Here is a 215,374-nt window from a genome sequence, read left to right on the forward strand (position 1 = left end):
TGGATAAATTCCTCCAAACGTTCGATTACCGGATTTCAATGGGTTGGGAGGTATTTGCCTTAGCAGGTATTGGGGCATTGGTGTTGGCGCTGGCCACGGTGAGTTCTCAGGCCATCAAAGCGGCCGTGGCCAACCCGGTCGAGTCGTTGCGCGACGAATAAGTTATGTAAATAGCGCATCTAATTCAGCTCAGGGTGAATAATCGGAAAGTGCTATTTTGCCTCATAAACGAACAGCTGTTGTTCATATACGAACAGATGATATATTGCTATTTGATTAATAAAATACTGATTTTCAATACATTGAAATATTGGCACAATTTCTATCACTGAAAGAGTGGTTAAATAAATAATGTGTTAATAGTTGGACCGCAGGAAAAGAGGGGTCTGGATTGCCACGGGCCAAGCACTGTTAAAGAAATATCATTTTTATAAGAAACAGTCGCCTCTTTTCCTGCGCCTATTTAACTTGCAATAAGCCGTAAATGGACAACAACAAACGTTAACCGCCGATAGAACAGATAATCATGTTAAAAAACTACCTCAAAACCGCCTGGCGGAACCTGATCAGGCAGCGTGTTTTTTCCGCTATCAATATTGTGGGACTGGCTATCGGTCTGGCAACATGCCTCCTCATCAGCCTATTTGTAATAGACGAATTGAGTTACGACCGCTTCAACGAAAAAGCGGACCGCATTGTGCGCGTCGTGTTTAAGGGGACGGTCCGTGGAGGTGCAATCAATGAGGCCCATGTCATGCCACCCGTGGCCCAGGCACTGAAGGCGGAATATCCCGAAGTTGAGGAAGCAACCCGGATCCGCCGCGCAGGCAAGCCATTTTTTGAAGTAGGCGATAAGCTGTTTTACGAGGAAGAAACCGCCTTTGCTGACGCCAATATTTTCGATGTGTTTACCCTGCCCATGCTTCACGGCAACCCGAAAACGGCATTAAACGAACCGTATAGCGTGGTCATTACCGAGGACGTGGCCAAAAAATACTTCGGAAAGGAAGATGCGGTCGGACAGGAGATCCGCATCAGGGACGACAATATGCCGCTTAAAGTGACCGGCGTAATCAAAAATATACCCCGGAATTCACATTTCCATTTCGACCTGTTTGCATCCATGGCTTCTTTTCCGAATGCCAACTCCACTTCGTGGATGGAATCTGAATTTTTCACTTACCTCGTACTGCGCCCCGGCTATGATTACAAAACGCTCGAAACCAAACTGCCAGCCGTGTTTGAAAAATACATCAGTCCGCAGTTCCCCGAAGCGTTCGGCATGAGTTATACCGACTACCGCAAAGCCGGCAATGAAATCGGTCTCCGGCTGCAGCCGCTTACCGATATCCACCTGCATTCGGATTTCGCGTACGATCTCAGTGCGCCGGGCGATATCCGGTACGTCTATATCTTTGGCGCCGTTGCCCTGTTTATGCTACTAATCGCCAGTATCAATTTCATGAACCTCGCTACTGCCGGGGCATCCAAACGAGCCAGGGAGGTGGGTGTGCGCAAGGTGCTGGGTTCGGGGCGTCGGGTACTCGCCTATCAGTTCCTCACCGAATCCATCCTGATTGTTTTTATCAGTCTCCTACTGGCCATAGGTATTGTGGTTGCTGCACTGCCCCTTTTCAACCACCTTTTGGAAGAAACATTTACGCTGGATTTTCTGGGCAATGGCTGGGTACTTTCCGCATTGCTGCTGCTCGGCCTGGCTGTCGGCATCCTGTCGGGCAGTTACCCTGCTTTTTTCCTATCGGCCTTTAAACCGGTAGCCGTATTGAAAGGAAAACTGACACCCGATAATAAAGCCATTGGTCTGCGCAGCGGGCTGGTAGTATTTCAGTTCTTTATTTCCATCGTGCTCATCTTCTGTACGATGGTCGTATACCGGCAGCTGCAATACATCCAGCATAAAAAGCTGGGGTATGACAAGGAGCAGGTATTGATCTTGCAGACGTGGCCGTTGGGCAATAACGAACCGGCGTTTAAGCAGCAGCTGTTGCAGGATGCACGGGTGATCAACATAACCAGCTCATCCTATGTGCCCGCCGGAGCTTCGGGCAACAATAATTTTTTTGTTCATCCTTTCGGGAATCCTTCGGCTGGGGTGAAAACCTTACGGTACGACGTGGACGACCACTATCTCCAGACACTTGGGATCGAACTGAAGGCCGGCCGTAATTTTTCACCGGAATACGGCACCGATTCGGCAGCCGTTATTATCAACGAAGCGGCAGCTGCAGCATTTGGCTGGAAAGACAATGCGCTGGGGCAGGCGCTGGCCAGTCAGGAAAATAAAGCGCTGAGGGTCATCGGCGTAGTCAGGGATTTTCATTTTAAGTCGCTGCATGAGCCGATTACACCGCTGGTTATGATGATGAATGCAGGTTCTGGCAACCTCATCGTTAAGATTAAGGCCGGTGACACCGAAGGCTTTCTTCACACGCTTGAAGAGCGATACAGTGCCTTCAACCCCGATATACCGCTTAGCTATTCTTTTCTGGATGACCGCATCACCAACACCTACCGGACGGAAATGAAAACAGGGAATATCCTGGGTGTATTCGCCGGGCTGACCATCTTTGTGGCCTGCCTGGGATTATTCGGACTGGCTACATTTATGACCAGTCAGCGCACAAAAGAAATCGGAATACGGAAAGTGCTCGGCGCATCGGTAAGCCAGGTGGTGCGTATGCTCTCCTCCACATTTGTCAAGCTGGTGCTGATTGCTTTCCTTGTGGCAACACCCACTGCGTGGTGGATCATGAACACGTGGCTGGAAACGTTCGCCTATCGCATCGAAACACAGCTTTGGATAGCGGTATCGGCAGGCGTATTGACACTGGCCATTGCCCTGCTGACCGTTGGTTGGCAAGCGGTCAAAGCGGCCACGGCCAACCCGGTCGAATCGTTACGGGATGAGTAGCTACAGCAAGTCGCCATAGGCATTGTGCCGGTTATCATAAAAAAAGCCACCCCGAAAATCCGGGATGGCATACGATATTAATAAAATTAACGATAATTAGTTTACAGGGGCAGCGGCAATATCAACGCCTACCTCAAAATCCTTCGCTACGATCCAATCAGCGGGATCTGCCTCGGCAGTACCGAATTTAAGTCCCCATGCCGTACGGTCTACCGTGAATTTGGCAGAAACGGATGCAATATTATTTTCGACTGCAATCCGGGCCGGGAAAGAAATATTGATGGTGCTATCCAGCAGTGTCAGGTTCCCGCTAACGGTTTTGTTTGCTCCTTCCACCGCACTGCTTGCTGTTGCGTCGGCTAAATCGGTAATGGAGGTAACCTCAAAAATAGCCGTAGGATGTGCTTCCGCATGAAAGAAATCAGCGCTTTTCAAATGGGCTTGCAGGTCTTCTACCTTCTTATCGGCTTCTGTTACTGAAGCAGGATCTACCCAAAGGGAATTTACGTCAATTGTAAATGTTCCGGCAGTAACCTGATCGCCGTCAACCGTCAGTTCGCCGGATTGGATGTTGAGTGTGCCCCACCGCGGTGCAAATCCGCCTTTATGGTACGCCTTCCAGTTTACGTTGCTGCTGTCCAGGTTGAGCGCATACGTAGCACCCTGGCCTTCTGCAACGGCTTGCTTGGAATCGGTAGTCGCTTTGTCTGCACCGGGGTTGTTGCAGGAAAGGGCAAAACATGCAGCTCCTACAAAAAGTAATGTGTTTAAATGCTTCATTGTGTTTTCTGATGATTAAAATTTCCGCAAAAATCGGCAATTCCATTTAATTGTTTAAACATCTTTTTGTAATTTTATTAGTTCATTTCCACTCACCGGTTCTGTTTCATCCGCCCGGAAATGTCATCCAGCATAATCGAAATGGGAAAATACAACCTTCCGAACTGGCCGTCCGAAGGTCAACGGCAGACCCTTCGGGCGGCCATTGGAAGTCTTTCGAGTAATGTTCGGGAGTTCTTCGAGGTAGCTTCGAGGCGTGTTCGACTGTTGTTCGACCCTGCTTCGGGACTCGTTCGACACGGCTTCGACTCCGCTTCGACCGCGCTTCGGGGCTCCTCGCAGTGCAATCCGTTGCGTTCCGAATAGCTTCGGAAGATTCCCGAAGAAGTCCCGAATGAATCCCGAAGCAAGGTCGAAGCCGGCTGCACCGGTACGCGAACAGCGTTGAACCGTTATCCTTCTCGATGCCGCGGTTAATTCTGCCTTTTAAGGTATTTCGTCAATATCACAATCAGCTGCCCTTCCACGCGTCCCTCCACCTGCTCTGGATTGTCTTCCACTAAGCGAATGTTTTTGACCACGGTGCCCAGCTTAGCGCTGATGGCGCTGCCCTTCACATCCAGGGTTTTGGTAATCACCACGGAATCGCCATTTTGCAGCACATTGCCATAATTGTCTTTATGCACAACCGCGTCTGGCCGGTCGGCAGGATCTTCTCCATCCTTTGCCCACGCCAGTGTTTCATCATCCAGGTAAAGCATATCCAGGTTATCGGCCGCCCAGCTTTCGCCGCGCAACCGGTTCAGCATGCGCCACGCCAGCACCTGTATGGCCGGAACTTCGCTCCACATGGTTTCCGACAAAAAATGCCAGTAATGGTCTACCATCGGCGTATCGTTGTCGATTTGCATTCGGCACGACTGGCAAATGGCTACTTCATTATCGGAATAACGGTCGGGAAGTACATGATAGGTCGCAATGTCCGCGGCCGAACCGCATAATTCGCACTTCCCACCACTTCTCTCGTTTAATTTCGCATTCATGCTACAGGTTCATTTATTTGAGGCGCAAACTTAGCTAAATCCGCTTTAAGCGGCAAGACCGGTCGCGTGGGGGGCGTGGGCACTGTTCCCCAACGGACAACGAGTGTTCGAAAATGAACGCTTATTTTTTCACTATAAAAATAAAATACACTCATTATAAGTTATTTATATTTTTGGTGCAGTTCATGTAATCCACTTCCGGTCGATGCAACGATGCGAATCCGGTGCCGTCTTTTAACGTGGTTGGCAAAAAACGGACCGACTTGACGGAAAGGACATCACCGAACGGGGCCGACGGTAAGGCTAACATTAAGGGTTTAAAACATGATCAAAACCTATTTCAAAATTGCCTGGAGGAATCTGGCAAAAAACAAAAAATCGGCTATCATCAATGTCGCCGGACTGGCGCTTGGTATGGCGGTATTCATCCTTATTGCTTTGTGGGTGTGGGACGAATTATCTTTTGATAAATACCACAAAAACTACGATGACATTGGTCAGGTAGTGCAAACGCAGACCTGGAACGGAAAAGAGGAATCCGGCGTGGCAGTCCCCTTCCCACTGGGCGAAGAGTTGCGTACCAATTATGGCGACCAGTTCAAATACGTGGTCATGGCATCCTGGGAGGGTGAACGCGTCTTGTCCTACGGCGACAAAAACCTGTCACAAAACGGCATCTACATTGATACCGATGGCCCCGCAATGCTAACGCTTGACATCCTCAAAGGAAGCATCGATGGCCTGACCGACCCCAACAGCATCATGCTTTCCGCTTCAACGGCAAAAGCATTCTTTGGCGATCAGGACCCCATCAATCAACTGATGAAGATCAACCAGCAGCTACCGGTTAAGGTAACGGCAGTATACGCGGATCTTCCTTCCAACACCACCTTTGCCAACATAAAATTCATGGCTCCCTGGGCCTTGTACATTACTTCAGAGTCGTGGATCAGTTACGCAAAAACGGAATGGGGCAATAATTCTTTTCAGGCGTTTGCGCAGATTAACGACCACACCGATTTCGCAACCGTTAGCCGTAACATCGCAGATGCCAAGCTGAACCGCGTATCGGACGATGCTAAGAAATTCAATGCGCAGCTCACATTACACCCGATGCGCGACTGGCATCTTCGCAACAAATGGGAGAATGGGCAAGTGGTAGGCGGTCTGATCGAATATGTCAACTTATTCAGCATCATCGGTGTTTTTGTGCTGTTGCTGGCGTGTATCAACTTCATGAATCTCAGTACTGCACGTTCCGAAAAACGGGCGAAGGAAGTGGGCATCCGCAAAACCGTGGGCTCACCCCGGCAACAGCTGATCGCCCAATTTCTGAGTGAATCGGTATTAGTTGCCTGTATTGCTTTTCTTTTTGCTGTATTACTGGCTGCTGTGCTACTGCCTTGGTTCAACCAGGTGGCCGGGAAAAAACTGGAAATTCTCTGGACCAATGGCTGGTTCTGGGGTATCGGCTTCCTTTTCTCATTGCTTACCGGCCTGCTTGCAGGTAGCTACCCGGCCTTTTACCTATCGTCGTTCAACCCGCTCACTGTACTTAAGGGCACCTTCCGGATCGGCCGGCTGGCGGGGTTGCCCCGCAAAATACTGGTAGTCGTCCAGTTTTCAGTTTCCGTGGCATTGATCATCGGTACAATCGTGGTGTTCCGGCAAATCCGGTACACGAAGGATCGCCCGGTCGGGTATGACCGCGACCGCCTGATGATGGTAGAAATGAAAACATCGGATTTTTACGGGAAATTTGACGTGCTGCGTACCCAGCTCAAAGAAAAAGGCGCTGTCGAAGAGCTGTCCGAGTCGTCCAGTCCGCTGACTGCCGTATGGTCGAACCAGGGCGGGATTACCTGGCCCGGCAAAGATCCGGCACTGCAAACGGATTTTGCATCCATCTGGGTGACGCATGAATTCGGGGAAACGGTCGACTGGCAGATCAGGGAGGGACGTGATTTCTCCCGTGAATTCGGCACCGACAGCACCGCGGTTATCCTTAACGAAGCCGCCGTGAAATTCATGGGGGTACAGCACCCTGTGGGCACTACGCTGACGTGGAATAATAAAGACTACCACATTGTCGGCGTAGTCAGCGACCTGATTATGGACTCGCCCTTTCGCCCGGTAAAGCAGACCATCTACTTCATGAACTATGAAATGGTGAATTGGATAAATTTAAAACTCAACACACAGAAAAGCACCCAGGAATGCATTGCACTGATTGAGGAGGTTTTCAGCGATGTCATTCCCAATGCCCCCTTTGAATATCAATTTGCGGATGACGAATACGCAGCCAAATTTGCACAGGAGGAACGTGTGGGCAAACTGGCTACGTTCTTTGCCGGACTGGCCATCGTCATCAGCTGCCTGGGGATTTTCGGGCTTGCATCTTTTGTCGCCGAACAGCGCACCAAGGAAATCGGGATACGGAAGGTCGTAGGAGCCAGTATATTCCAGTTGTGGCGGCTGCTTTCCACAAATTTTGTTATACTCGTACTGATCTCGTGTTTTGTGGCAAGCCCGATAGCCTATTATTTTCTGGATAACTGGCTGCAGAATTACGAATATCGATCGACCATCCCCTGGTGGGCATTTGCCGCGGCAATAGGCGGCGCACTGCTCATTACGATGATTATTGTAAGTCTACAGACGGTCAGGGCAGCGAGAATAAATCCGGTCGAATCTTTACGCGACGAATAAGCGTGTAATAGCGGGATCCCTAAGAATTTCGGGATAGGTTCACCGTAGGGTGAGCAGCAGACAGCCAGTACATTACAAATAAACAACATGATCGAATTAAAAAACATCTTCAAATGGTACAAGGTTGGGGGAAACCGGACCTTCGTACTCAAAGACATTAACCTACGCATCGCCGCAGGCGAATTTGTATCCATTATGGGTCCTTCGGGTTCCGGCAAATCCACACTGCTTCACATCCTGGGGCTGCTTGATGAGCCGGATGAAGGTGAATACATCTTTCTGGACGAAAATGTGCTCGGACTAAAGGAAAAGCAGCGATCAGCGCTATATAAACAGCACATCGGCTTCGTGTTTCAGGCTTATCACCTCATTGACGAGCTTACCGTATACGAGAATATTGAAACGCCATTGATCTATAAAAACTTCAAAAGCGGTGAACGAAAAGCCATCGTGGCTGAAATGCTCGACCGTTTTGGTATCGTAGGCAAAAAGGACCTGTTCCCCACGCAGCTTTCCGGCGGCCAGCAGCAGCTGGTGGGCATTGCCCGGGCACTGGCCATTAAACCCAGATTGCTGCTGGCGGATGAGCCTACCGGCAACCTCAACTCCAAGCAGGGTGAAAGCATCATGGAGTTGTTTAAGCAGCTTAATGAAGAAGACGGGGTAACCATCATTCAGGTGACGCACTCCGAAAAGAATGCCGAATACGGCAACCGGATCATTGAATTACTGGATGGGCAGCTGGTTAGTTAGTTTCGTCGGCTGATCCATCGGCGGCAGCACCCCGGCCACGGGCATCCAGAAACAGTCCCGCAGGTGTGCGGTTCTGGGAGAATCCATCGACCACCGCATTGGGTGCCACGTTGCCGCTGTCGTCCAGATTGAATCGCAGCACAGCCCCATTCCCGCCGGCATCGGCAACATAGATCGATTGCTTGCCTTCCCGCGGATCGATAGCCACATCAACGGGAGAAATCAACCCGGTTCGGGTTCCCCTAAGCACCCGGGTGGGTGTCACTGTTGCAGAAGGTTCTGATAGCAGTGCCTTGGCGTTTTCAATCACATAAATTCCACCGTCCGTACCGGATGCGCCATAGTCTGCCAGCACCAGCAGGTCAAGTTCCTCGGAAAATGCAATACCCCGTATACTGGTTGAACCTTCCACCGTCAGCGTGGAAAGCGGTGAAAAGTTTTCTTCAAGGGAGTCTGTCTTCGAAAGGTTACCGTACATGGATACCCCCCCGTTCAGGCCGGTGCGGGCCACCAGCAGGCTATCCTTCCACATGGCCAGCCCCCAAGGGCGCATATCTCCCAGTCGGAATACTTTGCTGGGCCTAGCGTAACCATTCCGGTTCAACGGCTGGAAAAAGGCATAAATCGAGGTCGGATTCACGTTGTTAACAACGTACAGGTATTGCGAGGTGTTATGATACCAAAGGCCACGCATGGCCGTCAGCTCCCGGAAGCCGATATTACCCGATCCCTGCGGGATGCCTAAGTCGCTTACCGTCATGATACGGATGATGGTATCCTGCGCCGATGCCTGGAAAACACGTCCGGCAAAGGGATTAAAATGCACGCCCCTGCCACCCTTTACACTGGCATCGTAATCGATCGACACCTCCATTTCTGTTGTATCTGCCGGGTCTATGATACTCAGGTTCTTAAACGGTTCCAGCGTTTCGTCGGGTTGGTAATTCTCAAAGGATACATACAAGCGGGATATTGGCCGCTGCGGCAGCACCGGCTCGTCATCGTTGCGCATACATCCGCCAAAAATCGCCAGCACGGGGAGCATCACCAGCAGAAAACCAATCGATTTCTTCATGCAAAGGTATTTTTGCAAACTTAGCCAAACCTCCTTTGATATGCAAGTGCCCCAAAACCGCAAATGGGATGATTGAGCGCCGTCGCTTGGGATATAATTTCCCTGTGTTGCCCGGGACGTCGCAGGGGGACGCGAAAAATCCCCGGATGAATTCGCAAATTCCAACGATTATACCTTGCAATATTTTCAGTAATATTGCAGGGTGAAACAAGGAAGGTTCAAGATGACTGATACCGCATTTACCCGAGAAAAACTGGAGCTGCCAAACGGCGAAAAAAAACTATTGCTCCACTCCTGCTGCGCCCCCTGTTCGGGCGAGGTAATGGAGGCACTGATTGCTTCGGAGATTGATTTTACCATTTATTTTTACAACCCGAACATCCACCCCCGCAAGGAATATGACCTGCGTAAGGAAGAAAATATCCGGTTCGCCGAAAAATACAACATCCCGTTTGTGGACGCGGACTACGATGCGGATAACTGGTACGCCCGCGCCAAGGGGATGGAACATGAACCCGAGCGCGGGATCCGTTGCACGATGTGTTTTGACATGCGCTTTGAGCGCACAGCACTGTATGCCCACGAAAACGGCTTTCCGGTGATCACCAGTTCACTTGGGATTTCCCGCTGGAAAAATTTCGACCAGATCAACGACTGCGGATTACGGGCTGCAGCGCATTATCCGGGCATCAGCTACTGGACCTACAATTGGCGCAAAAAGGGAGGTTCCTCGCGGATGCTTGAAATCAGCAAGCGCGAGAAATTTTACATGCAGGAATATTGCGGATGCGCCTATTCGCTGCGCGACACGAACCATTGGCGGCTCGAAAACGGTCGTGAGCGGATTGAACTTGGCAAGCAGTATTACGGAGAAGAATAGACGGGTGTACCCCGCTTTACTTCACTGCTGCCAATGCTGCGTCATAGTTCGGTTCCTGTGCGATTTCGGGCACCTGTTCGGTATACACCACATTGCCCGACGGGTCAATAACCACCACCGCGCGGCTTAACAGGCCTTTCATGGGGCCGTCGGCAATCTCGACACCGTATTGGCGGCCAAAGTCCGAGCGGAAATCAGATAGCATCACTACGCGGTCAATCCCTTCCGCTCCGCAGAATTGGGACTGCGCAAAAGGCAGGTCCTTGGAGATACAGAGTACCACCGTATTGGGCAGATTAGCCGCATCTTCATTAAATTTCCGGACCGAAGCAGCGCATACACCGGTGTTAATACTGGGGAAAATGTTTAAAACCACGTATTTACCGCTAAAATCACTCAGTTTTTTATCGGACAGATCAACAGCAGTCAGCGTCAGGTCCACCGCTGCTGTTCCAACGGCGGGTAATTTTCCAACCGTGTGAATCGGTTGTCCTTTTAATGTAATGGTTGTCATGTTCATCCTAGTTGATAAGGCGGCAATAGCGGCAGTATCCTGCGCATAACTACAGGAAATGTACAGCATGGCAGCACACAGTAGAAAAATGGGTTTCATCGAAAACGTGTTACGAGCAAACAAGTTTAGCATTTTAGATCGGTATTCCAATGCGTCGCTCATTTTTGCCCTTTTTCAGGGACAACACGTGTGCTTCAAAAAAAGTTTTATATCTCCTATTTTATATTTACCTTTGCAGGCTCAATTGTGGGATAGTGAAGTACCTGAAAAAATATCGGATCCCCTTTTCGGGGCTGGGGTTGGGCTCACACGATTTTGAGTTTGACATTGACCGTGCGTTCTTTGATTGTTATGAATACTCGATCGTAAAAGACGGTAATCTACGGGTACAGGTTAACTTACTCAAACAGGAGAACATGATGGTGCTGCAGTTTCACATCACCGGGACGGTTTCCCTGCAATGTGATGTGTGCCTGGCCGATTTCCCGGCGAAGACCGATATTCAGGAACGGGTTATCGTTAAATTTACGGACGAAGACCTGTCGGAAAACACGGATGAGATCATCGTGCTTTCCAAGCATGAGCATGAACTGGATATTGCGGGGCTGCTGTATGAATTCATCAACGTATCCGTACCGCACTACAGCAAGTGCAGCGAGCAGGGCGACAACATCACATGTGACCCGGAGGTACTCGCCAAATTAAATGGCCTGGCAGCAAGTCAAAACCAGGAAGAAGAAACTAGTAAACAAACAGACCCCCGTTGGGAGGCATTGAAGCATATAAAATACAATTAAATAACAATACGAGATGGCACATCCAAAACGTAAGACATCCAAATCACGGAGAGACAAAAGAAGAACACATTATAAAGCGGAACGCCCCAGCTTGACCACTTGCAAGGAGACCGGTGCAGTGCACCTGCCCCATCGCGCATATTTGGTAGATGGTAACCTGTATTACAACGGCAAACTGATTATCGAAAACACCACCAGCGCCTAAGTTGATCTTTCAAAAAATTGAACATCCCATAACGTGTAACTAATTTTTTATGCGTTACTTTGGGGTGTTTTTGCGTATTATTGGATTGAAAAACAATAACGGATGAAGATCGGTTTAGATATATTGGGTGGTGACTTTGCGCCGGAAGCAACAATACAGGGAGCCATCCTGGCATCAAAACAATTAGCCGACGGTCAACAGCTCGTGCTTATCGGCGACGAGCAGATTGCTAAACAACACATCGAACAAGCAGGGGGAAATCCTGCTTTTTTTGAATACGTCCATGCGCCCGACCAGATCGGGATGAATGAACACCCGACCAAAGCCATCGCCCAAAAACCCAATTCAAGTATCAGCGTGGGATTCCAGCTGCTTAAAACGGGTGCGATCGACTCCTTTGCTTCCGCCGGAAATACCGGCGCCATGCTGGTAGGTGCGGTGTTCAGCGTCAAAACCATTCCGGGCGTTATCCGGCCGGCCATTGCCACAAATGTCCCTAAGATCAAACAGGGATTCGGCATCCTGCTGGATGTTGGAGCCAATGCCGACTGCAAGCCTGAAATGCTTCCGCAGTTCGGACTGCTGGGCAGCCTGTTTGCCGAGCACGTGTATGGTATCCAGTCGCCTGCCGTGGGATTGCTCAACATCGGCGAAGAAGAGGAGAAAGGGAATATGCTTACATTGGGGGCGTACCCTTTAATGAAAGACAACAAACGCATCAATTTTATTGGTAATGTAGAAAGCCGCGAACTGTTCAGCGAAAAAGCCGACGTGGTGGTCTGCGACGGGTTCGCGGGCAACGTGGTGCTTAAGCTGGCGGAATCGTTTTATATGCTGACCCGGAAAAAAGGTTTCAGTGATTCTTTTTTCGATCGGTTCAACTATGAACAATACGGCGGAAGCCCGGTACTGGGAGTGAATGCTCCTGTTATCATCGGACACGGGATTTCAAGTCCGGAAGCTATCAAAAACATGGTTTTGCTCTCCAAAAACATGATTGAGTCCGATATTATTGAAAAAATCAAATCCGCTTTCAACTAAAACTATGTCAAAAATTCACGCTGCCATTACGGCTGTAAACGGGTATGTGCCTGATTATATTCTCACCAACCAGGAACTGGAAACCATGGTCGATACCAACGACGAATGGATTACAACCCGTACCGGCATCAAAGAACGCCGGATACTGAAAGGTGAGGGCAAGGCTACATCCGACATGGCGGTACCCGCAGTAAAGGGGTTACTGGAAAAAAGGGGTATCGGCGCCGAAGAAATTGACCTGATCGTTTTCTGTACCTGTACGCCGGATATGCCCTTTCCTTCGACGGCTAATATACTGGCTGATAAAATAGGCGCCGTTAATGCCTGGGGATTTGATCTGCAGGCCGCATGCTCGGGGTTTATTTACGGATTAACCACCGGTGCCCAGTTCATCGAATCGGGCATGCACAAAAAAGTACTCGTGGTGGGTGGCGACAAAATGTCGTCCATCATCAATTATAAAGACCGTACAACCTGCATCATCTTTGGCGACGGGTGCGGCGCTGTGCTGCTGGAACCGAACACCGAAGGACTCGGCGTGATGGACTCCATCCTGAAGAGCGATGGGTCGGGCTGCCCTTACCTTAACATCAAGGCGGGCGGATCACTCCATCCTGCGTCGCATGAAACGGTCGACGCTGGTATGCACTACGCTTATCAGGAAGGCCGCACGGTATTTAAGTTCGCTGTAACCAACATGGCCGATGTGGCCGCGGAAATCATGGAACGCAACCGCCTTACAGCCGATGATGTTACGTGGCTGGTGCCGCACCAGGCAAATAAGCGCATCATCGATGCAACCGCGGAACGCATGGGACTGGATGAAGACAAAGTGATGGTCAATATCCAGCGCTATGGCAACACCACGGCGGGCACAATACCACTCTGCCTGTGGGAATGGGAAGACCAGCTTAAAAAGGGAGATACCCTCATCCTGGCCGCATTCGGCGGAGGGTTCACCTGGGGAGCGGTTTACCTGAAATGGGCCTATGGAGCCTGATCGAGGTAAACGGGGAGGGCCCAACACCTCCCGAAAAGCCTATTGCAATGGAAAATAAATCCGGTATTTATTGTTGAATAACGGATTAGATTAATATTTTTGAGTTATTATCAAACCTGCTGAATAATGAGTATGGACATCAAACAGATTCAAGATCTGATCAAATTTGTCGCCAAGTCAGGCGTCAATGAAGTAGCTATCGAAGAGAAGGATTTCAAGATTACAATAAAAACAAACAAAGAGCCGACTTATGTTACGGCTACAATCCCCACTGCTGCCGCCCTGCCACAGCAGGTTGCAGCCCCTGTTTCGGAGCCGGCAGCCGTAGCACAGGCTGACAGCACCCCGGTAAAGGAAGACCTGTCCAATTACGTGACTATCAAATCACCGATGATCGGTACGTTTTACCGTGCAGCCGGACCGGATAAACCGTCATTTGCCAATGTTGGCGATGACATCAGCGTAGGTAAAGTCGTTTGCATTATCGAAGCCATGAAGCTCTTCAATGAAATTGAATCGGAAGTTTCCGGAAGAATTGTGAAGGTGCTGGTTGACGACGCCCAGCCGGTGGAATACGATCAGCCGCTGTTTTTGGTTGAACCGAAATAAGGTTACACTTGCTAAAACCATTTTCATAGGACAGGCGCCAAATGGGTCTGTACTGATTTATCGCTAAATACATGTTCAAAAAGATACTAATAGCCAACAGGGGTGAAATTGCATTGCGCATTATCCGCACTTGCCGCGAAATGGGTATCAAAAGCGTAGCCGTATACTCCACGGCCGACCGTGATAGCCTGCATGTGCGCTTCGCCGACGAGGCCGTCTGCATCGGCCCGCCGCCAAGCAAGGACTCTTACCTCAACATACCCAATATTATTTCGGCGGCTGAGCTGACCAATGCCGACGCCATCCACCCGGGCTACGGATTCCTTTCGGAAAATGCCCGTTTCTCATCCATCTGCAACCAATACGGGATCAAATTTATCGGCGCAACGGCTGAGCAGATCGAACAGATGGGCGACAAGTCGTCCGCCAAGGAGACCATGAAGAAAGCCGGTGTACCAACCATTCCGGGTTCAGATGGCCTGGTAAAGGATATTGCTGCGGGCATCGCCATTGCCAACGAGATCGGCTACCCGGTGATATTAAAAGCCACGGCAGGCGGCGGTGGACGCGGCATGCGCATCGTGTGGAAAGATGAAGAATTTGAACCGGCCTGGGATTCTGCACGGCAGGAAGCAGGCGCCGCATTCGGCAACGACGGAATTTACCTTGAGAAATTCGTCGAAGACCCCCGGCATATCGAAATACAGGTGGTGGGCGACCAGTACGGAACGGTATGCCACCTGTCGGAACGCGACTGCTCCATCCAGCGGCGGCATCAGAAACTGATTGAAGAGGCACCTTCGCCATTCATCACGCCTGAACTGCGTAAAGCAATGGGCGAAGCCGCCATTAAGGGGGCTAAGGCCGTAAATTACGAAGGCGCGGGCACCATCGAATTTCTGGTAGACAAGCACCGCAATTTCTACTTCATGGAAATGAATACCCGTATCCAGGTGGAACATCCGGTTACGGAGGAGGTAATTAATTTTGACCTGATTAAGGAACAGATTAAGGTGGCAGCGGGCATCCCCATCTCGGGCACCAACTACGAGCCCACCATGCATGCCATCGAATGCCGCATCAACGCCGAGGATCCGTTTAATAATTTCCGGCCATCGCCTGGAAAAATAACCAATTTCCATTCGCCCGGCGGCCATGGTGTACGCCTAGATACCCACGCATATTCCGGATACGTGATTCCGCCTAATTACGATTCCATGATTGCCAAACTGATCTGTGTGGCACAAACCCGCGAAGAGGCAATAAGCACGATGGAACGGGCACTGAGCGAATTTATCATCGAAGGAGTGGAAACCACGATTCCGTTGCACCTCCGGTTGATGCGCGACCCGAATTTCAGAGCCGGCAATTTCACCACCAAATTTATGGAAACCTTTGATTTAAGTGAATAATACCGGATGCATCCGGAAAAAGGCGGGCTAATACGTTATCATGAGTAAATTGTCTGGAAAAAACCTGATCGATACCATTAAGCAGAAGGGAAAGAACCTGGAAGCTGAAATGTCTTTTTTTGACCACCTGGAAGTATTGCGCTGGCACTTGGTTCGCTCGGCCATCGCCGTGATGGTCTTCATGATCCTCGCCTTTGCATTCTATGATTTTATTTTCGACGATATCATCATGGGACCGAAAAGCGGTGATTTCTGGACGTACCGGATGATGTGTAAAATTGCCGAGGTGTTTAATACGCCCGGATTTTGCGTTACGGAAGTACCCGGCACCATTATCAATACCCAGATGGCCGGGCAGTTTATCATGCAGATCAACTCGTCGCTGATCATCGCACTGGTGCTCGGTTTTCCCTACCTGCTGTATGAAGTATGGCTGTTTGTGAAACCGGCCCTTACTGACGTTGAACGCAAGTCTGCCAGTGGTTTTGTGTTTTATGCAACCCTGCTGTTTGTCATCGGGGTATTGTTCGGATATTTCGTCGTTGTACCACTGGCGGTTAATTTCCTCGCCAATTTCTCCATCAGCGATGATATTTCCAACACCATTACGATTGACAATTACCTGTCGTTTGTAGCTACGCTGACACTGGGTTGCGGCATTGTGTTCGAGTTGCCGATTATCGTCTTTATCCTGTCGAAAATTGGCATACTTACTCCGCAGTTCATGCGGGCATCCCGGCGGTACGCCGTGGTGCTTATCCTGCTGATTGCGGCAATGATTACCCCTACCCCGGATATCATCACCATGCTGACCGTAAGTTTCCCGATGTTTTTACTCTATGAGTTAAGTATTGTCGTGGCGACCCGCGTGCATAAACGTAAAATGAAAGAAGACCTCGATTTTTATCGTGGTGAAGACAATTAATCCTTTAACAATGACAAAAGTGAAAACGGTGGCGATCGGTGGCGACCATGCGGGTTTTGATTACAAGACACAACTGGTACAGCACCTGGAAAAAGCGGGATATACGGTCAGTGATTTTGGTACAGCCAGTGCGGATTCGGTAGATTATCCCGACTTTGCCCATCCCGTAGCAACTGCAGTGGAAACCGGGACGTCCGAACTGGGAGTGCTGATCTGCGGCAGCGCAAATGGTGTGGCCATTACGGCCAATAAACACCAGGGCATCCGGGCGGCAATCTGCTGGCAGGAAGAGCTGGCTACGCTGGCACGCCAGCACAATGACGCGAATATCGTATGTATTCCGGCCCGGTTTATCGACATCGAATTGGCAAAATCCATCGTTGATCTGTTTCTGAGCACCGATTTTGAAGGTGGCCGGCATAGCAACCGCGTCCGCAAAATATCGTGCTGATCATAAACGCGATACGCAACAAAATACTGTCAATACATGAAAAGCTTACTGCCTTTACTTTTCCTCATTCCTGCGTGTTACGGATGTGTTATGGCGCAGGATCCGGCACAGCAATACGCTGCCGAAATTACCCCGGAAACAGCGAAAACACACCTTACCACGCTCGCTTCGGCCGCATTTGAAGGCCGTGGTACAGGCGAGGAAGGTGGCGATAAAGCAGCCGCCTACCTGGCGGAAGAGTTCCGGAAACTTGGGCTCACCGGACCGGTAGCCGGCTCGTACTACCAGCCTGTTGAGTTAACCAGGAATGTGGCTAAGGGCGAATTGCGGATCAATGGAACCGAATTTACCAACGGACGGGATTTTTACCTGATTGCTCCCGGACCTGAAACGACTGTCAACGCCCGGGAGATTGTCTTTATCGGCTACGGCATCAGTGATGCGAAGTATGACGACCTTAACGGCGTGGATATCGCAGGTAAGGTGGTGCTGGTCATCAATGACGGCGAACCTCTGGATGCGCGCGGCCGTTCCCTCGTCACGGGTACCGACGCGCCTTCTGAATGGGCCACCTCACGCACCAAAAGACTCCAGAACGTCCTATCGAAGAAACCCAAACTGGTATTGGCTGTATCAAACGGGCTTGCAGAGGCATTGACGCGTATGGGAGGGCAAACCACCCGGCCGCGCATTACGCTGGCAGAAGACCGCACGCAGCAAAACGCCGCCGCAACTGCAGTGGCCAACATCAGTACGGAAATGGCTGATGCCTTATTGCAGCAGGCCAATACCACCCTGAATACGTTAACCAAAAAAATTACACGCCGGAAAAAAAGCCAGTCTGCCACCTTCGCGGTAACGGATTTCAGTGCTACTTTCGGGTCGTCCTCCGAACCTTTCACTTCCAATAATGTATTGGGTTATCTCGAAGGGACGGACCTGAAGAATGAGCTGCTGGTGATCTCTGCGCATTACGACCACGAGGGCAACCAGGACGGCGAGATCTTTTTCGGTGCCGACGACAATGCATCAGGCACCACCGGCGTATTGGAAGTAGCCCGCGCTTTTGCCAAGGCCAAAGCGGAAGGACACGGACCGCGCCGGAGCATTCTCTTTATTGGATTTACTGCTGAAGAAAAAGGGTTGCTGGGATCCAATTACTACGGACAGCATCCGGTTTTCCCATTGGAAAACACAGTCGTTAACCTCAATATGGACATGATCGGCCGAATAGACGACAAGCACCTCCAGGGGAATCATAATTATATCCATGTTATCGGAGCCGATAAGCTGAGCTCCGAGCTCCATGCCATCAATGAAAAGGCCAATGCTGCTTACACGCAAATGGAGCTGGATTACATGTACAACGACCCCCGGGATCCCATGCGGATTTACTACCGGTCGGATCAGTATAATTTTGCCAAGTACGGCATTCCGGTAATTTTCTATTTCAGCGGACTGCACCCCGATTATCATACACCTGCGGATACGCCGGATAAGATCAACTTTGAAATGCTGACCAAACGCGCAAAATTGGCTTTCTACACGGCCTGGGAAGTAGCCAACCGTGACAACCGGCTGGTGGTGGATTCCAACAAGCAGTAATTATGGGGCAACCCATTGCATGAGGATCGCGGATAGGTAGCCGCCATACGTTCCAATGGCATACCCCAGTACGGCCATAACTACGCCGATCGGCACCAGCGCTGGATGAAATGCCCCTGCGGCAACCGATGCGGAAGCAACGCCTCCAATATTACTCATGCTGCCTACCGCAAAGAAGAAGAATGGCGCACGGATGAGCTTCGCCACGACGACCATAATAATTACATGGAACAGCAGCCAGGTAACGCCGACAAAGAATAATGCGGGGTTGTCCAATACGGCAAAAATATTGATCTGCATGCCAATCGTGGCAATCAACACGTAAAGAAAGACAGTTGCCAACCGCGAGGCACCGACCTGTTCCAATCGACGGGCTTTGGTAAACGACAATCCGATACCCATTAATGTCGCCAGGAAAATAAGCCAGAAGAAACTAGATGTTAGGCTAAACCGATCGAGCTGCGGTGCATTCTCCGCAATGTAAGTTGCGATCGGCCCCGATAGCAGATGTGAAATCCCCGTTACGCCGAAGGCCACACCCAACATAATAATGTAATCCTTGGTTTCAGGGGTTTTATCATTCGCCCCACGAAACGCCTCCATACGTGTGGTCAATTCCTCTACCTCATTGCCTTCTACTTTAAAATAGCGATCAAGTCGTTTATGCTTGTCGGCGCCGTAAAGTATTAGCGCCATCCATCCGTACGCCACAAACACATCCACGGCCACTACTGCGGCAAAGATTTCGGGGGGTGGTTCAAAAATACGGAACAGGGCGGCTTGGTTGGCCCCGCCGCCGATCCACGAACCCGCCAATGTAGCCAGGCCTCTCCATACCTCTCCACCCACTACCTGCGGGGCAAACAGCGAAAAAATCCAGACAGCGAGCGGGCCGCCCAGGATAATACCGATCATGCCGGCGAAAAAAAGCAGGCCCATTTTTTTACGGAGCTTCCAGATTTCCCCGAAATTCATATTCAGCGTAAATAATACGAGACATGCCGGCAGCAGGTAATTCGAGCTCATGTCATACAACTGCGAATCGCTTCCGGATATCACGCCGAATGAGTTAAACAGACCGGGCACGAAATAACAGAGCAGCAACGGGGGCAGAATCGAATAAAACTTTTTTAACCCCGGGTGGTTACTGTTAGCAGTATAGAAGATAATGGCTAATATGACCATTAACAATCCAAATATGCCGCCATCCTGTTGAATCCAGGCGGTGTTCGTTACGGTTTCATCCATGGTTTATCAGCTAAATGCATTTGGGTTTATATACCAAAGGTAATAAAAAGGGATAAGTATAAAATTATTTACTTTTGCGTAATAACGGAAACGCACCAATCTCAACGACCATGAATACAATTCATCTCCCCCGGATAGCCTCAAAAAATATATTTTTCATTGGTGCGGCAATGACCTGCCTTTATGGCTGCGCGGCTGCGCAATCCGACGAAACAGCTTACTTCCGCGACGTGACGGCTACTCATGTGCCTGCCGATCCGGACGCCCACGCGCTGGATGCAGCGCTGGCTGATGTGGATAACGATGGCGACCTGGATGTGATCCTGGCACTGGAGGCCGCACCCAACCGCCTGTATATAAACAATGGAAATGGAACGCTGACTTGGAAAAAGGGAGCTTTCACCGAGGTATCCCACGATATGGAGCATATCCGGGTTGCGGACTTGGATAATGACGGTATCCTCGATTGCATCTTCGTTGCCGAGGATGACCAGAACCACGAATATTACCTGGGCAATGGCGATGGTACCTTCCGCGATGTAAGCGACAGGTTACCTGCCAAAAGCGAAGGAAATGGACTCGACGTGGGCGACGTGAATGGTGATGGCCTGCCGGATATCGTCGTTGGAAATTCGGGGGCGGCTGCCCGGAATTTCCTCTGGATCAACGACCCTGACCGACCGGGTTACTTCATCGACCGAACGAACACACACCTGCCCGCGGTCGACGACCAGACGCAGAGCATTAAACTTGCGGACCTGGACGGTGACGGCGATCTGGATATGGTAATCGGCAATGAAGTACCTCCCAACCGGCTGCTGCTCAACGATGGCCAGGGTCGCTTCACCGAACACGCCGATCAGTTGGACTTACCCACATCCCTGCATACGCGTGAAGTACTCGTTTTTGATGTCGACAATGATGGGGACCTGGATATCGTATTTGCCAACCTGACCAGCAATGGTGGGGAGCGTGATAAGGATCCGCGGACACGGTTGTTGCTTAATGATGGTAATGCCCGCTTTACCGATGTAACCGAATCGCAACTGCCCGAGAATACCTTTTCCACTTACGCAGCTGCACCTTTTGATATTGACCGGGACGGACATCCAGACCTGTTGCTGAGTGCGATGAAAATTCCGCCGTTCGAAGCCATGCAGGTACACGCCTACCGTAACGACGGCAAGGGAAATTTCACCGATGTAACCGGCGAGGTAATTCCCAAAACCACCGTAGGAAGAAGCTGGGGGATTGCCGTCGGCGATCTGAACGGTGATGGGCTGCCGGATGTCTTTATTGGCGGCTGGGGTTCCCAAGCCAGGTTGCTGTTGGCCAGGTAATCACGCTGCACGGCCGGGAAAAACAGCCGGAATTGCACGAATTGCACGGACATTGGCCGGACGGAAGCACTTTCGACCTGGATGTTAGTTGATTGTGTATTTTTCCTGATATTCCGTACTTTTGTAGCCGATTAAACATTAAACGCCGTTTGCAGCGGTATCAATGAACTCATGAAAAAATACCAGACCCTGCTGTATTATTGCTACAGCCCGATTGCCCATGCGGAACAGTTTGCCGCGGATCACCTCTTATTCTGTCAATCCCTCAACCTGGTCGGCCGGATTATTGTTGCCGACGAAGGCCTGAATGGTACGGTTTCCGGTACCCCCGAAGCGTGCCGTACGTATATGGATGCGATACATGCCGACGAGCGGTTCGCACATACAGACTTCAAGATTGACGAGGTTGACCAGCCGTCATTCATTAAAATGCACTGTCGTTACAAACCGGAGATTGTGCATTCCGGACTACGCGACCCGAAAGTCATTGACCCCAATACGGAAACAGGCAAACACCTGGAGCCTGCTGAATTTATGGAGATGAAAGACCGTGATGACGTGATTGTGCTGGATGTACGCTCCAACTACGAACACCAGGTCGGTCGGTTTAAGAATGCCGTAACACTCGATATCGAAAACTTCCGTGAATTCCCCCAGAAGATCAATGAGCTTGCACAGTATCGGGATAAAAAAATCCTCACCTACTGTACCGGCGGAATTAAATGTGAAAAGGCCTCCGCACTGCTGCTGAAGGAAGGATTTAAGGACGTATATCAGCTGCATGGCGGCATTATCAAATATGGCAAGGAGGCCGGCGGAAAAGACTTTGACGGTAAATGCTATGTTTTTGATAACCGGGTAACCGTCGACGTGAACCACGTTAACCCAAAGGTTATTTCACAATGCCTGAACTGCGGGGCGCCGACCGACCGGATGATTAACTGCGCCAATCCGGAATGCAACGAGCACTTCACCCAATGCGAAGCCTGTGGGTGGAGCATGGAGGGGTGCTGTTCGGATACCTGTACAACGCATCCCAGGAAGCGCCCCTATGATGGTACGGGATATTATGTTAAACTGCCGCAGCCAGTCAATACGGAGAAACTCAGCAAGCGCAAACACAAACAACAGGCAATGCCGTCTTCATCGCTTTAACCCACCACTACATACGATGCGCGCCCTCTTGGTCATTCTGATGCTATGTGCATCAAACGTGTTTATGACATTGGCCTGGTATGGCCATCTGCGTTTTAAGGACATGGAATGGGGTAAAAGCCTCGGGCTCTTCGCGATTATTCTCATCAGCTGGGCAATCGCACTGGTGGAATATACTTTTCAGGTTCCGGCCAATCGGCTGGGCTTCCGCGGAAACGGCGGGCCGTTTAGTCTTATGCAGCTCAAAATCGTGCAGGAGGCGCTTTCCATCGGGATTTTTCTGGTATTTGCCCTACTGTTATTCAAGACGGAACGGATCGCTTGGAATCATGCCGTCGCCTTTGCGCTTATTATACTGGCTGTGTTTTTTGCTTTTCTGAAGAAGTGATTTTATCGTCACCGGTAAAACGCCATTTCAGGTAATTGATGTTTTTGTCGCTGGCAAGGTATTTCCGTTCATAATAGGTTTTGATCGCGAGCACCTCATCAACAAAGCCGGAATGGTAAAGGTCCGTCGTTTGCACTAATGGCTCCAACCCAAGCTCGGTTAACTTTTCCAGTGTGTATGCATGCAGCCCATCGTTGTCGGTTTTTAGGTGCATGTCTGCGCCGGGGCGGAGCACCTGCTGGTACCGTGCCAAAAAAGGCGGAGCCGTCAGTCGCTTTTTTTCCCGGCTTTGCTGCGGCTGTGGATCAGGGAACGTAATCCAGATTTCATCCACCTCCCCGCGATCGAAATAGTCGAGCAGCGTTTCAATCTGAATACGGAGAAACGCGACATTTGGAATGTGTTCTTCCAGCGCCGTCTTCGCGCCGCGCCAGATGCGGTTGCCTTTGTAATCAACGCCGATGAAATTTTTCTCGGGGAACAGCTTTGCCATATTCACGGTGTACTCGCCCTTACCGCAGGCCAATTCAAGCACCAGGGGATTTGCATTGCCAAAGTAACCGGATGCCCACTGGCCCTTTAATTCCCTGCCTTCGTCCAGCTGAAAGACATTGCCAAACGAATTAATTTCTGCAAACTTGCGTAATTTGTCCTTTCCCATAAATATGGCGCAAAAATAGGCTTATATTCCGGCTAAAAAAAGTTTTCCCGCCGACGTTGCCGTGCGCACTTTTTCGGGTCGCGTATACCGAACAAATTGGCTATTTTTGTATCAAAAGGGTACTTGTGGAAAAAGAGGCTAAAATATACATCGCGGGCCATCGGGGTATGGTTGGTTCGGCTATCCATCGAAAATTAAGTGGAATGGGATTCCGCAATTTCGTTCTGCGTACCTCTGCAGAACTGGATCTGCGCGACCAGCAGGCCGTTGCCGGATTCTTCGCCATGGAAAAGCCGGATTACGTGTTCCTGGCGGCGGCCAAAGTGGGTGGTATATGGGCAAATAACACCTACCGGGCAGATTTCCTCTATGAAAACCTGGCCATCCAGAACAATGTCATCCATGAATCATATGTCCAGGGTGTCAGAAAATTACTATTTCTGGGTTCCAGCTGTATCTATCCGAAGTTCGCCCCCCAGCCGATCCGGGAAGAGTACCTGTTAACCGGATTGCTAGAGCCCACCAATGAGCCATATGCCATTGCCAAAATTGCCGGCATTAAGCTCTGCCAGGCCTACCACGATCAGTATGGCTGTAATTTTATATCGGTGATGCCTACAAACCTGTACGGTTATCAGGATAATTACCATCCCGAAAACGCGCACGTGCTACCCGCATTGATTCGGCGCTTCCACGAAGCAAAGCGCAGCAATCAGCCCAGCGTGACCATCTGGGGTACCGGCACGCCAAAACGCGAATTTCTTTTTTCGGACGACCTGGCAGATGCTTGTGTATTTTTGATGGAACGTTACGATAGCCCGGAGTTGATCAATATCGGGACGGGTGCCGACATCAGTATCCGCGAACTGGCACATATGATACAGGATATTGTGGGATATTCTGGCGACCTACTGTTTGACACGTCGAAGCCGGACGGGACGCCCCGCAAATTAATGGATGTGAGCAGACTGCATGAATTGGGATGGCATCATACAGTTGGCCTGAAAGCAGGCATTAAGCTGGCGTACAGCGACTTCCTGAAACGATTTGGCGATCAATAGGTTTCGCTGTCGGGTGGAATTCCGTAATCAGTATGCCTGGCCCTGCCTTTTTTTCGTTTCGCCGGTTGGATAAAATGCGTTACCTTATCAATTAGCCCGGCCAGCGTATCTTTGTTTAACACACTTGCCGCCTGCTGGGAAAGCAGTGTCACCAATGCCCGTTTAATGAATCCCGCCCTGCGTAGGAAAAAGCGGTTAAGGATTACCGGAAAACCGATCCGGAGCACCCTGGTGATCCAGTCTTCATCGCCTTTGCGTTTCGCAAAGACGCCCTTGGCCAGATCGACCCCCGGTACCCAGGAGATGGCCGACTTAATAAACCGGACAGGCGCCTCAATCTTCTCGTTGAATAGTATGTATTGATCGTTCAGATAACTCTCCTGTTCCCGGGCGAGTACTTTAAGCCGGTCTATTTCCAGCCGCAGATCCGCCAGGTTCTTAATTTTGCTTTCCTTGCTCATCGTCTTCGGTTATTTCATCATTCCATTTCTGCAGAAAACGCTTAATGGAGAGGTTCATAAATAGGCGTTCCAAGCGGCTTTCAACGAGTGAGACCAATATGATGAGCAATACGAAAATACCACCGGTGGCCAAAAATCCTAATGAAGAGCTGCCCAGCAGCTCACTCAGATAGAAACCAAGCGCCAAACTCAGAAAGAAAATGACGAAGATGGCAAAAACTGCTTTAATACCGTCGACGAGTAAGCTGGCGATAAGCCGCGAAGAACGCTCCACCAACCGGAGTTTGGCCAGCTTAAATCGCGTGTCAATGTATTCCTTGCTCTTTTGAAATACGCCCTTAATCGAAAACTTTTTATCCTCCATTTGCTTGGGTCAAGGTAGTACTGATTCAGATGATACGGGATGCTACGCGCTACTTAATCTGCATAGCATGCCCATGGAACAGCCCCGAAGAAACTATCGCTGCCTGTGCCACTCGTGGCATAGGGCCGAGCCCCTTTCTATATTCAGGCGTGCTCTTCCAGCGCCTCCTCAACGGTGTGCGCATTTTTGCTCAACTTGGTTTTCACCATCGCCAGCATCTTTTCTTTGAAATCATTCAGGTGATCCATTTGTTCCGCACTGCGTTCCTTCAATGCATCACCGAGGTCTTTTAATGAATCATTCAGTTTGTCACGCGTCTCAGATCCCTTGTCAGGTGCAAACAAAATTCCTAGTGCTGCTCCTGCAGCTAATCCGGCCAGCAATGCTGCTACTACTTTCGTGTTATCACTCATAACTTATTGTGTTTTGAATTGAATACAAGTCGTTTTTTATGTTTGATTCAGCATATCTCTTATACCTAACCACCGCATCGGTTAACACCGGGCTAGCTGACGGACGGCGTATGGCTTTTAAGACAGCTCCTTGCTAAATATACAAACAAATAAGCAAATCGTTTGCCAAAAAACGAAAAACATCGGCCCGTATCCGCATTTGTCTATGTGCCTGACGCATTAATCATTCGTGGCATAAATATTGCGTGCTGACAATATTACAGAAGAGAAATAATTTAAAAGTCCAAAGATGCGGGCATTGTTATTTACCTTATCTTTGTGGCGGAAAACCGTACGATTACACCATTTTATATGATAGACATTTACTTGGTCATTTTTTCTTTTTTGTTTTCGTGCGTGATCACGTTGTACGCGGTTCCTTCGATGATCAAACTGGCGTATCAGAAGCGCCTGTTTGATGATCCGGCACTCGAGGAACGGAAGATACACAAGTATCGTACGCCGAATCTGGGAGGAATTGCCGTATTGACGTCTTTCGCTTTTACCGCTTGCCTATGCATCTCCGGCAACCTCTTGCCTTATGCCAATTACATCTTTGCATCGGGTCTGCTCATTTTTTTGGTGGGCTTGAAAGACGACCTAGCTGCATTGAATCCTTATAAAAAATTCCTTGCCCAATCCATTACTGCGCTGATTGTTGTCTATTTCGCCGATATTCGGCTGACAAGCTTTTACGGGGTATTTGGCATTCAGGATATCCATCCCGTGGTCAGTTACCTGTTTTCGAGCTTGCTCATCGTATTTATCATCAATGCATTTAACCTCATTGATGGCATCAATGGATTGCTGGGCAGCGTAAGCGTGATTGTGAGCCTGACGTTCGGCTATGTTTTTTTCCGGATGGAGGAGCACGGCCTGGCGCTGCTTGCAATAAGCATGGCAGGTTCTATTTTAGGGTTTTTACGTTACAACGCTGGCCGGGCCCGTATTTTTATGGGGGATGCCGGTGCCTATACCATTGGGTTTATCATTTCCGTATTGGCTATCCAGTTTATTGAGCTGAACAAAGCGCAGGATGTCGGGCTGGCCGATTCATTTGTGCAGTCGGTGCCGGCGGTGGCTATCGCCATCCTCATTATTCCGATATTTGACACCCTGCGGGTAGTCGTAATCCGCCTATCTCAGGGTAAGTCGCCATTTATAGCCGACCGCAATCACCTGCATCACCGGCTGCTGGACACGGGTATGAATCATACGCAGGCCACGTTGGTGCTTTCGGGTTTCAATCTGCTGATTATCGGCTTCGCGTTATCTTTCCAGCATATTGGCACCGTTGAGTTACTGTTGTTTATTGGACTCATGGCGCTGCTCATGAATACAATGCTCTGGCTATATGATGTGCGGCAGGCCATTATGCAGTCCCAGGCGCAAGCAGCTGACGAAGCAGATAGTGAGAAAATCTATCAGTTACGTGATCATGCGCGTGAAATGGCGGAAGGAGCCCTGCAGCAATACGAAGAGAAACAGCACCAAAATTAAGCCAAGCGGCGCACAGCCCTGTTTCGTTTCCCCCGTTTTTTTCTTTTAGCCTTTTTTCCTTAGCTTTAGGGAAAATATCAGCTAAACCTATGCTTATTAAAACTTATGGGAGTGCCGTACAGGGCATTGAGGCCACTACGGTTTCCGTGGAAGTCCATATTTCCGCGGGAATTAAGTATTACATCGTCGGGCTGCCCGACAATGCCGTTAAGGAAAGTCTCCGCAGGGTTGAAAGTGCATTAACTGCATCCGGATTCCGGATGCCAAGGCAGAAGATTGTCATTAATCTCGCCCCTGCCGATATCCGCAAGGAAGGATCTGCGTACGACCTAGCCATTGCCATTGGCATACTGGCCGCTTCCGGCCAGCTTGTTTCCGATAAATTGGCGTCATTCCTCATATTGGGTGAGCTGTCGCTCGACGGCACCATACAGCCAATAAAGGGAGCGTTGCCCATTGCTATACAGGCCCGAGAGGACGGGTTCAAGGGCATGCTGTTACCCGAGGCTAATGCCCGTGAAGCCGCCGTGGTTAGCGACCTGGAGGTGTACGGCATGAAAAACATAAAAGCAGTAGCCGACTTCATCGCCGGTGCCAGCCGACCCGACCCGCTAGCCGTGGATAACGACTCCCTTTTTCTGAAAAAAACGGATCATTACGACAGTGACTTTGCCGATGTCAGGGGGCAGGAACACATCAAACGGGCGTTGGAAATTGCTGCTGCCGGCGGGCATAATGCCGTGCTGATCGGTCCGCCCGGATCAGGAAAAACAATGCTTGCCAAACGGCTGCCAACTATACTACCCCCGTTAAGTTTTGAAGAAGCACTGGAGACCACGAAAATACATTCGGTATCGGGTAAACTGACCGACACTACAGCGCTGATGACCGGTAGGCCATTCCGTTCGCCGCATCACACCATTAGTGACGTTGCGCTGGTAGGTGGCGGGGCCAATCCGCAGCCGGGGGAAATTTCGTTATCGCACAACGGCGTGCTTTTTCTGGACGAATTGCCCGAATTCAGGCGGGCCGTACTGGAAGTGCTGCGCCAGCCGCTGGAGTCGCGGCAGATCGCGATATCCCGCGCCCGCTTCGCAGTGGTGTATCCGGCGAGTTTTATGTTGATCGCGGCCATGAATCCCTGCCCATGCGGATTTCATAACCACCCGGAAAAAACATGCGTATGCCATCCCGGAATGGTACATAAATACCTGGGCCGGATATCCGGCCCTTTAATGGACCGTATCGATCTCCATATTGAAGTAACCCCGGTTGATTTCAATGCAATGACAACGCCACAAAAAACAGAAAAAAGTGCAACGATACGCGAGCGGGTTGTGTGTGCACGGAAAATACAGACACGGCGGTTCAGTGCTTATCCCCATATCCATTGCAATGCCCAGATGGGGTCGCGGCTGGTACGTGACATCTGCTCGATTGACAATGCCGGACAGGCGTTGCTGAAAACAGCTATGGAACGGCTGGGACTCTCGGCGAGAGCATACGACCGCATACTGAAAGTATCACGTACCATTGCCGACATGGCGGGAAGTGGAGGAATAACGACCGAACACCTGGCTGAAGCCATCCAGCTGCGCAGCCTTGACCGGGAGAACTGGGCAAATTAACAGTACTACCAGAAAATGGTATAAATAGCAACCAGCAATCCGGCGATGATTAACGAACCGGCGAGAAAAGCCGGGTGTACCTTAAACATATTGCGGTCTACCTGGAGTCCATTCGGCACGATACCCCGTCTGTTTTCCCACACACTGATCAGGTACATACCAATCACGCAGAATACAAAGACAAACCCCATCCGGTCAATAAACGGGATTTCATAAACACCCGAGCCGTTGGGTACCGCAAAACCATAAGGATATAAGAAGTCCAGGTTTACCCAGTCGGGGATAAACTTCAGGACCACCGATAGGGCAAAGCCACCTATTGTAGCAAAAAGGGCTGCATTGGAGGTTGTCTTCCGCCAAAAGAATCCAAGAATAAACATGGCAAAGATACCGGGCGATACGAAACCCGTATATTCCTGGATATACTGAAATCCACCCTTTTCAATCCCCAAGTGCGGGGCAATAATCACAGCCAACACCATGGTAAATACAATGGTAATCTTTCCAATATTGACGAGCTTTCGTTCGTCGGCTTCTTTATCAAACAATTTCTTATAAATGTCCAGTGAGAAAATCGTGGCTATGCTATTGGATTTTCCGGCCAATGAAGCAACAACCGCAGCAGTAAGCGCCGCAAAAGCCAGTCCCTTAAGGCCCACAGGGAGTAGGTTGAGCAATACAGGATAAGCCTTATCTGCGCGGACAATGCCGTTTACCAGCATATCCGCCTGGAAGAACCCTTCGCTATACAGCACCCATGCCGCGATACCGGGCAATACCACAATAACCGGCATCAGCATCTTCAGAAACGCGGCAAAGAGAATGCCGTTCCGCGCCGTCTTCAGGTCGGCACCCAAAGCACGTTGGGTGATGTATTGATTGCATCCCCAGTAGTTAAGGTTGACAATCCACATACCTCCTATTAATACGGACAGCCCGGGCAAACTAATGTAATGTTCCTGGTCTTTGGTGAAAATCATGTCAAAATGTGACGGGGCTTTTTCATACAGCAGGCCCAGCCCCTTCCATATACCCGTTGTTTGATAATGGTCGGCCACCATATCCAAGGCCAGGTAAGTAGTAGCCAGCCCACCCAGGATTAGTACCAGCACCTGTAAGACATCTGTATAACCGATCACTTTCATCCCCCCCAGGGTAATGAATATAGCAAAAATGGCAATCCCGTACATGCATACGTTGAAGTTGATCGCCGAAATGGAAGAAACGGCCAGCGCACCCAGGTAAAGGATTGAAGTCAGGTTAACAACGATATACAAAAGCAGCCAAAACACGGCCATAATGGTACTCACCGTTCCGTTATACCGCTGCGCGAGAAACTGCGGCATAGTATAGATCTTGTTTTTGAGGTAAACAGGGATAAAAAACACGGCTACAATAAGCAGCGTCGCCGCCGCCAGCCACTCATAGGCCGCGATGGCCAGCCCCAACTTGAACCCGTCGCCACTCATGCCGATAAACTGTTCGGCAGAGATGTTGGACGCAATCAGCGAAGCGCCGATGGCCCACCAGGTAAGCGACCCCTCAGCCAGAAAGTAATCTTTCGTATTCAGCGCTTTGGCCTTCTTACGGTAGTAAATCCATAAGCCATATCCTGAAACAACAATAAAATAGGTCAAAAAAACCAGGTAATCTGAAAACGCTAACGTATGCATTGGCAGGCCTTTAAATTGGTTATAACGGACTACTAATGTAACTATTAATTACAAGATTCCAATAGGACGTAATATGATTTTACAGCGAATCCGGGATCAGATACAACTGGTCGGTGTAGGAAACGAGCGTTAAGCAAACACGACGCGGTTACGCAAATTGTTCGATAAAATGCTGGATAACCCAGGGATAAAAAAGTATGGTAAGTACGATGCCAAAAACAGCCCCGTAAAAGTGGGCATCGTGATTAATGCCGTCCCGTGCATTCTTTGAAGCCCAGACACAATAACCCAGGAACAGGATCCCGAACAACCAGGCAGGCATAGGAATAATCAGGAATACACCCAGCATCATTTTCGGATCAAATAGAATGAAGCTGAACAGCACTGCACATATTGCGCCGGAGGCACCCAGGCTGTAATAGGAAGGGTTATTCCGTTCTTTATACACCGTACCCACGTCGCTCAGCACCAGTCCAAGTACATAGATAATCGCAAACTGCAAATGTCCCCAGCTGCTCAGGTTTGCCAGTAAAGCCTCCAACGAAAAGCCGAAAAAATAAAAGGTCAGCATATTGAACAGCAGGTGTCCCCAATCGCGGTGAATCAGTCCGCTGGTCAGCAATGTATGTAACTGTTTCCCCTTGCTTACCGTGAAGGGATGCAGCATAAACCGTTCATAAAACTGATGATTTGAAAATGTATAAATGCTGGTGGCGATGGTAAAGGCAAAAATAATGCTGGCCACCGGAGTTCCGATCAGGTATTGTTCCATTAAAACTGCTTAAGCTGTCGAAAATAACAAAAAAATCCGGCTATTAAAAAAGTTCCAGCTGCCGCCCGGTACGCGGAGTAAACAAATCCAAGCGGAGCGGCGGCAAACCCGCATCGGGCATATAGCGGCTCAGGCCGAGCCGGAACAGCTGGTTAATGCTATCGGCCTCTTTGCCTTCACCACGCATCCGGACACCCCATCGACTGTCGTTGAGCTTTCCGCCGTGGCAGGCCGCGATGCCGTGGAGCACTTTTTCCGCGCGTTCAGGATAAGCCTTATGCACCCAGTCCACGAACAGTTCGCCAATCGCACCGTTCAGCCGGACAATGGTATACGAGGCAGCCCGGGCGCCGTGAGCAGCCGCGGCCTCAATAACCGCCGGCATTTCGTTGCTATTCAGCCCGGGGACGATGGGTGCACACATGAGCATGACCGGTATGCCTGCATCACTCAGTTTCCGCATTACAGTAAGCCTTCCCCTGGCGGTGACCGTCCGCGGTTCCATTTTCATGCGCAGTTCCTCATTCAGGGAGTTGAGGGTGACGGCTACGTGAACAAGCTGTAGCCGGGCTAGTTCGGCCAGCAGATCAATGTCACGCAATACAAGGTTATTTTTGCTGATGATGGAAACCGGGTGCCTGTAATCCAGCATCACCTGCAGAATGGAACGGGTAATTTTCAGCTTGCGTTCAACCGGCTGATAGCAGTCTGTATTCCCCGAAAGCATGATCACCGACGGCTTATACCCTTTGGCGTTGAACTGCTTTTCCAATAGGGTCGCCGCGTTCCGCTTGACGATGATCTTCCGCTCGAAATCCAGCCCGGCGCTATACCCCCAATATTCATGCGCGTTGCGGGCGTAGCAATAAATACACCCGTGTTCACATCCCTGGTATGGATTAACGGAATACGCCATACGCAGATCCGGACTGTCACTGACGCTGATGATTTTCTTTGGATGTTCTTCAATAAGCTGGGTATCTGAATGCTCCAGGAATTCCTCGTCCAGTCCCTCCACGTGCTCGGCCACGTAGCGATTAGCTGCGAATTTGTTATGGGTGTTAACCTGTGCACCCCTGCCTTTAAAATATGTAGTATTCTGTATGGTATCCATCACACAAATATACTAATATTTTTAGCAACACAATGCGATGTATCCGCGGTTGATTATCCTTCCAGTAGAAACAGGTAAAGGCTTTTTGGGCCGTGTGCGCCCATAACGAGCGTCTTTTCGATATCTGCAGTCCGGCTGGGACCGGTAATCAGGTTGATCATGGAAGGAAGCCGATCGCCATACCGTTGCGTTACAAGTGCCAGCCCATCTTTGATGTCCCACACCAGCTGCGAAGTAAACGCGATTACAATATGGATGTGGGGATAGATGCCTAATCGCCGTCCGGCAGCATTTCCATTACTTACCAATATGCTGCCCGAACGGGCAACGAGTGCTTCACAGGCGGTGATGCCAGCCTCCGCATCGGTGAAATCCTGATCGGTAACGTAAACAGGAAAATCATAACGGGCAAGCAGTTCCTGGATATGCGGTTCCCAGGCGTACATTTTGCGCAGCTTTTCCTTTTCGGCCAGCAGCACCAGATTCTCAATCAGCTGCAGTTCGTCTTCACAGTACACAAACTGCCCGGCAATCGCCGTAAACTGATGCGCAAACCGGATATCGATAGACTCTTCATCTTCCGGATACAGGGATGTTTCCTCAAAGCTGGGGTACGGATGCTCCCGCTTCTGAAGCAATGCCTGCCGGACTTTCTTCAGCATCAGCTCCTTCGATGTGGTATGCTTGGTATTTTTCTGCAAAGCGGGTGTTATTTAAACAACCGTACCGGCAGGACTACTCCACCTTACGGTTGACTTCTTCGTCTTCGGGATTGGGGCTGGACGGCCCATTTTCGAATGTATCCGAGTGATCCTCCACGCCCTCGTGGATCATACCCTCGGCAGCCTTACTCTGGTCACCTTCGTCGTGGTTTCCGTTCACGAACTCATCATACGTGGTACGGTGGTCAAATGGACGTTTACCTAAAATTTCCTCCAGATCGGACTGGAAAAGAATTTCTTTCTCCAGCAGTTTCTCCGCGAGGGCGATGAGGCCGGCCTGATTTTCGAGTAACAGTTTTTTGGTCTTTTCGTAAATGTCCGATATAAGTTGCCGCACTTCATCGTCGATCAACTGCGCTGTCTTCTCCGAATACGGCTTATGGAACTGCGTTTCCTGATTGTCGTTGAACGATACGTTCCCTACCCGATGATTCATGCCATATACGGCAACCATAGCGTAGGCAAGCTTCGTAATCCGTTCCAGGTCATTCTGCGCTCCGGTGGATATTTTGCCAAATGTGATGTCCTCGGCAACCCGTCCACCCATGGTCATACACATCCCATCCACCAGCTGTTCGGTCGTATAAAGGAACTGCTCTTTAGGCAGGTATTGCGCATAACCCAGCGCAGCAACCCCACGGGGAACAATGGATACCTTCACCAGTGGATCCGCATGTTCAAGGAACCATCCAGCAATCGCATGCCCCGCTTCGTGATAGGCAACGATGCGTTTCTCTTCAGGCGAAATAATCTTATTTTTCTTCTCCAGTCCGCCGATCACGCGGTCAATGGCATCCTGGAAGTCCTGCATATCAATTGCCGTCTTATTCCGCCGTGCCGCAATCAGTGCCGCCTCGTTACAGACGTTGGCAATTTCAGCGCCGGCAAAACCCGGTGTCTGGGCTGACAGTTTTTTGGCGTCGACCTCAGCGGCCAATTTCAACGGCTTAAGGTGTACCTTAAAGATCTGCTCCCGGCCAACGAGATCCGGCTTATCGATGGATATCTGCCGATCAAAACGCCCCGGGCGCAACAGGGCGGAGTCCAGTACATCCGGCCGGTTAGTGGCCGCCATAATGATGATTCCGGAATCCGTACCAAAGCCGTCCATTTCCACCAGCAACTGGTTCAGCGTATTTTCCCGCTCATCATTTCCGCCCATGACACTGTTTTTTCCACGTGCCCGGCCAATGGCATCGATCTCATCAATAAAAATGATACACGGTGCTTTATCCTTTGCCTGCCGGAAAAGGTCACGCACCCGGGATGCGCCAACGCCGACAAACATCTCCACGAAGTCCGATCCCGACAGTGAGAAAAATGGCACCTGTGCTTCGCCGGCTACGGCCTTCGCCAGTAATGTTTTTCCGGTACCCGGTGAGCCGACGAGCAGCACACCTTTGGGTATCTTACCCCCCAGGTTCGTATATTTTTTCGGGTTTTTGAGGAAGTCTACCACTTCCATTACCTCCTGCTTGGCTTCTTCCAGTCCGGCAACATCATTGAACGTAATGGCCACTTGCGATTCCTTGTCAAACAGGGTGGCTTTCGATTTTCCTATATTGAAAATCTGGCCGCCGGGGCCACCTCCACCACCGCCCATACGCCGCATAATAAAAACCCAGAACACAATAATCAGCAATAGCGGAAGCATGATGGAAAAAATCCATCCCGTCCACGCATTGGTCCGGTCTTCCAGTTTCAGGGATACCCGGTCACTGGGGTCCAGGCTCTCCTGTGCGGCATTGAGTTTCCGCTCCAATGCATCATAGGAACCATCGGTAAAATAATAATTCGGTCCCGAACTCGGCGCGAGGAGCAGGGAATTAGGGTTAGGCCGTACATCTTCGTACTTGGCATCGGTCAGCCGGTCTTTCTTGATATACACCTCAACAAATACCAGGTCGTTCTGCTTATAAGCCACCAGCCGGTCTACATCGCCCGACTGCAGCATATTCTTCTCAAATTCCTGATAAGTAATTTGCTTGGCCTGTTCGTCACTAAATATATATTGAAGGGCAAAAAAGCCCAAAATCATTGCAATCCACAGCCACATGATATTAAATTTCGGTGGCTTTGGCGTAACCTTTTTCGTGGGTACTCGCTTCATTCTATCAGCTCCGTTCGACATTTCTTTCCTTATCGTTTTCGTTTACTTAGCTTATGCACTTTGATAATACTCCGTTTCAGCATCGCCCCATAGGTCTTCGATGCCGAAGTGTTTGCGTTTGTCAGTTTTGAATATATGGACCACCACGTCTACAAAATCCAGCAGAATCCACTCTCCATGTTCCAACCCTTCTTTTCGCCAGGGTTCTTGTTTTAATACTTTATATACTTCTTCTTCCACACTCCTCGCCAAAGCATGCACCTGAACCGCAGAATCAGCGTGGCAAATAACGAAATAATCAGCAAGAGAACTATGGATATTCCTCAAATCAAGCCGCGCAATTTCATTTCCCTTCTTTTCCTGCATTCCGTGTATAACAACCTCGGATAAATGGGTAGACAGGCCTGATTTTTTATTTTTTACCATTAAAAATTGTTATAGTTTTGAGCAAAATTACCCACTATATTAACCGTATTGCAAAGTAACACAATTTTGGGATTATTTGTTGGACAAAATGTTATTACCTTACCCTCCGTGGATTCGACAAACGAATACCTCAAGGCTGAACTGTCAAAATCCACGCCAGTTGTCGAAGGGACTGTAATAATGGCAGTCGAGCAGGTTGCGGGTCGCGGACAGAAAGGAGCTGTCTGGCATAGCGAGGCGGGAAAAAACCTGACCTTTAGCGTACTGTTCAATCCGGTGTTCCTGCACCCCGGCAACCAATTCCGTTTAACGGTAGCCATTAGCCTGGCGCTCGCCCGCTGGCTGGAATCTGTATTGCAGCACCCCGTTAGTATAAAATGGCCGAACGACAGTTATGTTGACGGACGAAAAATTGCCGGTATTTTAGTCGAAAATATGCTCAAAGGCCAGACGTGGAAGTCGGCTATCGTCGGAATCGGCATTAACGTCAACCAAACGGATTTTCCCGTCGGGGCCGCCCGCCGACCCTGTTCCATCAAACAATTTTTACATAGGGATAGCAATATCCCTGAATTATTGTCCGATCTTTGCAACTACCTGGAACAGGAGTACCTGGCACTAAAAAGCGGGGGGCATGAGGCCCAGCTGGCGCAATACAAGCAACGGCTGTACCGGTTGGGGGAGACCCATCCCTTTCTGATTGACGGCGTACAGGTAACGGGTATATTGTGCGGCGTGACCGAGACAGGCAAGCTCATGATCGATTTTAACGGCCATGTAGCGGCCTTTGACATTAAAGAGGTGGAATTCGTATTTTAATCTTTAATTCGTAATTTTGCGACTCCAGTATCGGTTGCCCGGCAATATCAGCCTTGATGCACAGCGCTGCATCCCAAACGTTATGTTCCATTAGTTTGCAAACGATTAATATTGTCCCATATCATGAAAAAAATCCTTTTTGCTTCCGTTATTCTATTATTTGCAGTAAGCGGCGCCACGGCCCAACTACTGAAACCCGTTAAGTGGCAGTTCGGTGCAAAAAAAATAAGCGATACTGAAGCAGTTGTCTTTATGAAGGCCACGATGAATAAGGGCTGGTATATTTATTCACAACACCTGGGAGAAGGCGGCCCTATACCGACATCCTTTGCGTTCACGCCATCCAATGCTTATTCACTGATCGGCAAGCCGGCCGAACCAAAACCCAAAACCAAGCACGAACAAGTGTTTGATATGGATGTGGCTTATTTTGAAAATGAAGTTGTTTTCCAGCAAAAAGTAAAATTAACCAAAGGTGCTACCTCCGTAAAAGGAACGGTGGAGTTTATGGCCTGCAATGCCACGCAGTGTCTGCCGCCGGATGAAGTTGAATTTACGATCGCAGTAAAATAACAGGTTCCCGGCATGAAACGCTTATTCAACCTCCTTATACTGTTTAGCATTACCATGTCCGTACTGGCCGCACCGTCAGCATTCGGACAAGCCGACACATTACTCAGTTTCGATGACGTCGAGTTTACCGACGGACAGGATACTGCTCCCGCGACGGACACGGCGGTTGCACCGGCAACCGGCATATCGTCTCCTGCAACCCTATCGCCGGCAGCACCGGCAGACGGAGCTCCCGATACCCTCTGGGGCATTTTCATTGCGGGGATTATTGGTGGTTTTGCGGCTTTCCTGATGCCCTGTATTTATCCAATGGTACCGCTCACCGTGTCTTTTTTCACCAAACGGAGCGGTTCGAGGTCCAAGGGCGTTATCAATGCCCTGTTATACGGAGTCTTTATCATTGTCATTTATGTTGCGCTCGGCATGCTGGTGACGCTGCTTTTCGGCGCATCCGCGCTCAACGAGGCGGCCAGCAGTGCCTGGTTCAACCTGATATTTTTTGTCATTATTATCATTTTCGCAGTTTCTTTTCTGGGCGCATTTGAGATCACCCTACCTTCACGCTTTGTCAACAAAATGGACGAGAAGTCCAATCGGGGCGGCTTACTGGGTTTATTCTTTATGGCATTCACGCTTGCCCTTGTATCCTTTTCCTGCACCGGACCCATCATTGGCTATTTATTGGTTGAAGCCGTATCCAAGGGAGCATTGATGGGCCCCGCGATTGGCATGCTTGGCTTCTCGATCGCATTGGCCATCCCCTTTATGCTATTTGCCTTTTTCCCCTCGTGGCTCAAGGAAATGCCTAAATCGGGCGGGTGGCTCAATACCGTGAAGGTTTCACTGGGTTTCCTCGAATTGGCATTGGCATTCAAATTCCTGTCCAACGTTGATCTCGCCTATCACTGGGGAATACTGGACCGCGAAGTATTTCTGGCCATATGGATCGTGATCTTCGGATTATTTGGACTGTACCTGCTGGGCAAATTGCGCTTTTCGCATGACAGCGATATGCCGTTCTTATCCGTCCCACGTCTTTTTATTGCCATCGCCGTGCTTTCATTTACCGTTTACATGATCCCGGGAATGTGGGGAGCGCCGCTTAAGGCATTAAGTGCCTGGCTGCCGCCATCACCTACGCAGGATTTCAATCTTCATCAGGCGATGTATACCACCGGCGGAACCCAGGCGGGTAGTGGCGTTGCCAAAAAATACGGCAACCTGTTCCACGCACCCCACGGCATCGATGCCTTTTACGACTACGACCAGGCACTGGCCCATTCACAGCAGGTGAATAAGCCCCTGTTGCTCGATTTTACCGGCTGGAGCTGTGTGAATTGCCGGAAGATGGAAGAGTCGGTGTGGCCCGATCCCCGGGTACTGAAACGCCTGAAGGAAGATTTCATATTGGTATCATTATACGTCGATGACCGCACGGAACTGACTCCCGAAGAGCAGTATACCTCCGAGTTCAGCGGAAAAAAAATCCGGCGTGTCGGCCAGAAGTGGTCGGACTTCCAGGCCGCACGTTTCGGCGCCAACGCGCAGCCTTACTATGTGATCGTGGATGGGGAAGGGAATCAATTGGTTCCTGCACAGGCCTATAATGAAGATATCGAAAATTACATTAATTTTCTGGACAGTGGTCTGGCAGCCTTTCATGGCACCGCCGGCGCAAATTAAACGCAATAAGAACGATTGGCATGAGCAACATCAAGAACATCGCAGTATTTACCTCCGGCGGGGATGCCCCCGGCATGAATGCCGCCATAAGGGCCGTAGTGCGGGCTGGACTGTATTACAACCTGAATGTGTTCGGCATCGGCCGCGGGTACGATGGCATGGTGCATAACGACATCTTTCCGATGGACGCCAAATCAGTGGCCAACATCATCCAACGGGGGGGAACCATCTTAAAAACGGCCAGGAGCGAAGAATTCAGAACGATCGCGGGCCGGAAACAGGCGTATGATAACCTCCGCGCCCGTGGCATTGACGCCCTTGTCGCTATCGGGGGCGATGGCACGTTTACCGGTGCCGCCAAGTTCATTGAAGAGTTCGACATTCCGGTCATCGGTTTGCCTGGTACCATTGACAACGATCTTGCAGGCACTGATTTTACCATCGGATACGATACGGCAATCAATACCGTTATCGAAGCAGTCGATAAGATCCGGGACACCGCCGAATCACATGATCGGGTATTTGTCGTGGAAGTGATGGGCCGCGATTCCGGCTTAATTGCGCTGCGTTCGGGCATCAGCGTTGGTGCGGAGTGCGTGCTTATTCCCGAAATCAAGGTGGACTACGAAGCCATGATGGCCAGGCTCGACCGGACCCGAAAAAACAAGGCCTCACGTATCATTATCGTGGCTGAAGGTGATGACGCCGGCGGGGGGTTTGCCGTCGCCGAGCGGGTTAAGGCCCGCTTCCCCCACTACGATCTCCGGGTGTCTATACTGGGCCATATCCAGCGCGGAGGCAGCCCTACCTGTATGGACCGTGTGCTGGCCAGCCGCCTCGGCGTGGCTGCCGTAGAGGGTTTGTTAAACGGACGTAAAGGAGAAATGGCCGGGCTAATTCACGGGCAGGTTGAATTTACCCCGTTCAGCAAGGCCATTAAGCACATCAGCAACATCAACGAAAACCTGATCCGGATTGTGGATATCCTGTCGATTTAATGCGGCAGTCAGCGGTTAGTTTAGCAGCTCTTCCAGTTTTGCATGCAACGCTTCGCCACGTAAGTCTTTGGCAATAATCTTCCCCTCGGGGTCCAGCAGGAAATTCGCGGGAATGCCTTTGATGGCATACTGCTGCACGACGCTGGTTTGCCACCATTTCAATTCCGATACATGGGCCCAGTCCTGCAGGCCGTCGGTATGGATGGCCTTTAACCAGGCTTCCTTTGCGCCCGGGCGATCCAGCGATACGCCGAATACGGTAAAATTCCGGTCCTTGAACCGCTGGTAGGCAGCCACCACATTCGGGTTTTCGTGCCTGCAGGGCAGGCACCAGCTGGCCCAGAAATCGATCAATACGTATTTACCCCTGAAGGAGGAGAGTGCAATTTCATTCCCGGCCGTATCAGGCTGGGCAAATTCCGGCGCTACCGCTCCCACACCGACGCGTTCTATATTAGCCACCAATTCCTTGATAACCTGTCCTTTTTCCGTGCGTTTAAGTCTGGCCGAAAGCCGTTTAAAACTAGGCACCACCAGTTCATGATTGCCGGGTTTCTCTACATAAACATACAACAGGTCAAGGCTTAAAGGGCTTTTGGGATGTTTCTTTATGAATTGAAAATCAATCGCCTCCTGCTCTTCCATAATCGCCATCATCCGGGCAGAAAGCGCAGCCTGGAAAGCGGGATCCTGCTGTTGTTCCTTGGAAGCTGCATTATATTGTCTTCTGACTTCGGTAACCTTCGCCATCGGTTCGGCCAATTGCATCTGGTAGGTTGTGAAATCCCGGTTTACCCGCCCTCCCTTCACCGTTGCGTGGGTGAGCGAGTCAGCTGACGTGATCCGGATGATGCCCCGTTCCAGGTAAATTTCCTTACGGTCGGGCATCGATTCCTCCGTTTCGGGAAGGCTTACCACCAACGCGCGCGACGGCGCATCCACGCTCCCTCGGAATTCAAACAAACCCTCGGGCGATACCGTCGTCGAATCCAGCGCCATACCGGTTGCCGTTTGGTAGCTTAAATATACTTTTTCCGGCCGTGTTCCGATTTTTCCCGTTACCGTAAAATCTTCCTGCGCCATCACACCCAGCGGAACACACGCCAGCGCAATCCATACTCCTTTTTTCATCTGTACATTTGTCTCTTATCGCTAATGAAGCTTGCACGAGCTGTTTTACTCCCGTCATTTTGAGCGACAGCTCCCCGCAGGTTTCATCACGATCCTGTTAATTTCATTCTGCTTTTGAGCGCTAATATGTGTCACTCCTGCCATTACCACCTTCCGCTGGCTCCGCCACCGCCAAAACCTCCTCCACCAAAGCCGCCGAAACCACCGCCGCCTCCGCCGAAGCCACCACCCCCACCAAAGCCACCGCCTCCGCCACCACGGCCCAGGCCGCTCAGCAATGTCCACCACAGCAGGTCCGACGTACCACGGCGATCCATTACGCCGCCTCCGCCGCCACCGCGTCCACGGCCTACCAACGCCATAATAACTACAACCACGATCACCAAAAAAAGCAAGCCGCCGAAGCCACTGCCTTTAGCTGATTTTTTCGGAGACGCCTTGTATTCACCCTTGGTATAGGATATCAGGGCGTCCGTACCTCGGTCGATGCCGGTAAAGTAGTCGCCCTGCCGGAAAGCCGGCTTAATTTCGTTTTCAATAATACGATAGGCAATCGCATCGGGCACAGCGCCTTCTACGCCATATCCCGTCTGGATGGTCATCGCCCGGTCTCCCAGCGCCACCAGCAACAAAATCCCATTATCGTGTTCCTTACCGCCAATGCCCCATTGCTGCGCCAGCCGCACACCATAGTCGGCGATATCATATTGGCCGGTCGACTGCATCACCACGACCGCAATCTGGGTCGACGTACTGTCGTCGAAGGCAACCAGTTTCCGTTCCAGCTGCGCGATCTGTGCCGCATTCAGCGTATTGGTGTAGTCGTTAACAAGCCGGTTGGGCTGCGGCGGAAAATCCTGCCCGTACACGGCACCGCACAGGCCTGTAACCAGTATCAGAAAAAAAATAAACTGTCGGTACATGTTTCGCTGTCTGCCCATCATCTCCTGCCTATTTGCCATCATAATCATCACCTTTACCGAAAACGACGTCATTGGGCAGTTCGTTAATGTCGTCTTCCATACGCGGGAAAAATTGCTGCAGTTGTTTGCCGGCATGCGTAATACCATCGATCAGTCCACGTACCAGGTCGTCCTTCCGGAATGCCTGTAACATCAGGTCCCGTGTTTCTTCCCAGAAATCCGCAGGCACTTTCCTGTCGATTCCATGGTCGCCGATAATCGCAAACTGATGGTCTTCCACCGACATGTAAATCAACACCCCGTTGCGGAGGGCCGTTCGGTCCATGCCCAACCGGCGAAAATACCATACCGCGCGATCCAGCACCTCACCCTTGCAGCGCGGCTCTATCGCCAGGCGGATTTCCCCTGACGTATGGTTCTCCGCCACACTGATGGCATGCACAATCTTTTCCTGCTGTTCTGCTGTAAACAACTCCATTTCAGGTCAACAATTAAAATTGTACCTCGGGGGCCTGTTCCGCTCCCGCTTCCGCGGCAAAATATCCTTTCTGCTTGAAACCAAATAAGCCTGCGGTAATGTTATTCGGAAACCGCCTCACGGAGGAGTTGTATTCCTGCGTAGCTTCGTTGAAAGCCCTACGCTCCGTGCTGATCCGGTTTTCCGTACCTTCCAGCTGTGCCTGTAATTCCATGAAGTTCTGGTTGGCCTTCAGCTCGGGATAGCGCTCAACCGTAACCAGCAGGCGCCCCAGAGATTGCGACAGCGCATCCTGCGACTGCTGAAACTGCTGGATCGCTTCCGGTGTCAGGTTTTCCGGATCAACCGTAACCGATGAAGCCTTTGCCCGGGCTTCAATTACCTGGGTAAGGGTTTCCTGTTCAAAATTAGCAGCTCCCTTAACCGTGTTTACCAGGTTCGGGATCAGGTCTGCCCGCCGTTGGTAGGCATTTTCCACCTGGGCCCATTTGCCCTTTACATTTTCTTCCAGGTTAACGAGTGAGTTGTACCCGCAGGAGCTGAACGACAATGCGGTAAGCACCCCCGCCATCAGGATAAATAATCTTTTCATATTGATTTGATTTAGCATATGTTAATCACACGAATGTACTACTTTGACGGCAAAATCCATACCTTTGTTACGCTTTGGGATAAAAACCTGACACACCAGCATGCAAAAAGAAATCGAACTCGGCATTTCGCCGGATAAAATCGCGGACGAAAGTTACCTTATCCAGCAGGTCGCCGCAGCCCTTCAACTTCCCGTTTCCGACATTACTGCTATAAAAATACGCAAACGGTCAATCGATGCCCGTGCGAAGCACGTGCTCTACCGGATCCGGGTAGTCGTATTCATTGGCGAACAGCCTGTCCCTGACAGGTTCCTTTTTTCATATGCCAATGTTGCAGCTGCCCCGCCGGTAATTATTATCGGTGCAGGTCCGGCCGGCCTTTTTGCCGCGCTGCGCTGCATCGCGCGCGGGTTGCGGCCCATCGTGTTGGAACGCGGCAAATCGGTACAGGAACGCCGCCGGGACCTGGCACTGCTGAACAAAGAGGGCATCGTAAATCCCAATTCCAACTACTGTTTCGGGGAAGGCGGAGCCGGCACCTATTCCGATGGAAAGCTTTATACCCGGTCGAACAAACGGGGCGATGTGCAGCAGGTGCTGCAGTTCCTGGTTGCCCACGGCGCCCCGCCCGACATTCTGGTGGATGCCCGTCCGCACATTGGAACCAATAAACTGCCCCACATCATCCAGGCCATACGCCAAACTATTTTGGCGTATGGCGGCGAAATCCGGTTCGACAGCGAGGTCTGCGATATATTGGAACAGGCAGGGCAGGTAGCCGGCGTGGAGCTGGTATCCGGCGACCGCTTCGCGGCGCGCCACGTCATCGTAGCCACTGGACATTCCGCCCGGGATATATTCGCGTTGTTCCGCCGGAAAAACTGGCTGGTGGAGGCCAAACCGTTTGCGTTAGGTGTGCGGATCGAACATCCGCAGGAAATAATTGACCGGGCGCAGTACCATTGTGACGTACGTGGCCCGCACCTTCCTCCGGCTTATTACAGTATTGTGGAACAGGTGGGTTCACGCGGGGTATTCTCCTTCTGCATGTGCCCCGGGGGCATCATTGCGCCATGTGCTACAGGTGCCGGTGAGGTGGTCGTCAACGGCTGGTCGCCCTCCCGGCGCAATAACCCGCATGCCAACTCCGGCACGGTGGTGCAGGTTGATTTCGGCGATGTTCCCGATGCCGCGACAAATCCGTTCGCGCTCCTCGAGTTTCAACAAGCCGTTGAACATCGCGCTTTCGAGGCAGGTGGAGGTAATCTCGTGGCACCTGCCCAGCGGATGGTTGATTTTGTAGCCGGGAAGTTGTCGGCCACATTACCGGAAAACTCCTACAAACCCGGTACGAAAAGCGCACCGCTGGCCGAAGTGCTGCCCGCTTTCGTACACGACGCGCTTCGGCAGGCACTTCCGCTGTTCGGCAAAAAAATAAAAGGTTATTACACCAACGAGGCTTTATTAGTGGGTGTAGAGTCGCGCACATCCTCTCCGGTCCGTATTCCCCGGGATAAAGAAACCCTGCAGCATCCGCAGGTAAAGGGACTGTATCCCTGTGGTGAAGGGGCCGGATATGCCGGCGGGATTGTCTCCGCCGCCATTGACGGCATGAATTGTGCCGACCGGATTGCGGGGTAGTTGCCCGATACCGTGTGGTTAAAGTCCCTCTTCGACGAGGTGCTCTACATACTTCCGCACCGTATCGTTGGCAAAGCGGCTGGTCACGTCAAAAGCAAAGGCATGCACCAACAATACCCGGGCCTGTGCTTCGCTGATTCCCCTCGCCCGCAGGTAAAAAAGTGCTTCGGGGTCAAATTGGCCGATTGTGCAGCCGTGACTGCATTTTACATCGTCAGCAAAGATCTCCAGCTGCGGTTTGGTATAAACCGCCGACTGCTCACCAATCAGCATATTGTTGTTTTGCTGGAAGGCGTTTGTTTTCTGTGCATCCTCGCGGACAAATATCTTGCCGTTGAATACCGCCGTGGATGTATCCTGCGTAATATTCTTATACCATTCGTAGCTTTCGCAATGGGGTTTGAGGTGGTCTACGATGGTATGGTTATCCACAAACTGGTTGCCCGCCGTCAATGCAATGCCATAAAGGTGGCTTTCTACTTCACTGGCATCCAACCGGACATTGATATTATTCCGGACGAAGGATGCCCCGGGAAAACTGCAGTTATAATTATTATACAGGCTGTGTTTCTCCTGGTATACTTCTATGTGGTTGAGGTAATTGCCGGATTCACCCGCTACCTGCAGGGCATAGTGTTGCAATTTGCCTCCCTCATGTACCACAATTTCACTTACGTGGTTGTTCAGGTACTGTGTCGCACCGCCTTCCGTAACCAGCGACTCAATGATTTCCATTTCTGCATGCCGGCCAACCACGTACAGGTTGCGTACCTGGGCGAACAACGGTGTCTCCGCTGCAGCCACATGGATGATATGCACCGGTTTATCCAGCACCGCATCAGGCGCCAGTGAAATAAAAACCCCGGATTTAAACAGCGCCGTATTCAGCGCAACAAAAGGGTTATCCGTTTTATCGGCGTATTCCGCAAAATGCTTGGTAAAAGCCAATTCATCGATCGCCTTTTCCATGGGCAGCACCGTTAACCCCGCTACCGGTACCGAATCAGACAGCGCTTCGCTAAAAACACCGTCTACCAATACAATCCGATAGGCATCCAGCCCCGGAATGGCCGCCAATGCCAGGTCTGCATGCAAGGGCTGATCTGCGCCGGCCAATGTATACGGCTGATTCAGGAGCGGTTGCGTATTGGTATATTTCCAGTCTTCCCATTTCACTGTAGGGAAACCGGTTTGTTTAAACCGCTCAAAAGCAAGCTTACGCAGTTCACCGAGCGGATGCGGTGCCTGCACCGCGCGGTCCTCCTCATATGCGCGGGTGAGTTGGTTATATAGGGATTCCGTTACTTGTGTAATCATTATTTCTTTCGCTAGTGGCGTTCGATAATACCGTCTTATTTTATTAAACAGCGTTTTCCGCCCCAACAGTTTCTTTAATCCAGTCGTATCCTTTTTCTTCCAGCTCCAATGCCAGTTCCTTGGTACCTGAACGTACAATACGTCCTTTATACAGCACGTGTACGAAATCCGGAACAATGTATTCCAGCAGCCGCTGGTAGTGGGTAATCACGATGAAGGCATTATCCTTTGAGCGCAGGTGATTTACCCCGCTGGCCACAATGCGCAGGGCATCGATATCCAGTCCTGAATCGGTTTCATCAAGAATGGCCAGCTTCGGTTCCAGCATCGCCAACTGGAAAATTTCATTGCGTTTCTTTTCACCGCCCGAGAACCCTTCGTTCAACGACCGGTTAGCCAGCTTGGCATCAAACTCGACCAGCTGCTGTTTTTCCTTTACCAGCTTCAGGAAATCCCGGGCTTCCAGCGGCGGTAAGCCTTTGTAAGCGCGGATTTCACTCAGCGCGGTCTTCAAAAAGTTGATATTGGATACACCGGGAATCTCCACCGGATATTGGAAGGCCAGGAATACGCCTTCGCGCGCCCGGTCTTCGGGCGAGAGTTCCAGCAAATCCTTCCCGTCCAGCAACACCTCGCCAGCAGTCACTTCGTAGGACTCCCGTCCGGCAAGCACATTCCCGAGCGTACTCTTGCCCGAACCGTTGGGTCCCATGATGGCATGTACCTCGCCCGCCTTTACCTCCAGATTTAAGCCCTTCAGGATTTCCTGACTTTCGACTGCTGCGTGTAAATTATTGATTGTTAACATTCTATTTTGCGTACTATAAATTATTTGCGTTTAATTTCATTCAAATGGAGCCGCCCGGACACCTACCCGACACTGCCTTCCAGGGAAATTGCCAGCAGTTTCTGTGCTTCAACAGCAAATTCCATCGGGAGCTGATTAAGCACTTCCTTGGCATACCCGTTGACAATCAGGCCCACCGCTTTCTCCGGGTCGATCCCCCGCTGGGTAAGGTAGAACAGTTGGTCTTCCCCGATCTTGGACGTAGTTGCTTCGTGTTCGAGCGTAGCCGTTCTATTCCGGTTTTCGATATAGGGAAATGTATGTGCACCGCAGCGGTCACCGATCAACAGCGAATCACATTGCGTAAAATTACGGGAGCCGTCCGCACCGGGACCAATCTTCACCAGTCCGCGGTAGCTGTTGTGGCTGGTACCCGCCGATATGCCCTTTGACACAATCTTGCTGCGCGTATGCTTACCCAGGTGAATCATTTTCGTACCTGTATCCGCAAGCTGCTTGTTACGCGTCAGGGCGACGGAATAAAACTCGCCGACCGAATGATCGCCTTTCAGGATTACACCCGGATATTTCCAGGTAATCGCCGATCCGGTTTCTACCTGGGTCCAGGAGATTTTGCTGTTATCGCCTTTGCATATGCCGCGCTTGGTCACGAAATTATAAATTCCGCCTTTGCCGTCCTTATCGCCCGGATACCAGTTCTGCACGGTTGAATATTTAATTTCGGCATCCTTCAGCGCGATCAGTTCCACAACCGCGGCATGCAGTTGGTTCTCATCCCGCATCGGGGCCGTACATCCTTCAAGGTAACTGACATAGGCTCCCTCGTCGGCAATGATCAACGTCCGCTCAAACTGGCCGGTATTTTCCGCATTAATTCGGAAATAGGTGGAAAGCTCCATCGGACAGCGCACCCCCTTGGGGATATACACAAACGAGCCGTCGGAAAATACGGCCGAGTTCAATGCCGCATATACGTTGTCCGTCTGCGGCACCACGCTGCCAAGGTATTGTTTCACCAGCTCAGGATGCTCCTGTACCGCTTCGCCAAAAGAACAGAAAATAACACCCTGTTCCTTCAGTTTTTCACGGAATGTGGTTTTTACCGACACGCTGTCAAACACCGCATCCACGGCAACCACGCCGGCCAGTACTTTCTGTTCATCAAGCGGAATCCCCAGCTTTTCAAAGGTAGAAAGCAATTCAGGGTCCACTTCATCCAGGCTGTTCAGCTTGGGTTTCGCTTTGGGAGCCGCGTAGTAGGAAATATCCTGGAAGTCTACTTCCGGAAGCGTAAAATTCTGCCAGGCAGGCATATCCATCTTCATGAAATGGCGCAACGCCTTAAGCCGCCATTCCAGCAGCCATTCCGGTTCATTTTTCTTTGCTGAGATTAAGCGCACCGTATCCTCATTCAGCCCCTTGGGGGCAATATCCATTTCGATATCGGTGGTAAACCCGTATTTATACTCTTCGAGCGCGAGCTCTTTTAACATTTCATCGTCTTTTGTACTCATAATGCTCCTTCACAAAATGTAAACATCATAACGGCTGGCGGCATCTCCGCTTTAGCCCTGCAAAGTTACGGTTTTGGCCGCAATAAACCTTATGCATACGCCGTTCTTTTCGTGTAAAATAGCGAAAATCAAGCAGATTTGCGGTTTCCATCCCATCGATCCGGTATTTTTACAAATCGGTGATAATGGAAAATTCGCCCATCATCCGGTGCCGTGGGGCCAGGCACCGTGACCGCGCATCAATTCTTCAAAAATTAATTGTATTATTGCCAAATATAATTTGGTATATTGCCCTGTTTAGCATATTAAAAACACAGTTATGCCTTTCCAACCCGATAAAACCGATTTCAAAATCCTGAAATTGCTGCAGGAAAATGGGCGAATCACCAATCTACAGTTAGCGTCGAGCATCGGCCTCTCGCCTGCTCCCACGCTGGAACGGGTACGTAAATTGGAAAACTCAGGATACATCAAAAGCTACCATGCTTTTGTCGACGAAGAGAAACTCGGACTGGGCATCAAATCGTTTATCCAGGTTTCCCTCGACTTCCACACGCATAATGCCATTCCGGAGTTTGTCGCCGCCGTGCAGCACATCAAAGAGGTGACCGAGTGCCACCACGTAACAGGCCAGTGCGATTTTATCCTGAAGGTATATGTAAAAGACATCAAAGCCTACGAGGCCGTCATCATGGAAAAAATAAGCAAGATTCCCTACGTGAAAACATTCCAGACGATGATGATCATGTCGACCAGCAAGAAAGAACCCATCGTGCCCATGGAGTACTGATCAGACCTGCCAGTCGATCGGCTTTCGTCCGTGCTGTTCCAAAAACTGGTTGGCCCTGGAAAAATGCCTGCATCCGAAGAAACCATTGTGGGCTGATAACGGCGAGGGGTGCGCGGCGGTCAGGATATGGTGCTTCCGGTAATCGATTAAGGCCGCCTTGTCCTTGGCATACCTCCCCCACAGCAGAAAAACCAATCCTTCGCGTTGCGCCGACAATTCGGCAATAGCCTTATCGGTAAACGTTTCCCATCCTTTCCGCTGATGTGATCCGGCGGTATGCGCACGCACCGTCAGCGTTGCATTAAGCAGCAGTACCCCCTGATCGGCCCAGGCCGTCAGGTCACCATGGTCCGGAATCCGGAAATCCGGGATATCCGTCTGCAATTCCTTATACATATTCCGCAGTGACGGCGGGATTTCAATGCCACGGGGCACCGAAAAGGATAGCCCCATGGCCTGCCCGACGTTGTGGTATGGGTCCTGTCCCAGGATCACCACCTTTACCCGATCAAATGGGGTGTGTTCAAATGCGTTAAAAATGAGCCGGTTCGGCGGAAAGACGGCGTGCTGCTGCAATTCGGATTTTAAAAACCCCTTAAGTGCCTGCATATAGGGTTTTTCAAATTCCGGCCCCAGTACGGCCTTCCAACTGCTTTCTAATTGAATGTTCATATGCGTTGGCAATATATTCTTTATTTGGCAATACCCGGTTGAAAACAGTCGGTACAAATAAATAAATTTTACAAAATGTAAAGAAAACAGGTTGTAGAAGCGCCCAAATAAACGGATATTTGCCTAATTTTTATTTTGTTGGGTTACGCAAAGAAATAGATTACATGTCAAATATTGTTCGAATTATCCTCTCTTCACTCCTGCTGCTGGGCACCGTGGCCTTATTCATTTATGGCGAGTGGGGCTGGGGAATATTGGGTATCTTCCTTACCCTTATCGCATTCGTCACCGTTTTTTTCAACGAGAACATGCTTATTGCGCAATTTTACCTGCGCAAAGAAAATATGCCAAAAGCCGCTAAGTGGCTGGGGAACATTACGCAGTATGAAAAACAACTCATCCGCGCGCAGCATGGTTATTACCACCTGCTACTTGGCCTGCTCGAATCCCAGAAAGCACCGCTCCAGTCGGAAAAATATTTCAAACGGGCACTGACGCTGGGCCTGCACATGGGGCACAACGTTGCGCTGGCGAAATTAAGCCTGGCCGGTATTGCTATGGCCAAGCGCAATAAAAGGGAAGCTACCAAATACCTGCAGGAGGCAAAAAAAGCAGACAAGAACAAACTGCTGGCCGACCAGATCAAACTGATGAAAGACCAGATGGGGCTGATGGATAAGCAGCAGATCCGGTACCGGTAGGTCAATTGGCCAGGTAAACATCCAAAAACCGGCCCACTTCCGACCGGTCTTCAAATACCACTTTCGTTACCGCTATCCGTTTGGCATCCGGCGCAATGCGTTCCGCCGTAACAGTTAACGGAACTGCCGTACGGGGCTGCAGTACGTAATGCAGGTAATTCTGCCGGTCCGTGAACCGCATGCGTACCTGTCCCAAAGCCATGGTGGAAAAGTAATATGCATTCTGCTGATCGTCGACCAGCTGGGTACCATAAACGTTGATCTTCAGTTCGCGCGGATTGGCTTTAAGGTTAGTCAGCGTGATCTCTACAGTCGCGGTGTGCGTAGCTGAGTCGATCCGGAAGTCCACCACGTCGAACTGCACACTGTCCACCACCACGGTAGCAGAATCCGTCGGGCCCGTTACAGCGTTCCCCGACTGTGCCGCCGCCAGAACGGGCGCCATGCAAAGGATCAGCAGGTATAGTCGGGAGCTCAATTTCATGCGGTGGTGTTACCGGAGCCGGTCGGCCGACTTGATTAGTTTTTCGTCCTTGCGCACCCCGCCCATGGCCATCAACAGAAAGATCATCGCAATGGGTAGCAGGAAAAAGCCGACGCCGATGTTCCGGGCCGAAAGGAACTGCCGGGCTTCGGTCAACGCCGTACTTGCCGACGAATACAGCCAAAAGCCGAACAGGAGAATCAGTACCAGCTCGAGCACAATCAGCTGCACCTGCAGCTTGCGCTGTTTATACTGAAAAACGATGTACAAAGGAAAGATGCCCAGTATCACCGTAGCTATGGTCTGCAGCAGAAACCATTCCTCACGGATGGCCTGTCCTTCAAATCCACGGTATTTTCCCGTCACCTTCAGCGCCTGGCCCATGCCGGCAAGATCTGCATATTGCAGGTAGGGAAAAAGGAATAACGCAAAAATGGTGGCAGAAGCCAGAAACAACCAAATAGTTTGTATGCGCTGTATCATAAGGACGTAACCTGATTATCGATTAGATAAGGCAAACTTAGAAAAATTGTTTTAAATCCTACCTTTGTTCCTGTGAAAACCTTGCAAACACGGTATTTTATTGAAATTGCTTTTGACGGAGGCGCTTACCACGGCTGGCAGGCGCAGCCCAATGCCCGCACCGTGCAGGAATTGCTGGACGCCGCGCTTGGCGTGGTGGTGCGCCAGCCGATCGCAACCACAGGATGCGGCCGTACCGATGCCGGCGTACATGCCCGGCAGCTGTATGCGCACTTCGATCTCGCGGCGGGTAACGACATACCTGACCCGCAGCGGATGCTGCACAGCCTGAATTCGCTGCTGCCCCCGGACATTGCGGCCAAAAGGCTGATTGCCGTACCGTCGGATGCCCATGCCCGGTTCGATGCGGTAAAACGGTCTTATGAATATCACCTTCACTTCGACAAGAACCCCTTTCTGCAAAGGCGGTCCTGGCAGGTACACGGCATTCCTGACGTAGACGCCATGAACGAGGCGGCCGGCTACCTGCTGGATTATCACGATTTCGCCTGTTTCAGCAAATCCAACACCCAGGTGGCCACCTTTACCTGCAAACTCACCCGGGCCGAATGGCAATGGACACCGGACGGCAGGCTCATTTTTTATATTTCCGCCGACCGGTTCCTCCGCAACATGGTACGCGCCATTGTGGGCACCCTCCTGGAAATCGGCCGAAAGGAAAAGCCCCCTGAACACATGCATACCGTGGTTGCCAGCCGGAACCGCAGCGCGGCGGGCACCTCCGTACCGGCTCACGGCCTGTACCTCACCGAAGTCGTATATCCCTACATTCCCGGGTAAGATACGTGAAAAAAATCCGTACTTTTGCATCCTGTCCTATTGCTGACAGCCAAGAACAAGTAAATTGAGCGAGTCCCAGGTTACCGGTAAAACATACGATGCGCACCTGCTCCGGCGGGTCATGCGTTATGTAAAACCCTATCGGGGTATTTTTATCGGTTCCATCGTGCTCACCCTGGTTATGGCGGCCGTGGCACCGGCGCTGCCCATGCTGATTGAATATACGCTGGACCGGTTTATCCTCCAGAACGACACCGACGGGCTGCGCATGATGCTGATACTGATGCTCGGACTGCTGCTGCTCCAGACGGTCATCCGCTATTTTCACACGCTGATGACCAATACATTAGGGCAATCGGTCATCCGCGACCTGCGGATTGATGTGTTTAATCATATTACCGGGCTCCGGCTTAAATATTTTGACCGCACACCGATCGGGCGGTTGATTACCCGTACGATCTCCGACCTGGAAACCATTGCCAATATCTTTTCAGAAGGACTGCTCCAGATCATCGGCGACGTGCTGCAACTGGTCGTTATCCTCGGCGTTATGTTTTACAGCGACTGGAAACTCACACTTATCGTATTGATTCCCATGCCGTTGATGATTGGCGCCACATACGTTTTCAAAGAGGCCATGAAATCGGCTTTCCAGGACGTGCGTCAGTGGATTTCCAACTTAAATACCTTTCTCCAGGAACACATTTCCGGCATCAGCATCATTCAGTATTTTGCCCGTGAGGAACAGGAAATGCGGAAATTCAAGGCAACCAATGCCGAACACCGTAACGCACATATCCGGGCCAACTGGTATTTCTCGATTTTCTTCCCGGTCATCGAAATCATCATGGCCATTGCCCTGGGGCTCTTGGTCTGGTACGGTTCAAGGGAAGTGCTGGCCGACCGGCTTTCACCGGGCGTCATCGTCGCATTCATCATGTACATAAACATGATTTTCCGCCCCATCCGGGAACTCGTCGATAAATTCAATACGCTGCAGATGGGCATGGTCAGTGCCGAGCGCATCTTTGCCGTACTCGACACCGACGAAAAATCAGCCAATGACGGGCGGCAACAGCCCGCCCACGTCCGTGGCGAAATCACGTTCAACAAGGTATGGTTCGCCTACGACGAGGAAAAGTGGGTGCTTAAAGACTTGAATTTCCATATCCGACCGGGAGAGACATTGGCACTTGTTGGTGCCACCGGGGCCGGAAAATCATCTACCATCAATATCCTGAGCCGGTTTTACGAGGTGAACCGGGGCGCCATTCTGCTCGACAACATGGATATCCGCGAATATGAACTTAATTTCCTGCGCCGTACCATCGCCACTGTTTTGCAGGACGTTTTTCTGTTTGCCGATTCCATTGCGAACAACATCAGCCTCAACAATCCGGATATTACCCGCGAACAGATCATTCAGGCATCCCGGCAGGTGGGAGCACATGATTTCATCCAGCGGCTGCCCGGTGGATACGACTACCAGGTCCAGGAACGCGGGGCTACGCTGTCTTCGGGGCAGGCCCAGCTCATCTCCTTTATCCGGGCGCTGGTGCACGATCCGAAAATCCTGGTGCTCGACGAGGCCACATCGGCGGTCGATACCGAGACCGAAATCCTGATCCAGCAGGCCATTGACACACTAATGAAAGGGCGTACTTCCATTGTGATTGCCCACCGCCTTTCGACCATCCAGAAAGCCGACAAAATTATCGTGCTGGACAAAGGGGAAATGAAAGAAATGGGATCACACCAGGAATTACTCCGCATCGACGGCTATTACAAACGCCTGTACGATCTGCAATTTAATTCGGCAGGAATCTAATAGACTTCATTCAGCCAGCGGAAAAGCGACACGGATTCGCCGGTCGCCGCTACCTGGGGGTTGATCCCTATAAGCTGTGCCACCCGCTCGAAAATCCCAGCTATTTCCATGTCATCCCGGTTAGTGAATAACGCGACTGTCAATCCACGGTGCGGGTTCAGGTATACGATGTTGTGGAAGCCGGTACTCTCCCCTGAATGGAACAGGCAGGCAGTCCCATCTTTTTCGCGGCCAATGAACCAACCCATGCTATAGTACACGTTCCCATTTACTGGCGATTTTTCGGCTTCCAGCGAATCCCGATAGGCGGATGAGGGGAACCCGCCGACCAGCAATGCTTCGGCCCAGCGCAGGTATTCCTGTGCCGACAGATACACGCCCCCATCGCCCTGGGCAGCACTGGTAAGGCTCTGGTCGGCAAATACAAAACGGTCTCCATCCGGGTGATAACCATATGCCCGGTTGGCGATTTCCACCTGTGGTTCATACACCAGTGCTTCATCCATCCCCAGTGGCAAAAAGATACGCTGCTTTACAAAATCGGCGTAGCGCTGGCCGCTTACTTTCGCAACGATGAGTGACAGCAGGCAATAACCGGTGTTACTATACCGGAACCGGGTACCGGGTGCGAAGTAGGTATGCTCCTGCCTTCTGATCAGCCGCAGCACATCCGCATCCAGTACCTGTACGGTCTGTGAATCGGGAATTAAGGCCTCATAATCCCAGATACCCGACGTGTGGTTCAGCAGCTGCCGGATGGTGATCGCACCCACGGTATCGGCAAGACCCTCAAAAAACTGCGCCAGCGGATCGTCCAGGGTTAGTTTCCCTGCTTCCGCCAACAGGTAAACGGCCATCGCGGTAAACTGCTTGCTCACCGAGGCCATGCGGAAATGCGTATCGGCTTTTATGGCGGCACCTGTTTTCGGGTCCGCCGAGCCAAACCCCCGGCTGAAAACCGGTTCATCTCCTTGTTTGACCACCAGTACACCTCCGGGTACCCGGTCCGATGGATAATGCTGCCGCATCACGGCATCCAGCTGTTCAGGAAGGGACTGTGCCGCGGCAGACGGCAGCAAAAGGCCCAATGTCACGGCAAGGAATAATAAATGGCGTATCATCATGTATCACGCGGTTTATCCAAAGTTAGTAATATCCGGAAGAAACCAAGTCAATGAACGGCAGGGCGATGAGGTATGGGAAAGGGTGAAGACTTCCGGCACATTTCTTCGGAGTGAGTCCATAGTGAGTCCAGGGTGAGTCCGGAATGAGTCCAGTGTGAGTCCAGTTTTTTACGTAAATAGCTGGACTCACCCCGGACTGCTGGCGGGTTCAGCGCGAAGCAGCTACGGCAACGTGGTAAAACTGTCTGTACCGCCGTGGGAATAGCACGTAAACCCAGCCGCTTTATGCCGGCGGATCAACGTAACAATATCGCTGCCGTGCGGTCTAACCGATCAAACCCCTGATGCGATGAAACAGGTAACCCTCTTCTTCTGGTGGTGCAGCGGCATGCACCGGGAAACGCTGGAACAGTATCCCGCCGAACGGCATAAATACGTCGGTATCGGAGCCACGATATTTTTCACCGGACTTTTTGCTGCATTGTCGGGTGGGTATGCGCTGTATTTCGTGTTCAGCGGCAGCGGACCCGCGGGCTTATATGCACTATTTTTCGGACTATTATGGGGTCTGGCCATCTTTAACATGGACCGTTACATCGTTTCCAGTATTAATAAAAATGCCCCGGGAGGCAAGCAGCTGCTGCAGGCTACTCCCCGGATACTGCTCGCCATCCTGATTGGCATCGTCATCTCACGACCGCTCGAACTCAAAATATTCGATAAGGAGATCCGCCAACAGCTGGCCACCAATTACCTGAACCAGCAACGCGCCACGCTGGATACGTTGAATCTCGCATTTGACCGTAAATACGCCCTGGAACTGGAGCGGCTGGCCGCCCTGCGCAGCGAACGGGATACGCTGGAGGCTGCCATCAAGTCGGCGCACGTCAAGCTGTACCAGGAGACGTTCGGCGATAAAACGCCGGAGACTTCGGGAATTACCGGTTATGGACCATATGCCAAAAGACGGCAGGCCGACCTGGATAAACAGGAACAGTACCTGGACACGTTACGCACGCGCATCCAACACCAGGAAACATTTATCCGGGAACAAAAACAAGCGGAAGGCCTATCGGATGAGCGGCTGCTTACGGGCGCGCGACTGGACAGCGTGGTCCAGCATGCCGGCTTTGCCGATCGGAATGCGGCGTTAGGCGACCTGAAATACCGTGCCGACGGCAGCGTGAATACCGCCAATTATGCGGCGATCACCTTTATCATGTTGCTTTTTATCTTCTTTGAATGCCTGCCGGTACTGGTCAAGCTGATGAGCATGCGGGATGCATACGATGTAGCGCTGCGTGACCGGCAGACCGTGGACATTCACCGGTCGGCAAAAAACCGGGATGCGGAAATAGCCATTATTGACGGGGTGCACGATCTCCGGATAAAAACAGAGACCGAAAAGCAGACACGGGTACTGTTGGATACGGATTGAATTTTACCTGTCATCCGAGCGGCTGGTACCGCTCGACCCGGAGGTTAGCACGCATGCCGGCACGGTAAGTACCGATGTCCCGGTGTATTGCCTGAAGCGTCACGCCGTTGCAGCCGACGGTCAATTCCTCATAAAATCCTTTGAAGCGCACTTCCAGCAGCTCAAACGTCCCCGCCGGGTCAGGAGTCAGGACAATCCACTCGGGATGGATGGCTACCGAGGTTCCGCTACGGATGTCCAGTACCAGGGCCTCGATCGGGTTCAGCACGTTGCTCCGCGCCAGCAAACGGGCGGTGTAAGCATCCGGGGGCTGCTGGTAAAGCGTCAATGGGTTACCCGCCGCCACCAGTCGCCCGCCACGCAGGATGATCAGCTCATCGGCCATGGAAAGTACTTCGGCCGGATCGTGTGACACCAGGATCACCGTAAGGCCGGTATCTGCCACAATGGAACGGATATCGCGTTGCAGGGAGTCCCGGAAGGAGGCATCTACCTGGTTGAACGGTTCGTCCATCAGCAATACTTCCGGCTCATTAACCAGTGCCCGGGCGATGGCCACCCGCTGCTTTTCTCCGCCACTGAGGTCGGCAACGCGCTGTTTATCCAGGTGCGCGATGCGCAGCTGCCTTAAAATACGTTCGGTTTTTGCCTGTTTTGCGTCCAGATCCGTATTCGGCAGCTGTGAGGCGATATTGTCCCACACATTGGCATAGGTATTCAGGTCGTCAAAGCCCTGCGAGACCATCCGCATGGCCTCATGCCCGGGAATCAGCTTTTCCTGCGGGCCGGGCACTTTCCTTCCCCGGTAGCGGATTTCGCCTTCCTGAAGTTCCAAGAGGCCATAAATCAGTCGCAGCAAGGTACTCTTCCCGCTCCCGCTTTCACCAACAATTGCCGTAATTTTCCCCTCCCCGATTTGAAAAGACAGTCCGCTTACCGCAATAACCGGTTGTTTACCCGAAAACGAGCGGCCGACGTTTTCACCATGAATGAAGGCCAGGCCTTCGCGCAGCACATCGGCGGGTACGGAACAGGAAGGGGAATTTGTAGCGGGTACAGCCATAAAAAAGCCGCCCCGGCAGGTACCGGGACGGCACAAAATTACGAAAAATGTACCGGATTGCCAGCAACGGTGATGGCCGGTCCCTGTCGGCGGAGGCGTTGTCAGAACCCAAACATCAACCCGAATGCGAAATTGCGCAGTCCTTCCTGCTGCGGACTGTTTTCAAAACTATCGTTAATGTAATATTTGGCATAAATACCAAAAGGGCCTACACCAACCCGGGCAAATGCACCGTAGCGGAACTGCGCTAAATTGTAATCATCCTTAAATTTCTGCTTTCCCAGTTCATCGCTTTTGAAGCGCTGGGTGCCCTTCAGCAGGAAACCACCCTCTGGTCCGACCGCAAATTTCAGTCGGCCCAACCCGTCATAATGACGGCTGCGCCACTCAAACGTGAGCGGCAGCCGGAGGTAGGTGGCTGTCAGCCGGTTCTTTGTATAATTGATTTCGTTACGGTCGACGATATCCCAGGCCAGCGGGGTGGTGTTTTCCCGCAGATCGATGTTCTCGCGGAACCGGATATAGGTCCAGTCAAACCCGCCGGATAAAAAGATACGGAAGTGGTCGTTGAAACGGTAGCCCACCTGCAGTAGGTCGAACCCGAAATTAACCGTCTTCCCGGGCCGGTAACGGAAGTCGCGGTTATTATCGGACAACGTAAAGCTTCCGTTATCTACTAACCTGACCAGCCCGAGATCAATCCGCGACAGGGTAATGCCATAAATGGGGCGCGCGCTCCGGGTATCACGTTCTGTTTCCTCCGGTTCATCCGTCTGGAGCCGGTATGTCTTTTCCTCACTTCCGACACGGATGATGCCTTCGTCTTCACCGGGAACCAAAATCCGTACCTTGCGTTTCTCTCCGGTATCCACGTCTTCCACAATGACCGTGTCGGCCGAAATCGCACGCTGGCGCTGGCGCTCTGCACGCTGACGTTCCTGGGCAGCGGATGCCAGGGCGAGGGTGCATAAAACTAATGTAAGGCTGGTGTATTTCATATCTGACTGATTTAGTAACGTATTATTTCCTGCTTCGGTTTCGTGCCAGGTTAAATTCGATTTTTATGGAGCCTTCGCTATCGCTGGAAAACAGCACCGCTTTTTCTTCCCTTCGGTCTACCGTTCCCACTACGAAATTCAGCAGCTGGCTCACGCCGAACGGATTGGAGCGCGGTGCGGATGCCAGCATTTCCGCTGCCGTGTCGTCCAGCACCACGGGCGGCTGCACGTCGGGCACTCCGGAAGTATCCGATCCGGAACTGCCGGCTTCCGGGGTGGCGCGGGGTGATGATGGGGCCGCGACGGGCGATGGCCGCGCGGTTGACATTTGCTTTACGACTGGTTCGGAAGTAACCGCTTCGGGTATCGGCACCGCTACCGCCGGTATCGGCTCCGACCGTGTTTTTCGTGGTGTTGCCCGCGCTATCGGGGTACGCCCGGGCATTCCCGATGCAGCCGGCCGGGTCGGTCGGCTGGCTGAAACGGGACCGGCAGGCTGTGTATCTGTTTCAGCCACCGGCGCCGCTGCTTGGCCCTGCAGGTAAATAACCGGTACCGGACGGCTGGCCCAGTAGGAAAGCACCCCCACCAGCAGCGCTGCAGCTGCAGCCCAGCGCCAGGCAACAGGCACGGTACGGCGCCGGACGGACATCGCAGCCCGGTCCGGCGTTTGGCGGGCCAGGCCTGCCTCAATCTTATCCCACAGGCCGGCAGAGACGTCCGGGGTAAAATTTTTCATCTTATCCCGGATATGGCGATCAAATGGATTATCATCTGGATTCATATGCTTTTATTTGCTTGATTCGTTCTTTAAGCCAGTTTCTGGCCCGTGATAACTGCGATTTGGATGCCCCCTCGCTGATGTCCAGCAGCTCGGCAATCTCCTTATGCGAATATCCCTCGATGGCATACAGGTTAAATACGGCCCGGTAACCGTCCGGCAACAGCCGGATCATAGCCAGCAGGTCTTCGCATGCGAGTGCATCGATCACTGTTGCCTCCTGCGACGCGTCCGTTACTTCCACCAGTTCCACTACCTGCACGGAACGGCCGTTTTTCCGGTACGTTTCAATGGCGGTGTTAATCATTACCCGGCGGATCCAGCCTTCAAATGAACCCTCACCGCGAAAGCTTTCGATCTGGGTAAACACCTTAATAAACCCGGCCTGCAGCACATCTTCGGCCTCGGCAGTGGTTCTCACGTAACGCATACACACACCCAGCATGCCGGAGGCCAGCGTGCGATACAGCATTTCCTGGGCGCGGGGGTTGTTTGCTTTACAACCTTCATACAAATGATCTAATGCAACGGTTTGCTCCAATGCTGATGCGTTTATTGCTAAGATGCAATTAATTGGGAAAAGGTTGCATGGAAAGGATATTTTTTAGGCCGGGCCGGCGGCAACGGGTCGGTATGCGGTGAGCCGGGCAGCTTAACCCAGGGAAACCGTGCAGGTACGTTTTCCGTCCGCCTCCGCATCAATCCGAACGGAAACGGCATCGGGCGGCAACAGGCCGGCTATTTTTTCGGGCCACTCGACAAAACAATAGTTGCCGGAATAAAAATACTCCTCATAGCCCAGGTCGAATGCCTCCTGTTCGGATTTGATGCGGTAAAAATCAAAGTGATAAACCGGGCCGCGGGGGGTTGTATATTCATTGACAATGGAGAAGGTAGGACTTGCCGTGGCGTCGGTTACCCCCAGTTGCCCGCAAATGGCCTTAATCAAGGTCGTTTTACCTGCGCCCATCGGACCATAGAATAGCAATACACGCCGCGTACCGGCAGCGTCCAGCAGCTTTGCCGCCGCATCGGAAAGGGCGGCCAAATGCGCGATTTCGATAACCATGCGGCAAAAATACGGTTTTTGCTATTTGGTGGTGTACGTAATGTAGGGAATTATGACCTCTTCGAGCGATATGCCGCCATGCTGGAACGTCTCATTGAAATAATTGACAAAATGGTTGTAATTATTCGGGTAGACAAAATAGGTATCCTCTTTTGCAAAAATGAAGCTGGAGCTTACGTGCAGCTTGGGCAACATGGCGTCATGCGGATTCTTGATGTGGAAAACATCCTTAGCGATATAATTCAGGTTTTTCCCCTGTTTATAACGCAGATTGGTGTTGGTGTTCCGGTCGCCGATTACCTTGCTGGCATGCTTGACCCGGATGGTGCCATGATCGGTGGTAATAATGACCCGCACCTGTTTCTGTGACAGCCATTTCAGGGCATCCAGCAACGGGGAATGCTCAAACCACGACAAGGTCAGTGAACGATAGGCCGCTTCATCATTGGCTAATTCGCGGATCATGGCCATGTCCGTGCGGGCATGCGAAAGCATATCCACGAAATTATACACCAGCACATTCAGGTCATTTCCCATCAGGTTGCTTAGGTTTTCGGCGAGGTCGCGCCCCTGGTCAAGCGTAAGTATCTTATGGTACGCGTGCTTGCACTCCCTGCGGTACAGCCGTTTAATCTGATCGGCCAGAAACTTATCTTCATGCAGGTTTTTGCCTCCCTCATCCTCATCATTCTGCCAGAGATCCGGAAACCGCTTTTCCATCTCCAGCGGCATCAATCCGCTGAATATCGCGTTACGGGCATACTGGGTGGCCGTTGGCAGGATGCTGTAATAGCTATCTTCTTCTTCCAGGCGGAAATAATTGGTGATGACTTCGTTAATCACCCGCCATTGATCGTACCGCAGGTTGTCTATCAGAAAAAAGAACGTGGGCCTATCCTCCTGAAGACCCGGAAAGACTTTTTTACGGAACAGCTGATCCGACATGACCGGACCACTTTCGGGGGAGGCAATCCACCGGAGGTAGTTCTTTTCCATAAACTTGGAAAACTGCATATTAGCCTCTGCTTTTTGCAGCGTAAGCACCTCATGCATCCCGGCGTCTTCCAGCTTTTCCAGGGACAGCTCCCAGTAAACCAGCTTTTTATACACGTCTTCCCATTGCCGGAAATCCAGGTTGTCATTAAGGATCATGCCCAGGTTACGGAAATCCTGCTGGTAAGCCATGGAGGTTTTTTCACTCACCAGCCGCTTGTTTTCTGTCAGTTTCTTAATGGTAAGCAGGATCTGCTTGGGGTTTACCGGCTTAATCAGGTAATCATCGATCTTAAACCCGATCGCCTCCTCCATCAGGTGTTCTTCCTCGTTTTTTGTAACCAGTACCATGGGTACGGCGGGATTGATGTTCTTCAGCTCAAACAGCGTTTCCAGGCCGGTGAGGCCAGGCATGTTTTCGTCCAGGAAAACCAGGTCGTAAAACCCCTTTTTGAATGCGTCTACGGCATCGTTTCCGTTCGTTACGGTTTTCACGCTGTAGCCTTTTTCATTGAGCAGCATGATGTGCGGCTTCAACAAATCAATCTCGTCATCTGCCCAGAGTATATTCGTTTCCTGCATCGTTTTCAGTATCCTTCGCTAATTTTTACCGTTCGTTCGGTAAGCAGCAACTGCTTACCCTGTCTATTTTCCACGAACATAACGAAAAGTTGACTGATCCGGCGATTTTTAACATTAATTAACAGGCAGGTCTTGTATCTTTGCAGGCAGGTGAAGCCATCAGGGCTATCCTGCAATTGGAACGCGCATTGAATAAGAAAAAAATAATAAACGACCCGGTATATGGATTCATTTCCATTCCGTCTGCTTTTATTTTTGACCTGATCCAACACCCGTATTTTCAGCGGCTGCGTTACATCAAGCAGGTCAGCATGACCCACTTGGTTTATCCGGGCGCTTTGCATACCCGGTTCCAGCATGCGCTGGGCGCCATGCACCTGATGGGCCTGGCGATTGAAACGCTGCGGAACAAAGATATCGTGATTACCCCGGAAGAGGAGGAGGCCGTACTGGCGGCCATTTTACTGCACGACATCGGCCATGGCCCTTTTTCCCATTCGCTGGAACATACGTTGGTAGAAGGCGTTTCCCATGAAATGCTGTCGATGCTCATGATGAATGAACTGAACCAGACCTTTGAGGGACGGCTTGATCTGGCGATTACGATTTTCAACAACAGTTATCCCAAAAAATTTCTTCACCAGTTGGTGTCCGGACAGCTCGATATCGATCGGATGGATTACCTGAACCGCGACAGCTTCTTTACAGGTGTTTATGAAGGCGTGATCAGTTTTGACCGGATCATCAAAATGCTGAATGTTGCCGGCAATGAATTGGTACTCGAACAAAAGGGAATTTATTCCGCCGAAAAATTCCTGATCGCGCGCCGGCTGATGTATTGGCAGGTATACCTGCATAAGACCGTGTTAAGTGCCGAGCAGATGCTCCTTAAAATTCTCCAACGGGCTAAGGAACTGTGTGGAATGGGTATTACCTTATTTGCGTCACCATCCTTGGAACATTTTTTGTGCAACAGGATTACCCGGGAAAATTTCACTGGGGATGTGTCACATTTGGTACATTTTTCGCGTCTTGATGACACGGATATTTTGTCGGCAATCAAGACGTGGGCATATCACACAGACGATGTATTGAGCATGCTGTGTAGCCGGTTAATCACGAGGGAGCTTTACCATACGGAACTGCATACGACTGCTCCGGCACGGGAGCAGCTTGCGGATCTGAAACAAAAGGCCGTAACATTTTTTGGAATTGATCCGTCAAAAGCGGATTATTATGTTTGGGTGCAACCCATTGAGAATAGCGCCTACGAACTGAATGACAGTAATATAAAAATTTTAATGAAGGACGGCAGCATATTGGATATCGCCGAAGCTTCAGATTTAGCTAACCTGGAAACATTATCAAAGAAAGTCCAAAAATTTGCTGTTTCTTTTCCCAAGGAATTATTGCGGTGATTTCCATACAATGGACTGACAACCAGCAATAGTTTGTTTATAGTATTTAAACTTATAAATTTGCAGATGCAATTTTCCGCACATCAAATCGCAACACTCGTAGGCGGGTCCCTGGAAGGAGACCCTAATGTGATGGTGGGACAATTGGCCAAGATTGAGGAGGCGTCAAGTGGCTCTTTATCCTTTTTATCCAATCCGAAATACGAACCTTACCTCTATACCACACAGGCATCGGTCGTGATTGTCAATGCCGACCAGAAACTGGACAGGCCGGTACAGAGTACGATTATCCGGACCAAGAACGCATATTCCGCGTTTTCCACCCTGCTGGAGGTATACAATAAGATGCGCCTGGAAAAAACAGGAGTGGAACAGCCTTCTTATATTCATCCCAGCGCGAAAATCGGGAAAAACGTTTACGTAGGTGCTTTTGCTTATATTGACAAGGATGCGGTTATCGGCGATAACTGTAAAATATATCCCCACGTTTACGTGGGCGACCATGTGCAGATCGGGAACGACACGACCCTGTTTCCCCGCGTGTGCGTTTATTACGACTGTGTCATCGGTGCGCACGTGACCGTACACTCGGGTACGGTGATTGGGAGTGATGGCTTCGGGTTTGCCCCGAAAGAAGACGGTACTTATCAGAAAATCAACCAGATTGGCAATGTGCTGATCGAGGATCACGTGGAGGTAGGCGCCAATACGGTAATCGACCGCGCTACGATGGGGTCGACTATTATTCGCCAGGGCGTAAAACTGGACAACCTGATTCAGATTGCCCACAACGTGGAGGTGGGTAAAAACACGGTCATCGCGGCACAGTCAGGTATTTCCGGCAGTACAAAAATCGGAGAACATGCCGTAATTGGCGGACAGGTAGGCGTTGTCGGCCACATCAGCATCGCTAACGGGAGCCAGATACAGGCCCAGTCCGGTGTCAACCGGGCCATTGTGGAAGAAGGAAAAAAATGGTCGGGAAGCCCCGCCACACCTTATAACGCCCAAATGCGCTCACAGGTAATTTATGCCCGCCTGCCGGAATTGGAGCGGCGGCTGGAAGAACTGGAACAATTACTATTAACTAAAGAAGAATCGAAATAAATCTACCTTAATCCCGTTCGGGGATCAGTCATAATGACTATGAATGTAAAACAAAGAACAATTAAGTCTGAAATTACCGTCTCAGGTGTCGGTTTACATACCGGGAAGCCGGTAACCATGACACTGAAACCTGCTCCGGAGCATCATTGGTATAAATTCAGACGCATCGACCTGGAAAACCAACCCACTGTCTTAGTTGACGCTGATCATGTTTCGGACACGTCCCGTGGTACAACGATCTCCCAGAACGGCGCCAGTGTCAGTACCATCGAGCATTTAATGGCTGCGCTGGTGGGGTTGCAAATCGACAACGTACTGATCGATATCGACGGACCGGAAGTGCCGATCATGGACGGTAGCTCGGCTCCATTTGTAAAAGTGCTGGAGCAGGCAGGCTATACCGATCAGAATGCCGACCGCGATTATTACGAAATTCCGCATAATATCCACCATACCGAATCCGACCGCAAGGTGGAGATGGTTGCCATGCCGCTCGATGGCTACCGTTTTACTTGCATGATTGATTTTAACTCGCCGGTACTGGGGAGCCAGCATGCATCCATCAGTAACATCGACGAGTTCGCTAAGGATATTGCGCTATCCCGCACGTTCTGTTTCCTGCATGAACTGGAAATGCTGTTGAAAAACAACCTGATCAAGGGAGGCGACCTGAACAATGCCATCGTTGTGGTAGACAAAGAGGTAAGCAGGGAAGAACTGCGGAACCTGGCCAAGCTGTTCAACCGCGAGGACATTGACGTGGCCAAGGAAGGCATCCTGGATAACATTGAGCTGCGTTACCAGAATGAGCCGGCCCGACATAAGTTACTGGATATGATTGGCGACCTTGCCCTGGTGGGGCGGCCGATCAAAGGCCACATCATGGCGGCGAGACCGGGGCACGCGGCGAACGTCGCGTTTGCTAAAAAGATAAAAGCCCAGATAAAAAAGGAGAAGGGCCGGAAATACGCCAAGGTCTATAACCCCAATGTACCGCCGTTGTATGACACGATACAGATCATGAAGATCCTGCCGCATAGGCAGCCGTTCCTGATGGTGGATAAGATTCTGGAGTTGACAAAAACCCATGTGGTGGGATTAAAGAATGTGACCATGAATGAAGACCTGTTCATGGGGCATTTCCCCGGGGCACCCGTTTTTCCGGGTGTACTGCAAATCGAGGCCATGGCGCAGACAGGCGGGATACTGGTATTGAGCACAGTACCCGATCCGGAAAATTACCTGACGCTGTTTCTCAAAATTGAGAACGCCCGTTTTAAAGCACAGGTCAATCCCGGCGACACCATCATCTTCCGGTGTGACCTGCTGGAGCCCATCCGCCGGGGTATTGCCCAGATGAAGGGCATCGGCATGGTAGGGGAAAAGGTCGTTGTAGAAGCAGAATTAATGGCACAAATCGTAAAAGTAAAGGATAACCAGGCATCATGATACAGCCACTTGCGTATATACACCCACAGGCTAGGATTGCCGGTAATGTGGTTATTGAACCCTTTGTTACGATACACAAGGATGTTGTCATCGAAGACGGCACGTGGATCGGCTCCAACGTAACAATCATGGACGGTGCACGGATCGGAAAGAACTGCCGCATATTTCCCGGGGCAGTCATATCGGGAATCCCGCAGGACCTGAAGTTCGATGGCGAGGACACAACGGTTGAAATCGGGGACAACACCACCATCCGGGAGTGCGTCACGGTAAACCGGGGCACAAAGGACAAATGGAAGACCGTCATCGGAAAGAATTGCCTCATCCAGGCATACAGCCATATTGCACACGACTGTATTATCGGCGACAACTGTATTTTCTCAAACAGCAGCACACTGGCCGGACATATTACCGTGGGCGACTATGTGGTACTGGCTGGCCTGGTAGCGGTCCACCAGTTCTGCCACATTGGGTCACATGCGTTCATCGCTGGAGGTTCATTGGTGCGGAAAGATGTGCCGCCGTTCGTTAAGGCTGCGCGGGAGCCGCTTGCCTACGTGGGCATCAACTCCGTTGGCCTCCGGAGACGGGGATTTTCCTCCAGCCAGATCAATGAAATACAGGATATTTACCGGATTCTTTTCGTTAAGAATAACAACCTGACGAAGGCCCTGGATATCATCGAAGCGGAATATAAACCCACAGAGGTCCGCGATGAAATACTGGATTTCATCCGGAATTCCAACCGCGGCGTAATGAAGGGATTCGGTCAGAGCAAGGGTATGCTTTAAGGGATAAGGACTACTAATGCCGGCCACGTGGAGATAGTGCTCGAAGATATGGGTAGACGGTTTAACCGGGAATGGATTTTCCGGCACCTGGACTACCGATTTTCAGCTGGGCAAAGCTATGCCGTACTGGGACCGAACGGTTCCGGTAAATCTACACTGCTACAGGTCATTGCTTCCAGCCTTACCCCTTCTACGGGCCATATCCGGTACGCACTGGACGGGTCGGCCGTAGCTATCGACCACGTGTACCGGCTCATGGCCATCGCAGCGCCCTACATGGAACTGATTGAAGAGTTTACGCTCGCCGAACTGGTCGCGTTCCATTTTTCATTTAAAAAATACCTCCCTGGATACGACCTCCAGGCAATCATTGAACTGATGGGACTGCAGGCAGCCCGCGATAAGGCGCTGCGCCACTTTTCTTCGGGTATGCGGCAACGGGTAAAACTGGCGCTGGCCTGCTGCTCGGATGTGCCTGTCCTGTTACTGGACGAGCCCACATCCAACCTGGACCGTGCGGGGATCGACTGGTACCTGGAGCTGGTCGGGGCAACCCAGGAAAACCGGTTGCTGATCGTATGCTCCAACCAGGAACACGAGTACCGTTTCTGCACGGAAACCCTGCGGATTACCGATTACAAACAGGCATAATACGTTACCCGCGACAGGCGTGTTTTTTTGTGATGCATTTGTATCTGGGGACCGAATTCTGTATTTTTGGACAGTTAAGAATTACGAATAGCAATACGTATGGCTAAAGCTTCAGAAGTAAAGACAGGTAATATTTTACGTTTCAATGGTGCACTGGTAAACGTAGAGGAATTTATTCACCGCACGCCCGGCAACCTGCGGGCGTTTTATCAGGCGCGGATGCGCAATGTAAAAACCGGGAAACTCGTTGAATACCGTTTCCGTACAGATGAGGAAGTTGAAATCGCGCGGGTAGAAACCAGCGATTACCAGTATCTGTATGAGGAGGGCGAGACATTTGTGGTGATGGACAACAATACGTTTGAACAATTTAATGTTCCGAAGCATCTTTTCGGTGATTCGGCACGGTTTTTGAAGGAAGGTATGCAGGTGATTGTGGCGCTTGAAAGCGATGAACCGATCATGGCTCAGGCACCCACAACCGTAGAATTGGAAATTACCTATACGGAACCGGCAGTTAAAGGCGACACATCTACCAATGCCTTAAAAAGTGCGACAGTGGAAACGGGAGTGGAGATTAAGGTGCCTCTTTTTGTAAATCAGGGAGATAAAGTAAAAGTAGATACACGTACGGGAGATTATATCGAACGGGTGAAATAAAGATATCAAATTTTTAGGTTTAGGTTGATTATTCGGTCTTGGGGCTCCCCGCTCCAAGGCCGATGTTTTTTTGGGGTACTTTATTCGGTATATTCGCACCGGACAACGGGAATATGGACCAGACCAAACAAGCATTACGTCAAGCCTACCGGGAAAAACGGATCCGGCTTTCTGCCGATGAACTCAACCGGTTAAACGAAGCGCTCCTGGCGCAGGTTAAGCAATTCGACATGGCGGGTATCCGCACGGCACACTTATTTTTACCAATTAAGGGAAATCACGAACCCGACACATTTGCCATTGCGGATTGGCTGCTGGAACGGTATCCGGGCATCCGGCTGGCCACTACCCAGCACGGGAAGGATATGCAGGCGATGACGCCGGTCATCTGGGATCGCCGGGCGCCGCTGAAGGAAAACCGCTGGAAAATTCCCGAACCGGAACAGGGTGTGTCCATTCCTGCGGACACTATTGATGCGTTGTTTATACCCCTGCTCGTCTTTGACAAAAATGGAAACCGCGTAGGTTACGGAAAGGGGTTTTACGATCGTTTCCTGGATACATGCCGGCCGGACGCGCTCCGCATCGGATTATCATTGTTCGACCCGGTGGAAGCGATCAGTGACCTGCACGCCCACGACATCCCCCTCTCCCACTGCATTACCCCCAACGGACGGTGGGCATTCGGCGGACCGGACACGGCTAATACAGTATCCGGAATTTGATGGTGTGGTCAATCTGCCGCAGCTGTTTAAGCAACTTCCGGTCGTATGCCGTGTCAACATCGGTTACCGCATAGCCTATATTGCCTTTGGTCATCAGAAACTGTGCGATGATATTAATCTGATTTTCCGCGAACAGCTGATTGATCTGCGCCATAACGCCGGGCACGTTCTGATGAATGTGAAGCAAGCGGTGAGCTTTTTCCACTTTTGGCAGCTGCAAATTCGGAAAATTACGGCTCATATAGGTATCTCCCCGATTGATAAAATCGGCCATGCGCCGGGGAATAAATTCACAGTTGCGCTTTTTCGCTTTTTTATCGTCGAACAGCACAATTCCCTTTTCATTGCAGATTTCCCGGTTTACCTGATCTTTGCTATCGCCCAGGTAGCCGAGTGTTTTCAGCTTATCCGCGCGCGTCAACTGGTCGTCGCTCAGCTTCACATTGCTTCCCAGTAGCAGCATCCCGACGTCTTTCACGTACTTTTCTTCAAACGTTTCCTTGACACGGATCGAGAAGCCATCCCGTTTGAGGATGTGAGCCGCAATTTCAGGGACATTCCCCACAATCAGGCACAGAATCCGATTCTTGGGATAAGAGATCGCCCTGGGCAGATCATTGACATACAGGAATTCGTCAAAACTTGGTGTAATGTGATCGGCCTTTTCCGACACGCTTTTACGCTCGATATTTTCGGTAAACGCAAAGAAACGTTCAATTAATCCGGATTCCTTTAACTGAAAGTCCGAATAACCATCACCGATACCGTAAATTTTACCGGGTAGCTGCAGTTGTTTCAGTAGCTTCACCTTGCCGCCCTCTTCCGATAGCGGATTGTTTTCATCGTAGCCGGTGATGTTTCCCTCTTCGTCAAATGTAAAGGTATTGGCATATACATTTTCCTGCTGGATATGGTACGGCGATACGACGGGAATAATAAACTCCTTAAAGCCGCCGGACACAATGAGGGCGCTTTCGCTATGCTTTTTGAAGAATTCGCGGTTGCGGAGAAATGACGGAGACACTTTTTTCTTCAATACCGACACCAGTTTCTTAAGGTGGTCGCGATTGGCCTCCAATAACCTGATCCTGCCCGCGAGGCTGTCACGGAAAGACAGCTGGCCATTCATGGCGAGATTTGTCAATCGCTCTATTTCCTCATAAATCAGTTCCCTGGCTGGGTGTTTAGCCAATGATATCCGAGCCAATTCGTCTAACGCTTCCACCTGCGTAAAGGTGCTGTCAAAATCGATGATGTAATAGTTCATCCGTTATTTATGTATGTTATTGTTTTGTTGCTAATGCGGTACAGATTTCGCGCAGGGTATCGTCGATGGGACGGAACGTGATGCCGGTCGCCCGGCGAACCTTTTCATTGGAAAACTGCCGGATCCGGCTGGCCGACCGGGCAATCTCACGGGTGAGTGATGGTCGTTTGCCGGTGAGCCAGGCCAACCCGTGCGCCATCCGCCAAGCCAGGCCCAGCATGAACGGGGTTGCTTTAAAGCGCGGGGCCGGCCGACCGAGGTAGGCGCTGCATTTTGCCAGCAATTCCCTGTTGGACATGTTGACGTTGCTTAACAAAAAACGCTCGCCGCGTATCGTTCTGTTTTCCATCAGGAGAATCATCGCCCTTGCCACATCCTGGACGTCAATAAGTCCGACATTCCCCGTCGCATAAAAATTCAGGCCGTTTTGCAGGTTGGCGAAAAGTGTCCCGGTTGTTCCGTTCCCTCCGGCACGGGCATTAGCGCCGATAATCAGTGCAGGATTGACAATGATGGCATCCAGCCCTTCCGCAATGCCCCGCCAGACTTCCTGCTCCGCTTCATATTTTGCAATGGAATAGCCCGATTTGCCGTTGTTATATTCCCAGAGGTCGTTTTCCGTAACCGCCGCACCGGATTTGGACTTGCCTAATGCAGCCACTGAACTCACGTGCAACAGCCGGGCGCCGTTTTCGAGCGCAAGTGTCACGATATGGGCTGTCCCCTCGACATTGATTTTTCGCAGCCGATGGCGGTCCGCCGGGTGAAAGGAAATAAAAGCCGCGCAGTGATAAACTTCGGTAACCCCTTCAAATGCTTCTTCCAACGCGAAAAAATCATTAATATCAGCTGTAACCCATTGCAGCTGCGGCTGATTTTCCAGGGATACTGGAATTTGGGAAGAATCGCGTTTTGTCGCGCGCACATGAACCCCCGAGTCGATGAGCTGCTGAATTAATGCCGAACCGAGAAAGCCTGTTCCTCCTGTTACTAAAACCACTGTCGATAAACCCTTGGTAAAATAATGCTTCCAAAAGTAAGGTAATAAATGGATATTTGTGGAATATCAGGCCATGATTCTAATTTTTTTGGCGTTTTGACCTACAACACGGAAATACGATGTCCTTATCTGATTTTTTTGCTCCCGTTTCACCCGATAACCTGGCCCCCGAAAACGGCTATTTGAATTCGCAAATCGGAAAAATAATCCGCGCCTTTGACCGCGAATTCCCCGACCTCACCGAAGACAAGCCGGATCTCGCGCTATTTGGAGTGCTGGACGACCGGATGGCGATCGGCAATGATGGCTGTGCACAGGCACCGGACGCTGTACGGGAACACCTTTATCAGCTGTACCAGGGCGATTATAAACTTCGGATGGCCGATCTGGGAAATATTTTGGCGGGAGAAACGGTAACGGACACCTATGCGGCGGTAAAAACCGTCTGTGCCGAGCTGATCAAATCGAATATCATTCCGGTGATCATCGGCGGTGGCCAGGACATTACTTATGCGCAATACCTCGCTTATGAAAAACTGGAGCAGAAGGTGGAAGTTGCGCTGGTGGATTCCCGGTTCGATCTAGATCAGGAAAATACCGAAAACGCGCCGCTGAATTCGCTGACTTACCTGAACCACATCATCCTGCACCAGCCGGATTACCTGTTTAATTTGAGTAATCTGGCGTATCAGACGTATTTTGTGAGCCAGGAATCCATCGCCATGTACGATAAGCTGTACTTTAATGCGATGCGGCTCGGCCTCATTGCCGGCAAAGCCGACCAGGTGGAACCCATTGTCCGAGCAGCAGATATGCTGAGCTTTGACATTGGAGCGGTACGGTTTTCGGACGCGCCGGGCAATGCCCGTGCAACGGTTAATGGCCTGTTTGGCGATGAGGCCTGCCAAATCTGCCGGTATGCCGGCATGAGCGATAAGCTCACGTCCATTGGTTTCTATGAGTGCAATCCGCGGCTCGACCGAAGCAAGCAGACGGGGATGCTGGTTTCGCAGATGATCTGGTATTTTATCGACGGATTCTATCACCGGAAGCACGATGTGCCGCTGGTACCGAAATCCGCTTACATCACCTATCGTACCACCCTTGATGACGACGCCAGCTATGAACTGGTATTTGTGAAGAGCAAGAAGTCGGACCGGTGGTGGATGCAGGTACCCTATTCGGGAGTCAAATCCGTTAATGAACGGTATCACCTGGTGCCCTGCCGTTACGAAGACTATCAGCTGGCCGTTGGCGGCGAAATGCCTGATCTGTGGTGGAAAACCCACCAAAAATTAATTTGACGAATAGTTTTTACCATGGAGATTTACCTGATTGCCGTCGCCCTCATTATCCTGATCGTTGCCGTTGTATTGCTGATCAAACGCCCCCGACACGCCGGGACACCGGAATTGACCACATTGCAACAGGAAAAAGAAGTGCTGGTGATTCAGCTGGCCCGTGCGGAACAACAGGCCGAGAGCCTGGCTGCCGAAAAAGAGCGGATCACGGTCCTGCTGCGGGAAGAACAGCAACGGCTCATCAATGAGTTGCAACAGGAACGCGCGCGGTTGGCCGAGGCAGAAAAAGCACTTGAAAACGCCCGGGCGTACTATACCTCGCAGCAGGAGAAGCTAAAAGAGCAGAAAACCGAAATTGAGACCATTAAACAGCAATTCAATACCGAGTTTCAGGTTATTGCCAGCAAAATACTGGAAGAAAAGACGCAAAAATTTACGGAAACCAACAGCAAGTCCCTTGACCAGATTCTGAATCCGCTTAAGGAAAAGATAAAGACATTTGAAGAGAAGGTAGAAAAAACCTATCAAACCGAGGCCAGCGAACGGAATACCCTGAAAGGTGTCGTGCAGCAGCTGATGGAACAGAGCCTGCGCATCAAGGATGAGGCCAATAACCTGACGCGTGCGCTCCGGGGCGACAGCAAAAAGCAGGGCAATTGGGGGGAGGTGATCCTGGAACGGGTACTGGAGCGTTCGGGATTAGTCAAAGACCGGGAATACCGCCTGCAGGCATCGCTGATCGGCGAAGAGGGCAAGCGCCTGCAACCCGATGCCATTATTGACCTGCCCGATGAGAAGCACCTGGTGGTGGATTCCAAAGTGTCGCTAGTTGCTTATGAGCGTTGGGTGAACGCCGAAACCGACGAAGACCGGGAGGCATTTGCCAAGCAGCACATCCTGTCAATAGAAAATCACGTGAAAGGCCTTTCGGCAAAAAATTACCACGACCTGTACCAGATCAATTCACCGGATTTCGTATTGCTTTTTATGCCCATCGAATCGGCATTCAGCATGTCCATTACGTATAAAGCGGATCTTTTCAGTGACGCATGGGATCGGCGGGTAGTAATTGTAAGCCCATCTACCCTGTTGGCTACCCTGCGGACGATCGCGAGCATGTGGAAACAGGAGCGACAAACACGCAATGTACTGGAGATCGCAAAAGAAGCCGGTGCGCTTTACGATAAGTTCGTGGGCTTTCTGCAGGATATGGATCGCTTGGGAGAACAATTGAACCGGGCGGTGCGTTCACATGAAGATGCTACCAAAAAATTAGGCAGCGGGCCCGGAAACGTCATTAAAAAGGTGGAGAAGCTAAAGAAACTGGGAGCCCGCGCAAGCAAGCAGATTGACAGCAACCTGATTGAAGACGAGGAATAATATTGTCCTTCCGTTCTTATTTTTTTTTGGCTAACTTAGCTGATACAAAACCAGCATATTTCATTAGCTACGTATTACCGACGCGATGTTCCAAATAAGACAGTTACTACTTGCCAGTGTTGCCGCATGTTTCACATCCATTGCCCTTGCCCAGTCCCTATCGCAGAAAATCACCACGGCTTTCCACCAATTTGCATCGCATGAAAGCTTGGCTTACGGCACCGCTTCACTGACGGTAATCAACGCCAAGACAAACCAAATAGTGTTTTCGGCCAACGAAAAGGTTGGCCTCGCCCCGGCTTCCACGCTGAAAACGCTTACCTCGGCTGCTGCGTATTACCTGCTTGGCGCTGATTATACTTATGAAACCACACTGGCTTACAGCGGCGAAATTGACCCCCAGGGAAACCTAAAAGGGGATATTATTATCCGCGGAAGCGGCGATCCGTCACTGGGCAGTGACCGGTTCCCCCAGACATCGGACCAAACCGTGCTTTCGGGCTGGGTAAAGGCAATACAACAGGCAGGAATCAGGCACATCGACGGCGCGGTGATTGTAGACGACTCCCGCTATAACGGCCACACGGCACCGGGCGGATGGACCTGGCAGGACATGGGCAATTACTACGGTGCGGGCGTATCTGCCCTGAACTGGCGGGAGAACGCGGTGGGCGTTAATTTCCGCGCAGGTAATACCGTGAATGCGCCCACTGCTATCGTGGGTACTACAGCTGATATCTCTTACCTGCAATTGGTTAATGAAACGACCACCGGCGAACGTGGTACAGGCGATCGGGTATATGCTTTTTCCGCACCCTACGCGTCTCGCATTTACCTTCGGGGAACCTATGGCATTGACCTTCGGAAAACCGTCTATCTTTCGTTGCCGGACGGTGCTTATGATGCTGCGTACCAACTGCACACGGCATTGGCAAACGCAGGGATTGACCAGACCAGTGCCCCCACAACATTTCACCTGCTGAAGCTGGCGGGCAGTGAGGTTCCGCAACCGGGTAAGGTGCTGGAAAACTACCGGTCGCCCGCATTACGCGAATTGATTTACTGGTTTAACCAAAAAAGCATTAACCTATATGGCGAGGCTTTCCTGAAAACCATGGTATACCAGGAAGAAGGCAAGACCGATACCCGTGACGGGGCGGAGATGCTCCGGGATTTCTGGGCTGATAAGCTAGCTATTGCCCCGGGTGAACTAAAGCTAATGGATGGCAGCGGACTATCACCGGAGAACCGGATTACCACACATGCAATGGCGCGCATTCTCACCTCGATCCGCACCGCACCCTGGTTCGGGAGTTTTTACGAAAGCTTGCCGACATACAATGGAATGAAGATGAAAAGCGGTACCATCGGCGGTGTACTGGGCTATACCGGTTACCAGACTGCGACCGATGGAACGCCACTGGTGTTTTCGCTGCTGGTAAACAATTATCAGGGGCCTGCGCAGCCCATGCGCCAGCGCATGTTCCGATTGCTCAATACGTTGAAATGACCCGTTTGTAGTCGGAAGACCAAGAAAAAAGACATAGGTGTAGACACATGACAATACCAAACAGCTGTTTACCAATCAGAAAAGAATCATAACTTTGCAACGACTTGCTATTAGCCAACACAGTTACCATGAACAAAACAAATCGTAAGCAGGATGCGCTGAATTATCACGCAAAGGGCAGACCTGGGAAAATTGCGGTGGTACCAACCAAACCGACCCAGTCGCAACGTGACCTTTCCCTGGCTTACTCCCCCGGGGTAGCCGAACCCTGCCTAAAGATAGCCGAGAATAAAGACGACGTATATAAGTACACGGCCAAGGGCAACCTGGTTGCTGTGATCAGCAACGGCACTGCAGTGCTTGGGCTCGGGGATATCGGCCCCGAAGCCGGGAAACCGGTTATGGAAGGCAAAGGACTGCTTTTTAAGATCTTTGCCGACATCGACGTGTTTGACATTGAACTAAACACCAAAGATGTTGACGAATTCGTACGCACCGTGAAATGCCTGGAGCCCACCTTCGGAGGCATCAACCTGGAAGACATCAAAGCCCCGGAATGTTTCGAAATTGAGCGGAGGTTGAAAGAGGAAATTAACATCCCGGTTATGCACGACGATCAGCATGGGACTGCCATCATTTCAGGGGCCGCCCTGATCAATGCCTGTGCCATGCAGAAAAAGAAGATCGAAAAGGTAAAGATCGTGGTAAATGGTGCCGGTGCGGCCGCCATTTCCTGTACACGCATGTATATTGCACTTGGTGCGCAGAAGGAAAACATCATCATGCTCGACAGTAAGGGGTGCATCCGGAAAAGCCGCACCGACCTGAATAATACGAAAGCGGAATTTGCCACTGACCAGTCGGTTGACACGCTGGAAGAAGCGTTAAAAGGTGCGGATGTTTTTATCGGCCTCTCGGTTGCTGACGTTGTTTCTCCCGAAATGCTGAAAAGCATGGCCAAAAATCCGATTGTTTTTGCCATGGCAAACCCCGATCCGGAAATTTCCTATCCCCTGGCGGTAAAGACCCGCAAGGATGTAATCATGGCTACCGGGCGCTCCGATTACCCCAACCAAGTAAATAATGTGCTGGGATTCCCCTATATTTTCCGGGGTGCGCTTGACGTCCGGGCCACGACTATCAATGAAGAAATGAAAATCGCGGCGGTAAAGGCCATTGCGGCATTGGCCAAACAACCGGTACCCGAATCTGTAAACCAGGCGTATAATACCAGCAACCTGAAGTTCGGCCCGGAATACATCATTCCCAAGCCCACAGATCCCCGGTTGATTACGGAGGTTGCTCCCGCTGTGGCAAAGGCGGCGATCGCATCAGGTGTCGCGCGGACGAACATTACGGACTGGGATAAATACACCGAAGAGCTGCGCCAGCGGCTCGGGCTGGACGATCGCTTAATGCGTAACCTCAGCGATGCCGCCAAGCGAAACCCGAAACGGGTTGTGTTCGCGGAGGCTGATAATTACAAGACCCTCCGCGCCGCGCAGATTGTTAAAGAGGATGGCATTGCCATTCCCATCCTGCTGGGAAACAAACAGAAAATCGAGCGGTTGATCGCAGACAACCTGCTGGACCTCGATGATGTGCAGATTATTGATCCATTGGAGGAAGTGGCAACCGAACGGTTCCAGCAATACGTGGATTACCTGTATGCCAAGCGGCAGCGCCGCGGCGTTTCTTTATTGGATGCCCGTAAACTAATGCTCGACCGGAATTATTTCGGGGCCTGTATGGTTCAGTTTGACGAAGCAGACACGCTGATCTCCGGCCTGACGAAGAATTACGCGACGACCATCCGGCCGGCGCTGCACGTCATCGGTACACGGCCAGGCAGTAAACTGGCGGGGATGTACATGATGCTCACGCCAAAAGGACCGGTATTTTTCGGCGATACAACCATCAATGCGAATCCAACAACCGAGGAATTGGTAGACATTACCTTGTTGTTGAATGAGGCGGTCAAAAAAATGAATATTGCTCCCCGTATCGCATTACTCTCCTATTCGAACTTCGGTTCCAATGATGGGGAAGTTCCTTTTAAAGTCCGTGATGCGGCAAAAATACTCCGCGAAAAACATCCGGATATTTTAGTGGACGGGGAGATGCAGGCTAACTTTGCGGTGAACGCCGACCTGCTTGCTGCTAATTTTCCATTCAGTACACTGAACGGAAGTCCGGCGAATACACTCGTATTTCCTAATCTGGAATCGGGTAATATCGCCTATAAACTCCTTCAGGAAATTGGCAACGCAGAGGCTGTCGGACCGATTCTGCTCGGCATGAATAAACCGGTGCATGTATTGCAGCTCGACAGTTCAGTTCGTGAAATTGTAAACATGGTGACCATTGCCGTAGTGGATGTACAATCAAGAGAAACTAATTTACGTTAACGACCTGGACTACCATGTATGAATACCTAAGTGGAAAACTGGCTTTTAAAGCACCAACCTATGTGGTGTTGGACGTTGGCGGCGTCGGCTACCATATACACATCTCACTGCATACCTTTGCACAGATCAAGGATGCCGAACAATGCAAGCTGTATATCAGCTTCCAGGTCCGCGAAGATGCGCATACCCTTTACGGGTTTGCCGAGGAAGGTGAACGCCGCCTGTTTGAACACCTGATTTCCGTATCGGGGATCGGGCCGGGTACCGGAAGGATGATTCTTTCTTCCATCACACCGGATGAGATCCAATCGGCGATCATTAATGGGAATGTGCCCCTAATTCAACGCATCAAGGGTATTGGACCAAAAACCGCCCAGCGGATGGTGCTTGAATTACAGGACAAGCTGAAGAAACAGGGCGGGGATACGCTAATTGCTGTCCACAGACCCCAAAGTATTCCGGAAGAAGCATTAAGTGCGCTGGTTATGCTTGGGTTTGCCCGGCCACAGGCGGAGAAGACGTTAGCCGGCATCGTGCAGCACCAGCCTCCGTTAACGGTGGAAGCGCTTATTAAAGAGGCCTTGAAGAAATTATAAGAGAATGGAACACTAACTGATACCAATTTTACATCTACCTTGTATCAATTGAAAAGAAAACTGCCGTTCCGCGGCCTGCTGTTGTTGCTATCATTGCTGGCTATTGCTGTGCATAGCTCGGGCCAAACTGTCGTAGACTCGATCAGCCGGGACAGTATTAAACTAAGGTATCCATTTGACGACCTTCCTTTTTTGAACCTCTATCCAAAGCGAGGAGGCTTCCGCTTAGGCAATCCTTCAAATATTGACCGGGAAGTTATTTTTGACCCGATTACCCGGCAATACATTATCCGTGAAAAATTAGGGAGCCGGCTGTACCGGCCGCCACAGTATCTTACCATTGACGAGTATCAGCAATATGAGCAGCGACTGCTTAAACAGAATTACTGGCGGGAATTATCGGACCGGCAGCTTACCACGGCACGGCAGGAACGACTGATACCTACCATTTATGTACAAAGTGAGGCATTTGAGCGGATTTTCGGCGGAAATACCATCGACATCATCCCCCGGGGCAGTGCGGATATCAGTATTATGGCACAGCGTAATAAGAACGCGAACCCGATGTTCAATGAGCGCCAGCGCAGGCAATGGGGATTCGATTTCGATCAGCGTATTCAAATGAACCTGACCGGCCAGATCGGCGACCGGCTGAAGATCACTACCAATTACAATACTGAGGCGCAGTTTGATTTTGAAAACCAGATCCGGCTGGACTATACGGGCAAAGATGACGACATCATTCAGCGCATCGAACTGGGGAATGTCAGCATGCCCCTTAATACGACATTAATCAGTGGTACGCAGGCATTATTCGGCCTCAAAACCCAGTTACAGTTCGGACGGTTGAACGTAACCGGAATTTTCTCGCAACAGCGTTCGCAACAGCGGGAAATCACCATTAAAAATGGCGCCCAAGAGAGTGAGTTTGCATTGAAGGCCGATGAGTACGAAGACAACCAGCACTACTTTCTATCCCAGTATTTCCGCGACAATTTCAACCGCGCCATGGCGTTGGCTCCGCTGATCACGACCGACATCAACATTACACAGATTGAAGTGTGGATCAGCAACCGCAGCAATTCGGTTAATGATTCAAGGGACGTGCTGGCGTTAATGGACCTGGGTGAATACACACCATATAATTCGCTGGTCAGCCGCGGCAGCTCCCGGTACCCGTCGACGGGTATACCGGGCGAATTAGCCACGCAGGTATCCAACAACCTCCTGACGCTGCTCCCACCGGATGCACGTTATACGCAATCCAATGGTGTGCAGGCCTTTTTCCAAGGCACCGGCGGCAACGACAACTATGCCAAGCTGACTTACGCACGCAAGCTGAATGAAGGAACGGAATATACGGTGAACCGACGCCTGGGCTTTATCTCGCTGAACATGCCCCTGAATGGTGACCAGATACTCGCGGTAGCTTATCGCTACACCGCCAATGGACGGGAATATCAGGTGGGGGAATTCTCCACGGATATTCCGGTAACTCCCTCGCAACCGCAGATGCTTTATGCTAAACTGCTGAAAAATGAAATCCTGAAGACCAATTTGCCCACATGGGACTTGATGATGAAGAATATCTACTCGATCGGAGCCTATGGGGTGGGGCAGCTCAACTTTAAGTTCAATATTTTCCGGATTGAAGACGAGAGCGGTGTAGAGCGCCCGGCTATGTATGAGGGACAAAACACACAGAATAAACTCTGGATACAGCTAACAGGGCTCGATCGGCTCAATCCGCAAAACGCACAGCAGCCCGATGGGTTCTTTGACTTTCTGCCGGGGTTGACCATTGATCCGGAACGGGGACGCGTCATGTTCCCCGTCGTCGAACCCTTCGGCAGTGACCTGGCCAGGCAGTTTGTGCCCGGGGCCGAACAGGCATTAATCGACAAGTATGCTTACCAGGCGCTGTACGACTCGACCAAAGTGATCGCACAGCAGTTGTTTCCCAATAAAAACCGCTACCTCATTAAAGGCACTTATGAATCGGAAGTAGGCACCGAGTTCCAGCTGGGCGCTATTAACGTCCCACGGGGTTCCGTACAGGTATTCGCCGGGCCGGCACCGCTCCAGGAAGGCGTCGATTTTATGGTCGATTACGATATCGGCCGTGTACGGATTCTCAATCAGGCACTGCTGCAATCCGGACAGCCCATCCGCATAAAAATGGAGAACAATGAGCTATTCGGACTGCAGCAACGCACCATGTTAGGCGGGCGGCTCGATTACCTGGTAAATGACAAACTACAGCTGGGCGGTACCATCATGAACCTGACGGAACGACCGCTAACCCAAAAGGTAAACATCGGAGAGGAACCCATATCAAATACGATGTGGGGACTGGATATGACGTATAATTCACCATCGCGGTGGTTAACGCGGCTCGTTGATAAAATTCCCTTTATTGACACCCGGGAAGAATCATCAATCTCCTTTTATGGTGAGTTTGCCCAGCTGCTGCCCGGCCATCCGCGGGCACTGAACTTTGCCGGCACACGGAGCGGGATAACCTATGTCGATGATTTCGAAAATAGCCGCTCGTTTATCGACCTTAAAGGGGCATATAACTGGCAGTTGTCGGGTACACCGCAATTATTCCCGGAATCGCAGCTGATCGATTCGCTGCCGTATGGATTCAATCGGGCACGGTTAGCCTTTTATAATATTGATCCGATATTTTACCGGAACATCAACCTTACGCCAAGTAACATCAACCATACGGAGTTATCCAGTCACCGGGTTCGTGAAGTACTGGAGCAGGAAGTTTTTCCATACCGTGAATCTACCACTGGCTTGCCCTTGTTCCTATCGACGCTTGACCTGGCGTTTTATCCGACTATCCGCGGCCCGTATAACTACACCACCACCGGTGTTAACCCCGACGGAACGCTTACCAACCCGCGCCGCAGGTGGGGCGGTATGTTCCGGAAAATCGACGCCCCCGATTTCGAGGCGCAGAACATCGAATTCATCGAACTGTGGATGATGGATCCATTTGCCACTAACCCCGGTTCACCGGGCGGAGACCTGTACTTCAATCTGGGTAATATCTCCGAAGATATCCTGAAGGATGGCCGGAAGGCAATGGAAAACGGCATGTCGCCCTCGGGCGATCTCTCGCAGATTGATGAAACGAACTGGGGAAGGGTACCCCGGCAGCAGCCGGTAATCCAGGCATTTGATAACGACCCCGCAGCACGGGCACGGCAGGATATTGGACTGGACGGGTTAAACGACAGCGACGAGCGGGATTTTCATGCCAGTTTCCTCACCCAGACACAGGCACTGCTCAATTCCAGTGCTGCCCAGGAGCTGATGGATGACCCCTCGGGTGACAACTTCCGTTATTTCCGCGGGCCGGACCTGGACAACCAGAACGCAGGTATTCTGAAACGGTACGAACGTTTCAATGGTCCGGAAGGCAATGCACGCACCCCGGAACAATCACAGAACGAATTCGGCGTGGAAACATCGGCTTCCACCCTCCTCCCGGATGGGGAAGACATCAACCGGGATAATAACATGAACGAGGCGGAAGAATACTACCAGTATAAGGTGTCACTCCGGCCACAGGACATGGTAGTTGGTGAAAACTACATCTCCGACATGCATGTTGCGGAAGTTTCACTACCCAATGGCACGAAGGAACAGGTCAAATGGTACCAGTTCCGTATTCCGCTCGCGCAGTATAAAGAGCGTATCGGTGATATCCGCGATTTTAAATCGATCCGTTTCATCCGGATGTTTATGACCGATTTTGCCGATACTGCCGTTGTCCGCCTGGCGCAGGTACAGCTCGCCCGTGGCGAATGGCGACGGTATAATGCGGAAAACAATACCGCCAAGGTAATCGTTGATCCCAGCATGGGCAACGTGAGCCTGGATCAGTCCACCATTGAAGTGGCAGCGGTCAATATTGAGCAAAATGGGAACCGTCAACCGATACCATATGTGGTTCCGCCGGGTATTGAACGCCAAATGGACTGGGGTAACCTGAACACCAACGTGAGGCTTAACGAACAATCCCTGTCGTTGGATGTAAAAAACTTACGCGACGGTTACGGACGCGCAGCATACCGCACGGCAACCAACGATTTCAGGGCCTATGGCCGTCTGGAAATGTTTATCCACGCCGAAGGGATGTACTTAAAGGATGGGGATTTCCGTGCATTTATACGGGTAGGTACCGATGACCAGTATAACTACTACCAGTATGACATGCCGCTGAAAGTCACACAGCCCGGCACGGCAGATCCGGAAACCATCTGGCCCCAGGAAAACCGGATGAATATCCGTATCCAAATTTTCCAGGAGGCTAAGGAGGCACGGAATAAGGCAACGCTTAATGGACAGCCATGGCCAATTGATGAGCCTTTTACCTATTTTGATGGCCAGAATCGGGTAATCGTGATGGGGCAGCCCGATATCAGCAAGGTGCGTTTTTACATGCTTGGCGTGATGAATCCCCTTCGCGGCAGCGAGGTAAGTATTCCCGGCGATGACGGCCTGGATAAATCCGGTCTCTTCTGGTTTAATGAATTGCGCCTGAGCGACTTCGATGACAAAGGTGGCTGGGCGGTTACGGCAAGGATGAATGCGAAGTTAGCCGACTTTGCGAACATTACCGTTTCGGGCAGCAAAAGCACCATCGGCTTTGGCTCGATAGACCAGCGCATCGGCGAACGCAGCCGCAGCGAGGACCGCTATTTCGATATTGTGACCAACGCGGAACTGGGCAAATTCTTTCCGACAGATTATGGCCTGCGTATTCCGCTGTTCTTTAGCTACACGAACCAGGTAAGCACGCCGGAATACAATCCCCTCATGCCGGATATTGAGATGAACAGCGCGCTGGCCAATTTATCACGCAATAGTCGCGATTCGCTTTTGCGGGTTACCCAGGATTACACCACCCGCAAAAGTTTTAACCTCACCAACGTCCGCAAAATCCGTACGGATATTGAGAAGCCGGTTCGCCCTTGGGATATCGAGAACTTCAGTGCCACGTATGCTTATTCGCAGTATTATCACCGCGATTATTTAACCGAAATTGCGTTGCAGAAAAATTACCGTGCAGCACTGGATTACACATTCAGTGCCAGCGGCGAACACTTTATTGAGCCTTTAAAAAACAGCTTTAAGAAAAATTACCTGAGCTTGCTGCGGGATTTTAATTTCAATCTGATGCCCTCGTTGCTCAATTTCCGCATTGATGTAAACCGGATATACAACGAAAATACGCTCCGCGACAACTCGCCCGACAATTTTCTGCCAAGCATGGGAACGCTGTATAATAAGAATTTTACGATGAACCGGATATACGGCATCAGCTGGAACCTGACGAAGTCATTAAGGCTTGATTTTAACGCCACGAATTACGCCATTGTAGATGAGCCCGACGGGCGACTGTATGGGCTGAAACGGGATACACTCTGGGAAAATTTCTGGCGGCTGGGTCGCACGACGGACTACAACCACATGCTGAATATTACCTATTCATTGCCGATCAGCAAAATCCCCGGCTTAGACTGGATCAATGTGGATGCCCGGTACGGTGCTCAGTTTGCCTGGCAGACCGAGCCATTGCTATCCATTAACAGCGCCGAAATCAACATGGGAAACAGCATCCAGAATTCACGTACAATTCAGGTAAATCCGACATTAAACATGGCGGGCTTATATAATAAATTTGGTTTCATCCGCAATAATACCGGGCTGGACGCATCGGGTACAGCGGCATTTTTTACCGGTTTACTAACCAGCATCAAAAATATTAATGCGGCCTATACGCGGGTACAGAACACCTTTTTACCCGGTTACCTGCCAAAGACAAATATGCTGGGGTATGACTTTGACCGAAATGCGCCCGGATGGGGATTCCTGTTTGGCAGTCAGCGTGACATCCGCATGCGTGCGGCGGCCAATGGATGGATCACTACCGACACATTGCAGACGCAGCTTTATATGAATTCGCTAACGGAGGATTTCTCACTACGCGCCCTGATGGAGCCTTTCCGCGACCTTAATATTGAGCTTACCGCGGTAAAACTAAATAACCGGAACTACACTTCATCTTTCCAGTATACTGGCGAAACGGACAATTACCGGAACCTTACCCCGGTGACCACGGGGAACTACAGCATTTCTTACCTCTCCATCGGTACGGCATTTAAAGACCACGAACAGCTGTTCCGTACATTTGAACGAAACAGGCAGGCCGTTTCCCAGCGACTGGGACAACGTAACCCGAATTCAACCGGCTCGGAAGACGGGTTCGCAGATGGTTACGACCGCACCTCTCAAGATGTAGTCGTCAACGCTTTTTTGGCGGCTTATCGCGGCAAGGATGCGCGTCGGAGTAAATTAACCAGTTTTCCGAATATCCCGTTTCCGAATTGGAATGTTACTTATAATGGCCTGAGTAAAATACCCCTGCTTAGCGAATTTGTTACCTCACTGACCCTGCGTCACGGTTACAATAGCCGGTATTCCATTAATGGATACAATTCGGTGATCCGCTATTCGGAGGTAAATGGATTTCCGTTTGAGCGGGATATCAATGGCAATTTCCTGCCGGAATATCAGTTTCAGCAAATCTCGATCTTTGAGCAGTTTACACCGCTATTGGGCATGGACGCACGTTTTAAGAACGATCTGACTGCCAATGTGGAATATCGGAGAGGCCGTACGTTGAATCTCAGTCTGCAAAATAGCCAGCTGGCGCTGCTCAACGACGAATCCTTTGTGCTGGGTATGGGTTATCGCGCGACCGGCTTCCGGATGCCGTTTGGATGGTTCAGCAATTTCAAGATGAGCAACGACCTTAACTTTCGGCTGGATGTGTCTATCAACGATCTGAAAACACTGGTATATCGCTCGGATATTAACGAATCGGAAGTGTCCGCAGGGAATAAAAGCATTTCCTACCGCCCGTCCATTGACTATGTCATAAACCAGCGGTTTAATATCCGATTGTTTTTTGACAGCAATTCCGTACGACCATATACCTCACAGACTTTTGCCACTTCCTATGCGAATTTCGGCTTTAATCTGCGCGTGATGTTCCAGTAAGGGAGACAGTGCTTTTTATTGAGCGCCAGTGAATAATTAGATTTTCTGTATCTTTGTACCATGATCATAGAGGTATTGAAATCCAAGATTCATCGGGTACGGGTCACACAGGCAGAATTGAACTATGTGGGTAGTATCACGATTGATGAGGATTTGCTGGATGCGGCGAATATGCTCGCGAATGAAAAGGTGCAGGTCGTAAACAACAACAACGGCGCCCGCTTTGAAACATATGTAATTAAGGGGGAACGGGGTTCGGGTACGATTTGCCTGAACGGAGCCGCGGCGCGGCTTGCACAGGTAGGCGATGTAATCATCATTATTTCATACGCGCAAATGGAATTTGAAGCGGCAAAAACGCATCAACCAATACTGGTTTTTCCTGATGAAAACAATAAGTTAATTTAGGACACGACAACAACTAACACTAATTTTAGATTATCCTAATCAAAATGTTAGGCTAATCAAACTTTATAACTACCTTTGCAGGAGTTACTCTTGTATTGGTATGGTTAAACAGTAAAAATTAGTTGTTAATGAATCGATTCTTTCTCCTCCACATCAAGCCTATCCCCTTTTTTCGGGCGTTATTAAAACATCTTTTTTTAGTTGGCTTATTCAGTACCCTTTGGGGTCATCTTCATGCACAGGATACCGGCACATTGACCGGAAAGGTTACCGCCATAGATTCCCTTCCCCTTGACAAGGCATCCGTTACCATTGAACGCACCGATTTAGGCACCACAACCGGCACAGACGGGAGATTTGAGTTCCATCTTCCTCCCGGTAAATACGATGTATGGATACGCACAGTCGGTTATCAGCCCTACCGGAAAACCGTTATTGTTGCACCGGGCAATGTCACTGTTATGGATGCGACATTACAGGAAGACCACCTCAACTTAAATGAAGTTGTCGTCAGTGCCACCCGGTACGGCGTAGACCGTCGGGAGGCCCCGGTCATTGTAAATGTGATCAGCCCGAAAATATTCAATGCAACACAGTCTGTCGCCATGTCTGAAACACTGAATTACCAACCGGGTGTACGCGTGGAGACCAACTGTCAGAATTGTGGATTTACGCAGGTAAGGCTCAATGGACTGGGGGGTGCATATTCGCAGATCCTGATCAATAGCCGGCCCGTGTTCAGCGCCCTTAGCAGTGTATACGGCCTTGATCAGATCCCTACCAGCATGGTCGACCGCATTGAGGTGGTACGGAGTGGTGGATCAGCGCTATTCGGATCGAATGCCATTGCCGGAACCATCAATGTAATTACCAAGGACCCGGTGGAAAACACCTGGCAAATCGGTTCCACCAACGCACTGGTCGACGGCTCCAAATGGGACAACACCGTCGATTTCAATGCCTCGATCATCTCGGAGGATCTAGCCACGGGCGTAACTTTTTACGGCATGAACCGGAATCGGCAGGCATTTGATGCCAATGGCGACGGATTTACGGAAATGACGAAGCTGAAAAACACGACTTTTGGTGGAAAGGCATTTTATATGCCCTCCGATGTTAACCGAATAACGCTGGATTTCAGTGTGATAAACGAATTCCGCCGCGGGGGAGATCGCCTTGACCTAGCTCCGCATTTTACCGACATCACGGAACAACTGGATTATAGTACATTTTTGGGTGGATTTACATTCGACCATTACAGTACGGACTATAAAAGCAAGTTTTCAGCTTATACTTCTGCTCAGAAAGGAAAACGGAATAGTTTCTATGGCGGCATGGGAGGAAACAGGACACCTGCGGACAGTTTACTGGCGAACAACGCCTACGGCCATACCGACGACCTGGCATGGGTAGGCGGATTGCAGTTCACACACACCTTTGCGAATGACGTGCTGACCGCGGGAGCCGAACATCAGCTCAACGACACCCAGGATGAAATCGCCGGATATGCCCGTTTAGTCGACCAGACCGCCAACAGTACCGGGCTTTATGCACAATACGAATGGAAACCAGTGCGTGCATTTACGGCGCTCGTGGGTGCACGCTATGATTATGTGACCATTAACGGCCGTTACACGCTCCATAACATCAACCGGACTGGCGACATCCGTACCGGTGTGCTCAGTCCACGGCTTACGTTGCTGTACAACATGACCGACTACCTCCAGTTCCGGGGTGGTTACGCCCGGGGATTCCGGGCACCACAGGCGTTCAATGAAGACATGCACGTATCCTCAGTTGGAGGCCAGCAGGTGTTTGTCCTGATTTCCAACAACCTGAAAACAGAATATTCCAACGCATACACGGCGTCGTTAAATTTAATGAAAAATATTGGAGACATACAGTTCAGCGCATTGGTCGAAGGCTTTTACACCGATCTGCGCAACCCGTTTACAAATGTGTTATCAACGGAGCTGGCAGGTGTGCTGTTTGAGGAAATGCGGAATGGCGAGGGGGCCTATGTGACCGGCACTAACATCGAACTGAGTATGGCCCCGTCCGCCCGCTATAGCCTGCAGGCCGGAGGCACCGTGCAACGCTCGCATTATCGCGATGCCCAGGTACTGTTTGACGGCGCCGCGGGGCTCCCGCCAGTAACCACGGATGAATTTGTAAAATCGCCCGATGTATACGGCTATGTCAGCAGTAACTGGAAAGCAACCGACCAACTCAGCGTCGACGTAACCGGCACATACACAGGATCAATGATCGTTCCGCACGTGGTAAATGACAACGCCTTCGTCCTATTGAAAAATACTCCGGAGTTTGTTGAGCTTAACATGCGCCTGGGTTATGTATTTAACGTCAGAAAAGACTTTAGCATAGAATTGAGCGGAGGGGTGCAAAACGTATTGAATAGCTATCAAAAAGATTTTGATACAGGTCCGGCGAGGGACGCTGACTATATTTACGGCCCGGCAAGGCCACGCACCTATTTCCTGGGGTTAAAAATCGGACACTTCCATTAAAATACCTCTATTGATATGAACCGACGGACATTTATTTCCTATTGTTGCCTTGTGGCGTGCATCGTTCCCCCAGGGTTTGTCAGCGCACTGCAGAAGCCACAGATTAACTGGCTGACGTTTGAGCAACTATCCGATTCTCTCGCCCGCAACCCGAAAAAAGTGTTAATCAGTTTCTATACCGATTGGTGTGTTTATTGTCATAAAATGCACCAGGAGGTTTTCACCAATCCCAAAGTCGTACGTCAGGTGAATACCGCCTATTATGCGGTAAGGTTTGATGCCGAGTCTACCGATGCGATTCATTTTGACGGGCAACTGTTTTTAAACCGTCGTGCAACCAAACGCAGAAAAGGTTTTCACGATATCGCCTTACTGTTGGGTTCGCGAAACGGTCAATTTGCCGTACCGGTAACGCTTCTGCTGGATCCGGACTTCCGGATGGTACACCGCAGTTTTCAATACCTGGATAGCAAAAAGCTTTTGGAGTTGCTGTAATTTCGCTTTGGGGTGTAGCAATCCAGGGCAACCCAACGTTATAAAACGCATAGGATCACCGGTAATTGCATTTACCCGGTGGTTTGTTAAATTGTGTTAATTGGTCTATTAATCGGATTATTTAAATAACTTTGCGGTTGCAAGGTGCTAACATGAACAACATGAAAAAAGTAAATTTACTTGTACTGGGCTTGGTCGTCACGATGGGTTTTTCTTCCTGTCTGAAAGAAGATTCATTTGACGAAAGCGCGCAGTTTGAACTTGAAAAACCCCGGTTGGAAAAATATGCAACAGAAAATTTCGATGACCCACAGCTCAATGAAACGTTGGGTATCTGGTATGAAGTGCTGGCTGAGGGTGATCCCGATTCATATGAGTATAAAATTATCCAAAATGCGGAGAATCCTAATAATCCGTATGTAGAGGCACCCGAAGTCTTAGTAAAATATACCTTAAAGCTCCTTGACAATACGGTAGTGGAAGAAAAATCAGCTGGCGTAGAGATGCCACTGGGAAGAACCATCTATGCTTGGCAATATGCATTTTTACCACAGCAGATTGACGGACGATCATTTTCAGGACTAACAGAAAATGGCTTAAAGAAAGGCTCGCGAATCCGCATTGCAACACCCTCACGTTGGGCATACCGCAATAGTGGCAGTAACGGCATTGCTCCAAACACACCATTGGTATTTGATATCGAGGTACTCGACATCCATTCGCCTGATGATGACGCGGAGTAACGGCTATATCTATAAGTAAATAAAGTATTTCACATAAAATATGACCAAATCAACTTCTTATTTTACTGCTGCCGGACTCGCAATGATTATATCACTGGCAGGTTGTGAGAAAAAAGAATATCAATCGGTTGAAGAGATGGATAGCATCAATATCCAGGACTACATCCGGAAGAACAACCTAAATGTGCAGCGGTATAAAGAAACCGATCTTTTTTACGAAGTACTGAACGAAGGTACCGGGAGACCGATCAGCTATGATCAGGTTTACCCGGTTGTATATACCGTCAAAAGTCACGATGGGGTATACAGTGCCAATGATACCCTAAACACGAATAACCGATATGGCGATTACTTCGGTTATTTCCCATTCGGATCGTCCCTCGCCGGCCTACCAAACTCACCGGTCGAGCAAACCGGCGACTTTAAAGAAGTTATCCGGGAAGCGTTACAGCGCACCAATGGCAAGATCCGGATCATCGTTCCCTCCCGGCTGATGTATGGACGCAAAGGCAATACAGCACTCGGCGTTCCGCCCAATGCATCACTGGATTACGAGGTGACCGTCCATGATAATTTTGAAGATTATGAAGACGGGGTTATTCGTAACGCGATTGCCAAAGCAGGATTGGACATCGCTGATTTTACCAAACGGGAAGATAATATCTATTACCATATCATTACGCCCGGTGATGGTGATGTGATTACTACGGATTCCACGGTAACGGTTGATTATACCCTGCGGAATTCCGCGGGTATCACCATCGATTCGGGAACGGATGCAGAATTCAGTTTAGGCGGCGGTACCATTGAGGCGTGGCCTAAGATCATCCCCTTGATTAAAAAAGGTGGAAAAATCAGGTTCTTCACGCCAAGTGCCCATGCCTATGGCCTTACCGGAAGCTCTACGGGTAGCATTGGTCCATTCCTGACGTTGGACTTTGAAGTAGAGGTTAAGAAATAGAAATAAAAACAAGCGCTCATCGGCCTCCCCTGTACCTCGATTCGTCCAGTATTTGCTGGGCGTCTTTGTTGGCGAGCAGGGCTGTAAGCGAAACCTCCGGGTGGCGGTCCATATAATTCCGTACGATTTGCCATCCGATAAAAACCCCTAATTTGGGTGCCGACTCATTCCCTACACCTAATTCAGGTGTAAAGGGCGCCTCACCAAGGTATTTCTGAATGCGGTAATAATCGGCATCATACAACAATTTTTCCTGTAAAAACCAGGCCCAAATATCCCGTTCGTAGCGTGCTGCCCACTCCTGCTGCTGTCCGGTATATCCGATTTTAAGGCTATCCGCAACATTCGGAAGTACCTGATCCATCGTATAAAGAATTTTTCCCTGATATACCATATGCTGAAGGAGGTTGACATTGAGATCGTCCTGTGGCAGTAACTCCTGGCGTATATAGCTTTCCACCACACGGGGGACGATATTTTCAGGGGTAAACCGGCGAGACAGGTAATGTGGAATGCTCTCGCGCAACGCCGGATAAAATTCGGATTCCCTCCCCAGGAACATATCCAGCCCGATACCGATGTATCCCTGTCCGATAGGAACCTGTATAGCAAATCCCGAGAAAAAGGCAATAAACCGCGGAACAGTCATTTCTGGAAAATAGTATTTCAAATGTTTAAAAGCATCGGTTAAACCCGCCTCATGTACTATCAGATCCGGATAGGTAGTGTAGACACTGCTTTTGAGCGCCTTAAAATCGTCCGTTTCAATTACCTGTTTCAAAACTTCTGCAATGCGCAGGCTATCCAGTGGATTACCAGCCTCCAGCATATGCTGTATATAATCGGCATAGAAATAATCGTACCGGTTAATCCACTCCCGGTTCTTCTGAAGGATATTATCCCGACGGAGGCTATCCAATGCCTTATCAAATCGCTCGATGTGAACAACCACATCAATATGGCTGGTGTCTATGCGTTCCCTCCCTCCGCAGGAAGCCAGGACGATAATCAAAAAAAAGCCATAAATTAGCGGCGTTCGAATTTCAAGCATTATTTTTGTTTCGTTATTGGCAACGAAGTTAATGAAAAGTTGGTATTCAGACAGCCCACAGGTATAACGCAACCCATATGTTACGACGCATCATCCCATTTTTATTTTTAGTTATCTTACTTACCCTGAGTGGCCGGACTTCGGCACAGGACTATTACAGTTCTACTTATCAATACAAGCCCATATCGCTGGGTATCACGTTTTCACCCAATATGGGATGGATGCGATACGGTGATTCAGACCAATACAAGGGCGCGGCAAAATTGGGATATGCCTATGGTTTATTGGCAGATTTTGCCTTTTCGGAGAACTATTATTTTTCTTCAGGATTATTAATCAACACATTGAACACAAAAAGTTCGGAACCGATTGCGGATGTGACAAGCGCAACGATGGACCGGGAGTACCGGATTCAATATGCGGAAATACCCATTGCCCTAAAATTGAAAAGTACCCAGCGGTACTTCCGCAGTTACTACGGGCTATTTGGATTCACCGCCGGTTTTAAATTGAACGCGAAAGAAAAACAACAAGGTGCCGATACCCGTACCTCTCTGGGTAAGGAGGCAGATTTACTGCGTCTGGCATTACAGATTGGGGGTGGCGTTGAATGGCAACTGGATCACAACCTGGTGATGATGACCGGGCTGACGTTCAACAACGGATTTACGCAGGCTATCAGAGCCGGCGAACCACGAAACTCGTATGCCGCATTCAACTTCGGTATTTTCTTCTAACCAGGCTTAATAAACGCACATGATCATCGCGCTGGCACAGCTCAACTACCACATCGGTAATTTTGAGCAAAATACTGCTAAAATAATCCGGACCATTCATGCTGCCCGGGATCAGGGCGCTGACCTTGTTGTGTTTGCCGAACTGGCGATTGGCGGTTACCCGGCAAAGGATTTATTACGGTCTGACGCTTTTCTGACGGCCTGCCAACAATCGTTGCTTCAGATCGCCGAACAAAGCCTCGGCATTGCCTGCATCATTGGCGTGCCTTTGCCCAACACGACAGGCAGGGGTAAAGCACTGTTCAACGCGGCAGCCTTTTTAGCTGAAGGCAAAGTGCAGCAAATCGTCAACAAAGGGTTGTTGCCCGATTATGACATATTTGATGAATACCGTTATTTCCAACCAGCCGACACGCATCACTGCATATCCTATCAGGGGCACCGGATTGCGCTAACTATCTGTGAGGATCTCTGGAATGCTGTGGAACCTAAATTATATGCAGGGAGTCCGATGGACAAGTTACGTGAAGAACATCCGGACATAATTATCAATATTGCCGCGTCACCATTTTCATACAGTCACCAGCAAGAGCGCATTGCCGTATTGCAGGGTGAAGCAAGACGGTCAAAACTGCCGTTGCTGTACCTGAACCAGGTGGGGGCGCATACTGATATCATTTTTGATGGCCGGTCCATTATTCTTTCAGACGAAGGTGAGCTGGTGGACACGATGGCACCCTTCGAAGAGGATATTCGTTATTACCGGTTTGAAAGCAACGACATTACGCCACTGCAAAAACGCAGCGATCTGCAGCAACCGGATGAAGTCGCCCTGATTTACCAGGCATTGTTGCTTGGCATCCGGGATTATTTCAAAAAATCGGGATTTACGCGGGCGGTAGTGGGATTATCAGGCGGCATTGATTCTGCAGTCGTTGCGGCACTTGCATGCGAGGCGCTTGGGCCGGAGAATGTGATGGCCGTCCTTATGCCTTCCGTGTATTCGAGCGATCATTCCATCAGCGATGCACTTGATCTGGTACACTATACCGGATGCCTGCATGAGATTATTCCTATACAACCGATCGCCGAAGCGTTCAATGACCAGTTAACGACAGCCTTTAAAGGGTTGTCGCAGGATATCACTGAGGAAAATATCCAGGCCCGTATTCGTGGCACCCTGCTGATGGCCATGGCAAATAAACACGGTTACATTCTGCTGAACACTTCCAATAAAAGCGAAGCTGCGGTTGGCTACGGCACCTTATACGGGGATATGGCAGGCGCATTGGGCGTAATCGGTGATGTGTATAAGACGCAGGTATATCAATTGGCGCACTACATTAACCGCGACCGAGTACTCATCCCCCACAACACGTTAGTAAAGCCCCCTTCCGCGGAATTACGGCCAGACCAGCAGGACAGCGACTCACTGCCGGAATATGCGCTGTTGGATGCGGTGCTCTTTCAATATATTGAACACGAAAAAAGTGCGGAACAACTTGTCGGTCTGGGCTTCGAACCTGCATTAGTGAACCGCATCCTGAGATTAGTCAACCAGGCTGAATTCAAACGTTTCCAAAGTCCGCCTATACTGCGGATAAGCAATAAGGCATTTGGTGGCGGACGAGTGATGCCGCTGGTAGCCAAATACCCCCTTTAAGCCCATTGATTAGTATTAAAATCCGTTAAACCTTTTTTGGGATTAATCGTCTAATAAATGACTGATTACCACATAGGCGATTGTCTATACCGAAAGGAGGCTGACAAATGAAAAAGCTGATTATATATATGCTACCATTGGTTATGGTGGCACTTTCCTGTTCTTCATACCGGTATCATATGACCAAAATGACCGGAAGAGACTTTTCGCAGTTCCATACCTATGGCTGGCTACCGCCGGTAGATTCGCTTTCCAAGTCGTATTTTGACAACGATATTGCGCAAAACAACATTATGGAAACGGCGAACCGGGAATTGGAGGCCCGCGGACTGACCTATACCAAAGACAATCCCGACCTGCTATTCCGGTATATTGCCATCGTAAACAATAAAAGCAAGCCTTTATATGCCCCTGCTTATGGTTTTTATCCCTGGGGAATGTGGGGGTACAATCCGTGGATGTGGGGTGGATGGCACATGGGCTGGAATCAACCGGCGGGAAAAGCATTATACCGTGCAGGACACATTATCATTGAAGCCCGGGAACGAAAAACGGACGCCGTGATCTGGCAGGCAAGGGGTACGGGTGAGGTACGAACCCCCGAAGACGCAATCAATAAGCTTCCAGAAGTAGTTGCCCAGGTGATGGCACAGTACCCCGTTCCGCCACAGACAACCAGCGGCCGCTAGCTTGGCGATCACTGTTTACCATCATTTCGGAACCATTCTTCGTGGCAGCCGGGCTATTATTTCCTGCCAACTTGATTCGTTTTTACTTTACTACTCAGTTAGCCAACAATAGCAAGGCGCTCAATCCCGCAATCTTTTTACGTTAAGATGAGCTTACCATCGAGAAAAATACCCGTATTTTGCGATAGGTAAAAGTACAGGCTCCTTATGTGGACGCCTATGGCAGTTTATATTACAAATAACATATTCAAATGAAAATAGGCATTGTATGCTATCCTACCTTCGGCGGAAGTGGTGTAGTAGCAACGGAATTGGGGAAAGCGTTAGCTGCCCATGGGCACCAGATCCATTTCATCACGTACAGTCAGCCGGCACGACTTGATTTTTTTTCTGAAAACCTGTTTTATCACGAAGTTACCATTTCCAAATACCCGCTTTTTGATTTCCCCCCTTATGAACTAGCACTTGCCAGTAAATTGGTTGATGTGGTCCGTTTTGAACAACTGGATATCCTGCATGTTCATTATGCAATTCCACACGCCTCTGCCGCCTTTATGGCCAAACAAATACTGGCCACCTATAATATCAAAATTCCGGTGGTGACTACGCTGCACGGCACAGACATTACGCTGGTTGGCAAAGACGCGAGTTATAGCCCGGTCGTTACTTTTTCCATTAACCAATCGGACGGGGTTACTGCCGTTTCGCAGAATCTGAAAGCGGAAACATTGAACCACTTTGATATCCATCGCGAAATCTGCGTCATACCCAATTTCATCGATCTTGCGCGATTTAACCTCAAGCCGCGACAGCATTTTAAGCAAGCTATTGCTCCTGGCGATGAACGGGTATTGGTGCACACGTCTAACTTCCGGAAAGTAAAGCGTACAACCGATGTAATCCGGATATTTAAAAAAGTAAAGGAAAGAATACCGAGTAAACTGCTGATGGTAGGTGATGGACCCGAGCGCACGCATGCAGAACAATTGTCACGCGAACTCGGTGTCGCCGATGATGTCCGATTTCTCGGAAAGCAGGACGCCATTGAAGAAATCCTGTCTGTATCTGACCTATTCCTGATTCCCTCTGGCTCGGAAAGTTTCGGGCTTGCGGCATTGGAAGCCATGGCCTGTAAAGTACCCATTATTTCATCCAACACCGGCGGGTTACCTGAGCTAAATCACAATGGGGTTACCGGTTACCTCAGCGAAGTAGGTGATGTCGATGACATGGCCGCCAATGCCATTCATATCCTGGAAGATAACGACCGGCTTGAGCAGTTTAAGGAGGCTGCCCTGAACCGGGCAAAAGATTTTCAGCTGGCCAATATCATGCCGCTTTATGAGCAGTATTACCAGGAGGTCATTGCTGAAGTTGCTTCTTCGTAACGCCGGTATAACCGATTTCTTGCGATTGACGGGCCGACGGTACAAAAAAACTTTTATCTTTGGCGGTTGAAAAGTCTTTCCCAAGGCAATAATATATGAAATATAAACGCATCCTTCTGAAACTCAGCGGTGAAGCGCTGATGGGTGATCAGAGCTACGGCATCGACATTAATCGGGTCCTTCAATACGCCAAAGATATCAAGGAAATCCACGGTAAGGGAATGGAAATAGCCATCGTCATCGGTGGCGGCAACATCTACCGCGGGCTTAGTGCCGAACAGGCGGGAATGGATCGTGTGCAGGCGGATTACATGGGTATGCTGGCTACCGTTATCAACAGCATGGCACTGCAGGATGCTTTGGAAAAGCTGCAGATCAAGACCCGGCTGCTCACTGCAATCAAAATGGAGCAGATCTGTGAGCCGTTCATCAGGCGGCGTGCTGTCCGACACCTTGAAAAGGGAAGGGTTGTTATTTTTGGTGCGGGTACGGGAAACCCATATTTTACTACCGATACCGCCGCTTCGCTACGTGCTATCGAAATCAATGCAGACGTTGTACTTAAAGGAACCCGCGTAGACGGTATTTATACGGCAGACCCGCTGAAAGATCCGAAAGCCACACGATTTGACGAGATCACTTTTCAAGACGTATACAACCGCGGACTGAATGTAATGGACATGACCGCTTTCACATTATGCCAGGAAAATAAATTACCCATTATTGTCTTCGACATGAACAAACCTGGGAATTTGGCGCGGCTTGCCAATGGCGAATCCATTGGGACGTTAGTGAAAGAATAGTTGTTTTATCAAATAAATAAATGACATGGACGAACTTATAGCGCTACAATTAGAAGACAGTGCCGCCGAAATGGCGAAGGCGGTGGCTCATACCGAATCTGAACTGACCAAAATCCGCGCCGGAAAGGCCATGCCTTCCATGCTTGACGGTATATACGTAGATTACTACGGCACTGCGACACCGCTAGCGCAGATTAGCAATGTCAATACCCCCGACGCCCGTACACTGACGATACAACCTTGGGAGAAAAACATGTTATCGGCCATCGAAAAAGCTATTCTGGATGCAAATATCGGTTTAACGCCCCAAAATGATGGCAATGTCATCCGGCTGATCATCCCCCCCCTTACCGAGGAACGCAGACGGGATCTCGTAAAAAAGGTAAAAGAAGAAGCTGAAAAAGGCCGCGTAACCGTTAGGAACTTACGCAAAGACGCCAATGACGGGATCAAAAAGCTTAAAAATGATGGCGTTTCCGAAGACGAGATCAAAGCCGGGGAAGCCGAAGTACAGAAGCTGACAGACAAATACATTGCCGCAGTTGACCGACTTGCCGAAGCTAAAGAAAAGGATATTATGACGGTATAATTACCGGCTAATGGTTAGAAATAACCAGTAAATCCAGGTCTTTGGGTGTCATTCCAAACTTATTGGCCATATCTTTATTAGTAAGGTGACCCTGAAAAAGGTATATCGCATTGCGGATACCGGGCCTTGACCAAATCAGATTCATTACACTCCCCATTTCTCCAACATCCAGCAGGATTGGTGTTAGGATATTGGTTAGTGCGTATGTTGCTGTACGTGCGACCCGCGACGCAATATTGGGAACGCAGTAATGAATAACATCATATTTACGGAATACGGGCTCCGCATGATTCGTTATCTGAGAAGTTTCAAAACATCCCCCCTGATCGATACTCACATCTATAAGTACCGAATTCGGCTTCATTTTGGCGACAGTTTCTTCGCTGATGACACACGGGCTCCGGCCGTTGGTTGCCCGGACGGCGCCAATCACCACATCACAGGAAATTACCGCCTTGCGCAAAACAATTGGCTGAATAACCGAGGTAAACACCCGGCTTCCCACATTATTCTGCAACCGCCTGAGTCGGTACACGGATGAGTCAAATACCTTAACCTGGGCTCCCAGTGAAATGGCTGTCCGTGCAGCAAACTCTCCTACCGTACCCGCTCCAATGATAACCATTTCCGTTGGCGGAACACCGGTAATTCCACCAAGCATCAATCCTTTTCCATCAAAAACATTGCTAAGATATTCTGCCGCTATCAGCACTGAAGTAGCACCGACAATTTCACTCATTGCCCGTACGACAGTAAGCGTGCCTCCCTCGTCGCGCAGGTATTCATACGATAAAGCTGTTATCTTCTTTTTCATCAGCGCCTGCAACAGCTCAAGGCTCATCAGCGAAGGCTGTTGAGAGGAAAGCAGCATCTGTCCGCTCCGCATCAACTCCACTTCTTCCAGTGTAGGCGGAGCGATCTTGATGACAATATTAGCTTTATAGACTTCTTCTTTGTTGTGTACAATACGCGCCCCCTGTTCGCTGTAATGATGGTCTAAAAAATTAGCGGCGTTTCCGGCCCCACTTTCCAACACTACTTCATGGCCATTTTCAATGAGCAACGCCACGGAAAGAGGCGTTAAGGGAACACGATTCTCCTGAAAGCTGATTTCTTTAGGTATTCCAATGAAGAGGCTGTCTTTCTTTTTCCGGTTTTCCAACACAGCTTCTTGGGGCTGCAACAACGCCTGACGCGCCAATTTAGATAGCTCATTCATAGGGTTCACATTCGCAAAATTGTAATACGCGAAAATAATCAAAGTTATTAACAATAACGACAGCCGATGGGCTTTGCCTGCATTAAAATTTCCGATAAATGGCTAAAAATGCAAATGAGCAGCTGAATCTTTTTTTCTATCGGAAAATAGTATATTTGAAAACTATCAATTGTCACCCTATACAGTAAACTAAATGTTTGATCGGTTTAGCATCGTACCCCGTTGGGTGATTTTTATGCTGGATTTGTGCTGCAGCGCTGTAGCATTGTTCTTTGCGTCATTATTATTAAATGGATTCAATTACCAGGCAATTCATTCGACGACATTCAGCCGGAACCTGCTTATTCTGTTAGGCGTTAATGTAATGGTGTTTTACCGGCTGCAAATGTATGCCGGCATCGTGCGATACACAAGTGCATTGGATTCCGTACGCATTCTATCATCCATATCATTAACAGTGATCATCCTCTTTCTCTTAAACAATATACTGATCGCATTCAACCGTGCGCCGCTATTAACCAACAGCCAGTTAATTACTTATGGATTAATGAGTTTTCTGTTTCTTATTACCTACCGGTCCGCGGTTAAGCTTTTCTTTCTATACATTAAAAACATGAAGGTCAACCGGCGGCAGACAATTATATACGGTGCCGGCGATGTAGGCATTGCCACTAAACGGACCCTGGATCACGATCATAACACCAATAATGTCGTTGTTGGTTTCATTGACGACAACACGCAGAAAATCGGCAAAGTCATTGATGGTGTACGGATTTATGATACGGAATATTTTGAGCAGCTCATCCTACTGGGGAAAGTGGACGAGTTAATCATATCCACACATAATATCCCTGTTGAGAAGAAGACGAGAATCGTCGATTTGTGCCTGGAAAAAAACGTAAAGGTGCTTACCATGCCACCGGTTCACCGCCTTATCAACGGCGAAGTTAATGCAAGCCACATCCAGAAAATGCGGATCGAGGACCTGCTCGAACGCGAAGCTATTAAAATCAACAATCAATCCATCAGCCGGCAGCTGAAGGGTAAACGTATTTTAGTAACCGGTGCGGCCGGATCCATCGGCAGCGAAATTGCACGGCAGCTGGGGCATTATGCGCCCCAGATGGTCATCCTGAATGATCAAGCTGAAACACCTTTACATGAATTGCACCTCGAGTTGCTAGAGAGTCAAAAAAGTCAGGTATACCATGCTTATATCGGTGATATTCGTGACTCGGAGCGTATGGAGTCGTTGTTTCGCACATTCAAGCCACATTACGTATATCATGCTGCGGCATATAAACACGTGCCGATGATGGAAAACCATCCCGTAGAAGCCGTCCGGACAAATATCATGGGCACCCGTCTTCTTGCCCGTCTGGCCGTACAGTACGGTGTCGAAAAATTTGTTATGATCTCTACAGATAAAGCGGTAAATCCTACTAACGTAATGGGCGCATCCAAACGCATCGCAGAGATCTATGTACAAACTTATTTCAATCACCTCTTACAAAAGAACACATTGCTGGAGGGCAATAATAGCCAACCACACACACTTTTTATTACCACCCGGTTCGGGAATGTACTGGGATCCAACGGCTCCGTGATACCAAGGTTTCAAGCTCAGATTGAAAAGGGCGGACCACTAACGGTAACCCATCCCGAAATCACTCGTTTTTTCATGACCATTCCCGAAGCCTGCCAACTGGTACTGGAGGCAGGCTCTATGGGAAAAGGCGGGGAAATCTATGTGTTTGACATGGGTGAGTCGGTAAAAATTGTGGAGCTGGCGAACAAAATGATCAAATTATCTGGCCTTATACCCAACAAAGATATTACGATTGAATATTCGGGACTTCGTCCCGGTGAAAAATTATACGAAGAGTTGTTGAACGATTTAGAAAACACCTTACCCACACACCATCACAAGATCATGATCGCCAAGGTAAGGGAATATGATTTTGAAGCAGTCAACAAACAGATTGACAGCCTGGTTGCAAGCGCAAGGCATCAAAATGAACGGGAGATCGTATTCAAAATGAAGGAAATGGTTCCCGAGTTCAAGAGTAATAATTCCGTCTATGAGGAATTGGATAGACGGAAAAATATGGGCACATAGTATTTCGGAGACAAAACTTGCATATCATTTGTAAAAGTGTATTTTTGCAGTCCGAATTTAAACACAGAAATGTCAAGTAATCAAAAACATAAAGCTACGGCGACTGCTCCGGTTAAAAAGGGAAGCGGTAGCTTCATCCTGGAAAATCAAAAAAGTCTGGTCTTCATCCTTGGTGCAATTGTCGTGTTGATTCTGTTATACATCGGTTATCAGCGGTTTTATTTGGCGCCACGGGCGGAAACAGCTGCAAACCAGCTCTACAAAGCAGAGACATATGCGACCATCGACTCATTGCAGCAAAGAGCAATTGACGGTGATGGATCCTATCCGGGATTTAAAGAAATTGCGGACGAATATGAAAATACAAAGTCCGCTAATATTGCAAATGCCTATTTGGGTGGCCTATATTTACGCCAAGGTAAATACCAAGAGGCCATAAATGCACTGGAAAAGTACAGCAACACGGGCAGCACCATTCTCGATCCGCTGGTTATCGGGTTGCTTGGCGATGCATACAGCGAACTTAAGGACTATAAAAAAGCGGCTTCCTATTATAAAAAGGCTGCCGAAAAAAACCAGAATATGTTTACCTCGCCCCTTTTGCTGAAGAAATTAGGGCTTGTGTATGAAGCACAGAATGATTTTAAACAGGCAATAACGGTTTACAAGCAGATCCAGGCAGATTATCCGGAGAGCCACGAGGCGTCCACAGTAGAAAGCTACATAGCCCGTGCGGAAGCACAACTGTAGCCTACCTAATATATTAGCAACGGCAGGCACTGACCTGCCCCACACATTTCTGTATTTGCTATGGCCAGCAATCTTAAAAGTTTATCGGACTTTTCCCACCTCCATGTGGCTTCAGCCGCGCCTTACCGATTTGGCATTGTGGTTTCCCAATGGAACGCCCAAGTAACTGAAAGCTTATTGAACGGTGCATTACAGTCGCTGAAAAAACATGGCGCACATGAAGAAAACATTCTCCTTGCTGAAGTACCCGGCAGTTACGAGTTAACTACCGGAGCTGATATTTTACTTCGTGACCCGTCTTTGGATGCTGTAATCTGTTTGGGCTGCGTAATACAGGGGGAAACCCGCCATTTTGACTACATCTGCAGTGCCGTCGCTCATGGTGTCACTCAGGTGGCAATAAAATATAATAAACCAGTTGTTTTTGGCGTTTTGACTACAGATAATCTGCAACAAGCGCTGGATCGGTCGGGCGGGATACATGGCAACAAAGGGGAAGAGGCCGCTATTACGGCAATCCAGATGGCGGCATTAAGCAATCGCCATGCTCCTCCGGCTACGGGCACGGATTAGTACGGGGTTATACCAGTTTTAACAAAATAGTTATCTTTGTAAAACGAAATCCGCTGACATGAAAAAGACGATCACGATTGGTTTGATTTTTTTATTGCTTGGATGCTTAGCATTGCAATCCTGCTCAAGGAGAACGTGCGCGGCCTATAATACCTATCCGAAAACAAAACGCATTCGATAATTGTTAGCTTCACTTAGACAATCCAGTTGGCGCCGGGACGATTAAAGTTCAGGTTATTCGGGACTGGTTATTGACAGAGACTTGAGGGATGATGGATAATCACGTAAAAATCTATCTAAGCGTATTATTATTCTTATTTAGTTATTGTACCACTTCTTATGGCCAAACGGCAGATACCGCCCTGGAAGCTAAAATCTGGAAAGGTATTGGGGGAAAAGAAAATTGGCAGAAAGCAAGGTATTTTATGTTTAGCTGTCTCGGCGGTAAGGGCCAGCATTTCGTGCAGGGCGAACGCCGGTATTTATGGGACAAACAGACGGGTGATTGCAGGTTTGAAGGAATTACAGCAGATGAGGATACGCTTGTGGTATTATTCAACTTAAAGACGTCTTCGGGTGCCGCATATGTGAATGAGGAGCAGCAGGAAGATCAACAGGCAACAACACTCGTTGAGGAGGCACTTTCGGCATTCGAAACGGATGCTAATTTATTATTTCTACCAACCTCGCTGGAAGGAAAAGATGTTTCTTATATTGTAGAGGAAGAAAAATTAATTGGCTCCAAACGATTCAAGGTAATTAAGCTTCAAAATCATAAAACCAGTTTCGAAACTTCTGTGAAAGGCTTATTATATATCAACGAACAGACGGGCCATATTCAACACTGGCTACCAACGCAGACCGATCAGCCGATTTATTACGCAATAAGTGGCTTTAAAGATATTGGGGGAGGACTGGTTTTACCGACTCGTTTCAGTGGAAATGACAGTACAGCAACCATAACGTACCCGCTGGCTGCAGCGCTTGTCAACATAGAAGCACATAAATTTAACAGACCGTAAACGAATGAACTGGATAACATTGCATTCAATAGATCAATTGGAGGCCATCAAGAACAATCCTGAGCAAACTTGCATTATTTTTAAGCACAGCACACGCTGTCCCGTAAGCAGTATGGCAAAACGTAACATCGAATATACCAGCATCCCTGTTCCGGATGACATTACGCCGTATTTTCTAGACCTCATTGCATTTCGCGAAATCTCCAATGCGATTGCGGAATGGTGGGGTATTAAGCATGAATCGCCTCAGTTATTATTAATCAAAGGGGATCAATGTATATATCACGCATCGCATAGTGATATTGATATGGAAGTGCTTTTACAGCAATTGGCTTAACTCATTCCTCTTTCTTCCACCAGTCGCTTTGCAATTCATCGATCTCTCGACGATCTTTCTTTGTCGGACGGCCCGTACCCCGGTCTCTTTTAAGCGTGGAAGCATGAATTAGTGATTTGTAACCCCATGTTTCCTCTACGGGGGTGAGGTCCTCGTAAAAATTCACTGCTGTTTTCGCGTCCACCCGTTTGTCCAATAAACCGGTGACACGCAGCACTTTTTTCTCTGCCCCCTTCTGTACATGATAATTGTCACCGATTCTCACAACATGGGATGGCTTTACCGCTTGCTGTCCTCCCGATTTAACCCGCCCCGCCCTGCAAGCATCCGTGGCCAAGCTACGGGTTTTAAATAAGCGAATAGCCCATAAGTATTTATCGATCCGTAGTTTCTCCAATTCACTTGCCATATCACAAAATTAGCGATTAATCCCTAAATCTCATGATTTATCAATGTCGGCACGAAGATATCATTGGAATTTACTTACTTTGTTCTTCAGATTACAACATATTACCTTGCTATGATTTTTGAATTAAAGAAACGGATTGAAGCCGCTTGGAACGACCGGCAATTATTGGAATATAAAGAATACAACGAAGCTGTTGAAGCCATCATACAGCGGCTGGATCGCGGTGAATTGCGTGTGGCAGAACCCGTTGGCAGTCGCTGGCATGTAAACGATTGGATAAAAAAGGCTGTCATCCTTTATTTTCCGATCCGGAAAATGGAAGAGGAACAGGTAGGACCTTTTGTCTTCCATGACAAGATGAAATTAAAGACAAATTACAAAGAACTCGGTGTCCGTGTTGTGCCCCATGGCATCGCCCGCTATGGCGCATACCTAGCCAAAGGTGTAATTATGATGCCCTCCTATGTCAATATAGGCGCGTATGTTGATGAAGGTACCATGGTGGACACCTGGGCTACTGTCGGATCATGTGCCCAAATCGGCAAACACGTGCACCTGAGTGGCGGGGTAGGTATCGGCGGCGTACTGGAACCTGTACAGGCATCGCCCGTCATTATTGAAGACAACGTATTTGTTGGGTCGCGAGCCATTGTCGTAGAAGGCGTACATGTAGAATCCGAGGCTGTGTTAGGGGCAAACGTCGTACTTACCGCATCGACTAAAATTATCGATGTAACCGGTCCGGAGCCCGTGGAATACAAGGGCGTAGTGCCTGCGCGGTCTGTGGTAATCCCCGGGTCTTATTCCAAGAAATTTCCGGCTGGCGAATATCAAGTACCCTGTGCATTGATCATTGGCAAACGGAAAGATTCCACGGATAAAAAAACATCGCTCAACGATGCGCTACGCGAACATCATGTTGCGGTGTAATCCGGAAGCAATCGATTATCGGAAATAAGAATATACTGGCGTCGGCTTCACCTCCCTACGCTGTGGAAAAGATACCATGATTAGCACCGTACAGCCGTTGGATATCCAACAAGCTCTGGATACGCTCCGCACAGGTGGGCTCCTGCTCTACCCTACTGATACCATTTGGGGGATCGGCTGTGATGCAACGGACCCGGTCGCTGTTGAAAAAGTGTATCAGCTGAAGGGACGCCATTCCGACAAAAGTTTTATCACGTTACTGCATCACGTAAGCCAGTTGGAAAGCTATGTTGCGGACGTTCCGGAAATCGCCTACCAACTTATTGAATATACGGAGCGCCCGCTCACCATCGTGTATTCTTCAGCAAAAAATCTCGCCCCAAATGTACTGGCTACTGATGGTAGCATCGGGATCCGTATTGTTAAACATCCCTTTTGTGAGCGCCTGCTTCAGCGCTTCCGCAAACCGATCCTCTCCACTTCCGCCAATATCAGCGGTCAATCCGCACCCGGAAATTACGCAGATATTTCAGAAGAAATACGCCTCGGGGTAGATTATATTGTGGAATATGGCCGGGAGAATTTAGCGGTCGGTAAACCATCCGTGGTTATCAAGCTCGAAGCTGGGGGTAGGTTTACTTTTATCCGGAAATAGTATGCGATATAACGCGACACACTTAACCATCAATGCAGGCGGCCGCTTATTGGACCTGTCTTCTCCCAAAATCATGGGGATCCTCAATGTTACTCCGGATTCGTTTTTTGATGGCGGACGCTATAACACGGTACAGAAAGCACTGGCACAGGCGGAAAAGTTAGTTGAGGAGGGGGCGGATCTGTTAGACGTTGGTGCCTTTTCCACGCGCCCAAATGCCGAACACATCTCAACAGCGGAAGAAATTAGCCGGCTGATCCCGGTTGTAAAAGCACTTCACGCAGCATTCGGAGACACCGTACCCCTATCGGTCGACACCTTCCGGTCCGAAGTAGCACGCCGGGCGGTGGAAGCCGGGGCAAATATCATCAATGATATATCCGGTGGGACGTTTGATGAAGCGATGTTTGCCACCGTGGCCGAGCTTAATGTACCCTATATCCTCATGCATGCCCGCGGAACACACAAAACCATGCATCAAAAGACTGATGATATTGACATTGTTCGGGAAGTAGCCTTGTATTTTGGCCGACGGGTCGCCAGTCTGCAGGCTCTCGGCGTAAAGGATATTATCCTGGATCCCGGACCTGGTTTTGGGAAAACGATGTCCCAAAATTTTGAACTGCTGAACCGCATGGATGAATTCCATATTTTTGGATGTCCTTTGCTTGGTGCAGTCTCCCGCAAATCACTTATCTACAAGACACTTGGAATAACCGCAGAAGAGGCGTTGAACGGCACTACAGCACTCCATGCGTTATTGTTGAACAGCGGAGTTCAGCTTTTGCGCGTACACGACGTGAAGGCAGCTAAAGAAGTTATCACGCTGCTTCGTCCAACCTTCAAACAAAAAGTTAACGGATAATACTTCCGGGCACGGTACCCGTTTGCGGTGCCACAAAATCCAATCGCCCATCAGCATCCTCAGCCATCAAGATCATCCCCTGCGAGCGAATTCCTTTTATTTCCCGTGGTTCCAGGTTAGCCAATAAAGACACCTGCTTACCGACAATAGCCTCAGGATCAAAAAATTCCGCAATACCGGATACAACGATGCGTTGGTCAATGCCCGTATTCAACGTAAGCTTAAGGAGTTTTTTGGTCTTCGCCACTTTTTCCGCCCCTATAATGGTCGCCGTGCGGATATCCAATTTAATAAAGTCTTCAAACGCAATATTATCTTTAAGTGGCTGGACTGTCTTCGTCGCAGTTTCCGCCGTTTGCCGGGCTCGGGCAAGCTTTTCAAGCTGACGATCTACCTGGTCGTCAGTAATTTTTTCAAAAAGGAGCAGTGCCTGTCCCAGTTGATGGCCGGCTGACAGAAGCGCATCCCCACCAGCGGCTTTCCAGTCTCGGGCTTCCAGATTAAGCATGGCGAACAGTTTATCTGCTGTATGGGGCAGGAAAGGCTGCGCCAGTACGGCGAGGTTTGCGGCAATTTGCAAACTCACATTTAACACCGTCTTCACCCTCGATTCATCAGTTTTTATTAGTTTCCATGGCTCTGCATCGGCCAGGTATTTATTTCCTAGCCGGGCTACATTCATTACCTGGGCCAGCGCTTCGCGAAAGCGATATTGCGAAAGGGAGACAGCAATATGCTGCGGGTATCGCTCCAATTCTGAGAAGATGAACCGATCAGTCTCGGTCAGTCCTTCTGCCGGCATTACCCTCCCATCAAAGTACTTATGTGAAAGCACCAGTACTCGATTGACAAAATTACCCAAAATAGCAACCAGCTCGTTATTCACGCGGGCTTGGAAGTCTTTCCATGTAAACTCACTATCCGACGTTTCCGGCAATATGGATGTCAGTACGTATCGCAGTTCGTCCTGCTTATCCGGGAACTCCTCCAAGTATTCATGTAGCCACACTGCATGGTTGCGAGATGTAGACAATTTCTCTCCCTCCAGGTTAAGGAATTCGTTAGCCGGAATATTTTCAGGCAATACGTATTCACCATGTGCATGAAGGATACTGGGAAAGGTAATACAGTGGAACACGATATTATCCTTACCGATGAAATGGATCAGGCAGGTATTGTCAGCCGGATCAGGTTGTTGCTTCCAGTATTTCTCCCAGTCGTTTCCGGTATCCAGTGCCCATTGTTTCGTAGCCGAAATATAGCCAATTGGCGCATCGAGCCATACATATAGTTTTTTGCCTGCCGCCTCTTCCAGTGGCACATCCACGCCCCAGTCAAGATCCCGCGTCATAGAACGTGGCTGCAATCCGGATTTAAGCCAGGAACGGCACTGTCCGTATACATTAGGTTTCAGTACATCTTTCTTGCCTTCAAGCAGCCATTTTTCCAGCCAGGGCTGGTATTTATCCAACGGAAGGTACCAATGTTTGGTTTCACGGAGCACCGGCGGTTTACCGCTGAGTGTTGAAATAGGATTGATCAGATCTGTCGGGTTGAGTGACGTGCCGCATTTTTCGCATTGATCACCATACGCGCCCTCGCTTTTGCAATTGGGGCATGTACCGGTAATGTAGCGGTCGGCTAAAAACTGATGATATTCCTTATCGTAATATTGTTCGGTTACCTGTTCGATAAACTCCCCTTTTTCATACAAATTGAGAAAAAACTCCTGAGACAACTCGTGATGCAACGGTTCGGATGTACGATGATAAATATCAAATGAAATTCCGAACTGTGCAAAGCTATCCTTAATTTGTGCATGGTATTTATCGATGATGGCCTGAGGTGTTGTGCCTTCCTTCTTGGCCTTGATGGTGATAGCGGCACCATGTTCATCCGAACCGCACACGTATACCACATCTTTACCCTGCAGCCGCAGGAAGCGAACATAGATATCCGCTGGGATATATGCCCCAGCCAAATGCCCAATATGTAACGGACCATTCGCATAAGGTAATGCGGATGTGATGGTATAGCGTTTAAATGGTAAAGCGATATTACTCAATGTCGTTCAGCTAATTAGTGGGTAATGAAATCAATTTTACAGAAAGATGAATGCTGTAATTTGCATCTTTGCGCAAAGATAAGTCAATTTGCGTGGAATAAAATAACGCGGGCAGATAAAATCAACAATCAGTATGACAGCATTATCGTCATGGGGCAGATTCAGGAATAGCGGACTATTGCTCATCCGTTTGGGACTGGGTATCATGTTTATCGTACACGGTTACCCAAAACTTATGGGTGGTCCGGCATACTGGGAAGGTGTGGGTCAGGCGATGCAGCATATCGGTATTCATTTCCTTCCCGTCGTTTGGGGGTTACTTGCGGCTATCGTTGAAACCGGAGGCGGAATATGCCTCATCATTGGTCTTTTCTTCCGTCCCGCGGCAATTTTACTGGCCTTTACTATGTTGATGGCCACTTTGCATCATTTGAAGTCGGGTGATGGGTTAATGACCGCATCCCATGCCATCGAAATGGGCATCGTATTTTTGGGACTGGCTTTTGTAGGGCCCGGCAAATACAGTGTAGATAAACGTTAGCACAACTGCAATGGACGAACCAATAGACTACAAAGCAGTAGCAGCCCAATTGGCCAAACCAACTGGAGATACCGGGATCGGGGTAGCCGAGCGTATGAACATCAGCAACGGCGATATGACCCGGCATGCAATTGACCTACTGAATTGCGCGAATGGCGATCGTGTACTGGAAATTGGACCCGGGAACGGACGGTTTGCCGGATATGTATTATCCAAAGGCAGCGACATCCATTATACAGGAGTGGATATCTCCGAAACTATGGTGGAGACGGCCCGGAAAATCAACAAACAGCACGTCGATGCGGGACAGGCGATCTTCGAGTGGACCGATGGCTCGCATTTTCCTTTTGCTGATCACACGTTCGACAGGATATTTACGGTTAATACATTGTATTTTTGGCAAAATCCAACAACACAACTTGCTGCAATCAGAAGGATGCTGAAGCCAAATGGTGTTTTTTGTCTCGCAATAGCCAGCCGGGAATTCATGGAACAACTCCCTTTTACGGCTTATGGCTTTATCCTTTACACGCCGGAAGAAGCGGCGGCGTTATTGCGCAACAGCGGTTTCTTGCTAACGGATACCGTTAGCCGGAACCACCCGACGGTCAGTGCCGCCAAGCGAGAAGTAATCCGCGAAGAAATATTTATCACTGCACATCGCCGTCATAATAGCTAACAGATAGAAAAAAATTATCGAAACCTTTGGAGGGAATGGAATTACTTCTATCTTTGCAGACCGAAAAAAATACGGCCCGTTCGTCTAGGGGTTAGGACGCAAGATTTTCATTCTTGAAACAGGGGTTCGATTCCCCTACGGGCTACATCTAAAACACACAAAAGCCTGCAAGTTTGCGGGCTTTTTTACTTTTAAGCATATAGACTTACAATGATTCCCGAGAAAAGTAAGTCATCAATTATTCTTTTCCTTACTTTTTCGTAAACACAATAAGACAGCAGAAGTACAAGCTAAGCTTATTAACTAATGTTATTTTACTTCGTAACTTTTAAAATGAGTTGGCTCTATTTTCGTTTCAACTGGGCTATAATTCTCAGCAATGACGCCCGGTTCTTAGCTTCATGATAGAAGCGGGGGAGTTTTTCCAGCAAAGTGAAATGCGAGCGGTCTTTGTGCTCCCTCAACCCGGCAGCAATGTACCGTTCTAGGTATTCCAAATGAGCCAAATTATAAGCCCAAAACACCTCGTTTTTAAAGGGATATTGCAGCCATAGCGTTCCATCAAAGTACGCGTGGGCCGGTAGAATCCATTTTCCGGTTGTGCCTAAAAACGATATTTCACCTGAACTTTCACGATTATAACTGCAGCTTAAGCATACCAACCTCGCTCGGTGTGATTCGTAGTCGACTTTTGCAATTGCCTTTAGGGCACACTTTGGACAGCAGACCCAAACTTCTTCCCGGAAATCCGAAAGACGCTTTTTTTGGTCCTGAAAACGATTGGTATCCATGCTAAATAAAAGAATGTAAACTTGTAAGTAGCTAAAATAAGGAGATTCCGAAAGGAAAAAAATACTCGCTTTCGGGTATTTTACCGCTTGTATTCCCGTTCTGCTTTATCAGCCTGCAACTCCTTCCGATGACTTGTCAGGTTGTATCATTCCGGCTTGATCAGAATTAATGCGCGTTCGAATTGCAGCCCAGAAGCAGCATTCGTTAAAAAGGCCGATATCTCCATGCTGCAACTCGTCGATTATAAAAAAAATACAAAAAAAATGCGCAGCTATTTGACTGCATATATATTTGCATTCAAATAGCTGTATGATGGAATTAAGAAGAGATGTATTTCAGGCGATAGCTGACCCTATCCGAAGGGCAATAATTACTTTGATAGCACTTCAGGCCATGACACCCAGTGCTATAGCTGAAAATTTTGGATCATCGCGGCAAACAATAATACACCGTTTGCCGCTCAGCTTGAATTCCTGGATTCTGAAAACTCACGGACGACGCCAACTGAACTAAACACTAATCACGTAAAACAAAGAAATTATGACAAAGCGAAACAAAATCATCTACTGGATCGCCACTTGCTGGTTGGCCCTGGGAATGCTTTCAACCGGAGTCGTGCAATTGATCAAAATGAAAGAGGAGATGGATGCAATGACTCTTCTGGGTTATCCGGCTTACTTACTTAGCATATTGGGTACATGGAAGCTACTTGGTGTTATTGCCATACTTATCCCTAAATTTGCTTTACTTAAAGAATGGGCTTATGCCGGTTTCTTTTTTGCAATGACCGGAGCAATCGTCTCACACTTGATTATTGGAAATGGCGCAAAAGAACTTTTCGGACCTACGTTGTTACTTGTTCTCACCGTCGTTTCCTGGCTTTTTAGACCCGAAGGCAGAAAATTGCAGTTTAATTAAGCATATATAGACAATGAAAAGTACAAAAGAATTGGCACCGACTGTCCGGGAAGACCTGTTGCACATATTGAAACTCCGTTTCGAGAAAAACATGAACCGGCACAAAGGCATGAATTGGGAACAGGTACAGACTAAACTGGAGACCAATACCGAAAAATTATGGTCACTCCATAACATGGAGAACACTGGTGGTGAGCCCGATGTGATTGAACACGACCGGAATACCGGTGAATATATTTTTTACGATTGTTCAGCAGAAAGTCCAAAAGGTCGAAGAAGCCTCTGTTATGACCGCGAAGCACTTGACGCCAGAAAAGCACATAAGCCCGAAAACAGTGCGAAAGATATGGCCGCCGAACTGGGCATCACCCTATTGACCGAAAAACAATATCAACTCCTGCAGCAATTCGGAAAATTCGACACAAAAACGTCAAGCTGGATAGAAACACCGTCAAATGTCAGGGAACTTGGCGGCGCCATTTTTGGCGACTGGCGTTTCGGCCGCGTTTTCATTTATCACAATGGTGCGGACTCTTATTACGCCGCCAGGGGATTCCGCGGACTGTTACGGGTATAATACGGTCCTATAGTAAGTATAGCACCCACCTGACCACCCTATCCCTAAAAGAGCTGACGATATAGGATTAGGAAACGGCAAACCGTTCCCTAATCCTATTCCGGTATCGGGGGGTATCGTTACGTTAATGCACTGGTCTCGTTAAGCCTCTTCTATTCCGGCTTCCGGTGCATTTTTTTTGACAGAGGAGATACCATTATCTCTTCCCGAAGCACTTTCGTACATTTCACTGTTTCCGATGACCTGATGGTTACCGGCCTTTAAGACAAAATAGTGTTTACCGTTGGTCGCCGTTTTCTTCTCATAACGTTCATCCTTGGATGCATTCTCCTTAACCGACTTAATACCATTCTTTAGCGAGGCTTTGGAATTATACATTTCGCTGCTTAAAATGGTTTCACCATTTCCTGCTTTCAGGGCAAAATGAAACTGCCCATTCTTTGCCGTTTTTACAACAAATTTTCCCATAACGATTTAGTTTTATGTCAAAAATAAAAAATTATTTGAGCGGGACAAGGAACTATGAGCTTTTTATTGCGCCATATAAGTGAGGCATCAATGGGTTAGCTTGGACGCGGCCGCCTGATCAACAAACCAGGTGACATCACGAGCATCAATAAGTTGAGCCGGATATACCTGTGGATTGGTCGCCCCTTCCAATACCTGATGCAGAGCTTCCGCTTTATTAGCACCATAGGCAACTACGGCAATTTGCTTCGCATGGTTCACCAATGACACCGTCAGCGTAACGCGATACATTTCCTGTGATGGTAAATAATAAGCGTCCACCCATTTTGCACGTTCATCCAGCACAGCCGTTCCCGGAAACCAGGATGCGGTGTGTCCATCTGCTCCCATGCCCAGTAGGATCAGGTCAAACACGCCTTCGTCTCCCAGGTAGCGTTTCAGCAGCCGCTCATACGCTACTGCAAACTCAATTGCATCCAACTCGTCTGACCACATCGGAAAAACCTGTTCATCAGGCACCGGCACATGGTTAAGCAGTGTTTCAAATGACATTTTCGCATTGCTGCGGCTGTCGGTCAGCGGTACCCACCGCTCGTCCCCCCAGAAAACATATACGTGTTCCCAGGCAACCTGTTCCCGGTAAGGAGTTTTCGCCAGCAACTCATATAATCCGACCGGCGAGGAACCACCCGTAAGCGCTACGGTAAAATGTCCCTTTTCGGCGATAGCCTGTTTCGCTGCTTGTGCAAACAATGCAGCAAGATCAAGATTCAACTCCGGTATTGTTGAAAATTGCTTAATCCGGTTTGCCATAACTTTTGCTTTAAGTATGCATATTCAACGCCCAGACATGACCCTGCCGGGCAATTAATGCCTCTGCACTTTCCGGACCCCAGGTGCCGGCAGCGTAATTGGGAAAATCAAGTGAATCTCTGCTTTCCCAGGCCTCCAATATCGGTGTTATTACGTCCCAGGCCTCTTCCACCTGGTCAGAGCGCATAAACAACGTGGCGTCGCCCCGCATGGCATCCAGCAATAACGTTTCGTATGCTTCGGGAGTCTGTGTAGAACATTTGTCGTAATCAAACACCATTTCCGCCGGATTAAGGCTCATTTCCAATCCGGTTTTCTTCGTGGTAAAACGCAAACGGATATCCATCTGCGGCTGTATATTAATCGTTAACCGATTGGGCATGAGGTTGCCCGCCTGTGCCGGTGAAAAGGTGGAATGAGGTACCGGACGGAATTGAATCGTAATGGAAGAGGTCTTTTCCTGCATCCGCTTCCCTGTCCGTAAATAAAACGGCACCCCCTGCCACCGCCAATTGTCAATGTATAATTGCATGGCGACAAAAGTCTCCGTATTGGAAGAAGGGCTAACGCCGCTTTCCTGCCGGTATGACGGCACCTTTTTGCCGGCTAACCAACCACTATTGTATTGTCCTCTTATGGCATATTGATGTATTTCTTCCGGCTTAAACCTGCGTACCGCGCGCAACACGTCCACTTTGCGGTTACGTATCTCTTCGGCTGCCAATGAAATGGGCGCTTCCATGGCGACCATACACAGCACCTGCAGCAAGTGGTTCTGGATCATGTCGCGAAGCGCACCGGACTGCTCGTAATAACCACCGCGGTCCTCCACGCCCACCTGTTCAGCAACGGTAATCTGGATATAATCAATATAATTTCGGTTCCATAGCGGTTCAAACAACGCATTGGCAAAACGGAAAGCCAGGATATTCTGTACAGTTTCCTTACCCAGGTAATGGTCAATACGGTAAATCTGTTCTTCCTGAAAAGTGTTTCCAAATAATTGGTTTAAGGCTACGGCCGTCTGCTTATTGTATCCAAAAGGCTTTTCAATTACGATACGGTCCTGGGTAGCTTCGTTTGCCAAGGCATATTTACCGATATTCGTTGCCGCCATATCGATAAACTGTGGTGCAATTGATAAATAAAACAGCCGGTTTGCGCGCAGCTTCCATTCGCTGTCCAGCTTAGCAAGGTCCGATCCGAGTTGTTGATACGCTTCCGGGTCGTTAATGTCTGATTTAAGGTAGGAAACCGACGCACTGAACTGTTTCCATTTTTCCTTGTCAGGTACCCCGCTTCTAGAAAACTGCAACAAGCCTTCATGCAGGTGTTCGTGATATGTCTTGTCCGTTAACGGCGTCCGCCCCAATCCAATAATCGCAAATTTATCAGGCATCCACCCTTCCAGGTAGAGGTTGTAAAATGCGGGAATCAGCTTTCTTTTGGCAAGGTCTCCGGTACCGCCAAAAATGATAATGATGGTCGGGGTTATTTTTTTGCCTGCTTTCATGTTCATCACTTTCCAAATAAAACACTATCTATTAATCATCCATTCCACTGTGTGTGGAATACCCCTTCACGGTCAATGCGTTCATATTGATGCGCACCAAAAAAGTCTCGTTGCGCCTGGATCAGGTTAGTCGGCAACGTTTCGCTACGGTAAGCGTCAAAGTAAGCGAGCGCAGACATAAAGGCCGGTACAGGAATCCCTCTGTTTACAGCTTCGGCGACGACGGCACGGATATGTTGCTGCATATTGACAACCCGACGGCCAATTTCGTCATCGAGCAACAGGTTGGGAAGCGCCCGGTCTCGTTGGTAAGCCGCCCTGAAGTCTTCCAGGCAAGCCGCGCGGATGATGCATCCACCACGCCAGATCCGGATGATTTCATCCAATTGCAGCCCATACTGGTAAGCCTCAGATGCAATCCGCAACTGAGCCAGACCCTGAGCATAAATTGCCGTCATCGCAACGTAATATGCATTTTTCACTTGCGCAATAAACTGTTCTTCGAGCAGTGACTCATGTACTACCGGTTTCCAGCGTAACCGCTTTGCCGCCTCCGTACGTTCCGTCTTGAGCTTGGATAAGTCGCGCATAGTCACCGCGGCGTCGATGGTGGGTACAGGTGCCTGTAAGTCCATCGCATTTTGCGACGTCCATTTCCCCGTGCCTTTGGCCTTTGCCCAGTCGGAAATAACATTAACGAGCCGCTGCCCGGTTTCGGTATCAACCTCATTCAACACTTTCGCCGTTATCTCAATTAAAAAGGAATTAAGTTCCGTTTCATTCCAGGCTTCAAACGTCTGCTGCAGCCGGTCATCAGGTAAACCCAGCCCCCTCTTCAATAGATCATATGTTTCCGCAATCAGCTGCATAATCGCATACTCAATACCATTATGCACCATTTTCACGTAGTTTCCTGCAGAACCACTGCCCATGTAAGCCACACACGCATCTCCGTTTACCTTTGCGGCAACGGCTTCAAAAACGGGGCGCAGCCGTTCATACGCACGCCGGTCGCCGCCCGGCATCATGCTTGGTCCGAAACGGGCGCCGTGTTCGCCACCCGAAATACCCATTCCGAAAAAGTGGATCCCCTTCGCTGCCAGTTCCGTTACCCGGCGGTCTGTATCCGTAAAATAAGTGTTGCCGCCATCTACAATGATATCTCCGTTCTCCAGGTAAGGAAGCAACGATGCTATAGCACCATCGACAGGCCCGCCGGCCGGCACCAGCAGCATCAGTGCCCTGGGGTGTTTAAGCGACCCGGCAAACTCCGCTACCGAAGTGGTGCCCATCACCTGTTGATCACGGGTGGCTTCTTTCTCCAGTGAAGTAACCTTTACCGCATCCAGATCCAGACCCGCTACGGCAAAACCATGGTCGGCCATATTCAAGAGTAAATTTCTTCCCATCACACCCAGCCCCACAATACCAAAATCGTATTGACTCATATTATCCTTCTTTAATTGTTTCCATTATGTGAATGTGATCATCGCCGATGTTCCAATGCAATGACTTTCTGCAGCCTACGCTCAAATCGGCCCGTGCCGATATACCGGGCCCGCAGGAAGGTATCGACCAGCTCCCGGATAAGCATCGGGCCGGTAACCCGACCGCCTATACATAAGAGGTTCATGTCATCATGTTCCACGCCCTGACGGGCAGAATACGTGTCTGTAATGAGGGCAGCACGTACGCCGGATATCTTATTGGCAGCAATGGATACACCCACCCCGCTTCCACAGATAGCAATACCCCGCTCAACCGTCTTGCTGGCAATCGCTTCTGCCAATGGCACCACAATATCTGGGTAATCGTCATCAGGGTCCGGTGTCATTGCACCGAAATCAATCACTTCGTATTGCTTATTTAACTCAGCTATCACAGCCTGTTTCTGTTCAAAACCGGCATGGTCGGCCGCTATGCCTATTTTCATATTGCTAACAGTGGAGATTATCCGTTCGTCTTATTCGTTTTCCCGACAAATAATACTTGAAGATAAGCAAAAAAGTTTTGCCTTGCTTCCATCCTGGACGCCGTCTTTCCAGTCACTCGGTTAATTTACATTATCCGGACGCAAATATAACGACGTTAGATGACTGTATCGTGGCTTCGGATAAACGATTTATAGATATTCCGTTGCGCCTCCGAACGGGAGATCATTTAAGTGCAAATGCAATGTAATTCCCCCCCAGCTTCGCACCTCTTGCCCCGCCTGCGGCAATAACCACGTATTGCCGGCCATCCACTTCATAAGTAATCGGTGTCGCAAATCCGCCCGCCGGCAGCTGGTATTCCCAAAGCACCTTTCCTGTTTTTTTATCAAATGCGCGGATCCGCTCATCCCTTGTGCCGGCAATAAAAATCAGTCCGCTGGCCGTAACCACCGGTCCGCCGTAATTTTCCGTACCCGTAACGGGAACGCCCTTCGCTGTCAGTTCCGGATATTCGCCCAGCGGAACCCGCCACACGTATTCACCGGTATTCAGGTCAATGGCATTCAGTGTTCCCCAGGGTGGCTTCACCCCCGGGTAACCGTCCTGATCCGTCAGTCGTTCCCACACTTTTTTAACATAACGTGGCTTAAAGCCGAAAGGCTGTCGCTCCGCCGTCTGTTCACTACTTTCCACGCGCTTTCCGTCGCCTGTACGCGGACGGGCGGCATCGGGATTAAGCAAATAATCAACAATCCGTTCACGGTCACCTTCGGGAAGATGTCCGAATGAGGGCATGCGCCCCGTTCCCGCGGCAATCAACGCCTTCAGCTGACCTGCCGAAAGCTTACCGCCAATGTCCCGGAGCGAAGGAAACTCCAATCCGTTGCCCCGGCGGTCAGCGCCGTGGCATGACGCACAGTTAACCGCATACAGCGCATGTCCTTCCGATAATTTAGCGGTCTGTGCGTTGAGCGTTGCCGTATCCACCATCTGGAGCAGCCATGGATCGTTATTCGAGTTGACATACAATATGCCTTCCGGGTCCGTAGCATTACCGCCCCACTCGGCCCCACCGCTGTAACCAAACAGGATCGTCCCCTCCACGCTGGGCGGGGTATACTTGTGGTCGGTCCGGTATTTCAGGTACCGTTCCCGGATATAGGCGTGCGATTCGGGGGAAATGTCGGTGATATCATCCTCCGTAAAAACCTGATGGGCAAAAGGGGCCGGCTTGAGCGGGAATTTCTGTGTGGGATAGGGCTGTTCACCCGGCAGGCCGGCGGTGGGCACCGGTCGTTCCTCCACCGGAAAAAGCGGCTCGCCGCTGTCCCTGTCGAGCACATAAACCAGCCCGTCCTTGGTTGCCTGCGCTACCGCATCCACCAGTTTTCCGTTATGTCTTACCGTTACCAGGTTCGGCTGGCTCGGAATATCCCGGTCCCACAGGTCGTGGCGGATGGTCTGATAATACCATTTGAGCTTCCCGGTTTCCGCATCCAGCGCAACGATACTGTTGGAAAAGAGGTTGGCGCCAGGGCGGTCGCCGCCATAAAAGTCCGAAGCAGGGGAGCCCGTACCAAAATACACCGTGCCCCGCGACTCGTCCACCACCATTCCCGGCCAGCTATTCACGCCGCCGATCCGCTGGTAAGCATCAGGGGGCCAGGTATCGTATCCAACCTCGCCGGGATGCGGCACGGTATGGAATACCCATAGCAGCTTTCCGGTTACCACATCGAAACCCCGCACATAACCCGGTGCTGCATTTCCGTCCTCCGATACCGAGGAGCCCATCACCAGCACGTCTTTGTAGATCACACCGGGACTTGTCGCATTGACGTTAAGTCCCGAAACCTCACGGTCGAGCCCGTCATCCAGCCCCTGGTAAAGGCTTACCGCGCCACCGGTACCGAAACCCTCCACCAGTACGCCGCGGTCGGCATCAACCGCATAGAGGTTAGGGCCAACGGTATACAATATGCGCCGGTCGTTTCCGCGCTCCCAGTATACCACACCGCGGTTTACGTGTATCCGCTTTTCAGGCGGGTCGAATTTCCAGCGCAATTCTCCCGTGGCCGCATCCACCGCAAACAGCTTCAGTCCCGGAGTTGTGCCATATAGCACGCCCCGAACCACAATCGGCTGGGTTTGAATCTGCAGGGCACGGGGTTCCTTACCGGGTTCGGGCGTTTCAGCTGCATCAAACATCCATGCAACCTCCAGCTGGCCTACGTTGTCCGGGGTAATCTGCGTCAGCGGCGAATACCGGTTCCCGGCCTTATTGCCCCCGTAAACCGGCCAGTCTGTCCCAGTCTTATAATCATAAGCCGTGCCGCTTCCCGTACAGTTTATGTATAGCACACCTGTTGCCAGCAGGCATGCTATGAGTCCATTCCGCATCATGCTAATATTCGTATTGAGAGTTGTCAAATCCCTTAAGGCCGGATGATTGTACCGTCTCCTTTGCGGATCGTCCACCGAGAGCGGGTGCCGATCGGATATTTCGCCGCTTCCTTCTCATTGATATCCACACCCAGTCCCGGTTTGTCACTCAGTTGGAAGTATCCATTCTCAATGACCGGAGTGCCCGGCAGTACCTCATGAACCCGCTCGTTGAAAAACTGGGACTCCTGGATGCCAAAATTCCAAACTGCGGCGTTGATTGCGTTATTTGCCGCATGTCCAACCGGAGAAGTATCTCCCGGTCCGTGCCATGCCGTCTTCACGTTAAACCATTCGCCCAGCCGGGCCACTTTCATCGCCGGTGTAATGCCTCCGATCTGCGAAATGTGAATCCGTATATAGTCAAAAAGCTGGTCCTTCATGTAGTCCCGGAACTCATTGATATTATTGAACAATTCGCCCATCGCCAACGGAACCGTCGTCGATGCTCGGAGCTGCCGGAACCAGCCCATATTCTCAGGCGAAAACGGATCCTCAATGAAAAATGGCCGGTACTCTTCCAGACGCTTGATCATATTGATCGCATCCATCGGCTCCACGCGCTCGTGGACGTCATGGCACAGTTCCAGTTTCTCCCCAAACCGCTTCCTTACTGCTTCAAACATCTTGGGAACCGTTTCCAGATAAGACCGTTGGTCCATGTACTCATCGCTCTCCTTACCGTAGCCCGCCGCCCGGAAATCCGGAACATAGTCCTTGTCGAGCCCCACACCTCCGTATGCACCCAGCTGGATCCGCACATGCCGGAAACCGCGCTCCACATACCCCGCAACATTATCGCAAACTTCTTCGATATCCCGTCCGCTTGCGTGTGCGTAAGTATCAATCGCAAACCGTGTTTTACCACCCAGAAGCTGGTATACCGGTACACCAAGACGCTTGCCTTTAATATCCCAAAGTGCCTGGTCCAGGCCCGAAAGCGCATTGTTCAGCACCGGCCCGTTCCGCCAGTACGAACTTACATATGCCGCCTGCCACATGTCTTCGATGTTATCCACATCACGTCCCTGGCAGAATTCGTTTAAATAAATATCAATCGCTGGCACCACTACCGCGGCTCGCTGGGTAAATGTAGCACAGCCAAGTCCGTAAAGACCCGGCTCGCTGGTTTCAACCTTTACAATCACCAGGTTTGCCCCACCGGGGGCCGTCGTAATTGCCCGCACACGCGTGATCGTAACCGGTGCCGCACCGCGCGCATATTGTGGCGTCAGCCGGTCCATACCACGCGCCTCACCCATACCCATGAGTCCAAATGCACCCGCAGCCGAGCCCAGGCCCAGTAGCTTTAGCATCTCCCGCCGATTCGATAATGTCTGTTTCGCTTTAGATTCCATAATTGTTATTTTAAGTGTTCATATTCAAAGTCGTATTTGCGGCAACAGCTAACAAACCTGATAACCGCCAATTGCGAACCCCTGCAACTGATGATACCTACTGGCCATTAAAAACTCCTGCGATAAAAAGTGGTTCGGCGAATCAGCAATCCGCCTAATTTGGCAGTTTCCTGTGAAACCCTCACCAATATTACGGATTAATTGCTAATAAAAGCACGGTTTATCCAAAAAATGACCCATATAATTCCTCCGGTTGATATTACGCGGCACAGACAGGCACTGACCCGTGCGGCGGATCTGTATGTTCTCAATATTCACTATTGCAGTTTAGATAACGGACTTGCATTTTACATTAATCGGCAGAAAAAGAAAACGCAGGTTACCTATAGCTCGGTTGGCAGGGAGAGTGGTACACTGCCGCATTGACCGTTTCATTTTTAATGCTCGGCACATCGGTAGTAACCAAAAGAAAAGGCTATCTTTTCTTATCGATAGCCTTTTATCTTGTTTTGCTGCTGGGACTGGCCTGATCCGGCCTATTTCACCCAGCCCATTAATTGTCCGGCACGTGCTGCCAGCCAGTCGTAACCCGCAGCACCATCCGGTTGGGCAAATAACTTGGATCCCATGCCCACAGCACTGACACCCGCTTCAAACCATTCGGAAATATTCTGTTGGTCTGGGCTCACTCCGCCGGTCGGCATAAAACGCATCGTGGGGAAAAGCGGCTTAATCGCTTTTAAAAACTTCGTGCCCAAAGTATCACCGGGAAACAGTTTTACCAATGGCGCGCCAAGGTCTTCCGCCAGACTGATCTCCGTCGGTGTCATGCAGCCCGGTATCCACAATACGTTTTGCTGTAAGGTTACCTCCGCGATTTCTCTTTTAACCACCGGACTGACGATAAAATCAGCCCCGGCCTTCAGGTATTGCGTTGCTGTGGCGGCATCCTTAATCGTGCCTATTCCCAGTTTCAGCTCCGGGAGATTCGCATTCCGGAATTCAAGCAAATGCCCAAAATTATCCAGCGCATTGGCACCCCGGTTTACAAATTCAAAAACCCGAATCCCTCCCTCATAGCACGCATTAACCACATCGATACACGTTTGCGGGTTATCGTGGTAATAAACCGGCAATACCGGATAGGCAAGAATATGATCAAGTATTTTTTCCATTATGTTTTGCTTTATGCGATACACGCCGGGCCTAAGCTGTTCTACTGCTTCCCTTTCGCGTACGGCTACTGTTAATTTATATTTCCCCGTCTCCGAAATCTCCTTTTACAAACAACTTCTTAAATCCGGCGGAAGTTGCCGTATCCACAATTTCCTGACCCGGTTTCCCCGCCGTAAGCGCATAAATAAGTCCCGCCATAAATGCGTCACCGCTGCCAATACGGTCTACCACTTCATTCGTCTCGTGGATCGTCGAAATAAAATTGCTTTCCCTGTCGTGGTATGTACCGTACAGCAGGTTGTGAGTCGGAGAGTCCATAAAACGGAAGGTATAAGCAACATGCTTACACCGTGGGATAAGGTCAAAGATTTCGCGTGCCGACTGTGTCGCGTGCTCAAAATAAACGTCGGCAGGGGTATCCCTGCCCAGCGTTTCCAGCACTGCGGTGCCCAGCATTTTATTTGCCGCCCAAATATTCCCCATCACCACGTCGCAGTATTGCAGCAGGTCAGGCATAACCTCAATGGGCTGCTTACCGTAATTCCAAAGCTTATTGCGGTAGTTAAGATCGACAGACACAGTCAGCCCTTTCCGTTGGGCAGTCGCCAATGCTTCTTTGCAGACTTCTGCCAACGCGGTATTCAACGCAGGGGTAAGCGCACTCCAGTGAAACCAGGTATAGCCTTCGAGCACACGGTCCCAGTCGATCATACCGGGCTCCAGTTGACTAAGCGCGGAATACTTGCGGTCGTACACCACTTCGCCTTTTGATAGTCCGTTGGCGGAAAGCAGGAAGTACAGCCCCAGGCGATCGCCTTCAAGCAGACAGGGCGTGGTATCCACACCCAGTTTATGGAGTACCTGTATCACCTGTTTTGATAATTCGTTATCCGGGATTCGACTCATGTAACTGCATCGTAGTCCCCATTGGCCGAGCGAGGCCGCGACATTGGCTTCAGACCCTCCCGGGAAAACCGTCACCCCATTACCCTCACCTAAAAAAGTCTCGCCGGCCGAGCTCAGTCGAAGCAGCAGCTCGCCAAACGACAGTATGTTATGTTGTTCATTCATGATCGGAAAATTGGGTGGCTAATATACGAAAATAGCCATATTCCGGGGAATTACGCTTAATAAATATCAGGATAAAGCGGTCTTGTCACTAATCGTTTACATATTGGAAAGCCTGCGCAAAATCCGCGATCAGGTCATCGATATGTTCTATGCCCACGGAAATCCGCAATAAGCCTTCGTTAATCCCTGCCCGCTCCTTCTCCTGCTTGGAGTGGTGCTTCCCCCACATGCTGGCCGGGTGCACAATCAGCGACTCTACACCACCCAGGCTGGCCGCATTCGCAAAGATCTTCAATTGACGGAGTATGTTCTGTGCACGGTGGAACTGCTGTTGCTCATCCTTTCCATCCACCTCAATACAAAGCATTCCGGTAAAACCCCTCATTTGGGTCTTAGCCAATTCATGCTGCGGATGCGAGGGAAGTCCGCTATAAATGACGCGCCGGACCAGCGGTTGTTGTTCAAGCCACTGCGCCAATTGCAGCGCATTTTCATTAATCTGACGTACACGCATGGCGAGCGTGCGCAGCCCCCGGAGCAATAACCAGGTATCAAACGGTGCCAGCGCACCGCCGAATGAAAGCAGTTTTTTCCAGGCAATATTAATCGCTTCCGTTGTACCGCAGATGACGCCCGCTGTAAGATCGCTGTGCCCGCCGAGGTATTTTGTCGCGCTGTGCACCACGATGTCAATCCCGAAATCGCCCGGCCGCTGGTTGATGGGACTCGCGAAGGTATTGTCGCAGATCGTCGTAATGCCATTCCCTCTTGCCAATGTACCCACGAAAGCCAGGTCGGTTATGGCCAGATTCGGATTGGATGGTGTTTCCAGATAAATCAGGGTGGTATTTTCGCGGATTGCTTCCCGGAAAGAATTATTGTCACGTTGGTCGGCATAGGATACCGATATCCCAAATTGCGGCAAAACTTCCCGAAGAAATATGCCGGCGGCCGAATAATGGGACAGCTGGGCAACCACATGGTCACCCGCTTTGACTATCGACAGGATTGCGGTACTGATGGCCGCCATGCCGGTGGCCGTCAACAGCGCAGCCTCCTTGCCCTCCAGCCTGGCTAACAGCTCGGCCGTCTGGCTGCTGACCGGATTGCCATGCCGCTGATAGAAATGCGGGTACCTCGGCGCAGTAGCTGCTTCAATGAATTCATCCACCCCCGGCGGGGCATAATAGGTTGCGGTTTGGTAAATTGGAGGTACTACAGAACGGGATGTATTAAATGCATTACCCGAATGGATTAAATCCGTTTCAATATGGTTCATGCTGTTTGAAATTTGATAAGGCTAAGGTAAGGAGATCTTCGGCGAAAACAAATATACCGGCAATGAAACCGGCCCGATGGATGTCCCTTTCCGCCTTCCGAAACCATAGGCAACTCCGGGATGGAACGCACTGCGGCTATCCCTGATGAAATAGCCGCAGCAATAGTACCCGCCCCCCTGTATAACGGGATGAAATGCCTTTTAATGTGTTCTGTGTAGTGGTCCTGTTATTTGCTGATCATTGGCAGGTACTTCCGGCGGTTCTCAATAATGACCCAGATATTAGTGGCCATAATAAACAGCGCAACCGGTAATCCCGATGGTGCTACGGTTGAATGTACGCACAGCACGCCAACTGTAATGGGCAGGATGACAATGGCCCCAAGTGCCCGGGACCTTGCCGGGATAAAAAGCACGCCGCCGATAATTTCGATGGCGGCCACCAACGGCATCAGCCAGCTGACTTCCATCAGTGCCATGCTGTCCTTGATCAGCTCTTCCGGCAGGTCAGGGGGTACCGGCATGTAATTAAAAATTTTGTTCAATCCCGAGTTGATGTAACCCAATCCGAATAAGAGACTCAGTACAAATAAAATTTTCGCTTTCATCGTGTTCATTTTTAACGTTTATAATTGTTCAATAATAAAATATATTCCTCAATCATCTTTTCCTTCTCATCGTCTTTCTGCCTTGGCTAAAACAAAATTCCTGATAAAATCCGACAGTGGGGTGGTGTGAAAGTGTCATCTTTGAGGGGTTATCACGACAAAATACTGCCATTGATGCAATATCCTCCCGAATAAGTAATAAACACCTGTTTTCAGTCCGGAAGGGCTGCCAAAAAAATAAAAGAGTTTTTTGTCTTTTATTAAAATAACATTACTTTTGTACCATAAACAAACGTGAATGTTCTCTAAAACCTGCGAGTATGCAATAAGGGCTGTGATCTTCATCGCACGCGAGTCGAAAGACGGACGGCGTGTCGGTGTCCGGGAAATCGCCCAAGGCATCGGTTCACCGGTATATTTCATCGCCAAAATTCTGCAGGAGCTCAGTAAAAAGGGGATTATCCAGTCGCTGAAAGGTCCCACCGGCGGATTCTATATGGACGGACAATCACTTGATTATACGTTAGCCGATATCGTGGTGGCCATTGACGGCGATAAACTGCTCACCGGCTGCGCGCTCGGGCTAAACGAATGTTCGGAGAAACGGCCCTGTCCCCTGCACTTTGAATTCAGGCATATCCGAAAGGAACTGCACGCACTGCTGGCGCGGACAAAACTGAGTGAATTACAGGATAAATTTGATGCCTCCATCTTTTATCTGGGCAGTAAGTAAAATTTTTTGAATTAATAAAAGACAAAAAGGTATTAATATCGTTTTTATGACACTTTACAACAAAGCAAACCTATCCCTGGTTGGCGTTACATTGCAGGTACCCAATATTTATTCATTGCAGCTCGGCTGGTCCGAGTTGGCAATGGGTGCACTCGTCGTTATGCTCCTGGTACTGCTTGGGGTACTGTTATCGTTATACCGGCGGGTTACTGCCATCCGTAACAGCATCCAGGGTGGGTTTGATATCCGGATCAGACGCCAGCTCAGCCAGCTCAACGGCCGCCAGCTGGACATCGTGCTGCAACACAAAAAACAGGGTGGTCAAAAACGGGGTACCCTCGCAGCATCGGGAAAGGCGGTGCTTCTGATGATGGCGTTACTGGCCGGCCTCCCTGCGTGGGCGCAGCCCGACGGTGCTGCTTCGGGTATTGCCTGGGGTAGTGCCGGCATTGTCATCACCCTTGTACTTATACTCATTCCTGTACTCTGCGGCCTCGTTTTAATGGTTGTGAAGATCCGGCGGACACTAACCCGCTACCAACGCCGGCAGCACAGTGCATTGGCCGATGAATTGGCCCAGTACCTGGATGGACTAACAAAAAGCGAAGAACTGGATCAGTTGACCAGACGGAAGTCGGCGCTGGACTACCAGCTGACAAATACCGAACTCGCCGGCAACAGCGACGTACACGACAGGCGGGGCCTGGTAGCTTCTGCGAGCAGCGACGTGAATTTGCCCATTGCCGCGCCAAAAAAACGGGCGGTACGACGGCCCAATATAGACAGTAACCTGGCCAAACTGGTGCTGTGGTACATCGGCACCTCAGCATTCTGGCTACTATTCGGTACAACGGTTGGCCAATACCTCGGCATCAAATTTCTCGCACCGGATGCCGATCAGCTAAGCTGGCTGAGTTTTGGCCGGCTCCGTCCGGTACACACCAATGCGGTATTCTGGGGATGGGCATCACTGGGCATGCTGGGATTGGGTTACTACATCGTACCCCGGGTAAGTAATACGCCCATCGCAAACCTTCGGCACGGCTGGCTCTCGCTGATCCTGATCAACGTTACGGTTGTACTGGGTACCGTCAGCCTCATGGCAGGTATCAACAATGGCGGTGGCGAATATCGCGAATATATCTGGCCGGTCATGCTCCCGTTTGCTGTAGCGTTGGTGCTAACCCTGACGAATTTCCTAAAAACCGTTGCCCGCCGGAAAACTACGGAAATCTACATCTCCAACTGGTATATGATTTCGGCCATCATTTTCACGATTGTCATTGCGCTGGTGGCTTATCTTCCTTTTTGGCAGAATGGTCTCGGGGAAATTATTGTACAGGGCTACTACATGCACCAGGGCGTAGGTATGTGGTTTATGCTTTTTACACTGGGCATTGTATATTACTTCCTGCCGCAGCAGCTTAATAAACCGATCTACTCCTACAGCCTCGGCATCCTCGCTTTCTGGACGCAGATTTTATTTTATACGCTGATTGGCACCCACCACTTCATCTTCAGCGCCATTCCATGGTGGCTGCAGACGGTAGCCATCGTGGGCAGTGCGGGTATGGCCATTCCAGTAGTGGCCGGCACCACCAATTTCCTGATGACATTCAAAGGCGCTTGGTATAAAGTAAAAGACAGCTACACGCTTCCTTTCTTCCTGGCTGGTATTATCTTCTATTTTACCGGTTCCATGCAGGGTACGGCTGAAGCGTTCCGATACACCAACCTCATCTGGCATTTCACCGACTTTACGGTGGCCCACTCGCACCTCACCATGTACGGCATTATCTCGTTCCTCCTCTGGGGAAGCATGTATGCCGTAGTGCCGCGCCTCACGGGTCAGGAACCTCCCCAGCTCACCGTTGGGGCTCATTTCTGGTTCTCGCTCATCGGCCTGATGTTCTATACCGTACCGCTCATGTATGGCAGCTCCTTACGCGGCCTGATGTGGATGGACGGAAAGCCGTTTATCGACAGCGTGGTGCTGATGGCTCCCTATTGGCTGTGGCGGGCCATCGGAGGCACGCTGATGTGGCTCTCACACCTGCTGTTCGCCTATAATCTTTACAAAATGTACAGCACAGACAAGCAATCGAACATCGTCGAAGAAGCACTCGAAAAACTGACCGGTAATGACGCTCAGGTCACGCAAACAAAGTAATGATAAGCACCCATGGAATTTTTCAACAACCATACTAAACTCTTCACCACCGCCTTTCTCTTCTTTGCGATACTTACGCTGTTCGTGGTGATTATCCCCGCCATTAGCAACCAACAGCGCAATGCCGAACTGCCGAATGCGGTACCGCTCAGCGAAGATGCCCGGAAGGGCAAGGAACTGTTCATCGCCAACGGTTGTGTCGCCTGTCATACGCAACAAGTGCGCAACGTGGATATGGACAGCCGTTGGGGAAGCCGGCCGGGCATCGCCGCCGACTATGCGGGCATGAAGCGAATGGATATCTGGCGCAATACGGCAACGCTCGCCGGCACTGAGCGCACCGGTCCGGACCTCACCGATGTAGGCAACAGGCAACCGAGTCTCGACTGGAACCTGGTTCACCTCTATAATCCACGGATTGTGGTCATGGAATCTATTATGCCAGCTTATCCCTGGTTATTTGAATATAAAACCGTGCTTTCAAAAGGAGACGTGGCTGTCACCGTACCCGAAGCCTTTCTCAACGGGAAGGAAGGAAAAGTAGTAGCAAAAAAAGAGGCCCTGCAGCTCGTCGCATACCTGCAATCATTGAAACAGGTGGAATTACCGGGAGAAAGCCCGACGCCCCAGTTCCTCTATAAAAGAGAAGCGGACGCAACAGACAGTTCCGGCGGAACCACCGTGGGTGCCGATGGTGCCCTACTTTACGCCAATAACTGCCAGGCATGCCACCAGGCCGACGGAAAAGGGCTGGCCGGCGCATTTCCCTCACTGGCCGGCAGCCCGGTAGTAACGGGCAACGATCTGTCGCTGTACGTAGACATTATCATGAACGGTTATGACGCACGGCCGGAATATGGTGCCATGCCGGGTGTGGGTACAATGATGGGCTTTTCCGCCGAGGAAGTTGCAGCCATTATTAATCATGAACGGACCAGCTGGGGCAACGGCGGCAAACAGGTGACGGCGGAAGAAGTACAGGAAATTTTAACCCTATTGGAAACCGCGAATTAAGCTGCGACTGTCATGTACGGCAACAAAAACTCACATACAGATGAAACCTGCAGAAAATACCCATTACACCAAAGACATGAGTAATTCACGCAAGATTCATTGCCTTTAAAAGTAAATCAAATGAAAAAAAGAATATATACCCTACTGAGTCTGATGCTTCCCACCCTTACCGGGTTGGCATGCCCGGTGTGTGAAAGGCAGCAGCCGAAACTGTTCCAGGGAATAACCCACGGCGCAGGGCCAGCCAGCGATTGGGACTACCTGATTATCGCCATTATGGTGGCAATCGTTGTCTTTACGCTCTATTTCTCCGTTAAGATGCTGGTACGGCCGGGAGAAAACAAGCCGAATCATATTAAACATACCATATTAACTTTGGAAGATGGCAGCGAAAAGTAAAGTCATAATCTACATCGATGACGAGCCCAACCCCATCGCGGCTTTCGATACCCCGGTTAATTTCGAACTGGATACCCGGAAGCTGGTTGATGGCCTGCACGAGCTCACCATCATCAGTAAGGATCCGACCGGCAAGGAAGGAATCCGCAAAGTTCCTTTTGAAGTACGGAATGGACCTGCCATCAGCATCGAGGGCATCCGGGAAAACGCCGTGGTGGACGGTATTGTGCCACTCATGATCAATGCATACGGCAAAGGCGATCAGAAGGACTTTCTGATCTCAGGGAGTGAAACTCCCCAGAGCATACCTGCCTGGGTATGGATTTTGATTATTGGTTTTGCAGGGTGGGCATTATTCTATCTATTTAGGTATTTTGCAATGCCGCTATAAGGCGTAAAAATGGGAACGATCATGGAAAAGAAAAACGACATCACAACAATTGACGATATCCAGCAACTGGTAGACACGTTTTACGGCAAGGTAAGGGAAAATCCATTAATAGGGCCAATCTTCAATGGCGTAATCGGCGATCGCTGGCCGGAGCATCTCGCAAAAATGTACCGGTTCTGGCAAACCGTGCTGTTCGGCGAACACACGTATTTCGGCAGTCCATTCCCCCCGCATGCCCAGCTTCCGGTGGATCGGCGGCATTTCGACACCTGGCTGGGACTGTGGCACGCTACCATCGACCAGTTTTTTGAGGGAGAGAAGGCTACAGAAGCAAAATGGCGGGGCGATAAGATGGCCGAAATGTTTCTTGCCAAAATCGACTACTTCAGAAATAATCAATCATCCCCGCTGTTATGAGTACCCTCGTTAAACAACCTACTGCGGTTGCCTGTCTTTTTATCTGGATCGGCATGGTCTGCGGCATTAGTTTCCTGGAAGCCTGGCTTAAATTCCGCGCACCCGGTGTCACGATGCCGATCGGCCTGGGAATCGGCCGCCTCGTTTTCAATACCCTCAACAAAGTAGAATGGGTGCTTGCCGCCATCGTTGTGGTCACCGCCATGATGCACACCAATACGCTGTTTTCAGCCAGGAATGCATTTCTGCTTCTTGCGGTTATCATCCTCATCCTGCAAACGGCGTGGCTGTTGCCCACATTGGATGCCCGGGCTCAACTGGTTATCGAAAACAAGCCGCTTCCGCCCTCCAATCTGCATTACCTGTTCATTGGGGCGGAAGTGCTGAAAATTGCAGGCCTCTTTGCCGCGGCAATCGGCCACTTTGAAAAAACTACCTAAAAATACCGCCATGGAAATTACAACCCAACATACTGTCGGCCAGGTGGTCGCCAGAGACTACCGCTCGGCCGCTGTATTCAGCAAGGCCGGAATCGATTTTTGCTGCGGAGGCAACCGGACCATCGACGAAGCCTGCCAGCAGGCAGGTGTCGCCCCTGCTCCCCTGATCGACGCCCTTAAAGCCGCCCTTACGACGGATCAGGGTACCGGGGAAAATGACTACGACGCGTGGCCGCTTGACATGCTCGCCGACCATATTGAAGATACACATCACCGCTATGTCGAATCCAGGATCTCGGAAATTACGCCACTGCTTCAGAAAATAAAAACAGTGCATGGCGACCGCCATCCGGAACTTGCCCGGATCATGGACTTGTTTACGGAAGCCGGCGGGGAACTCACTTTGCACATGAAGAAAGAAGAGCTGATGCTCTTCCCGTTTATCCGGCGGATGGCACAGGCACAGCGCCAAGGGGAACCGCTGCCGCCCTCCCGCTTTGGGACGGTAGCCAATCCGATCGCCATGATGGAGCACGACCACGATGGCGAAGGCGAGCGCTTCCGCCAGATTGCCGCGCTGTCCGGAAATTACACTCCCCCATCGGATGCCTGCAACACCTACCGGGTAACCCTGGCCTTGCTGCAGGAATTTGAAGCCGACCTCCACCTGCATATTCACCTGGAAAATAACATCCTATTTCCGAAAGCAGTCCAAATGGAAAGCGAGCTGTCGTCCTGACAGTGGGCCACTCAACAACCGCGATCATGGATAACAAGCCACTGAAAAGAAGCGCGTATTTAAAGTCCATCAGCCGCGATCACCACCATGGATTGCTGTTCTGCTGGAAAATCCGGGAAGGGTTCAAACGGGGTGTCGCCGCGGATCGTATTAAACAGTACGCCGACTGGTTCTGGCGGGCGCACCTCATCGATCATTTCGCCCTGGAAGAGCGGTACATCTTTCCCGTTCTTGGCGACGGCCACGAGCTGGTGAAACGGGCGCTTGCCGAGCATAGGCGGCTGAAGCGGTTGTTCGAACAGGAAACGGAAGTGTGGCGCTCCCTGAGTTTGATTGAAGAGGAACTGGACGAACACATCCGTTTTGAGGAGCGGGTGCTGTTCAGCGAGTTACAACGCGTGGCTACCACCCCGCAGCTGGCCGAGATAGCCGAACACCATGGCGGCGCGGCGCATGCGCCCGAGTGGGGAGACGAATTCTGGAAAGACTAAGTGGTCATATCCCGCAGTATGCGGATCGCCTGTTCAATATCGGGAACCTGTTCAAAGGCTATGCGAAGGGAACCCTTTACCTCTTTCAGGTTGCAGATTGTCGGATTCTGCTGCACAAACTGCAATACCCTGCCAAACTGGTCGCTTTCAAAATAGCCCGGATTAGTGGAAAAATAACCCCGGAGCACCTGCTTCTTGAACGAAATTTTCTCAAAGCCGATTTCCCTCCCCAGCCATTGCAGGCGCAGCGTGTTGAGCAGCTCCTCTACCTGACGGGGCGTCGGACCGAAACGGTCGCGCAGCGATTGCCTAAAAGCTTCCAGTTGCTCTTCATTTTCGAGTTTGGCAATTTCATTATAGAGATTATACCGCTCACCTACATGGGTAACGTACTCATCGGGAATAAGCACTTCCAGGTCGGTATCAATCTGCGTGAATGATACAAAATCACGCGGCTTAACATCCTTGAACAGGTCTGCAAATTCATCGTCCTTCAGTTCCTGTATAGCCTCGTCGAGGATTTTGTGGTACATTTCGAAGCCGATTTCGGCGATAAAGCCGCTCTGTTCCGCTCCCAGCAGGTTGCCGCTGCCCCGGATATCAAGGTCGCGCATAGCCACGTTAAAGCCGCTGCCGAGCTCCGAGAATTCCTCGATGGCGCTAAGCCGTTTATAAGCCTCGGCAGTAAGGGTAGACAGCGGTGGACTCAACAGGTAACAGAAGGCCTTTTTATTGGACCTGCCTACCCGTCCGCGCATCTGATGGAGATCGCTCAGCCCAAACATATGGGCGTGGTTGATGATAATCGTATTGGCATTGGGAATATCAAGGCCTGCCTCAATGATGGTTGTGGCTACCAGGACATCGTATTCGTGGTTGATAAACTTGAGCATCACATCCTCAAGCGCATCGCCTTCCAATTGTCCGTGAGCCACGCCAACGCGGGCCTGGGGCACCAGCTTCTTGATCATGTTGCCCAGCTGGGGGAGATCAGCCACGCGGTTGTGGATAAAAAACACCTGCCCCCCGCGGTCGATTTCATACGAAACAGCCTCCTGGATCAGCGTTTCATTGAAGACGTGGAGTTCGGTCTGCACGGGCTGGCGGTTGGGTGGCGGTGTATTGATGATGCTGAGATCACGGGCGCCCATCAATGAAAAATGCAACGTACGCGGAATCGGCGTAGCCGTCAGCGTAAGCGCATCCACGTTGGCACGGAGCTGCTTGAGTTTTTCCTTCACTCCAACGCCGAATTTCTGCTCCTCGTCTACGATCATCAGGCCGAGGTCCTTAAACTTCACATCCTTGCTTACCAGCCGGTGTGTGCCGATTATGATATCCAGTTTACCTTCGGCAAGTCTTGCCAGGGTTGCCTTGATTTCTTTCGATGTCTTAAAACGGTTGATGTAGTCCACCGAGCAGGGAAACCCTTCAAGCCTTTCGGAAAACGTACGGTAATGCTGCATGGCCAGGATCGTGGTCGGTACCAGCACGGCCACCTGCTTGCTGTCGGCCACCGCCTTGAACGCCGCACGGACGGCTACTTCCGTTTTACCGAACCCTACGTCGCCGCATACCAGGCGGTCCATCGGGTGGGGCGATTCCATATCGCGCTTGACGTCTAGCGTAGCCTTCTCCTGATCGGGGGTATCTTCATAGATAAATGAAGCCTCCAGCTCCGTCTGCAGGTACGTATCGGGGTTAAAGGCATTGCCGGTCTGGGCTTTGCGCTTGGCGTAAAGCCGGATCAGGTCACGCGCAATATCCTTAACTTTTTTTTTAGTGGTCTTCTTCAGTTTTTCCCACGCATCGGTACCCAGTTTGTTCATTTTGGGTACCGCACCCTCCTTTCCGCTGTACTTGGAAATGCGGTTGAGGGAATTGATGTTGACATACAGCAGGTCATTGTCTGCATATACCAACCGGATCATCTCCTGCACCTTCCCGTTTACCTCCACCTTTTCCAGTCCGGCATACTTGCCGATACCGTGGTCAATATGTGTGATAAAATCCCCCGGCTTCAGCTCACGCAGCTCCTTGAGCGTAATCGCCTGGGAGCGTTCGTAGCCTTTTTTACGTTTATATTTATAATAACGGTCGAATATCTGGTGGTCAGTATAACAGGCGATGCCCCGGTCCAGATCGGCGAACCCTTCCCGCAGCGACAGGTGGATGGGTGTAAACGTAATGGATTTATCCAGGTCATCCAGGATAGCGATCAGCCGTTCGATCTGCTTCGGTGAATCACTGAAAATGCAGTTCTGCATTTTTGCCTGTTCATTTTCCCTGAAATTATGGATCAGCAGGTTAAAGTCCTTATTGAACGAAGGCTGCGGGCGCTGTGCAAACGTAATGGTGTGCGTGGCGTCGTAAAAAAACTGCTTGCCGAACTCCACGACGGCAAAGTCGCGCAACATGGCCGACAGGTTTTTTTCGTCGACAAAATTAAACAACGGGTTTACCCATTCGGGATGCTGCTGTCTATCGGCTTCCGGAAGCGCTTTCCAGAGTTCCTGGGCTTTCTTATATCCCTTACCTACCACATCCAGCGTAAACTGGACGTCCTTGAACCAGATGGCGGAATCCGCCGAAACGTATTCCAGCAAAGCGATGTTTCCTTCCGTGAGGAATTTCGCCTGCACATTTGGTACAATCGTCACCGTCCGTATTTTGCTGACGGAAAGCTGGCTTTCCACATCAAACGTACGGATGCTATCAATGTCGTTCCCGAAAAACTCAATGCGGTAAGGCAAGTCGTTCGAAAAAGAAAAAATATCCACGATACCGCCACGGATCGCGTACTGGCCCGGTTCGTATACGAAGTCGACCCGCTCAAACGCATACTCCTGGAGGAATTCATTGATGAAATCGATATCCAATGACGCGTTCTGACTGATTTCCAATGTGTTTTTTTCCAGATCGGTCCGGTTGATCACCTTTTCAGCCAATGCTTCGGGGTAAGTGACCACCAACCGGGGCAGTTCCGACACATGGTTCAGCGTGTTCAATGTTTCTGCACGCTGCAGCACATGGGCGCTATCGGTTTGGGTAAAATCAAATGCTTTGCGGTACGAAGCCGGGAAGAACAGTACCTGTTTGTCGAACAGGCTCTCCAGGTCACTCAGGAAATACGACGCCTCCTCATGGGTGGGCAGCACAAACACCATGGGCTTTTCCTGAAGCTGATAGCAAGCCACAGCCACCATCGCATCAGCCGACCCGATCAGTCCCTTAAGCTGGACTTTCGGATTTTTTCCGTGCAATGCCTTCGTCAAGGCTGTTACGTGCTCGCTTTGACGATAATTCGCTAATATATCATCGATGCCCACTGCGGTAAAACGGGGGCAAAGGTAACGAAAAAACGGCATTTCTGTACACGAAATAAACCTAAATAGCAACGTAGCAGGCACCCACCGCGCAGCAAGCAATTAAATTTCCCGGATTTTAACCTGATTTGGCGTTAATGTTGCTATATTGTTTTCATGCTGAAAAAATGCACATTACTCATCGGGATAATTACTCTCCTGATGGCCTGCGGTTTGGACAAACAGGCAAAAGAACTGCGCGCACTGGAAAACTGCCGCTATGAATTTGTATCCGCTGACAGTATCTTTCTGGCCGGAACGGACGTGGGTCGGCTGATCGCCGGCGGCCGCCTTGATGTGGGGAGTCTTCCGGGCGTTGCGCTGGGGTTCTTAAACCGGGATGTCCCACTGTCCGGTTTATTACAGGTACGGGTCACCAACCCGACCAGAAGCCGGGCCGGTATACAGCAATTCGCTTATAAAATCCTGATCGAGGACCGCGAGGTCATGGACGGAACGTCCGATCTTCCGGTCATTATTCCAGCGGGGGAAACTGTCATTGTTCCGGTAAAATTGCAGGCAAATGTATATTCCTTTCTTTCCGACAGGCAAACCCAGGGCAAACTGCTGACGTTCCTGAAAAAGGTACAAAATGGCCAGTCGGACGAAAAAATCAAAGTAAGCCTGAAGATTAAGCCGACGCTTGCACTGGGCAATAAACAACTGAACTACCCCGGCTATATTACGGTTGACAAGGAGGTTGACGGCCGTATGCTCACCGGTAAACAGGTGCTGTAATAAAAAATCGGCACAGATATACCTGAGGTTCCGTCGCCAAAAATTCACCACGGACCTTACGTGTGCTCCTCCCGGATATGGCGTTCCAGAAACTTAACCCGCTCCACAACAGGTACCAGGGGTACGTCAATCAATTGATAGCCGTATTTGCTGTAGGTCTTTTTCATCATTTCATAGGTAAACACCGCCTCTTCCCACGTTTGCTTTCGTTCGGCGTCGGTATGATAGATTTCTGGCCAGGGAGGCAAAATAAACACACGGCGATGATAACGGTACCGGCTGGCCAGCTCCGGCTCGTCGGGAATTTCCAGACCGATCATGGCCGCATAACATAATGTATCCGGTATTCCCCGGTCAAAAAACACCACGCTGCCCGGTGTGTATTCATCCATCGTTTGCAGGTAGCTCTCCACGGACGTCTTTAGCATCAGCTGGGTATAAGCGGCTTTATTTTGCCACGGCAGTGCATCACCGCCACAGGCAACCTGTTCCCGGATAATTTCACGGGCAACCTCTGGAATGCAGGGAAATTGTTTCGCCCGCAGGGCATCCAGCAGGGTTGTTTTGCCCGTTCCCGGTCCACCCGTGATCACGAAAAACCGGTTTGGAGGAAAACGCTGTTCACCCATACTGCAAAAAATCCGCCTTTCGGCCACTAACTAATAAAAGGGGGTTAGTCAAAGTCAAAAAAGTCGCCTAAAAAGGACTTTTTCTTACGGGGATGACTCTGGTGGTACCGGTCGTCGTACTTCGGACGGTCGCGGTCGCGATCCCAATCTCCCGACGGGTTGCGGGAGGCATTTGTTTCTTCCCTTTCAGCGTAGCTGATAATTTTGTCGAGCTCACCCCGGTCCAGCCATATTCCCCTGCACGACGGACAATAATCGATCTCTACCTGATTCCTTACGGACATCAATAACGTTTCATTGCAATTCGGACATTTCATCGTTACGTTAGTTATGTTTACAAACAAACATACCATTTTATCCGGGTCGTACCCCGGGATCATGGTAATAATATGGATACCTTGGTGCCTGTACTAAAAGATGCCGAAGTTCGGATAGCCGGGCGCTAACCGCCGTACTGTTCCGCGTAATATTGCTGATAATGGCCGGACGTTACATCCTGCAGCCATTCTTCATTTGCGAGGTACCAGTCCACCGTTTTTTCCAGCCCTTCCTCAAACTGCAGGCTGGGCTCCCAATCCAGGTCCTGTTTCAGCCTGGTGGCATCAATGGCATACCGCAAATCGTGCCCTGCGCGGTCTTTTACAAACGTGATGAGCTTGGCGGATTCCCCTGCTGCCCGCCCCAGTTTTTTATCCATAATCCGGCAGAGCAGCTGGATCAGGTCAATATTCTTCCATTCATTATGCCCGCCGATATTGTAGGTCTGGCCCGGGGCTGCCCCATGGAAGATCACATCAATAGCACGTGCATGGTCCTCCACCCAAAGCCAATCGCGCACGTTCTCGCCTTTGCCATACACCGGCACCGGCCGGTTATTTTTAATATTATTAATGGCCAACGGGATCAGTTTCTCCGGAAAGTGGAAGGATCCGTAATTATTGGAACAGTTGGAAATCACCGTATCCAGCCCGTACGTATCATGGTACGCCCTTACAAAATGGTCAGAAGAAGCTTTGGATGCCGAATAAGGTGAATGGGGATCATACTTTGTCTCTTCGGTAAACATACCCGTATCGCCCAGTGCCCCGTAGACCTCGTCCGTAGACACATGATAAAACCGGTGTTCCGCATATTCGCCTTCCCAATACTTTTTCGCCGCGTTCAGCAGGTTTACGGTACCTACCACATTGGTCAGTACAAACTCCAGCGGACTGCTGATGGAGCGGTCGACATGCGACTCTGCCGCCAGGTGAATCACGGCCGCAGGCCGCTCAGCCGCAAACAGTTCATCCAGAAAAGCCGTGTCTGTGATATCGCCCTTCACAAACCGGTAGTTGGGCCGGTCTTCGATATCGCGAAGATTCGCCAAGTTACCGGCATAAGTCAACTTATCCAGGTTAATCACTTCGTAATCGGAATAACGGGTCACAAACCGCCGGACTACATGCGATCCGATAAACCCGGCTCCGCCGGTAATGATAATTTTTTTCATAATACAACTACTCAATAACTAACTCAGCGGATTCGTCTTCAAATACTGTTCCCATTTCCATGCCGACTGCATCATCTCTTCAATTCCCAATGCAGCCTTCCAGCCCAGCTTCTCGGTGGATTTCGTTACATCCCCCCACACCTGTTCCACATCTCCGGCACGGCGGGGTCCGATCTGATAATCAAGCTTCACACCCGTGGATTCCTCGAATGCCCGGATAACTTCCAGCACCGAATTGCCGGTGCCCGTCCCTACATTGAATACGTCGTAGTTTCCATCCGGGTTTCCTTGTTCCAGCAGGTCAATAGCTGCCACGTGTGCTCTGGCCAGATCCACCACATGGATATAATCGCGTATTGCCGAGCCGTCGGGCGTACTGTAGTCGTCGCCGAAAACCGTAATCGGGCCGCGCTTGCCAATTGCGCTTTGGGTAATAAACGGAATGAGATTCTGCGGCACACCAAGGGGCAGTTCGCCAATGAGCGCGCTTTCATGGGCACCCACCGGATTAAAGTACCGAAGCGATATGATCCGGTAATTATCAGATGCCGCCGCTGTTTCAGACAGGATTTCCTCAGCAATCTGTTTCGTATTGCCATAGGGTGATTCGGCCTGCTTTACGGGTGCCGTTTCGGTTACCGGTAATTGATCGGGCTGGCCATATACGGTGCAGCTGGATGAAAACACAAAATTTACCGGCTTACCTGCATAGGCATTAAGCAAGTTAATCAACGAAAATAAATTGTTGTGATAATATTTAAGCGGCTGTTGAACAGATTCACCCACGGCCTTATAAGCCGCAAAGTGAATGATCCCGCTGACATCCGGATTAGCCGCTACGAATGCCCGGACCCGCTGTTCGTCGCAAAGATCAAACTCGTGGAATTCCGGCTTTTCACCGGTAATTTTTTCAATCTGGTCAAGTACCCGCACATTGGAATTGGAAAGGTTATCCACAATTACCGGCGTATATCCGGCCTGCTGCAACGCAACCACCGTGTGCGAACCGATGTAGCCGGTACCGCCAGTTACTAAGATTTTGCTCATTTATCGTTTATTATAATACGTAAAATCCTTATGTGCTATTTCCTGGTCGGGCAACGATTTAAAATAATCATACGTAATCCGGAGCCCTTCTTCCCGCCCTACTTTGGGTTCCCATCCCAGGATTTCCCGCGCTTTGGTAATATCAGGCCGCCGCTGCTTGGGATCGTCCACCGGCAGATCCCGGTAAACCAGCTGCCTGTCCGTACCGGTGAGTTTAATAATCTCCTCGCCAAACTGCCGGATGGTAATCTCATCGGGGTTACCGATGTTTACGGGATGCGGGTAGTCGCTCAGGAGCAGCCGATAAATACCCTCCACTTGATCGTCTACATAGCAGAAAGACCGTGTCTGGGAGCCGTCGCCGAAAACCGTCAGGTCTTCGTCGCGCAATGCCTGCCCGATAAATGCCGGCAATACCCGGCCGTCATTGAGCCGCATCCGGGGACCATAAGTATTAAAAATGCGCACAATACGTGTTTCCAGTCCATGGAAGGTGTGGTACGCCATGGTAATGGCCTCCTGAAAGCGCTTCGCCTCATCGTAAACACCCCGTGGTCCCACCGGGTTCACATTTCCCCAGTACGTTTCCGGCTGGGGGCTTAGCGTAGGATCACCATACACTTCCGATGTAGAGGCTACCAGAATCCGGGCACCTTTCGCCCGGGCCAGGCCCAGCAGGTGGTGGGTACCCAGCGAGCCCACTTTCAGGGTCTGGATGGGGATCTTCAGGTAATCGATCGGGCTTGCTGGCGACGCAAAGTGAAGAATATAGTCCAATTTGCCCGGCACATGCACAAAGGTAGATACATCATGCCGGTAAAATTCGAAATTAGGCAGCTTGAACAGGTGTTCAATATTACGGAGATCACCCGTAATCAGGTTGTCCATCCCGATGACATGGTAATCTTCATGGATAAAACGATCGCAGAGGTGGGACCCCAAAAAACCCGCTGCACCAGTGATAAGTATCCGCGCTTTTGACATAAGCTAATTTGCATATCATTTACCCCCTGAGCCCAATTGCTTAAGTAGGTAACTTTAGTTAAGTTTGAGGCGAATATAAGGATTATGCAGGCAATTTACCTGGTCAGTATCAAAATTTACGGTTTATTTTTATGGCTGTTATCGCCCTTTCACGCCAAGGCCCGAAAGTGGGTCGGCGGTCGCCGGAATCTCCTGCACCGCATCGCACGGGAGGTTGATCCGGACCGCGGATGCATCTGGTTTCACTTTGCCTCACTGGGCGAGTTCGAGCAAGGACGCCCGGTATTGGAGGCGTTGCGCGCCCGACGGACCGATAAGCCTTTTCTGGTCACTTTTTACTCGCCTTCGGGTTATGAAATCCGCAAAAACACCCCCTTGGCCGACCACGTCTATTACCTGCCCGCCGACACCCCGCGCAATGCTCGCCGCTTTGTTGAACTGGTTAATCCCGAATTTGCGGTTTTCACCAAATACGAATACTGGCCGTATTATTTTCAGGCGCTGCACCGCAGGAACGTTCCCCTGTATCTGATTTCCGCTATTTTCCGGCCCGGACAGGTGTTCTTCCGCTGGTATGGGGGCCTGTTCCGCAAAGCACTCCGGTGCGTGACTTTCTTTTTCACCCAGAATGAAGAAAGCCTGCGGTTGCTGGCACCGCTGGGCCATACCAATGCCGTGCTTGCCGGGGATACCCGGTTCGACCGCGTGGTTACGCTGCCCCGGATGCGCAAAGAACTCCCCGGGATTGCAGACTTCGTAGCCGGTCATCCGGTGCTGGTCGCCGGCAGCACCTGGCCTGCAGACGAAGTCCTGCTCGCTGGTCTGCGCGGGCGGTATCCCGACTGGAAACTCATCCTTGCGCCGCATGAAATCCACGAAGAGCACATCCTTTCCATCGAAAAGCTATTTCCGGACAGCCAGCGGTATTCTCATATGAACGGAGGCACCGATCGGCTTTCAGTTACCGGAAATCAGGTCACCGGCCGCGCAACACCGGCCGTGGACCGTCGGCTATCAACCACCCTCATCATCGATAACATTGGTATGCTTTCCACGCTGTATGGTTACGGTCACGTAGCCTATATCGGCGGCGGCTTTGGCAAGGGCATTCACAATACGCTGGAGGCGGCCACTTACGGCATTCCCGTTGTATTCGGCCCCAATTACCGGAAATTCCAGGAGGCAAAGGACCTGATCGTCGAAGGTGGCGGTTTCACGGTCGCGGACGCCGACGGACTGGCTGCGGTTTTTAACGAGCTGCAAACGGAGGGACAACGTCTCGTGGCCGGACGGAAGAGCGGGGCTTATGTGGCCCGCAAGGCCGGGGCCACAGCCATCATCATGGCAAAAATAGCGCCCGTACGGGAAAAAGGTTCCGGGAATTAATCGGTAAAAAACAGTTCCGAAGCGATGTGGTCGGCCAGCAGTTTTCCACTCCTGGTCAGTGTAGCCACCTCCTCCCTTACCAGGATATCCCCAGACTGCAGGAATGCCTGTAATGCTGCCGCGAGGACGAGCCGGCGCTCCCGGCCGAATTCAGTTTCAACAATCCGCAGATCAAGTCCCCAGACCGTCCGCAATGATGTCATAATGTACTCGTTCAATCGATCCCGGCTCGTCAGGAATTCACGTTCCCCGGGCAGTTTATTGTCCTGCAACGCCCGGAGGTATTTCACATTATTGCTTACATTCCATTGCCGCGTACCGCCATCAAAGGAATGGGCGGAGGGACCGACACCGAGGTAGGAAACACCCCTCCAATAGTTGCTGTTGTGCCTTGCGTAGCGCCCTTCCCGGGCGAAATTCGATATTTCGTATTGGATATACCCGGCCTGGTCCAGCGCATCCATCAGGTATTCAAATTGCACCGCACTTTGCTGCTCGTCCATCGGCCGCTGCTTCCCTTTCCGGATCAGGGCCGCCAACGCGGTCTGCGGTTCCACAGTCATGCTGTATGCAGAAATGTGCGGCACATTAAATGCAAGCATTTTTGCCACGTTCCGCTGCCACTTCTCGTTGGTGAGCAATGGATAACCATAAATCAGGTCGGCCGTGATATTGTCAAAACCGGCATCCTGAAGCCGTTTTATCGCAGTTTCGGCGTCCGCAGCCCCGTGTGCGCGGTTCATCCAGCGCAGGTCCTCCTCAAAAAATGACTGAATGCCAACGCTCAGGCGATTCACCGGTGTATCGCGAAGCCCGGCAATGAAACCGGCATGCAAATCATCCGGATTGGCCTCCAGTGTGATTTCGGCGCCCGATGACACCGGAAATAGATCCGTCACGGTTCCAAGCAGTCGCCGTATTTCATCCGGCGCGAGCAGTGAAGGGGTGCCCCCGCCGAAATAAATGGTTTCGACGGGCTCATTGCCCAGGTATGCCTTCCGCAGGTTCAATTCGCGCTGCATGGCGTCGATCATTTCATCGCGGTATTTCAGCGAAGTGCTGAAATGAAAATCGCAGTAATGACACGCCTGCTTACAAAAAGGAATATGAAAATAAATACCCGCCATTTTTGATCCAACGATAAATGATATAAATAACGGAAGACAATTACATCATCTTCGTTAATAATCTTATTGAAGTGATTTAAACTTTTTTGATGCAAGACAAGCGGTCCAAAAGCTATAATTTAAAATTATCACACTACAAAATTACGGTCAAATGAACTGCAAGTACGCGAAACTACTGTAATCGTCAGCAAAAGTGGACATATTTATCGCTATCTAAGAGCAGATTTCGTTAATAAAGTTACTGATTCCTGCGTTGGATCGTTGGGTTTTCGTTGTTTGAATATTTGATACCTTCATTTATTTAAACGCTTAGGTTCTTGAATTTCCCCATTTCCAAACGACTAAATTTGCCTGCCGTTATGTTCAAGTAAAACAATGATGATCTAATTTTAGTAACAGTTGCCGTGCATCTTGCAGTTAATGTGTCGCTTGTGCTTTTTCAATCCGAGCTAACTAGATTGATTATTTTAATACGCTCCTTTTATGACAAAAAATGACCCTCTAATGGTTCCCGCCAACTTAGATTTTTGGCGAGCAAATTTGAATTTGCTCAATTCCTCCGGCACTTCCATTCCTTCGGAAAGTTTAAATCCTACAGCCCTTTTTTTCGGATTGTCAAGTGGGTATAAAACATTAATTCCAAGGCCGCTTTCGTAAAAAACGAACACCCATTTTATATTTTCAACCTGCAATGTTGCTGTTTCCAAGGGTTTCGATGCGATCACTATACCGCGCTCTTCCTTTAATATTTTATGAACCCACGCGATTGTTTCAATGCTTTCATCGGCTGGCGTAACACTAAATTCCGTGTTGTATTTATTCATAAAATATCGTGCTTCATTTGCACGTAAACCAGCAAGCGCTGCTGCAACAGGAGATGACGCTAAGCCTGTTATGGACACATTTTTAAAATCTATCGTTGTTGTCATATTTTATAATTTATTTGTTATTAGGATGATTTTTCTGTCCGAAGGTCTGAAATACCAGGAAATTGCAATCAGCACAAGGTAAAGTAAAGAAGGCAATATCAAATTGAAAGTATCGCCCGATGCAATGTGTGAATATAAGGCCCCGGTTACGGTGAAGAAGATACCCGCATAAGCCCATTCTTTCAGCAATGGAAATTTTGGAATAAGAAATGCAATCACACCCAGTATTTTCCATATTCCGAGTAGTGTAAGAATGTAAGCGGGATAACCTAAATGTGTTAGGTTTTCTTCGGTACCCGGCCCGTCAGCCTGTATCCTAAATAGCTGAATAATGGCGGTAGATACCATACCCAGACATAACCACACGGTTGCTATCCAATAAATTATTTTATCTCTTTTTTTCATGCTTTGCTATTTTAATCTGTTTACTATTTCTTGTAGTTTATTGTGAGCCATATTAAGTCCATACGCAAATGGAAGTTTTAATTGTTCTGCTCTATGTTGCTCCGACCTGTAAATGATTTGTATTGTCAATTTGCTTGTATCATCTGTCAGTTTTTCAAATTCCAAAAATTCAAGTTGAGCGCCTATAGACATATTTTCCATTTCAAATGTCCGTATGATCTTCTGGTTTGACACAAATTCGTGTATTGTCCCGTTTGCACGGAAAACAACAGTTCCGTTGTGCGACGTTTCAAAAGCATAAGAACCGTGTTTTTTGTTGTCTAATTTCAACACTTTTGCTCCCATCCATTGTTCAACAAGTTCTGGTTCTTCATAAGCTTTAAAAAGCAATTCCAAGGGCAAATCAAATTCTCGTACAATCGTTAATTCCTGTTTGCCTTCTTCAGCTACAATTTTGGTTTTTTGCTCCATTTCATTTTTTGTTTTTATAATGCTTCATTAGGGATTCTAATTTATTGAACCTGTCGTCCCACATTTTGCGGAAAGGCGCTAAAAAATCGTCCACGGCTTTCATTTTTTCGGGATTAAGTTGATAATGAATTTCCCTCCCATTTTGTTCTTGTTTGAGCAAATCACATTCAGTTAATATTTTAATGTGGTTAGAAATCGTGGGTCGCGAATAATCAAAATTAGCAGCGATAGCGCCTGCCGGCATTGCCTGAGTAGCAAGCAACAATAAAATTGCCCGCCTTGTGGGGTCGGAAATTGCTTGAAATACGTCTCTTCTTGTTTTCATATTGAAGTCATTTGGCTACAAATGTAAGCGTAGTCATTTAACTACACAAGTTTTTGTTCATTTTTTTCAGTTAGCATTTTGTAGAAATGGTTTTGATGGGGCTTTGTCGTGGTTTAATGTCTATTAGCCCTGCCTATAACGGCTCAAGTCTTTGCGTTCCGACGGGTTGGAGTACAAAGTTTCAATGTATTGCTAAAGTTTAATAGAAGCACGAAGTCAAGTTTGCATGTCAGTCCGTCTGACTCAAAACCCGTGTCAGTGGCCCTGGTTATCAGTATCGTTTTAAATGTCGGCCATTATTCAGTGCCAAAGCTAACCTGGAGATCAGAATTAACTTGTTCCGCAGGAAGCTTTCATTTTTTTATGTTTCTTTGCGCAAGAAACATAGCCGGATGATCGCTCCTGCTAAACTGATTCCAATATGGCACACAGCAACAAGTCCTCCGTTTTTCTTTACCTGGGTTTATTATTTAGCGCCTGTCAATTGACAGAAAATGCAAAACAGGAGGGCACCGGGGGATCAATTCCACCTACCGCCGAAGCAACGGAACAGCCGGCAATGCCGGCAGCGGAACCTTCTTCCGACGGCAGGGTTGATTCCGCCGTCTACTGGGCGGGGTTGCATGCACTGGCTCATGGCGATACCACCGGAAGGTGGCCCGTAGCGGACCAGCCGATTCCGCTTAAAGGGGCTGTATTGCCCGGCAAACGGATCATCGCCTATTATGGAAACCTATATTCCCGTCAGATGGGTATTCTTGGTGAACTGCCCCCTGTGCAAATGCTGGATAAACTGGATGCCGAAGTGGCTGCCTGGAATGCAGCGGATACGGGTATTCCGGCAGTTCCCGCACTCCATTACATTGCCGTCACCGCACAGGGCAGTCCCGGACGGGACGGCAAACACCGGCTGCGCATGCCATTCAGCCAGATCGATTCCGTGCTTCGCATTGCCAAAAAAAGAGATGCGCTGGTCTTTCTGGACATCCAGGTCGGCTTCAGCACGCTGGAAGACGAGATCCCGCGCCTCGACACCTTTCTGCGTATGCCGCACGTGCACCTGGGTATTGACCCTGAATTTTCCATGAAAGAAGACCTACCCCCGGGCAAACGGATTGGCTCATTTACCGCTAAGGACATCAATTTTGCCGCCGCGCATCTTGCCAAACTGGTCCGCAACAATAACCTCCCTCCCAAGGTCCTTGTGGTGCATCGCTTTACCCAGGGTATGATTAAGGATTATCAGCAGATCAAGCTGCACCCCGAAGTGCAGCAGGTCATCAACATGGACGGATGGGGTGCGCCGGCGTTGAAGAAAAACACCTATCGAAGCTACATTTTTCCCGAACCCATTCAGTTCACCGGATTTAAGTTCTTTTATAAGAACGACCTGATCCCGGCACCGCACCGGATGATGACACTGGACGAAGTGCTGGCACTGACACCGGCACCCATTTATATCCAGTATCAGTAGCCTGCTTTTTCACCGGGACACCGATGCCCTTTCTTCGGGATGAGTCCACAGTGACTCCACCATGAGTCCACGGTGAGTCCACGTTTCTTCGGTTAACAGGTGGACCTGCTGTGGAAGCATCCCGGGAGTACCGTACACACAAAGCCTACCTGTATCCTGCCGTTTCCGGGCAATCCCTGACCGGCTTCCTTTGGTCCAATGCATTTCATAAATTGCGGAAAATCCGTTAACTTTAACTCGACCAATACAATTCCAATATTGTAAACCAATGAATTATGAAAAGATTTTCCATTATTTTAGCCGTACTGGCTGTGCTGCTGCTGACAGATTGCTCGAAAAAGCAGCGTTACACCATACAGGGATCATTGGGTAACCTGAATGCCCCTGCTACCGTTTACCTGCTGGAAGTGCAGGATCAGGCGTATGTTGTCCGTGATTCGGCTGTGCTGGAAAATGGTAAATTCACATTTGAGGGTGATATTGACTCCATTATCGGATTACAAATCGTACTGAACAGAGAAGGATCAGGCTATGAGCGCGCTGCCGAATCTAAAGGCTTATTTCTGGAAGACGGTGTCATCACCATAAAAGATAGTACGGGAAGTCTGCGTGAAGCCGTCATCAGTGGCACACCAAATAATGATGCACAATTGCGCATTTATAAAGAGGTAACCTTACCGCTTCAGGAAGCGGAAATGCAATTAACAAAAAAACAACAAGAGGCAACACCCGAAATGCTGGAAGACGACGGGTTCAAAGCAGAATTGGCTGCTGCGGAAGCACAGTACCTCGATCATGCTATCAAGCTTCATAGCGATTTCATCCAGCACAACCCAAATGTCATTGTCAGCCTGAATTATTTGATGAGAATGGTTGGAGTAGCTCCTGACGAACAAGTGGAATCCCTCTACAATAACCTCTCCAGTGAGCTTAGGCAGTCGCCTTTGGGCCAGGATCTCGCAACCAGATTGGCAAGAATAAAACTATTTGCAATGGGTGTAGTAATGCCCGAAATAACGTTACCCGATACTAACGGTAATCCGATCAGCTCAACGGATTTTAAGGGGCAATACTTGTTGGTCGATCTGTGGGCAGCGTGGTGCGCTCCCTGCCGGGTGGAAAATCCAAACCTTGTGGCGATGTACCGGAAATATCAAGATAAAAACTTCAATATCCTCGGTATTTCATTGGACAATTCCAGGAATGAATGGCTAGTGGCCATCCAAAAAGATAAATTGACCTGGCCCCAAGTGTCTGACTTAAAACATTGGAACAGCGCTGCGATTGCACATTTTGGCATCAACAGCATCCCGACAAACTACCTGCTTGATCCTTCGGGAAAAATCATTGCAAAAGACCTGCGCGGACAGGCACTGCGGAATAAACTGGAAGAACTGCTGGAAAAAGGAACATAATGCAAATACACCAAAAGCAGCTTACGCTCCGCGCATACCCACGGGGATTCCATTTAATCACGGATGAAATTAACGCGTGTTTAGGTCCGGCACGGCAATGGAAATCGGGCATCTGTAACCTGTTTATCCAGCACACTTCGGCTTCGCTGACCATCAACGAAAATGCCGACCCGACGGTGCGCCGCGACTTCGAAACGTATTTCGATAAAGCTGTTCCGGAAAATGATCCGGATTACCTGCATAACGATGAAGGTTCCGATGACATGCCCGCGCACCTCAAGGCATCGTTGATGGGGGCATCGCTGAATGTTCCGATCCGGAACGGGAAACTGGCGCTGGGAACCTGGCAGGGCGTATATTTATGCGAACACCGGAATTATGGCGGGCAGCGGAAGCTGCTGATTACGACCTGGGGCAGCTAAACAGGCAAAGGCCGGAGCAACCCGCTACTCAGGTTATTCCGGCCTTTGGATATATTCCTTGGCTGCGCCGCTGCCGCAGCTAAGCCGCTACCACCGTGGCGAACCCGTTTACGATTGGTTTGCCTGCTTCTGGGCTTCCTCAATCATTTTGTCGTTCGCAACAATCACAATCTCCACGCGGCGGTTCTGTGCCCGGCCAGCCTCTGTACTGTTATCTTCGATGGGTTCATGGAAACTCCGGCCCTCGGTTTTGATCCGGCGTGCCGCCAATCCCTGTGATACGGCATAGTCGCGTACCGCCTTGGCCCTGCGCTCGGAAAGCCCTTGGTTATACTGATCGGTACCCTTATTATCCGTGTGCCCGATAACCAGAATATCAGTGTCCGGGTTATTGTTCAGCGAAGCCACCAGATCTGCAATGTTTTCGCGGGCAGCGGTCTTGACCTCGGTCTTATCAAAATCGAAAAGAATACCCGAATCAAACTTGACAACAATACCTTCTTCCGCTTTAATTACTTCCGCTCCCGCTACCGTACGCTCAATCTCAGCCGCCTGCTTATCCATTTTTTTACCGATAAGTCCGCCTGCAACACCGCCAATGGCTGCACCCGCTAATGCACCGATTGCCGTATTGCCGGCCTTGCCCCCGATAAGGGCACCCAATGCGCCACCGGCAGCTACGCCAACGGCTGCTCCTTTCTGCGTATTGGACATGGACTGTATGGTGCTGCAACCACTGAACAGCATCATCGATGTTGCTACCGACAGCCCAAATAAGGTGAGTTTTCTATTCCCAGTCATAATGTTTAAGTTTTGTTATGTATTAACAGATGCAAACCCAGTGCCAAAACATGCGGCCTCCGTGAGCCGCCACAAAACGCGATCGTTAATCTTCGGGCGGGTCGGCCTTTAATTCAGGCAGTTTCGGCGGGGCCGGACGGCCATCCCGTTCAAACTGTTTAAACGATTGCATAATATACGCCGTCATATCGTATTCCTGCCAGTGCTGTATTTTTTCGTAGGAAGGACGGAACCAGACGATAAAGTTATTGAGATCTTCCCCTTCGAGGCCGGTTAGGTCCTGGATCAGTGTCTTATTGAATTTCCGGTCGACTTCCGTCGCCTCAAGCTCCTGGCTCATGTAATTCTGGAAGCGCCGCGCATTCCTCGGTGTGCGGCCGAATAGCTCATAAAGCGAAGTGACGGGATTAAAAATATACGCCAAAGCCGGAGGTTTGCCATTATAGTAGACACCTTGCTTCCGGTAGCCCTGCATGGCATCGCGGAGTTCTGCCTCCTTACTCATCCGGTCCACCGTTGCGGTTTCCAGCTGAATCGTCCCCATCTTCATATCCAGCAGGATATCACTGAGGGTGGTAATTTCCGTGGCGACAGGTACATAACCCACACTGCTGGCGGTCAGGCTATCACCCACCGTTACATAAATCTCAAAGGTGCCAAGGTTATTGGATATAGCGGTACGCTGTGTGTTTTTGTTCGTAACGGTTACCCCGCTTAATCGTTTGCTACTGCCTGCCTCGACGACAATACCCCGTATTACGCCCGACTCCTGGGCACATAACCACACCGGCAATAAGACATTGCAGAGAAAGAGAAACGTTATTTTGGTAAGGCAATTCATTTACATGTCTGCAGCGGCGGGTTCGGTTGCCGTCATCCGCCATAAAGGGTTTGACCGTTTATGCGCCCCAACGTTTAACCCGCCGGTTGATTTTCTTATTTTTGGTACGGATAGTACACAAAATTAGCGCCTTCAGGAACGATAACGAAAACACACATAAAATCTTCCGGCTTTTTATATTTTTTAATAAAATGGGCCTTCCGCTCCTCTTTAACGATCCCGCGCTCGATAAATTCTTCCAGGGAGGAGGCATGCACCGACCATTCGGTACCCAGTTCGTTTTTATCCAGGATCAGCTCACCCAGACTGACCTCGTGCTGGTGCGCCACAAAAATGGGGTACGCCGAAAATCCTTCTGCCATGATTTCCACCGCGGTTTCCTTAATGGATTCGCTGTAAAAATCCAGGTCTACTTTTAAGCTTTTAAGCGGGCTCTCTTTTTTTGGCTGGCCATCGTCGCCGGCCTGTGCACCCAATAAATCCGCCAATTCCATAAGCTGGTTATCCTTTTAGCTTCAATAAAACCACATTTTCAACGTGCTGGGTCTGCGGGAACATATCTACCGGACGGATCCGTACCACTTCATATTTTTCCTGTAGCAGGGCCAGGTCCCGGGCCTGTGTTGCCGCGTTGCAGCTCACGTATACGATCTTCCCGGCTTCCATCTCCAATAACCGGGCCACGACATCGGCATGCATGCCGGCACGCGGCGGGTCCGTGATCACGACATCCGGCTTGCCGTGCTCGGCAATGAAATCCGGGGTCAATACGTCTTTCATGTCGCCCGCGAAAAACTTCGTATTGGCAATGCCATTAACGGCCGAATTGATTTTGGCATCTTCAATAGCTGTGGGCACATACTCCACCCCGATTACTTCCTGCACATGCCCGGCAATAAAATTGGCAATAGTGCCTGCGCCGGTATACAGGTCGTATACCCGTTCGTGGCCTTCAAAAGCCGCAAAATCACGCGTAATCTGATAAAGCGCATAGGCCTGCTGAGAGTTGGTCTGGTAAAAAGACTTGGCTCCGATTTTAAACCGCAGGCCTTCCATTTCTTCAAAAATATGGTCGCGACCGGCAAAAAGGTGGATATCCTGATCAAAAATAGTGTCGTTTTTTTTCTGGTTGAGGATATAGAGCAGCGACGTAACCTGTGGAAATTCTTCCTGGAGAAAGGCCATGGTCTTCTGCACGGTTTCCGCATCGGCATAGGCAAACACGACAATCACCATCAGCTCCCCTGTTGATGCCGTGCGGATAATGAGATTCCGTAACGCACCTTCGTGTTGCCGGAGGTCATAAAACGAAATCTGCTCCGCCAGTGCAAATGCCCGCAACCGGTTACGGATGGCATTTGACGGATCCTGTTGCAGGTAGCAATGGTCGACGTCCAGAATTTTATCAAACCGGCCAGGGACGTGAAAGCCCAGCGCGTTCATCTCTGTAGCGGCCTGTTCGTCGTCTACCTGTGTCAGCCACCGTTTATTGGAAAAGGTATATTCAAGTTTATTGCGGTAGTAGGTTGTCTCCGGGGCCGGCAGTATCGCCTCCATGCGCGACGTATCAACCTTACCCAGGCGTGAAAGGGCGTTTGCTACGCTGTTCTGTTTGTAGGTAAGCTGTGCGGGGTATTCCATGTGCTGCCATTTGCAGCCGCCGCATACCCCGAAATGATCACAGAATGGTTTAATCCGGTGCGGGGAATCCGTCTTGAGCTGAACGATCCTTGCCTCGGCGAAGTTCTTTTTCTTGCGGGTTAACTCCACGTCAACCACATCGCCGGGAATGGCTTTATCCACAAAAAGAACCAGGTCTTCTGCCTTGCCAACCCCTTTTCCCTCTTCGGCGATATCCGTAATGGTGATATCCTGTATCAGCCGCTTTTCGGGCGGAATCCTTCGTCTGCTCATAAGGTGCAAAGGTACGGGTTTTGCCGGTTATCTTTCAAATTAGTCGCCATCCACCGTTGCCTTCACCAGATACGGAAGGATTTCCTTTTGGAAGGAGACGAAATTCTTACGCACGTCCGCCTCGCTTACCGATGTAAAGGCAAATGAGAACACGATGTTTTTACTGGCTTTGATCAGAAAAGTTAGCTTTTCAGGTGCTACGGCACGGCCGATTTCCGTGCTATTGATAAACGAGCTGACCAGCAGAAACTCCAGGTCGTCTGACAGTGTTTTGAGGTACTCCTGCGTATTGGCCGACTCCCGGATAAAGTCCCAGCCCAAAAATTCGTTGCAGATGGTATATGTCAGGCGGCTGACCCGCAGAATAGTATTCCCCAGGTAGGTTTCCAGGTCGGCCTGGTTGTTGTATTTGCCCAACAGGTCGTCTACACTCTCGCGGATGTAATCCATCAGGATGGCATGCAATACCAGCTCTTTACTGTCAAAATACTTATAAATCGTCGCTTTGGCAATCTTTGCCTTCCGGGCAATTTCGTTGACACTGGTTTTTTTATACCCATAGCGGCGGAATAGTTCCCGGGCTGATCGCTTTATTGATTCTTTAACTTTATCGGCTTCCATTAATTTGATACGATTATGGTTTCGCCATTTCGAGACGCATGGTATGGTTTCAGCGGGCACTCTGCCAATTCAGCCGGCGATCCGTTGACCAGCAGATACCGCGCACCTGAACAGGGGTCCCTGGCTACCACACCATTTTCTTCCACAACAACTGCACAGCGCTTTTCCGGATTTACCGTACTGCACCGGTCAAAAGCCACATAACCATTTCCGGTATTCACCACAATTAATCCGGCCACCCCTCCGCGGTCCGTCACCGCTACCCCATTGGGCACATAGAGCTGGGAATACTGGATCATGGACACCTGTTCCGTTACCGGCATGTTTTCAATGACGTTACATCCTCCTTTTTTGCAGGCCATGGGCAAGACCAGCAAAACAAAAGAAACGATGTACAGTATGTTGGACATTTAAATTAACTCCGTGTCAAACTGGCTAAGGAAACGGACGTCATTTTCGGAAAACAACCTCAGATCCTTGATTTCATATTTCAGGTTGGTAATGCGTTCGATACCCATTCCGAAAGCAAAACCACTGTATTTCGTGCTGTCAATCCCACAGTTTTCGAGCACGTTAGGATCTACCATTCCGCAACCCAGTATCTCCACCCAGCCGGTTTGTTTACACAGCTGGCAGCCTTTCCCCTTGCAGATGGTACAGCTGATGTCCATCTCGGCCGAGGGCTCTGTAAACGGGAAGTAAGACGGGCGGAAACGCACCTGTGTATCGGCACCAAAGAGTTCCTGCACAAAGTAGTACAGGGTCTGTTTCAGATCGGAGAAGGACACCCCTTCGTCGATGTAGAGCCCCTCTACCTGGTGGAAAAAGCAGTGTGCGCGTGCCGAGATGGCTTCGTTTCGGTAAACCCGGCCCGGCATAATGGAACGGAAGGGCGGCGTGCCGTTTTCCATCATCCGCACCTGCACAGACGACGTATGGGTACGCAGTGCAATATCGTTTCCTTCCTGCTTTTTAATGAAAAAGGTATCCTGCATGTCACGGGCGGGATGTTCGGGAGGGAAATTAAGTGCCGTGAAATTGTGCCAGTCGTCCTCGATTTCCGGGCCTTCCGCAACCGTAAAACCCAGTTTTTTAAAAATCTCCACGATTTCCTTCCGCACCAGGGACAACGGGTGCCGTGATCCCACTGCAAACCCCTCTCCGGGGAGCGTAAGGTCGTACTGTGCATGTTTGGATGCCGATGAGGCCGAAGAAAATTGTTCCTGAAATGCCGCATAACGGCTCTCGGCAAGCTGCTTGAATTCATTCAGCACCTTGCCCAGCACACGCTTCTCTTCCGCGGGCACTGTTTTGAATGCTTCGAACAAATTCCGCACAATGCCTTTGGTTACTAAAAACTTAAGCCGGAATGCTTCGGCATCGTCAGCGGATTTCGGGTTAAACGCTTCTATTTCTTTGGTATACTGCTGTATTTTCTCTTGCAACATGACGCCAAAGATACAGCAAAAAAATAAATTAGCGAGCAGCTATTAGCAATGGCTTCGCGACAAAATCCGTTATTACCCGTGGAGTGGGTGCTTATGGGTTGACCCGATGCAGGCAAAGCCGCCAAAAGCGAAACGCGCTTTACCTTCGGTGAACCGCTCCCGCACCAGCCGGGTCTGTGGAGTAAGGGATACGTTAAAAAAGCGCATCATCTTCGTCATCATTTTCCTTGAAATCCACCTCGGCATCGCCATCCGTCTTCTTTGCCGCCTGTTCCCCGCCCGATACGCCGGCGCTGCCCGTTGGCTCAAAATCACTCCGGCGCCCCAGCAGCGTAAAGTTCTCGGCAACAATTTCAGTGGTGTAACGACGGATCCCTTCCTTATCCTCATACGTGCGCGTCCGGAGCTTGCCCTCAATGTATACTAACTTCCCTTTGAACAGGTATTTTGCTGCTACTTCAGCCAGTCCGCGCCACATCACAATGTTATGCCACTCCGTCTGTTCCATCTTCCGGCCGTCTTTATTGTACGTTTCCGACGTAGCCAGCGGAAAACTGGCAACAGTCACGTTACCTTCTAAATGACGAATTTCCGGATCCTTCCCCAGGTGCCCCACTAAAATGACTTTGTTGATGCCCGACATAATAATTTAGGTATTACAGTTTAACCATAAAATTTTCCAAAAAGGAAAAAATCAGTTTAGGTTTAGCTAATGTATTCAAATCTTTTAAAAATACATAATTCCCACTGATCTTTTTTTCTATGGCTATTGAGGTGTCCCTGCGGCTTACGAGGATAAACTGGGCAAAGAGGTTTTGGTGGCTCAATACGTGTTTAACGGTTTCTGATACGGCCTGCAGCACGGCGTGTTTTCCGAAGAGGCCGACTACTTCTTCCTGCACCGCCAGTTCGGCGATATCCATGGCATGTGTTGTTTCCACAAGCGGCAGCTCATATAGGTTCTCCCAGATATCGCCCTTCCCACGTTTATGCATTAACATTCTATTATCCTCCACCACGACGAAATAATTGAAATAGCGGTTCCGGCTTGCCTTGCCCTTAATTTTAACCGGCAACCGCGCCACTTCGCCCGCATGGAAGGCCCGGCAGCCTAAGCGGATAACGCAATTGGCACATTGGGGATTTTTAGGACGGCATTGCAACGCACCGAACTCCATAACGGCTTGGTTATACAGGCCCGGCTGTGTCTCATCGAGCAGGCTTTGTGCCAGCTCCAGGAAAAGCTTCTTGCCTTTCACGGAATTAATCGGCTCATCGATGCCGAAATACCGGGCCAGCACGCGGAACACGTTGCCGTCTACCACCGCCCGGGCTTCGTTCGCCGAAAACGAGGCGATGGCTGCTGCCGTATATTCCCCGATGCCTTTCAGTTTAATCAGGGTGTCATACCGTGAAGGAAAAACGCCGCCATGTTCCATCACCACAGCTTTGGCTGCTGCGTGCATGTTGCGCGCCCGGGAATAATACCCCAGTCCCTGCCAGTGGAGCAATATTTCATCCTCGGGGGCGTTGGCAAAATCAGTCGCCGTAGGGTAGTGTTCCAGAAATCGGTAAAAATAAGGCAAGCCCTGTTCCACACGCGTTTGCTGCAGAATCACCTCCGAAAGCCAGATCACATAAGGATCGTGTGTATGCCGCCAGGGAAGATCACGTTTGTGGCGTTGGTACCAGGCCATGATTTCATTGGAAAATGCCATGCTGCAAACATCTTACTTTTTTTTCATACCCACTGCAATTTGCCGGCTCATCTTAAATTTAGCCTTAGCTGGGTAGGCCTTACTTTTTTTCCGCAAAAAAGTAACCAAAAACTCGCCGCTTGGATCTCTTACTACAATGGCAATGCATCCCACTGCAAATCGTAAGATCTCCTAGGCGGCATTCCGCAACCCCAACGGCCTGTGCTGACAGGCGGAGTGAAAAATGCGGTTATACTTATACTGTAGCACATGCTTTGCTTCTCGCTGCTTCCCGATTCTTCAAGGCCAATATTCATCCGAATGGCCGTCCCGTGCACGTCCAGCACCAGCCCTCCGTTCACCGTCAATGCCGCCTTGGCCGGATGCGATATGCACGTTGATGCACTACCATTGTAGCATCCGGGTACAGCGGCGAGTCTTTGGTTACTTTCTTCGGAAGAAAGTAACACCCAACACCTCGCACAATCTGCCAAACTGTCACACATTCAAAAATATTATTGTTAACTTTGTAGGCTTTAATGAACAAAAATGGTTGAAATACCCACAAGTACGAAACAGCACGATGAATCCCGGCAGGGAGAAGCCCTGTTGTTGGAGCAGGACCCCAAAAAAAGTGACGGCCGGAAATTGTATATCGAAAGCTATGGTTGCCAGATGAATTTTTCCGATAGTGAAATCGTGGCTTCCATTTTATTGGATAAAGGATTTGAGACCACACGCGACTACCGGGAAGCCGATGTGGTATTTATCAATACCTGTTCAATACGGGAGAATGCCGAACAGCGGGTGCGCAACCGGCTGAAAGAATTTGAATCGGCAAAGGCCAAGAATCCCGGCATGGTTGTCGGCGTGTTGGGCTGCATGGCCGAACGGCTTAAATCTAAATTCCTCGAAGAGGAAAAATTGGTGGATGTGGTGGTGGGACCGGATGCCTACCGGGACCTTCCCAACCTGATTGAACGGGTCGACGAAGGTGCCCGGGCGGTCAATGTACTGTTGTCCCGTGAGGAGACTTATGCCGATATCAGTCCCGTCCGGCTTAATTCCAATGGAGTAACCGCATTTATATCCATCATGCGGGGATGCGACAATATGTGCTCTTTCTGTGTGGTTCCGTTTACCCGGGGCCGGGAACGCAGCCGTGATCCGCAGTCCATTGTTAAAGAGGCACAGGATCTTTTTATGGCGGGTTACCGGGAAGTAACATTATTGGGTCAGAACGTGGATTCGTATAAATACGCGGCTCCGGCTACCGATGGCGGGGAACCTGAACCGGCGATTAATTTTGCTAAACTGCTTGAAATGGTTGCCCGGGTAAATCCGTTATTGCGCGTACGTTTTTCAACATCGCATCCGAAGGATATCACCGACGAAGTATTACACACCATAGCGCGTTATGAGAACATCTGTAAATACATCCATTTGCCGGTGCAATCGGGCAATTCACGCGTGCTCGAACTAATGAACCGCACGTATGACCGGGAGTGGTATATGGAACGCGTGGACGCCATCCGGCGGATCATTCCGGAATGTGGTATTTCCACGGATGTAATTACCGGGTTCTGCAGCGAGACCGAAGAAGAACACCGGGATACATTGGCGATGATGGACTATGTGAAATACGATTATGCATATATGTTTGCCTATTCGGAACGGCCGGGCACCCTGGCTGCCAAACGTTATGCCGATGACATCCCGGAGGAGGTGAAGAAAAGGCGACTCACTGAGGTGGTTGATAAACAACGCGAACACAGCCTGGGACGTTTGCAGACTTACGTTGGCAAAGTACACAAAGTGCTTATCGAAGGGCTTTCCAAACGGTCCGACCAGGATTACTGCGGCCGGAACGACCAGAACAGCATGGTGGTTTTTCCGGCAGACACACGCTATAAGGTCGGCGATTACGTTAATGTCTATACGGACCGGTGCACTTCGGCCACATTAATCGGCCGCATTGTGGATTGATTAAGATCAGCGCCAGGGGATACCAATGGCGCGGACGCAACTAAGAAATAAAAATGGACATTCAGGACATAAAAAATAGATTTGGTATCATTGGCAACTCACCGTTGCTCAACCGGGCGATTGATGTAGCCCGTCAGGTGGCGCCAACGGATATCTCGGTGTTGATTACAGGCGAAAGCGGAAGCGGGAAAGAGGTATTTTCCCACATTATCCATCAGCTTAGTTCACGCAAACACGGGCCTTTTATCGCCGTTAACTGCGGGGCAATTCCGGAAGGCACCATTGACTCCGAGCTTTTCGGCCACGAAAAAGGATCATTTACCGGTGCGCACGAATCCCGGAAGGGTTATTTCGAGGTGGTTAATGGCGGTACTATTTTCCTCGACGAGGTAGGTGAATTACCCATTGGCACACAGGCCCGGCTGCTGCGCGTGCTGGAAACGGGCGAATACATCCGCGTGGGTTCGTCAAAAGTACAGAAAACCAACGTACGCGTGATCGCAGCGACCAACGTGGACATCTACGAGGCGGTGCAGAAAGGTAAGTTCAGGGAGGACCTCTACTACCGGCTGAATACCGTTCCCCTACGGATCCCTCCGTTGCGCGACCGAAAGGAAGACATTTACCTGCTCTTTCGCAAATTCGTAGCCGATTTTACCGACAAATACCGGAGTCCGAGTGTACAGCTGACCGAAGACGGACAACAGCTGCTCTCCGGTTTCTCGTGGCCCGGCAACGTCAGGCAGCTAAAAAACATTGCCGAGCAGATTGCAGTGCTGGAAAAAGAACGGGTAATTGATGCACAGACGTTGCAGCATTACCTGCCGGCGGATAACCGAAGCAATCTTCCGGTATATGTGGGACAGAAGTCCAACGACGATTTCTCGGAACGGGATTTACTTTACAAAGTACTCTTCGACATGAAAAAAGACATGGTCGAACTGAAAAAACTGGTGGTCGAAATCATTCAGAACGGGATTAATTCGCGGACCTTTGAAGACAACTCGCCCTACATACACCAGCTGTACCGCGAAGTGGATACGCCTGTGGGGCAGGAGCAGCAGCTGGCCGCACCTTCCACGCTTACGATCCACCGTCCGCAAACCAGCAGCCAGCACGATGATTTTAATATTCAGACGCAGGACGCGGAGGAAATAGAAGAGTCGCTCTCTTTGGTGGAAAAGGAATCGGACCTGATCAAAAAGGCACTGAAAAAGCACAAGGGGAAACGTAAATCCGCCGCCCAGGAGCTGGGTATATCCGAAAGGACACTGTACCGGAAAATCAAGGATCTGAATTTGAACTGACAACAACATGGCTTTTACAATACGCAATAGACATTTCTTTTTCAGCTTGCTGCTTTTGCTGGCCGGTATCCAGAGCTGCGGGGTTAAATATGGCTTTACCGGAGGCTCCATCCCCGAGGGAATGAAGACCGTAAGTGTCCTGTTCTTCGAAAATGCCGCTCCCATCGTTTACCCTACACTTAGCCAGTCGTTCACCGAGGCGCTGAAGGAACGTGTCCGCAGCCAATCGAGCCTCAGTCAGGTCGACAGTGAGGGTGACGCCATCTTTGAGGGGCGGATTACGGGATACAGCATTACACCGGCTGCGGTGGAGGCCGGAACGGACCGCGCGGCACTGAACCGGCTGTCCATTACCGTTAGCGTAAAATATACCAACAACATTAAACCGGAAGACAGCTTTGAGCAGTCGTTTACCCGGTTTAAGGATTTTTCTTCGGCTACGAATACCATACAGGGCCAGGAAGAATCATTAATACGGGATATAAACGAGATGCTTACCGAAGATATTTTCAACAGGGCATTTGCCAATTGGTAACCATCCGTTCGAAATGGAATAGAAGCAACATGGCTGATCAGGTACTTTATAATCAAATCTTGTCCAATCCTTCGGATTACAATGGGGAAATTATCGCCGGATTGATCCAGCAGTATCCCTACGCACAATCGTTAAGGATTATCCAGGCTCAAAAACAACTCGAAGCAGCAGTAGCAAACCCTTTTGATGTAGCATTGCTCTATACCCATAACCCGCTGTGGCTTTACGAGCAGGTAACGGAGGTACAAACGGAAACTGCTTCGCCATTGCACACAGCCGATGAGGAGGAAGTCAGCTATTACCCCGGTGAGCAACCCCATGCAGCTATCGATGAACAGGAGGAAATTGCATTGCAGTTGATGCGGGAAGACCGGCATGGGGCTACGGAGGACAGGACGGCTTTCGGAATTGACGACCCTGAGGCACAAGCCGCTGATGAAATGCTCCGGGAAGAGGCTCCCGTACTGGCGGCACATGAAGCCCCGGATCAGCAAATTGATTCGGATAACGGGACTGACGACGAACCGGCGGAAGCATCCATTACCGCAGACCCGCTATTGCCCGATCACCCGGTATCCGTAGATTACCTTGCCTACGAACAATTAACGGATGAAGAGCCTCCCGCGGAAATGACGGACGACCCGCAGCGCGGCCGCCGGGATATTGTTCCTGCGTCGCAGGGAACACCTCATGAAAAAGTGAGTCTTTACGACGACGAGCACATGCCTTATAGTTTCCTCTGGTGGCTCAATAAAACCCGGATGGAATATGCTCATACTTATCAGCCCTACGCTTCGGATCCTAATGCAGCAACGGCGCGGGCGGACGAGGAACAAGTGCTTGACCAGCAGATCCGGGAGAATATCTTTCACCTGCAATCGCCGGAAGAGAAGCTCAGCGATCCTTATAAAGCCAACACCGTATCATTTAAGGTGCCGCAGAAAACAGACCCGGTAATCGAGCGGTTTATCCGTGAGGAGCCCCAGATCAAACCACCGCAGCCCGAAAAGATCAATCTGGAAAACAAGGCACGGCAAAGTGCGGAAGACCAGCTAACGCTGGTAACGGAAACATTGGCAAAAATATACGAGGATCAGGGGCTATATCCTAAAGCAATAGCCATTTATAAAAAATTAAGTTTGAAATATCCTGAAAAAAGTGCTTACTTTGCCGCGCTGATTACTACATTGGAAAACAAGTTAACATAACACATACTATGCAAACGCTATTGATCATACTGATTATTTTAGCCAGTATTTTAATCTCTTTTATCGTCTTGATTCAGAATCCCAAAGGAGGAGGTCTGGCATCCGGTTTTGCCGGAGGTACTAACCTGATGGGGGTAAAACGTACAGGCGATATTCTGGAAAAAGGAACTTGGGGGCTGATGATTGCCATCATTTTATTTTCCCTTGTCATCAACATTTTAGGCCCGTCTACCGGTTCATCCAGGGGTGGCCTCACCGATCAGATCAATCAGCAGACGCCCACTGCGGCTCCGCTTCCCGCTGCAGAGGCACCGGATACCGTACTGGAAACCGATACGGCACAGTAATTTATTTATAGCTGCGGTAACCGCAGCCAGTTGACAGACTTACCGTCACCCGCTAATCCAGCAGGTGGCGGTTTTTTTATGCGTGACACGTGCGCTGACGTCATCCGGGAACCAACTGCCATCCTGACACGCAGTCTATTTACCAAAACCGGCGATGGCCGTATAACGTGAAAAAATGGCAAAAACGAATAACAATTAATGCCTTTGGCATAGTTGATGAGCAACTAATTGCAGAAAAATTAAAACAAATTAATAACAATAATAATTAAATCAATTATGGCATTAAGTATTAAACCTATTGGAGACAGAGTGGTGGTGGAATCCGCCCCTGCTGAGGAGAAGACTGCTTCAGGAATCTACATCCCGGATACCGCGAAAGAGAAACCCCAGCGCGGAACCGTAGTTGCTGTCGGCACCGGAAAGCCGGACGAACCACTTACAGTGAAGGTAGGCGATCAGGTGTTGTATGGAAAATATTCAGGAACTGAAATCACGTATGAAGGCAAAGAATATCTGATCATGAAGGAATCAGATATCTACGCCGTCCTCTAAAGGGATCGCGTCCGTATATACGGGTTCAATAAACGATTCAAGCGTTAAATATAATGGGGTGTAGCGTTCGGCGGCTGTCCCATCACTGAAAATCTAATAGCTCAAAATCTAATTCAAAAAATGGCAAAACAAGTTAAGTATAATGTAGAAGCACGTGACGCACTGAAAAAAGGTGTAGACACGTTGGCAAATGCGGTAAAGGTAACGTTAGGTCCCAAAGGACGTAATGTGATCATCGAGAAGAAATTCGGTTCTCCCGCAATCACGAAAGACGGCGTTACCGTTGCAAAAGAAATTGAATTGAAAGATGCCCTGGAAAATATGGGTGCCCAGATGGTTAAAGAAGTAGCGTCCAAAACAGCTGATCAGGCTGGTGACGGTACAACTACTGCTACGGTATTGGCCCAGGCCATTATCGCTCCGGGACTGAAAAGTGTAGCTGCAGGTGCAAACCCAATGGACCTGAAACGCGGTATTGATAAAGCCGTAAGCAAGGTCGTTGAGAGCCTGCAATCGCAATCCCAGACCGTAGGCGAAGACAACAACAAAATCAAGCAGGTTGCGAGCATTTCCGCCAACAACGATGAGGTAATCGGTGCACTTATCGCTGAAGCAATGGAAAAAGTGGGTAAAGACGGCGTAATTACGGTGGAAGAAGCAAAAGGAACGGAAACCGAAGTGAAAACGGTAGAAGGAATGCAATTCGATCGCGGTTACCTGTCACCGTACTTCGTGACCAACACCGATAAAATGGAAGCTGAACTGGAAAATCCTTATATCCTGATCTACGACAAGAAGATCAGCAACATGAAGGAGCTACTTCCTGTCCTTGAAAAACAAGTACAGACCGGCAAACCACTGTTGATCATCGCAGAAGATCTCGACGGGGAAGCATTGGCAACCTTGGTTGTTAACAAAATCCGGGGCTCATTGAAAGTAGCTGCTGTTAAGGCACCCGGCTTTGGCGATCGCCGCAAAGCGATGCTGGAAGATATCGCGATCCTCACCGGTGGTACGGTTATCTCTGAAGAAAGAGGCTATAAGCTGGAAAATGCTGAGCTTTCTTACCTTGGCCAAGCTGAAAAAGTAGTGGTTGACAAAGACAATACCACAGTAATCAACGGCTCGGGCAGTGCAGAAGACATCAAAGGCCGCGTAAACCAAATTAAGGCACAGATTGAAACCACTACATCCGATTACGATCGTGAAAAACTGCAAGAGCGACTGGCTAAGCTGGCCGGCGGTGTTGCGGTGTTGTATGTAGGTGCTGCAACTGAAGTGGAAATGAAAGAGAAGAAAGACCGGGTTGACGATGCCCTGCACGCAACACGCGCAGCGGTTGAAGAAGGTATCGTAGCCGGTGGTGGCGTGGCTTTCATCCGGGCAGGCGAATCTTTGGTTAATCTGAAAGGCGCCAACGAAGATGAGAACATCGGTATCGAAATCGTGAAACGCGCTATCGAAGAGCCGTTGCGTCAAATCTGCAATAACTCCGGTATTGAAGGAGCTATCGTAGTGCAAAAAGTAAAAGAAGGCAAAGCCGACTTTGGTTACAATGCACGGACAGATGGCTATGAGAACTTAATCGGTGCCGGTGTAATTGACCCGACTAAGGTATCCCGTGTGGCGCTCGAAAATGCCGCATCAATTGCCTCCATGTTGCTGACTACTGAAGTCGTATTGGCTGATGAGCCGGAAGAAGACAAAGGTGCAGCAGGTGCCCCCCCTATGGGTGGCGGCATGGGCGGCATGATGTAATATCCGGTTGAACCGATCAAACAAAAAGCGGCATTCCATTGGAACGCCGCTTTTTGTTTTCCTGTTCCTGTGGTCGATTACTTTGTAAATCCATCACCTTAAAAACCTCCGCCTTCGTTAAATTCCCCCGGACTCCCTTCCATACCGTTATTCCGCTGTTCATCGTCGTTCCGGCGCCGAAAATCCTGCTTCCCAAAACGGTAACGTAATGAGAGCATAAACATACGCGGCATCCAGCGGCTTTCGAAATACCGGTAGAACTGTTCGGTCTGCGTATATCCACCCCACTTACGCTGGTTGAGCAGGTCTCGTACATTAAACATAATACTTCCCCGTTTATCCAGCACATCCCACCGCATACCGGCATTGATCACGAACATCTCTATCCCCCGGCCCTGTGCCATCACCCGCGGTGCCTGATAATCGGCACGTGCCTGCATGGAAAGCCAGGGTTTAATACGGTAATTAGCTGTAACATTGGCATTCCAGTTGAATCCTTCAGTTGGCTCAATATGAAATTCCTCGCTCCCATGGAACTTGGAATGATATAAATTCGCATTGAACATGGCATCTACCTGCTTCGTGATATCCACATGAGATATGAGTTCAAAGCCGGCGGATTCATTCCGGCTGATGTTTTCCCAGCGCGAAAAAGTAGCTCCCCCCGCTCCCTCGGCAGTAGTAACAATGGGATTTATTACATCATTTACCCGGCGGTAGTACACGGACGAGTTCAACGTAACCCCATCCCAGAATTTGGCATAACTTAACTCAAAGGAATGGATATCTTCCGGTAACAGGTTAGGGTTACCCTGACGCTTGTTAATCGGGTCAGAGACGTCAATAAATGGGTTGACCTGCCATCCCCGTGGCCGGCTTACCCGCCGGGTATAATTCAGCTGTACCTGATGGCGATCGCCAAACTCCTGTGTGAGGAAGACACTGGGATATACCCGAAAGTAATCCAGCTTTCCCACGGCTACGCGGTCCTCCGGGCTCAACTCGGGGTCAAATGAAATATATTCGGTATTCAGGTAGGCCTGTTCGGCCCGCAGTCCAACCTGGAAGCCCAATTTCTCCGTCAGCTTATTCCGGTAATTGGCGTATAATGCGTGTACACTGCTCTCCATTTCAAAGTCATTGGTGAGGTCATAATCCGGAAGCATTGTTCCCTGATCGACGTCAAAATAGGCAGAATGCTGGGAGTCATTGGATCTTCTTATAAACGTGCGGTAACCAGCCTCCACTCGCTGGTCTTTGCCAAATGGCCGTACATAATCTACCTGCACGTTGAGGTTCCTGCCATCCTCTCCGGTATTGTTTACCCGCTTATCCTGTACACCCGATGGATCGCTAAATGTTTGGTCGAAGGTATTCACCCCATCTTCAGTATCCCGTCCGAATGAAAAATTGGCTTCCAGCTTTTCGCTCTCGCGGCGGAAGTTATGTTCAAAATCCAGGTTAAGGTCATATCCAAAATCATCTTCGTCCTGCCGGGAGAACCGGTCGCTGGTACCCGTAAGTTCGGGATTATTAAAATAAGTATAGTAAATATCCTCGTTCCGATTATTTCCGCGAAGGCTGAAATTTCCCGAAGCACCAATAATTGTCCGATCACTGAAATAATACTCCGTGCCCAGGCGAACCCCATGGTTCAGTCCCAGATTCGCACTCTTGCTGGCATTCTCCGTGATGCTGTTGCTACCGCCGTTATTCGAAAAGAACTCGATGTTATTCAATCCATTACCTACGCTATTCCGCCGGTTAAAGTGATAGCCGCCGAAATAGTTCCATTTATCGCCCCGGTAGTTGAGATTCAGCCCGGCGTTGTAATTATCATAGGAACCCGCTGAAACGTTTACTGTGCCGTTGATACCCAGCCGCACATTCTTTTTCAGTACGATATTGATGATGCCCGATTGACCCTCCGCATCGTACCGGGCGGAAGGATTGGTGACCACCTCTATCCTTTCGATCGAATTGGCAGGCATGGCCTGGAGCAATTGGGTGATGTCGCTGCCGGCCATGGCCGACTCGCGTCCGTTGATTAGGATCCGTACGCTGCTCGATCCACGCAGGCTTACACTGCCATCTACATCTACCTGCAACGACGGCACATTCTCCAGCAGGTCTGTCGCGGTACCGCCTTCGCTGATGGTACTCTGTGCCACGTTAAAAATTTTGCGGTCTATCCCCAGTTCCATAGCCGGGGGGGTACCCGATACGACAACTTCTTCCAGCAGCTCTCCAGATGGTGTCAGCGGGATATTTCCGAGGTTTGCTGCCCGGCCCGACTGGATTCCGATATTTTCCCTTACATAGTCCTTATACCCCACGTAAGTTACCCGGATCATGTACGTGCCCGCCGGAACATCTGTAAAAGTAATCTTACCGTCATCAACGGTCTGCATCCCCTTGACATAACGCTGCGAGCCCTGCTCCAGCAACGCCGCACTGGCGAATCCCACAGGTTCTTCCGACGTGGCATCCACTACCACGGCGGTTATCGACGAATTTTCCTGGGCTATGGCATTACTGGAGATGGTGATGACCGCAAATAATATAATCCTTCCGGCTTGTTGTACGAAGTTCATTGTTTTAGTTAATAGTATCTGATCTGGTATATAAGCCACAAAGATTATGCTTTTATCACGATGGGGGGTATCGCGTAACCGCATTATTACAGCTACAGGGCTGCTTCGATGACATTGTTACGTAGTGCTATTCGACACTGACGGTCAGGCCTTCGGATTTAAGGATTTTTCGGTAAACTTCCACCTCGGTATAGGTTCCCTCCAATACGATGCATTTGCCCTCGGTATGGACGGTCCATGCGATCTTCTCGGCCTGTGTCTCGGTATATTGCAGGTGTTTCATCAGGCAATTTATGACGTGGTCGAACGTATTCGTATCGTCATTCCATAGGACTAGCTTATGGCTGGCAGCGATGGTTGCCAATACCTCATCCAGCGTATAGGTTTCTTCCTGTGTCTCAACAGTCATGCATACAAAATTAGCGAAATTGGCCTGCATTCACCAACTTCAGGCGAACAAAAAGCATATGGCATTGTTAATTCCCTGGTGCCCGGGAAAGCTGCAGTCACCATCACCTTGAGTGAAAGCTACTTGCAGGACGCCCGATGGACGGCCGACCGGTCATCTCACAAAATTTATGTACTTTGCACATCAAACAAAGCCGCAAGCATCACGATGTATCAATCAAAAATAGCAGGAATCGGTTACTATGTGCCACAGCACGTATACACCAATCAGGACCTTACCCGTTTTATGGACACTAGCGATGAGTGGATACAGGAGCGGACTGGAATCCGGGAACGGCGCTTTGCCGACCGACACGGGGAAACAACCACGACGATGGGCGTCGAAGCTGCTAAAATTGCATTGGAACGCGCGGGCATTACCGCTAAAGATGTTGACTTCATTGTGTTTGCCACGTTAAGCCCGGATTACTATTTTCCCGGTTGCGGTGTGCTGTTACAACGCGAGATGGGTATGGGCGAGATCGGTGCGTTGGATGTCCGGAATCAATGCTCGGGATTTGTATATGCCCTTTCCGTTGCCGATCAGTTTATCAAAACTGGTATGTATAAGAATGTGCTGGTTGTCGGTAGTGAGAAGCACTCTTTTGCGATGGATTTTGAAACACGGAGCCGGAATATATCGGTTATTTTTGGAGATGGTGCCGGGGCGGTAGTACTCCAGCCAACAACGGAAGCGGGTAAGGGGATATTAAGTACGCATCTGCATAGTGATGGGACGGATGCTGAGTCGTTGGCCATGTATTACCCCGGGTCACATGCGAACAAATGGTTGCCGGAAAAACCACCTTTTCCCGAGCAGGAACTGGGGGGGTTGTTTTTTACCGCGGAACAGTTGGAAAATGGCGAGGCCCGGCCATACATGGACGGCCCGGCGGTATTTAAGAAGGCGATTGTCAAATTTCCAGAAGTCATCCGGGAAGCCTTGGCAACAAACAACCTAACAACACAAGACCTTGATTTACTCATCCCCCATCAGGCCAACCTGCGCATCAGCCAGTACGTGCAGCAAACATTGGGATTGCGGGACGATCAGGTTTTCAACAACATCCAGAAATACGGAAATACCACTGCAGCTTCCGTGCCCATCGCACTTTGTGAAGCGTGGGAAGAAGGAAAAATCCGCGATGGTGATCTGATATGCCTAGCTGCGTTTGGTTCCGGATTCACCTGGGCGAGTGCGTTGATCAGGTATTGACCCCTCAGTTATAGGCGCGGGCCTTTGATTACCTCACCGGATCCAACGCTTCAAACGGCGAGTTCTTGCTTACGAATTCCGGAACAATTTCTTTCATCTTCCGGACCACTCCGCTGCTATTTTTACGTTCATTCAGGGCGATCAACTCGTATACCATGCGCTTGGCCACCTCGTGGTCAATGGGGTTTACTTTCGCAATATGGATTTTCTGATGGTATGTAGGTAATACTTTCTCGCCGTCATTTAGCAGCTCTTCATAGAGCTTTTCACCGCTTCGCAGGCCGGTATAAACGATTTCGATATCCTTCTCCGGTTTAAGTCCGGCAAGCTGGATCATTTTCCTCGCCAGGTCAATGATCTTCACCGGATTGCCCATATCGAAGACATAGATTTCCCCTCCCTGTCCCATGGTGCCTGCCTCCAGCACCAGCTGCACTGCTTCAGGGATAGTCATAAAGTAACGGGTAATTTCGGGATGCGTAACGGTGATCGGTCCGCCTTTTTCGATCTGGGCCCTGAAACGGGGGATAACCGAGCCGTTCGAGCCAAGGACATTGCCAAACCTTGTTGTGATAAAACGGGTTCCTTTCACCATTACCCCAACGCCGTTTGTCGCTGGCGTCAGCGGCATCGACTGTGTACCGTCCAAGCTCTGCGTATAAATCTCAGCAATACGTTTTGAAGCGCCCATCACATTGGTCGGATTTACGGCCTTATCGGTCGAAATCATCACAAATTTTTTGACCCCGAACAAAATGGATAAATCGGCCACATTCTTCGTACCCCCAACATTGGTACTGACTGCTTCACCTGGATTCTTTTCCATCATCGGGACGTGCTTATATGCAGCAGCATGATACACCAGCTCGGGGCGATAATCATTAAATATCTGATGCATGCGTTCCAGGTTCCGGATATCCGCAATGGTGATTACCACATTGCTATTGGGAAATTTCTCTTCGATTTCGAGCTGAATGTCATGCATAGGCGACTCGGCCTGGTCGCAAAGCACCAGCATCTGCGGCTCATAACGCAGCACCTGACGCACAATTTCCGATCCGATGGAACCCGCGGCACCGGTAATCAATATGCGCTTTCCGCAGAGGTCGTCGCAGACTTTATCGTTATTAATCTTAATCGGGGCGCGCTGCAACAGGTCTTCAATACGCAGGTTTTTGATCTGCTGTATTTTCAATCGACCGGATACCCACTCGGAAGCAGGGGGTACGGTAAGCACCTTAATCCCCAACCGCAGGCAACGCTCCACAATTACTTTTTTATCGCGGGTTCCCAGGTGATCCTTTACAAAAATCATCTGATCGATCGCATATTTCTTTTTGAGGGCGGCCAGGTCTTTGATGTGGTAAACCCGCTTTCGCTCAATATAGCTATTCAGCTTTCCCCGGCTGATATCAATGAAACCGACAATGACAAACTTGGTCTCTGTACTATTTTCCAAGGCCTGTTTGGCCATGATTGCATTTTGGTCTGCCCCATATATCAGCACCCTTACGGTATCCAGGTCGCGGACTTTACGAGTCAATATGAAATAAATATTTTTCACCGTGATGCGGAGCATGACCAGGAGAGAGGTTCCGATAAAGAAGTTAATCAGCAAAACGAGGCGAAGCTGCGTTCCTTTTATATCCAGCAATGGGATAAGTGCCGAGTAGATGACGACCACATAGGCCGCGCTCGTAACCAGCATTGCCGAAAAAATCTTCAGCATGTCCCGTGTATCCGAATACCGAATCAGGCCGGTGTGGATCCGCATAAAATAGAAGACGGGCAGTGCCAGGCTACCGTAAACCGCGGTATAAATAAAGAAGTGTCCACGGACAATCTCCTGAAAATTAAATTGCTTGGCTATGAAATAGGAAAGCGTAAATGCCCAGGTCAGTAACAACAGATCCAAGAGCAATATCGCCCAGCGGGGGACGGTCTTGAAACGAAGTATAAGTTCTTTCATGTGTTAGTGTTAAGTGCCTTCCCCCCTGCAAAATCAACCAGACCCGATTCTTGCCGCGTATATAGTTAAGAACCAGGCCAAACACACATCACCCCCAAACTGCTCAATAACCCTGCCAAAAGCAAGTTATCCACATTGTAGGCATTTTGAACAAAGATAATGCAATTTCCGAACATTCAATATACCCAATTGTACGTATTTTAGGGCAAAAGAAAAGGCTGCCTCCCACGCTGAGTACATAACCCAACTGGTAGGCAGCCCTTCCGTTTTGATTCTTAACCGTTGGACAATGCAGCTGCTCCGCTCACGATTTCCGTCAGTTCGGTCGTGATTGCAGCCTGCCGGGCCTGGTTATAAGATAACTTCAATGCTTTCAGCAATTCGCCGGCATTATCTGTTGCCTTATCCATCGCGGTCATCCGGGCACCGTGTTCAGAAGCGTGTGAATCCAGTACCGCTTTGTACAGCTGTACCTTGATGGCCTTTGGAATCAATTCCTCAACGATCGCCTCTTTGTCCGGTTCAATAATGTAATCGACCTCGGCTTTGGGCTGTTCGGTTGTTACCGTTGCCGGCAACAGTGGCAACAGTTGCTCGGTAGTCAGTATCTGCACGGCCGCATTCCGGAACCGGTTATATACCAGCTCTACCCGGTCATATGTACCCTCCGCGAACCCTTTCATAATGGCCTCGGTGATTTTTGAGGTATTCTCAAAATTAAGGGTGGTAAACAACTCATTATTGTCGCCAACTACTTGATACCTGCGTTTCAAGTAATAATCCTGTGCCCTTTTCCCGATGGCAACAATATGTACATTGCCTGCCTGGAACTGGGCATTATACTTCGCGGTAATCAGCTGATTGGCCGTCTTTATCGCGTTGGTATTAAATGCGCCCGCCAATCCTCTATTGGAGGCGATAACCACAACCAGTACTTTTTCCGGTTTGCGATCAACCGTATACGGCGATGCTCCGTCTTCTACACTGGCAGACACGTTGGCCAGAATTTCACGCAGCTTTTCTGCATACGGACGCAATTGTGTAATTGCATTGGTTGCCCGTTTGAGCTTAGCCGCGGAAACCATTTTCATGGCTTTCGTTATCTGTTGCGTAGATGTAACCGACGCAATACGATTTCTTACCTCTTTTAAGTTTGCCATAGTTAGTACTTGCCTGCTAATTCTTTAGCTACGGTATCCAAAACGCCAGTCAGGTCATCGCTGAACTTACCCGCTTTCAATGCGCTCAGCACCTCAGGATGACGTTGCTCAAGTTGCTGTAAGTATTCTGCTTCAAACTCTTTCACTTTGTTCACCGGTACGTTCCGGAACAACCCTTTGGTACCCGCATAGATGATGGCTACCTGCTTCTCTACTGCAACCGGTGAAAACTGGCCCTGTTTCAGGATTTCCACGTTACGCACCCCTTTATCCAATACCGCTTTCGTAGCCGCATCCAGGTCGGATCCGAATTTGGAGAATGCCTCAAGTTCGCGATACTGTGCCTGATCAAGTTTCAGCGTTCCAGCAACCTTCTTCATGGATTTGATCTGGGCATTACCACCCACGCGCGATACCGATATACCTACGTTAATTGCAGGGCGGACACCGGCGTTGAACAGGTTGGATTCCAAGAATATCTGGCCATCTGTAATTGAGATCACGTTGGTCGGGATATAGGCCGACACGTCACCCGCCTGGGTTTCAATGATCGGAAGTGCCGTAAGTGAACCTCCGCCTTTTACCAGGTGCCGAATGGACTCTGGCAAATCGTTCATCTGCTGCGCGATGGTGTCTGATGTATTGACCTTAGCCGCACGTTCCAATAAACGGCTGTGCAGGTAAAATACGTCACCCGGATACGCCTCACGGCCCGGCGGGCGGCGTAATAATAACGACACCTCACGGTATGCCACAGCCTGTTTAGACAAGTCATCATAGATGATCAGGGCAGGGCGGCCGGTATCACGGAAAAATTCCCCGATTGCGGCGCCAGCCATCGGAGCATAGAACTGCATGGGAGCAGGGTCCGCCGCCGATGCGGAAACGACAACCGTATAAGGCATTGCCCCATTTTCTTCCAACGTACGCACGATGTTTGCTACGGTAGAGCTTTTTTGACCAACAGCTACATAAATACAATATACCGGCTGGCCGGCATCGTAAAATTCTTTTTGATTGATGATCGTGTCGATACAAACGGCTGTCTTACCCGTCTGGCGGTCGCCGATCACCAGCTCGCGCTGTCCGCGGCCAATGGGGATCATGGCGTCAATCGCCTTAATACCGGTTTGCAGAGGCTCGTTCACCGGTTGACGGTAAATAACACCCGGGGCTTTACGCTCGATGGGCATTTCGTATGTTTCACCGACGATAGGTCCCTTTCCATCAATTGGCTGGCCCAGGGTATTCACCACCCGACCCAACATGCCTTCACCCACTTTAATGGAAGCAATCCGGCGGGTACGCTTAATGGTATCACCTTCCTTGATCTCATCGGAAGGGCCCAGGAGCACGACGCCCACATTATCTTCTTCAAGGTTCAATACGATACCCTGTAATCCATTCTCAAATTCAACCAGTTCACCGGACTGAACTTGCGTTAAGCCGTAAATCCGTGCAATACCGTCGCCTACCTGCAATACGGTACCCACTTCCTCAAGTTCGGCTTCTGATTTGAAGCCCGACAATTGCTCTCTTAAAATTGCCGATACTTCATCTGGTCTTACCTCTATCATTTTTTTTGTATTAGGGGTTTTTGATACTTATAACTTTTATATCCCGGTCGGGGAAAATCAATTCACGCTGCTTGATTCGAAATGACGTTCCAGTTTATGGAGCCGTCCTGCGAGACTGGCATCAATCTGCCGGTCACCCACCCGCACCACAAAGCCGCCGATTAATGCGGGGTCGACTTCGTTATGCAGTACCACTTCTTTGTTAATCTCTTTTGCGATCGCATTTTTCAACGCGTCAAGATTAGCTTCCGACAGTGCCGACGCTGATGCTACCGTAGCATGCACAATGCCTTTTACGTCGTTGTATTCACGGATAAATTCCTGCGCTGTCGGATACAGGATTCCTGCACGGCCCTTACGCACCATAATATGGAAAAAGGCCATCACGGACGGATGGACTTTCTTTTCAAACAACGCATTCAGTATGTTACTTTTCTTGTCTCCCTTCACAATGGGATTACGGAATATCGCCTGCAGCTCCTTATTGGTATACAACACATCAATGAACTGTTCCATATCCTGCTTTACCTCCTCGAGAACACCCCGTTCCTGTGACAGATCAATAAGTGATTTTGCGTACCGGGAGGCGACTTTAAACTCTGACATATCGTTATGCGATTAGCTTAGGGCTTCTTAATTCAATTTTACGTCCTTAAGCAAGTCGGCCACCAATGCTTCCTGCTTTTTATCGTCTTCAAATTCCTTTTGGAGTACCTTCTTCGCTATTTCCAGCGAAAGCGAAGAAACCTGGTCCTTAACTTCAGCAAGCGCCCGTTTCTTCTGGTCATCGATCTCCTTTTTTGCCTGTTCGATCAGTTTAGCCCCCTCAGTCTGTGCCAGGGTTTTGGCATCGGCAACGATCTGGTCTTTCAGCACCTTGGCTTCCTTAAGGATGACATCGCGCTCGGCGCGTGCCTCTTTAAGCAGCTGTTCGTTTTCACTCGTCAGGCGTGCCATTTCCTCCTTGGCCTTTTCGGCAGAAGTCAATGCGTCTTCGATCGACTTTTCACGTTCTCCTATCGCCTCCATGATGGGTTTCCAGGCAAACTTCCGCAAAAGCAGCAACAACAGCAGGAATGCGATTAATGTCCAAAATACCAATCCGTAACTCGGATTGCCAATATCAAAATTCATATTGCACGTTTAAGTATTAGTGTGTCAAGCAATAAAGGCCGGATACAGGACCAACCGTCAGGGATCCGGCCTTTGTATTCAGTAACCTTACGCTGGGTTGTTACCCATCAATGCTACTACCACTGCAAAAAGTGCCACACCTTCAATAAGGGCAGCTGCAATAATCATAGCGGTCTGAATTTTAGATGCAGCTTCAGGCTGGCGTGCGATACCTTCCATCGCCTTGCCACCTACTTGTCCGATACCGATACCGGCACCGATCACTGCTAATCCGGCACCGAGTGCCGCAATTGAACCTACCATAATAAAATTATTTAATATATAGTTAATAGATAAGGATTTACCATTAATGATGCTCTTCTACCGCCATGCCGATAAACAACGCGGTAAGCAACGTAAATATAAAAGCCTGTAAAAAAGCGACCAGCAATTCCAGCACGTTCATGAACAATACAAACGCGAGGGAAACAGGCGTGATTACCGTGGCTAATGAATTAAATACAAAAATTAACGAAATTAAGCTCAGGATAACGATGTGACCCGCGGTGATGTTAGCAAACAAACGGATCATCAGCGCAAACGGCTTGGATATTACACCTACTAATTCTACCGGAATCATGATGGGGTAAAGCCACCAGGGTACATGAGGTTTCAGGATGTGTCCCCAATAGTATTTATTCCCGTTCACATTGACCACAACCAATACAACCAACGCGAGGGCAAGGGTGGTAGCAATATTCCCGGTCACGTTAGCCGCGCCCGGAAAAATAGGAATCAAGCCCAGTAAATTATTAAACCAGATAAAGAAGAAAATCGTAAGCAGCAGCGGCATAAACTTCGCATACGTATGTCCGATATTCGGACGGGCAATATCATCCCGCACAAAAATAATGATTGGCTCGATAAGGGATTGAAACCCTTTCGGCGCCTTACCTACACGCTTCTTATATGCCCCCGCCACGGAAGAAAATATCAACACCAGCAGGATTACGGATAAAAACATGGCAGCCACGTTCTTCGTAATGGAAAAGTCCCACACCTTAGCTGAAGCTGCTTCGTCCACTTCACCTGAAGCACCAACTACCCGGATTTTCTTTTTGTCAACCCAACGGTAGGTATAATGCTTCCCCTGGTGATCCTGCTCTCCGTGGTGGAATGCTGAAGAAAGGAAAACATCAAATCCCTTATCGGTATACAGGATAACCGGAAGGGGAATAGAAGTATGGCCCCACAGGTGCCAGTCATGGGAATCGCTGATGTGCTCCATGATCACTTCAGTTGGTTTGAAAACCTCGGCATCATGCGCTCCATGGCTTTCGACAGTAGCACTGTCTGTTTCGGCAGGAGCTGCCTGAATGGTGGAAAAGGTCGCTAAAACAGCAAAAAATACGATAAAGCTGATTTTTTTTGAAGTGAAAAAGTGCCTAAAATCCATCTATTCCCAATTTTTTATGTCTGATTTTGGTCGCGCAAGTTACGCAACAAACATATAACTTCAAAGAGCGTGAACAAGAAATATAATGAAAAAAAATTGATTGCTGTAAGCAGCTTATTTTCAGGAAATTTTATGATCAATACGGCAATTACAACCAAACTGATCAGCAGCTTCAAAAAAAGCCCTCCCATGAGGCTGAGAATGGACACCTGCCCCCCTTTCCGAATGCCAATATCGCTCAACCCGTAAGCCAAGCCGGTAAGCAAGAAAATCACAGCAAAGAGCAGCCAGAAATGCGGACTCAATACGGGCACGGTTTCCAGAAAATGCTGCAAGCCCAATGCCAGCAGCGCAACCGCCAGGGAAAACGAGACATACAGAATGGCGAAACGCGAAAATTTCATTTGCCTATTTATATTACCAGGCCACCTCGCCTTTAAAGACAAACTGCGCCGGTCCTACCAGATAGACCTCGGAGAATTCATCGCCCTGCCTACGGAACTGGATATTCAATTGTCCGCCGGCAACCCGAATCGGTGTCTGCGTATCGCCGGATTTACCCGTTTTATACGCCATGGCCAACGCTACCGCCGTAGCCCCTGTACCGCAGGCCAGAGTTTCGTCTTCCACGCCACGTTCATAAGTGCGCACAAAATAACCCGCTCCCTCCGGCTGCACGAAATTAACGTTAATGCCCTGTGCCCGGAATGTATCGTTATAGCGTATCTTCTGCCCTTCGGCGACTACAGGGAACGCAGCCAGGTCATTTACTTCCTGCACATAGTGGGGTGATCCGGTATTTAAAACATAAGCGCCTGCCTGTTGTTCGATTTTATCGACATCCGTCATTTTAAGATGTATCAGTCCATTGCCTGCAATACGGGCATGATGCCGTCCGTCTGCTGCCAAAAAGTCAGCTTCCGAGTCAATCAGTCGTATATCCCGTGCGAATGCCACGATGCAGCGTCCGCCATTGCCGCACATACTGCCTTCCCCGCCATCGGCATTGAAATAAACCATTTCAAAATCATAACCGTCGATGGACTGCAACAGCATCAGGCCATCTCCCCCGATGCCGAACCGCCGGTCGCAAAGCTGACGCACCAGCGCTTCGTTATTTCGGTCAAAAAAGCCCGTTCTGTTGTCAAACAGGATAAAATCATTCCCTGCGCCCTGGTACTTATAAAATGGATATGCCGCCATGGATGCCACTGTATTATTCAATCGCCAAAGGTAATCAAATCTGTCCAATAATCAGCTACAACAGCAGGCAGCTGCAAATAGCCGGGCGACAGGCACAACGCGGCAAACGACAGTCAGCTGCCGGCAGTAGCCTGTGGTCGATAAGTAATACCTAATTGCACCGGAAATACGCCTGCTTTAACATTATTTAACAGAAAAACCGGTCTTCCCATTTGTTTTAGGGTCACAAATGGTATTACATTTGAACAATTGCTAATAACAGCAAATCATACTATAATATTATTGCATTATGAAAAAAATAGGATTAACATTAATAACCGCACTGGTGGGAGGGGTGGTCGCTGTGGGCGGTTATAAACTGTTTGAAGACAAACGGCAAAGCAAGATGTCTTTTGAGGAAAGGCAGGAGTTGTATTACGCCAACAACCCCAGCTCAGAAATAATGGCCTCCACAGGCAATCCGGATTTCACACAGGCGGCGGCAGCTGTAGCACCCGGCGTCGTACACATCCGCACAACGTACACTGCACAGCAATCCTACGGGGCAAGTCCTTTCGATATGTTTGAGGAGTTCTTCGGCATGCCACGGCAGCGGCAGCAACAACGGTCGCAGCCCGTTCAGGCAACAGGTTCAGGTGTAATTATTTCAGAAGACGGCTATATTGTTACCAATAACCACGTGGTGGCGGACGCCAATAAAGTGGAGGTGCAGCTTACCGACAAGCGGATTCTGGAAGCCAAAATCATTGGCCGCGATCCGAATACCGACATTGCACTGATTAAAATCAGCGCATCTGGACTGCCGTTCGTCAAACTGGGCAATTCTGACGATGTCAAGATCGGCGAATGGGTGCTTGCTGTCGGCTATCCGCTTGGGTTGGAGTCGACGGTAACCGCGGGTATCGTAAGTGCCACGGGACGCTCAACAGGCATCATCCGGCAGGAGCAATACGAGCAATACCAGCGGGAAATGCAGCAACGTGGTTACCGCCCGCAAAACGATGAGTTTATCGCCAATGCAGTGGAATCCTTCATTCAGACCGATGCTGTTATCAACAAAGGAAACAGCGGTGGTGCTTTGGTTAACGCACACGGTGAGCTGATCGGCATCAACTCCAATATTGCCTCACCTACTGGGTATTATGCCGGATATGGCTTTGCTGTTCCGGTTAACCTTGTCAAGAAAATTGCGGACGACTTCATTAAATACGGCGAAGTAAAACGGGGCCTGATCGGCATCACATTCCGGGAACTTGACCCCGCCTATGCCAAAGAACTGGGCATCAAGGAAATCAACGGGCTGTATGTAAACGGCGTGACACCTAACGGGGCTGCCGAAGAAGCCGGCATCCGGAAGGGCGACATCATTACGAAGCTGGACGACCAGTTGATCAGCTCATCTGCCCAATTACAGGAACGCATATACCGCCTGCGCCCGGGCGACAAAGTAAAACTCACCTACAAGCGCGACAACAGGGAGCGTGAAGTGACGGTTACCCTGAAAGAAGACAACCGTCCCAAGGCCGAGGAAGAAACAGCAGCCGAGCGAAGCGCAACGGAAATATACAACCGATTAGGTGCAGGCTTCGTACCGGCTACCGACGCCAAGAAAAAGGAGCTGGGTGTGAGTTCCGGTGTAGTGGTCACCCAGGTACATTCCGACGGACTGTTCGACTATTTTAATGTACAGCGCGGACTGGTCATTACCCATGTTAACGGCCAACCGGTAAACAGTGCTGATGACGTAGAAAAGGCGTTGTCCAGTACCGACCGTAATATCATACGCATCACCGGGGTTCCGCAACGTGGCAGCCGGATAGAGCTGAACATTCCCGTGGATTACTGATCCACGGAACATTCATCCATTGAAAAGCCCCTCCGCCATTCGGCAGAGGGGCTTTTCTTACTATTCAAAAAATTAAAAAGAAAGATTAACAGTATTCGTCGAAAGCAGCCACCAAATTGTCGGCAATCATTTGCGCCGGACGGCCTTCGATCTGATGCCGCTCAATCATGTGCACCAACTTACCATCCTTAAACAATGCCATTGCCGGAGATGACGGCGGATAGGGCAGCATGTAAGCTCGAGCTTTGTCCACCGCATCCTTTTCCATGCCAGCAAAAACAGTTACCACCTTATTGGGGTGTTTCTCATGCTGAATCGCAGCACGGGCTGCCGGACGCGCGTTCGCTGCCGCACAGCCGCAAACTGAATTGACCACGACAAATACGGTGCCTTCCTGATTAATGGCCGCATCTACTTCCGCTGGGGTCTTCAACTCTTCAAAGCCGACATCGGTCAGCTCCTGGCGCATCGGCGCTACCAAATATTCTGGATACATAGTGTTTAGTCCTTTCTATTTATCTATTTAATTGCTATTCGCTACAAAGATACAGTACTGCCCGGCGTTAACCAAATACAACGTTTCAGGAGAATGTCAGATTTTTACCACTCGCCGCGGGGGTCTTACTTTTTTCCGTAGAAAGTAACACCCTAACAGTGAGCATCAAATTTGAAATTCAGACCCAAAACCGCTACCTTTGCAGCGATATTTATAGAACATTAAACACAGAAAATCATGTCAGCAACAGCAACCGCATACATCCCTTACAAGGTTAAAGACCTCAGTCTGGCCGATTGGGGCCGCAAAGAAATCGAACTGGCCGAGGCCGAAATGCCCGGACTGATGGCACTTCGCGAAGAGTTCGGTACATCCAAACCATTGAAGGGTGCCCGTATCGCCGGTTGCCTGCATATGACCATACAGACGGCTGTATTGATCGAAACCCTGATTGAGCTGGGTGCTGATGTTACCTGGTCGTCGTGCAACATATTTTCCACGCAGGACCACGCAGCGGCAGCCATTGCCGCCAAGGGCATTCCCGTATACGCGTGGAAAGGTATGACCGAGGAAGAGTTCAACTGGTGCATTGAGCAAACGTTGTTCTTCGGCGAATCCCGGCAACCGCTCAATATGATCTTAGACGATGGCGGCGACCTAACCAACATGGTCTTCGACAAATACCCCGAACTGGTGGATGGTATTAAGGGGCTTTCCGAGGAAACTACCACCGGCGTACACCGGTTGTATGAACGGATGAAAAACGGCACATTGCACCTGCCTGCAATTAATGTGAACGATTCGGTCACCAAATCCAAATTTGACAATAAATATGGCTGCCGCGAGTCGCTGGTTGATGCAATCCGTCGCGCCACCGACCTGATGCTCGCCGGTAAGGTAGCGGTTGTGGCGGGGTACGGTGATGTGGGGAAAGGTTCCGCCGAATCGCTTAGCAGTGCGGGCGTACGGGTTATCGTTACGGAAATTGATCCTATCTGTGCATTGCAGGCCGCCATGGAAGGATACGAAGTCAAAAAGTTCGCAAACGCCGTAAAAGAGGCTGACATCGTGGTAACAACAACCGGTAATCGCGATATCGTCAGGGCTGAGCACTTTAAATCCATGAAAGACAAAACCGTAGTATGCAACATCGGCCACTTTGACAATGAAATTGACGTCGCTTGGCTCAACACCAATTACGGTCAGACCAAAATTGAGATCAAGCCGCAGGTAGATAAATACACGATCGACGGCAAGGATATCATTTTACTGGCCGAAGGCCGGCTTGTAAACCTTGGATGTGCCACCGGTCACCCTTCTTTTGTCATGAGTAATTCGTTTACGAACCAGACACTGGCACAGATCGAGCTCTGGACTAACAGCGGCAACTACGAAAACAAGGTATACACCCTCCCGAAGCACCTGGACGAAAAAGTAGCCCGCCTGCACCTGGCGAAAATCGGGGTGGAGCTCGATGTCCTCGATGCCCATCAGGCCGATTACATTGGCGTGCCGGTGGATGGTCCATACAAACCGGAACATTATCGGTATTAAGCAACATGGGCAACTGCTGCCCGACACGTAACCGTCATGTTTTTCCAGCGGCATAAACGCAGCAAACTAGGTTATTATATCCGGGCGGTTGTAAATACATTCTTAATGCCCCGCAGCAGCTGCCGGCGGCAGCTTAAAACCAGACTGCTTTCCGTGTCGGCATTTGACAGGCATATAATCAAGCAGCGCGTTAACCATTATAATAGGCTGGCGGGGCGGCACGAGCTGTCGGACGGCGCGGTCCGTATTGCCGATGTTGACCGGCTGGCGAGGCCGCGCGTATATAGTTTTGACTCTCAGGAGCACCTGCGTTATTTCCCTGCCTCCCTAAAAATCAATTACCGCTGGGGCGATGTTACCCACGTCCCCGGAGAACCGGCGTTTGTAAAAAGCAGGCCGGTGCAGGGCGATAATGCCAACGCAGTGATTCTGAAACTCGATAAGGTCAGGCACTTTAATTTCATCAACGACAAAAAGCCATTCCTGCATAAGCAGGATAAACTGATCGGAAGGGGAGTCATTACCCAACCGCACCGCATCCGGTTCTACGAACAGTATTTCGGCCATCCCCTGTGTGACCTTGGGCAGATCAATACAGACGGCAACCCGCACTGGTTAACGGAAAAGCTCAGTATCGACGCACACCTGGATTACAAGTTTATCCTGGCGCTGGAAGGCAACGATGTGGCTACCAACCTGAAATGGGTAATGTCGTCCAATTCGCTGGCCGTAATGCCCATCCCAAAATTTGAGACCTGGTTTATGGAATCGACGTTAATACCTGACTTCCATTATGTGTGCATCAAGGACGACTATTCGGACCTGGAAGAAAAGTTAAAACATTACATCCAGCATCCAAACGAGGCATTAAAAATCATAGCTAATGCACACCGCTTTGTGGCACAGTTCAGAAATCAGCAACTGGAAAACCTGATTTCCCTTCTGGTGATCGAAAAATATTTTTACCGAACCGGACAGCTGGAACCCATCAATGCATCGCTGTACGAACCGGATCAGTGACCGGTTCCGTTGCTGTTTTTAAGAAACCCGTCTACCGCCTGAAGTGCCTGCGCAAACCGCTGGTCGCCCAATCCGGATATCACCTGGTAACTGGCATGGATAGCCTGCAGTTCCCGGTGCCATACCTGCATGAAATGTGCTCTTAAATCCGGAAAATCCCGAAGGGGGTCATCCATCCAGGGGAGATCGATGTCCATTAAAAGAAAGAAGTCGTACCGGTGCCGGCTCAGTTCATCGTGTACGGCTTGAGGGGTATGCCCAAACAGGTGATCGCACCATACCTTAATGGTAAGGAACATGGTGTCGCAGATTAACAGGCCGTTTTGGGCAAGGGGCACCAGCGACTCTTCCAGGGCCAGTTGGCCATAAAACATATTCATCTCATCCTGCAGTGTATACTGGCGGTTAAGGTTCAGGCAATAGGCACGGGCGTATTCGGGTACACATACCGTATGGTAGTGCCGCGCCAATTGCCCGGCTATTGTGGATTTACCGGTGGACTCCGGTCCCACTACCGCTATTTTAATCACATGCTGCTGATCGCCCATTGCCGATGGAGATGGTGTGGGGCAATAATAACAAAAGCCCGGTATAATCATGCAATAAATGCAAAAACGTTAAGTGTCGCCCACCTTGAAGAAAACAGTCAACATCTCCTTTCTGCACTCCACGGAAAAGTTATTGGCTGATTCTTAAAATATTTAACCGGTTATTCCCCAAAAAGGTTTACCTTTGCACTCCGACAAAGCAGTCGGAATATCCTACCTACAGTTCCTCAGGCATTCATGCTGTTTTGTTCCCTAACGATAGTTGGAATTTGTTAACATTTTTCACCATATAATGCCCAGAAACACCTCCATTAACTCCGTATTAATTATCGGCTCAGGTCCTATTGTCATCGGTCAGGCCTGCGAATTTGACTATTCCGGCTCTCAGGCCGCGCTGTCGCTTAAAGAAGAAGGGATCACCGTATCCATTATCAATTCCAATCCGGCGACCATCATGACCGACAAGGTTATTGCAGACCACGTCTATCTATTGCCGCTTACCTGCGAAAGTATTGAGCAGATCCTTCAGGAGCAGCAAATTGACGCGGTTTTACCCACGATGGGCGGCCAGACCGCACTTAACCTCTGCATACAGGCCGATGAGCGGGGATTATGGGAAAAATACAATGTACAGGTAATCGGCGTGGATGTTGCTGCCATTGAAAAAACGGAAAACCGCGAAGAATTCCGCAGACTGATGGTCGACATCGGTGTTGGCGTAGCCCCGTCCAAAATCGCCAACTCTTTCCTCGAAGGAAAGGAAGCTGCCCAAGAGATTGGATTCCCATTGGTTATCCGCCCATCTTATACCCTTGGCGGGACCGGCGGGGGATTCGTGCATAAAAAAGAAGATTTTGAAGCTGCCTTAAGCCGTGGGCTACAGGCATCGCCTACACACGAAGTACTGGTAGAGCAGGCCGTGTTGGGATGGAAGGAATTTGAGCTCGAACTGCTGCGTGACGGTAACGACAATGTGATTATCATCTGTACCATCGAAAATTTCGACCCGATGGGCATCCATACAGGCGACTCCATCACCGTAGCCCCGGGTATGACACTCAGCGACCGCTGCTATCAGGAGATGCGTAACCAAGCCATTAAAATGATGCGTGCGATCGGCAATTTTGCCGGCGGATGTAATGTCCAGTTTTCGGTCAATCCGGAAAATGAGGATGTCATTGCCATTGAAATCAATCCACGGGTATCCCGGTCATCTGCCCTGGCGTCGAAAGCCACTGGATACCCCATCGCCAAAATCGCTTCCAAACTGGCCATCGGATATAATCTGGATGAGATTGAAAACCAGATCACCAAAACAACATCGGCTTACTTTGAACCGACGCTCGACTATGTCATCGTGAAAGTTCCACGCTGGAATTTCGCCAAGTTTAAGGGCGCAAACCGCGAACTGGGCTTGCAGATGAAATCCGTGGGTGAGGTGATGGCAATCGGACGCACATTTATCGAAGCCCTGCAGAAAGCCTGTCAGAGCCTTGAAATCGGTCGTAGCGGCCTGGGTGCGGATGGACGGCAGAGCCGTAACCTGGAAGAGATCATGCACAGTCTGGAGCACCCGAGCAGCGACCGCCTCTTCCATGTTAAGGACGCATTTGAAATGGGCGTACCGCTCGAATCCATTCGCAAAGCCACGAACATAGACAAATGGTTTCTGGTGCAAATACAGGAACTGGTGCACTTTGAAACGGAGTTGCGCCGCTACCAGCTCAACAACATTCCCAAAGACTTTTTCCTTACCCTCAAACAGAAGGGGTACTCCGACGCACAGCTCGCCTGGCTGCTGGGTAATGTCACAGAGGATGACGTATATTACCGGCGCAAGGAACTTGGCATCCACCGGGTATACAAAATGGTAGACACCTGCGCCGCTGAATTCCCGGCGCAGACCCCCTATTATTATTCCACATTTGAGGAGGAAAACGAATCGGTCGCTTCCGACCGGAAAAAAATAATTGTACTGGGATCCGGCCCTAACCGCATCGGTCAGGGCATCGAGTTCGATTATTCCTGCGTACATGGCCTGTTAGCGGCAAAAGAAGCCGGCTATGAAGCCATCATGATCAACTGTAACCCCGAAACGGTGTCGACGGATTTTAACATGGCCGACAAACTCTACTTTGAGCCAGTATTCTGGGAGCATGTGCGTGAAATCATCGAACTTGAAAAACCAGTTGGCGTTATCGTACAGCTCGGCGGGCAAACCGCACTCAAAATGGCCGAGCAACTGGAGTCCAACGGCATCCGGATCATCGGCACGTCGTTCCAGAATATGGACCTTGCCGAAGACCGCGGCCGGTTCTCCGACTTGCTTAAGTCACTGGACATTCCCTACCCGCGGTACGGAGTGGCCGAAAGTGCAGAAGAAGCCCTTAAGGTGGCCAATGAAGTGGGTTATCCGGTACTTGTGCGCCCCAGCTACGTCCTTGGTGGTGAACGCATGAGCATTGTTATTAACGACGAAGAACTCGAAACGGCTGTAGTCAAACTCCTGCGCAACCTGCCCGGAAACCGGGTGCTGATCGATCATTTCCTCGACCGGGCAGAGGAAGCCGAATCCGACTCCATCTGTGACGGTGAGGATGTGCACATTATCGGCATGATGGAGCACATCGAACCGGCGGGCATCCACTCCGGCGATTCAAGTGCCGTGCTTCCACCGTTCAGCTTGTCGAAAAACGTTCAGGAAAAAATGGAGGAATATACCATCAAGCTCGCCAAAGCGCTTAACGTAAGCGGACTGCTTAACATCCAGTTTGCCATAAAAGACGAAAACGTATATGTGATTGAAGCGAACCCTCGCGCTTCCCGGACGGTGCCGTTTATTGCCAAGGCATACGATGTGCCTTATATTAATATCGCTACCAAAGTAATGCTGGGCGCCAATAAACTGAAGGATTTCACCATCGAACGCAAACTGAAGGGTTATGCCATTAAAGAACCGATCTTCTCGTTTGATAAATTCCCTGATGTCGACAAACAGCTCGGCCCGGAGATGAAATCTACCGGTGAGGCGATTCGCTTTATCAAAGACCTGGACGATCCGTTCTTCCGGGAAATGTATGCGAAAAAATCGATGTACCTGAGCAAATAGTGCGGTCATAGATTCATACATACTATTCAAAGAAAAACCCTGGCAATCATTCCTGCCGGGGTTTTTCTTTTCGCATGGTACCCTTTGCGTATTCCCTGTCGGACCCTCGGCGACATTTCCTGCGGTTCGTTGCCGGCCGACTACAACAACGTCTTCACTACATGTGCGCCGGCTAATTGAAGTTGTATTTTTTCTACATCCGACACGGCAGCTTTCATTTCGGCTGCCCCCGCTTGGGTATAACGCTGCAGCTCGTGGATAATAGTACGGTAATACTCGATCCCCCGCAGGAGGTTATCACAAAAGGACTGATAATAGGCAATACGCTTTTCAGTAAAATCATGCCGGTGTTTTTCGATTTCTCCTTTTAAATAATTGACATAAAGACGCAGCTCATTGACGAACAGGTTTGGGCGGAAACGGTCGTTCAATATGTTGACTTTACCGTAAATATGACCGACCATTTCCTGCAGCGAAACGATGCTCGAAAAGTAGGCCAGGTTGGGTCCCGGACAGATCGTTACTGCCCGGAGGTTGTGCGCGGGCGTTATGTTATTGACCAGTACAGCCGGTGCGGCGAGCCCTTCACACAGGCAGTCCTTTTCCGTAATTACCGTAGCCGATTGGCGGTATGCCTCCTCATCGGGAAAACGGATACGTGCTTCTTGCAGTTTCAGGTACTGGTACTGTCTCGAAGCAGTGCAGATCGGCTTATCCGTATATTCTGTATTAAACGAAAGGAATTTCTTGTGGCAGGGACTGCCCGGACGGTTCCTGCCGATCCGCAGTTTCCGTTGTTCCTCGGAGCTGCTCGGACGGAAGTTATGGAATGGCACGCCAAGCGGCGACGCGTTACTCAGGTAAAAATCCCCCGGCTGTGCATCCGCCAGTTTACCGAGTGTATCTTCATCCACATTCGTGGCTTCGGGCACCAGCAAAAAGGGGCTCCCCCAGCCAGTGCCATCCAATTGATAATAATCCCGTAGAAAACGGTCCTCACCAGCTGTACCAATTCCGCCCTGTACAGTAATGCGCTGCGGGGGATTCTCTCCGAACCCCGGCCGTTGTTTTGTGATGAGCGCGGTATCGCACAGGCCTTTCAACTCGGCATAAAGTATCTCCCGTTGGGTCTTGAATGTTTCCATAATCGGTCCCAGCAGCATCCCGTCACTGATGAATGCGTGTCCGCCGCAATTCAGGCCGGACTCGATCCGGAACTCGGACACCCAGAGCCCTTTCTTCGCCAGTAGTTTGCCCTGGATCAATGCCGACCGGTAATCACTTACCTTCAGAATGATCCGTTTAGCAAGCCTGCCGTTTCCATCCGGGAAGAAATCGTCAAACTGTTCAAAGTAGCTATATAGCCGGGGGTTTAATCCTGCTGACAGGATAACGGCCGACTGGAGTGTGCTCATCGCAAATCCCCGCAGCGCAGCCGACGCATCCGAATACTCCGGCGGCAATGGAGAGCCATCTGCTGTATAATTTATTTTGTCGACCTTGGTCATGATATTCACGTCAATCGCGCCGGCGGTAACGGCCGCACGAAGCACGGCAGCCAACCTTTGCCGCTTGGCACCTTTGCTGGAGCACATTGTTACGTAATCCTGTTTCATCGGCGATTCATCCGGCAGCAGTTCGAAATAGCGGCTAAGCTCACTGCCTGCTTCAAACGGTGCGTTGCGCAACCGTGTCACTTGCTCATTAACGATGTCGTGTACCAGGTTGAGGTACGCCGTAATCCGCCTGGCCCTGTAGTCGGCAGCGTGAGTTGAAATCGGACGAAACGGGCGACCGGATGCCGGTGTATAAAACGCCCGCATCTGCTCCAGCAGGTGATCGTCGGCCAGGGAGAGTGCTGATGCAATGCCATACCGCGCCACTTTCAGCGGTGTGTCAATCGTAAATCCCAGGCCCATGACGGGTATATGAAAGTGATGTTGATTGGTTTCGTTCATGGTGTATTTTTCCGTGCCGGCTTCACGCGCATAATCGCGGATTAAGCCCAACAAAATTAACGATTTCCCACCCCCACGCCGTGACAGCCGTCAGTTATGAGAATGACGGGCATCATAGTTTTGCATGTATGAACTGTTATGCATCGGCGGGATATGCCCGGTTGGGCATAGCAGTTGCAGCAACGACTGTGGCAAATGAGCTGGCTATGCTTATTTTCCATTATATTTCCGCACATCTCCCATATCATTTGTAACTTTGGACGATTTAATCAAAAACAACGATTCCATGTCATACCGAATAGAACACGATACCATGGGCGAGGTGCAGGTACCTGCCGACAAGTATTGGGGAGCGCAAACCGAACGCTCACGCAACAATTTCAAAATTGGTCCGGCAGCCTCCATGCCAAAAGAAATTATTGAGGCATTCGCCTACCTTAAGAAAGCCGCCGCTTACACCAATACGGATGCAGGTATACTCCCGGCCGAAAAGCGCGACCTGATCGCCCGGGTATGTGACGAAATATTGGCGGGCCAGCTGGACGATCAGTTTCCGCTGGTCATCTGGCAGACCGGTTCCGGCACGCAATCAAATATGAATGTGAATGAAGTGGTCTCCAACCGTGCCCATGTGCTACAGGGACATAAACTCGGCGAAGGAAAACCTTTTATCCACCCCAATGACGACGTAAATAAATCGCAGTCATCCAACGACACCTATCCTACGGCTATGCACATCGCCGCCTATAAGCGGATTATTTCCACCACCATCCCGGGTGTGGAAAAGCTGCGGGATACGCTGAAGGCAAAATCAGCAGCATTTGCCGGTGTAGTCAAAATCGGACGCACCCACTTGATGGACGCAACGCCGCTGACCCTTGGACAGGAATTTTCAGGTTATGTGGCCCAGCTGGATTATGGCTTGAAAGCACTCAGAAATACACTGGACCATTTGGCGGAACTGGCACTTGGCGGAACGGCCGTGGGTACAGGCATTAACACGCCAAAAGGTTACGCCGAGCATGTGGCCAAGTATATCGCCGGGTTTACGGGACTCCCCTTGCGCACGGCACCCAATAAGTTCGAGGCACTTGCTTCCCACGATGCCATCGTGGAAAGCCATGGCGCACTGAAACAGCTGGCTGTATCGTTGCATAAAATCGCCAACGATATCCGCATGCTGGCTTCCGGTCCACGCTCAGGCATCGGCGAAATCCTGATTCCCGAAAATGAACCGGGATCGTCCATTATGCCCGGAAAGGTCAATCCGACGCAGTGTGAAGCACTGACGATGGTTGCCGCACAGGTCATAGGCAATGACGTGACCATCGCATTCGGCGGTGCCAATGGCCACTATGAGCTCAACGTATTCAAACCGGTGATGGCGGCCAATTTCCTGCAATCCGCACAGCTGATCGGCGATGCCTGCGTATCCTTCAACGACCACTGTGCTGTTGGTATTGAGCCCAACTACGCCGGTATTAAAAAACACGTGGAAAATTCGCTGATGCTTGTTACCGCACTCAATCCGCATATCGGCTATGAAAATGCCGCCAAAATCGCAAAAAAGGCACACAAAGAAAACAAATCGCTCCGCGAAGCGGCGCTGGAGCTGGGCCTGTTAACCAATGAGCAATTTGACGAATGGGTGCGGCCAGAGGATATGATCGGCGGGTTGAAGTAACAGTCAGCGACTCCCGAAAATCAGTTTTACAACCGCTATCGGCACTGCTGCTGATCGCACTCTGCCTTTCTGCATGCCGTTTTAACCCCGACATGCGACAGGAAGGACTGGAATACCTGCATGGCCGCTGGACACAGGACAGCGTAGCCATGCAGGGTGACCTGCTGCAATACACCCTGCATGAACTAACTGTCACCCCCGACTCCATCTATTTCACCCTGCACACCACAGCCCGGGTAAAAAAAATGGCCGATTCATGCTATAATGATGGAAACTGGGTAGAATATGCCCGGGGCCTCTACGTTGTACGGCAGGACAGCCTGCTGGTGGAGGGCTGGTACCGTCAGGCTGACGGGCAGCTCAAAACGGCCGGTTGTCATCACATCGGTAAATATCGACCGCGTTTCCTTATCCTGCACCATACAGCCGATTCACTGATCCTCGAAGAGCGGCTCAGCCGGCAACGGCTTTTGTTACGGAGGGTTGCTGGCACCCCTGGCGAACCATTGCAACAGTAACCTGCTGGCTGCGTTTCCACGTAAACGGTTACAGGGCTTCCACCTTGCTTTTTCAGCTACCGGACGGATTCAAATACCGTATGCTTTATGTTCGGTAATCCGACACGTCGTCTCCTGTATTAACAGGAATCTGATACGGACCCCATAGGGATATCATAGGGATTTCCCCCTACGATGTCCCTAGAAGGTCCCTATAAAGTCCCTATCATCTCCCTTTATGATGTAACCGGAAAATCACGCAGTGCACTTCCTCATACCTGGCGGGAAGAAGCAACAAAAAAAGGCGGCACAGATCCTGCGCCACCCTCTTCGATTTATCAACAAATACGGTTGTTTACATTTTTAGAACGGTAGATCGTCGTCCTTTCCATCGTCGGCAGAAATATCGACTGTCGGCGGCGTACTAGGAGCCGGCGCTGCTGCATAAGCTGACCCTCCGTTTTCTGATCCGGTCACTTTACTTACCCGCCAGGCCACCAACGAATTGAAATAGCTGGTTACCCCGTCTTTATTGGTCCAGGGACGTCCACGCAGGTTAAATGAAACTTCCACCTCTTCACCGATGCTCAGGTTATCAAACAATGAAGTACGGTCCTGCGTTGCCTCAAAACGGATATATTCAACAAATTGAGGGTTCTCCGCATATTGGATGATTAGATCTCTTTTCTTAAACGTATCGGTAACCTGCTGCACATCACCAATTTCGTGTACTTTTCCTCGTATTTCCATTACTTTGCGATTTTATTGAAACTGTAAAATTAAAAATTTTTTACCTACAATAATAGGTAACTTTGCCGAAATCTTATGGAAGTTTTCAACACCCCGGCTAAAATCATTATCACGTGTTACCGACGCCTGTCGCCCTACCTGCAAGACGAAGTAAGGCAACTCGGGTTCGATGTCAAGCAAGCTTTTGCTACCGGCATTGAGCTCGAAGGGACAGTCAACGATTGCATCCGACTCAACCTGAACCTGCATTGCGCCAGCCAGGTCTTTTATTCCCTGAAGGCGTTTCGCGCAAATGACCCCCACGAGCTTTATGAAGCACTGGCGGAGGTTCCCTGGGAAACACTCATTGCAGCTGACGGCTATGTTTCTGTTACGTCCAATGTAAATAATTCCACCATTACCACGCCGCTCTTTGCCAACTTAAAAGTAAAAGATGCAATTGCCGACCGCATCAAGAGCAAAAAGGGGCTCCGGCCCGACAGCGGGCCAAGCCTGCAGCGGACCGTAGTGCACCTGCATTGGCAGAAGGACCGTGCGGAAATCTTTCTCGATACTTCAGGGGAAACCCTTGCCAAGCACGGCTACCGCAAATTTCCCGGCAAAGCGCCGATGCTGGAGTCTCTGGCCGCCGGCGTGGTGTATGCCACCCGTTGGAATAAGCAATCGGCCTTCATCAACCCAATGTGCGGGTCGGGCACCCTGGCCATCGAAGCAGCACTTATTGCGACGAACCGCAAGCCGGGCCTTTTTCGGATGAACTACGCATTCATGCACATCCTGGGTTATGATGAACAGGTTTTCTTTGCTGAACGACGCAAACTGAAGGAGCAGGTCAACAAACAGGCACCGGCCAAAATTGTAGCCTCTGACCGCTCAAAAGAGGCCGTTGAAACGGCCATCCTTAATGCCAAGACCGCAGGAGTGGATAAACTCATTGACTTTCATGTCTGCGATTTTGCCGAAACACCCCTGCCCGGGGCGCCCGGAGTGGTTGTCTTCAATCCCGAATATGGCGAGCGCATGGGGACGCATACCAAACTGGAAGCTACATACAGCCGCATCGGCGATTTCTTCAAACAGGACTGTGGCGGCTATACCGGCTATGTGTTTACAGGCAACCCCGACCTGGCCAAAAAAATAGGCCTGCATTCGTCGCGCCGGATTGAATTTTATAACGGAAGACTGGATTGCAGGCTACTGGAATATGAAATTTACGCGGGTAGCCGCCGGCAACCTGCTGACAAACCGCATTCATGAGACACTGCATTGATCAAACGGTCAATTTTGTGCGCCGGCAATTGACCAATGCGGAGGCGGGACACGATTGGTGGCATATCCTGCGGGTATGGAATAACGTGAAGTACCTCCTTACCCGGGAACCGGCAGACGCACTTGTATGCGAGCTGGCTGCGCTGCTGCACGATATCGCCGACAGCAAGTTCCATAATGGCGATGAAACACTGGGACCCCGGCTCGCAGGCGAATACCTAAACGGGATCGGAGTGGATGAGAACCGGATAAAGCATGTGCAGGAGATTATACTGAACATGTCATACAAGGCGAACCTGGGCCATGTTACCTTTCATTCACCGGAGCTGGCCATCGTACAGGATGCCGACCGGCTGGATGCCATCGGCGCCATTGGCATTGCCCGTGCATTCCATTATGGCGGCTTCAAAAACCGCGAACTATATAATCCCGGCATTCCGCCCGACCCCCAACAGGACCGGGAGTCGTACAAAAACAGCACTGCCCCGACGTTAAATCATTTTCACGAGAAACTGCTCCTGCTAAAGGACAAAATGAACACCGATACCGCAAGGGAGCTTGCCGCATCCAGGCACGCCTTTATGGAGCAATACCTGGCGCAGTTCCATGCCGAATGGGCAGGCGGATTGCCCGCTCAGTAACCCGCTACCATTTGGAGGCATTCGCGCGTTGCGCGCTGGTTATACTCATCAGTCATGCTCTTGTGGTTAATCAGGTCGACAATCGTGCCTATCCAGCAGAAGCCAACGGTCAGGAAATAGATAACACCCATTGCTACCTGGCCAAGTATAAAGCGCTGCACGCCGGCAAATCCCAGAAAACCAAGCAGCGTAAACAGCAGAATATCCTGTGCGCGTTTTCGTTTGCCAATATAGAGCAGCACGAAATTTTTAAGCTGGTCATCGGTCAGTGAGGCGGTGGCATGCTGGAGGTACAGCAGTTCATCGGGCGTGATTCCCTCGATGTTCATCAATATGTTGCGGTTGCTCATAAGTATCGTAATTTAGCTGTTATATTCAGTTTTGCCAAACAATAAATTCGGTGGGCAAGCACCAAAAAAGCTGGTATCCCCAGCGGGTGCATTGACACGGATGCTGCAAACTCGCCATGCATCAACAGGGTAAGCGAACGGCCTAACCCACATCCCGGACACCAGTCGACACCTACATTTTCCAATGGACACAGGGTGAAATGATGCATGCCGGGATTGGATAAGTAAAGCAGCACCAATGCCGCTATCCAACAGCATAATTCAACCGGAAGCCTGGAAAATTGAACCTGCTGCATCATATTTACGCTAATTAGATGTACGCCCTTTCAAGATGTTACATTCGGTGTTTTGGTAATTGCCTGATAAAAGTAAACAATCTTTCTGTAAAACAGATAAGGGGCCGCGACCGTCATTTATGGTTAATTCCTTGATACCCCGGTAATATTTATATAATTTGCGATTCGCATATTGCCAACGGATTATGAAAACAAGAAAACAATACCTTCAGCGCCTAACATGTGCAGTCTATCTCGTAGGCTGTATGTTATGGCTGGCCCCGCAGTTTATTTTTGCGCAGACCCCGGCAGATTCACTCCGCATCGTCACAACCGTATGGAAGGAAAAAGCGATAGCTCCCGGGGCGGTTTGGAAACAGGCGCATTTTGACAGCCTGTTTGCATCCCAGCAGGAAGTCAACCTGCTGGAGATCGACCTGACAAACCCCGACCGTACCATCGCGTTTGCTGGATTGCCCGACGGTGTTGAGCTGACCAGTGTTTTTGCCAAAGAAGCGGGAGCCCTGGGCGCTATCAATGCCACATTTTTTGACGTACAGCACGGGGGTGCCACTACCTTTGTACGGATCGACGGGAAGGTGGTCAACGAAACGGAAATGCTGCTGCCCAATGGCACCAATCATGAACGGGCCAACGGCGCCCTGATTGTCGACGGAAAAACGGCCTCCATTGTTCTGGGTGACAATCAGACTGCCGGCTGGGATAAACGTCTGAAAGGAGCCAATGTTATGGTATGCGGCCCAATGCTATTACAGGGCGGAACAGTTGTGGCACTGCAGAAAAACGCATTCAACGACAACCGCCATCCCCGCTCGGCCGTGGCACATACTGCCGATAATAAGCTTGTGCTGCTTACGGTAGACGGGCGGAACGCCAACGCCTACGGGATGAACCTGCCGGAACTGGCTTTTTTGCTGCGCGTGATGGGCATGCAGGATGCGCTCAACCTCGACGGAGGCGGATCAACGACACTGTATGTAAAGGGAGAAACCGAATCGGGTGTGGTCAATTATCCGTCAGACAATAAAAAATTCGATCATGACGGTGAACGTAAGGTAGCCAATGTCATTCTGGTCTTTTAATTCCAGCAAATTAGTTACCTTTAATGAGGCATACATATCATCAATTTATTCATTCGCTGAAAACGAAAACCATGAATTTGATCACTCGCGCCCTACTGGCTGTTATCTGCTGTACCATGTCACAAATCACCTTTGCCCAATTTGTCCAAAATGAAGCCATTGCCCACCGCGGTGCCTGGAAGGCAGATAACCTGCCGCAAAACTCCATTGCTTCGCTGCACCGTGCCATCGAGCTGGGTTGCGCAGGCACCGAATTTGATGTGCATCTTACCAAAGACGGTGTACTGGTAGTGAACCACGACAAAGATTTTTACGGGCTGGATATCGCTACCTCAACATATGCCGAATTGCTGGCTAAAAAACATCCGAACGGGGAACCGATCCCAACAGCGGAGGCCTACCTGCGTGAAGGCATGAAGCAGCGAAAGACTAAGCTTATCTTTGAACTCAAAACCTCACCCTTGGGACTGGACCGTACGCTTGAAGCGGCCGACCAATCGATAGAACTGGTCAAAAAACTACATGCGGAGGATTGGGTCGAATACATCCTGTTTGATTATGCGGGTGCAAAACGGATCATCGAGCTGGATCCACAGGCTAAAGTTTATTACCTGAATGGCGACGTGGCGCCGGCCCAGGCCAAAAAGGACGGCTTTTATGGACTGGATTACCATTTTGACGTGTACAAGAAAAATCCGACCTGGATTCAGGAAGCGCAGCATCTCGGACTCGTGGTCAATGCGTGGACCGTTAACACGGAGGAAGAAATGATCCGGCTGCTCGACCAGCGGGTGGAGTACATTACCACCGACCAGCCCGGGCTATTGCTCGACGTCATTAAGCTACGTGCTAACAGATGAAAAAAACAGCCGTTACCGCCCTGCTCTTTTTTACCTGCCTTGCCTTTGGCATCGCCCAGCAATTCCGTGTAGCCACCTACAACATCCGGTATGATGCTGCAGGCGATATCGGCAACCTTTGGAAAGACCGGGCACCGCATCTTACCTCGCTCATCCGTTTCCACGGTTTCGATATTTTCGGCATTCAGGAAGGCCTTAAGCATCAGGTCGAGGCGATCAAAGCGGCACTTCCCGGTTATGCCTATATCGGCGTAGGGCGCGATGATGGCAAGGAACAGGGTGAGTATTCAGCCATATTTTTTGACACAACGAAATTTGAGGTAGTCAGGCAGGGCACCTTTTGGCTTGCTGAAAATACGGAAACACCCAACAAAGGCTGGGATGCGGCCCTGCCGCGTATCTGTACCTGGGGGTTATTCAAAGACCGGCGCACCGGCTTCCGGTTTTTCCTGTTCAACACCCATTTTGACCACGTGGGTACCGAAGCCCGGACGGAAAGCGCTAAACTTATCGTAGCGAAAGCCAGTGAACTGGGCAGTGGCACACCGATGATCATCACTGGCGATTTTAATGTGGACCAGCGCAGCGACAGTTACCGGTTGCTCCACACCGGCGGGGTCGTAGAAGATGCATATGAGCTATCGCCCCTGAAATATGCACCTAATGGTACTTTCAATAGCTTTGACATCACCCGTGTGAGTGACAGCCGTATCGATCATATTTTTCTTTCTCCTCCGTTTAAGGTGGTACGCTATGGTATACTGACAGACAGCTATGCGGGCAAGCTGCCCTCCGATCACTTTCCGGTGATGGCGGAAATCCGCTATTGATTGCTTTCTTAGCCCGAGAATGGTACCTTTACGCCTTTATTCAACATATCGTTAACTTTTTTTATTCTATGAAGAATCGGCTGAAAGTACTTTCCCTTGCCTCCTCACTGCTCTTGTTTACTCAATGCGATACGCTGAGCCAGCTGACATATCCAGACCATGCTGCCAAAACACCAGCCGGCAGCACAACCCAGGGTGCGGCAGTTTCTTCCGGTGAAATCGCCACTGGCATAAAGCAGGCGCTGAGCCAGGGATTAGACCGGAGTATTCAGTCACTCGCGGTAAAAGACGGCTTCCTGGGCAATGCCGCGGTTAAGATTCTCATGCCCCCGGAGGCACAAAAAGTAGAACGTACCCTACGGGATATCGGGCTGGGGTCGTTGTGCGACAACCTGATCCAAAGCCTTAACCACGCAGCAGAAAGCGCAGTAGGCGAAGCGGCACCGGTGTTCGTTTCAGCACTCTCGCAGCTCACGGTCCGCGATGCAACCAATATCCTGCTTAGCGGGCAGGAGGATGCGGCTACCCAGTTTTTCCAGCGCGCCACCACGGATGAACTGACCAAGCGGTTCAGCCCCATTGTGGAGCAGGCGCTCGGCAAACATCGTGTCGCACAATACTGGAGCACCGTGATGACCAGCTATAACCAGATTCCCCTTATTAACGATAAGGTGGAAACCGATTTGAACAAGTACGTAACCCAGAAAGCCATAGCCGGCCTCTTTCATCAGGTTGCCCAGGAAGAACTTAAAATCCGCAATAACCTCGGCGGTACACGTACCACACCATTGCTGAAAAAGGTATTCGGCTACGCCGACAAACAGCAATAATATGCCGGCTGCTTTTCTTTCATCCGTTCAAATAGCGATCTTTTCCTATCTTTGGGAGATACACTAAGCCCATTGCCAGTTAGGGGTGCTTTATAGACGATTGAATGAACACGTTTTTAGTCCCGGTTGATTTTTCCGACGTATCGTATAATGCAGCGCAGTATGCAGTGGATATGGCCGGAGAATTAAAAGCACTTCGGCTTATTTTCTACCATTCGTATAAAGATGCCCCCGTAGACGGGACACGATCCGAACAGGGGCGGAACCCATACCACGAAGTGGCCATGAAGCACTTAGAGGCCATGGTCAGCAAGCTTCATCGGATCAATGACATGAGGGACCGTATCCTGCTGCTCGCCGATGACCAAAGTGTAAAGGCAGGCGTGGAAGCCATTGTTAATATCCATCAAGTATCCATTATCATCATGGGAATTGCCGGCTTATCCGATATTGAAAACACCCTTATTGGCCGGCATACACTGGCCGTGGCGGAATCCGGTATCGCGCCGCTGCTGATTGTACCACGTGACCACCTGCTCCGGTCCATAAAAAAAGTAGCCTACGCTACCGACCTGGTCGATGTGGAAACCGAGACGCCCATCAATTCCATTGTCCAGCTGGTAAGCCCCTTCCGCGCAGAAATGCATATCCTGCATGTGGATTACGCACTAAAGCGCCAGTCGCCGGCGACGCTGCTTGGCCAGAAGCAACTCATGCGATACCTGGACGAACTAACCCCCGTTTTTGAAACCATCAGCACACATAAGGATACGGCAACAGGCATATTCGACTACGTAAAAAAACAGCACATTGACCTGGTTCTCATCGCCTCGAAAAAATCCGGTATTTTACGTCGGCTATTTCATTCCAGCGTGCGCAAAAAACTACTGAATATTACAGATGTACCCGTTGTACTATTAAAGAAAAAACGACTATGAATGAGGTGATAAACGCAATTGAGGCGTTTACCGTTGAAGAACGGTTTTTACGATATGTACAAATAGATACGGAGTCCGACCCCACGTCTTTATCCTGTCCGTCCACGGAAAAACAAAAAAACCTCGGACAGGTCCTGGTTAACGAGTTATTGGCTATGGGCATTGTTGATGCTCACCTCGACTCCGATGGTTATGTATATGCAACCATTCCTGCCAACACGGACAAGCGGGTACCAACGATCTGCTTCTGTTCGCACATGGATACATCGCCCGATTGCACCGGCGCTGATGTAAAGCCCGTGGTGCACCGCGGTTACGCAGGGGGAGACATCATCCTGCCGGATGATCCCGATGTGGTTATCCGACGGCATGAGCATCCTGATTTATCAAGGCAGCTGGGCAACGACATCATTACCGCCAGTGGAAAGACGTTGTTAGGCGCGGATGATAAAGCCGGTATTGCTGAAATTATGGACGCAGCACGCATTTTAATGCATTATCCTGCCATTAAACACGGTACCGTTAAAATCCTGTTTACGCCTGATGAGGAGATCGGGCGGGGTGTGGACCGGGTAGATCTCGTAAAACTTGGTGCAGACTTCGCATATACCGTAGACGGCGAAACAGCCGGAACCATCGAGGATGAAACTTTTTCGGCGGATGGCGCTGTGGTAACTATTCATGGAGTCGGCGTTCACCCCGGTTTTGCCAAAGGAAAAATGCAAAGCGCGATAAAAATCGCCGCGGAAATCGTGCATGGTCTTCCTTCCGGCCGGCTGTCGCCGGAAAGCACCGGCGGGCGCGAAGGTTTCGTGCACCCAGTAGCTATCAACGGAGGGGTGGAACAGGCGGAAATCACATTTATTATCCGTGATTTTACCGATGAAAAACTGCGGGCACATGGGGAAGAGTTGGAAGCATTGGTCAAATCGGTACTGGCATCCCACCCCGGTTGCAGCTACCGGTTTACCGTCAACGAACAGTACCGCAACATGAAACAGGTGCTTGACCAATACCCCCAGGTAATGGATATTGGTATGGAGGCGATCCGGCGGGCAGGTATGGAGCCGGTACGGCGCAGTATCCGCGGCGGAACAGACGGCTCCCGACTCTCCTTCATGGGGCTTCCCTGCCCAAACATTTTTGCGGGCGGCCATGCTTTCCATGGCCGGGAAGAGTGGGTATCCGTACAGGATATGCAAAAATCCGTACGCACCATCCTCCACATCGCCGCATTATGGGAAGAGCGGGGTTAACATGATACAGTTTAAATCAATTCATATCAAATGACAGCACACGACAGTAATTCATTACAGGAACTGGTAAAAAACCGCCGGAGTATCTTTCCGGACAGCTATACCGACCGGGAGCTTTCCAAAGAGACGTTATTGCAATTGCTAGAATGCGCCAATACAGCGCCAACGCATAAACTTACGCAACCCTGGCGTTTCACGGTATTCCGCGGCGACGCGTTAATCCGGCTGGCGGATAAGCTGGCTTCCCTTTATCAGGAAAACACACCGGCGGCGCTTTTCCTGCAAAAGAAGTATGAAGCGACCCGAAGAAAAGTACTCCGGTCGGCCGCTGTCATTGCCATTAACATCCATTATTCAGGGGAGGTCCCCAAATGGGAGGAGTTGGCTGCCACCGCCTGCGCCGTGCAGAACCTCTGGCTGGCGGCTTCCGCCGAAGGTATCGGTGGGTATTGGAGCAGTCCGGGCTCAATTAAACACATGGCTGATTTTCTGGCGCTCGCCGATGGGGAAGAATGCCTGGGCTTTTTTTATATGGGATATCACGCGGAGCCGCAGCGGGGGGCTAACCGGACACCGGTAGCTGAAAAAATACGCTGGGAAGAATAACGCGCACGGAGCACACGGGACGGGATCATGTTGAGGGGTAATGGATCAATCAACGGAGATCGTCAGCTTCCCTTTTGTACCGTTCCATAACGGACCCTCCTGCAATATACGTTGCACATTGGCCACTAATGATGCACTTACCCCGTCTAAAGCCCGGATGGCGGTCGGCTTTCCCGTCGGATCGACATCAAATGTCACCACCAGTTCGCCGGCAATTGGTAGGTTACCTTTATTTTCAGCAAGATAGGTATTGAACTGCTCCCAGCCTGTTTCCGGGTAGGCATCCAGCCCTTCGCCCATTACCGGTTCCGCATGGATTCCTGCAACCGTTTCGGGTGGAGTCAGTTCAACCACCACTTCCTTTTCAGCCGGCGTCGTGTGGGTGGTGTGGCTGCGCATCCAAAGCAGCACGAGGACCAACACCATCAACACACAGGCAGTAGCCGCCACGCCAAGCCGCTGCCAGCTAAAGTAAAAGGTATGGCGCTCCTGTTGCTGGCCTTCAATACGGGCCGCCAACCGTTGCTGTAGCAGACTAAGCCGGCCATGGTCGACCTTATTCTGCAACCGATACCCTTCAATAGCATCATTAAGCAACGGGTCTTCAAGGGCTTCCCGTTCCATTTGATGCATTTCCTCCCGGCTCAATGTGCCATTGAGGTATTGCTGTATACGGATAATATGATAATTGTCGTTCATGTCTGCTTTTTCTCCATACAAATCTTCAGGTTTCGTTTGCCATTCTGGATATGGCTTTTCACCTTGTTCAGCTCGTAGCCGGTAAGTGCTGCAATTTCCTTATAGCATTTCTGTTCCAGGTAGAAAAGCGTGACGCACCGTTGCTGTTCATCGTTGAGTTCGGCGAGACAGGCTTCCATCCGCACCAGCTGCTCTTCGGGAAGCCTATTTTCCTCATCGTATTGATGCAGAAATGCATCACTTTCCACAAGATGTTCGTCAATATCGACGTTTTTTATGCGGCTGGTTACCCGGAGATCCATCAGGCAATGATTACGCGCCAGGGTATACAGCCAGCTTTTGAAATGACTTACCTGATGTACCCGCAATTTATCGATGAGCGCTTCGAAAATCTGCATTACGGCATCTTCACTTTTCGCCTCATCTTTATAGTATTTTAAGCACACCCCATAAATAAGCGGCATATAAGGCTCGTACAGCTTACCCAGCAATTGCAGGTTGCCCGTTTGCCTATATTCTGCCAGAAGTAGCTGTTCCGAGTGCACGGCTGGATTCCTTTTAGTCAAACATACAAAATAATCGGTTAGCCGCCATCGGTTTTTCGCAACCGGTTACGGGCGCCACCGTAGCCGACCGCCGGCAGCGGGTATTATTAAAAACAGTATTTATTAGCTTCAATCAGGCGGTGGGCAATCTGCCGGCGTGCATTCTTGCTATTGAATGGCTCTACCTTGGTAAAGCGGCGCAAACCCATCAATAGCAAGCGCAGTTCATCGCCCTCAGCAAATCCGAGCAGGGCCTCTTTACCCGCGAGGTAAATGCGGTCAACGGCTGCGTGCAGGTAAATACGGGCCATCAACGTCCGGGTGCCGCCCGTGTCCCCCTCACCCTGCTGCTGTGCCAGCTTTTCAGCCCGGAGCAACGCCGATTCAGCAATATAGACGTCACCGACCATATCGGCTAGCTGCATCAGGATCTCCTGCTCCTGCGAAAGCGCTGCCGCCATCTTTTTCACCGCAGCCCCAGCTACCAGCAATACCGCCTTTTTAAGGTTAACCAGCAACTGCTTTTCGCGGATAAAAGGAGTGTCTTCGACGACTCCCGGATCCGGAATGGCCATCAACTCATCGGCTACCGCCTGTGCAGGCCCCATGAGATCAAGTTCCCCTTTAAGGGCGCGCTTGAGCAGCATATCCACCATAAGCAGCCGGTTTACTTCATTCGTACCTTCAAAAATACGGTTGATGCGCGCATCGCGATACGCCCGTTCCATGGGCGCATCAGCGGAATACCCCATTCCTCCGTATACCTGCACACCCTCATCCACCACATAGTCGAGCATTTCCGACCCCCATACCTTAAGAATAGCGCATTCGACAGCAAACCTTTCGGTTGCTTTCAGCTTCGCCTGTGCATCATCCATACCTTCGGCAGATAGCATTCTACAGGTATCGTCAATTTGCTGCCCGGCACGGTAGGCCGCGCTTTCCACGGCAAAGGTACGGACGGCCATTTCAGCAAGCTTATGCTGTATGGCACCGAATGTGGCAATCTGTACACCAAACTGCATCCGCTCATTGGCATAAGTAACCGCCTGGTCGATTACGCGCCGTGCTGCGCCGATGGCCGCGGCCGCGAGTTTGATGCGGCCGATGTTAAGAATATTTACGGCTATGCGGAATCCGTTTCCCCGTTCGGAAAGCATGTTTTCAACCGGTACGGCACAGTCGTTAAAAAACAGCTGCCGGGTCGACGAGCCTTTAATACCCATTTTATGTTCTTCAGGGTTCATTGTGATCCCTCCGAATCCGCGCTCAACGATAAAAGCAGTCAAGTGTTGATCGTCATCAATTTTGGCGAACACAATAAACACATCGGCAAAACCACCGTTAGTGATCCACATTTTCTGGCCATTGATCAGGTAGTGGGTCCCTTCCGCATTGCGTCTGGCGCTGGTACGGCCGGAGTTGGCATCCGATCCGGCATTTGGCTCCGTTAGGCAATATGCCGCCTTCCACTCACCTGTTGCCAGCCGGGGCAGGTACCTGCCTTTCTGTGCAGTACTGCCGTAATAGAGGATGGGCAATGTGCCGATGCCCGTATGTGCTGATAGTGCCACAGCGAAGGAGTGTCCCGCGCCGACAGCATCCGTTACCAGCATCGCCGTGTTGAAGTTTTTTCCAAAACCGCCATATTCTTCGGGAATGGACACACTGAGTAACCCCAGTTCTCCCGCCTTATCCAGCAGGTGCTGCATCAAACCCGTTTCCTGTGCGTCGATACGATCCAGGTTAGGATAAACTTCCGTCTTAAGAAAATCTTCGCAGGTTTGACGAATCATCCGCTGTTCCTCATCAAATTCCTCGGGAATAAACACCGACGTATAGGGCGTCTCGTTAATCAGAAAGGCTCCTCCTTGTGTGCTCGCATTCATGTTCACCGTGATAAGATCAAAGCATCTCAAAGATTCCGGCGGCCCCCTGCCCGTTACCTACGCACATGGTTACCATACCGTATCGCTGGTTTCTGCGCTTCAGTTCATGGAAAAGCTGTACCGAAAGCTTAGCCCCCGAACAACCCAGCGGATGCCCAAGTGCGATGGCACCGCCATTGACATTCAGGATTTCGGTATTAATCTTCAATTCACGGATGACGGCCAATGACTGAGAGGCGAAAGCCTCATTGAGCTCAATGAGATTCATATCATCCAGTGTCATTCCTGCCATTTTCAGTGCCTTCGGAATGGCGTGAATGGGACCGATACCCATAATCCGCGGCGGCACCCCTGCCACACCATAGGAAACCAGGCGGGCGATCGGATTGACATTCAATGATTTCAGTTTTTTCTCGGACACGACGAGCACAAATGCCGCACCGTCCGAAGTCTGCGACGAGTTTCCCGCTGTAACGCTTCCCCCTGCGGCAAACACAGGCTTCAATTTCGCCAAAGCCTCCAGATTGGTATCGGCACGGGGTCCTTCATCGGTATCCACCACATACTCGCGGGTTTTGATGCTGTTTCCACCTTTAGGCGGGTTCGTCCCTCCACCCTGCTGCCCCGCACCCATCGCCGCATCGAGGTAGTTTGATGCGTCCCACTGCCCCGCACCCATCGCCGCATCGAGGTAGTTTTCCCGTACAGTAATGGGCACCACTCCATCTTTCAGGTGGCCGTTTTTTATCGCCGCAATTGCCTTCTGGTGTGAGGCAAGGGCAAAAGCATCCTGATCTTCCCGGCTTACCCTATATTCTTTGGCCACTGCCTCCGCAGTAAGCCCCATTCCCCAGTACCAGTCGGGGTGACGTTGGGCAACTTCGGGATTGGGCACCAGTTTCCAGCCACCGAATGGCATGCCCGACATGACTTCCACACCGCCGGCAATAATGGCATCAGCCATACCGGTCTTGATTTTGGCCACCGCTGTGGCAATCGTTTCCAGTCCGGAAGCGCAATATCGGTTTACGGTTACACCGGGCACCTTTTCGGTATTAAGCCCCATAAGTGAGATCATCCGGCCGATATTGAGTCCCTGCTCCGCTTCAGGTGTGGCATTTCCCACAATCACGTCGTCTATTTCTTCTTTATCCAGGTTAGGTACCGACGCGATCAACTGTTTAACAACTTCGGATGCCAGGTCGTCTGCCCGGGTAAAGCGGAACACCCCTCGCGGGGCTTTTCCAACCGCAGTCCGGAATCCGGCGATAATGTATGCTTCCATGTTTGTGTCTTTAATATTCAGCAAAACTAATTCCGTAAAGGTTTCCCCTTCGTTAACATGTGCTGGATACGTTCCAGCGTTTTCCGTTCACCACAGAGCGAGAGAAATGCCTCGCGCTCGAGGTCCAGCAGGTACTGTTCCGACACCTGCGTCGGTGTGGAGAGATTACCGCCGCACATCACCCAGCCGAGTTTTTCCGAAATCCGCTGGTCGTGTTCGGATATGTAGTTGCCCGCACGCATGGAGTTAGCACCCACATAGACAATACCAAGTCCCTGCTTACCCAGCACCGTGATATCCGCCCGTGGTGCGGGCTGGGTATAACCCGCTTCGGCCAGCTCCACCGCTTTGGCTTTTGCATCCGCAAGCAACCGGTTACGGTTCATGCTGACGGCATATTTGCCCGCCTGCAGGTATCCCAACTCAAAAGCCTCTGCCGCAGAAGTGGAGACCTTGGCCTGACCGATGGTAAGGAACCGCTCCCGCAACACCTGCTGTACAATCTGACCTTCTTTAAACTCGTCCGAAGCACGCAACGCAAACTCTTTGGTACCTCCTCCTCCTGGAATCACGCCTACGCCGAATTCAACGAGCCCCATGTAGGTTTCGGCGTGGAGCTGTATAAAGTCCGCATGCATTGAAAATTCACATCCGCCCCCAAGTGCCAGATTAAACGGTGCTGCCACTACGGGAATAGCCGAATAGCGAAGGCGCATCGAAGTATCCTGAAAGGTTTTTATGGCGTTATTCAGGCCATCATAGTCCTGCTCAACGGCCATCGTGAATATCAAACCGATATTGGCACCGGCTGAAAAGTTTGCACCATCATTGCCGATAACCAATCCCCGGAAGTCTTTTTCGGCGATGTCGATGGCTTGGTGAAGCCCCTGGATGACATCGCTTCCTATGGTATTCATTTTGGTGTGGAATTCCGCATTGAGAATACCGTCGCCGAGGTCGATAACGGTAAGCCCTTCATTTTTCCATACCGTGCGCTGCCCGCGGAGGTCATTTAGCATGATAAAGCTTTCGGCACCGGGTATGGGTTTGTATGATTTGCTTCGTGCATCATAATATTGGCGTACGCCGTTTTTCACCTGATAAAACGACTCGTGGCCGCTATCCAGCATCTGCCTGACCCAGTCGGCCACTTCACCGGAATGACCGGGTATCCGCCGCTCTTCCGCCCGGATTTTTTCCACCGTTTCCCTAACACCCAATGCGTCCCATATTTCAAAGGGGCCAAGTTCCCATCCAAACCCAGCGCGCATGGCATCATCGATGCGGAAAAAATCGTCCGTAATCTCCGGCACGCGCCGCGAAACATATTCAAATAACGGATAATGCATCGCCCGGAAGAGTGCACCAGCCTTGTCCGTACCCTGCTCATAAACCTTCATCCGCTTGCGGATATCTTCAACCGGCTTGGTGGTTTCCAGGGTAGCTGCGGTTACCTTTTCCTGCTTCCGGTATTCAAGTGTCCCAAGGTCAAGCGCCAGAATTTCACTGTTGCCTTTATCGTCCTTTATTTTTTTATAAAATCCCTGTTTTGCTTTTTCCCCCAGCCATTGCCGCTCCACCATCTGCCGGATATAGGGCGGAAGGTTGAATATCTCTTTTGCTTCGTCATCTGGTGCATTTTCTGACAGGCCTTTCGCTACATTCACCAGTGTATCCAGGCCGACCACGTCGGCGGTACGGAAGGTGGCCGATTTCGGGTGCCCCATGGCCGGACCTGTAAATTTGTCGACCTCCTCGACGGTCAGTTCCAGCTGCTCCACCAGGTGCGTAAGGGCCAGCATGGAGTATACGCCGATCCGGTTGCCGATAAATGCCGGTGTATCTTTGCATAGCACCGTCGTTTTTCCCAAAAATTTATCACCATAGTGCATCAGGAAGTCTACTACCTCGGTTTTGGTTTCTGGGGTGGGGATGATTTCAAGCAGGCGCAGGTAACGTGGCGGATTGAAAAAATGCGTGCCGCAGAAATGCGCCTGAAAATCGGCGCTCCTTCCCGCTGCCATCAGGTGGATGGGTATCCCCGAGGTATTCGAGGTAATCAGCGTTCCCGCCGTCCGGTACTGTTCGACCCGATCCAACAGCTGTTTCTTGATATCCAGCCGTTCCACCACGACTTCAATGACCCAGTCGGCCAAGGCGATGGCCGCCATATCATCATCAAAATTCCCGGTCTGGATAAGACTGGCGGTATGCTTACTAAACACGGGTGAGGGGTTGGTCTTGATTGCGGTTTCCAGGGATTGGTTCACCAAGCGGTTGCGCACGGCGCTGCTGTCCAGCGTCAGGCCCCTGGCTTGTTCCGCCGGCAGTAACTCGCGGGGAGCCATATCCAGCAGCAGCACCTGCACGCCTATATTGGCAAAATGACAGGCAATGCGCGACCCCATTACCCCGGAGCCCAATACCGCCACCTTTTTGATGCGCCGCCCCGGCCCGTGCTCACCGCTGCCGTGCGTTAGTTTGATCCTTTTATTTACCATGGGATGATAACATTTCCGGGGACGAGATAACGGAATATTAAACGAGCCGCCCGCACCCCGCTGTGAATACCAAACTTAAACAAACTCGCCGTCATATGCAATGATAAAAAGGAATTTATCGGTCTCGCCGCCACCATTGGAATCTAATTTAATTGTGGAAATGCACCATTACCGCCTGTACATCCGCAAGAACATCCGAACGGGGAGGTTGTTTGTTTATCGTCGTGTCAATTTGCCGCAAACCAACGAATGCTTTATATTTACCTCAAAAAGTTGCATCATGTCTATCGTCACGATACCCCGGTTGGATCTGCTTGCTTATACACAAGGTTCAGCAGCACAGCGCCGTCAATTTTCGCAGGATATCGGCACCGCCTTTACGGGGACTGGCTTTGCCACGATTACCAATCACGGCATGGATAAGGCCTTGATTACCGAATTATATAAGGTGATACAGGCGTTCTTCGCTTTACCGGAAGAAAAAAAGCGGCAGTACGAAATCCCCGGACTCGCCGGGCAGCGCGGGTATACTTCAAAAGGCAGGGAAAAAGCCAAGGATGCCCAAACACCGGATCTGAAGGAATTCTGGCAACGCGGGCAAACGCTCCGTGATGACACGCTGTCCAAAGCCGATTATCCGGACAACGTTGCTGTCTCCGAAATTCCCCGCTTTGACATAGTAACAGGCACGATATACAGCCGGCTGGAAGCTATCGGACGAGAATTACTCAAAGCCATTGCAGTTTACCTGAACCTGGACGAGGATTACTTTGAATCCAAAGTGCATCAGGGCAATTCCATTTTGCGTGCCATCCATTACTTCCCGATTGACGAACCGGATCACCTTCCCGCGGATGCCGTACGTGCGGGTGCACATGAAGACATTAACCTGATTACCCTCCTTATCGGCGCCAGTGCTGATGGGCTGGAGGTGCTCACCCGCGGAGGCACGTGGTATCCAGTGAAAGCACATGGTGAAGATATCGTCGTGAACGTGGGCGACATGCTGCAGCGGCTCACCAACAATAAACTGAAATCCACCACCCACCGTGTGGTAAATCCACCCCGTGAGCTGATGAAGATGTCGCGCTACTCCGTTCCGTTTTTCCTGCATCCGCAGGCTTCCATGAGCCTTGCTGCGCTGCAGTCCTGTGTAGATGACCAACATCCAAGTGCATATCCCGATACCACTGCAGGGGAATACCTTAACGAACGATTACGTGAGATTGGGCTGAAGTGACCGGAGTGGAGATAACCACTGTTCTCAAAAAAAGGGGCCCCCATACACCGGGCGGTGTATCTGTTGGGGGCCACACATCTACCAAATTCAATATTTTTTAATTCGCTATTTTAATTATCGTATCAACAAAGCGACGGATGCAGATTTCTCCGACAAACTTACCCTGAAATTGCTCCTGCACTTTATCAACAATTCCCTCCTTTAGCTCCTTCATATTATTTGCAAACGCAACCATGCCATAATTTCCTTCGATGGCTACCTTGGTTCTGTTTTTCCCTTCCATTACCACGAAAACAAATCTGTTCATTTTCAATAATGGTGCGGTGTCATTTCCTAATTCGTCGACTGAGTCCCCAACTTTCTTCATAAAATTTTTGTTTAATCGTATCCGGCTAGGTTAATACGACCTTCCCCATTTCGACACTGAATCGATATTCAGCTGCACCGATTACGGCGTGGTTAAATACGGCTTAAATGCTTGTACCTTTATGCAAAGATGAAGAGCACCATGCAGAAAAATGTATACAATTATTGGGATGTTCAAGGTTCCTAATTATTTGAAACCTTAATTTTCAATGAATTAACAAAATGACCGTAATTAACTTCCTGCTTACACTGCCGGGGTTTGCTGTTTTGCGGTAAACAGCGGGCTAAAATGATCAACGGGTCATTTCCCTCCGCCTACCCCCGAAGATCGTGCGACAGATAGCCATTCATCGATGCCAAAATATACGAAAACTCGTCGGTCAGCTATTCACAATAAAAGTCCAATAGCACCTAGCGATGCATTAGCCAAGGCTGGTCATCAACCAAAAAATAACAAGTGCCTGTTTGCTACTTCTTCCTTATGCTGATCAGCTCGTCGACATATTGGCGGATGCGGATTTTTCCGTGAAATGCGCCGTCAAAATGTTCCTGTATCTTGTTGATAACCGCACCTTGTATATCGTCTATTCCTTCCACAAAGAAGACGATCCCATAACGGCCTTCGACGGCCACTTTGCCCCCGTCAGGTGCATCCGTAATTACAAAAACCAATTCGGGAGGTTCATTATCGGTTTCGGCTGTGTGGTCTGGTACAGCAACTTTATTTTCACTCATCTTGCCCGCTTATTGAATAGATTGAAGCGCAAAGTTAAGAAAAAGACCATGTTGTTGTATTCAGGTTTTTGCGTACCCGTTCCCTACCTACAGGTGATTGCTCCTTCCGGATAAATCAGCGGGCTCAGGTAAGGGATATCCAGGTTAGCCCCGCGCAACAAAAACCAGCTTCCCATCACCAAAAACAGCAGGGGTAACCACTTTGCCATATTCAGGCGGAACTTCCACTTCAGGCCTGCTCCCGCGATCGAGACACCGATCATAGCGGGCAATGTGCCCAGGCCAAAAGCCATCATGAAAACAGCACTGCTCACAATGGAATCAGCACTTAGCGAAGCGGCCAGCGCCATGTATACCATACCGCACGGAAGCAGTCCGTTCAGTATCCCGGCCATAAAACTGCCTCCCGGCCGGTATAACCAATAGCCCATCAGGCGGGCTATTGGAGTAACAAGCTGTTGTTGTCTGCGGCTAAATGAGGGGGCATATTTCCCGAACAAATTAAATAGCCCCATACCCACAAGCAGTACCCCGGTACCTAATGTCATTGCCTGCTGCCACCCTTTAATGGAACCGGCGTGGCCGATCAGTCCGACTAAGAGTCCCAACAGCCCATACGTGAGTACCCGTCCCGCCTGATAGCGTAATCGGTTAAGCCATACCCCCCCTATGGATTTATTCAGGGTGGGCAGTGCCAGTACCAGCGGTCCGCACATGGCGACGCAATGCAGGCTACCAAAAAAGCCCATAAAGAAAGCCAGCTGTTGATAGCTCATTTACTTAAAAATAACTGTTTTTCAAATTGATATGGGATACCCGCAGCTTCCCATTCCAGCTGAAGTTCCCACGCACCGCGACTGAAAGCTTGCATCGGTAGCCGTAAAAGCCGGTCCGCAAAGTCAAAGGGAATCACGACGTCCTGTGCCTGGTCTGAGGGCCGCCGCAGCAACAATTGCCCTTTATTTCCCGGCTGTACAAACTGAATTGTCAGTGTATCCGCAGCAATGGTTATGCGGGGCAACGCCTCGTGCTGCCGTACGTTTTGCCTACGGCGATACACCTCATCATACTGCAGTCCCTGTTCGTAGTAATCACCTATTTCCAGCGTATCCGTATTATTGCTGACCATGTATACACCAAAAGACACGATGACCGCAATAAATAGTGCCAGTGTGATTATAATTTTGATCCCCCAGTTCATATTATTTTCCGTTATGATACCCATTTAGTTACTGTGGTGTCCAGCTTGCCCCACCGGGCGGCGCCACAAAAGTGGTTTTCAGCGTCTCCACAATTTTCCCATTTACTTCCACATTGATCCTTACGTTGGTTTTGTAGGTTTGTATTGCCTGCTGGTCGCTAATCAGGAAAAAACTCACCTGCGCGGCGGCGCCCCGTTTCAGGGTATCAATGTGATTGATTGTTTTAATGGCAAAGCGTTGGCTTTCGGGCACCAGTTGGACGGGCAGGTCACCGTTAGTCTTGTTAATCAGCTCTACATTATAAAGGTTGCTGATGGTGCCATCGGGATGTTTCTGGTAGCTGCTCCCCTTGGCCCGAAGCAATATGCCGTCTATGGCGGTACGGCTAAAGATAAGCCACCCAAATACAATCAGCAAAAACGACAGCACCAGGGTATAGGCAATCGCCCGGGTATTGCCTTTCTTTTTTGAACCGCTGAGTTCCATGGCGGAATAGAATCCAATAAGCCGCTTGGGCCTATCCAGCTTTTCCATCACGGCATCGCAGGCGTCGATACAAGCGGTACAATTAACGCATTCCATCTGGATACCGTTACGGATATCGATGCCGGTTGGACATACTTGTACACAGAGGTTACAGTCTACGCAGTCGCCCTGTTCACGTTCCGCGCCCTTTTTCCGGTGTCCACGGGGTTCCCCTCGGTTAACATCATAAGCAATGGTAATACTCTGGTCATCCAGCAGCACGCCCTGTAACCTTCCGTATGGACAGATCGTAGTACATACGATTTCACGCACATACGCGAATACACCATAAAAAACCAGCGTAAACAACAAGATGGCGGTGAGCCCGCCCAGGTGCTGGCTTACGGGGTCGGTCATGATTGTCCACAGGGCATCGACTCCAATAATATAGGCCAGAAAAATATTGGATATCAAAAACGATATACCGAAGAAAATAGTATGTTTAAGTCCCTTTTTCAGTCGTTTTTGCAGCGTATTGGGTCTTTCGTTCAGTTTACGTTGCTGCTGCCAGTCACCTTCAATCCAATATTCGATCCGGCGGAATACCAACTCCATAAAAATCGTCTGTGGACATGCCCAGCCACACCATACGCGGCCATATACCACGGTAAACAATACGACACATACCATGGCGATTAACATACCGAATACGAATATGTGCAGATCCTGCGGCCAGAATACACTGCCAAACAGCACGAATTTGCGATCAATAATGTTGAACATCAGGAATGGCTCTCCGTTGACCTTGATAAACGGTGCTGCAAAAAGGAAAAAGAGCAGGGTATAACCAAACCATTGACGGTAGTTAAACAGTTTACCACCTGGTTTTTTGGCATAAATCCACTGCCTTTTGGATTTTGTTCCCGGAATGGTAGTTACTCCCATACGATTCGCTTAAATTGCCGTTTCTTCCCCGCCAGCCGGTGTTGTTTCCACTTCCTCCAGCTGCCCCTGCGGTGCTTTCGCATTCGGGGGGTTCGTTCCCTGTAAGGAAAGGATATAATTGCTTACTTCTGCAATCTGTCCGGGAGTAAGGTTCTGTTCCCAGGGCACCATACCCTTGTCGAGCACCCCATATTTGACAACTTTGAATATCGATTTAATGTCTCCTCCATGCAGCCAGTACTCATCAGTCAGGTTAGGGCCTATCCCGCCCTCCCCGGAACCACCGTGGCACGCTGCACAGTTCTGGGTAAAGATCGCCTGACCGGAAGCAAGCACCTCAGGTGACCCATTCAGCTCCACATTATTTTCATCGACATTATTAGCCGACTGCGCGAGCCATTCCTGGCGGGCCACTTCAGCGAGCGCCATCTCCCGCTCATACTCCTGATCCTGGTTAAGGCCCCAGCCGAAGACATGATACACGCATAGGTAAATAACGGCAAAAGCCATAGATCCATAGAAAAGCGCGTTAAACCAAGCAGGCACGGGGTTATCGAGTTCCTTAATGTCGTCATACGCATGGTCGATAACCAGCTCCTCCTCTTCGGCAATCGGCCGCAGTCCCATCAGCTTATTCCACCGGGTTATACGGCGTGTCCTGCGATCGGCCCTTGCCGCTGACACGGCTGCCTTTTCGTCTTCCAGCAATTGCGGCATGGTCATCTTGATCATCGTCTGCATGGCCTTAAGCACGACTGCGGCAGCGACCAGGATAACGACCATAACCACAACCAGTGCAATCATGAGTAAATCATTGCTGCTGTTTCCACTGCTGAACGTGCGGGATACGGTTTCCGCGGCATCCGACGCGACGGCAATTTGCATGAATATCATCGTTTTCATGGATTATTCCTGTTTGTTTAGTTTAGACATATCCTGTTCGTCGTCATCAATAGGCATATCCTTCATATAGTCAATGTAATCTTTCCGCATGCGGAACAGCATCAGGCCAACGACAATGAAAAAAAGGAGGAAAATCCAGAGTGAAGCGATCAAGTACCATTCGTTTCCGTTTAAATCCGTTATTTGCTTAAACATAATCTCGTTTTTTTGTTAATAGCTGCTGCCCGTCACTCCATGGAAGCCATTGGTGCTTCCTGTGCTTTGATATCGGTACCCAGTCGCTGTAAATAGGCTATCATGGCGACAATTTCAGTATCCGGGCGAATCTGCACGTCGTTTTCCGCCAGGTCGTCTGCAATTGCCTGGGCCTGCCTTTTCAGATCGTCGAGCGCCGCGCTGACGTATTCATCTGAATAGGGCACCCCCAACAGACGCATCGCATTGAGTTTGGCAGCCGTGGTACTGATATCCAGTGTTTGCTCGATCAGCCAGGGGTAGGCCGGCATAATGCTTCCCGGCGAAGTAATCGTCGGATCAAGCAGGTGGTCGAAATGCCATTTATTCGGATATTTCATTCCGATGCGGTGCAGGTCCGGCCCCGTACGCTTAGACCCCCAGAGGAAGGGGTGGTCATACACAAACTCACCCGCCTTACTGTATTCGCCGTAACGAGCAGTTTCCGAACGGAAGGGACGTACCGTCTGTGTATGGCAGTTGACGCACCCTTCACGGATATACAGGTCGCGCCCCTGCAATTCCAGCGCCGTATAGGGCTGTACACTGGTAATAGTAGGCACGTTGGATGAGATCATGAAGGTGGGCATCATCTGCACCATCCCACCGATTAGGATCACGATCAGCGCAAGAACCATAAATAACACCGGTTTGCGTTCCAGCCGGCGATGCCTGGACCGTTCGTTGACCAGTACCGGCGCTAATTCAGGAGCCTCCGCAGGTTCATTGGCCAGCAACCGGCCTTGTTTCATCGTTTTTACCAGGTTATATGTCATTAAAATGGCACCGCTCAGGTATAATGCGCCGCCAATGGCCCGCAGCATATGCATCGGAATAATCTGAAGTGTTGTCGCCAGGAAATTAGGATACTTTAACACCCCTTCCGGTGTAAACTCTTTCCACATGAGGCCCTGTACCACGGCTGCCCAGTACATCGGAATCGCATAAAAGAGGATGCCCAATGTGCCGATCCAGAAATGGACCGAAGCAAGTTTCTTGGAGTACAGCTCGGTTTTGTAGATCCGGGGGATCAGCCAGTAGAGGATGGCGAATGTCATAAACCCATTCCACCCCAATGCACCCACATGCACATGCGCTACAATCCAGTCGGTGAAGTGCGCGATCGCGTTCACCTGTTTCAACGAAAGCATCGGGCCTTCGAACGTAGCCATGCCGTATGCAGTAAGCGCCACCACCATGAATTTAAGGATGGGTTCGGTACGCACCTTATCCCATGCACCGCGCAGGGTAAGCAGCCCATTGATCATGCCTCCCCAACTTGGCGCAATAAGCATAATGGAAAATGCTACACCGAGCGATTGCACCCATCCAGGTAACGATGTGTACAGCAAGTGGTGCGGTCCGGCCCAGATATAAATGAAGATCAGTGACCAGAAGTGGAGGATACTCAGCTTATAGGAGTAAATAGGCCGATTGGCCATTTTGGGCAAGAAATAATACATCATACCCAGGTAGGGTGTGGTGAGGAAAAACGCCACCGCATTGTGACCGTACCACCACTGTACCAGGGCGTCCTGTACACCCGCATATAGGTAGTAACTCTTCCACATGGAAACCGGCAGCTGTACCGAGTTGACAATATGCAACACTGCTACCGTGACAAACGTGGCAATGTAAAACCAGATGGCCACATACATGTGCCGCTCCCGCCGTTTAATGATGGTACCGAACATATTAATACCAAACACAACCCAGATAATGGTAATGCCAATATCGATCGGCAGTTCCAGTTCGGCATATTCATGGGAGGTTGTGATGCCAAGCGGCAGGGTAATGGCCGCTGCCAGAATGATGAGCTGCCATCCCCAGAAGTGTACCCTGCTCAGCAAATCACTGTACATACGGGCCTTAAGAAGGCGTTGCAGTGAATAATAAGCTCCCATAAATATCGCGTTACCCACGAAAGCGAAAATGACCGCGTTAGTATGCAATGGCCGTACTCTTCCGAAGGTCGTGTACTGAAGGTTGAAATTCATAAACGGCCAAACGAGTTGTACGGCAACCAATAGGCCCACGGTCATGCCCACTATGCCCCAAACAATAGTGGCGATGCCAAAATCCCTGACGATTTTGTTGTCGTAATTAAATTTAGTTAGCTGCATTGCTGTATTTGTTTTACGGCGGTAAAACTACCGTTACGGCCGGGGTGGGCGAGTGACATTGATTGGCTTTAAAAGTAATCGTGATCACAATTTGGGGTTCAAAATTGCTTCTTGTGTACCTGCAGTTATCGGCGATTATCAGCGTATTCAGGAAGAAACAGTGAAATACGCACCGCGCAAACGGCCGGCAACGGACAACACCTGCCGTGATAAACAGACACACCGCAATTGTCCTGCCCTCGGCTACGTGTTTGCTCCGGGGCTGCCGGTCGGTGCTGATTGCCTGCGTTCGCTGTTTGGTCCGCAGTCCGTATCCTGAGCTACTTCGTCGTCAAACAATATTCTTACTGATGGCGTATACGTATCTTCATGCTGACCGGTCTTATTTGCCCAGAAGAAAGCCGCCAAAAAAATCAGTGCGATAAATACGCTGCAACCGATGAGAAAGAAAATAGCACTCATAAAACAGATCGGTTTAATTGACGCTTAACTGCATAGCAGTGTGTCGCAATCGTGGTGAATCCAATGATGGTTACTGTGCTCAACGGCATCAGGATAGCCGCAAATAGCGGCGACATGGTACCCAGCACGGCAAAGCTGAGACCAATTACATTATAACTGAGCGAAATGCCAAAGCTGCAGTGAATGACCCTGACCGCATCTTTGGCAAACCGGAAAAACAACGGCAACTTAACAAACGAACGGCCATCAAGTATGGCATCGCAACCCGGTGAGAAATTATTAATATCGTCACTTACCGCGATACCGAAATCTGCCTGTTTAAGTGCCCCCGCATCGTTCAACCCGTCGCCCAGCATGCAAACCTGTTTGGTTCGCTGCTGCAGCTGCTGGATGTAATTTCGTTTTTCATCGGGCATCTGGTTAAATAGCAGTGTAGCACCGGGGGGAAAAAGCCGCTGGAGTACCGGCAGACTCCGGTCACGGTCTCCCGAAACCAGATGCAACGAATAATCCGGCTGGAATTCGGTCAGCATATCGGCAAGCCCCTCCCGCCAGGGCTGATCGACACTGAAGAAACCTTTCACAACACCATTAATGGCGACAAAGACCTGACTGCCTGTTACCGTATCCGGCCGTAGCGGCGCCCCAACAAAATCGGCACTGCCGAGGCGGAGTGAGTCACCGCCGAGTCGTGCCGTCATCCCTTTCCCGGCCAGCTCGCTGTAGGCCGAAACCGGCTTAAACTCAATAGCGCACAGCCACTTTACAATCTCACGGCTCAGCGGGTGTACGGAGTTACGGCAAACCGATGCCACCATGCCCCGCTCATCCGTGGTCAGCTCCCCATTAAACTGCATCGCTGCAGCTACCGGCGACGAAATCGTGCCCGTTTTGTCAAAAACGAGGGTATCGACAGCAGCCATCCGCTCAATCATAGCGGTATTTTTTACATAGTATCTATTTTTATCAAAAATGCTCAGTGCAGCGGAAAGTGTAAATGGACTGCTTAACGCCAGCGCACAGGGGCATGCAATAATGAGGACAGCCGTAAAGGCTCCCCAGGCCCGGCCACTGTCTCCCTGGTGCAGCCAAAACGCAGCGGCTATCACTGCAATCATGATTAAAACAGGTGTAAAATACCGGCTTACGGTATTGCTAAAGGTGTGAAACTCCTTTTCCGTCACATCACCGCTATTATTCCACAACCGTGTCAAATAGCTTTGCGATACCGGCTTGGTTATTTCGAGCTCAATGGCATCCGCAGTCTGTCGGCCGCCGGCATAAATCACGTCGCCCTGTGTTTTCTGGACGGGCTCAGATTCTCCGGTAACAAAACTGAAGTCCAATGCAGCATGTCCTTTAAGCAGAATCGCATCCGCTGGAATAATTTCGTTATTACGGATCAGAATCCGGTCGCCCACCTGTAAATCGGCAATGGGTACCGGCCGTTCGGTCTGATCGGTTATACGGGTAACGGCTACCGGGAAATATGAACGGTAATCGCGTTCAAATGAAATGTGGTGATACGTACGCGCCTGCACCCAACGGCCCACCAGAATAAAAAAGACCAGTCCGCATAGTGTATCTGCGAATCCGGGACCGCTGCCACTCAGCACTTCCGAAGCCGTCCGGATGAACAGCACGGCAATTCCAAGGGCCAGCGGTACATCGAGATTGAGCTGTCGCTGCCGTAGGCTCTGCCAGGCCGACCGGAAGTATCCCCGGGCACTGTACAGCAGTACTGGCAGGCAAAATGCCAGATTCATCCATCCAAAAAAAACCGCGTACTTGACTTCAAAGGATGCCATTCCGAAATATTCCGGAAAACTGAGCATCATCGAATTTCCGAAGCAGAAGCCAGCAACTGCAATTTTAGCAACCAAACGGTGCTGATCCAGTTTTTTTCCCGCTTTTACGACATCCTGCAACGTGATTTTAGGCTCGTATCCGATTCGGGTCAACA

General features: G+C 50.1%; 208 protein-coding genes and 1 tRNA gene. 105 read left to right on the plus strand and 104 right to left on the minus strand.

Annotation, left to right across the window (positions count from 1 at the left end; genetic code table 11):
- Positions 1-526 precede the first annotated feature (526 nt).
- Positions 527-2,932 carry an ABC transporter permease gene (locus ABWO75_RS00005; RefSeq protein WP_353181276.1) on the plus strand — a complete coding sequence of 802 codons (2,406 nt, stop codon included), beginning with the start codon at positions 527-529 and terminating at the stop codon, positions 2,930-2,932.
- Between the two features lie 96 nt (positions 2,933-3,028).
- Here ABWO75_RS00005 and ABWO75_RS00010 read toward each other — a convergent pair whose 3' ends face one another.
- Both ABWO75_RS00010 and ABWO75_RS00015 read right to left on the minus strand, forming a co-directional pair.
- Positions 3,029-3,712, minus strand: a complete 684-nt coding sequence (locus ABWO75_RS00010; protein WP_353181278.1) for a YceI family protein — start codon at positions 3,710-3,712, stop codon at positions 3,029-3,031.
- A 473-nt stretch (positions 3,713-4,185) separates the two neighbouring features.
- A complete protein-coding gene (locus ABWO75_RS00015; protein WP_353181280.1) occupies positions 4,186-4,755 on the minus strand; it encodes a PhnA domain-containing protein in 570 nt (189 codons plus the stop codon).
- A gap of 324 nt (positions 4,756-5,079) precedes the next feature.
- Here ABWO75_RS00015 and ABWO75_RS00020 point away from each other — a divergent pair, with 324 nt between their 5' ends.
- Together ABWO75_RS00020 and ABWO75_RS00025 are read left to right on the plus strand one after the other, a co-directional pair.
- Complete coding sequence (locus ABWO75_RS00020) at positions 5,080-7,464, plus strand: ABC transporter permease (protein ID WP_353181282.1); 2,385 nt, start codon at positions 5,080-5,082, stop codon at positions 7,462-7,464.
- 87 nt (positions 7,465-7,551) lie between these two features.
- A complete protein-coding gene (locus tag ABWO75_RS00025; protein WP_353181284.1) occupies positions 7,552-8,217 on the plus strand; it encodes an ABC transporter ATP-binding protein in 666 nt (221 codons plus the stop codon).
- On the opposite strand, the gene ABWO75_RS00030 is transcribed toward ABWO75_RS00025, so the two are convergent.
- Entirely contained in the window at positions 8,210-9,292 is a 1,083-nt protein-coding gene (locus ABWO75_RS00030) for an NHL repeat-containing protein (RefSeq protein WP_353181286.1), read from the minus strand. The genes ABWO75_RS00025 and ABWO75_RS00030 overlap by 8 nt on opposite strands.
- 223 nt (positions 9,293-9,515) lie before the next feature.
- Between ABWO75_RS00030 and ABWO75_RS00035 the strand changes: the two genes are divergently transcribed.
- Positions 9,516-10,172, plus strand: a complete 657-nt coding sequence (locus tag ABWO75_RS00035) for an epoxyqueuosine reductase QueH (RefSeq protein WP_353181288.1) — start codon at positions 9,516-9,518, stop codon at positions 10,170-10,172.
- 16 nt (positions 10,173-10,188) lie between these two features.
- Here the strand turns inward: ABWO75_RS00035 and tpx are convergent, their stop codons facing one another.
- On the minus strand, positions 10,189-10,785 hold the full coding sequence (gene tpx, locus ABWO75_RS00040; protein WP_353181290.1) for a thiol peroxidase: 597 nt from the start codon (positions 10,783-10,785) through the stop codon (positions 10,189-10,191).
- 155 nt (positions 10,786-10,940) lie between these two features.
- Here tpx and ABWO75_RS00045 point away from each other — a divergent pair, with 155 nt between their 5' ends.
- The 9 genes from ABWO75_RS00045 (at position 10,941) to ABWO75_RS00085 (ending at position 18,731) form a co-directional block, all read left to right on the plus strand.
- Entirely contained in the window at positions 10,941-11,483 is a 543-nt protein-coding gene (locus ABWO75_RS00045; protein WP_353181292.1) for a YceD family protein, read from the plus strand.
- Between the two features lie 13 nt (positions 11,484-11,496).
- The gene (gene rpmF / locus ABWO75_RS00050) at positions 11,497-11,688 is read left to right on the plus strand and encodes a 50S ribosomal protein L32 (protein WP_257657321.1); all 192 of its coding nucleotides are present in this window, start codon (positions 11,497-11,499) and stop codon (positions 11,686-11,688) included.
- 102 nt (positions 11,689-11,790) lie between these two features.
- Positions 11,791-12,729 (plus strand): phosphate acyltransferase PlsX, encoded by a 939-nt coding sequence (gene plsX / locus ABWO75_RS00055; protein WP_353181295.1) that lies wholly within the window; start codon positions 11,791-11,793, stop codon positions 12,727-12,729.
- Positions 12,730-12,733: 4 nt separating this feature from the next.
- Positions 12,734-13,729: a beta-ketoacyl-ACP synthase III gene (locus ABWO75_RS00060; RefSeq protein ID WP_353181297.1), complete on the plus strand. Its 996-nt coding sequence runs from the start codon at positions 12,734-12,736 to the stop codon at positions 13,727-13,729.
- Between the two features lie 126 nt (positions 13,730-13,855).
- The gene (gene accB / locus ABWO75_RS00065; RefSeq protein ID WP_353181299.1) at positions 13,856-14,338 is read left to right on the plus strand and encodes an acetyl-CoA carboxylase biotin carboxyl carrier protein; all 483 of its coding nucleotides are present in this window, start codon (positions 13,856-13,858) and stop codon (positions 14,336-14,338) included.
- 71 nt (positions 14,339-14,409) lie between these two features.
- Positions 14,410-15,750 carry an acetyl-CoA carboxylase biotin carboxylase subunit gene (accC, locus tag ABWO75_RS00070; protein ID WP_353181301.1) on the plus strand — a complete coding sequence of 447 codons (1,341 nt, stop codon included), beginning with the start codon at positions 14,410-14,412 and terminating at the stop codon, positions 15,748-15,750.
- A gap of 40 nt (positions 15,751-15,790) precedes the next feature.
- The gene (gene tatC, locus ABWO75_RS00075) at positions 15,791-16,675 is read left to right on the plus strand and encodes a twin-arginine translocase subunit TatC (protein ID WP_353181303.1); all 885 of its coding nucleotides are present in this window, start codon (positions 15,791-15,793) and stop codon (positions 16,673-16,675) included.
- Between the two features lie 10 nt (positions 16,676-16,685).
- On the plus strand, positions 16,686-17,126 hold the full coding sequence (rpiB, locus tag ABWO75_RS00080; RefSeq protein ID WP_353181305.1) for a ribose 5-phosphate isomerase B: 441 nt from the start codon (positions 16,686-16,688) through the stop codon (positions 17,124-17,126).
- 36 nt (positions 17,127-17,162) lie between these two features.
- The gene (locus tag ABWO75_RS00085) at positions 17,163-18,731 is read left to right on the plus strand and encodes a M28 family peptidase (RefSeq protein WP_353181307.1); all 1,569 of its coding nucleotides are present in this window, start codon (positions 17,163-17,165) and stop codon (positions 18,729-18,731) included.
- On the opposite strand, the gene ABWO75_RS00090 is transcribed toward ABWO75_RS00085, so the two are convergent.
- Positions 18,732-19,979 (minus strand): DUF819 family protein, encoded by a 1,248-nt coding sequence (locus ABWO75_RS00090; protein ID WP_353181309.1) that lies wholly within the window; start codon positions 19,977-19,979, stop codon positions 18,732-18,734. It lies immediately after the preceding gene.
- 110 nt (positions 19,980-20,089) lie between these two features.
- On the opposite strand from ABWO75_RS00090, the gene ABWO75_RS00095 reads away from it, so the two are divergent.
- The 3 genes from ABWO75_RS00095 to ABWO75_RS00105 all read left to right on the plus strand — a co-directional run bounded on the left by ABWO75_RS00095 (position 20,090) and on the right by ABWO75_RS00105 (position 22,862).
- Positions 20,090-21,319: an FG-GAP repeat domain-containing protein gene (locus ABWO75_RS00095; RefSeq protein ID WP_353181311.1), complete on the plus strand. Its 1,230-nt coding sequence runs from the start codon at positions 20,090-20,092 to the stop codon at positions 21,317-21,319.
- A 171-nt stretch (positions 21,320-21,490) separates the two neighbouring features.
- Positions 21,491-22,474, plus strand: a complete 984-nt coding sequence (gene trhO, locus ABWO75_RS00100) for an oxygen-dependent tRNA uridine(34) hydroxylase TrhO (protein ID WP_353181313.1) — start codon at positions 21,491-21,493, stop codon at positions 22,472-22,474.
- A 16-nt stretch (positions 22,475-22,490) separates the two neighbouring features.
- Positions 22,491-22,862 carry a DMT family protein gene (locus ABWO75_RS00105; protein WP_353181315.1) on the plus strand — a complete coding sequence of 124 codons (372 nt, stop codon included), beginning with the start codon at positions 22,491-22,493 and terminating at the stop codon, positions 22,860-22,862.
- On the opposite strand, the gene trmB is transcribed toward ABWO75_RS00105, so the two are convergent.
- On the minus strand, positions 22,825-23,523 hold the full coding sequence (trmB, locus tag ABWO75_RS00110) for a tRNA (guanosine(46)-N7)-methyltransferase TrmB (protein ID WP_353181317.1): 699 nt from the start codon (positions 23,521-23,523) through the stop codon (positions 22,825-22,827). The two genes, ABWO75_RS00105 and trmB, sit on opposite strands and share 38 nt — an antisense overlap.
- Before the next feature lie 125 nt (positions 23,524-23,648).
- Between trmB and fcl the strand changes: the two genes are divergently transcribed.
- The gene (gene fcl, locus ABWO75_RS00115) at positions 23,649-24,584 is read left to right on the plus strand and encodes a GDP-L-fucose synthase (protein ID WP_353181319.1); all 936 of its coding nucleotides are present in this window, start codon (positions 23,649-23,651) and stop codon (positions 24,582-24,584) included.
- Here the strand turns inward: fcl and ABWO75_RS00120 are convergent.
- From ABWO75_RS00120 to ABWO75_RS00130, 3 genes are all read right to left on the minus strand, one after another.
- Entirely contained in the window at positions 24,578-25,045 is a 468-nt protein-coding gene (locus tag ABWO75_RS00120) for a hypothetical protein (protein ID WP_353181321.1), read from the minus strand. The genes fcl and ABWO75_RS00120 overlap by 7 nt on opposite strands.
- Entirely contained in the window at positions 25,023-25,409 is a 387-nt protein-coding gene (locus tag ABWO75_RS00125; protein WP_353181323.1) for a phage holin family protein, read from the minus strand. The genes ABWO75_RS00120 and ABWO75_RS00125 overlap by 23 nt, the downstream gene beginning before the upstream one ends.
- 143 nt (positions 25,410-25,552) lie before the next feature.
- Positions 25,553-25,822, minus strand: coding sequence for a YtxH domain-containing protein (locus ABWO75_RS00130; protein ID WP_257657336.1), 270 nt, complete (start codon positions 25,820-25,822; stop codon positions 25,553-25,555).
- Positions 25,823-26,173: 351 nt separating this feature from the next.
- Here ABWO75_RS00130 and ABWO75_RS00135 point away from each other — a divergent pair, with 351 nt between their 5' ends.
- The gene (locus ABWO75_RS00135; protein WP_353181325.1) at positions 26,174-27,361 is read left to right on the plus strand and encodes a glycosyltransferase family 4 protein; all 1,188 of its coding nucleotides are present in this window, start codon (positions 26,174-26,176) and stop codon (positions 27,359-27,361) included.
- 89 nt (positions 27,362-27,450) lie between these two features.
- Positions 27,451-28,989 carry a YifB family Mg chelatase-like AAA ATPase gene (locus tag ABWO75_RS00140; protein ID WP_353181327.1) on the plus strand — a complete coding sequence of 513 codons (1,539 nt, stop codon included), beginning with the start codon at positions 27,451-27,453 and terminating at the stop codon, positions 28,987-28,989.
- Positions 28,990-28,994: 5 nt separating this feature from the next.
- Here the strand turns inward: ABWO75_RS00140 and ABWO75_RS00145 are convergent, their stop codons facing one another.
- From ABWO75_RS00145 to rsfS, 6 genes are all read right to left on the minus strand, one after another.
- Positions 28,995-30,662 (minus strand): sodium/sugar symporter, encoded by a 1,668-nt coding sequence (locus ABWO75_RS00145; protein ID WP_353181329.1) that lies wholly within the window; start codon positions 30,660-30,662, stop codon positions 28,995-28,997.
- 148 nt (positions 30,663-30,810) lie between these two features.
- Positions 30,811-31,434, minus strand: a complete 624-nt coding sequence (locus ABWO75_RS00150; RefSeq protein ID WP_353181331.1) for a rhomboid family intramembrane serine protease — start codon at positions 31,432-31,434, stop codon at positions 30,811-30,813.
- Between the two features lie 43 nt (positions 31,435-31,477).
- Positions 31,478-32,548 carry a PA0069 family radical SAM protein gene (locus ABWO75_RS00155; protein WP_353181658.1) on the minus strand — a complete coding sequence of 357 codons (1,071 nt, stop codon included), beginning with the start codon at positions 32,546-32,548 and terminating at the stop codon, positions 31,478-31,480.
- 53 nt (positions 32,549-32,601) lie between these two features.
- The gene (locus ABWO75_RS00160; RefSeq protein ID WP_353181333.1) at positions 32,602-33,249 is read right to left on the minus strand and encodes a LutC/YkgG family protein; all 648 of its coding nucleotides are present in this window, start codon (positions 33,247-33,249) and stop codon (positions 32,602-32,604) included.
- A gap of 34 nt (positions 33,250-33,283) precedes the next feature.
- Positions 33,284-35,401, minus strand: coding sequence for an ATP-dependent zinc metalloprotease FtsH (gene ftsH / locus ABWO75_RS00165; protein ID WP_502922387.1), 2,118 nt, complete (start codon positions 35,399-35,401; stop codon positions 33,284-33,286).
- A gap of 30 nt (positions 35,402-35,431) precedes the next feature.
- Entirely contained in the window at positions 35,432-35,806 is a 375-nt protein-coding gene (gene rsfS, locus ABWO75_RS00170) for a ribosome silencing factor (RefSeq protein WP_353181335.1), read from the minus strand.
- Between the two features lie 66 nt (positions 35,807-35,872).
- Here rsfS and ABWO75_RS00175 point away from each other — a divergent pair, with 66 nt between their 5' ends.
- From ABWO75_RS00175 to pfkA, 4 genes are all read left to right on the plus strand, one after another.
- A complete protein-coding gene (locus ABWO75_RS00175; protein ID WP_353181337.1) occupies positions 35,873-36,625 on the plus strand; it encodes a biotin--[acetyl-CoA-carboxylase] ligase in 753 nt (250 codons plus the stop codon).
- 123 nt (positions 36,626-36,748) lie between these two features.
- Positions 36,749-37,198 carry a protein-disulfide reductase DsbD N-terminal domain-containing protein gene (locus tag ABWO75_RS00180; RefSeq protein ID WP_353181339.1) on the plus strand — a complete coding sequence of 150 codons (450 nt, stop codon included), beginning with the start codon at positions 36,749-36,751 and terminating at the stop codon, positions 37,196-37,198.
- 12 nt (positions 37,199-37,210) lie between these two features.
- A complete protein-coding gene (locus ABWO75_RS00185) occupies positions 37,211-38,881 on the plus strand; it encodes a protein-disulfide reductase DsbD family protein (protein ID WP_353181341.1) in 1,671 nt (556 codons plus the stop codon).
- A gap of 20 nt (positions 38,882-38,901) precedes the next feature.
- Entirely contained in the window at positions 38,902-39,879 is a 978-nt protein-coding gene (gene pfkA / locus ABWO75_RS00190; RefSeq protein WP_353181343.1) for a 6-phosphofructokinase, read from the plus strand.
- A gap of 15 nt (positions 39,880-39,894) precedes the next feature.
- Here the strand turns inward: pfkA and ABWO75_RS00195 are convergent, their stop codons facing one another.
- The 4 genes from ABWO75_RS00195 to ABWO75_RS00210 all read right to left on the minus strand — a co-directional run bounded on the left by ABWO75_RS00195 (position 39,895) and on the right by ABWO75_RS00210 (position 43,003).
- Positions 39,895-41,010, minus strand: a complete 1,116-nt coding sequence (locus ABWO75_RS00195) for a redoxin domain-containing protein (protein ID WP_353181345.1) — start codon at positions 41,008-41,010, stop codon at positions 39,895-39,897.
- A 143-nt stretch (positions 41,011-41,153) separates the two neighbouring features.
- Positions 41,154-41,933 (minus strand): TPM domain-containing protein, encoded by a 780-nt coding sequence (locus tag ABWO75_RS00200; RefSeq protein WP_502922388.1) that lies wholly within the window; start codon positions 41,931-41,933, stop codon positions 41,154-41,156.
- Between the two features lie 28 nt (positions 41,934-41,961).
- Complete coding sequence (locus ABWO75_RS00205) at positions 41,962-42,411, minus strand: TPM domain-containing protein (protein ID WP_353181347.1); 450 nt, start codon at positions 42,409-42,411, stop codon at positions 41,962-41,964.
- A 13-nt stretch (positions 42,412-42,424) separates the two neighbouring features.
- On the minus strand, positions 42,425-43,003 hold the full coding sequence (locus tag ABWO75_RS00210; protein WP_257657350.1) for a LemA family protein: 579 nt from the start codon (positions 43,001-43,003) through the stop codon (positions 42,425-42,427).
- 100 nt (positions 43,004-43,103) lie between these two features.
- Here ABWO75_RS00210 and ABWO75_RS00215 point away from each other — a divergent pair, with 100 nt between their 5' ends.
- Entirely contained in the window at positions 43,104-44,645 is a 1,542-nt protein-coding gene (locus ABWO75_RS00215) for an NAD(P)/FAD-dependent oxidoreductase (RefSeq protein WP_353181349.1), read from the plus strand.
- An 18-nt stretch (positions 44,646-44,663) separates the two neighbouring features.
- Here ABWO75_RS00215 and sufD read toward each other — a convergent pair whose 3' ends face one another.
- The 3 genes from sufD to sufB form a co-directional block, all read right to left on the minus strand.
- Entirely contained in the window at positions 44,664-45,962 is a 1,299-nt protein-coding gene (gene sufD / locus ABWO75_RS00220) for a Fe-S cluster assembly protein SufD (RefSeq protein WP_353181351.1), read from the minus strand.
- A 43-nt stretch (positions 45,963-46,005) separates the two neighbouring features.
- Positions 46,006-46,770: a Fe-S cluster assembly ATPase SufC gene (sufC, locus tag ABWO75_RS00225; RefSeq protein WP_353181353.1), complete on the minus strand. Its 765-nt coding sequence runs from the start codon at positions 46,768-46,770 to the stop codon at positions 46,006-46,008.
- 62 nt (positions 46,771-46,832) lie between these two features.
- Positions 46,833-48,284 carry a Fe-S cluster assembly protein SufB gene (gene sufB, locus ABWO75_RS00230; protein ID WP_353181355.1) on the minus strand — a complete coding sequence of 484 codons (1,452 nt, stop codon included), beginning with the start codon at positions 48,282-48,284 and terminating at the stop codon, positions 46,833-46,835.
- A 319-nt stretch (positions 48,285-48,603) separates the two neighbouring features.
- On the opposite strand from sufB, the gene ABWO75_RS00235 reads away from it, so the two are divergent.
- Positions 48,604-49,074 (plus strand): Lrp/AsnC family transcriptional regulator, encoded by a 471-nt coding sequence (locus tag ABWO75_RS00235; protein ID WP_257657355.1) that lies wholly within the window; start codon positions 48,604-48,606, stop codon positions 49,072-49,074.
- Here ABWO75_RS00235 and ung read toward each other — a convergent pair whose 3' ends face one another.
- A complete protein-coding gene (gene ung / locus ABWO75_RS00240; RefSeq protein WP_353181358.1) occupies positions 49,075-49,746 on the minus strand; it encodes a uracil-DNA glycosylase in 672 nt (223 codons plus the stop codon).
- 164 nt (positions 49,747-49,910) lie between these two features.
- Here ung and ABWO75_RS00245 point away from each other — a divergent pair, with 164 nt between their 5' ends.
- Positions 49,911-50,447, plus strand: a complete 537-nt coding sequence (locus ABWO75_RS00245) for a DUF2892 domain-containing protein (protein WP_257657357.1) — start codon at positions 49,911-49,913, stop codon at positions 50,445-50,447.
- 1 nt (position 50,448) lies between these two features.
- Here the strand turns inward: ABWO75_RS00245 and ABWO75_RS00250 are convergent, their stop codons facing one another.
- Together ABWO75_RS00250 and ABWO75_RS00255 are read right to left on the minus strand one after the other, a co-directional pair.
- The gene (locus ABWO75_RS00250; RefSeq protein ID WP_353181360.1) at positions 50,449-50,931 is read right to left on the minus strand and encodes a hypothetical protein; all 483 of its coding nucleotides are present in this window, start codon (positions 50,929-50,931) and stop codon (positions 50,449-50,451) included.
- Between the two features lie 9 nt (positions 50,932-50,940).
- The gene (locus ABWO75_RS00255; RefSeq protein ID WP_353181362.1) at positions 50,941-51,414 is read right to left on the minus strand and encodes a DUF4293 domain-containing protein; all 474 of its coding nucleotides are present in this window, start codon (positions 51,412-51,414) and stop codon (positions 50,941-50,943) included.
- Between the two features lie 72 nt (positions 51,415-51,486).
- Here ABWO75_RS00255 and truA point away from each other — a divergent pair, with 72 nt between their 5' ends.
- Both truA and ABWO75_RS00265 read left to right on the plus strand, forming a co-directional pair.
- Positions 51,487-52,254: a tRNA pseudouridine(38-40) synthase TruA gene (gene truA, locus ABWO75_RS00260; protein ID WP_353181364.1), complete on the plus strand. Its 768-nt coding sequence runs from the start codon at positions 51,487-51,489 to the stop codon at positions 52,252-52,254.
- A gap of 121 nt (positions 52,255-52,375) precedes the next feature.
- Positions 52,376-54,082, plus strand: a complete 1,707-nt coding sequence (locus tag ABWO75_RS00265; RefSeq protein WP_502922389.1) for an ABC transporter ATP-binding protein — start codon at positions 52,376-52,378, stop codon at positions 54,080-54,082.
- On the opposite strand, the gene ABWO75_RS00270 is transcribed toward ABWO75_RS00265, so the two are convergent.
- Positions 54,079-55,206, minus strand: a complete 1,128-nt coding sequence (locus ABWO75_RS00270) for a serine hydrolase domain-containing protein (protein ID WP_353181368.1) — start codon at positions 55,204-55,206, stop codon at positions 54,079-54,081. The two genes, ABWO75_RS00265 and ABWO75_RS00270, sit on opposite strands and share 4 nt — an antisense overlap.
- A 349-nt stretch (positions 55,207-55,555) precedes the next feature.
- On the opposite strand from ABWO75_RS00270, the gene ABWO75_RS00275 reads away from it, so the two are divergent.
- A complete protein-coding gene (locus ABWO75_RS00275; RefSeq protein WP_353181370.1) occupies positions 55,556-56,644 on the plus strand; it encodes a DUF4407 domain-containing protein in 1,089 nt (362 codons plus the stop codon).
- A gap of 10 nt (positions 56,645-56,654) precedes the next feature.
- On the opposite strand, the gene ABWO75_RS00280 is transcribed toward ABWO75_RS00275, so the two are convergent.
- The 6 genes from ABWO75_RS00280 to porX form a co-directional block, all read right to left on the minus strand.
- A complete protein-coding gene (locus tag ABWO75_RS00280; protein WP_353181372.1) occupies positions 56,655-57,707 on the minus strand; it encodes an ABC transporter ATP-binding protein in 1,053 nt (350 codons plus the stop codon).
- 101 nt (positions 57,708-57,808) lie between these two features.
- Positions 57,809-58,705: an outer membrane beta-barrel protein gene (locus tag ABWO75_RS00285; RefSeq protein WP_353181374.1), complete on the minus strand. Its 897-nt coding sequence runs from the start codon at positions 58,703-58,705 to the stop codon at positions 57,809-57,811.
- 22 nt (positions 58,706-58,727) lie between these two features.
- Positions 58,728-59,444, minus strand: a complete 717-nt coding sequence (locus ABWO75_RS00290; protein ID WP_353181376.1) for a hypothetical protein — start codon at positions 59,442-59,444, stop codon at positions 58,728-58,730.
- A 31-nt stretch (positions 59,445-59,475) separates the two neighbouring features.
- Positions 59,476-60,027 carry an RNA polymerase sigma factor gene (locus ABWO75_RS00295; protein WP_353181378.1) on the minus strand — a complete coding sequence of 184 codons (552 nt, stop codon included), beginning with the start codon at positions 60,025-60,027 and terminating at the stop codon, positions 59,476-59,478.
- 111 nt (positions 60,028-60,138) lie between these two features.
- Positions 60,139-60,555 (minus strand): tRNA (adenosine(37)-N6)-threonylcarbamoyltransferase complex ATPase subunit type 1 TsaE, encoded by a 417-nt coding sequence (gene tsaE, locus ABWO75_RS00300; protein ID WP_353181380.1) that lies wholly within the window; start codon positions 60,553-60,555, stop codon positions 60,139-60,141.
- A 21-nt stretch (positions 60,556-60,576) separates the two neighbouring features.
- The gene (gene porX / locus ABWO75_RS00305) at positions 60,577-62,130 is read right to left on the minus strand and encodes a T9SS response regulator signal transducer PorX (protein ID WP_353181382.1); all 1,554 of its coding nucleotides are present in this window, start codon (positions 62,128-62,130) and stop codon (positions 60,577-60,579) included.
- 188 nt (positions 62,131-62,318) lie between these two features.
- Here porX and ABWO75_RS00310 point away from each other — a divergent pair, with 188 nt between their 5' ends.
- The 7 genes from ABWO75_RS00310 (at position 62,319) to ABWO75_RS00340 (ending at position 68,931) form a co-directional block, all read left to right on the plus strand.
- Positions 62,319-63,548 carry an HD domain-containing protein gene (locus tag ABWO75_RS00310; RefSeq protein ID WP_353181664.1) on the plus strand — a complete coding sequence of 410 codons (1,230 nt, stop codon included), beginning with the start codon at positions 62,319-62,321 and terminating at the stop codon, positions 63,546-63,548.
- A gap of 66 nt (positions 63,549-63,614) precedes the next feature.
- Positions 63,615-64,655, plus strand: coding sequence for a UDP-3-O-(3-hydroxymyristoyl)glucosamine N-acyltransferase (gene lpxD, locus ABWO75_RS00315; RefSeq protein ID WP_353181384.1), 1,041 nt, complete (start codon positions 63,615-63,617; stop codon positions 64,653-64,655).
- A 39-nt stretch (positions 64,656-64,694) separates the two neighbouring features.
- On the plus strand, positions 64,695-66,104 hold the full coding sequence (locus ABWO75_RS00320) for a bifunctional UDP-3-O-[3-hydroxymyristoyl] N-acetylglucosamine deacetylase/3-hydroxyacyl-ACP dehydratase (protein ID WP_353181386.1): 1,410 nt from the start codon (positions 64,695-64,697) through the stop codon (positions 66,102-66,104).
- Positions 66,101-66,895 carry an acyl-ACP--UDP-N-acetylglucosamine O-acyltransferase gene (gene lpxA, locus ABWO75_RS00325; RefSeq protein ID WP_353181388.1) on the plus strand — a complete coding sequence of 265 codons (795 nt, stop codon included), beginning with the start codon at positions 66,101-66,103 and terminating at the stop codon, positions 66,893-66,895. The genes ABWO75_RS00320 and lpxA overlap by 4 nt, the downstream gene beginning before the upstream one ends.
- 27 nt (positions 66,896-66,922) lie before the next feature.
- On the plus strand, positions 66,923-67,546 hold the full coding sequence (locus ABWO75_RS00330) for an ABC transporter ATP-binding protein (RefSeq protein WP_353181390.1): 624 nt from the start codon (positions 66,923-66,925) through the stop codon (positions 67,544-67,546).
- A 99-nt stretch (positions 67,547-67,645) separates the two neighbouring features.
- The gene (gene efp, locus ABWO75_RS00335) at positions 67,646-68,206 is read left to right on the plus strand and encodes an elongation factor P (RefSeq protein ID WP_257657375.1); all 561 of its coding nucleotides are present in this window, start codon (positions 67,646-67,648) and stop codon (positions 68,204-68,206) included.
- A 113-nt stretch (positions 68,207-68,319) separates the two neighbouring features.
- Positions 68,320-68,931, plus strand: coding sequence for a 5-formyltetrahydrofolate cyclo-ligase (locus ABWO75_RS00340; RefSeq protein ID WP_353181393.1), 612 nt, complete (start codon positions 68,320-68,322; stop codon positions 68,929-68,931).
- Here the strand turns inward: ABWO75_RS00340 and ABWO75_RS00345 are convergent.
- Together ABWO75_RS00345 and ABWO75_RS00350 are read right to left on the minus strand one after the other, a co-directional pair.
- Positions 68,909-70,198 carry an HAD-IB family phosphatase gene (locus tag ABWO75_RS00345; RefSeq protein ID WP_353181395.1) on the minus strand — a complete coding sequence of 430 codons (1,290 nt, stop codon included), beginning with the start codon at positions 70,196-70,198 and terminating at the stop codon, positions 68,909-68,911. The genes ABWO75_RS00340 and ABWO75_RS00345 overlap by 23 nt on opposite strands.
- Before the next feature lie 16 nt (positions 70,199-70,214).
- Positions 70,215-71,198 (minus strand): NAD-dependent epimerase/dehydratase family protein, encoded by a 984-nt coding sequence (locus ABWO75_RS00350; protein ID WP_353181397.1) that lies wholly within the window; start codon positions 71,196-71,198, stop codon positions 70,215-70,217.
- A gap of 119 nt (positions 71,199-71,317) precedes the next feature.
- Between ABWO75_RS00350 and ABWO75_RS00355 the strand changes: the two genes are divergently transcribed.
- The 11 genes from ABWO75_RS00355 to ABWO75_RS00405 all read left to right on the plus strand — a co-directional run bounded on the left by ABWO75_RS00355 (position 71,318) and on the right by ABWO75_RS00405 (position 90,611).
- Positions 71,318-72,502: a formimidoylglutamase gene (locus tag ABWO75_RS00355; RefSeq protein ID WP_353181399.1), complete on the plus strand. Its 1,185-nt coding sequence runs from the start codon at positions 71,318-71,320 to the stop codon at positions 72,500-72,502.
- 15 nt (positions 72,503-72,517) lie between these two features.
- On the plus strand, positions 72,518-73,879 hold the full coding sequence (locus ABWO75_RS00360; protein ID WP_353181401.1) for a DNA recombination protein RmuC: 1,362 nt from the start codon (positions 72,518-72,520) through the stop codon (positions 73,877-73,879).
- 85 nt (positions 73,880-73,964) lie between these two features.
- Entirely contained in the window at positions 73,965-75,389 is a 1,425-nt protein-coding gene (dacB, locus tag ABWO75_RS00365) for a D-alanyl-D-alanine carboxypeptidase/D-alanyl-D-alanine endopeptidase (protein WP_353181403.1), read from the plus strand.
- A gap of 128 nt (positions 75,390-75,517) precedes the next feature.
- Complete coding sequence (locus tag ABWO75_RS00370; protein WP_353181405.1) at positions 75,518-77,797, plus strand: NADP-dependent malic enzyme; 2,280 nt, start codon at positions 75,518-75,520, stop codon at positions 77,795-77,797.
- Positions 77,798-77,811: 14 nt separating this feature from the next.
- On the plus strand, positions 77,812-78,393 hold the full coding sequence (ruvA, locus tag ABWO75_RS00375) for a Holliday junction branch migration protein RuvA (protein ID WP_353181407.1): 582 nt from the start codon (positions 77,812-77,814) through the stop codon (positions 78,391-78,393).
- Positions 78,394-78,441: 48 nt separating this feature from the next.
- Complete coding sequence (sov, locus tag ABWO75_RS00380) at positions 78,442-85,476, plus strand: T9SS outer membrane translocon Sov/SprA (protein ID WP_353181409.1); 7,035 nt, start codon at positions 78,442-78,444, stop codon at positions 85,474-85,476.
- A gap of 60 nt (positions 85,477-85,536) precedes the next feature.
- A complete protein-coding gene (panD, locus tag ABWO75_RS00385) occupies positions 85,537-85,884 on the plus strand; it encodes an aspartate 1-decarboxylase (RefSeq protein WP_257657385.1) in 348 nt (115 codons plus the stop codon).
- A gap of 128 nt (positions 85,885-86,012) precedes the next feature.
- A complete protein-coding gene (locus ABWO75_RS00390) occupies positions 86,013-88,412 on the plus strand; it encodes a TonB-dependent receptor (RefSeq protein WP_353181412.1) in 2,400 nt (799 codons plus the stop codon).
- Between the two features lie 15 nt (positions 88,413-88,427).
- Positions 88,428-88,907 carry a thioredoxin family protein gene (locus tag ABWO75_RS00395; protein WP_353181414.1) on the plus strand — a complete coding sequence of 160 codons (480 nt, stop codon included), beginning with the start codon at positions 88,428-88,430 and terminating at the stop codon, positions 88,905-88,907.
- Positions 88,908-89,068: 161 nt separating this feature from the next.
- Positions 89,069-89,650: an FKBP-type peptidyl-prolyl cis-trans isomerase gene (locus ABWO75_RS00400; RefSeq protein WP_353181416.1), complete on the plus strand. Its 582-nt coding sequence runs from the start codon at positions 89,069-89,071 to the stop codon at positions 89,648-89,650.
- 40 nt (positions 89,651-89,690) lie between these two features.
- A complete protein-coding gene (locus ABWO75_RS00405) occupies positions 89,691-90,611 on the plus strand; it encodes an FKBP-type peptidyl-prolyl cis-trans isomerase (protein ID WP_353181418.1) in 921 nt (306 codons plus the stop codon).
- 16 nt (positions 90,612-90,627) lie between these two features.
- On the opposite strand, the gene gldB is transcribed toward ABWO75_RS00405, so the two are convergent.
- A complete protein-coding gene (gene gldB, locus ABWO75_RS00410) occupies positions 90,628-91,662 on the minus strand; it encodes a gliding motility lipoprotein GldB (RefSeq protein WP_353181420.1) in 1,035 nt (344 codons plus the stop codon).
- Positions 91,663-91,739: 77 nt separating this feature from the next.
- Between gldB and ABWO75_RS00415 the strand changes: the two genes are divergently transcribed.
- The 6 genes from ABWO75_RS00415 (at position 91,740) to frr (ending at position 97,531) form a co-directional block, all read left to right on the plus strand.
- Positions 91,740-92,399 (plus strand): outer membrane beta-barrel protein, encoded by a 660-nt coding sequence (locus tag ABWO75_RS00415; protein WP_353181422.1) that lies wholly within the window; start codon positions 91,740-91,742, stop codon positions 92,397-92,399.
- Between the two features lie 19 nt (positions 92,400-92,418).
- Positions 92,419-94,062 carry an NAD+ synthase gene (locus tag ABWO75_RS00420; RefSeq protein WP_353181424.1) on the plus strand — a complete coding sequence of 548 codons (1,644 nt, stop codon included), beginning with the start codon at positions 92,419-92,421 and terminating at the stop codon, positions 94,060-94,062.
- Positions 94,063-94,169: 107 nt separating this feature from the next.
- Entirely contained in the window at positions 94,170-94,751 is a 582-nt protein-coding gene (locus tag ABWO75_RS00425; RefSeq protein WP_353181426.1) for a DUF4136 domain-containing protein, read from the plus strand.
- Positions 94,752-95,002: 251 nt separating this feature from the next.
- Entirely contained in the window at positions 95,003-96,139 is a 1,137-nt protein-coding gene (gene bshA, locus ABWO75_RS00430; RefSeq protein ID WP_353181428.1) for an N-acetyl-alpha-D-glucosaminyl L-malate synthase BshA, read from the plus strand.
- A gap of 95 nt (positions 96,140-96,234) precedes the next feature.
- Positions 96,235-96,942: a UMP kinase gene (gene pyrH / locus ABWO75_RS00435; RefSeq protein ID WP_257657395.1), complete on the plus strand. Its 708-nt coding sequence runs from the start codon at positions 96,235-96,237 to the stop codon at positions 96,940-96,942.
- 25 nt (positions 96,943-96,967) lie between these two features.
- On the plus strand, positions 96,968-97,531 hold the full coding sequence (gene frr, locus ABWO75_RS00440) for a ribosome recycling factor (protein ID WP_353181430.1): 564 nt from the start codon (positions 96,968-96,970) through the stop codon (positions 97,529-97,531).
- A 7-nt stretch (positions 97,532-97,538) separates the two neighbouring features.
- Here the strand turns inward: frr and ABWO75_RS00445 are convergent, their stop codons facing one another.
- Positions 97,539-98,750, minus strand: a complete 1,212-nt coding sequence (locus tag ABWO75_RS00445) for an alanine dehydrogenase (RefSeq protein ID WP_353181432.1) — start codon at positions 98,748-98,750, stop codon at positions 97,539-97,541.
- Between the two features lie 193 nt (positions 98,751-98,943).
- Here ABWO75_RS00445 and ABWO75_RS00450 point away from each other — a divergent pair, with 193 nt between their 5' ends.
- From ABWO75_RS00450 to ytxJ, 5 genes are all read left to right on the plus strand, one after another.
- The gene (locus tag ABWO75_RS00450; protein WP_353181434.1) at positions 98,944-100,869 is read left to right on the plus strand and encodes a polysaccharide biosynthesis protein; all 1,926 of its coding nucleotides are present in this window, start codon (positions 98,944-98,946) and stop codon (positions 100,867-100,869) included.
- 69 nt (positions 100,870-100,938) lie between these two features.
- Positions 100,939-101,619, plus strand: coding sequence for a tetratricopeptide repeat protein (locus tag ABWO75_RS00455; protein WP_353181436.1), 681 nt, complete (start codon positions 100,939-100,941; stop codon positions 101,617-101,619).
- A 60-nt stretch (positions 101,620-101,679) separates the two neighbouring features.
- On the plus strand, positions 101,680-102,192 hold the full coding sequence (gene ribH / locus ABWO75_RS00460) for a 6,7-dimethyl-8-ribityllumazine synthase (protein ID WP_353181438.1): 513 nt from the start codon (positions 101,680-101,682) through the stop codon (positions 102,190-102,192).
- Positions 102,193-102,461: 269 nt separating this feature from the next.
- Positions 102,462-103,214, plus strand: coding sequence for a hypothetical protein (locus tag ABWO75_RS00465; RefSeq protein ID WP_353181440.1), 753 nt, complete (start codon positions 102,462-102,464; stop codon positions 103,212-103,214).
- 4 nt (positions 103,215-103,218) lie between these two features.
- A complete protein-coding gene (gene ytxJ, locus ABWO75_RS00470; RefSeq protein ID WP_353181442.1) occupies positions 103,219-103,551 on the plus strand; it encodes a bacillithiol system redox-active protein YtxJ in 333 nt (110 codons plus the stop codon).
- Position 103,552: 1 nt separating this feature from the next.
- Here the strand turns inward: ytxJ and ABWO75_RS00475 are convergent, their stop codons facing one another.
- Positions 103,553-103,960: an RNA-binding S4 domain-containing protein gene (locus ABWO75_RS00475; protein ID WP_353181444.1), complete on the minus strand. Its 408-nt coding sequence runs from the start codon at positions 103,958-103,960 to the stop codon at positions 103,553-103,555.
- A gap of 111 nt (positions 103,961-104,071) precedes the next feature.
- Here ABWO75_RS00475 and ABWO75_RS00480 point away from each other — a divergent pair, with 111 nt between their 5' ends.
- From ABWO75_RS00480 to folP, 3 genes are all read left to right on the plus strand, one after another.
- Positions 104,072-104,890 carry a 2,3,4,5-tetrahydropyridine-2,6-dicarboxylate N-succinyltransferase gene (locus tag ABWO75_RS00480; RefSeq protein WP_353181446.1) on the plus strand — a complete coding sequence of 273 codons (819 nt, stop codon included), beginning with the start codon at positions 104,072-104,074 and terminating at the stop codon, positions 104,888-104,890.
- 76 nt (positions 104,891-104,966) lie between these two features.
- The gene (locus ABWO75_RS00485) at positions 104,967-105,545 is read left to right on the plus strand and encodes an L-threonylcarbamoyladenylate synthase (protein WP_353181448.1); all 579 of its coding nucleotides are present in this window, start codon (positions 104,967-104,969) and stop codon (positions 105,543-105,545) included.
- A gap of 1 nt (position 105,546) precedes the next feature.
- A complete protein-coding gene (gene folP / locus ABWO75_RS00490) occupies positions 105,547-106,410 on the plus strand; it encodes a dihydropteroate synthase (protein ID WP_353181450.1) in 864 nt (287 codons plus the stop codon).
- Here folP and metG read toward each other — a convergent pair.
- Complete coding sequence (gene metG, locus ABWO75_RS00495) at positions 106,400-108,475, minus strand: methionine--tRNA ligase (RefSeq protein ID WP_353181452.1); 2,076 nt, start codon at positions 108,473-108,475, stop codon at positions 106,400-106,402. The two genes, folP and metG, sit on opposite strands and share 11 nt — an antisense overlap.
- A 133-nt stretch (positions 108,476-108,608) precedes the next feature.
- On the opposite strand from metG, the gene ABWO75_RS00500 reads away from it, so the two are divergent.
- From ABWO75_RS00500 to ABWO75_RS00510, 3 genes are all read left to right on the plus strand, one after another.
- A complete protein-coding gene (locus ABWO75_RS00500; protein WP_353181454.1) occupies positions 108,609-109,016 on the plus strand; it encodes a DoxX family protein in 408 nt (135 codons plus the stop codon).
- Between the two features lie 10 nt (positions 109,017-109,026).
- Entirely contained in the window at positions 109,027-109,695 is a 669-nt protein-coding gene (locus ABWO75_RS00505; RefSeq protein ID WP_353181456.1) for a class I SAM-dependent methyltransferase, read from the plus strand.
- Between the two features lie 73 nt (positions 109,696-109,768).
- Positions 109,769-109,840 (plus strand) — tRNA-Glu (locus ABWO75_RS00510).
- A gap of 199 nt (positions 109,841-110,039) precedes the next feature.
- Here the strand turns inward: ABWO75_RS00510 and ABWO75_RS00515 are convergent.
- Entirely contained in the window at positions 110,040-110,192 is a 153-nt protein-coding gene (locus ABWO75_RS00515; protein ID WP_353181458.1) for a hypothetical protein, read from the minus strand.
- An 835-nt stretch (positions 110,193-111,027) separates the two neighbouring features.
- Between ABWO75_RS00515 and ABWO75_RS00525 the strand changes: the two genes are divergently transcribed.
- A complete protein-coding gene (locus ABWO75_RS00525; RefSeq protein ID WP_353181460.1) occupies positions 111,028-111,405 on the plus strand; it encodes a DoxX family protein in 378 nt (125 codons plus the stop codon).
- 13 nt (positions 111,406-111,418) lie between these two features.
- Positions 111,419-111,982, plus strand: a complete 564-nt coding sequence (locus ABWO75_RS00530) for a DUF4256 domain-containing protein (protein WP_353181462.1) — start codon at positions 111,419-111,421, stop codon at positions 111,980-111,982.
- 141 nt (positions 111,983-112,123) lie between these two features.
- Here the strand turns inward: ABWO75_RS00530 and ABWO75_RS00535 are convergent, their stop codons facing one another.
- The 7 genes from ABWO75_RS00535 to ABWO75_RS00565 all read right to left on the minus strand — a co-directional run bounded on the left by ABWO75_RS00535 (position 112,124) and on the right by ABWO75_RS00565 (position 120,510).
- Positions 112,124-112,450: a YegP family protein gene (locus ABWO75_RS00535; protein ID WP_353181464.1), complete on the minus strand. Its 327-nt coding sequence runs from the start codon at positions 112,448-112,450 to the stop codon at positions 112,124-112,126.
- Between the two features lie 87 nt (positions 112,451-112,537).
- A complete protein-coding gene (pgl, locus tag ABWO75_RS00540; RefSeq protein ID WP_353181466.1) occupies positions 112,538-113,263 on the minus strand; it encodes a 6-phosphogluconolactonase in 726 nt (241 codons plus the stop codon).
- A 10-nt stretch (positions 113,264-113,273) separates the two neighbouring features.
- On the minus strand, positions 113,274-114,776 hold the full coding sequence (gene zwf / locus ABWO75_RS00545) for a glucose-6-phosphate dehydrogenase (RefSeq protein ID WP_353181468.1): 1,503 nt from the start codon (positions 114,774-114,776) through the stop codon (positions 113,274-113,276).
- 35 nt (positions 114,777-114,811) lie between these two features.
- Positions 114,812-116,224 (minus strand): NADP-dependent phosphogluconate dehydrogenase, encoded by a 1,413-nt coding sequence (gnd, locus tag ABWO75_RS00550; RefSeq protein ID WP_353181470.1) that lies wholly within the window; start codon positions 116,222-116,224, stop codon positions 114,812-114,814.
- Between the two features lie 38 nt (positions 116,225-116,262).
- Positions 116,263-116,709, minus strand: coding sequence for an RpiB/LacA/LacB family sugar-phosphate isomerase (locus ABWO75_RS00555; protein ID WP_353181472.1), 447 nt, complete (start codon positions 116,707-116,709; stop codon positions 116,263-116,265).
- A 223-nt stretch (positions 116,710-116,932) separates the two neighbouring features.
- The gene (locus tag ABWO75_RS00560) at positions 116,933-119,113 is read right to left on the minus strand and encodes an outer membrane protein assembly factor BamB family protein (RefSeq protein ID WP_353181474.1); all 2,181 of its coding nucleotides are present in this window, start codon (positions 119,111-119,113) and stop codon (positions 116,933-116,935) included.
- 32 nt (positions 119,114-119,145) lie between these two features.
- Positions 119,146-120,510: an enolase C-terminal domain-like protein gene (locus ABWO75_RS00565; RefSeq protein ID WP_353181475.1), complete on the minus strand. Its 1,365-nt coding sequence runs from the start codon at positions 120,508-120,510 to the stop codon at positions 119,146-119,148.
- Between the two features lie 231 nt (positions 120,511-120,741).
- Between ABWO75_RS00565 and ABWO75_RS00570 the strand changes: the two genes are divergently transcribed.
- Positions 120,742-120,936: a hypothetical protein gene (locus tag ABWO75_RS00570; RefSeq protein WP_353181477.1), complete on the plus strand. Its 195-nt coding sequence runs from the start codon at positions 120,742-120,744 to the stop codon at positions 120,934-120,936.
- Between the two features lie 110 nt (positions 120,937-121,046).
- Here ABWO75_RS00570 and ABWO75_RS00575 read toward each other — a convergent pair whose 3' ends face one another.
- The 4 genes from ABWO75_RS00575 to ABWO75_RS00590 all read right to left on the minus strand — a co-directional run bounded on the left by ABWO75_RS00575 (position 121,047) and on the right by ABWO75_RS00590 (position 124,644).
- Positions 121,047-121,685: a beta/alpha barrel domain-containing protein gene (locus ABWO75_RS00575; protein ID WP_353181479.1), complete on the minus strand. Its 639-nt coding sequence runs from the start codon at positions 121,683-121,685 to the stop codon at positions 121,047-121,049.
- Positions 121,686-121,761: 76 nt separating this feature from the next.
- A complete protein-coding gene (locus tag ABWO75_RS00580) occupies positions 121,762-122,757 on the minus strand; it encodes a PfkB family carbohydrate kinase (protein WP_353181481.1) in 996 nt (331 codons plus the stop codon).
- 88 nt (positions 122,758-122,845) lie between these two features.
- Positions 122,846-124,036, minus strand: coding sequence for a trans-sulfuration enzyme family protein (locus ABWO75_RS00585; RefSeq protein WP_353181483.1), 1,191 nt, complete (start codon positions 124,034-124,036; stop codon positions 122,846-122,848).
- 227 nt (positions 124,037-124,263) lie between these two features.
- Positions 124,264-124,644 (minus strand): DoxX family membrane protein, encoded by a 381-nt coding sequence (locus tag ABWO75_RS00590; RefSeq protein WP_353181485.1) that lies wholly within the window; start codon positions 124,642-124,644, stop codon positions 124,264-124,266.
- Between the two features lie 298 nt (positions 124,645-124,942).
- On the opposite strand from ABWO75_RS00590, the gene ABWO75_RS00595 reads away from it, so the two are divergent.
- The 9 genes from ABWO75_RS00595 (at position 124,943) to ABWO75_RS00635 (ending at position 131,438) form a co-directional block, all read left to right on the plus strand.
- Positions 124,943-125,377: an RrF2 family transcriptional regulator gene (locus ABWO75_RS00595; protein WP_353181487.1), complete on the plus strand. Its 435-nt coding sequence runs from the start codon at positions 124,943-124,945 to the stop codon at positions 125,375-125,377.
- Positions 125,378-125,423: 46 nt separating this feature from the next.
- Entirely contained in the window at positions 125,424-127,547 is a 2,124-nt protein-coding gene (locus ABWO75_RS00600; RefSeq protein WP_353181489.1) for a cbb3-type cytochrome c oxidase subunit I, read from the plus strand.
- Between the two features lie 12 nt (positions 127,548-127,559).
- Positions 127,560-128,561 (plus strand): cytochrome c, encoded by a 1,002-nt coding sequence (locus tag ABWO75_RS00605; RefSeq protein WP_353181491.1) that lies wholly within the window; start codon positions 127,560-127,562, stop codon positions 128,559-128,561.
- 120 nt (positions 128,562-128,681) lie between these two features.
- Positions 128,682-128,960 (plus strand): hypothetical protein, encoded by a 279-nt coding sequence (locus ABWO75_RS00610; protein ID WP_353181493.1) that lies wholly within the window; start codon positions 128,682-128,684, stop codon positions 128,958-128,960.
- Positions 128,944-129,351, plus strand: a complete 408-nt coding sequence (locus tag ABWO75_RS00615) for a cytochrome C (RefSeq protein ID WP_353181495.1) — start codon at positions 128,944-128,946, stop codon at positions 129,349-129,351. Before ABWO75_RS00610 ends, ABWO75_RS00615 begins: the two co-directional genes overlap by 17 nt.
- A gap of 21 nt (positions 129,352-129,372) precedes the next feature.
- Positions 129,373-129,768, plus strand: coding sequence for a group III truncated hemoglobin (locus tag ABWO75_RS00620; protein ID WP_353181497.1), 396 nt, complete (start codon positions 129,373-129,375; stop codon positions 129,766-129,768).
- Complete coding sequence (locus tag ABWO75_RS00625) at positions 129,765-130,208, plus strand: hypothetical protein (RefSeq protein WP_353181499.1); 444 nt, start codon at positions 129,765-129,767, stop codon at positions 130,206-130,208. The genes ABWO75_RS00620 and ABWO75_RS00625 overlap by 4 nt, the downstream gene beginning before the upstream one ends.
- A gap of 10 nt (positions 130,209-130,218) precedes the next feature.
- Positions 130,219-130,947, plus strand: coding sequence for an iron-sulfur cluster repair di-iron protein (gene ric, locus ABWO75_RS00630; protein WP_353181501.1), 729 nt, complete (start codon positions 130,219-130,221; stop codon positions 130,945-130,947).
- A 26-nt stretch (positions 130,948-130,973) separates the two neighbouring features.
- A complete protein-coding gene (locus ABWO75_RS00635; protein WP_353181503.1) occupies positions 130,974-131,438 on the plus strand; it encodes a hemerythrin domain-containing protein in 465 nt (154 codons plus the stop codon).
- Here ABWO75_RS00635 and mfd read toward each other — a convergent pair.
- Entirely contained in the window at positions 131,435-134,767 is a 3,333-nt protein-coding gene (mfd, locus tag ABWO75_RS00640) for a transcription-repair coupling factor (protein ID WP_353181666.1), read from the minus strand. The genes ABWO75_RS00635 and mfd overlap by 4 nt on opposite strands.
- Positions 134,768-134,920: 153 nt before the next feature.
- Here mfd and ABWO75_RS00645 point away from each other — a divergent pair, with 153 nt between their 5' ends.
- A complete protein-coding gene (locus ABWO75_RS00645) occupies positions 134,921-135,541 on the plus strand; it encodes an LEA type 2 family protein (protein WP_353181505.1) in 621 nt (206 codons plus the stop codon).
- A gap of 56 nt (positions 135,542-135,597) precedes the next feature.
- Here the strand turns inward: ABWO75_RS00645 and ABWO75_RS00650 are convergent, their stop codons facing one another.
- The 5 genes from ABWO75_RS00650 to ABWO75_RS00670 form a co-directional block, all read right to left on the minus strand.
- Positions 135,598-136,170 (minus strand): AAA family ATPase, encoded by a 573-nt coding sequence (locus tag ABWO75_RS00650; RefSeq protein ID WP_353181507.1) that lies wholly within the window; start codon positions 136,168-136,170, stop codon positions 135,598-135,600.
- A gap of 44 nt (positions 136,171-136,214) precedes the next feature.
- Complete coding sequence (locus ABWO75_RS00655) at positions 136,215-136,487, minus strand: TFIIB-type zinc ribbon-containing protein (RefSeq protein WP_353181509.1); 273 nt, start codon at positions 136,485-136,487, stop codon at positions 136,215-136,217.
- 125 nt (positions 136,488-136,612) lie between these two features.
- Complete coding sequence (rfbB, locus tag ABWO75_RS00660; RefSeq protein ID WP_353181511.1) at positions 136,613-137,662, minus strand: dTDP-glucose 4,6-dehydratase; 1,050 nt, start codon at positions 137,660-137,662, stop codon at positions 136,613-136,615.
- Between the two features lie 18 nt (positions 137,663-137,680).
- Positions 137,681-138,709: a UDP-glucose 4-epimerase GalE gene (gene galE, locus ABWO75_RS00665; RefSeq protein WP_353181513.1), complete on the minus strand. Its 1,029-nt coding sequence runs from the start codon at positions 138,707-138,709 to the stop codon at positions 137,681-137,683.
- Positions 138,710-139,693 (minus strand): UDP-glucuronic acid decarboxylase family protein, encoded by a 984-nt coding sequence (locus ABWO75_RS00670; RefSeq protein ID WP_353181515.1) that lies wholly within the window; start codon positions 139,691-139,693, stop codon positions 138,710-138,712. It lies immediately after the preceding gene.
- Positions 139,694-139,777: 84 nt separating this feature from the next.
- Here ABWO75_RS00670 and ABWO75_RS00675 point away from each other — a divergent pair, with 84 nt between their 5' ends.
- On the plus strand, positions 139,778-141,079 hold the full coding sequence (locus ABWO75_RS00675; protein ID WP_353181517.1) for a 3-deoxy-D-manno-octulosonic acid transferase: 1,302 nt from the start codon (positions 139,778-139,780) through the stop codon (positions 141,077-141,079).
- On the opposite strand, the gene hemW is transcribed toward ABWO75_RS00675, so the two are convergent.
- From hemW to ABWO75_RS00700, 5 genes are all read right to left on the minus strand, one after another.
- Entirely contained in the window at positions 141,076-142,206 is a 1,131-nt protein-coding gene (gene hemW / locus ABWO75_RS00680; RefSeq protein ID WP_353181519.1) for a radical SAM family heme chaperone HemW, read from the minus strand. The genes ABWO75_RS00675 and hemW overlap by 4 nt on opposite strands.
- Before the next feature lie 467 nt (positions 142,207-142,673).
- Positions 142,674-143,135: a DUF8821 family protein gene (locus ABWO75_RS00685; protein WP_353181521.1), complete on the minus strand. Its 462-nt coding sequence runs from the start codon at positions 143,133-143,135 to the stop codon at positions 142,674-142,676.
- Between the two features lie 3 nt (positions 143,136-143,138).
- Positions 143,139-143,540: a DoxX family protein gene (locus ABWO75_RS00690; protein WP_353181523.1), complete on the minus strand. Its 402-nt coding sequence runs from the start codon at positions 143,538-143,540 to the stop codon at positions 143,139-143,141.
- Positions 143,541-143,546: 6 nt separating this feature from the next.
- Positions 143,547-144,011, minus strand: coding sequence for an SRPBCC family protein (locus ABWO75_RS00695; protein ID WP_353181525.1), 465 nt, complete (start codon positions 144,009-144,011; stop codon positions 143,547-143,549).
- A 1-nt stretch (position 144,012) separates the two neighbouring features.
- A complete protein-coding gene (locus ABWO75_RS00700) occupies positions 144,013-144,336 on the minus strand; it encodes an ArsR/SmtB family transcription factor (protein ID WP_353181527.1) in 324 nt (107 codons plus the stop codon).
- A gap of 421 nt (positions 144,337-144,757) precedes the next feature.
- Here ABWO75_RS00700 and ABWO75_RS00705 point away from each other — a divergent pair, with 421 nt between their 5' ends.
- Positions 144,758-145,810, plus strand: coding sequence for a hypothetical protein (locus ABWO75_RS00705; protein ID WP_353181529.1), 1,053 nt, complete (start codon positions 144,758-144,760; stop codon positions 145,808-145,810).
- A 9-nt stretch (positions 145,811-145,819) separates the two neighbouring features.
- Here ABWO75_RS00705 and ABWO75_RS00710 read toward each other — a convergent pair whose 3' ends face one another.
- Positions 145,820-146,014, minus strand: coding sequence for a hypothetical protein (locus tag ABWO75_RS00710; protein WP_353181531.1), 195 nt, complete (start codon positions 146,012-146,014; stop codon positions 145,820-145,822).
- Positions 146,015-146,085: 71 nt separating this feature from the next.
- Between ABWO75_RS00710 and ABWO75_RS00715 the strand changes: the two genes are divergently transcribed.
- A complete protein-coding gene (locus ABWO75_RS00715; RefSeq protein WP_353181533.1) occupies positions 146,086-147,225 on the plus strand; it encodes a redoxin domain-containing protein in 1,140 nt (379 codons plus the stop codon).
- Positions 147,225-147,647: a secondary thiamine-phosphate synthase enzyme YjbQ gene (locus ABWO75_RS00720; protein WP_353181535.1), complete on the plus strand. Its 423-nt coding sequence runs from the start codon at positions 147,225-147,227 to the stop codon at positions 147,645-147,647. The genes ABWO75_RS00715 and ABWO75_RS00720 overlap by 1 nt, the downstream gene beginning before the upstream one ends.
- Before the next feature lie 108 nt (positions 147,648-147,755).
- On the opposite strand, the gene ABWO75_RS00725 is transcribed toward ABWO75_RS00720, so the two are convergent.
- The 10 genes from ABWO75_RS00725 to mutY all read right to left on the minus strand — a co-directional run bounded on the left by ABWO75_RS00725 (position 147,756) and on the right by mutY (position 154,990).
- A complete protein-coding gene (locus ABWO75_RS00725; RefSeq protein WP_353181537.1) occupies positions 147,756-148,448 on the minus strand; it encodes a YiaD family glycine zipper/OmpA-like lipoprotein in 693 nt (230 codons plus the stop codon).
- 85 nt (positions 148,449-148,533) lie between these two features.
- Positions 148,534-149,289 carry a carboxypeptidase-like regulatory domain-containing protein gene (locus ABWO75_RS00730; protein ID WP_353181539.1) on the minus strand — a complete coding sequence of 252 codons (756 nt, stop codon included), beginning with the start codon at positions 149,287-149,289 and terminating at the stop codon, positions 148,534-148,536.
- Positions 149,290-149,384: 95 nt separating this feature from the next.
- On the minus strand, positions 149,385-149,783 hold the full coding sequence (locus ABWO75_RS00735; protein WP_353181541.1) for a hypothetical protein: 399 nt from the start codon (positions 149,781-149,783) through the stop codon (positions 149,385-149,387).
- 7 nt (positions 149,784-149,790) lie between these two features.
- Positions 149,791-151,203 (minus strand): 23S rRNA (uracil(1939)-C(5))-methyltransferase RlmD, encoded by a 1,413-nt coding sequence (gene rlmD / locus ABWO75_RS00740; RefSeq protein ID WP_353181543.1) that lies wholly within the window; start codon positions 151,201-151,203, stop codon positions 149,791-149,793.
- A 39-nt stretch (positions 151,204-151,242) separates the two neighbouring features.
- Entirely contained in the window at positions 151,243-151,824 is a 582-nt protein-coding gene (locus tag ABWO75_RS00745) for a TetR/AcrR family transcriptional regulator (RefSeq protein ID WP_353181545.1), read from the minus strand.
- On the minus strand, positions 151,824-152,234 hold the full coding sequence (locus ABWO75_RS00750; protein ID WP_353181547.1) for a hypothetical protein: 411 nt from the start codon (positions 152,232-152,234) through the stop codon (positions 151,824-151,826). Before ABWO75_RS00750 ends, ABWO75_RS00745 begins: the two co-directional genes overlap by 1 nt.
- A complete protein-coding gene (pheS, locus tag ABWO75_RS00755) occupies positions 152,235-153,272 on the minus strand; it encodes a phenylalanine--tRNA ligase subunit alpha (protein WP_353181548.1) in 1,038 nt (345 codons plus the stop codon).
- Positions 153,273-153,344: 72 nt separating this feature from the next.
- On the minus strand, positions 153,345-153,482 hold the full coding sequence (locus tag ABWO75_RS00760) for a hypothetical protein (protein WP_353181550.1): 138 nt from the start codon (positions 153,480-153,482) through the stop codon (positions 153,345-153,347).
- Positions 153,466-153,915, minus strand: a complete 450-nt coding sequence (locus tag ABWO75_RS00765) for a single-stranded DNA-binding protein (protein ID WP_353181552.1) — start codon at positions 153,913-153,915, stop codon at positions 153,466-153,468. The genes ABWO75_RS00760 and ABWO75_RS00765 overlap by 17 nt, the downstream gene beginning before the upstream one ends.
- 13 nt (positions 153,916-153,928) lie before the next feature.
- Positions 153,929-154,990, minus strand: a complete 1,062-nt coding sequence (mutY, locus tag ABWO75_RS00770) for an A/G-specific adenine glycosylase (RefSeq protein WP_353181554.1) — start codon at positions 154,988-154,990, stop codon at positions 153,929-153,931.
- A 528-nt stretch (positions 154,991-155,518) separates the two neighbouring features.
- On the opposite strand from mutY, the gene miaB reads away from it, so the two are divergent.
- From miaB to groL, 7 genes are all read left to right on the plus strand, one after another.
- Positions 155,519-156,955: a tRNA (N6-isopentenyl adenosine(37)-C2)-methylthiotransferase MiaB gene (gene miaB, locus ABWO75_RS00775; protein ID WP_353181556.1), complete on the plus strand. Its 1,437-nt coding sequence runs from the start codon at positions 155,519-155,521 to the stop codon at positions 156,953-156,955.
- A gap of 53 nt (positions 156,956-157,008) precedes the next feature.
- On the plus strand, positions 157,009-158,262 hold the full coding sequence (locus tag ABWO75_RS00780; protein WP_257657460.1) for a sigma 54-interacting transcriptional regulator: 1,254 nt from the start codon (positions 157,009-157,011) through the stop codon (positions 158,260-158,262).
- Positions 158,263-158,269: 7 nt separating this feature from the next.
- Complete coding sequence (locus tag ABWO75_RS00785; protein ID WP_353181559.1) at positions 158,270-158,797, plus strand: LptE family protein; 528 nt, start codon at positions 158,270-158,272, stop codon at positions 158,795-158,797.
- Between the two features lie 29 nt (positions 158,798-158,826).
- Positions 158,827-160,005, plus strand: coding sequence for a hypothetical protein (locus tag ABWO75_RS00790; RefSeq protein WP_353181561.1), 1,179 nt, complete (start codon positions 158,827-158,829; stop codon positions 160,003-160,005).
- A gap of 8 nt (positions 160,006-160,013) precedes the next feature.
- Entirely contained in the window at positions 160,014-160,352 is a 339-nt protein-coding gene (gene secG / locus ABWO75_RS00795; protein ID WP_353181563.1) for a preprotein translocase subunit SecG, read from the plus strand.
- A gap of 276 nt (positions 160,353-160,628) precedes the next feature.
- The gene (locus tag ABWO75_RS00800; RefSeq protein WP_353181565.1) at positions 160,629-160,904 is read left to right on the plus strand and encodes a co-chaperone GroES; all 276 of its coding nucleotides are present in this window, start codon (positions 160,629-160,631) and stop codon (positions 160,902-160,904) included.
- A gap of 120 nt (positions 160,905-161,024) precedes the next feature.
- Positions 161,025-162,662 carry a chaperonin GroEL gene (gene groL, locus ABWO75_RS00805; RefSeq protein WP_353181567.1) on the plus strand — a complete coding sequence of 546 codons (1,638 nt, stop codon included), beginning with the start codon at positions 161,025-161,027 and terminating at the stop codon, positions 162,660-162,662.
- Positions 162,663-162,760: 98 nt separating this feature from the next.
- On the opposite strand, the gene ABWO75_RS00810 is transcribed toward groL, so the two are convergent.
- Together ABWO75_RS00810 and ABWO75_RS00815 are read right to left on the minus strand one after the other, a co-directional pair.
- Entirely contained in the window at positions 162,761-165,256 is a 2,496-nt protein-coding gene (locus ABWO75_RS00810) for a TonB-dependent receptor (RefSeq protein WP_353181569.1), read from the minus strand.
- Between the two features lie 127 nt (positions 165,257-165,383).
- A complete protein-coding gene (locus ABWO75_RS00815; RefSeq protein ID WP_353181571.1) occupies positions 165,384-165,665 on the minus strand; it encodes an ATP-dependent Clp protease adaptor ClpS in 282 nt (93 codons plus the stop codon).
- A 207-nt stretch (positions 165,666-165,872) separates the two neighbouring features.
- Here ABWO75_RS00815 and ABWO75_RS00820 point away from each other — a divergent pair, with 207 nt between their 5' ends.
- Positions 165,873-166,919, plus strand: a complete 1,047-nt coding sequence (locus ABWO75_RS00820; protein ID WP_353181573.1) for a 3-oxoacyl-ACP synthase III family protein — start codon at positions 165,873-165,875, stop codon at positions 166,917-166,919.
- A gap of 28 nt (positions 166,920-166,947) precedes the next feature.
- On the opposite strand, the gene ABWO75_RS00825 is transcribed toward ABWO75_RS00820, so the two are convergent.
- From ABWO75_RS00825 to dapF, 9 genes are all read right to left on the minus strand, one after another.
- Positions 166,948-168,888, minus strand: coding sequence for a polysaccharide biosynthesis protein (locus tag ABWO75_RS00825; protein ID WP_353181575.1), 1,941 nt, complete (start codon positions 168,886-168,888; stop codon positions 166,948-166,950).
- Between the two features lie 275 nt (positions 168,889-169,163).
- Positions 169,164-170,048 carry an ATP synthase F1 subunit gamma gene (gene atpG, locus ABWO75_RS00830; RefSeq protein WP_353181577.1) on the minus strand — a complete coding sequence of 295 codons (885 nt, stop codon included), beginning with the start codon at positions 170,046-170,048 and terminating at the stop codon, positions 169,164-169,166.
- Positions 170,049-170,050: 2 nt separating this feature from the next.
- Positions 170,051-171,625, minus strand: a complete 1,575-nt coding sequence (gene atpA / locus ABWO75_RS00835) for a F0F1 ATP synthase subunit alpha (RefSeq protein ID WP_257657471.1) — start codon at positions 171,623-171,625, stop codon at positions 170,051-170,053.
- 57 nt (positions 171,626-171,682) lie between these two features.
- Entirely contained in the window at positions 171,683-172,231 is a 549-nt protein-coding gene (gene atpH, locus ABWO75_RS00840) for an ATP synthase F1 subunit delta (RefSeq protein WP_353181580.1), read from the minus strand.
- Between the two features lie 27 nt (positions 172,232-172,258).
- Positions 172,259-172,759 (minus strand): F0F1 ATP synthase subunit B, encoded by a 501-nt coding sequence (locus tag ABWO75_RS00845; protein ID WP_353181582.1) that lies wholly within the window; start codon positions 172,757-172,759, stop codon positions 172,259-172,261.
- Between the two features lie 87 nt (positions 172,760-172,846).
- The gene (atpE, locus tag ABWO75_RS00850; RefSeq protein WP_257657474.1) at positions 172,847-173,062 is read right to left on the minus strand and encodes an ATP synthase F0 subunit C; all 216 of its coding nucleotides are present in this window, start codon (positions 173,060-173,062) and stop codon (positions 172,847-172,849) included.
- Positions 173,063-173,105: 43 nt separating this feature from the next.
- Positions 173,106-174,194, minus strand: coding sequence for a F0F1 ATP synthase subunit A (gene atpB / locus ABWO75_RS00855; protein ID WP_353181584.1), 1,089 nt, complete (start codon positions 174,192-174,194; stop codon positions 173,106-173,108).
- Positions 174,195-174,208: 14 nt separating this feature from the next.
- The gene (locus ABWO75_RS00860) at positions 174,209-174,598 is read right to left on the minus strand and encodes a hypothetical protein (protein ID WP_353181586.1); all 390 of its coding nucleotides are present in this window, start codon (positions 174,596-174,598) and stop codon (positions 174,209-174,211) included.
- 13 nt (positions 174,599-174,611) lie between these two features.
- A complete protein-coding gene (gene dapF / locus ABWO75_RS00865; protein ID WP_353181668.1) occupies positions 174,612-175,397 on the minus strand; it encodes a diaminopimelate epimerase in 786 nt (261 codons plus the stop codon).
- 289 nt (positions 175,398-175,686) lie between these two features.
- On the opposite strand from dapF, the gene ABWO75_RS00870 reads away from it, so the two are divergent.
- Positions 175,687-177,243 (plus strand): trypsin-like peptidase domain-containing protein, encoded by a 1,557-nt coding sequence (locus ABWO75_RS00870; protein ID WP_353181588.1) that lies wholly within the window; start codon positions 175,687-175,689, stop codon positions 177,241-177,243.
- Between the two features lie 85 nt (positions 177,244-177,328).
- Here the strand turns inward: ABWO75_RS00870 and ABWO75_RS00875 are convergent, their stop codons facing one another.
- Positions 177,329-177,739 (minus strand): BrxA/BrxB family bacilliredoxin, encoded by a 411-nt coding sequence (locus tag ABWO75_RS00875; RefSeq protein ID WP_353181590.1) that lies wholly within the window; start codon positions 177,737-177,739, stop codon positions 177,329-177,331.
- Between the two features lie 237 nt (positions 177,740-177,976).
- Here ABWO75_RS00875 and ahcY point away from each other — a divergent pair, with 237 nt between their 5' ends.
- Positions 177,977-179,293, plus strand: coding sequence for an adenosylhomocysteinase (gene ahcY, locus ABWO75_RS00880; protein ID WP_353181592.1), 1,317 nt, complete (start codon positions 177,977-177,979; stop codon positions 179,291-179,293).
- 105 nt (positions 179,294-179,398) lie between these two features.
- Positions 179,399-180,313 (plus strand): glycosyl transferase family 90, encoded by a 915-nt coding sequence (locus ABWO75_RS00885; protein WP_353181594.1) that lies wholly within the window; start codon positions 179,399-179,401, stop codon positions 180,311-180,313.
- On the opposite strand, the gene ABWO75_RS00890 is transcribed toward ABWO75_RS00885, so the two are convergent.
- Positions 180,307-180,861, minus strand: a complete 555-nt coding sequence (locus ABWO75_RS00890) for an AAA family ATPase (RefSeq protein ID WP_353181596.1) — start codon at positions 180,859-180,861, stop codon at positions 180,307-180,309. The two genes, ABWO75_RS00885 and ABWO75_RS00890, sit on opposite strands and share 7 nt — an antisense overlap.
- A gap of 292 nt (positions 180,862-181,153) precedes the next feature.
- On the opposite strand from ABWO75_RS00890, the gene carB reads away from it, so the two are divergent.
- Positions 181,154-183,970 carry a carbamoyl-phosphate synthase large subunit gene (gene carB / locus ABWO75_RS00895; protein WP_353181598.1) on the plus strand — a complete coding sequence of 939 codons (2,817 nt, stop codon included), beginning with the start codon at positions 181,154-181,156 and terminating at the stop codon, positions 183,968-183,970.
- A 140-nt stretch (positions 183,971-184,110) separates the two neighbouring features.
- Here carB and ABWO75_RS00900 read toward each other — a convergent pair whose 3' ends face one another.
- On the minus strand, positions 184,111-185,982 hold the full coding sequence (locus ABWO75_RS00900; RefSeq protein ID WP_353181600.1) for a hypothetical protein: 1,872 nt from the start codon (positions 185,980-185,982) through the stop codon (positions 184,111-184,113).
- Positions 185,983-186,214: 232 nt separating this feature from the next.
- Here ABWO75_RS00900 and fumC point away from each other — a divergent pair, with 232 nt between their 5' ends.
- Complete coding sequence (gene fumC, locus ABWO75_RS00905) at positions 186,215-187,612, plus strand: class II fumarate hydratase (protein WP_353181602.1); 1,398 nt, start codon at positions 186,215-186,217, stop codon at positions 187,610-187,612.
- On the plus strand, positions 187,573-188,130 hold the full coding sequence (locus tag ABWO75_RS00910; RefSeq protein ID WP_353181604.1) for a fumarate hydratase: 558 nt from the start codon (positions 187,573-187,575) through the stop codon (positions 188,128-188,130). Before fumC ends, ABWO75_RS00910 begins: the two co-directional genes overlap by 40 nt.
- A 342-nt stretch (positions 188,131-188,472) precedes the next feature.
- Here ABWO75_RS00910 and ABWO75_RS00915 read toward each other — a convergent pair whose 3' ends face one another.
- On the minus strand, positions 188,473-188,859 hold the full coding sequence (locus tag ABWO75_RS00915; protein WP_353181606.1) for a DUF3127 domain-containing protein: 387 nt from the start codon (positions 188,857-188,859) through the stop codon (positions 188,473-188,475).
- A 75-nt stretch (positions 188,860-188,934) separates the two neighbouring features.
- On the opposite strand from ABWO75_RS00915, the gene ABWO75_RS00920 reads away from it, so the two are divergent.
- The gene (locus ABWO75_RS00920; protein WP_353181608.1) at positions 188,935-190,116 is read left to right on the plus strand and encodes a THUMP domain-containing class I SAM-dependent RNA methyltransferase; all 1,182 of its coding nucleotides are present in this window, start codon (positions 188,935-188,937) and stop codon (positions 190,114-190,116) included.
- Positions 190,113-190,769 carry an HD domain-containing protein gene (locus ABWO75_RS00925; protein WP_353181610.1) on the plus strand — a complete coding sequence of 219 codons (657 nt, stop codon included), beginning with the start codon at positions 190,113-190,115 and terminating at the stop codon, positions 190,767-190,769. The genes ABWO75_RS00920 and ABWO75_RS00925 overlap by 4 nt, the downstream gene beginning before the upstream one ends.
- Here the strand turns inward: ABWO75_RS00925 and ABWO75_RS00930 are convergent.
- Complete coding sequence (locus ABWO75_RS00930; protein WP_257657490.1) at positions 190,763-191,119, minus strand: TM2 domain-containing protein; 357 nt, start codon at positions 191,117-191,119, stop codon at positions 190,763-190,765. The two genes, ABWO75_RS00925 and ABWO75_RS00930, sit on opposite strands and share 7 nt — an antisense overlap.
- Positions 191,116-191,418 carry a DUF2752 domain-containing protein gene (locus ABWO75_RS00935; protein ID WP_353181612.1) on the minus strand — a complete coding sequence of 101 codons (303 nt, stop codon included), beginning with the start codon at positions 191,416-191,418 and terminating at the stop codon, positions 191,116-191,118. The genes ABWO75_RS00930 and ABWO75_RS00935 overlap by 4 nt, the downstream gene beginning before the upstream one ends.
- 182 nt (positions 191,419-191,600) lie before the next feature.
- Between ABWO75_RS00935 and ABWO75_RS00940 the strand changes: the two genes are divergently transcribed.
- From ABWO75_RS00940 to ABWO75_RS00970, 7 genes are all read left to right on the plus strand, one after another.
- Positions 191,601-192,497 carry a phosphodiester glycosidase family protein gene (locus ABWO75_RS00940; RefSeq protein WP_353181614.1) on the plus strand — a complete coding sequence of 299 codons (897 nt, stop codon included), beginning with the start codon at positions 191,601-191,603 and terminating at the stop codon, positions 192,495-192,497.
- A gap of 71 nt (positions 192,498-192,568) precedes the next feature.
- Entirely contained in the window at positions 192,569-193,357 is a 789-nt protein-coding gene (locus ABWO75_RS00945; RefSeq protein WP_353181616.1) for a glycerophosphodiester phosphodiesterase, read from the plus strand.
- A complete protein-coding gene (locus tag ABWO75_RS00950; protein ID WP_353181618.1) occupies positions 193,354-194,187 on the plus strand; it encodes an endonuclease/exonuclease/phosphatase family protein in 834 nt (277 codons plus the stop codon). Before ABWO75_RS00945 ends, ABWO75_RS00950 begins: the two co-directional genes overlap by 4 nt.
- 68 nt (positions 194,188-194,255) lie before the next feature.
- On the plus strand, positions 194,256-195,017 hold the full coding sequence (locus ABWO75_RS00955; RefSeq protein WP_353181620.1) for a DUF4197 domain-containing protein: 762 nt from the start codon (positions 194,256-194,258) through the stop codon (positions 195,015-195,017).
- A 104-nt stretch (positions 195,018-195,121) separates the two neighbouring features.
- Positions 195,122-195,955: a universal stress protein gene (locus ABWO75_RS00960; RefSeq protein ID WP_353181622.1), complete on the plus strand. Its 834-nt coding sequence runs from the start codon at positions 195,122-195,124 to the stop codon at positions 195,953-195,955.
- Positions 195,952-197,211 (plus strand): peptidase T, encoded by a 1,260-nt coding sequence (pepT, locus tag ABWO75_RS00965; RefSeq protein WP_353181624.1) that lies wholly within the window; start codon positions 195,952-195,954, stop codon positions 197,209-197,211. The genes ABWO75_RS00960 and pepT overlap by 4 nt, the downstream gene beginning before the upstream one ends.
- 30 nt (positions 197,212-197,241) lie before the next feature.
- Positions 197,242-197,817 (plus strand): nitroreductase family protein, encoded by a 576-nt coding sequence (locus ABWO75_RS00970; RefSeq protein WP_353181626.1) that lies wholly within the window; start codon positions 197,242-197,244, stop codon positions 197,815-197,817.
- A 45-nt stretch (positions 197,818-197,862) separates the two neighbouring features.
- Here ABWO75_RS00970 and ABWO75_RS00975 read toward each other — a convergent pair whose 3' ends face one another.
- The 5 genes from ABWO75_RS00975 to ABWO75_RS00995 form a co-directional block, all read right to left on the minus strand.
- Positions 197,863-198,516, minus strand: coding sequence for a hypothetical protein (locus tag ABWO75_RS00975; RefSeq protein WP_353181628.1), 654 nt, complete (start codon positions 198,514-198,516; stop codon positions 197,863-197,865).
- The gene (locus tag ABWO75_RS00980; RefSeq protein ID WP_353181630.1) at positions 198,513-199,082 is read right to left on the minus strand and encodes an RNA polymerase sigma factor; all 570 of its coding nucleotides are present in this window, start codon (positions 199,080-199,082) and stop codon (positions 198,513-198,515) included. The genes ABWO75_RS00975 and ABWO75_RS00980 overlap by 4 nt, the downstream gene beginning before the upstream one ends.
- Positions 199,083-199,168: 86 nt before the next feature.
- Positions 199,169-200,950 (minus strand): acyl-CoA dehydrogenase FadE, encoded by a 1,782-nt coding sequence (locus tag ABWO75_RS00985; protein ID WP_353181632.1) that lies wholly within the window; start codon positions 200,948-200,950, stop codon positions 199,169-199,171.
- A 16-nt stretch (positions 200,951-200,966) separates the two neighbouring features.
- Positions 200,967-202,235: an acetyl-CoA C-acyltransferase gene (locus ABWO75_RS00990; RefSeq protein WP_353181634.1), complete on the minus strand. Its 1,269-nt coding sequence runs from the start codon at positions 202,233-202,235 to the stop codon at positions 200,967-200,969.
- A 26-nt stretch (positions 202,236-202,261) separates the two neighbouring features.
- Positions 202,262-204,736: a 3-hydroxyacyl-CoA dehydrogenase/enoyl-CoA hydratase family protein gene (locus ABWO75_RS00995; RefSeq protein ID WP_353181636.1), complete on the minus strand. Its 2,475-nt coding sequence runs from the start codon at positions 204,734-204,736 to the stop codon at positions 202,262-202,264.
- 280 nt (positions 204,737-205,016) lie between these two features.
- Here ABWO75_RS00995 and ABWO75_RS01000 point away from each other — a divergent pair, with 280 nt between their 5' ends.
- Positions 205,017-205,976: an isopenicillin N synthase family dioxygenase gene (locus tag ABWO75_RS01000; RefSeq protein WP_353181638.1), complete on the plus strand. Its 960-nt coding sequence runs from the start codon at positions 205,017-205,019 to the stop codon at positions 205,974-205,976.
- Positions 205,977-206,073: 97 nt separating this feature from the next.
- On the opposite strand, the gene ABWO75_RS01005 is transcribed toward ABWO75_RS01000, so the two are convergent.
- From ABWO75_RS01005 to ABWO75_RS01050, 10 genes are all read right to left on the minus strand, one after another.
- A complete protein-coding gene (locus ABWO75_RS01005; protein WP_353181640.1) occupies positions 206,074-206,343 on the minus strand; it encodes a hypothetical protein in 270 nt (89 codons plus the stop codon).
- A 467-nt stretch (positions 206,344-206,810) separates the two neighbouring features.
- Positions 206,811-207,077 carry a hypothetical protein gene (locus tag ABWO75_RS01010; protein WP_353181642.1) on the minus strand — a complete coding sequence of 89 codons (267 nt, stop codon included), beginning with the start codon at positions 207,075-207,077 and terminating at the stop codon, positions 206,811-206,813.
- 83 nt (positions 207,078-207,160) lie between these two features.
- Entirely contained in the window at positions 207,161-207,853 is a 693-nt protein-coding gene (locus ABWO75_RS01015; RefSeq protein ID WP_353181644.1) for a sulfite exporter TauE/SafE family protein, read from the minus strand.
- Entirely contained in the window at positions 207,850-208,302 is a 453-nt protein-coding gene (locus ABWO75_RS01020) for a FixH family protein (protein ID WP_353181646.1), read from the minus strand. Before ABWO75_RS01020 ends, ABWO75_RS01015 begins: the two co-directional genes overlap by 4 nt.
- A 4-nt stretch (positions 208,303-208,306) precedes the next feature.
- Positions 208,307-209,689 (minus strand): cytochrome c oxidase accessory protein CcoG, encoded by a 1,383-nt coding sequence (ccoG, locus tag ABWO75_RS01025; RefSeq protein ID WP_353181648.1) that lies wholly within the window; start codon positions 209,687-209,689, stop codon positions 208,307-208,309.
- A 9-nt stretch (positions 209,690-209,698) separates the two neighbouring features.
- Positions 209,699-210,592, minus strand: coding sequence for a cbb3-type cytochrome c oxidase N-terminal domain-containing protein (locus tag ABWO75_RS01030; protein ID WP_353181650.1), 894 nt, complete (start codon positions 210,590-210,592; stop codon positions 209,699-209,701).
- 3 nt (positions 210,593-210,595) lie between these two features.
- Positions 210,596-210,787 carry a hypothetical protein gene (locus ABWO75_RS01035; RefSeq protein ID WP_257657509.1) on the minus strand — a complete coding sequence of 64 codons (192 nt, stop codon included), beginning with the start codon at positions 210,785-210,787 and terminating at the stop codon, positions 210,596-210,598.
- Between the two features lie 32 nt (positions 210,788-210,819).
- Entirely contained in the window at positions 210,820-212,949 is a 2,130-nt protein-coding gene (gene ccoN, locus ABWO75_RS01040) for a cytochrome-c oxidase, cbb3-type subunit I (RefSeq protein ID WP_353181652.1), read from the minus strand.
- A gap of 243 nt (positions 212,950-213,192) precedes the next feature.
- On the minus strand, positions 213,193-213,411 hold the full coding sequence (gene ccoS, locus ABWO75_RS01045; protein ID WP_353181654.1) for a cbb3-type cytochrome oxidase assembly protein CcoS: 219 nt from the start codon (positions 213,409-213,411) through the stop codon (positions 213,193-213,195).
- Positions 213,408-215,374: heavy metal translocating P-type ATPase (locus ABWO75_RS01050; RefSeq protein ID WP_353181656.1), on the minus strand; the 1,967-nt coding region annotated here is incomplete at its 5' end. The genes ccoS and ABWO75_RS01050, both read right to left, overlap by 4 nt.

The sequence above is a fragment of the Parapedobacter lycopersici genome, assembly GCF_040395035.1.
Classification (GTDB): Bacteria; Bacteroidota; Bacteroidia; order Sphingobacteriales; family Sphingobacteriaceae; genus Parapedobacter; species Parapedobacter lycopersici_A.

Bases quoted from the DNA above. Each gene is read 5' to 3' on its own strand.
- ABWO75_RS00005 (WP_353181276.1), top strand. From the start codon at position 527: ATGTTAAAAAACTACCTCAAAACCGCCTGGCGGAACCTGATCAGGCAG.
- ABWO75_RS00010 (WP_353181278.1), bottom strand. From the start codon at position 3,712: ATGAAGCATTTAAACACATTACTTTTTGTAGGAGCTGCATGTTTTGCC.
- ABWO75_RS00015 (WP_353181280.1), bottom strand. From the start codon at position 4,755: ATGAATGCGAAATTAAACGAGAGAAGTGGTGGGAAGTGCGAATTATGC.
- ABWO75_RS00020 (WP_353181282.1), top strand. From the start codon at position 5,080: ATGATCAAAACCTATTTCAAAATTGCCTGGAGGAATCTGGCAAAAAAC.
- ABWO75_RS00025 (WP_353181284.1), top strand. From the start codon at position 7,552: ATGATCGAATTAAAAAACATCTTCAAATGGTACAAGGTTGGGGGAAAC.
- ABWO75_RS00030 (WP_353181286.1), bottom strand. From the start codon at position 9,292: ATGAAGAAATCGATTGGTTTTCTGCTGGTGATGCTCCCCGTGCTGGCG.
- ABWO75_RS00035 (WP_353181288.1), top strand. From the start codon at position 9,516: ATGACTGATACCGCATTTACCCGAGAAAAACTGGAGCTGCCAAACGGC.
- tpx (WP_353181290.1), bottom strand. From the start codon at position 10,785: ATGAAACCCATTTTTCTACTGTGTGCTGCCATGCTGTACATTTCCTGT.
- rpmF (WP_257657321.1), top strand. From the start codon at position 11,497: ATGGCACATCCAAAACGTAAGACATCCAAATCACGGAGAGACAAAAGA.
- plsX (WP_353181295.1), top strand. From the start codon at position 11,791: ATGAAGATCGGTTTAGATATATTGGGTGGTGACTTTGCGCCGGAAGCA.
- ABWO75_RS00060 (WP_353181297.1), top strand. From the start codon at position 12,734: ATGTCAAAAATTCACGCTGCCATTACGGCTGTAAACGGGTATGTGCCT.
- accB (WP_353181299.1), top strand. From the start codon at position 13,856: ATGAGTATGGACATCAAACAGATTCAAGATCTGATCAAATTTGTCGCC.
- accC (WP_353181301.1), top strand. From the start codon at position 14,410: ATGTTCAAAAAGATACTAATAGCCAACAGGGGTGAAATTGCATTGCGC.
- tatC (WP_353181303.1), top strand. From the start codon at position 15,791: ATGAGTAAATTGTCTGGAAAAAACCTGATCGATACCATTAAGCAGAAG.
- rpiB (WP_353181305.1), top strand. From the start codon at position 16,686: ATGACAAAAGTGAAAACGGTGGCGATCGGTGGCGACCATGCGGGTTTT.
- ABWO75_RS00085 (WP_353181307.1), top strand. From the start codon at position 17,163: ATGAAAAGCTTACTGCCTTTACTTTTCCTCATTCCTGCGTGTTACGGA.
- ABWO75_RS00090 (WP_353181309.1), bottom strand. From the start codon at position 19,979: ATGGATGAAACCGTAACGAACACCGCCTGGATTCAACAGGATGGCGGC.
- ABWO75_RS00095 (WP_353181311.1), top strand. From the start codon at position 20,090: ATGAATACAATTCATCTCCCCCGGATAGCCTCAAAAAATATATTTTTC.
- trhO (WP_353181313.1), top strand. From the start codon at position 21,491: ATGAAAAAATACCAGACCCTGCTGTATTATTGCTACAGCCCGATTGCC.
- ABWO75_RS00105 (WP_353181315.1), top strand. From the start codon at position 22,491: ATGCGCGCCCTCTTGGTCATTCTGATGCTATGTGCATCAAACGTGTTT.
- trmB (WP_353181317.1), bottom strand. From the start codon at position 23,523: ATGGGAAAGGACAAATTACGCAAGTTTGCAGAAATTAATTCGTTTGGC.
- ABWO75_RS00120 (WP_353181321.1), bottom strand. From the start codon at position 25,045: ATGAGCAAGGAAAGCAAAATTAAGAACCTGGCGGATCTGCGGCTGGAA.
- ABWO75_RS00125 (WP_353181323.1), bottom strand. From the start codon at position 25,409: ATGGAGGATAAAAAGTTTTCGATTAAGGGCGTATTTCAAAAGAGCAAG.
- ABWO75_RS00130 (WP_257657336.1), bottom strand. From the start codon at position 25,822: ATGAGTGATAACACGAAAGTAGTAGCAGCATTGCTGGCCGGATTAGCT.
- ABWO75_RS00135 (WP_353181325.1), top strand. From the start codon at position 26,174: ATGATAGACATTTACTTGGTCATTTTTTCTTTTTTGTTTTCGTGCGTG.
- ABWO75_RS00140 (WP_353181327.1), top strand. From the start codon at position 27,451: ATGCTTATTAAAACTTATGGGAGTGCCGTACAGGGCATTGAGGCCACT.
- ABWO75_RS00145 (WP_353181329.1), bottom strand. From the start codon at position 30,662: ATGCATACGTTAGCGTTTTCAGATTACCTGGTTTTTTTGACCTATTTT.
- ABWO75_RS00150 (WP_353181331.1), bottom strand. From the start codon at position 31,434: ATGGAACAATACCTGATCGGAACTCCGGTGGCCAGCATTATTTTTGCC.
- ABWO75_RS00155 (WP_353181658.1), bottom strand. From the start codon at position 32,548: ATGGATACCATACAGAATACTACATATTTTAAAGGCAGGGGTGCACAG.
- ftsH (WP_502922387.1), bottom strand. From the start codon at position 35,401: ATGTCGAACGGAGCTGATAGAATGAAGCGAGTACCCACGAAAAAGGTT.
- rsfS (WP_353181335.1), bottom strand. From the start codon at position 35,806: ATGGTAAAAAATAAAAAATCAGGCCTGTCTACCCATTTATCCGAGGTT.
- ABWO75_RS00180 (WP_353181339.1), top strand. From the start codon at position 36,749: ATGAAAAAAATCCTTTTTGCTTCCGTTATTCTATTATTTGCAGTAAGC.
- ABWO75_RS00185 (WP_353181341.1), top strand. From the start codon at position 37,211: ATGAAACGCTTATTCAACCTCCTTATACTGTTTAGCATTACCATGTCC.
- pfkA (WP_353181343.1), top strand. From the start codon at position 38,902: ATGAGCAACATCAAGAACATCGCAGTATTTACCTCCGGCGGGGATGCC.
- ABWO75_RS00195 (WP_353181345.1), bottom strand. From the start codon at position 41,010: ATGAAAAAAGGAGTATGGATTGCGCTGGCGTGTGTTCCGCTGGGTGTG.
- ABWO75_RS00200 (WP_502922388.1), bottom strand. From the start codon at position 41,933: ATGTACCGACAGTTTATTTTTTTTCTGATACTGGTTACAGGCCTGTGC.
- ABWO75_RS00205 (WP_353181347.1), bottom strand. From the start codon at position 42,411: ATGGAGTTGTTTACAGCAGAACAGCAGGAAAAGATTGTGCATGCCATC.
- ABWO75_RS00210 (WP_257657350.1), bottom strand. From the start codon at position 43,003: ATGAAAAGATTATTTATCCTGATGGCGGGGGTGCTTACCGCATTGTCG.
- ABWO75_RS00215 (WP_353181349.1), top strand. From the start codon at position 43,104: ATGCAAAAAGAAATCGAACTCGGCATTTCGCCGGATAAAATCGCGGAC.
- sufD (WP_353181351.1), bottom strand. From the start codon at position 45,962: ATGATTACACAAGTAACGGAATCCCTATATAACCAACTCACCCGCGCA.
- sufC (WP_353181353.1), bottom strand. From the start codon at position 46,770: ATGTTAACAATCAATAATTTACACGCAGCAGTCGAAAGTCAGGAAATC.
- sufB (WP_353181355.1), bottom strand. From the start codon at position 48,284: ATGAGTACAAAAGACGATGAAATGTTAAAAGAGCTCGCGCTCGAAGAG.
- ABWO75_RS00235 (WP_257657355.1), top strand. From the start codon at position 48,604: ATGCCTTTCCAACCCGATAAAACCGATTTCAAAATCCTGAAATTGCTG.
- ung (WP_353181358.1), bottom strand. From the start codon at position 49,746: ATGAACATTCAATTAGAAAGCAGTTGGAAGGCCGTACTGGGGCCGGAA.
- ABWO75_RS00245 (WP_257657357.1), top strand. From the start codon at position 49,911: ATGTCAAATATTGTTCGAATTATCCTCTCTTCACTCCTGCTGCTGGGC.
- ABWO75_RS00250 (WP_353181360.1), bottom strand. From the start codon at position 50,931: ATGAAATTGAGCTCCCGACTATACCTGCTGATCCTTTGCATGGCGCCC.
- ABWO75_RS00255 (WP_353181362.1), bottom strand. From the start codon at position 51,414: ATGATACAGCGCATACAAACTATTTGGTTGTTTCTGGCTTCTGCCACC.
- ABWO75_RS00265 (WP_502922389.1), top strand. From the start codon at position 52,376: ATGCGTTATGTAAAACCCTATCGGGGTATTTTTATCGGTTCCATCGTG.
- ABWO75_RS00270 (WP_353181368.1), bottom strand. From the start codon at position 55,206: ATGATGATACGCCATTTATTATTCCTTGCCGTGACATTGGGCCTTTTG.
- ABWO75_RS00275 (WP_353181370.1), top strand. From the start codon at position 55,556: ATGAAACAGGTAACCCTCTTCTTCTGGTGGTGCAGCGGCATGCACCGG.
- ABWO75_RS00280 (WP_353181372.1), bottom strand. From the start codon at position 57,707: ATGGCTGTACCCGCTACAAATTCCCCTTCCTGTTCCGTACCCGCCGAT.
- ABWO75_RS00285 (WP_353181374.1), bottom strand. From the start codon at position 58,705: ATGAAATACACCAGCCTTACATTAGTTTTATGCACCCTCGCCCTGGCA.
- ABWO75_RS00290 (WP_353181376.1), bottom strand. From the start codon at position 59,444: ATGAAAAATTTTACCCCGGACGTCTCTGCCGGCCTGTGGGATAAGATT.
- tsaE (WP_353181380.1), bottom strand. From the start codon at position 60,555: ATGGTTATCGAAATCGCGCATTTGGCCGCCCTTTCCGATGCGGCGGCA.
- porX (WP_353181382.1), bottom strand. From the start codon at position 62,130: ATGCAGGAAACGAATATACTCTGGGCAGATGACGAGATTGATTTGTTG.
- lpxD (WP_353181384.1), top strand. From the start codon at position 63,615: ATGCAATTTTCCGCACATCAAATCGCAACACTCGTAGGCGGGTCCCTG.
- ABWO75_RS00320 (WP_353181386.1), top strand. From the start codon at position 64,695: ATGAATGTAAAACAAAGAACAATTAAGTCTGAAATTACCGTCTCAGGT.
- lpxA (WP_353181388.1), top strand. From the start codon at position 66,101: ATGATACAGCCACTTGCGTATATACACCCACAGGCTAGGATTGCCGGT.
- efp (WP_257657375.1), top strand. From the start codon at position 67,646: ATGGCTAAAGCTTCAGAAGTAAAGACAGGTAATATTTTACGTTTCAAT.
- ABWO75_RS00340 (WP_353181393.1), top strand. From the start codon at position 68,320: ATGGACCAGACCAAACAAGCATTACGTCAAGCCTACCGGGAAAAACGG.
- ABWO75_RS00345 (WP_353181395.1), bottom strand. From the start codon at position 70,198: ATGAACTATTACATCATCGATTTTGACAGCACCTTTACGCAGGTGGAA.
- ABWO75_RS00355 (WP_353181399.1), top strand. From the start codon at position 71,318: ATGTCCTTATCTGATTTTTTTGCTCCCGTTTCACCCGATAACCTGGCC.
- ABWO75_RS00360 (WP_353181401.1), top strand. From the start codon at position 72,518: ATGGAGATTTACCTGATTGCCGTCGCCCTCATTATCCTGATCGTTGCC.
- dacB (WP_353181403.1), top strand. From the start codon at position 73,965: ATGTTCCAAATAAGACAGTTACTACTTGCCAGTGTTGCCGCATGTTTC.
- ABWO75_RS00370 (WP_353181405.1), top strand. From the start codon at position 75,518: ATGAACAAAACAAATCGTAAGCAGGATGCGCTGAATTATCACGCAAAG.
- ruvA (WP_353181407.1), top strand. From the start codon at position 77,812: ATGTATGAATACCTAAGTGGAAAACTGGCTTTTAAAGCACCAACCTAT.
- panD (WP_257657385.1), top strand. From the start codon at position 85,537: ATGATCATAGAGGTATTGAAATCCAAGATTCATCGGGTACGGGTCACA.
- ABWO75_RS00390 (WP_353181412.1), top strand. From the start codon at position 86,013: ATGAATCGATTCTTTCTCCTCCACATCAAGCCTATCCCCTTTTTTCGG.
- ABWO75_RS00395 (WP_353181414.1), top strand. From the start codon at position 88,428: ATGAACCGACGGACATTTATTTCCTATTGTTGCCTTGTGGCGTGCATC.
- ABWO75_RS00400 (WP_353181416.1), top strand. From the start codon at position 89,069: ATGAAAAAAGTAAATTTACTTGTACTGGGCTTGGTCGTCACGATGGGT.
- ABWO75_RS00405 (WP_353181418.1), top strand. From the start codon at position 89,691: ATGACCAAATCAACTTCTTATTTTACTGCTGCCGGACTCGCAATGATT.
- gldB (WP_353181420.1), bottom strand. From the start codon at position 91,662: ATGCTTGAAATTCGAACGCCGCTAATTTATGGCTTTTTTTTGATTATC.
- ABWO75_RS00415 (WP_353181422.1), top strand. From the start codon at position 91,740: ATGTTACGACGCATCATCCCATTTTTATTTTTAGTTATCTTACTTACC.
- ABWO75_RS00420 (WP_353181424.1), top strand. From the start codon at position 92,419: ATGATCATCGCGCTGGCACAGCTCAACTACCACATCGGTAATTTTGAG.
- ABWO75_RS00425 (WP_353181426.1), top strand. From the start codon at position 94,170: ATGAAAAAGCTGATTATATATATGCTACCATTGGTTATGGTGGCACTT.
- bshA (WP_353181428.1), top strand. From the start codon at position 95,003: ATGAAAATAGGCATTGTATGCTATCCTACCTTCGGCGGAAGTGGTGTA.
- pyrH (WP_257657395.1), top strand. From the start codon at position 96,235: ATGAAATATAAACGCATCCTTCTGAAACTCAGCGGTGAAGCGCTGATG.
- frr (WP_353181430.1), top strand. From the start codon at position 96,968: ATGGACGAACTTATAGCGCTACAATTAGAAGACAGTGCCGCCGAAATG.
- ABWO75_RS00445 (WP_353181432.1), bottom strand. From the start codon at position 98,750: ATGAATGAGCTATCTAAATTGGCGCGTCAGGCGTTGTTGCAGCCCCAA.
- ABWO75_RS00450 (WP_353181434.1), top strand. From the start codon at position 98,944: ATGTTTGATCGGTTTAGCATCGTACCCCGTTGGGTGATTTTTATGCTG.
- ABWO75_RS00455 (WP_353181436.1), top strand. From the start codon at position 100,939: ATGTCAAGTAATCAAAAACATAAAGCTACGGCGACTGCTCCGGTTAAA.
- ribH (WP_353181438.1), top strand. From the start codon at position 101,680: ATGGCCAGCAATCTTAAAAGTTTATCGGACTTTTCCCACCTCCATGTG.
- ABWO75_RS00465 (WP_353181440.1), top strand. From the start codon at position 102,462: ATGATGGATAATCACGTAAAAATCTATCTAAGCGTATTATTATTCTTA.
- ytxJ (WP_353181442.1), top strand. From the start codon at position 103,219: ATGAACTGGATAACATTGCATTCAATAGATCAATTGGAGGCCATCAAG.
- ABWO75_RS00475 (WP_353181444.1), bottom strand. From the start codon at position 103,960: ATGGCAAGTGAATTGGAGAAACTACGGATCGATAAATACTTATGGGCT.
- ABWO75_RS00480 (WP_353181446.1), top strand. From the start codon at position 104,072: ATGATTTTTGAATTAAAGAAACGGATTGAAGCCGCTTGGAACGACCGG.
- ABWO75_RS00485 (WP_353181448.1), top strand. From the start codon at position 104,967: ATGATTAGCACCGTACAGCCGTTGGATATCCAACAAGCTCTGGATACG.
- folP (WP_353181450.1), top strand. From the start codon at position 105,547: ATGCGATATAACGCGACACACTTAACCATCAATGCAGGCGGCCGCTTA.
- ABWO75_RS00500 (WP_353181454.1), top strand. From the start codon at position 108,609: ATGACAGCATTATCGTCATGGGGCAGATTCAGGAATAGCGGACTATTG.
- ABWO75_RS00505 (WP_353181456.1), top strand. From the start codon at position 109,027: ATGGACGAACCAATAGACTACAAAGCAGTAGCAGCCCAATTGGCCAAA.
- ABWO75_RS00525 (WP_353181460.1), top strand. From the start codon at position 111,028: ATGACAAAGCGAAACAAAATCATCTACTGGATCGCCACTTGCTGGTTG.
- ABWO75_RS00530 (WP_353181462.1), top strand. From the start codon at position 111,419: ATGAAAAGTACAAAAGAATTGGCACCGACTGTCCGGGAAGACCTGTTG.
- ABWO75_RS00535 (WP_353181464.1), bottom strand. From the start codon at position 112,450: ATGGGAAAATTTGTTGTAAAAACGGCAAAGAATGGGCAGTTTCATTTT.
- pgl (WP_353181466.1), bottom strand. From the start codon at position 113,263: ATGGCAAACCGGATTAAGCAATTTTCAACAATACCGGAGTTGAATCTT.
- zwf (WP_353181468.1), bottom strand. From the start codon at position 114,776: ATGAAAGCAGGCAAAAAAATAACCCCGACCATCATTATCATTTTTGGC.
- gnd (WP_353181470.1), bottom strand. From the start codon at position 116,224: ATGAGTCAATACGATTTTGGTATTGTGGGGCTGGGTGTGATGGGAAGA.
- ABWO75_RS00555 (WP_353181472.1), bottom strand. From the start codon at position 116,709: ATGAAAATAGGCATAGCGGCCGACCATGCCGGTTTTGAACAGAAACAG.
- ABWO75_RS00560 (WP_353181474.1), bottom strand. From the start codon at position 119,113: ATGATGCGGAATGGACTCATAGCATGCCTGCTGGCAACAGGTGTGCTA.
- ABWO75_RS00565 (WP_353181475.1), bottom strand. From the start codon at position 120,510: ATGGAATCTAAAGCGAAACAGACATTATCGAATCGGCGGGAGATGCTA.
- ABWO75_RS00570 (WP_353181477.1), top strand. From the start codon at position 120,742: ATGACCCATATAATTCCTCCGGTTGATATTACGCGGCACAGACAGGCA.
- ABWO75_RS00575 (WP_353181479.1), bottom strand. From the start codon at position 121,685: ATGGAAAAAATACTTGATCATATTCTTGCCTATCCGGTATTGCCGGTT.
- ABWO75_RS00580 (WP_353181481.1), bottom strand. From the start codon at position 122,757: ATGAATGAACAACATAACATACTGTCGTTTGGCGAGCTGCTGCTTCGA.
- ABWO75_RS00585 (WP_353181483.1), bottom strand. From the start codon at position 124,036: ATGAACCATATTGAAACGGATTTAATCCATTCGGGTAATGCATTTAAT.
- ABWO75_RS00590 (WP_353181485.1), bottom strand. From the start codon at position 124,644: ATGAAAGCGAAAATTTTATTTGTACTGAGTCTCTTATTCGGATTGGGT.
- ABWO75_RS00595 (WP_353181487.1), top strand. From the start codon at position 124,943: ATGTTCTCTAAAACCTGCGAGTATGCAATAAGGGCTGTGATCTTCATC.
- ABWO75_RS00600 (WP_353181489.1), top strand. From the start codon at position 125,424: ATGACACTTTACAACAAAGCAAACCTATCCCTGGTTGGCGTTACATTG.
- ABWO75_RS00605 (WP_353181491.1), top strand. From the start codon at position 127,560: ATGGAATTTTTCAACAACCATACTAAACTCTTCACCACCGCCTTTCTC.
- ABWO75_RS00610 (WP_353181493.1), top strand. From the start codon at position 128,682: ATGAAAAAAAGAATATATACCCTACTGAGTCTGATGCTTCCCACCCTT.
- ABWO75_RS00615 (WP_353181495.1), top strand. From the start codon at position 128,944: ATGGCAGCGAAAAGTAAAGTCATAATCTACATCGATGACGAGCCCAAC.
- ABWO75_RS00620 (WP_353181497.1), top strand. From the start codon at position 129,373: ATGGAAAAGAAAAACGACATCACAACAATTGACGATATCCAGCAACTG.
- ABWO75_RS00625 (WP_353181499.1), top strand. From the start codon at position 129,765: ATGAGTACCCTCGTTAAACAACCTACTGCGGTTGCCTGTCTTTTTATC.
- ric (WP_353181501.1), top strand. From the start codon at position 130,219: ATGGAAATTACAACCCAACATACTGTCGGCCAGGTGGTCGCCAGAGAC.
- ABWO75_RS00635 (WP_353181503.1), top strand. From the start codon at position 130,974: ATGGATAACAAGCCACTGAAAAGAAGCGCGTATTTAAAGTCCATCAGC.
- ABWO75_RS00645 (WP_353181505.1), top strand. From the start codon at position 134,921: ATGCTGAAAAAATGCACATTACTCATCGGGATAATTACTCTCCTGATG.
- ABWO75_RS00650 (WP_353181507.1), bottom strand. From the start codon at position 136,170: ATGGGTGAACAGCGTTTTCCTCCAAACCGGTTTTTCGTGATCACGGGT.
- ABWO75_RS00655 (WP_353181509.1), bottom strand. From the start codon at position 136,487: ATGAAATGTCCGAATTGCAATGAAACGTTATTGATGTCCGTAAGGAAT.
- rfbB (WP_353181511.1), bottom strand. From the start codon at position 137,662: ATGAAAAAAATTATCATTACCGGCGGAGCCGGGTTTATCGGATCGCAT.
- galE (WP_353181513.1), bottom strand. From the start codon at position 138,709: ATGAGCAAAATCTTAGTAACTGGCGGTACCGGCTACATCGGTTCGCAC.
- ABWO75_RS00670 (WP_353181515.1), bottom strand. From the start codon at position 139,693: ATGTCAAAAGCGCGGATACTTATCACTGGTGCAGCGGGTTTTTTGGGG.
- ABWO75_RS00675 (WP_353181517.1), top strand. From the start codon at position 139,778: ATGCAGGCAATTTACCTGGTCAGTATCAAAATTTACGGTTTATTTTTA.
- hemW (WP_353181519.1), bottom strand. From the start codon at position 142,206: ATGGCGGGTATTTATTTTCATATTCCTTTTTGTAAGCAGGCGTGTCAT.
- ABWO75_RS00685 (WP_353181521.1), bottom strand. From the start codon at position 143,135: ATGACAACAACGATAGATTTTAAAAATGTGTCCATAACAGGCTTAGCG.
- ABWO75_RS00690 (WP_353181523.1), bottom strand. From the start codon at position 143,540: ATGAAAAAAAGAGATAAAATAATTTATTGGATAGCAACCGTGTGGTTA.
- ABWO75_RS00695 (WP_353181525.1), bottom strand. From the start codon at position 144,011: ATGGAGCAAAAAACCAAAATTGTAGCTGAAGAAGGCAAACAGGAATTA.
- ABWO75_RS00700 (WP_353181527.1), bottom strand. From the start codon at position 144,336: ATGAAAACAAGAAGAGACGTATTTCAAGCAATTTCCGACCCCACAAGG.
- ABWO75_RS00705 (WP_353181529.1), top strand. From the start codon at position 144,758: ATGGCACACAGCAACAAGTCCTCCGTTTTTCTTTACCTGGGTTTATTA.
- ABWO75_RS00710 (WP_353181531.1), bottom strand. From the start codon at position 146,014: ATGCATTGGACCAAAGGAAGCCGGTCAGGGATTGCCCGGAAACGGCAG.
- ABWO75_RS00715 (WP_353181533.1), top strand. From the start codon at position 146,086: ATGAAAAGATTTTCCATTATTTTAGCCGTACTGGCTGTGCTGCTGCTG.
- ABWO75_RS00720 (WP_353181535.1), top strand. From the start codon at position 147,225: ATGCAAATACACCAAAAGCAGCTTACGCTCCGCGCATACCCACGGGGA.
- ABWO75_RS00725 (WP_353181537.1), bottom strand. From the start codon at position 148,448: ATGACTGGGAATAGAAAACTCACCTTATTTGGGCTGTCGGTAGCAACA.
- ABWO75_RS00730 (WP_353181539.1), bottom strand. From the start codon at position 149,289: ATGAATTGCCTTACCAAAATAACGTTTCTCTTTCTCTGCAATGTCTTA.
- ABWO75_RS00735 (WP_353181541.1), bottom strand. From the start codon at position 149,783: ATGGAATTGGCGGATTTATTGGGTGCACAGGCCGGCGACGATGGCCAG.
- rlmD (WP_353181543.1), bottom strand. From the start codon at position 151,203: ATGAGCAGACGAAGGATTCCGCCCGAAAAGCGGCTGATACAGGATATC.
- ABWO75_RS00745 (WP_353181545.1), bottom strand. From the start codon at position 151,824: ATGGAAGCCGATAAAGTTAAAGAATCAATAAAGCGATCAGCCCGGGAA.
- ABWO75_RS00750 (WP_353181547.1), bottom strand. From the start codon at position 152,234: ATGTCCAACATACTGTACATCGTTTCTTTTGTTTTGCTGGTCTTGCCC.
- pheS (WP_353181548.1), bottom strand. From the start codon at position 153,272: ATGTTGCAAGAGAAAATACAGCAGTATACCAAAGAAATAGAAGCGTTT.
- ABWO75_RS00760 (WP_353181550.1), bottom strand. From the start codon at position 153,482: ATGATGCGCTTTTTTAACGTATCCCTTACTCCACAGACCCGGCTGGTG.
- ABWO75_RS00765 (WP_353181552.1), bottom strand. From the start codon at position 153,915: ATGTCGGGCATCAACAAAGTCATTTTAGTGGGGCACCTGGGGAAGGAT.
- mutY (WP_353181554.1), bottom strand. From the start codon at position 154,990: ATGGCATTTTCCAATGAAATCATGGCCTGGTACCAACGCCACAAACGT.
- miaB (WP_353181556.1), top strand. From the start codon at position 155,519: ATGGTTGAAATACCCACAAGTACGAAACAGCACGATGAATCCCGGCAG.
- ABWO75_RS00780 (WP_257657460.1), top strand. From the start codon at position 157,009: ATGGACATTCAGGACATAAAAAATAGATTTGGTATCATTGGCAACTCA.
- ABWO75_RS00785 (WP_353181559.1), top strand. From the start codon at position 158,270: ATGGCTTTTACAATACGCAATAGACATTTCTTTTTCAGCTTGCTGCTT.
- ABWO75_RS00790 (WP_353181561.1), top strand. From the start codon at position 158,827: ATGGCTGATCAGGTACTTTATAATCAAATCTTGTCCAATCCTTCGGAT.
- secG (WP_353181563.1), top strand. From the start codon at position 160,014: ATGCAAACGCTATTGATCATACTGATTATTTTAGCCAGTATTTTAATC.
- ABWO75_RS00800 (WP_353181565.1), top strand. From the start codon at position 160,629: ATGGCATTAAGTATTAAACCTATTGGAGACAGAGTGGTGGTGGAATCC.
- groL (WP_353181567.1), top strand. From the start codon at position 161,025: ATGGCAAAACAAGTTAAGTATAATGTAGAAGCACGTGACGCACTGAAA.
- ABWO75_RS00810 (WP_353181569.1), bottom strand. From the start codon at position 165,256: ATGAACTTCGTACAACAAGCCGGAAGGATTATATTATTTGCGGTCATC.
- ABWO75_RS00815 (WP_353181571.1), bottom strand. From the start codon at position 165,665: ATGACTGTTGAGACACAGGAAGAAACCTATACGCTGGATGAGGTATTG.
- ABWO75_RS00820 (WP_353181573.1), top strand. From the start codon at position 165,873: ATGTATCAATCAAAAATAGCAGGAATCGGTTACTATGTGCCACAGCAC.
- ABWO75_RS00825 (WP_353181575.1), bottom strand. From the start codon at position 168,888: ATGAAAGAACTTATACTTCGTTTCAAGACCGTCCCCCGCTGGGCGATA.
- atpG (WP_353181577.1), bottom strand. From the start codon at position 170,048: ATGGCAAACTTAAAAGAGGTAAGAAATCGTATTGCGTCGGTTACATCT.
- atpA (WP_257657471.1), bottom strand. From the start codon at position 171,625: ATGATAGAGGTAAGACCAGATGAAGTATCGGCAATTTTAAGAGAGCAA.
- atpH (WP_353181580.1), bottom strand. From the start codon at position 172,231: ATGTCAGAGTTTAAAGTCGCCTCCCGGTACGCAAAATCACTTATTGAT.
- ABWO75_RS00845 (WP_353181582.1), bottom strand. From the start codon at position 172,759: ATGAATTTTGATATTGGCAATCCGAGTTACGGATTGGTATTTTGGACA.
- atpE (WP_257657474.1), bottom strand. From the start codon at position 173,062: ATGGTAGGTTCAATTGCGGCACTCGGTGCCGGATTAGCAGTGATCGGT.
- atpB (WP_353181584.1), bottom strand. From the start codon at position 174,194: ATGGATTTTAGGCACTTTTTCACTTCAAAAAAAATCAGCTTTATCGTA.
- ABWO75_RS00860 (WP_353181586.1), bottom strand. From the start codon at position 174,598: ATGAAATTTTCGCGTTTCGCCATTCTGTATGTCTCGTTTTCCCTGGCG.
- dapF (WP_353181668.1), bottom strand. From the start codon at position 175,397: ATGGCGGCATATCCATTTTATAAGTACCAGGGCGCAGGGAATGATTTT.
- ABWO75_RS00870 (WP_353181588.1), top strand. From the start codon at position 175,687: ATGAAAAAAATAGGATTAACATTAATAACCGCACTGGTGGGAGGGGTG.
- ABWO75_RS00875 (WP_353181590.1), bottom strand. From the start codon at position 177,739: ATGTATCCAGAATATTTGGTAGCGCCGATGCGCCAGGAGCTGACCGAT.
- ahcY (WP_353181592.1), top strand. From the start codon at position 177,977: ATGTCAGCAACAGCAACCGCATACATCCCTTACAAGGTTAAAGACCTC.
- ABWO75_RS00885 (WP_353181594.1), top strand. From the start codon at position 179,399: ATGCCCCGCAGCAGCTGCCGGCGGCAGCTTAAAACCAGACTGCTTTCC.
- ABWO75_RS00890 (WP_353181596.1), bottom strand. From the start codon at position 180,861: ATGGGCGATCAGCAGCATGTGATTAAAATAGCGGTAGTGGGACCGGAG.
- carB (WP_353181598.1), top strand. From the start codon at position 181,154: ATGCCCAGAAACACCTCCATTAACTCCGTATTAATTATCGGCTCAGGT.
- fumC (WP_353181602.1), top strand. From the start codon at position 186,215: ATGTCATACCGAATAGAACACGATACCATGGGCGAGGTGCAGGTACCT.
- ABWO75_RS00910 (WP_353181604.1), top strand. From the start codon at position 187,573: ATGGGTGCGGCCAGAGGATATGATCGGCGGGTTGAAGTAACAGTCAGC.
- ABWO75_RS00915 (WP_353181606.1), bottom strand. From the start codon at position 188,859: ATGGAAATACGAGGAAAAGTACACGAAATTGGTGATGTGCAGCAGGTT.
- ABWO75_RS00920 (WP_353181608.1), top strand. From the start codon at position 188,935: ATGGAAGTTTTCAACACCCCGGCTAAAATCATTATCACGTGTTACCGA.
- ABWO75_RS00925 (WP_353181610.1), top strand. From the start codon at position 190,113: ATGAGACACTGCATTGATCAAACGGTCAATTTTGTGCGCCGGCAATTG.
- ABWO75_RS00930 (WP_257657490.1), bottom strand. From the start codon at position 191,119: ATGAGCAACCGCAACATATTGATGAACATCGAGGGAATCACGCCCGAT.
- ABWO75_RS00935 (WP_353181612.1), bottom strand. From the start codon at position 191,418: ATGATGCAGCAGGTTCAATTTTCCAGGCTTCCGGTTGAATTATGCTGT.
- ABWO75_RS00940 (WP_353181614.1), top strand. From the start codon at position 191,601: ATGAAAACAAGAAAACAATACCTTCAGCGCCTAACATGTGCAGTCTAT.
- ABWO75_RS00945 (WP_353181616.1), top strand. From the start codon at position 192,569: ATGAATTTGATCACTCGCGCCCTACTGGCTGTTATCTGCTGTACCATG.
- ABWO75_RS00950 (WP_353181618.1), top strand. From the start codon at position 193,354: ATGAAAAAAACAGCCGTTACCGCCCTGCTCTTTTTTACCTGCCTTGCC.
- ABWO75_RS00955 (WP_353181620.1), top strand. From the start codon at position 194,256: ATGAAGAATCGGCTGAAAGTACTTTCCCTTGCCTCCTCACTGCTCTTG.
- ABWO75_RS00960 (WP_353181622.1), top strand. From the start codon at position 195,122: ATGAACACGTTTTTAGTCCCGGTTGATTTTTCCGACGTATCGTATAAT.
- pepT (WP_353181624.1), top strand. From the start codon at position 195,952: ATGAATGAGGTGATAAACGCAATTGAGGCGTTTACCGTTGAAGAACGG.
- ABWO75_RS00970 (WP_353181626.1), top strand. From the start codon at position 197,242: ATGACAGCACACGACAGTAATTCATTACAGGAACTGGTAAAAAACCGC.
- ABWO75_RS00975 (WP_353181628.1), bottom strand. From the start codon at position 198,516: ATGAACGACAATTATCATATTATCCGTATACAGCAATACCTCAATGGC.
- ABWO75_RS00985 (WP_353181632.1), bottom strand. From the start codon at position 200,950: ATGAATGCGAGCACACAAGGAGGAGCCTTTCTGATTAACGAGACGCCC.
- ABWO75_RS00990 (WP_353181634.1), bottom strand. From the start codon at position 202,235: ATGGAAGCATACATTATCGCCGGATTCCGGACTGCGGTTGGAAAAGCC.
- ABWO75_RS00995 (WP_353181636.1), bottom strand. From the start codon at position 204,736: ATGGTAAATAAAAGGATCAAACTAACGCACGGCAGCGGTGAGCACGGG.
- ABWO75_RS01000 (WP_353181638.1), top strand. From the start codon at position 205,017: ATGTCTATCGTCACGATACCCCGGTTGGATCTGCTTGCTTATACACAA.
- ABWO75_RS01005 (WP_353181640.1), bottom strand. From the start codon at position 206,343: ATGAAGAAAGTTGGGGACTCAGTCGACGAATTAGGAAATGACACCGCA.
- ABWO75_RS01010 (WP_353181642.1), bottom strand. From the start codon at position 207,077: ATGAGTGAAAATAAAGTTGCTGTACCAGACCACACAGCCGAAACCGAT.
- ABWO75_RS01015 (WP_353181644.1), bottom strand. From the start codon at position 207,853: ATGAGCTATCAACAGCTGGCTTTCTTTATGGGCTTTTTTGGTAGCCTG.
- ABWO75_RS01020 (WP_353181646.1), bottom strand. From the start codon at position 208,302: ATGGGTATCATAACGGAAAATAATATGAACTGGGGGATCAAAATTATA.
- ccoG (WP_353181648.1), bottom strand. From the start codon at position 209,689: ATGGGAGTAACTACCATTCCGGGAACAAAATCCAAAAGGCAGTGGATT.
- ABWO75_RS01030 (WP_353181650.1), bottom strand. From the start codon at position 210,592: ATGAAAACGATGATATTCATGCAAATTGCCGTCGCGTCGGATGCCGCG.
- ABWO75_RS01035 (WP_257657509.1), bottom strand. From the start codon at position 210,787: ATGTTTAAGCAAATAACGGATTTAAACGGAAACGAATGGTACTTGATC.
- ccoN (WP_353181652.1), bottom strand. From the start codon at position 212,949: ATGCAGCTAACTAAATTTAATTACGACAACAAAATCGTCAGGGATTTT.
- ccoS (WP_353181654.1), bottom strand. From the start codon at position 213,411: ATGAGTGCTATTTTCTTTCTCATCGGTTGCAGCGTATTTATCGCACTG.